The sequence below is a fragment of the Kribbella sp. VKM Ac-2568 genome (genome assembly GCF_004345365.1).
Lineage (GTDB): Bacteria > Actinomycetota > Actinomycetes > Propionibacteriales > Kribbellaceae > Kribbella > Kribbella orskensis.
Map to the genome: position 1 here is coordinate 57672 of NZ_SLVF01000005.1, position 230686 is coordinate 288357.

Sequence of the window (230686 nt, forward strand, 5' to 3'; positions counted from 1 at the left end):
GCCGCCAACACCGGGGACGACACGCCGGCCGCCGGTGACACGCCGAGCAGCAGTCCGAGCGCGCAGACCTCGCCCGGCCCGGAGAACAAGCCGAAGTCGATCCCGACCGCGCTCGCGGCGCCGAACAAGCGCCCGACCCCGCTCGCGGCCGAGGTCGACTGCACCTTCACGAAGTCCGCGGAGCCCGCCAGCAAGCAGGTCAACCCGCCGCCGAACGGCAAGACCAAGGCCAGCGGCACGTCACCGGTCGCGCTGAACACCTCGGTCGGCGACGTACGCCTCACCCTCGACAGCAGCCTGGCGCCGTGCGCGGTGAAGAGCTTCCTCAGCCTCGTCGGGCAGAAGTACTTCGACAACACCACCTGCCACCGGCTCACCGTCGAAGGCCTCCAGGTGCTGCAGTGCGGCGACCCGTCCGCCACCGGCAGCGGCGGCCCCGGCTACAGCTTCAAGGACGAGGTCTTCCCCGAGCTGAAGTACGGACGCGGCGTGCTGGCGATGGCGAACTCCGGCCCCAACACGAACGGCTCCCAGTTCTTCATCGTGTACGGCGACGCGGCCGGCCTGAGCCCGGCGTACACGGTCTTCGGGACGGTCGACGCGACCAGCCTGAAGGTGATCGACAAGGTGGCCAACGCCGGCGTCGTCCCGGAGCCGGGCGGAAGCCCGACCGACGGCAAGCCCTTCCTCGAGGTCAAGATCAAGACCGCCACGGCGGCCAGCTAGCAAGCAGACCAACGCCCCGCCTGCCGGTACTGGCAGGCGGGGCGTTCGGTCTTAGCAAAGTGCGGCTCAGACGGTTCAGGCGAGTTCGTCGTAGCGGCTGCGGGGCCAGGCGAGCAGCGCGTCGATCTGGATCATGCCGGACTGCTCGAGCAGTTGGACCGGGCCGTCGGCGAAGTGGTAGAGGCCGGTGGCCGGATCGCGGACCTCGCTCCAGGCGCGGTCGGAGTACGCCTGCATGGTCGCCTTGTAGCTGTCGTCGGGCGAGACCGAGTCGAGGATCAGCAGGTTCTTGAAGTAGATCGAGTTGAACCGGGTCGGCTGCTTCCAGAGCCGGTCGTCGGTGTTGTAGAACGCCAGCGACGCCTTCGCGAGCGCCTTCGCGTCGGTCAGGTACTTCTTGTCGTGTGTTGCCTTGTACAACAAAGTGCCGGCGCCCAGCATGACGCCCTGGTTGTAGCTCCACTGCGTCTTCTCGATCGTCCCGGCCAGGTCGATGTGATCCCAGTACAGGCCGTTCGGGGCGAGCATGCACTGCTGCGCCCAGGCGTACATCCGCTTCGCCCAGGTCAGGTACGACTGGTCCTTCGTGAGCAGGTAGAGGTGCGCGCCGAGCTCAGCGCCCGGGCCGTTCGACACCGTGTTGCGGTCCTGGCTCCACGGTGCCTGGGTCCAGTAGACGCCACCCGCACAGGGGTGCGCCGGATCGGTGTCCCAGCCGTGCACGACGAGCGCGAAGATCTCCTTCGCCCGGGCCAGCGACGAGCGGTCACCAGTCCGCTGGTAGTGCTGGATCAGGTTCAGGCCGATCCACTCGTTGTCGTCGTAGAACTTGTCGCCACCCTGGCCGAGCGGCGGGCGCACGTACGAGTCGTAGCCCTTCGGCGTGGTCGTCGCGTTCCAGTAGGGCTCGTAGCCGTTGAGGCGGTGCTGGGCCTCATCGGACCACTTGCGCCCGATGCCCGGGATCCCCGCCAGGTTCTCGGCGGCCACCACGGCCTGCGAGTACGGCCAGACGTAGGAGTACGGGTTCTGCTGGGTGTTCGGATACTCCTCCAGCAGCAGGCCCGGGCCGGCGGCGAAGTACTTGTTCAGCGCCTGGTACGACGCGGTGGCGCGTGCGGCCGGGTTCACGGTCGTCTGGGCTGTCTCTGCGGCCGGCGCAGCCTCGGCGGCCGGGGCGTGCAGTGCGGCGAGCATCCCGGCGGCGAGTAATCCGCCGGCGATCCTCCGAGTTGATATACCAAATTTTCTGGCCATCGACCTGCTCCTCCTGGGGCGGCAGCGGTTGACATCGATGTCAGTTTCTAACCGTCGCAGGGATTCCGCGTCAATGGCTCGCGGTCAGCCGATTTCCGGTTGGCTTGATATGCCAACCGCCGCCGGCTGCGGTGGTACGAAGGTGAACCAGGCCGAGCGGAGCCCGAGTTTCGCCCGGACCTGGTCGCCGGTGAACACCCGCTTGCCGCTCGAACCGACCGCCTCGACCGTCACTACGCGACCTCCCGTAGGACCGACACCGGTCCGCTTCGTCACGCGCAGACTGCGCAGCGATCCGACCCCGAAGGCCGCCTGCAACTGCGCACTGGTCCTGCTCACCGACCAACTGGCGTGCGGATTCTTGTTGCCCGGGTAGGCGTCCCAGCCGTCCACCTTCATCACCTGGTACGCCACCGTGCCCGCTGCTGTGGCCCCACCGTTCGACGAGGAGAACTCCGCGATGATCGGGTTGCCCTTGTAGAGGCGGATCTGGCCGGCCGTGGCCGTGATCGCCGTGTTGGTCGCGGTCTGCTCCGAGTTGTAGCCGCCGTAGACCTGGCACGAGGTGGTGTCACACAGGTCGTAGATCCGCGCGGTGTTGCGTTTGCGGTAGTACGCCGAATAGGTGCGCGCGGCAACCGACTGCGCCTGGAGCGCGGCAGGTTTCCAACTCACCAGGGCCTCCCGCGGAACCACGCCGCGCAAGTAGCTCTCCAGCGGCAGCACGTTGATCGTGTCCAGGTGTGCGCCGGTGACATCCCCCGATCGGAGCGCGCCGCGGTACCTGACCACCGACCCGCTCGGCAGGATCAGCGAGATCGCCGTCGGTCCTTCGAACTGCGCCATCCCCGCGAGGGTCTTCCAGAGGGTCCACGCCTTCGTCCTGGCGTTGTACGACCTCACCCTCGACCCGTGTTCGCCGTACGGGTCGATCGACCACTGGTTCCGGGTGGATGCCGTGGGCAACGTTGTGACCTGGCCCGCCTTGAGGTCGCGGATCCGCAGCTGGTTCGCCGCCGCGACCCGGACCCCGTCGGTGGTGTCCGCGGTGATCCGAATCCGGATACCACCCGTCGCCTTCCCCACCGTCGTACCGGGGTAGTAGAAGTCGAGGATCTGCTTGGCCGAGCGTCCGGCGATCGCCGCGCCCTGAGCGCCGTACTGCGACATGCCGCGTCCGTGACCGTAGCCGCGTCCGGTGATCGTGGTGTTCGCCTGCTGGTCGGCGGGCAACGCCTCGCGCGCCTCGGCCGTTGCGCTGAGCAACGTCGAGGCCAGGACCAGGGCGACCATCGCGCGCTTCACGAGAGCGCCTTGTACTGGATGTAAACCTTGCGGTCGGCGGTGTGATAGACCATCGACCCGCGCTGGAAGTTCTGCCGCTTGCCGCCCTTGACGGCGTACATCTCGGTGATCGGCAGTCCCAGCCGGCTGTCCCCCAGTTTCCGGTAGAGGGTGCGGAACGAGCCCACCACCGAATGGGGACCGGTGGCAACGGACCAGTGGATGTCCCGGACGCCGAAGTAGGTCGCCCGTCCGGTCCTGGTCGCATGCTCGCCCCAGACCGGCTGGCCGACCACCGGGAACCCGCCGAGCCGGAGGGAGAAGCGGTAGATCTCGGTGGCGACGCTCTTGCCCATCAGGATGTGTGTCCGCTGCCGCAGCCAGGGCAGGGCGGCGTACAGATTCTTGCCCGGGCAGGCGGTCGCCGTGGTGTCGCGATGGCCCGAGATGCTGAGCAACTTGGTGCCGGCCAGGATGAGGGTGGTGTGGGGCGAACGGTAGTTGGCGTCCATCTTCCAGGCGATGATCCTGGCCGTCGTCTCCATGGACGCGGCCGAAGGCGCGGCGGTCTCGTAGTTGCCTATCAGCGAGACGCCGAACGAGTTCGCGTTGTACGACCCGGTGTGCGCGCCGAGCACCGGCAGATGCATCCCGCCGTACCGGCCTTCGAAGGCACGGCCGAACCGGTCGACCAGGAAGTTGTAGCCGATATCGCACCAGCCACGGCTCCTGACGTGGTACGCGTACATGCCGCGGACCATCGCCGCGACCTGGGTGTGGGTGTAGTCGTTCCGGTCGACCGTGTGGTGCACGAAGGCCGCCTGCACGGTACTGGTGTACTTCGGCTTCGCACAGGCCGCGCCGTTGTAGGCGCGCAACCGTTCGTCGGCACCCCAGCCGCGGCGGGTGACGATAGGCGGCATCGCGTACGGCGCGGCGCTGACCGCCAGGGGAACTGCCTGGGCGGCAATCGGCGGAACTGCCTGCGCGGTGGCCGGCGGTTCCGCGTCGGTGGCGAGAGTGCCCGGCTGGATCAGGGCGACCTTGGCGCCGCGGATCGTCGTACCGTCTGTCGTTGTCAGGCTGACCTGTACGCCGTTCGCGTCGCCGACCCAGTACGGCTCGGTGCCCGATCGCTCGACACCTTCCGGGGCGGACGGGTCGGGCGCGTGGTCGTCCTCGACCGGGAGTCGTTTCCAGGCGATCCACTTGCCCTTGCGCTGGACGCGCACCTTGACCTCGACCTGCTGCGAGTTCACCCGGCTCGGCCAGGTCACACCGACGAGGCTGAACCGCTTCGTCCGCGAAACCGCTGCGCTCGCGTACGCCGTACCGGGGCTCTGTCGCAGCGCACCGGGGCTCTGTTGCAGCACTCCGGAGCTCGGTCGCAGCGGGACTTCTTCGTAGCTCGGCTCGAGTTGTGCACTCTGCGTCGCGACTGGTTGAGCTGAGCCCGGCTGCAGGGCCGCCGCAGGCGCGAACAGGGCGAGGCCCGTCACCGCGGTCAGTGCCAGTCGGGGCAGGGCCAGCCGGGGCAGGGCCAGCCGGTGAAGGAACGGGGCCAGTCGGGGAAGATGGCTCATGGGTCAGCCTTCCGGCCAGGGCGTCACTGATGTGGTCCCAGACCTTGCGGGGACAGCAGTAATCGATTATGCGCACGGCGTGACTCGAAACCCGCGCATTGTCGTCACCCTGCGTGGCGTTCGGCCCGGTGGCTAGAATTACTGCTGAAATCGAAGTGACACGAGGCGCAGTGACCCGAAGCGCAGTCCGAGTGGGGTGAGGCGGGATGACCAACCGGTTCCGGCTGGAGGACCTGTCCTGCCCTCTGTCCACGACCGTGCAGCACGTCGGCGAGTGGTGGACGCTGCTCATCCTGCACGACGCCTTCGACGGATTCACCCGCTTCGACGAGTTCCAGCGCAACCTGAAGATCTCGTCGAGCATGCTGACCACGCGGCTCAGAACCCTTGTGGACGACGGATTGCTGGAGCGCCGGCAGTACCAGGACAAGCCGCCGCGGTACGAATATGTGCTGACCGAGCTCGGGCTGTCGCTGCGGCCGGTGATCATCACCCTGGCCGCGTGGGGCAACGAGCGGCTCGCGCCTGAGGACCGGACGATGATCCTGGTCGACAGCGAGACCGGCAAGGAGGTCGAGCCTGTTGTCGTCGACCAGGCGACCGGCCGACGAATCGACGGACCGGACTTCGTCTTCACCTCCGGACCCGCGGCGAGCCCGGCGATGAGGAAACGGTACGAGGGCGCCCGATCCCACTGATTTTCAGGAGATTCTCAGGAGATTTCGGTCGGTTTCCCGATCCCGGTAGGCTCGACGCAACACTCGTCGAGGAAGGCGCGTCATGGAATTCATCCTGTTGATCGCGGTTGTCGTGATCGCCGTACTGGCTTACCGCTCGTACCGGCGCACGCAGCTGCAGACCAAGAAGAGGGACGAGATCAGCTCGGCCGAGCTCGAATCGGTCAAGCGCACCGCGGACGAGGACATCACCAAGTTCGGCGAGGAGCTGCAGGACCTCGACCTGGACATGGTCGGCAAGGACCTCGGCGACGGCGCCCGGCAGGACTACCAGCGCGCCCTCGACTCGTACGAGGCGGCCAAGGAAGCGGTCGGCAAGGTCACCGAGGCCGAGCAGATCAAGCACGTGATCGAGATCCTGGAGGACGGCCGCTACGCGATGGCGTGCGTCCGCGCCCGGGTCAACGACGAGCCCCTGCCGCAGCGGCGCCCGTCCTGCTTCTTCAACCCGCAGCACGGCCCGTCCGTGGTGGACGTGATGTGGTCTCCTCCGGGCGGCGCACCCCGCGAAGTACCGGCCTGCGCCGCTGACGCCGAGCGCGTCCGCGCCGGCGCCGAGCCGGACGTCCGCAAGGTCATGGTCGGCCCGCAGCGCGTCCCGTACTGGGAGGCCGGCCCGGCCTACTCGCCTTACGCACAAGGCATGTTCGGCGCCCTGGGCGGCGTGATGACCGGTATGTTCCTCGGCACCATGCTCGGCGGCATGTTCGCCGGCGGCGGCTACGGCGACTACGCATCCGGCTACGACGGCGGCGGTGACGGCGGCGGCGATGGTGGAGGTGACGGCGGCGGCGACGGCGGTGACGGCGGCGGCTTCGACTTCGGCGGCGACGGCGGCGGCGGCGACTCCGGCGGCTGGGACTTCGGCGGCGGCGACTTCGGCGGCGATTTCTAAACCCACACAAAACAACGGCCGGTGGTGGACCTCGTGGTCCCCACCGGCTGTTTGTTTTCTGAGTCCGGGTCCGCAGTTTTGCCAACTCACGCGGCCCGGAGTACATCAGCCACAGCCCCGTAGTACGTCGGACCAGGTGGTCCGTCAGCGGCGGTGGTCCGGGGACCTTCCGTTATTTCTCAGAGGTGACAGGCCCGGCGTACGTGGGCCGGGTCGCCACACAATAGGGCCGTCCCGAGCCGCTGCACCGGCACGGCTGTACCGAACGACAGGAAGACCTCGCTCGCGGCGTCAATCCCCATGCGTACCGGGGCTGTTCAGGCGCACTGACAACGCGGTACTTCCTGTCACTCCGTACGCCACCCACCCGACCTCAGCAGTTGCCCGGCACGTCTTGAGCCTGGGCGGCGGGTGGGGTTGTGGGTGGGTGGGGGGCGGCTTAGCGTCGGGGGTGTGCATGAGCTCGCCATTGTGGAGAGCGTGGTCGATGCGATCGTCGAGAAGGTCGGCGACGGACCGATCGCGGCGGTGCGCCTGGAGATCGGGAAGTTGTCCGGGGTGGTGGTGGACTCGATCCGGTTCTGCTTCGAGATCGTTGCGAACGGCACGGGTCTGCAGGACGCCCGGCTGGACATCGACGAGCCGTCTGGGCGGGCGTACTGTCGGGAGTGCGGTGACGAGTTCGACCTGGACGACCCGATCATGCTGTGCGCGTGTGGCAGCGCGGATCTAGACATCCTCAGCGGCGAGCAGTTGAGGATCATCTCGGTGGAGGTGCACTGACGATGTGCAGCACCTGTGGATGTTCCGGCGAAGGCAGCGGCACCAGGATCAGCCTGGTCACCGAGCACGACCAACCGCACGACCACGAGCACCCGCACGACGCCGACCACCCGCACGACCACGAGCATGAAGCGGGCGAAGCGCACGGGCACGGGCACGGCCATGCGCCGGCGGCGACGGTCGAGGAGACCAGGACGATCCTGCTGGAGCAGGAGATTCTGGCGAAGAACGACGGGCTGGCGGCGGCGAACCGGCATCGGCTGCAGGAGCACGGGATCACCGCGATCAACCTGATGAGCTCCCCCGGCTCCGGCAAGACCACGCTGCTGGAGAGCACGGTCCGCGCGTACGCCGGAGTCCGCGAAACCCTCGTGATCGAAGGGGATCAGGAGACCTGGCTCGATGCCCAGCGGATCCGCGCGACCGGGAGCAGGGTGGTGCAGATCAACACCGGCGCGGGCTGTCACCTCGACGCCCAGATGCTCGCCGGCGGCCTGAAGGAGCTTGCCCCACCGGACAACTCGCTCGTGTTCGTGGAGAACGTCGGCAACCTCGTCTGCCCCGCACTCTTCGACCTCGGCGAGACCGCGCGCGTGGTGATCATCTCGGTCACCGAAGGCGCCGACAAACCCGCCAAGTACCCCTACATGTTCCGCACCGCCGATCTCGTCCTGCTCAACAAGATCGATCTGTTGCCGTATGTGGATTTTGATGTGGAGCTTTGTCTGGGATTGATCCGGCAGTTGCAGCCGGAGGCGCGGATTCTTCAGGTGTCGGCTACCAAGGGCGATGGGCTGGGTGAGTGGCAGACCTGGCTGGACGCCCTGTGAGAACCGCTTAGGCAGTTCGTCAGTTCGTCAGTTCGGCAGTTCGGCAGGGCGGACCGGCCGGACAGCGCACCCGCCGGCCCACGTCGATGGCGGGGAACTGGCCGGCCGGTGGCCAAGGGCATTCAGCAGATGCGGGGTAGTTGTTCTCCGATCGGGGTGTCGACGACGCGGGTGGCACCGAAGGTGGTTTTGGTGACGACCATGCCGGGGTGGGCTTCCACGCATTCGCCGATGATCGCGGCGTCGGCGCCAAGCGGATGGGCTCGGATCGCGGCCAGGACCTGGTCGGCATCCTCGGGGGCGACGATCGCGAGGAGCTTGCCCTCGTTCGCGACGTAGAGCGGGTCGAGGCCGAGGAAGGCGCAGGCGTTGGCGACGGTCTCGGGGATCGGCAGGTCGCGCTCTACCAGTTCCACCCCGACCCCTGCCGTCTTGGCGATCTCGTTCAGCGAGGTGGCGACGCCGCCGCGGGTGGGATCCCGCAGTACGTGCAGGTCGAGCGTGGCGTCGAGCATCGCGTCGACCAGGCCGTTCAGCGGGGCGCAGTCGCTGGTCACCTCGGTACCGAACGAGATGCCTTCGCGCACGCTCATGATCGCGATGCCGTGCACGCCGATCATGCCGCTGACGATCACCACGTCACCCGGGACCGCCCGTTGCGGCCGGATGTCCACACCTTCGCGGACCAGCCCGATGCCGGCCGTGTTGATGTAGACGCCGTCGCCGTGACCGGTGTCGACCACCTTCGTGTCGCCGGTCGCGATGGTGACGCCCGCGCGCTCGGCCGCGGTACCGAGGTCCTTGGCGATCCGGCCGACGACGGACAGTTCGACTCCTTCCTCGAGGATGAAGCCGCAGGACAGGTACGCCGGCTGCGCACCCGACATGGCCAGGTCGTTCACGGTGCCGTTGACCGCCAGGTCGCCGATGCTGCCGCCCGGGAAGAACAGCGGCTGCACGACGAACGAGTCGGTCGAGAACGCCAGCCGCGCACCGCCCAACGTGACCACGGCCGAATCCGTCAACCCCTCCAGCAGCGGATTCGAGAACGCCGGGACGAAGAGGTGCTCGATCAGCTCACCGGAGAGCTGACCACCACCCCCGTGCCCCATCACGATGGTCGGGTAGTCGCGCAACGGCAAAGGACACGTCCACCCGTCGAAGTTCGGCGGCTGCGCCTCGGAAGTAGGGGGAAGAGCCGGATCAGGAAGCATCACCCGCTCAGCCAACAGAACTCACCGCCTCGGATGCCTTCGAAGCAGTCTTCGAGGCGGTCTCCGGCGCCGGCGTCTGGAGCCGGCGGTAGAGGTAGTAGGCCGCGCATGCGCCCTCGCTCGAGACCATGGTGGCGCCCAGCGGGTTGCGTGGCGTGCAGAGCGTGCCGAACGCCTCGCACTCGTGCGGCTTGATCTGCCCCTGCAGCACCTCGCCGCTGCGGCAGATCGTCGACTCCTCGGTGGCGATGTCCCGCACCTGGAAGCGGTACTCCGCGTCGTACTCCCGATAGCGCGGAGACAACCTCCAGCCGCTCTGCGGGATCATCCCGATCCCCCGCCAGGCGCGGTCGGTGGTCTCGAAGACGTCGGCGAGCATCTCCTTCGCGGCGGGGTTGCCCTCGTCCCGCACGGCCCGCCGGTACGCGTTCTCGACGACGTACTCGCCGCGCTCCAACTGGGTCACCGTGCGCAGGATGCCGGCCAGGATGTCCAGCGGTTCGAAGCCGGTCACCACGATCGGCACCTTGTACTTCGCGGCCAGCTCCGGGTACTCCGAGATGCCCATCACGCTGCAGACGTGGCCGGCGGCAAGGAACGCCTGCACCCGGCAGTCGGGCGACTGCATGATCGCCGCGATCGCGGGTGGCACCCGGACGTGCGAAACCAGCAGGCTGAAGTTCGGGAGGCCCAGCCGCTTGGCCTGGTAGACCGTCATCGCGTTCGGCGGCGCGGTGGTCTCGAAGCCGATGCCGAAGAAGACCACCTGCTTGTCCGGGTTGTCCTTGGCGATCTTGAGCGCGTCCAGCGGTGAGTAGACCACCCGGACGTCGCCACCCTCGCTCTTGATCCGGAACAGGTCACGCCCGCTGCCCGGCACCCGCAGCATGTCGCCGAACGAACAGAAGATCACCCCGGGCTGCGAGGCGATCTCCAGCGCCTTGTCGATGATCTCCAGCGGCGTGACGCAGACCGGGCAGCCCGGCCCGTGGATCATCTCGACGCCGTCGGGCAGCAACTGGTCGATGCCATGCCGCACGATCGTGTGGGTCTGCCCGCCGCAGACCTCCATCATCGCCCACGGCTTCGTCACCGTGGCGTGGATCTGGTCGACCAGCTTCTTGGCCAGATCGGGATCGCTGAACTCGGCCAGATACTTCATCGCAGTGTCTCCTCTGTCCCCGGCGGCCGCCGTTCCCCGGCCTGCCGTGCGGCGATCCCCCAGTGGTCGCCGAACTCCTCCTCCAGTGCGCCCAACTGCCGGTAGAGCTCCAGCGACTGCATCGCCGACTCCTCGTCCAGCCGCTGCAACGCGAACCCGACGTGCACGATCGTGTACTCGCCCACCTGCAGGTCGGGCAGATAGGCCAGGCAGACGTCCTTGATCACGCCGCCGAAGTCGACCTTGCCCATCCGGGTGTCGTCCTCGTCCCGGATCTCCACCACTCGTCCTGGTACCGCTAGACACATGCTGATTGCTCCCTTCGTGCCGGCACGCGGGCCGCGACGGCCAGCTGCCCGAGTGCGATACCGGCATCGGTCGGCGGCACCTTCGCATGCCGCAGAACGGTGAAACCGGCCTTGGACAACGCCCGACTGCTTGCTGCGAGCAACAATCGGTTGACGAACACCCCACCCGACAGGGCGACCGTGGACAACCCGCGATCGGCTCTGACCCGCTCGGCGATCCGGACCATCGCCCGCGCGACGGCCTGGTGGAACCGCAGTCCGACCACCCCGGCGCCGACCCCGGCGAGGACGTCTTGCACCACCTCGGCCAGGACGGGCGTGGGATCGATCAGGCCGGGGAAGCCCGCGACGGGCGCGCTCAGGCCGAACTCGTAGGCGCGGTCGACCGGACATCCGACGGCCAGCCCTTCCAACTCGATCGCGGCCTGCGCTTCGTAGCCGACGCGGTGACAGACGCCCGCCAGCGAGGACACCGCGTCGAACAAACGACCCATGCTCGAGGTCGGCGCGCAGGCGAGGTTCCGCTCCAGCTGGATCCGGAGCAGCCTCAACTCCTCGTCGCCGCAGGCCTGTACCGACGGCAGCCGCGGGTCCCAAGGCAGCCCGGCCGCCATGAGGTGCGACAGGGCCATCCGGCAGGGATTCCGGACACCCGCATCCCCACCGGGCAACGGGACATAGCTCAGGTGTGCGTACCGCTCGAAGCCGTCGTACCCGGCGAGCAGCACCTCACCACCCCAGACCGCGCCGTCGTCGCCGTACCCGGTCCCGTCGAAGGCGAACCCGATCACCGGCTCCGCCCCGTCGTACCCGTGCTCCGCCAGCACGGACGCGAGGTGCGCATGATGATGCTGTACGCCGATCACCGGCCGCCCATCCGCGTGCAGCTCTGCCCACTGCCGGGACCGGTACGCCGGGTGCTTGTCCGTCACGAGTACCTCGGGCCGGACGCCGGTCAGTTCCTCCAGATGACGCTCGGCCTTCTCGAAGGCGGCCAGCGTGGCGAGGTCATCCATGTCGCCGACGTGCGCGGAGAGCCAGGCATAGCGACCGTCACCAAGACAGAAGGTGTTCTTCAGGTCTCCACCGACAGCGAGCGCCGGACGGACGGGAACAGGCAGCGCGACCGGGAACGGCGCATACCCCCGGGACCGCCGGATCGGCAGTTCCGTGCCGGCGACGATCCGGACCACAGAGTCGTCACAGGGAACGTGAATCGCCCGGTCGTGTCCCAGCCACCCGTCGGCCAGCGGTGCCAACCGGATGGCCGCATCCTCGTCGGAGGTGACGATCGGCTCACCCGACACATTGCCACTCGTCATCACCAGCACCGACAAACCCTCGAAGAGCAACCGGTGCAACGGGGTGTACGGCAACATCACCCCAAGATCCGGGTTGCCCGGGGCGACTGCGGCAGCAACGGCCGCATCGGGAAGCCTTCTGAGCAACACGATCGGCCGCCGATGCCCGGTCAGCAGCGCGGCCTCGACCTCGTCCACCTCCGTCATCCGCCGGGCGGTGTCGAGATCGGCGGCCATGACCGCGAACGGCTTGTCGCCTCGATCCTTCCGCTTGCGCAGCGTCGTCACAGCGGCCTCATCGGTCGCGTCGCACACCAGATGGAACCCACCGAGACCCTTGACCGCCACGATCCCGCCGGCCCGCAACATCCCCAGCGCCCCCGCCAACGCTTCCTCGCCGTACTGCGGGTCGGTGGCGGGCGTGGTCAGGCACAGACGCGGGCCGCAGTTGGGACAGGCGATCGGCTGGGCGTGGAACCGGCGGTCAGCGGGGTCGCCGTACTCGCGGGCGCAGTCGGGACACAGCGGGAAGGCAGCCATCGTGGTCGCCGGGCGGTCGTAGGGCAGGCCGGTGATGATGGTGAAGCGCGGCCCGCAGTTCGTACAGGTGATGAACGGATGCCGGTGGCGACGGTCGGCCGGATCGGCGAACTCGGTCAGACAGTCGTTGCAGGTGGCAACATCCGGGGAGACCAGGGTGCGCCCCGCCCCGGCCGCGGAGTCGAGGATGACGAAGTCCGTGCCACCCCGTGCGGGCACCACCTCGCACTCCACCGTCTCCACCACGGCCAGCGGCGGCGCGTCGGCCGCGATCCTGCGACCGAAAGCCTCGACCGCATCCGCCGGACCCTCCACCTCGGCGATCACCCCGGCCGCGGTGTTCGCGACCTCGCCGGACAGTCCGAGCTCCCGCGCCAGGGCATAGACGAACGGCCGGAAACCGACGCCCTGGACGACGCCGGACACGACGACAGATGCGCGGATGCGTGAAGCCGGACCGGTCGTGGCCCCCACCACCTGCTGATGGATTTGTCGGACTTCCGGGGTGACGAGACCGAGCGCGCTGACGAATTCGGCCATATGCGGACAATTTCGCAGCGTAGACCCGCGAGCTGATGTCCACCAGAGTCCGGAAATACCGGACCGGTCATTACCGGAGTGTCTACTCGGGCGGCGGCCCGAAGATCGCGTGCACTCGGCGGAGGTCGCGCAGCCGGGGCTCCGTCGTCCCGCTGAGCCACCGGCTGACCGTCCGGACCGAGACTCCGATCCGGCTCGCGGCCGCCTGCTGGGAGAGCCCCTGGCGGCGCAGTACGGCGGTCAGCCAGTCGGCGAAAGCCTCCTCGCCGACCCGTGGGGACGCGCCTGCCCGCCGTCCCGCACCGTGGAGGACCTCGACCTCGACTCCGTCGGGAAAGATCCGCACGGTCACGTCGAAGACGCCGTCGTCGGGGCCGGCGGCCTCGAGCATGGCCGACGTGATCGCGTCGTACAGCGCCATGTTCTCGGCCGGCTCCAGCTCCAGCGGCTCGATCGCCTCGCGGACGAACAGCTCGGCGTCAGGCAGCGAACCCGGCCGGGCCGGGAAGGTGTGGGCGACGACGACCACCGGCGAGATGAACACGCCGCCGTCGAGGCCGTCCGGCGGGGGATCAGCGGACATGTCGGCACGGCTCTCAGAGAATGCTTTCGGTGCTCAAAGGTAGCCGTCACGGAAGGTGGTAGTCGACGACTCGCGGGTGACCTTGTCGAATAAGCTTGGAATATCTTTAGCTTAGGCTTGCCTAACGCTCCGAAACGGTGTCGCGAAATCGCGGAATCCGGGATTACGCGAAAGGGCCATTAATACCCGACACAAGTGTCTGTCCGGGTGCGCATTCCGGACGTACTGTCCGAAGGAGAACTCCTGAGGAGGCTCGGACGATGTCGATGACTCTGGAACCAGATCAGGCACAGGAGACGGCCGACGAAGGTGTCGTCCACATTCTCTGGATGAACGGCGGGCTGAGCTGCGACGGGGACTCCGTCGCGCTCACCGCGGCCACCCAGCCCAGCATCGAGGAGATCGTGCTGGGGGCGCTGCCGGGACTGCCGAGGGTCGCGGTGCACTGGCCGCTGATCGACTTCGAGTGCGGCCCGGAGACGGGCGCGGACAACTTCATCGAGTGGTGGCACAAGGCCGACCGCGGTGAGCTCGAACCCTTCGTCCTGGTGGTGGAGGGCTCCATTCCGAACGAGGCGATCAAGTCCGACGGATACTGGGCCGGCTTCGGCAACAACCCGGCCACCGGACAGCCGATGAAGACCTCGGAGTGGCTCGACCGGCTGGCCCCGAAGGCGACCGCGGTAGTTGCCGTCGGCACCTGTGCGGCGTACGGCGGGATCCACGCGATGGCAGGGAATCCAACCGGTGCGATGGGGGTGCCGGACTACCTCGGCTGGGGCTGGAAGTCGAAGGCCGGACTACCGATCGTCTGCGTGCCAGGTTGCCCCATTCATCCCGACAACCTGTCCGAGACGCTCGTGTACCTGCTCTACCAGGTGGCCGGCCAGGCGCCGATGATCCCGCTGGACGCCGAACTGCGACCGCAATGGCTGTTCGGCCGGACCGTGCACGAGGGCTGCGACCGCGCCGGGTACTACGAGCAGGGCGACTTCGCCAAGGAGTACGGCTCGCCGAAGTGCCTGGTGAAACTGGGCTGCTGGGGACCGGTGGTGAACTGCAACGTGCCCAAGCGGGGCTGGATCAACGGCGTCGGCGGCTGCCCGAACGTGGGCGGTATCTGCATCGCCTGCACGATGCCCGGGTTCCCGGACAAGTTCATGCCGTTCATGGACGAACCACCGGGCAGCAAGGTCTCCGTCGCCGCCAGCACGGCCTACGGCACCGTGATCCGGCGGCTGCGCAAGATCACCCAGAACACGGCGAACAAAGAGCCCCAATGGCGGCACAAGGGATCGACCCTCACGACCGGCTACGAGAAGGTAGTCCAGCCATGACCACCACCGAACCGAAGGTCGGCTCCGCGCTGGACGCCGACAAGAGCTCCGACGTCGTGGAGATGGCCTGGGACCCGATCACCCGGATCGTCGGCAGCCTGGGTATCTACGCCAAGGTGAACTTCAAGTCCAAGACGGTCGAGGAGTGCCACAGCACCTCGTCGATCTTCCGCGGCTACAGCATCTTCATGAAGGGCAAGGACCCGCGCGACGCGCACTTCATCACCAGCCGGATCTGCGGCATCTGCGGCGACAACCACGCCACCTGCTCGGTCTACGCGCAGAACATGGCGTACGGCGTCGCGCCGCCGCACCTGGGCGAGTGGATCGTCAACCTGGGCGAGGCCGCGGAGTACATGTTCGACCACAACATCTTCCAGGAGAACCTGGTCGGGGTGGACTACTGCGAGCGGATGGTCCGGGAGACCAACCCGGGCGTGCTCGAACTGGCGAACCGAACCGAGGCGCCGCACGCCGGCGACCACGGGTACCGCACGATCGGCGACATCATGCGGTCGCTGAACCCGCTGGAGGGCGACTTCTACCGCGAGGCGCTGCACGTCAGCCGCTACACCCGCGAGATGTTCTGCCTGATGGAGGGCCGGCACGTCCACCCGTCCACGCTGTACCCCGGCGGTGTCGGCACGGTCGCGACGATCCAGCTGTTCACCGACTACCTGACCCGGCTGATGCGCTACGTCGAGTTCATGAAGAAGGTCGTACCGTTGCACGACGACCTGTTCGACTTCTTCTACGAGGCGCTGCCCGGCTACGAGCACGTCGGCGAGCGGCGCATCCTGCTCGGCTGCTGGGGCAGTCTGAACGACCCGGCGATCTGCGACTTCAAGTACGAGAACATGGATGCCTGGGGCAAGCGGATGTTCGTCACCCCGGGCGTGGTGGTGGACGGCCGGCTCGTCACCAACAACCTGGTCGACATCAACCTCGGCCTGCGGATCCTGCTCGGCAGCTCGTTCTACGACGACTGGGCCGACGGCAGCCACGAGAAGTTCGTCGACCGGGACCCGCTGGGCAACCCCGTCGACGTCCGGCACCCGTGGAACCAGCACACCCTGCCGAAGCCGCAGAAGCGCGACTTCTCGAACGCCTACAGCTGGACGATGTCGCCGCGCTGGTTCGACGGCACCGACCACCTGGCGCTCGACACCGGCGGCGGCCCGATCGCGCGCCTCTGGTCGACCGCGCTTTCCGGACTGGTCAACACCACCTACGTCCAGGCCACCGGCAACAGCGTGAAGATCCAGCTCCCCCGGACCGCGCTGAAGCCGGCCACGGAGTACGAGTGGAAGATCCCGCGGTGGAGCAACGCGATCGAGCGGAACCGGGCCCGGACCTACTTCCAGGCGTACGCGGCCGGGCTGGCGCTGCACTTCTGCGAGAAGGCGATGGCCGAGGTCAGGGCCGGCCGGACCGAGACCTGGACCCCGTTCAAGGTCCCGGACAACGCGATCTCCTGCGGTTTCACCGAGGCCGTGCGGGGCGTGCTGTCGCACCACATGGTGATCCGCGACGGCAAGATCGCGAACTACCACCCGTACCCACCGACCCCGTGGAACGGGAGTGTGCGCGACTCCTACGGAACCCCCGGGCCGTACGAGGACGCCGTACAGAACACGCCGATCTTCGAGGAGAACCCACCCGACCGGTTCAAGGGCATCGACATCATGCGCGCGGTGCGCAGCTTCGATCCCTGCCTGCCGTGCGGTGTGCACATGTTCGTCGGGAACGGGAGAGAGAAGACCCATCTGCACTCGCCCACGCTCGCGGTCAAGCCGTACTGACATGGACCGTCGCGACGCGCAAGCGCTGAGCGAGCGGATCGACGTGCTGCTGGACGAGGTCCAGCGGCGCGCCGAGCCGGACGTGACCGAGAAGGTCGAGGAGCTGGTTCGCGCCGTGTTGTCCCTGCACGGCGCGGGCCTCGAACAACTGCTGGCCCGGCTGGACGAACCCCAGGTCCGGGGCCTGCTGGAGGACGATCTCGTCACCGGGATGCTGTTGCTGCACGATCTCCACCCGGACGACGTCGCGACCCGGATCCAGGGCGCCCTGGACAGCGTCCGGCCGTACCTCGGCTCCCATGCCGGCGGGATCGACTATCTGGGCATCGATGACGACGGAGTCGTGCACCTACGGTTGCAGGGCAGCTGCGACGGTTGCCCCGGCTCGACGGCAACGGTCCGGCTCACGGTGGAGAACGCCGTGCTGGACGCCGCCCCCGAGGCCGTCGCCGTCGACGTGGAGGGAATGGTCGCAGCCAAGAAGCAGACCTTGCTGACGATCGAGCCGTTCCGGCCCAGTCAGGAGACCGAGGGCTGGTACCGGCTCGACCTGGTCACGGCGCCCGGCCAGGTCCAGAAGCTCGTGGTCGCAGACCTCGAACTCCTGGTCGCGAACCTCGGTGGCACCTACTTCGCCTACCGGAACAGCTGCCCCGCCTGCTCGTCCGTCCTGCACCACGGTGAACTCACTGGAGACGAGCTCACCTGCCCGCGCTGCACCGCCGTGTACGACGTCCGCCTGGCCGGGCGTGCGCTTGCACCTGTCGGGTCCGAGGCACTCGAGGCCCTGCCGCTGCTGCCCGACGCCACCGGCTGGAAGGTCGCAGTACCGGGGAGGCAGCCGGCGTGAGGCCCTCATCGACGCTGAGATCGCTCGCGCGGGACAAACCACCGCCACCTGTGGACCCGGTGGCGGTGCTTCGCGGCTTCACGGGTGGGGTGCGGGAACAACTCGCGCCGGGTGAGCAGTGCGAGATGTGCGCGGTGCCGATCGGTCCGGAGCACTCGCACATCGCGGATGTACCGGATCACCGGCTGCTGTGCACCTGCCGGCCGTGCTACCTGCTCTTCAACGCCGAGGCAGCCTCGCGCGGGCACTACCGCGCCGTACCGGAGAACTACCGGTTCAACCAGGACTTCTCGATGTCGTCGGCGCAGTGGGAAGCGCTGGGCATTCCGGTGAACCTGGCCTTCCTCTTCCACCAGACCGATCAGGACAGGAACGTCGCGTTCTACCCGAGTCCGGGCGGCGCGACCGAGTCGTTGCTCGACCTGGCCAGCTGGGACGAGGTGGTCGCGGCGGATCCCCTGCTGGGCGAGCTGATCCCGGACGTGGAGGCGGTGCTGCTGCGCCGGCTCGACGACGGCTTCGAGTGCTACCTGGTCCCGATCGACTCCTGCTACGAACTGGTCGGCATCGTCCGGCAGTACTGGGAGGGGTTCGCGGGAGGCGAGGAGGTCTGGGGACGGATCGACGGGTTCTTCGCCCGGGTGAAGGAGCGCTGCCGTGGTTGACCTCGAGTTCACCTGCGTCGGCGCGGACGCCGACCGGTACGCCGCGACGCCGACCGTGCTGCTGCACCTGAGGATCACCGAGACGACCGGTACGCCGGTGCATGCGCTCGCGTTGCGCTGCCAGATCAGGATCGAGCCGATCAAGCGCCGCTACGACGACGAAGAGGCTGATGGTCTGGCGGACCTGTTCGGCGATCGTGCCCGCTGGGGCGAGACGCTGAAGCCGCTGCAACTGGCCTTCGTCACGCAGATGGTGCCGGGGTTCACCGGGTCGACCGAGGTGGATCTCAATCTGCCGTGCAGCTACGACTTCGACGTCGCCGCGCACAAGTATCTCTACGCAGTCCGCGAGGGAGGGGTGCCGCTGTTGCTGCTGTTCAACGGCACGATCTTCACCGGCCGGGCCGGCACCTTGTCTGTGACACCGGTCGCCTGGCAGAAGGAGGCGTCGTACGCCCTCCCCGTACCGGTCTGGCGCGAGGCGATGGACCAGCACTTCCCCGGGGCCGCCTGGCTGAAGTTGCGGCGGGACACCTTCGACAAGCTCTACAGCTACCGGGCCCGGGAGGCGCTGCCCGGCTGGGACGACGCGATCGAACGGCTGCTGAAGGAGAGCCAGGAATGACCCCGTCCTTCGAGAGTGTCCAGCAGATCGCCGACGTGTTGCTGTTCGAGGGGTACGTGCTGTACCCGTACCGCGCGTCCGACGGGAAGAACCGGGTGCGCTGGCAGTTCGGCGTCCTGATGCCGCCCGCCTACGGTGCGGTCGACCCGTCCGAGCGGACCTGGTCGCAGACGGACTGCCTGCTCGACGGGGACGAGGCCGTCCTGACCGTGCGGATCCGCTTCTTGCAGGCACAACGCCGTACCGTGCTGAACGCCGAGCGGGTCGAGGTGGAGTCCCTGCAGACCGAGGACGCTTCGTACGTGCCGTGGGACGAGGCCGTCGAGCAGCACGTCGACGTCACCGTGGACCTGCGCGAACTGCCCTGCGAGAGGGCGTTCTCCGTTGCCGGAGGCGCCGAGCTGGAAGCGGTCGGCGATGCGGGTTTCCTGCAACGGACTCGCCTGCCACTCGAAGGAGTGCTTGCCCTTAGCAAAGAAGAGTTGCCTGGACCCTACGGAGTGAACCGGCTGCGGTTGCGGTTGGAGAATCGCAGTACAGGCGAGGATTCCGAGCGAGTCGGGGCGCTGCGACAAGCACTGATCGCGCATCACCTGCTGGTCGCCGCTGATGGTTGCCGCTTCATCTCGTTGCTCGAACCCCCTGAATGGGCGACCGGCTACGTGGCCGGGTGCGAGAACCTCGGCATCTTCCCGGTGCTGGCCGGCGATCTGTTGCTGTCGTCGCCGATCATCCTCTACGACCACCCGCAGATCGCGCCGGAGAGCCACGGCGACCTGTTCGACGCCACCGAGATCGACGAGATCCTCAGCCTGCGCACCATGACGCTGACCGAGGAGGAGAAGCGTGAGGTCCGCGGTACCGACCCACGCGCGGCGGCAATGCTCGACCGGGTGGACTCGATGCCGCAGGAGATCCTGGATCGCCTGCACGGCACGGTCCGCTACCTGCGCAAGGTCACCGAGCCGGAGCCCGCGCCCGCCGACGCGCCCTGGTGGGACCCCGGCAACGACACCTCGGTGTCCCCCGAGACCGACACCGTGATGGTCGGTGGCGTCGCCGTCGGCAACGGCGTCCGCGTCCGGCTGCGTCCCGGCGTACGGCGGGCCGACGCGCAGGACATGTTCCTCGCGGACCGGGTGGGCACGGTGGTCGCGGTGCTGTCGGACGTGGACGGCGTGACGCATCTCGCCGTCGCGCTGGATGGTGAGGAGGGTGAGGTGCAACGCGCGCATGGTCGCTACCTGTACTTCAGCCCGGACGAGATCGAGCCCCTGGTGAGTGCCGGATGAGCCCGCGGATCCTGGTCGCCGGCCTGGGCAACATGTTCTGCACCGACGACGCCTTCGGGGTGTCGGTCGTCGCCGAGCTCGCCCAGCAAAGCTGGCCGGAAGGGGTCGAGGTGCAGGACTTCGGCATCCGCGGCATCCACCTGGCCTACCAACTGCTCGAACCGTACGACCTCGTCGTACTGATCGACGCGGTGCACCGCGAAGGCCCGGCGGGGACGGTCTACGTGGTCGAGGCCGAGCCGGACCCGGAGCCCGGGCCGGAGGTGAGCATGGACGCGCACGACCTGGGCCCCGACGCCGTGCTCTCGCTTGTACCCCGACTTGGTGGGACCTTGGGAAGAGTGGTGGTGGTCGGCTGCGAGCCAGGCGACATAGGCACCGGCATCGGGCTCACCCCGGCCGTCCAGGACGCGGTGGAGACCGCGGCACAACTGGTGACCGACCTGGTCATCGGCGTGAAAGTCGGAGAAGGGACATCGTGATGCGCTGGGTCATCCTCGCAATCGTGCTGCTGTTCACATTCGGGCTTCTCTACTTCGTGCTGCCCGATGCCCGGCGGTACTTCCGGCTGAGGGACATGTAGCGGCGATGTGCCTCGGCATCCCGGGCCGGATCGTCAGCACCACCCCTGGCCTCGACCTCGGACAGGTCGAGGTCGCGGGTGTGGTGCGCGAGATCAACCTGGCGCTGCTGGACGGTCCGTTCGTCCCGGGTGAGTACATCTTGATCCACAGCGGCTTCGCACTCGAGCGGATGACGCCCGAGCGAGCCGCCGACGCTTTGGCGTTCTTCGGCGGCGAGTGATGGCAGTCGCGACGACGTCCGGGCCGATCCTGTTCGTCCGGTACGCGCTGGCGCCCAACCTGCTCGGGTACTGCGGCCCCGCCGACGGCAGCGCGTTGCTGGCCTACGGAGCGGGTGCTGCGGTGGACGACGGACTGCGCGAACGCGCCCGGCAGTTCGAGGGCGCCTGGCCGTACCTGGAGATGATCGCCGAGACGGCGGGGATCAGAGATCCGCTGGACTACCGGATCGTGGAGGCCTACTGGCTCGGCAACGCCCTGCTGGGCGACGTGGGCGCGCGGTTGAAGGCCGGTGGGATGCCACACCACAGCTACCAGGTGTTCTGCTGCTACCCGTGGGCCGACCTGCTCGGCAACGAACGCGCCGGGCAGCAGGCGTTGCACGTCCTCGACCAGTGCCGGATCCGCTGGGGCCGGGTGATCGCCGACGTGGGCACCCATGTCCTCGTCGAGTCCCGGGCCCTCACCTGGGACGGCCGCGCTCTGGCTCTCGGCCCGCTCCGCAAGGAGACGGTCATCCGCGGCACTGACGGCATCGACCTGCTCGGCCCTCTGTCCCCCGGCGACTGGGTCACCCTGCACTGGCAATGGATCTGCGACCGCGTCGACCTCCGCCGAGTCACCGCGCTGCGCAAATACTCGGCGTACCACCTGACGCTGACCAACAACCGCCTCGCACTAGTCTGAATCGTCCGGGACCGCCGGACCTTTGATGACTGGAGTTCGCGATGGATCTGCACCTGGCCGGCAAGACCGCACTCGTCACCGGCGCCAGCAAGGGCATCGGCCTCGCGATCACCCGGGAGTTGCTCGCCGAGGGAGTGAAGGTCGTCGCCGGCGCGCGCTCCGTCGACGGCCAACTGGGCTCGCTGCCGGTCGAGACCGTCGCCGTCGACCTCAGTACGCCGGAGGGTCCCGCGGACTTCGTCGCCGAGGCGCTGGCCCGGACGGGCACGTTCGACATCCTGGTCAACAACGTCGGTGCGGTGCATCCGCGACCGGGCGGGTTCGTCTCGGTGACCGACGAGGACTGGCTGGCGACCTGGACGCTCGACTTCCTGTCGGCCGTGCGGACCACCCGAGCCGCGCTGCCGCAACTGCTGGAGCGGACCGGGACGATCGTGACCGTCTGCTCGGTCAACGCGACCCTGCCCGACCCGCTGGTGATCGACTACAGCGCCGCCAAGGCCGCCGCCGCCAACTTCTTCAAGGCGTTGTCGAAGGAGGTCGGTCCGCAAGGCGTCCGGGTGAACACGGTCAGCCCAGGGCCGGTCTCCACGGATCTCTGGCTCGGCAAGGACGGCGTGGCCGAGACGGTCGCCGGTGCCGTCGGAGGCGAACCGGACGCCGTCGCCGCTCAGGCCGCGGCGGGTTCCGTGACCGGGCGCTTCACGACCCCGGAGGAGGTGGCAGCGCTGGTCGTCTTCCTGGCCGGCGACCGGGCCGGCAATCTGACCGGCGAGGACATCGTGATCGACGGCGGCCTCACGCCCACACTCTGAGCTCCCACGCTCTGAGCTCGAGCTCAGGTGTGGTGGTTCGCGCGCGTCGGTACGTCGGGGCCGAGGATCCAGTTGCCCTGGCTGGATTGGTGCGAGCCCTGCGCCGGCAGCGGGCTCGGGCGGTCGGGCTCCCAGTGGGTCGGGTCCTCGGTGAGGCCGAGGAGATAGGTGACCGTGCAGTCGAGGGCCGCGGCGAGTTCCGGGAGGCGGACGACGTCGACGCCGGCGCCGTGCTCGAAGCTGCTCAGCGTCTTGTTCGTGGTGCGGATGCCGCGGCGGCCCAGCCGGGTCACCACCTGCTTCTGGGTCAGGCCGAGCTGGACGCGACGCGCGCGCAGCCGGTGCGTGACGATCAGGTGCCGGTCGACGGCCAGGTCGTCGTTGTCGTTGAACATGCCCAACCTCCCGTCCTGCCACCATCCTCCGGGTCGGGAAGTCCGTCAATCACGGAAAGCGAGCGAAGTCAGGCCATGTCGGCCAGCGCGTGCACGGTGTAGCGCGCGAAGTTGAAGACCGGCGCACGTCCGAGCAACCGCTCGAACTCCTCGTGCGACTCGACCTCGTAGATCCACGCGCCGCCGTGCGAGCCGACCACGTGGTACCGGGCCAGCACCTTGCCCTCGCGCTGCAGCCGTTCGCCGTACTCCGGCATGGCGCCGACCGCGCGCGCCATCTCCGGCGAGAGCAGGCTCAGCTCCATCTGCCAGAGCACGAGGAACTTCATGACCGCAGGTGGAGCCGTCGGGCGGCCTCGGCGATCGAGCCGGAGACCGAGGGGTAGACCGTGAACGACTGGGCCATCTGGTCGACGGTCAGCCGCGCGCCGACGGCCAGGGAGATCGGGTGGATCAGCTCGCTGGCCCGGGGCGCGACCACCACGCCGCCGACGATGATGCCGGTGTTCGGCAGGCAGAAGAGCTTGATGAATCCGTCCCGGACGCCCTGCATCTTGGCCCGGGCGTTGTCCGCGAGCGGCACCTTGACCGCCATCGCGGTACTGCCGCCCGCGTCCACGACGGCCTGGGTGAGGCCGACGGTGGCGATCTCCGGCGCCGTGAAGACGTTGGAGGAGACGGTCGACAGGTTCAGCGGGGCCACGGCGTCGCCGAGCGCGTGCGACATCGCGATCCGGCCCTGCATGGCCGCCACCGAGGCGAGCATCAGGACGCCGGTGCAGTCGCCGGCGGCATAAACGCCCCGGGCGGTCGTCCGGGACACCTTGTCGACCGTGATGAAGCCGCCGTCGCCCAGCGACACGCCCGACTCGACGAGTCCCATGTTCTCGGTGTTCGGCAGCGAACCGACGGCCAGCAGCGCGTGCGACCCCTCCACCTTGCGGCCGTCCGTCAGGGTCACCACGACCCCGTCGCCTTGCCGCTTGACCGACTCGGCCCGCGACTTGCCCAGCACGGTCATGCCGCGCCGCTTGAAGACGTCCTCCAGTACTGCGGCCGCGTCCTGGTCCTCGCCCGGCAGCACCCGGTCGCGGGAGGAGACCAGCACCACGTCGCTGCCGAGCGCGTCGTACGCGCTGGCGAACTCGGCGCCGGTGACACCGGACCCGACCACGATCAGCCGCTCGGGCAGTTCCTCGAGCTCGTAGACCTGCTCCCAGGTCAGGATCCGCTCGCCGTCCGGCTCGGAGCCGGGGAGGATGCGGGGCCGTGCACCGGTGGCAACCAGTACCACGTCGGCGTCCAGCCGTTCGTCGCCGACGACGACGGCCTCGGGGCCGTCCAGCCGGCCGCGGCCGTGGATCACCCGGACCTTGTCGTCGGCCAGCCGCCGGGTGATCCCGTCGGACTGCGCGGCCGCGAGCGCCTTGACGCGTTTGTTGACGACGGAGAGATCGACACGCACGGAATTCGCCGGATCGTCGTCACCGTCATCGAGGCGGACGCCGAGCTCGCCGGCCTCCTCGACCTCGGTCATCACCTCGGCCGTGGCGATCAGGGTCTTGCTCGGCACACAGTCCGTGAGCACGCAGGAACCGCCGATCCCGTCGGAATCGACAACCGTCACCTCCGCTCCCAGCTGGGCGGCCGCACTCGCCGCTTCGTACCCGCCAGGACCGCCACCGATGATCACAACTCGCGCCACGAGACGCCATTGTTCCGTATCCTGTGTCGTCGTGACCCTGTACGCCGCGTTTGCGTCGAATCTGGACCCGAACCTGATGGCCGAGCGGTGCCCGTACTCCCCCCTGCGCGGGACCGGGTGGATCGTCGGCTGGCGACTCACCTTCGGAGGCGAGGAGCTCGGCTGGGAGGGCTCGATGGCGACCGTCGTCGAGGACCTCGCCGACCCGGGCAACCAGGTCTTCGTCGCCCTGTACGACGTCCACCCCAAGGACGCGGAGCGCCTGGACGAGTGGGAGTGGATCGACCAGGGCGTCTACCGCAAGATCCAGGTGCGGGTGCAGACGCTGGACGGCGAGCAGCTGGCCTGGATGTACGTGCTGAACGCGTACGAGGGTGGCCTGCCCTCCGCGCGCTACCTGGGCATCCTCGCCGAGGCCGCCGAGGCCGCGGGCGCCCCCGACGACTACGTGGCGGATCTGCGCGCGCGGCCCTGCCAGTCCTCGGGCCACTGACACCCCCGCCCGCTGACTCCTCGGGGAGTTAGTTAACCGGGCGGTATCGTGCGCTCGTGACCGTCAACGATGCCGCTCTGACCCGTACCGCTGCCCAGGCCTGGCTCGCCGAGGACCCGGATCCCGACACCCGCGCCGAGCTCCAGCGACTGCTCGATACCGGCACCGACGCCGACGCCGAGCTGGCCGACCGGTTCTCCGGCACCCTCGAGTTCGGTACCGCGGGTCTGCGCGGCGCGGTGGGCGCCGGACCGAACCGGATGAACCGGGTCGTGGTGATCCGCGCCGCCGCCGGTCTCTGCGCCTACCTGAAGGCGAACGGCCTCACCGACGGCCCCGTCCTGATCGGGTACGACGCGCGCCACAAGTCCGACGTGTTCGCCCAGGACACGGCCGCGGTGGTCCGTGGGGCCGGGTTGGACGCGGTACTGCTGGACCGGCCGACGCCGACCCCGGTGGTGGCGTTCGGGATCCGGCACCTGAAAGCGGTTGCCGGGGTGGTCGTGACGGCGTCGCACAATCCCCCGCAGGACAACGGCTACAAGGTCTACCTCGGCGACGGCTCGCAGATCGTGCCACCGGCCGACGTGGAGATCGCCGCCGCCATCGCGGCGGTCGGCCCGCTGGCGTCCGTGCCGCGCGGGGACGACTGGCAGACCGCCGGCGACGACCTGCTCGACGCCTACCTCGACCGGATCGCGACTCTGGTACCGGCGGATGCTCCCCGATCGTTGAATGTGGCCTACACGCCGCTGCACGGAGTCGGGCGCGCCCTTGTGGAGCAGGCCGTCCATCGCGCCGGGTTCGCAGTACCGGCTGTGGTGGCGTCGCAGGCGGATCCGGATCCGGACTTCCCGACCGTGTCGTTCCCGAACCCGGAGGAGCCGGGGGCGATCGACGCCGCATTGGAGCTCGCTCGGGCCGAGGGCGCGGATATTGCCGTCGCCAACGATCCCGACGCCGACCGTTGCGCGGTCGCGGTACCGGATCCTGCCGCTGAGGGTGGATGGCGGATGCTGCGCGGGGACGAGCTCGGGTCGTTGCTGGGTGAGTTCCTCTTGGCTTCCGGGGCTCAGGGGGTCGCGGCCTGCTCGATCGTGTCGTCGTCGCTGCTGGGGAAGATCGCGGCGGCGTACGGGGTCCGGTACGTCGAGACGCTCACCGGGTTCAAGTGGATCGGGCGGGTGCCGGAGCTGGTGTTCGGCTACGAGGAGGCGCTCGGGTACTGCGTTGACCCGGCGGCGGTGAAGGACAAGGACGGCGTGTCGACGCTGATCCGGGTGCTCCAGCTCGGCGCTCAGGCGAAGGCCGAAGGGCGGACGCTGCTGGACCTGCTGGACGATTTGGCGAAGAAGTACGGGCTGCACGCGACGGATCAGCTGTCCGTGCGAGTGGACGACCTTAGCCTGATCGCCGCCGCAATGGACCGCCTTCGCGCGACCCCACCCACGGAGCTCGGCGGCCACTCGGTTGAGCGCGTAGACGACCTCAGCCACGGCACCGAGACCCTCCCACCCACCGAAGGCCTCCGCTACACCCTGTCCGACGGCGCGCGAGTAGTAGTCCGCCCCTCCGGCACCGAACCCAAACTCAAGTGCTACCTGGAAGTCGTAATCCCCGTCTCATCCAACGACGTCCCCGCAGCCCGCACCCAGGCCGCGGTGGAACTGGCAGCCATAAAACGCTCCCTCTCCACCGCCGCCGGCATCTAACCCAAGCCTCCGAGAGGTGGCGGCGGGGGTGTGGGCGTGCGAAGGCCCCCGAGCGGGTCGGGGGCCTGGGCGGGGTGGGGCGCCGGGTTAGTGGGCGGCGGCGGCTTCGGCCTGTTCGGCTTGGAGGGAGGACTGGAGGGACGCGTGGAGGATGCGGAGGGTGCTGGTGGACTGCATCAGCGCCTCTCGCTCGTCGGGGTTGCGGTTCGCGAGGCTGGTGATCTCGTCGATGCTCGCCGCGATCCGGGCGATCCGGTCCGCCACGGTGCCCTCACCGCTGCTGGCCCGGCGGACCGCCTCGGAGGTGACGGTCCAGACGTCCTCGCGGTCGTTCGTGCGGCGGGACAGGTCGACCATCTGGCTGAGCGCGGCCAGATCGCTGTCGATCTGCGAGCGCTCCACCGGCATAGTGATGTTGGCGGTGCCCTGGCGCAGCCGGGTGACGTGCCCGGACAGCTCCGACCAGCTGCACTTGCCGCCTCTGATCTTGTCCAGCACCTTCGTGTACTCGGTGTTGAACTCGTCGTAGTTCACGATCCTTGACTCCTGCCGTTCGTCGGTCGACCAAGACTGTAAGGCGTGCGGACCCGAAACACGGTAGCCACACGATCGCAGATCGTGAACGTGTCGGCAAAACGCGAAAGCCGCCTGGAAACGCAAACGCGTCCCAGGCGGCTTGGTTACTCGCGAATCTACGCTTTGTCACCCGCGAATCTACGCATTGCGCGTCAGGATACGCGGCTGGAGATCGCAGCGAAGGTATTGCACCGGCTCGCGGTGGTCGTGGAGCTGGTCGCGTTGAAGCCCGCGGTGGACCACCAGTTGTGGTTCGAGAGCGAGCCGTGGTCGCGGACGGCGCCCTTCTGGTCGCCGGAGTTGGCGACGACGTACGTCCACTGGGTGTAGAGCGTGCCGCTCATCGGGTAGTACCGCTTGTTCGCGCCGATGTACGCCGAGCCGAGGCAGGACGCCTGCAGCTCGCGGCGGCGGCTCTCCTCGAGCTTGGCCGACTGGGTGGTGAAGGCCCGCTGCCGCCACCAGGACGCGTCCAGGATGCCGGTGACGAACTGCACGTGGTGGGCGTACTCGTGCGCGATGGTGTTGGTCGCGTATGCGCGGGCGAAGGTCGGGTTCTGCTTCCAGTAGGTCTGGATGAGTCCCCACGGGATGTAGATCTGGCCGTTCTTGTAGCCGCAGTAGTACGACTGCGGGCCGCGGACGACGCCGCAGTACGTGTTGACCCGGCTGTAGTTGTGGACGATCAGGGTCGGCTTGACCTTGTAGTCGGCGCCGGCCGCCTTCAGCACCGGCGCCCACGCCGCCCACATGCAGGTGAGCATCTGCTGGTCGTACGCCTTGACCGCGGCCGCCGTGGTCAGCGTGCCCTTGACCTCTTTGCACTTCGAGGGCGGGATCACCGGCGCCTTGTAGAGCTTGTTGTACCGCACGGTGTTCTTGGCGGTGGTGCTATTCCAGCCTGCGGCGAGCGCCGCCGATCGCTGGACTGTCTCGGTCCGGACCGAGACCTGGGACTCGGCGGTCTTGCCCACCGGCAGCGGCTCACCCGCGGTACCGGAGGTCTGCGCTGCCTGGGCCGGCACCGCCAGAGCCGCGAGGCCGGCCACCGCGACGACTGCGGCGAGGCCGCGCAGCTTCTTGCTGGGGAGGTTCTTCATGCGCTCCACTCTCGAGTGTTCGGGGACGTACGGGTCCCATCCTGGGCGAACCTGAGGTCCGTCCCGGAAGCGGACACGGGGTCCGACGCCACCGATCGCCGCGAAGTTCCCCGCGGATCGCGACAAACTTCAGCGGGCGAGAGCGCCACCCAGGAAGGCGAGCTGGTCCGGCAGCATCCGCCGCCAGTAACCGGCCGTGTGCGCCCCGGCCTGTACTCCGCCCGCCGCCGTCACCTCGTCCCGCAGCTCCCGGACCGCCCCCGCGAACGGGTCGTCCCGGCCACAATCGATGCGCAAGGCAACATCTTTGAAATTCTCCTGGCGACCGAACACCTCATGCGCCCGGAAGTCCCCCGGGCCATCGAACGCACCCGCCGCGGCCTGGGACGCGTCACGCCAGAGCGCAGGGCTCAGCGCGCCGGCCGCGGCCACCCGGGCCGATCCGGCGTCCGCCGCATGCAGGAGAGCGCCGTATCCGCCCATGGACCACCCGAGTACGCCGTACCGGTCGGTCTCCAGTCCGCGTTTGGCCAACAGGGGAACGAATTCCGCCATCAGCATCGCCTGCGGGTCGTCCCCGGTCGCGCGCAGGTGCCAGTAGTTGTCGGTCCCACCGTCCACCGCGGCGAGCGCGAACGGCGCAGTGCCGGCTTGCACCGCGGCGGTCAGGTAGCGGTCGGCGCCGAGGTCGTTGATCGCGGACGTGTGGTCGCCACCGCGCCCGTGCAGCACCAGTACGACGGGAAGCCGCGCGTCGGCCCGTTGTCCGTGCGGGTACATCACCGTCCACCCGACCGTCGTACGCCGTGCGGCTGATGCGAAGCTGCCGGACTCCACCGGGCCGGCCGGGACCTCCGGCACGACGCCGTCCTCGCCGGTCAGCCCGAGTACGTCATGAACCCGCGTCCGGCCAGGCAGTACTCCGGCCTCGACCAGCCCGGCACCTCCGGCGACGGTGAGACCTGCCGCGACGAGCAGACCGCGGCGGGAGACCCGGGTCAGCGGAGGAACTCCGCCAGCAGAGCGGTGACCGCGAGGACGCCGACGATCACCAGCTCGGGCCTCGCCCAACTGGTGACGATCTCGCCCTGGGAGTTCTGCCGGTACATGTTGAGGTGGTGGTCGATCCGGTCGACCACGAACTCGGCGCGCGAGACCGAGTTCTCCGCGCCGAGCTTCCGCCCGCCGACCCGCTGCTTGCGCAGGTCCCGCATCGCTACTTGCACGCCCGGCGCGCGCAGCCGCGCGTCCTCGGTGTGCACCCGCAGGATGTCGGTCACGTCGACGTCGGTGATCTTGCCCCACGGCACGGTGTGATCACGGATGTGGTTACGGATCAGCAGGTTCTCGGGGCGGAGCGTGACGGACGGGCGGACCAGACCGACGTACGCGAGCACCATCAGGATCCCGATCAGGGCCGCGACCTCCAGGCCGCCCAGGGTGCGCCACTCCAGCACGATGTCGATCAGCCCGATCACCCCGATCGCCATCACCACGGCGCCGGTGATCCGGTTCGACGTGGACAGGTACCGCTCACTCTCGCTGACCTTCGGTTTCACCCCGACAAAGTATCCGCCACCTGGTCACCGGCCTAGAACCAGCCACCACTATGGTCCGTCTTGTGACCGGAAACGCAGGCTCGGGAAGCGCACTAGACTGCCAGGCGTGACCACTACCGACACTGGCGTCGACAGTCTCGCGGACGTGACCTCGTCCGAGGACCGGCTGCGCCGATTCCTGCTGGGCCTGCCGGGCGTCGACCAGGTCGGCGCCGAGGCGCGGGCCGCCACCTTGAGCACCCGGTCGATCAAGACCACCGCCAAGGCCTACGCCCTCGATCTGGCCATCCAGATGATCGACCTGACCACGCTGGAGGGCCAGGACACCCCGGGCAAGGTGCGGGCGCTGTGCTCGAAGGCGAAGCGCCCGGACCCGGCGGACCCGACCGCGCCGCAGGTGGCCGCCGTCTGCGTGTATCCCGACCTGGTGGCGACCGCGAAGTACGAGCTGCGCGGGTCGGGGATCAACGTGGCGAGCGTGGCAACCGCGTTCCCCAGCGGTCGTTCCAGCCTGGCGATCAAGGTGCAGGACACCCAGGACGCGGTGGCGGCCGGCGCCGACGAGGTCGACATGGTGATCGACCGCGGCGCCTTCCTGTCCGGGCGGTACGGGCTGGTCTTCGACGAGATCGCCGCGATCCGCGAGGCGGCCGGTGACGCGCACCTCAAGGTGATCCTGGAGACCGGAGAGCTGGTCACCTACGACAACGTCCGGCGGGCCTCCTGGCTGGCGATGCTGGCCGGCGCGGACTTCATCAAGACCTCCACCGGCAAGGTCTCCCCCGCGGCGACCCTGCCGGTCACCCTGGTGATGCTGGAGGCCGTCCGCGACTACCACGAGGCGACCGGCCTGCACATCGGCGTCAAACCCGCCGGTGGCATCCGGACCGCGAAGGACGCGATCAAGTACCTGGTCACCGTCAACGAGACGGCCGGACCGGATTGGCTGGACCCGGAGCTGTTCCGCTTCGGCGCCTCCAGTCTGCTGAACGACCTGCTGATGCAACGCACCAAGCTGGCCACCGGGAACTACCCCGGCCCCGACTACTTCACGCTGGACTGAGGCATGAGCAGATTCGAGTACGCACCCGCGCCCGAGTCGCGGGCGATCGTGGACATCAAGTCGTCGTACGGGTTGTTCATCAACGGCGCCTTCACCGAGGCCACCGACGGCAAGCCGTTCAAGACGGTCAGCCCCGCCTCCGAGGAGGTGCTGGCCGAGATCAGCGAGGCTGGTCCGGCCGACGTCGACAAGGCGGTCAAGGCCGCCCGCAAGGCCTACGACAAGGTCTGGGGCACGATGCCGGGCCGCGACCGGGCGAAGTACCTGTACCGGATCGCCCGGCTGATCCAGGAGCGGTCGCGCGAGCTGGCCGTGCTGGAGTCGCTGGACAACGGCAAGCCGATCCGCGAGTCCCGCGACGTCGACCTGCCGCTTGTCGCCGCGCACTTCTTCTACTACGCCGGCTGGGCCGACAAGCTCGAGTACGCCGGCGCCGGGGAGAACCCGCAGCCCCTGGGCGTCGCCGCGCAGGTGATCCCGTGGAACTTCCCGCTGATGATGCTCGCGTGGAAGATCGCGCCCGCCCTCGCGGCAGGCAACACCGTGGTGCTGAAGCCGGCCGAGACGACGCCGCTGACCGCGCTCGCGTTCGCCGAGATCTGCCAGCAGGCCGATCTCCCGCCGGGCGTGGTGAACATCATCACCGGCGCGGGCCGGACCGGTCAGGCGCTGGTCGAGCACGAGGGTGTCGACAAGGTCGCGTTCACCGGCTCCACCGCCGTCGGCCGGGCGATCGCCAAGTCGGTGGCCGGCACGGACAAGAAGGTCACCCTCGAGCTGGGCGGCAAGGCGGCGAACATCGTCTTCGAGGACGCGCCGATCGACCAGACCATCGAGGGCATCGTCAACGGCATCTTCTTCAACCAGGGCCACGTCTGCTGCGCCGGTTCGCGGCTGCTGGTCCAGGAGAGCGTGTACGACGAGGTGCTGGCCCGGCTGAAGCGCCGGATGGGCACCCTGCGGGTGGGTGACCCGCTGGACAAGAACACCGACATCGGCGCGATCAACTCCGCCGAGCAGTTGGCCCGGATCCGCGAGCTGTCGCAGGTCGGCGAGGACGAGGGCGCCGAGCGCTGGTCGCCCGAGTGTGAGCTGCCGACCCAGGGCTACTGGTTCGCGCCGACCGTGTTCACCGGCGTCTCCCAGGCGCACCGGATCGCCCGCGAGGAGATCTTCGGGCCGGTGCTCTCGGTGCTCACCTTCCGCACCCCGGCCGAGGCCGTGGAGAAGGCGAACAACACCCCCTTCGGCCTGTCCGCCGGGGTCTGGACCGACAAGGGCTCCCGGATCCTGTGGATGGCCGACCAGCTGCGCGCCGGCGTGGTCTGGGCCAACACGTTCAACCGTTTCGACCCGACCTCGCCGTTCGGCGGCTACAAGGAGTCGGGTTACGGCCGCGAGGGCGGCCGCCATGGTCTGGAGGCCTACCTTGCCCACTAAGGACAGTGCCCGCCTGGACGTGCGCAAGACCTACAAGCTGTACGTCGGCGGCGCCTTCCCGCGCAGCGAGTCGGGCCGGTCGTACGTGGTGAACAATGCCAGGGGCAAGTTCCTCGCGAACGCCTCGCAGGCCTCCCGCAAGGACGCCCGGGACGCGGTCGTCGCGGCCCGCAAGGCGTTCGGCGGCTGGTCCGGCAAGACCGCCTACAACCGCGGCCAGGTGCTGTACCGGATCGCCGAGGTGATGGAGGGCCGGCACGAGCAGTTCAGTGCCGAGGTCGCCGCCGCCGAAGGGTTGTCGATCAGCAAGGCCCGGGCTGTGGTCGACGCTGCCATCGACCGCTGGGTCTGGTACGCCGGCTGGGCGGACAAGCTGGCCCAGGTGGTCGGCTCCAGCAATCCGGTGGCCGGCCCGTACTTCGACTTCTCCTTGCCTGAGGCAACTGGTGTGGTGGCGGTGCTGGCCCCGCAGGACTCCAGCCTGCTCGGCCTGACCAGCGTGATCGCCCCGGCCATCGTGTCCGGCAACACGGTCGTCGCGGTCACGTCGTTCGAGCGTCCGCTGCCGGCGGTCACGCTGGGCGAGGTGATGGCGACCTCCGACCTGCCGGGTGGCGTGGTCAACATCCTGACCGGCTCGGCGTCGGAGATCGGGCCGTGGCTGGCCGGTCACCTGGACGTGAACGCGATCGACCTGGCCGGCGTGACGGATCCCGAGGAGGCGACGGCGCTGGAGGTCGCGGCGGCGGAGAACCTCAAGCGGGTGCGCCGTCCGGTCGACGAGGACTGGACGGAGTCGCCCGGCCTGTCCCGCCTGACGCAGTACCTCGAGCTGAAGACCGTCTGGCATCCCATCGGCGTCTGATCCCGCGCTGATGCTGTTCGCCGCGAAGCCGATCCCGGGCGACAAGGTGGCCGTGGTGTCGCCGTCGGGTGGACTGCCCGAGGTGTTCCCCGCGCCGTACGAGCTGGGCCTCCAGCGGCTCCGTGCCTTCGGGCTGGAGCCGGTGGAGTATCCGGCGACCCGGAAACTGCGGTCGACGCCGGAGGAGCGGGCCGCCGACCTGCACGCCGCCTGGTCGGACCCGCACGTCCGCGCGGTGATCGCCAGTATCGGCGGCGACGACCAGATCGCCCTGCTCAAGCACCTCGATCCGGCGGTCTTCCGGGCCGACCCGAAGCCGTTCTTCGGCTACAGCGACAACACGAACCTGCTCAACTTCCTTTACTCGCAAGGGCTTCCGGCGTTCCACGGCGGCAGCATGATGGCGCAGTTCGGCCGCGGCGGCGCGATGCATCCCGACAGCGAGCGGTCGCTGCGAGCCGCGCTCTTCACCTCCGGGGATTTCGAGCTGGCTCCCGCGACCGGCTGGACCGACCGGGATCGCGACTGGGCCGACCCCGTCCACCTGGAGACCGAGCCCGACCTCTTCCCGGGCGAGGGCTGGAGCTGGCACGGCCCGTCGACTCCGGTCAGCGGGCGACTCTGGGGCGGTTGCCTGGAGATCCTCGACTGGCAACTGGCCGTCGGCCGCTGGATGCTCCCGGTCGAGGAGTACTCCGGGGTCCTCTTCTGCGAGACCAGCGAGGAACTCCCGAGCGACACCCAGGTCTACCGGACACTCCGCAACTTCGGCGAACGCGGTCTGCTCGCCCGCTTCGACGCAGTCCTCTGGGGTCGGCCCAAGACCTGGGCTCTGGACCACCAGACCACTCCGGATGAAGGCGCCGCCTACCGCGCTTCGCAGTACGCCGCTGTGGCGCGGGCGCTCGCGGAGTACAACCCCTCCGCGCTGCTGGTCACCGGGCTGGACATCGGCCACACCGATCCCCAGATCGTCGTCCCGTACGGCGGCAACGTCGCCATCGACCCCGCCGCGGAGCGGATCACGGTCACCTACTGACGACAGCTAGCGGATCCCGGTGCGGGTGAGGGCCGGGGTAGCAGGCGACCGGGGACTTGACGGTGATGACTTTCACTTGATCGCGGCCTGGAGCTTGAGACCGGGGTTGTCGAAGCCGACGACAGATGACCTGCGCAACCACATCTTAATGCAGTGAGTAGTCACATGGCTCCCGTACGGAGTCAAGCAACTCCTTGACTGCCCACGTCTCGCCTGCTGATCACTGCCCGACGAAGAACCAGGCGGCGGCCAGCGCGAGCAGGAAGAACACCGGAACCAGCAGGAGCAACAGCCCGCGCCTGGTCCGGCGCCCCTGAGCCGCCTGCGCGACCGTAGTACTGATCTCGTCGTCGTTGCTGACGGCGGTGCGCTGTCCCGCCAACAGGGGCGCCTCCTGCTCCAGCCGGTAGGCCTCGACCTCCAGCCGATCGGCGAGGGTGTCCGCGCGCTCCCAGCGGTCGCCGACGCGGTAGGCGAGGGTGCGGGCCAGGATGTCGTCGACCTGGCCGAGCGAGTCGTGCAGCAGCGGCCGCAGGCTGGGTGGGTTGAGCTCCGGGTCGCGCGCGAGCACGTCGTTGATGGAGGACGCCACGTACGGCGCCCGCCCGGTCATCAGCGCGTACGTCACCGCGCCGACCGCGTACACGTCCGCCCGCTCGTCGAAACCGTCGCTCCCGCGCGCCTGCTCAGGAGCCATGTACGACGGGGTGCCGACGGCCTGGGTCAGTCCCGACGCCTCCGCGGCGCGTTTCGCCAGCCCGAGATCGGCCAGCACGATCCGATGCGTCCCGCCGCCCGACTCGTTGCCCTGGTTGGGCCGGAGCAGCAGGTTCGCCGGGGTGATGTCGCGGTGCACGACGCCCTCCTCGTGCAGGGCGGCGACCGCTCGCGCCAGGTCCGCGCCCCACCAGAGCGCGTCGGCCGGGTCAGTCGGCCCGTGCACGAGCACCTCGGCCAGGGACCCGCCGCTGATGAAGTCCATCACGAAGTACGGGCGGCCGTCGGGCAGTTGGCCGAGGTCGAAGACCCGGACCACCCGGTCGCTGGCGATCCGGCGCATCAGCCGGGCCTCGGACAGGAACCGCTCGCGGACGTCCGCCCGGGAGGCCCAGTTGTCCGCCAGCACCTTGACGGCCACGTCGACGTCGAGGTCGTCGTCGTACCCGCGCCAGACCGTCGCGAAGGCGCCTGCGCCGATCTTCGACTGCAGCCGATACCTTCCGATGACATCCATCCCGGCTATTGTCGGTTACTGAGCGGATCTAGGCGAACACCGACGCAGTACAAAGCAGTTGGGGGAGTATGAACGAGGACTTGGAACACCTCGCCGCGCGAGCGGCGGCGGGCGAGGCGAGCGTAGTTCCCGAACTGCTGCAGGCGATCCGTCCGCAGGTGCTGCGCCGGGTGTCCAAGTTCCTGCCGTTCCGCGAGGACGCCGAAGAGGCCGCGCAGGACACGCTGCTCCAGGTGGCGACCAAGATCCACACCTTCAAGGGCACCGGCAGCTTCGCCGGCTGGCTGACCGTGGTCGCGACGAACTGCGCCCGGCAGACCTACCGCTCGCTGAAGCGCCGGGCCGTCGAGCAGTCCGCCGAGGTGCTGCCGGAGTCGGTGGACCCGCGGACCACCTCGGTGATCGCCGGTTCACGGCTCGACCTGCTGGAGGCGCTCGAAGCGCTCGAGTCGAACCACCCGCAACTCGTCCAGCCGCTGGTACTGCGCGATCTAGGCGCGATGACCTACGCCGAGATCGCCGACGAACTGGCCGTGCCGCTCGGCACCGTGAAGGCCCGGATCCACCAGGCCCGCAAGGAAGTCGCCGAACACCTCACCGTCCGCTGAAGCGGCTTCGCACCACGACCGCTCGCCGCAGGTCGTCGGCCAGGTCGGACACCGACCGACGGATGCTCGGGGCAACGGTGTCGTCGGCGACCAGCGCCTCGGCCTGGTCGATCACCCGCTGCTCCACCGCGAACCGCGGGAAGATGCGGGTAGTGGTCAGCGAGATCGCCATCCCGGCCCGGTACTCGGCGGTGCCGGCGATCTCCGCGAAGAAGCGGTCCACGTACGGCGCGGTGAGCTCGGCCTGGGCGGGATGCCAGAAGCCCTCACAGGTGGCGAACAACTCGTTCACCCCGACCGCGGGATCCGTCATGATCCGGGTCCACGCTGCTTCCTTGCCATCGGCGGTCGCCGCGTAGCACCTCGCGGCCTGGGAGACGCCCTCGGTCGACTGGTCCCTGGCCAGCTCCGCGTCGATCTCCGCCTTGCCGAACGCGCCCAGCCGGACGAGCCGCAGTACGAGTGACCAGCGGAGATCGGCATCCACGCTGAGGCCTTCGGGAATCTGGTGGCCATCGAGCCAGCCCTTCAGCAACTGCTCGTCCGCCGTGGTGGCGATGACTCCGCGCGTGATGGCGAGTTGAAGGCTGCTGCCGGGCGGCGTCTGGGCGAGCCGGGCGGTCAGTACGTCGGCCGCCTGCGCGCGGTACGGCTCGTACGGGAAGAGGTAGACGCCGAGCAGGCGGTCCTCCAGCCAGCGCAGCAACGAACCCACCGCGATGTCGCTGTCCTCCTGCGCCAACGCCGCCAGCAGGATCTCGAAGGCCTGGCGTGGATCCAGCTCGGCGTCGGCGGTCGCGTCGCGGATGCTGTTCCAGATCACCGCGCGGGTGGTGCCGTCCTCGATCCTCGGCAGGACCGTGGGCAGGTTCGCGAGGCTCTCCGCGTCGAGCCGGATCTTGGCCCAGGTGTCGTCGGCCGCATCCGGCACGATCACCTTCAGCGCGGGATCGAGTTCCACGTCCACGTGGTCGCCGTCCAGCAACACCTGGGCTGGCGTGCCGCGGCCCTGCTCGTCGTACCCGGCGACCGTGAACTGGTGCGGACGGTCGGCCGGGTGGTCCGCGGGCGCCGTGCGGTGCAGGCGGATCCCGGTCTCCGTGCGCTCGGCGCTGATCGTGTCCAGGCCGGCCGTGCGCAGCCACTGCGCGGACCAGTTCGGCAGGTCCTCGGCACCGGCCTCGGTGAGCTTGCCGATGAACTCCGCCAGGTCCGCGTTGCCGAACTCGTGCGCGTCGATGTGCGCGTTGACGCCCTGCAGGAACACCTCGTCGCCGAGGTAGGTGGCGAGCTGCTTGAGCACCGCGGCGCCTTTGGCGTAGGAGATTCCGTCGAAGTCGTCGAGCGACGCCCGCGCGTCCTTGATCGCCTCAGCCGCGACCGGATGCGTCGAGGTCCGCTGGTCGGCCAGCAGGCCCCACCACTTGCGCACGAACGCGAAGTCCGTCCAGTGTCCGGCGTGATCCGTCGCGTCGTGCGAGACCCGGTGCGCCATGTACTCAGCGAAGGACTCGTTCAGCCACAGGTCGTTCCACCACTTCATCGTGACGGTGTCGCCGAACCACATGTGCGCCATCTCGTGCACCACGATCCGAGCCCTGGTACTGCGTTCCGCGTCCGTCACCTTCGACCGGAACACCAGGCTGTCCGCGAACGTCACGCAACCCGGGTTCTCCATCGCGCCGAGGTTGAAGTCGGGCACGAACACCTGGTGGTACTCGCCGAAGGGATACCGGTACCCGAACAACCGGTGATACTCGTCGAACGCCTGGGCCGTGGTGCGGAAGAGGTCGTCCTTGTCCTTCTCCAGGTGCTCCTTCAGGCTCTGCCGACAGGCCAGCCCGAGCGGAATCCCGTCGTGCTCGGAACGGATCAGGTGGTAGGGACCCGCCACCAGCGTCACGAAGTACGTGGAGAGCGGTTTGGTCTCGGCGAGCTTCCACTGGCCGGGCGCGGTCTGCGTCGCCGCCCCGTTCCCGAGCACGATCCAGTCCTCGGGGCACCGCACCGACATCGTGTACGGCGCCTTCAGGTCCGGCTGGTCGAAACAGGCGAAGTACCGCGGGGCCGACTCAAGCGAGGACATCCCGTAGGTGTAGACCCTGCCGTCGGCGGCATCGACCGTGCGCTGCAGCCCTTCGCCGTCCGCCGAGTAGGCCATCCGGCTGGTGACCACCAGTTCGTTCTCGGCCCGCAACCCCGCGAGCGGCAACCGCCCGTCGACCAGACCGCCGACGTCGACAGGGACACCGTTCAGTGTCACCGAGGTCAACTCGTCGGGCTTCACGTCGACGAACGTGCTGTCGGCCGACGCGGCGAACCAGATCCGGCTGACCGAGCCGAACGTGGTGTCCCCGGTGGTCAGGTCGAACTCGAGGTGGTATCCGCGAACGGTGACGGCGGCGGCCCGGATCCGGGCGTCCTCCACGGTGAGAGCAGGCATACTCCGGACGCTAGCAACCCGGCCTAAACGGGCGGGAGCTCGGACCGGTCTCGCTCATGGCGGAGGTACAGTCCGGTTGCGGTCGACACGCTGGTGAGCAGCCAGACCGCCACCCCGGCATCGTCGGCCACCCCGATGATCGGCAACAGTTCGGGGAGGATGTCGATCGGCGAGACCAGGTAGACCAGCGCGAGCACCCACAGAGCCATCCGGCTCTTGGGCAACCCGGCGTAGCCCTCCTGACGCGCGGCCCGCAGCAGTCGGGGCAGCGCACGGGCCCGTTCGAAGAAATCTCCGATGGGCACCGGCTCTCCCCTGGCCACCCGCTGCCGACGACGCACCCGTCGCAGCAGGCCGAGGCCGGCCACGGCAGCCCCCACGACGAGCAGGCCCACCCCGGCCGCGGACGCGGGCAAACCGGCAACATCGGCATCCCGGAACACCAATGTCGCCAGTCCCATCAAGCCCAGCAACCCACCGAAGTACAGCATCCACCAACCCTAGTGCGCCTCAGCCCAATAGGCAGGGAGGTCGAGTGGCGGCAGGAGGTCTACCCGGCGGCGAGGTGGATGTGGTGGGCGAGGGACTTGGTGGCGGCGGTTGGGCGGTGGGCGGAGTGACAGAGGAGGTGGGAGCGGGTGGACCACGGGTCGGTGAGCGGGCGGATGTCCAGCAGAGGTCCCGGCGGCACGGAGCGGAGCGGCACGATGGCCAGGCCCACTCCCGCGGTGGCGAGGGTGATGAGGGCGTGCAGGGTCGGGACGAGGGTCCGGTAGCGCGGGACCGGCGCGTGCGGGCCGAGGTGTTTTTCGATCCAGCCGCGGAGGGCGGCATCGGCGGGTAGGCCGACCATCGGGTGCTCGGCGACGTCGGCGTACGAGAGCGACTGCCGCCCGGCGAGCACGCCACCGGACTGCCCGATCACGACGAGCGAGTCGTCGGCCAGAAGCTCAGTCCGCAATGAGGTCGAGCCGGCTTCGTCGTCCGACACGATGCCCAGGTCGGCCTTGCCCTCGCTGAGCAGACGCAGCGACCGCGGTGTCCGCTGCTCCGACACCGTCACGTCATGCTCCGGATACTCCCGCAGGAACGACGCGAGCGCGGCCGGCACCAGCCGATCCATGGCAGACGTCCCAGCGACCAGGACGAGCGGCCGGGACCGCGCCGCGGTGTAGCTCGCGACAGCACTGTCGAGCCGAGCCGTCTGAGCCAGTACTTCGCGCGCGTGCCGGGCCAGCGTCGTACCAGCCGGCGTCGGCCGCACTCCGCGCCGCTCCCGGATCAGCAACCCGACCCCGGCCTGGGATTCAAGCGCCCTGACCCGTGCACTGGCCGAAGGCAGACTGAGATGCATCCGAGCCGCTCCCGCCGTGATCGAGCCCTCGGCAACGACGTTCACGAAGAGCCGCAGATCGTACAGGTCGTAGCGCATCTCCTCAGCCTAAGCCTGAGCCATAGGCTGACCTCGGAAATGACGCATTGCGCGGCCCGGTCCACACCATCGATGCTCGAACTGTGCTCACCGACGACGACCGCGCCCGGATCGCGATGGCCCACGAGGCCTGCCAGATCGCCGACCTCGCCCGCCTCGCGATCACCACCCGCGACCCGGCCTCAGCCCTCGCCCAGGCACACCAGCTCCTCGTGACCGCCCACCGCCTCCTCGAAGCGGCCCACGCCTACGCCCACGGCACGAACCCACCCGAGAGCTTCGCCTCGACCCACCCGGAGGAAGCAGCCGACGACATCACCGACTGGCTCGGCCGCCATCAGGAGGGCGAGTTCGATCACAGTGCAGGCACATTCCTGCAGATCCGGTAACGCCCGCGCCTCCCAGCCGATAGGCGGACGGAGTGAGAACCCACCGGTTCTCCCCGCCTGTATCTCCTGGGGGTTCTGTTGCGTCCGTCATTCCGCCTCATCGCGCCGGCCGTCCTGGCGGCTATCGGCCTGACCGCGGCCGTCGTGCACCTCGCACCAGCCGAAGCAGAGGCCCAGACCGCAGGTGAGCCGTCCGTGACGGTGATCAGCCCGGCTGCCGAGAGCACCAACCCGCTCGGCGACGTTCCGGTCAAGATGACCGTCGACCTTGGTGGCGCGACCTCGGGCCGCGTCGACGTCTCTCTCGGGTACTACATCAGCGGGGCCGCCGACATCCCCGAGGGCAGCTGCGACGCCGGTTGCGAGATCACCGTCACCTTGCACATCGGCGACTGGGACCACCCGCGACTGGGCTCGGTCCTGCTGACCGCGAAGCTGACCACCGCCGACGCCACGACGTACGGCGGCGGCACGGTGTACTTCCCCGGCCCGGTGCCGATCTCCGAGATGCGGCACGTCCGCGACGGCCAGCTGTACGAGGACGCCGTGGTCGATGCCATCGGCAACTTCCGGGTCAGCGCCTCGAACGACCCCGGTGACGCCGTCGCCGAGGTCCGGCTGCGCGACCTCGCGGGCACCGCACTCGTCACGGAGTCGGCGGCGTTCACCGTCACCCGGGGCGTCTGGCACGACGCCGTGTTCAGCCTCGACCTCACCGCCGTCCCGAACGGGTTCTACGAGCTGCACAGCCGGACCCGCGGCACAGACGGGCTGTACGGCGAAGGCCGGCGACTCGACGTCCGCGTGAACCACACGAACCCGGCGATCTTCGACACGGGGACGGACGCCCCCAGATCGGCACCGGGGCGATCAGCGGCAACCTGACAGTCCAGGGGCCGCTGCTGAGCGGCAGCAAGCCGGACATCGCCAAGGCGACCGTCGACGGCGTCGAGCGCTCGGTGCTCCTCCTCCCGGGCTGGGGCCCGGGGCAGTGGCAGAAGCCCGGCACCATGGCGCAGTCGGGCTTCTACGTGGAAGGGCCCGCGCTTGGCGTCGGCAGCCACCAGGTGGCGCTACGCCTGCTGGACCCGGCCGGCCGCGTGATCGGGACGCCGACCACCCGGACCATCGTGGTGATCGCGGACTCCCAGGCCACTGTCGTCGCGCCCAAGCTCGTGGTCGGCCGCAAGTCGACGGTCACGCTGACCGCCGACCCGCCGGCCGGGCGGCAGTTCGACAGCTGTGCGCTGGGCCTGAGCGGTCCGGCGGGCGCCGACGCGTTCGAGGTCGGCTCGTGGTGCTCGACGCTCAAGCTGCTCCCGAGCCTGCGCACCACCGCCGCGGTCACCCCTCGGCGAGCCGGGGCGAACACGTTCACCGTCTATCTGAACACCAGCGACGGCCACACCCGGAACATCCCGGTCGCGGCCACCGTCTACTCCGCCCGGCGCGCCGCCGTCCGCGCTCCCGCCGTCCCGTACGGCGCTCGCGGTACGGCGAAGGTGGTCGTCCAGGACTCGGCGAGGCTCAACACCTGGGCAGCGGCTCCGGCCGGTATCACTGTCTCCCTGCAGCGCCTGGCTGTCGGGACCACTCGCTGGGTGACGGTCGGTTCCGCGAAGACGGTGGCCGGCGGTATCGCCTCGGTCCCCTTCACCAGCACCACGAACGGTGCGTTCCGGGCCGTGATGCTGTCGTCCGTACCGGTTGAAACGACGGTCTCCCCGGCGATCAGCGCGGTCTCCGGCGCCACCGTCGGCTGGCGTCTCGCTCCGCGCGCCGCGACCCGCGGGAAGGCCGTCGTCTACGAGGTGCTCGCGAACCCGTACGACGCGGGCGCGCTCGCGCAACTGCAGGTTCGCAAGTCCGGCACGACCAAGTGGGTCACGGTGAAGAGTGTCGCGGTCCCGACCAGCCGGATCGCCCGCCTCGCCTACGCCTACCCGAGTGCGGGCGCCTGGTCGGTCCGGGTCTACCGACCCGCGACCAAGCAGCACGCGGCCGGCGTCTCCGTGGCCCTGGGCGTCAGCGTCAAGTAGCCCCGATTCGGCCGATACCGGCCCAGGATCGGCACAGCAGGGCCTGCGGACAAAGGAGTCTGCGGGCCCTGCTGCATTGATGGCTCAGTCGATCAGGCCTTTGACGATTGTGGTCATTCGGTCGACGGGGATGGCGAAGCCGATGCCGATGTTGCCGGAGCGGCTGGAGGTGCCGAGGGTGGCGATGGCGGTGTTGACGCCGACCACCTGGCCGGCCGCGTTGACCAGCGGGCCGCCGGAGTTGCCCGGGTTGATGGCGGCGTCGGTCTGGATCGCCGTCTGGCGGGTGCCGCTCTCGCCGAAGCGGGCCTGGCGGTTGACCGCGCTGACGATGCCCGCCGTCACCGTTCCCTCCAGCCCGAGGGGTGAGCCGACGGCGAGCACCGGGTCGCCCACCCGGAGTTCCGAGGACCGGCCGAGCGTGAGCGCCCGCAGGCCCGAGGTGTCACCGCTGACCTGGAGGACGGCCAGGTCGTTGTTCGAGTCCACCCCGATGATGTCGGCGTCGAGCGAGCGCCCGTTCGACAGGACCAGTGACACATTGCTCGCTCCTTCCACCACGTGGGCGTTCGTGACCACGTGTCCCTGCCGGTCGATCGCGAAACCCGAGCCGGTCGCCCGACCCGCCCGGACCGACACCACGCCGGGCAGCACCGCCGCCGCGGCTGAGGAGATCGACGAACCCGATCCCGACGGAGCCGAGGCCTGCGGCAGTTCCACCGGTGCGCCCGTGGCCGGCGTATCGAAGGCGCCACCCGTCACGGCGCCGGCCAGTCCACCCGCCAGGACGGACAACGCGATCCCGGTCGCCAGCACCCGCCCGGTACGGCGTACCGGGGTCGGGGCCGTCACCCCGGCCTGAGGTGCCGCGGCCGGAGAGGGGGGTGCCGGCGTGGCGGAGGCCGGGGTGACGGGGAAGGGGATACCGGCGGGCGGTGGCTGGGGCGGGGCCGCCGGCGGTGGTCCGGGCTGGTAGTGCGGCCCGCGGAAGGGTTGACCGAGATGTGGGCTCACAGCAGGCTCCTGACGTACAGCACTAGGGCAGACGCGAGAACCAGAGCAGCGACGCCAGGCCGGCCAGCAGGGCCGCGGCCAGGGCGATTCCCGCCACCAGGTTGGTGATCTCGCGTTCCTCGGTGGTCCAGCCGATCGACGACTGGAGATCGGAGTACACGTCGCGCAGTTCCTCGTCGCTCTCCGCGGCGTAGAAGGAACCGCTGGTCGCCTCGGCCAGCCCCCGCAGGGACTCGGTGTCGGCGGGGACCGGGATGGACCGGCCTTCGATGTCGACCGTGCCCTCCGGTGTTCCGTAGGCGATGGTCGACACCGGTACGCCGGCCTCCGTCGCCGCCTGGGCGGCCTCCTCGACAGGCCGGCCGGAGGTGTTGCCACCGTCGGACAGCAGCACGATCCGGGTCGGCGGCGGATCCTCGGCCGCATCGGCGTCCAGCGACCGGACGGCCTGCAGGCTCGTCATCACGGCCTCGCCGATCGCGGTGCTGTCGGTCAGGGTCAGCCCGTTGATCGCGTCGACGGTGGCCTGGTGGTTCGTGCTCGGCGGCGTCACCACGTTCGCAGTACGGGCGAACGAGACCAGGCCGACGTTGAACTGCTCGGGCAGGTCGTTCACGAACTCGGTCGCGGCCTGTTTGGCCACCTCGAACCGGTTCGGCTCGACGTCGGTGGCGGCCATCGAGTTCGAGATGTCCATCGCCACCACGACGGTGGCCCGTTCCCGCGGCACCCGGACATCGGTGACGGGCCGGGCGATCGCGATGGTCAGGACGGTCATCGCGGCCAGAAAGGCGAGCGCGGGCGCATGCCGTCGCCAGCCGGGCCGCCGCGGCGCCACCTTCTCCAGCATCGGCAGCGTCGCGAACCGTACGGCGTATTTGCTGCGGCGGCGTTGTGCGACCAGGTAGGCCACGACGAGCGCCGCGACCACCAGTAGCAGCCAGAGCCACAGGGGTTGCTCGAATTTCATCGGATACCGGTCCTCCCTCGAGGCGTTCGGCGGGTGTGGGCCCGGCGGCGTGCGGTGGCGAAGGCGGCCACGTCGCGGACCCAGTCGGTGTCGGTTCGCAGTACCAGGTGGGCCGCGCCGGCGGCACGGATCGCCTGGGCCGTCTGCGCGCGTTGCTCGGCCATCGCCGCGGCGTACCGCTCGCGCAGCCGCTTCCTGCCGGTCTGGACCTCGCGTCGCCGGCCGGTCTCGGGATCGACCAGCGTCAGCAGGCCCACTTCGGGGAGTTCGAGCTCGCGGGGGTCGAGGATCTCGACGGCGATCACCTCGTGCCGCGCGCCCAACCTGCGCAGCGGATCCGCCCAGCCCTCGCCGTGGAAGTCGGATGCGACCACTCGCAACCCTGGCCTGGGATGCTCCCGGTTCAGCCGGCTGATCGCGTGGCCGAGATCGGTGACCGGGTGCTCCCCCGGCTCCGGCCGCGGCAGGGACAGCAGCGTGCGCAAGGTACGCCGCAGCGCCGCCACCCCGCCGACGTCCGGGATCCGCCTGACTTCGTTGCCCAGGGCAACACGTACGCCGAGCCGGTTGCCGGGGCGGTCCGCGAGCAACCCGACGGCTCCGACGACGGCGACGGCCAGATCCCGTTTCTCGCTGAGCGCGGTGCCGAAGTCCATGCTGGCGGACGCGTCCACCAGGGCCCAGGTCTCCAGCTCCCGCTCGGCCAGCGGCGCGCGGACGTGCGGTTCGAGCGAGCGGGCGGTGACGTTCCAGTCCATCCGGCGGACGTCGTCCTGGCCGGCCTGGTACGGCCTGGCCTCGTTCGGCTCGCTGCCCGGACCGCTGCGCAGGCCAGTGATGTCGCCGTGCAGGAAGCCCTCGAGCTTCCGCTTCACCGACAGCTCCAGCGAGCGCAGCGCCCGCTCCCGCCCGGCCAGCAGGTCGGGACCCGTCATGCCGCCGACCCCTGGGCACCGCCGGTGGGATCGAAGCCGGGAGCCGTGTTGACGCCCGGGGTGTCGTCCGCCGGTACGACGTGCGGCTGCTCAACGGTGTGCAGCACCCTCGACACCACTGCCCGCGGGTCGACCCCGTCCGCGAGCGCGTCGAACGTCAGCACCAGACGATGCGCCATCACGTCGTGCGCAACGTCGTACACGTCGGCCGGCAGCACGTAGTCCCGGCCCCGCAGCAGTGCGAGGGCGCGACCGGCTGCCACCAGGCCGAGCGTGGCCCGCGGGCTCACCCCGAAGTCCAGCACCCCGCCGAGATCGTCGATCCCGTACTGCTGCGGAGCCCTGGTCGCGTGGACCAGCCGGACGACGTACTCCGCGACGGCGTTGTGCACGAAGACGTCTTCCGTTGCCTCCTGCAACTCGGTGACCATCGCAGGAGTGAGTACTGCGTTGGCGTGCGGCCGATGCGAGCTCATCCGCTGCAGGATGGTGAGTTCCTCCATCGGCGTCGGGTAGTCGACCGTGATCTTCAGCAGGAACCGGTCCCGCTGTGCCTCGGGCAGCGCGTAGACACCCTCGGACTCGATCGGGTTCTGGGTGGCGAGCACCAGGAACGGCTCGGGCAGCGGGTAGCTGACGCCGCCGATGCTGACCTGGTTCTCGGCCATTGCCTCGAGCAACGCCGACTGCACCTTCGCCGGCGCCCGGTTGATCTCGTCGGCGAGCACGAGGTTCGCGAAGATCGGACCGAGCTCGGTGTCGAAGCCCTCGGCGGACGGGCGCCAGATCCGGGTGCCGACGATGTCGCCGGGGACCAGGTCGGGGGTGAACTGCAGCCGGGCGAACCGGCCGCCGATCACCTCCGCGAGCGTCCGGACGGCGAGCGTCTTGGCGACGCCGGGAACACCTTCCAGCAGGCAGTGACCGCGGGCCAGCAGGCCGACGAGCATCCGCTCCACCAACTGGTCCTGGCCGACGACGACCCGCTTCACCTCGAAAAGGGCGCGCTCGAGCACTGCGGTCATGCGTTGTCCTGCGGGTCGGCCTGGCTCTGCTCGGGCTGGGTCGGCTGGGATCCTTCGGCGCCCGGGCTCTCGGTGCCTGAGCCGTTCTTCTCGGGGCAGTCGCGGCCGTCACGCTGGGCGCCGCTGCCGTTCTGGCCGGGCCCGGTGCTCGGGTCGGCGCCGGGACTCGGGGTAGTCGCGCCGTCCTCGATGGTCACATAGCCCTGCTCGGGCGCCGGGTCGTTGCCGGCCGCATACGCGATGCCGCCGACGCCGAGCGCGGCGGCGGCGACCGCAGTACCGAGCAGGAGACGTTTGCCGGGGAGGTTCATGCCAACTCCTTCTGACTGAGGTTGATGGGTTCCAGATCATCAGGAGGGCCCGAAAACGACCGGAAAGCAGAGCGAAAGTCCGCCGAAAGAGCTCACCGGGACTTGCGATCCGCGCGGCTACCTTGGTCTGGTGCGATTACTGGTGGTGGAGGACGAGGAAGGTCTGGTCAGCGCGCTGCGCTCGGGACTGGGCCGGGCCGGCTATGCCGTGGACACGGCCGAGAACGGCGCCGTGGCGATGGAGAAGCTCGCGACCACGGCGTACGACCTGGCGATCCTGGACATCACCCTGCCCGACACGAGCGGCCTCGACCTGTGCCGCGCGGTACGGCGGGGCGAGATCGAGGTGGCGTCCGGGCGGGAGTTGCGGGTGCTGATGCTGACCGCGCGGGCTTCGCTGGCGGACCGGGTCCGGGGGCTCGACGAGGGCGCCGACGACTACCTGACGAAGCCGTTCGCCCTGGTGGAGTTGCTGGCACGGATCCGCGCGCTGCTCCGGCGGGACGTGACGAACGGGACCACCCAGTTGCACGTCGGCGACCTGGTGCTGGACAGCTCGCGCCACCTCGCCACCCGCGCGGGCCGGGAACTGCCGCTGACGTTGAAGGAGTTCGGCGTACTGCGGTATCTGATGTCGCGGCCCGGGCACGTCGTGTCGGCCGAGGAACTGCTCGAGCACGTGTGGGACGAGAACGCGGACCCGTTCACCCAGAGCGTCCGGGTGACCGTCGGGACGCTGCGGCGCAAACTCACCCTGGACGGCGAGGATCCCTTGCTGGAAACGGTGATCGGGCGCGGCTACCGGCTCAGAGGTGACACATGAAGCTCCCGCCGTGGACCCAGACCATCCGCTTCCGGCTCACCGTCGCGTACTCCGCCGTACTGATCGGCCTGTCGGCGCTCGTGCTGGGCGGCCTGTACTTCGCGCTGTCGGCCTACCTCGATCCGACGCCGCTGGACCCGATCACGGTCAACAAGGTCTACCGCGACCACGAGGGCAACCTGAAGGCCAAGGAGGGTCAGACCTTCCAGGCCGCGGAGTTGTCGAGCATCGAGTCCGCGGTGAACTACAAAACCCTGCAGACGTTGAGGAACTACTCCGCCGCCGGGATGGGCGCGCTGTTCCTCGTCAGCCTCGGCACCGGCTGGTGGTTGTCCGGTCGCGCGCTCCGGCCCGTCCGGCAGATCACCGCGACGGCGCAGGACATCTCGGCCACCGACCTGTCCCGGCGGATCGCGCTGCAGGGACCGCGGGACGAACTGCGCAACCTGGCCGACACCGTGGACGACATGCTCGGCCGGCTGGAGTCCGCCTTCGTCGCCCAGCGGCAACTCGTCGACGACGCCTCCCACGAACTCCGCAACCCGCTGGCGGTGATCCAGGCCAACGTCGACGCGGTACTGGCGCATGACGACACCCCGCCGGATGATCGCGCGCAGGCGACCGCGATCGTCAGCCGCGCGATCCAGCGGATGACCCGGCTGGTCGAGGACCTGCTCGCGTCGGCCCGCCGCTCGTCCCCCGCCTTCGTCGACGCCGACGTGGATCTGGCCGCGATCGCTGGTGAGGCAGCCGAGGAATACGCCCTGCTGGCGGCCGATCGCGAACTCCACCTGGTACGCCGCCTCGCGCCCGGGCCGATCGCCGCCGGAGATGCCCAGGCGCTCCGCCGGGCGGTGGACAACCTGCTCTCCAACGCGGTCCGGCTGGCTCGCGGCGGCAGCGAGCTCGTCCTGGCCGTCGGAAGCCGCAGCGGCTGGGCCTGGATCGCCGTCCGCGACGAGGGCCCGGGAATCGCCGACGAGGACGCAGACCGCGTCTTCGACCGCTTCTTCCGCTCAGGCCAACGCCAACCACCCCCGGCCGTCGCCTCGACCGGCCAACGCCGAGCCGGCCTCGGCCTCGCCATCGTCCGCCAGATCGTCGAATCCCACGGCGGCACAGTCGCCCTCCATTCCGAGGTAGGCGTCGGCAGCACCTTCATCCTCTGGCTCCCCGAACGCTCCCTCACCAACACCACCCGCCGCAGCCCCACCCCACCCACCGAAGACCCCCTCGGCCCCCGCCACTAGCTGGCGAGCCGCCCGCCAAGGCGGTATTGCCACTCTGCCGAGGCTCGCGGGTCAGGTCCTCGGCCAGAGTCGTGTTACGCCGAAGCAGGCGAAGAAGACAACACCGACGAACCACAGGCCACCGAGCCAATAGTCGAGGCCCCAGTCGGCCGCCTGCATCCGGTACGGATTCTCCGGGTCGTAGACGACCAGGATCTGCTTCCCGACCTCGGCCTCCAGATAGTTCGCCGTGTCGTTCTCGATGGTCTGTCCGGCCTTGGTCACATAGCGGACGTCGATGCGCGTCGTCTTGCCTCCGTACTCGTCCAGCACCGTGGCTGTCACGACTTCTCCACGCTGGCCGAGCCAGTACGTGTCCAGATTTTCAGCCACCCCGAGGCCGGCGAGGACCAGCGCCGCCACAAAGCACATGACCCCTTCGAGGTCGAAGGTGAACCGCCGCTTGCTGCGAACTCGTGGTTTCACAGCAAGTCGACGTCGACCGCTGCCTGCTCGTTCCGTTTGGGTCAGGACCAGTCCTTGTTCGCGGCGAGCAACGGACGGGTGCCGGCTAGTACTGCGGCATATTGCTCGCGGACGGGGGTGGCCTCGGCATCTGTCATGACGGAGGATTCGGGCTTGCCGGTGGCGACGTCCCAGATGGGGAGCTCGCCGGTGAGGGCCCACGCGGCCTGGCGGGCTGCACCCAGCGCCACATATTCGCCGGGCTCCGGCAGCACGACTGGGGCTCCGAGCAGAGCAGGAGCAAAGGCCTGTACTGCGCGTGAGCGGGCCGCGCCGCCTAGCAGGAGGACTCGGTGGACGGGAAGGCCTTGGGTGCGGAGGGCGTCCACGGCGTCGGCGAGGCCGCAGAGCATGCCTTCGACCGCGGCGCGGGCCATCGTCGCGGGCTGCGCGGTGGCCCGGGTGAGTCCGTAGATCAGGCCGGTGGAGTGCGGGAGGTCCGGGGTCCGCTCGCCGTCTAGGTACGGCAGCATCACCAGTCCGGCGCTACCCGGCGACCCCAGCGCCGCCTCGTCGAGTTCGGCGAGTTCCATGCCGAGGAGCTGGGCGGTCGCCGACAGGACGCGAGCCGCGTTCAGGGTGCAGACCAACGGCAGGTAACCACCGGTTGCGTCGGCGAAACCAGCGACGAAACCGCTCGGGTCCGTCGTCGGCTCGGCGCACCTGGCGAACGCGGTACCGCTGGTTCCGAGGGAGACGGCGACGTCGCCGGGCTGGAGGTCCAGGCCAAGGGCGGCGGCCATGTTGTCGCCGGTGCCGGCGGCCAGGGCGATGCCGGTCGACGTCCGGCCGACGATCTCGGCCGGGTCGGCAACCCGTGGCAGGGTCAGCGGCCGGCCGAAGGCGAGCTCGACCAGATCCGGTCGGTAGGAGTTGGAGGTCGGCGACCACCAGCCGGTGCCGGAGGCGTCGCCGCGGTCGGTGGTGAGGTCCTCGATGCCCGAGCGATCGGCGGCCAGCTTGTGGGTCATCCAGTCGTGCGGCAGCGCCACAGCCGCGGCTCGGGCCGCGGCATCCGGGGCAGCGCTGCGAACCCACCGCAGCTTCGTGACGGTGAAGCTCGGCACCGGCACAGACCCGGTCGCAGCAGCCCATGCCTCCGGGCCGCCAAGCTCCGAGACCAGCTCCTGGGTTGCGTCGGCCGAGCTCGTGTCGTTCCAGAGGACTGCCGGGTGGACGACCTCACCAGAGCCGTCCAGCAGGACCATGCCGTGCTGCTGACCTGCCACGGAGATCGCCTCGACACCGTCGAGCAGGCCGTCGGATGCGATCTCCCAGGCCTTCCACCACTCGGCCGGGTCCACCTGGGTGGCGTCGGGATGCGGCGCGCGGCCTTCCCGCAGTACCTCGCCGGTAGAGGCGTCGACGACCACGACCTTCGTCGCCTGGGTGGAGCAGTCCACTCCTGCGACCAGTCTCTGCTGACTCATGTTGGGCCCTTCTTCTCAGAGCGGCAGGCTCGGGCCAACGGTAACCGCTCCCACCCAAGCTCGCTCAGTCAGCAGCCAGGGCCTCGAGCGTCGCCCGGGCTCCTCGCTCGTGCAACGACGACAGCGCCGAGGTGTAGGCCCGAACGAACCGTTCGTCCTGCGCGAGATCGCCGAACAGGTCGGGGTCGGAGACGAAGACCAGCGGCTCCTCGCGATTGTGCTGGGCGCGCTCGACCAGCTTGTCGCGCAGCCGGTCGACCACCTCGATCGGCTCCCCCTGCTCGTCGGTGCCCTCGGCGTACCGGGCCCAGGCGGCGACGACCAGCGCGGCCCGGTCGATCCCGCGATCGGCGGCGAGCTGCTCGCGGACGACGGGCAGCAGCCACTTCGGGATGCGGTCCGAGCTCTCCGCGCAGAGGCGGGCGAGGGTGTCGCGGACCTCCGGGTTGGCGAACCGCTCGATCAGCTGTTGCTTGTAGCGATCCAGGTCCACCCCCGGCACCGGCGGCAACGTCGGAGTCCCCTCCTCGTCCATGTAGGCGAGCAGGAAGTCCACGAACAGCTTGTCCTGGCAGACCTCGTGGGCATAGCGATAGCCGGCCAGGTACCCCAGGTAGCACAGCGCCTGGTGGCTCGCGTTCAGCAGCCGCAGCTTCATCAGCTCGTACGGCTCGACGTCCTCCACCAACTGCACGCCGACTTCCTCGTACGGCGGCCGGTCTCCGCCGAAGTCGTCCTCCAGCACCCACTGGGTGAACGGCTCGCAGACCACCGGCCAGCCGTCCTCGATCCCGAAGTGCTCCGCCAGCGCCTCCCGGTCGGCGTCCGCGGTGACCGGCGTGATCCGGTCCACCATCGAGTTCGGGAACCGCACCTCGCGCTCGATCCAGTCCGCCAGCTCGGGATCCTTCAGCCGCGCGAACGAGGTCAGCATCTTCCGTGCCACCTGACCGTTGCCCGGGATGTTGTCGCACGACATCACCGTGAACGGCGGTACTCCGGCCGCGCGCCGCCGGGCCAGCGCCTCGATGACGAACCCGAACACGCTCACCGGCGTGGCCCCGGGCTCGAGATCGGCGGCGAGACCCTCGTCGGAGGTGTCGAGCTCACCCGTCACCTGGTGCACGTTGTACCCGCCCTCGGTGATCGTCAGCGAGACGATCCGGGTGGCCGGGTCGGCCATCCGCGCGAGCACCGCCTCCGGGTCGTCCGGGGCGAACAGGTAGTCGACGATCGAGCCGATCACCCGCGGCTCCAGGGTCCCGTCGGGGTGCTTGAGCACCAGCGTGTAGAGGCTGTCCTGCGCCGACATCACGTCGTCCATCCGGCGATCCTGCGGCAGCACGCCGACGCCGCAGATCCCCCAGTCGAGCGCCTTCCCGTCGTTCATCAGCCGGTCCAGGTACATCGCCTGGTGGGCCCGGTGGAACCCGCCGACCCCGAAGTGCACGATGCCGGGACGGACCGCCGTACGGTCGTACCGCGGGGCGCCGACCTGGTCGCCGAGCGCGCCCACGGTGTCGGAACTGAGCTTCTGCAAGATGTCCTCCGTCACTTGACGGCCCCGAGCGACAGGCCCTGGACCAGCTTGTCCTGGGCGGCGAATCCGGCGATCAGCACCGGCAGCGACACCACCAGCGCCGCCGCGCAGACCTTGGCCAGGAACAGCCCCTGGCTGGTGACGAACCCGGTCAGGAACACCGGTGCCGTCTGGGCCACCGTACCCGTCAGGACCCGGGCGAAAAGCAACTAACCCACGACACCTCCCTCCACCAGGCGCTCTTCACCTGACCTCATGCCGTTGCAGGGCCCCAGGGTGAGGAAGAATGGCGCCGGTGAGCGCGCGGGTGGTGTTGTTGGCGGGGCCTTCGGGGGCCGGGAAGTCCCGGCTGGCCGAACTGGTGGGGCTGCCGGTGGTCCGGCTGGACGACTTCTATCGCGACGGCGACGATGCCGCGATGCCCCGGTCCCCGCTGGGAATCGTGGACTGGGACGACCCGGGCTCCTGGGACGCCGACCGGGCGGTCGCAGCGCTGGAGACCCTTTGTACGACGGGGTCCGCGGACATGCCGGTGTACGACATCGCGGTGGACGCGACCATCGGGCATCGGCCGGTGGTGACGGACGGATCACCGCTGGTGATTGCCGAGGGCATCTTTGCCGACCAGATCGTCGGAGCACTGCGCGATCGTGGCCTGCTGGCCGCGGCGATCTGCGTCTACCACCACCGCCTCGTCACCTTCGTCCGCCGGTTCCAGCGCGATCTGCGGGAGCACCGCAAGCCGCCGTTCACCCTGCTGCGGCGGGGATTGCTGCTGTTGAAGGACGACCCGCGGGTGGTCAAGCGCTGCATCGACGCCGGGTGCGAGCCCCTGCATCCGAAGCCGGCCCGGCGCCGGATCACCGCACTGCTGTCGGCTGCCAACGCTGAGTGATCCCGGCGGGCCTGAGCTCGCTCTGTGTGTCCGCGGACTGGTCAGGATTTGCCTGGTGTTCACCTTGGTCTGGTGGGCTCTCGCCGTCACCCCCTGGACTGGCGGAGGAATCGTGAGGCGTCACGCGCCTGGTGTTGCCGCTGTGCTGTACGTCGGAGTGCTGGCCGTCGGAGTGCTGGGGCTGACCGGGTGCGGGAGCAACGCGGGGGCCACCACCACCCAGGTGCAGGTCGCACCCGCCGCGCCGACGGCTGCTCCCAAGGCAGTGCCGAGCAGCAGCCTGGCGCCCCTGGTCGTCGTACCGAGCGGCTATCTGAAGAGCACCGCAGCGGATCCTGAGCAGCTGAGCGGGCCGTTCACCGCCGAGTTGTACCTCGACACCCTGTCGCCGATGCCGGCGGTGGACCGGGCGCTGCTGCTGAACGCGTCCTTCGGCGAGGGATACCAGGTGTTCCGGGTCAGCCCGGACCGGCAGAAGCGCTTCACCCTGCAACTTTTCAAGACCGGCTCCAGGGCGAAGGCGGCCGACCTCCGGCAGGGTTTCTGGAAGCAGGACGTGCACAGCCGCTCGTTCGCCGTACCGGGTGTTCCGGGAGCGTTGACCGATGCCCGGGTGGAAGTGGTCGGCTCGTCGGACCAGATGGAGGCGGTCGCTCAGACCACCTTCGTCGTCGGCACTCTCGTCGTCGACCTCACCATCCGCCAGACCGGCAGCCTGCAGGACACTCCCACCCCAGACACCGCGCTGATCACCACCCTCGCCAAACAGCAGAAAGACCGGCTCGCCCGCAAGTCCGGCTGAGTCCTGCCGGCCTCGCGCTCAGGCGGTGATGCGGTCGATCACCAACGGCGTCGGGGTGTAGGCGGCAGAGATCTGGATTGCGTCGGCGAGGGACTCCAGGGCACGGTCGAAGCGGCTGGTGTCGTCCGCGTGCAGGGTGAGCAGAGGCTGACCCTCGGAGACCTGGTCACCCGGCTTCGCGTGCATTTCGACACCCGCGACCGCGGAGACCGGGTCTTCCTTGCGAGCGCGACCGGCGCCCAGACGCCAGGCGGCAACCCCGACAGCCAGGGCGTCCAAACCACTGAGGACACCTGTGGATTGCGCCTTCACCACGTGCTTTTCCGGCGCCACCGGCAGGTCGGCGTCGGGGTCGCCGCCCTGGGCCGCGATCATCCTGCGCCAGGCGTCCATCGCAGTACCGTCGCGGAGCCTCTCGGCCGGATCGACGTCCGTGACACCGGCCGCGGCGAGCATCTCGGCGGCCAGGGCCACTGTCAACTCGACGACGTCGGCGGGACCGCCACCGGCCAGCACCTCGACGGATTCCCTGACCTCCAAGGCGTTCCCGGCGGTCAGGCCGAGCGGCGTCGACATGTCGGTGAGCAGTGCGACGGTCTTCACGCCGGCATCGGTGCCCAGAGCAACCATCGTCTCGGCCAGCTCACGGGCGTCGGCCAGGTCCTTCATGAACGCGCCGGTGCCGACCTTCACGTCCAGCACCAGCGCGCCGGTGCCCTCGGCGATCTTCTTGCTCATGATCGAGCTGGCGATCAGCGGGATCGCCTCGACCGTGCCGGTCACGTCACGCAGCGCGTAAAGCTTCTTGTCGGCCGGCGCCAGGCCGTCGCCTGCCGCGCAGATCACCGCGCCGACGTCCTCGAGCTGTTGCATCAGCTCGTCGTTCGAGAGCGCCGCGCGCCAGCCCGGGATCGACTCCAGCTTGTCCAGCGTGCCGCCGGTGTGGCCGAGTCCCCGGCCGGACAGCTGCGGCACCGCGACGCCGCAGGCCGCCACGAGAGGGGCCAGCGGCAACGTGATCTTGTCGCCGACGCCACCGGTCGAGTGCTTGTCCGCGGTCGGCCGGGACAGCTTGGCGAAGTCCATCCGCTCCCCGGAGGCGATCATCGCCGCGGTCCAGCGGGCGATCTCGCGCCGGTTCATCCCGTTCAGCAGGATCGCCATCGCGAGCGAGGACATCTGCTCGTCCGCGACCGCCCCGTGGGTGTAGGCGTCGATCACCCAGTCGATCTGCTCGTCGCTCAGCTCGCCCTTGTCCCGCTTGGTCCGGATCACGTCGACGGCGTCGAATGACATCACTTCTCCAGGTTCTCGGGGCCGAAGGCGTCGGGCAGTAGCTCACGCAGGGGCCGGCTGCCGTCGGCGGACTCCAGCAGCAGGTTCGGACCGCCGTGCTCGTGCAGCAGTTGGCGGCACCGCCCACACGGAGTGAGCAGTTCCTCGTTGTGGTCCACGCAGGTGAACGCGACCAACCGGCCGCCCCCGGTGCTGTGCAGCGCCGATACAACCCCGCACTCCGCGCACAGCGTCAGCCCGTAGGACGCGTTCTCCACGTTGCACCCGGCAACGATCCTGCCGTCGTCGACCAGCGCCGCCGCACCCACCGCGTATCCGCTGTACGGCGCGTACGCCCGCCGCATGGCGGCGACAGCCGCTGCTCGCAGCACACCCCAATCAACGTCCACCCCACTAGCATCCCCTACCCGACCACCCGCAGCCGGGTCCGGGCCGGGAGCCGGGGTTCTGGGGCTACTCGGTGACGTAGGGCTCACCGTCTGCCTTCGGGGCTCGGACTCGGCCGACCAGGCCGGCGACCGCGATGATCGTCGCCAGGTAGGGGGCCATCAGCAACAGTTCGCCCGGGATCGGGGTCTGGATGATCTGCAGCTGCGACTGGAGCTGGGTGGCGAAGCCGAAGAACAGCGCGGCCACCATCGCCCCGATCGGGTTCCAGCGGCCCATGATCAGCGCGGCCAGCGCGATGAACCCGTTGCCGGCCGTCATGTCCTTGCTGAACGAGCCGGCGTACCCGACGGTGAAGAAGGCGCCGCCGAGGCCGGCCAGCACCCCGGCCCACAGGACCGCGGAGTACCGGACGCGCTTGACCCTGATGCCGACCGTGTCCGCCGCCTTCGGGTGCTCGCCGACCGAGCGGACCCGAAGACCCCAGCGGGTCTCGAAGAGCACGAAGGTGACCACCGCGACCGCGATGTAGGTCAGGTAGACCAGGATCGTCTGGTTGAACAGGATCGGGCCGAAGAACGGGATGTCGCCCAGCAGCGGGATCTTCACGGCCGAGAGCACGTCGGGCGTGTTCATGTTCGCCGCGTCCTCCTGCAGGAACTGGTCGAACAGATAGCCCGTGATGCCGGAGGCGAAGACCACCAGGACGACGCCGAGGACCACCTGGTTCACCAGGTACTTGATCGAGAAGACCGCCAGCAGCGCGGCCATCAGGACACCCGTCAGGGCGGCCGCGATCAGTGCCGCCGCCGAGCTGCCCGTCGTACTGGAGACGACAGCCGCGGTGAAGGCTCCGACCAGGAACTGGCCCTCGATCGCGATGTTGATGACACCGGCCCGCTCACACAGCACCCCGGCCAGCGCGCCGAGGATCAGCGGGGTGGCGAAGTTCAGCGTGCCCTGGAACTGGTTGGCCAGCGGGAAGGTCTTACCCGCCGCCGCCCAGCACAGGAACGAGCCGATGAAGCAGATGCCGAGCAGGGTGGCGAGGTAGCCGGAGTACGACTGCGGGACCCGGCGCAGCACGTACGCCCCCGCGGCGATCACGCCGAGGATCCCGAGGATCAGGGCGGTCGCCTGGGCCGGTACGCCGAACAGGTTGTTCTGCAGATCGCCGGAGACCAGCTGGAAGGTCGCCTTGCCACCGTTGGTGAAGATCGCCAGCAGCAGGCCGATCAGCGCGAACACCAGCATCAGGCTGCCGACCCGCAACCGCCGGGTCCGGTCGGCCGGAGCCTCGATCGCGGCCGGTGCCGGCACCCGCACGGTGTCGGGAGTGGTGGTCGTCTCGCTCATCCGTTCCAACCTTTCGCGAGGACGGCGCCGGCTCCGCGTTCCTTGGGCAGGAACGGGAAGATCGAGCGCACCAGCGCCGGGGCCGCGACGAACAGCACGATCACGGCCTGCAGGACGGTGGTCAGGGTCAGTGGCGTCTGGGTCTGCAACTGCATCTGCAGGCCACCGGCGTTCAGGGCGCCGAAGAGCAGGCCCGCCAGCACGGTGCCGAGCGGAGTACCGCGGCCCAGCAGGGCGACGGTGATCGCGTCGAAGCCGATCGTGGCGGCGACGCCGTCGGTCAATGGCAGGTCGGTGCCGAGCACCTGCTGGCTGCCGGCCAGCCCCGCGAGGGCACCGGCGATCACCATGGCGATCACGTAGGCCCGGCCCACCGACATGCCCGCGGTCCGCGAGGCGTCGGCGTTCGCACCGACCGCGCGGAGCTCGAAGCCGACGGTCGAGCGGTTCAGCAGCCACCAGACGAAGACGGCGGCCAGCAAGGCGAGCAGGAAACCGGCGTGCAGCCGGGTGTCACCGAACTGCGGGAACTGCGCGTTCGGCTTCACGATCGGGCTGATCGGATCGTCGCGGCCGGGCCGCTTGAACGTCGTGGTGGTCAGCAACCACACCAGCAGGTAGATCGCGACATAGTTGAGCATGATCGTGACGATCACCTCGTGCGCGCCGGTACGAGCCTTCAGCACGCCGACCACGCCACCCCAGAGCGCACCACCGATCAGACCGGCGATCACCGCCACCAGCAGGTGCAGGCCCGGGGGCAGGTCCCAGGTGAAGCCGACGTAGGAGGCGAAGATCGCGCCGATGATCAGCTGGCCCTGGGCGCCGATGTTGAACAGGCCGGCGCGGAACGCCAGCGAGACCGCGAGGCCGCCGCAGATCAGCGGGGTGGCCTGGGTCAACGACTCGGCGATCTGATCGACGCCGCCGACCGCGCCGAGGAACAGCGCCTTGTAGGCCTCGCCGACCGCGGTCAGCGCCGCAGAAATAGTGTCCATCGGTGCCGCGCCGAAGTAGCCGGCCGCGGCCGTCACGTCGTCGTCGCCGATGATGATCAGGATCGCGCCGACCACCAGCGCCAGCACGATCGCGCTCAGCGAGACCAGCCCCTGGACCGCCCAGTTCGGCAGGCCGCTGCCGGACTCCTTCGCCGGCCCGGCGGGAACCGGTGTCTGCTCCGGCTCTGTGGCCGTGTCGTTGCTCATCTAGATGGTTCCCAACGTCGTCGGGTTCTCGGTTGCCACGACCTCGGCCTCGCTCTTCGAGGCGCCGGCCATCATCAGGCCGAGCTCGTCACGGGGGGTGTCGGCCGGTACGACGCCGACTACCTTGCCGCGGTACATCACCGCGACCCGGTCGGCCAGCGCGGCGATCTCGTCCAGCTCGGTGGAGACGATCAGCACCGCGGTGCCGTTGTCGCGCTCCTTCACCATCCTGGTGTGCAGGAACTCGATCGAGCCGACGTCCACACCGCGGGTCGGCTGCGAGGCCACCAGCAGCTTCAGCGGCCGGGACAGCTCGCGGGCCAGCACGACCTTCTGCTGGTTGCCGCCGGACAGCGACGAGACGGCCAGGTCGGTGGACTGGGTGCGGATGTCGAACTCCTCGACCCGCTCCTGCGCGTTCTTCTCGATCTCGTCGGTCCGCAGCGAGAGGCCCTTGCCGAACGGCGCGCGGCGGGCCATGTCCAGCACCAGGTTCTCGGCGACGCTGAACGAGCCGACGAACCCGTCGTGGGCGCGGTCCTCGGGGATGTACCCGATGCCCGCGTCGAGCCGATCGCGCGTGGTCCGGCCGGTCAGGTCGTTGCCGTCCAGCGAGATCCGGCCCGCGGCGATCGGGGTCAGCCCCAGCAGCGCCTCGGCGAGCTCGGTCTGACCGTTGCCCTGGACACCGGCCACGGCGAGGATCTCGCCCGCCCGGACCTCCAGGTCGACGCCGTCGACGGCGGTGAAGCCCCGCTCGTCGATCACCGTCAGGCCCTCGACCCGCAGTACCGTGTCGCCGGGGGTGGCGGGGTCCTTGTCGACCACCAGGTCGACCGCGCGCCCGACCATCAGCTCGGCGAGTTCCTCCTCGGTGGCCGACGGCTCGGCGCTGCCGACCACCTTGCCGCGGCGGATCACGGTGATCGTGTCCGCGATCGCCTTGACCTCTTTGAGTTTGTGGGTGATGAAGACGATCGAGGTGCCGTTCTCCTTCAGCTGCCGCATCACCGCGATCAGTTCGTCGATCTCGGCCGGGGTGAGCACCGCGGTCGGCTCGTCCAGGATCAGCACCCTGGCGTTGTTGGCGAGCGCCTTGATGATCTCCACCCGTTGTTGCACGCCGACCGGGATGTCCTCCACGAGCGCCTCCGGGTCGACCTCGAACCCGTACCGCTCGGACAGCTCGGTGACCAGCGCGTCCGCCTTCTTGCGATCCAGTACGCCGACGGCGCGGGTGTACTCCCGCCCGAGCATGATGTTCTCGGCGACGGTGAACACCGGGACCAGCATGAAATGCTGGTGCACCATGCCGATACCTTGCGCGATCGCGTCGCTGGGCGAGTGGATCGCGACCTTCTCGCCGTCGATCAGGATCTCGCCGGCGTCGGGCTGCAGCAACCCGTAGAGCATGTTCATCAGAGTGCTCTTGCCGGCGCCGTTCTCGCCGAGCAGGCAGTGGATCTGGCCCGGTTCGATCACCAGGTCGATGTGGTCGTTGGCGACCAGGGAGCCGAAGCTCTTGGTCAGCCCCGAGAGCTCTAGATGCATGCGGGCCATGCCCCCTTCTTGACTACAGCCTTCAGACGACGAGCCAGGAAGGCCCGGACCTCAGCGGTCCGCCTTCCTGGCTCGCACCGTACTACTCGGCGGTGACGACGTCGTGGATCAGGACGCCTTCGGCTGCACCTTGGACTCGATGGTGATCTTGCCGCTGATGATGTCGGCCTTGATCTGCTCCAACTCGCTCTTCACGTCCGCCGGGACCTTGGAGTCGAACTCGTGGAACGGCGCCAGCCCCGTCCCGCCGTTCTGCATCGTGCCGATGAACTGGCTGTTGTCGAACTTGTTGTCGACCACGGACACGACCGCGTCGTGGACGGCGACGTCCATGCCCTTCTCCACGCTGGAGATCAGCACCGAGCAGTACTCCGCGGCGCTCACGCAGCCGTCGGTGTCGACCCAGATCGCGTTCACCTTGCCGTTGCTCGCCTTGGCCGCCTGCAGACCGCCCAGACCGGACGGACCGGCCACCGGGAAGATGACGTCGGCGCCCTGGGTGATCAGGTTCTGCGCGGTGTTCTGGCCCTTCGCCTTGTCCTCGAAGTCACCGGTGAACAGACCGGCCTGCTTCGCGTCGTCCCAGCCGAGCACCTGGACGTTCTTGCTCTTCTGCTTGTTGTAGTACCGCACACCCTCGGCGAAACCGTCCATGAAGATGGTCACCGTCGGGATCTTGATGCCGCCGTAGGTGCCGACCTTGCCGGTCTTCGACATCGCCGCGGCCAGGTAACCGGCCTGGAAGCTGCTCTGCGCGGTGTTGAAGGCGAGCGGCTTGAGGTTGGCGATCGGCTTGGCCGGCGCCGAGTCGACGATCGCGAACTTGATGTTCGGGTTCGCCTGGGCCGCCTTGTCGGTGGCGTCCTCGAGCTTGAAGCCGACGGCGACGATGACGTTGCACTTCGCCTGGACCATCGCGGTCATGTTCGTCGGGTAGTCGTTGTCCGACTTCGACTCGGCCTTGACCTCGGTCAGGCCCTTCTCCTTCACCGCTGACTGGAGACCGGCGTACGACGTCTGGTTGAACGACTTGTCGTCGAAACCACCGGAGTCGGAGACCATGCAGGCCTTGAAGTCCTTGTTGGCGTCACCGCCGCCCGCCGTGTCCTCGGCCGGCTTGCTGCCACAAGCGGCGACGGCGAGCGTCACCGCACCCACGATCGCCAATCCCCGCACGTACTTCTTCACCGGACGTCTCCTTTGTCGACCGAAAATCTCTTACCCGGCACGCCTTCCCCAGCGTGCCGCATCCGCAGACTATAGGGGCCGCCACGCCCTTCTTGAACGCCAAGACACCCTCGATACCGGAAAGTGACCGGCGCGTAGGTCAGACCGCCGCAATTCCTTCATTGTGTCGAAGACCCGATCACGGACAGTGACCGAATGGCCGAGCCGGTCCTCACCGGTAAGCACCGTTCGGGCCGGATGAGATGATCCCCGGCATGACGACTTCGCATCATCCGGCGCTTGCCGACGTGAAATCGCGCGTTGACCAGGTGCGGGAAGAGGTGGTCGCGGTGCGGCGTGACCTGCACGCCCACCCCGAACTCGGCTGGCACGAGGTCCGCACCACGGAGGTACTGCGGCAGCGGCTGACCGCCGCCGGACTGTCGCCACAGGTGCTCCCGACCGGTACCGGCCTGATCTGCGACATCGGCTCGGGTGACACCTGCGTCGCCCTGCGCGCTGACATCGATGCCCTGCCCGTCCCGGATGCGGTCGACGCCCCCTGGCGCTCGGGTATCGAGGGAGTCGCCCACGCCTGCGGGCACGACGTCCACACGGCTGCTCTGCTGGGCGCCGGTCTCGTGCTGGCGGGGATGGCAGCAGACGGGCTGCTCGACCGGCGGGTGCGGCTGATCTTCCAGCCGGCGGAGGAAGTCATGCCCGGCGGCGCGCTCGGAGTGATCGCCGCCGGCGGGCTCGAAGGGGTGCACCGGATCTACGGACTGCACTGCGACCCGCGGCTGGAGGTCGGGCAGATCGGCCTCCGGGTCGGCGCACTGACCGCCGCGGCGGACCGGATTCTCGTTCGCCTGAACGGTCCTGGCGGTCACACGTCGAGGCCGCATCTCACCGCGGACCTGGTGTACGCGCTCGCAACCCTGGTCACCGAACTCCCGGCCGCGCTCACCCGCCGGGTCGACCCGCGCGCGGGAATGTCGCTGGTGTGGGGGCGGATCACCTCGGGGTCCGCGGCGAACGCGATCCCCGCTCGCGGCGAGGTCGAGGGCACGCTGCGCTGTCTCGACGTGAATGCCTGGCGGCTCGCGGCCGAGTTGATCCCGACGCTCGCGGAGCAACTCGTCTCGCCGTACGGGGTGGAGGTCGACACCGAGGTCACCCACGGCGTACCGCCGGTGATGAACGACGCTGCCGCGATCGAGGTGTTCAAGACGGCCGTCGAGCGCACCATGGGCACCGGAGCAGTCGCCGCGACCGACCAGAGCCTGGGAGGAGAGGACTTCGCCTGGTACCTGGAGCATGTGCCGGGAGCGATGGCCCGGCTCGGCGTACGGCCTGCCGGGGTCGAGACGGCCGCCGACCTGCACACGCCTGGCTTCAACCCGTCCGAGGACGCGATCGCCCTCGGCACCACGCTGTTCGCCGCCTCCGCGTTGCTGGACTGAGCGCCACGGCGCGCTGCCGGGCTAGCTAGAAGGTGTCGGCGGGGACGTAGACGCCCCAGACCTCGCGGAGGGCATTGGAGACCTCACCGACGGTGGCGCGGGCTCTCAGGGCTTCCTTCATCGGGTAGAGGCAGTTGTCCGAGCCGCGGGCGGCCGCCTGCAACTCGAGCAGCGCCTTGTCGACGGCTGCCTGGTCACGCTCGGCGCGGAGCCGGGCGAGCCGGTCCACCTGCTGCGCCTCGATCGCCGGATCGACCCGGAGCGGCTCGTACGGCTCCTCCTCGGCGACCTTGAACTTGTTCAGCCCGACGACGACCCGCTCGGCGGAGTCGATCTGCTGCGCGATCCGGTACGCCGAGCGCTCGATCTCCTGCTTCTGGAATCCCTTCTCGATGGCCGCGACGGCACCACCGAACTCCTCCACCCGGTCCATCAACTCCCGGGCGGCGGCCTCCACCTCGTCGGTGAGCGACTCCACGACGTACGAGCCGGCGAAGGGATCCACCGTGGCGGTGACGTCGGTCTCGTAGGCGAGCACCTGCTGGGTCCGCAGCGCGAGGCGCGCCGCCTTCTCGGTGGGGAGCGCGATCGCCTCGTCGTACGAGTTGGTGTGCAGGGACTGCGTGCCGCCGAGCACGGCCGCCAGACCCTGGATCGCGACCCGGACGAGGTTCACCTCGGGCTGCTGCGCGGTCAGCTGTACTCCGGCCGTCTGGGTGTGGAAGCGCAGCATCAGGGATTTCGGGTTCTTCGCGTTGAACTCGTCGCGCATCACCTGGGCCCAGATCCGCCGGGCGGCGCGGAACTTCGCCACCTCCTCGAGCAGCGTCGTCCGGGAGACGAAGAAGAAGGACAGCCGCGGGGCGAAGGTGTCCACGTCGAGGCCGGCCGCGACCGCGGCACGGACGTATTCGATGCCGTCGGCAAGGGTGAAGGCGATCTCCTGCGCGGGCGTCGCACCGGCCTCGGCCATGTGGTAGCCGGAGATCGAGATGGTGTTCCAGCGCGGCAGCTCGGTCTGGCAGTAGGCGAAGATGTCGCTGATCAGCCGCAGCGACTCCTTCGGTGGGTAGATGTAGGTGCCGCGGGCGATGTACTCCTTCAGCACGTCGTTCTGGATCGTGCCGGTCAGCTTGTCGCCGGAGACGCCCTGCTCCTCGGCCACCAGTTGGTAGAGCAGCAACAGCACCGAGCCGGGCGCGTTGATGGTCATCGAGGTGGACACCTGGTCCAGCGGGATCCGGTCGAACAGCACCCGCATGTCGTCGATCGAGTCGATCGCCACCCCGACCTTGCCGACCTCGCCGTGCGCAATCGCGGCGTCGGAGTCGTACCCCATCTGGGTCGGCAGATCGAACGCGACGGACAGCCCCATCGTGCCCGCGTCGATCAGCTGGTGGTACCGCTGGTTCGACTCGGCCGCGGTCCCGAACCCGGCGTACTGCCGCATCGTCCAGGGCCGTTGCGTGTACATCGTCGGGTAGACGCCCCGGGTGAACGGAAACTCCCCGGGCGCACCCAACTTCTCCACGGGGTCGAACCCCGCGAGCCGATCGGGCCCATACACGGGCTCGAAATCCCACCCGGACTCGGTTTGATGGCTCATCCCCCCACGGTAGTGGGACCACGCCCCCACTGGTATGCACCAGCGGGTGAGATCGCGCACGCCACTCCTGTGCGTTCCAGCACACCCCCTGGGATAGGTCCACGGCTCTCCGCCCCCTGGAAGGACCCCGGCATGTCCCTGCCCCAGCCCGCTCTTCGCCGTACTGGCCGGCTGGCGAGTCGAGCTGCGAGTGCTTCGCGGCAAGCCGGAACTGACCGTGAGGAACGAAGAGGTCTGGCAAGTACCTGAGTGAGGTCAGTCCCACCAGAAGGACCAGGTGTTGCGGCCCTGGATCGTCTCGGCGTACTCGAGCAGGCTGCCTGGTCCTTGCTCCACGTTGTCCGGGCAGAAGACGACGTGCTCGGCCGCGACCTGTACTGCGTGCTCAGGTGTCACCGGAGGCGCCGCCACGCTGAGGTCCATGGTGTCGAAGCCGAGCCGCACCAGCCGTACTCCGAAGCGCTCCTCCCAGCTCCGGAGGATCGCGAGCAGGGGAGCCAACTCGTTCGAGTGGTTCATCGGGCCGCTCCACCCGACCACGGCCGGCAGGTCCGCGCCCCGGGCAGCCGGTGCGAGCAGTAGGCGGGAGTCCGGTCCAAGGCCGAGCTCACCGGCGAACCACACGGCGACCTCGCCAGGTTCCGCCATCGGCTCGCCGGCCGCGGCCAGGCCGGGGAACTCCTGACCGAAAGGCTTGAAGTCGTCGAAGGGGTCGTCGCCGAAGAACACCACCTCGCCCTCGACCGGGGTCACCAGCCCGGCCCAGAAGTCCCGCATCACTGTCAAGGGATCCATGCCGTCGATGTCCGCCACCGGCTCGACGAAGAGCCCGTCGGTCCAGGCCTGCGCGTCGGTGATCACCGGCCACAGTCCGGTCCGGAGGTGCGCCGCGAGCAACCGCTGGTACAGCTCGGCATCGGGCGGGCCCTCGCTCAGCCAGAACAGCGGCGGTCCGCCGGCGTCACCGACCAGACGGCCAGGCGGCAGATCGTCGGGAAGGGAGGCGGTCAGGTCGGCGGGCAGGTCGGCGGGCACGGCGAAATCCTCCCATTCGTCATCGGGTGGTCATCTGCGGGCCGCTGATTCCTCGACAGGGCTGGAATGCAGCGTCACCGGTGTGAAGGGCGGTCACACCGGCTGCTTCGCCTTTGCCCGCCCGTGAGATTCCTTCTAATGTGACCGTGTTCCGGGGGAATGACCTTCGTACCTTGTACAGCTTCACGGCCGGACTCGGCCTGGACACCTGAAAGCGGAGTATTGATGCGGCTGCGTGGAATCGCCCTTGGGGGCTTGGCCCTGATCACCATGGTCTCGGCCGGGGTGGTGCTGGCCGGGTCCAGCTCCGCGGACGAGCCGGAGCTGCTGAAGAGCGTCGGGACCCAGCTGCCGGTGCAGGACTTCCGGGCGATCGAGCTCGACGAGGATCGTGGACGGCTGTACCTGGCGCAGGGTGCGGGAAGCGACCTGCCGCTGGTGGTCACGGACCTCGACGGCGTACTGAAGTCCAAGGTCCCGGCAGTGACCGGCGCCTCCGACGTCGTTCTGAGCGACGACCTCGGCACCCTGCTGGTGACGCAGGACTTCGACCATGTCACCGCGGTGGACGCCGACACTTTGGTGCCGTCGGCAAGGTACGACGCTCCGGCCGGAGCCTGCGTCTACAGCGCCGAACCGGCCGGCGACAAGATCGTCGGGGCGTACGTCGGCTGCGGCATCGGGTCGGGCGGCCTGCTGGTCTGGTCAACACCGAACACGGCACCCGTCGTCTACACAGGTGGACCGAACTACCACCCGGTGATCGACGCCAGCCCCGGCCGCCGCGGCCTCATCGTCGCCGGTGACACCGGCTATTCACCCGTCAGTACGTACGTCATCGACGTCTCCGGTGCCACCCCGACGATCGTCAGCAAGCGCGACAACACCGGCAGCAACCTGATCGACTACGCGCTCAGCCCCGACGGCACCGAGGTCGTCGAGACGGTTGGCAGCCCGTACGAGCACCACTCGTACCGGCTGCCCGACCTGTCCGATGCCACCGTCTACCCCAGCGGCGTCTATCCGGGTGATGCGGCATGGTCCGGCGACAGCTCCACCGTCGCCGTCGCCCGCTCCAACACCGGCTCGAACGACGCTGACGTGCTCTTCTACGCCAAGGGCAGCACCACCCCGACGTACGCCGTCGACTTCCGCCGCAGCGACGTGCTCTGGCAGGGCACCCTGCTGGTGAACTCCACCGGCACCCGCGCCTGGGCCGTCACCTACGACGACGTCTACCAGAACACCCAACTGCTCCACTCCTTCGGCCCGTCCCACCCGCCGAAGGCTCCCACCACAGACATCAATATCAGCGCCCGCACAGGCTCCGGCAAGAACAAGAGCACCGCGTACGTCACGGTCACCTGGACCTCACCGATGTCCCGCCCGGGCAGCTCCACCAACCAGCAGTTCCTCCGCGTCTACGCCAGCACCGACGGCGCCACCGAACGCCTCATCGGCAACCCCGAACTCACCGCGACCGGCACCTACACCACCACCTACGCCCTCCCCCGAGGAACCACCACCCTGACCGCCCGCTACACAGACTTCGAAAACTGGTACCCCTCCGCCTCACCCACCACCAGCCTCACCCGATGACGCGAACTCACCTCATCAGCCCGATTTAGAGTCAGCACGAAGCCTGGCGTTCAGGGCTGGTTCGCCGGTGGGTGGTTACTGGTCACTCCCTGGTCATCAAACGGCCGCAGACGCGCCTACCGGGCATCGACGACGTGTCACGAGACAGTCGCCGAGGGTTCATGCGGGGTGGGGAACCTCCGGAGTGTGCGCATAGTGCTGGTCGCCGAGTCCTTCCTGCCGCAGATCAATGGCGTCGCGAACACGGTTCGCCACGTCGCCGACCGGCTGCTGGCCCGCGGGCACCAGCTGCTGATCATTGCCGCCGGCCCCGGTCCGGACAGCTACCACGGCGTCCGGGTGCTCCGGGCCCGGAGCTTCGGGATCCCTGGCTACAAAGAGTTCCCGGTCGGCCTGCCCGACCCCGCGATCGAACGGGCGATGGCCCACTTCAAGCCAGATCTCGTTCACCTGGCGTCTCCCTTCATCCTCGGGGCCTACGGCCTGCGCAGCGCGCGACGGCTCGGGCTGCCCACGGTCGCCGTCTTCCAGACGGATCTGGCCGGCTTCGCCCGGCAGTACCCCTGGTTCGCCAAGGCGGACCGCGGCGTACAGCGTTGGGTACGCCGGGTCCACTCGCGGGCGGATCGGACGCTCGCACCATCGTCGGCCTCGATGGCCCAGCTGATCCAGGCGGGTGTGCCACGCGTGCACCACTGGGGCCGCGGCGTGAACCTCGACCTCTTCGATCCGGCCAACCGCGACGAGCAGTGGCGCCGCGAGATCTCCCCCGGCGGCAAGCCGATCGTCGGGTACGTCGGCCGGCTCGCGGCGGAGAAGAAGGTACGGCGGCTCGCCGAGCTGACGGAGCTCGACTGCCACGTGGTGGTCGTCGGCGACGGCCCGGACCGCGCGTCCCTGGAGAACTCCTTGCCCAAGGCCACCTTCCTCGGGATGCGCCGGGGCACGGACCTGGCGTCGATCTTCGCCGGGCTGGACGTCTTCGTACACACCGGCGAGCACGAGACGTTCTGCCAGACCATCCAGGAGGCGCAGGCCTCCGGTGTCGCCACGGTGGGACCGGCCGCCGGCGGACCGCTCGACCTGATCCGTCCCGGCGACACCGGTCTGCTCTTCGAACCGGGACAGCCGGGCTCGCTGCGTCAGGTGGTCGAGCGTCTGCTGGACAGCCCGGCCGAACGCCAGGCGATCGCGAAGGCAGGACAGCGCAGGGTCCAGACGAGGACCTGGCCGGCGGTGGTCGACGACCTGGTCGACCGGCACTACGCCGAGGTCCTGCTCGAGGTCGCGACCCTCCGACAGGCCGCCTGATGCTCCGGATCGCGCAGCTGGCGAACTTCGTCGGCCCAACCTCCGGCGGGATGCGGACCGCGATCGAACACCTCGGCCAGGGGTACTGCGAGGCCGGCGCGGAGCGGATCCTCATCACTCCCGGTGAACGCGACAGCGTGACCGAGACCGAAGCCGGCACGGTGGTCCGGATGAAGGCTCCCAAGGTCGGCGGCGGCTATCGCCTGATCACGGATCCGTGGCGGGTGATCGACGCACTGGAGCGCTTCCGGCCCACCACGGTGGAGATCTCGGACAAGTCGACTTTGTTGCCAGTGGCAAGGTGGGCGCGGAAGAACGAGATCGGCTCGGTCCTGTTCAGCCACGAGCGACTCGACGCGATGCTGTCCCTCCGCACTGGCCACCAGCTGGGTGTAGCCGCTGGCGTCGGAGCCCTCTATCGCCTGCTGAGCCGCACGTACGACGCTGTGGTGGTCACCTCCCGCTACGCGGCGGCCGAGTTCGACGAGGTCACCACGCCGCTGGTCCGGATCCCGCTCGGCGTCGACCTGGACACGTTCCACCCATCCCGAGCGACACCGGCCGACGACGGCATCCTCAAGCTCGTCCACGCGGGCAGGCTGTCCCGCGAGAAGAGCCCGCACCTGGCCGTCGCCACTGCCGCCGAGCTCCACTGGCGCGGTGTCCCGCTCCGGATGGACGTCTACGGATCGGGACCACACCTCGACGAACTCCTCGCGATCGCCGGCCGCGCTCCCATCGTCTTCCACGGGTACGTCGATGGCCGGGTCACCCTGGCTCGTCACCTGGCGGAGGCGGACATCGCCTTGTCGGTCTGCCCGGGCGAAACGTTCGGCCTCGCAGTACTGGAGGCGCTGGCGGCTGGGACACCGGTAGTCACGGCCGACACAGGTGGCGCCCGCGAACTCGTGGACGCGACCTGCGGCCGCTGGGCGCGCCCGACCCCCGCGGCGCTGGCGGACGCAGTACTGGAGCTGGCCGCTGTGCCGGGTCGCAGAGCCGCAGCCCGACATAGAGCTGAGCTCTACGACTGGGACTCCTGTGTGCAGCACATGCTCAAACTGCACACCCGCCTGGCCCGGGCCCACCTCGCTGCATAGACCCCTTCGTTGCACAAAGCTGCAACAGATTTGCGGTGAGCTCGCGTTCCGCGATATGTCTTCCCTTCTCTTGCCGGTGCGTCGGGGTGCGCCGGAGTCCCCTGCCCTGGAGATTCAATGCGCCGCGCCCGTAGGTCTGTCCTGTTCCGCTATAGCTTGGCCGCGGCTCTCGCAGCCCTCACCGTGCCGTTCATCGCCCACGCGGCCTTCGGCGACGAGGCCGTGGCCACACCGGTTGCCCAGGTGTTCCCAACCCGCCAGGGCATCGGCGTCGTCTGGGACGACATCGATGCCACCGGTTATCGCGTCGAGCGCAAGGACGCTGCCGACTGGCAGGACGTGAGCGGCACCCTCACCGCCTCGACAACCACCTGGATCGACGAGTCCATCGCCGCCGGAACCACTGCCGAGTACCGCGTCGTCGCAACCTCCGACGCCAACCCCGCCACCAGTCCGGCGGTCACCGCCACTCGCGTCGCCGAAGCTCCGGCCATCGGCGACATCGACGTACTGGCACTCGACGCGAACCGCGGCGCCGGGTTCACCTGGCTCCAGGACGAAACCGCCGGCCCAGTTACGGCTTCGGCACCGGCTGACGGGTCCCGGACCCTTTCCGCCGGCTCGCTCAAGGTCAAGCTGCCGGCCTTCGTCGCCGGCCCGGGCATCTACAACCTGCCCCAGACTGCGGTCGCGCTGACCCAAGGCGACCGGACGTGCACCACGGACGGCGTACTCCGGGTCACAGCGGTCAGCTACACGCCGGACCAGCAACTCGAGACGCTCGCGGCGTCCCTGGGCGCCTGGTCGTGCGCGGGCTCCGCCATCACCGCGATGGTCGAGATCCGCTACCAGAGCGCGATCGGTTATCAAGCCCTCTCCGTGACACCGACCAAGCTGGACGCCGGCCGGGTCATGGTCGGAAGCTCCAAGGCCTTCGCGGTGACCTTGAAGAACACCGGCACTGAGCCCGTGCAGTTCGGCAACATGGCGTTCAGCGGTTCAGCATCGCCGGACTGGACGTTGTCCCGCGCTTGCGGCCTGCAATTGCCCGCCGGCGACTCCTGCACCGCGACGGTGACGTTCGAGCCACGGGAGGGACGGGACGACTACTGGGCCAGACTGGTGATCGGCGACTCCACGGCCCTCCACCAGCACACAGTCGAGATGGTCGGCACGGGCACTTCGCTGCCCAAGGCCCCGCAGGTCTTCAACGTCATGTCCACCTACCGGGGTCTCACCTTGGTGTGGCAGACCTGGAAGTCCGCGGGCGGTACGCCGGTGCGCGGCTACTTCGTGCACCGCTACCTGGACGGTCAGGAGAAGACGCAGTGGGTCGACCCGGCCCCGGCCGGACAGGAATGGGTCTCGGTCGCGGATCCCTCGCCGAAGCCGGGGACGGAGTACGCGCTCTCGGTCGTCAACGAGATCGGGGAAGGCCCGACCGGGCCCCGGGTGAAGGCGACCCGCCCGGCAGCGCAGATCGCCCTGACCGACGGCAAGCCGGCTGAACTGCTGGCGGCCGGGTTGGCCGGCTACGTCGTGCCTTTCGTGGACCCGCGCGGCTCCGCCCAGCCGAAGGAAGCTGTCACCAGCGCGCCGGACGGCGGTTCGCTCGCGTACGTGACGAGCAACTTCGACAAGATCCTGTGGACTCAGCGCGTGCAACCGAGCGAAGTCGGCGTACCGGTGAAGCTGTGGACGTCGCCGACCGGATCGCCCATCACCCACCTGTCCTGGTCCCCGGACGGTACGCGGATCGCCTTCCAGTCACCTGAGAACGGCACGCCCTGCGTCTACGTCATCGCCGCTACCGGTGGTACAGCTGAGAAGGTCGCCTGCGACCTGACCAGCCCGAGCTGGATGCCGGACGCGCAGACCCTGGTAGTCGTCGATCGCCGGCTCGAGGGCGACGACCGCTTCATCCGCATCCAGGCGAGACCGGGCGGCGCCAAGGTGGCGACCTTGCCGGCCGCGACGGCAGCCGCGGACGGCATGCCGGTCCGGGTCTCACCTGACGGCCGGCTGGTCGCGTTCGGCTCCGAGCGCAACGTCAAGCTCGTCGACTTCACATCGGACAAGGTGTCGTCCAGTCCGCCACTGGAGTCGACGGTCCGCTCGATCAGCTGGAATCCGGAGGGCGGCAGTCTGCTGGCACTGAGTGGCAACGATCAGATGTTCACCATCTACACCGACAGGGTGGACTGGAACCCGATCAAGCTGGCGAACAGCGACGTTCCAGGCCAGCGGCTGGACATGGCCTGGCAGCGGCTAGGGCCGACGATCGCGCCGACACCGGCCGTCGTGGGCCCTCGGGCCTCCATCGCCTTCGACGCCTCGGCTCTGCTGCCGGGTACGACGTTCACCTGCTCCGCCGGAGGAGCTACGCAGACCGCGTGCACTTCGCCGTACACCGCAACGGGCCTGCGTTCGGGAGAGAACACGGTGACCATCACCGCCACGGAGCCCGACGGCCGGGTGACCAAGGCGTTCCGGCTGCTCACCGCGGACGACACTGCGCCGGTGGCTCGGATGGTGGCGCCGACGTACCAGGGGTCGACGGCCGCGACGGCGACGCTGAAGGTGAGCGCCACGGACGCCAACGGAGTCGCGGCATACGACGTCCGGTACCGCAGGGCGTCGTTCGCCGGTCCTTACGGCGCCTACGTGCAGCCGTGGACGAACACCACCGCGACGTCGATGAACCTCTCGATCGCGGCCGGCTACGAGTACTGCGCCTCCGTTCGCGCGAAGGACAAGTTCGGCAACATCGGCCAGTGGAGTACGGACCGGTGCTTCTCGCGGCCGTTGGACGATCGGTCGATGACTACGGCGACGACCGGGTGGACACGGGCGTCGTGGTCAGTGTTCTACTACGGGACTGCGACACAGACGACGGCGTACGGGAAGGCGCTGACCCGGACTGTGCAGGGGAAGCGGTTCTTCCTGGTCGCGACCCGCTGTTCGACCTGTGGTTCGGTCGCTGTGTATGCCGGCAGCAAGTACCTGACCACGATCAATCTCGCTGCGAGCACCACCCAGCGCCAGGTGCTGATCGGGCTACCGGTGCAGAGCACGCTGTTCAGCGGCACCCTGACCTTCAGCACGCGGTCCACCGGCAAGCTCGTTCAGATCGATGGCCTCGCAGTAGGTCGAACCTGACCTGCGGTCGGACGCCCCGCCGTGCTGCGGGGCGTCCGGACAGCGCTCAGGTCAGGTGGTCGTAGTCGCCGCGGGCCCAGGCCGCGTGGCGGTCGGCCGAGCGGCGGACGACGGCGCGGGCGTCGGTCGGGATCGAGGCGCCGAAGTTGCCGTAGAGGCGGTCGTAGGAGAACACGTCCAGCGACTTGGCCACCCGGTCGACGACCGCGCCGGACAGCGGGATGCGGTTCGGGTAGCTGCGCATGAAGCTCACCGAGGTGCGGTCCGGGTTCGCGAAGATGGTGTCGCCGGCCAGGATCACTCCCTTGCCCTCGGCCCCGTCGGCCCAGTGCACCACCGCACTGCCCGGGAAGTGCCCGCCCGGCTGGATCAGGGTGATACCGGGCAGCAGGTCGAGCGTTCCCGACCAGGTCCGGATCACCGGGTCCTGCCGGGCCACCCATTCCTTGTCGGCCTCGGAGACGTAGACCGGGACGTCACCCAGCCGGTGGCTCCACTCGACCTGGACGCCGTACATGTGCGGGTGGCTCGCGATGACCGCGGCCACGTCGCCCAGCTCGCGGACCCGGGCGACGGCGTCGTCGTCCAGGAAGCCGATCGGGTCCCAGAGCAGGTTCCCCTCGGGCGTGCGGACGATCATCGACTGCTGCCCGATGCCCGCGCCCGGCTCGGAGGTCACCCCGTGCAGGCCGGGCTCGACCTCCTTGAGCTTCACCTTGTACCCCGCCGCGGACAGCTCCTCCAGCGTGGTCCAGTGCTGGCCGTCGGCGGGTACCCACTGCCGCTCGTCGGCGCAGATGGCACACACCTCGACCTGCTCCGAGTGCTCGACCGCGCAGGTCTCGCAGATCCAGAAACTCACTGTCATCGCCTCCCCATTCGTGTCCTGGCTCACGCTAGGCCGCGAGAGGGGCGTCCGCCATGGTCCAATCGAGCACCGGGCCGGCAGGCCACTTCGACGGCTCGAGACCCCGCCGAGAGCGATGTCACACGGGAGCGGTCCAGAACGGGCGCGGAGCGGCGATAGCATCAAGAACGGCCTGGTTCCCTTCCGGGCCGAGCCGATCGCGGCCCCTTTGCTGACCTGACGCCCCGGAGTCGCCGCGCTCACCGGCTGAGGTCTGTCGTCCGATCGGAGGATCGGTTTGCCCAGCAAGCCGCTGAAACTTTCCCCAGGGACCCTCTACCGCGGCCACGAGGGCATGTGGTCCTGGGTAGCGCACCGGATCACCGGCGTCGGGATCTTCTTCTTCCTCCTGGTGCACGTGCTGGACACCGCCCTGGTGCGGGTCTCGCCGGAGGCCTACAACGAGGTCATCGGCACCTACAAGAACCCGATCGTCGGACTGATGGAGGTCGGGCTGGTCGGGGCGATCCTGTTCCACGCCTTCAACGGCATCCGGCTGATCCTGGTGGATTTCTGGGCCAAGGGCCCGCGCAACCAGCGCAAGCTGATGATCGGCGTCGGCGTCGTCTGGGTGGTCCTGTTCGTGCCGTTCGTGATCCGGCATCTGACCCACGTGTTCGGAGGCTGAGATGACGACTCCCGAGATCGCCCAGCCCCGGTCGTCCAGCCGGGCCCGCTCGCTCAAGGGCGGCGGCCGGAACCGGTCCGGCCAGACCAACTTCGAGCTGTACAGCTGGCTGTTCATGCGGCTGTCCGGACTCGCCCTGGTGGTGCTGGTGCTCGGCCACCTGTTCGTGAACCTGATGCTCGGCGGCGGCATCACCGCGCTCGACTTCGGCTTCGTGGCCGGCAAGTGGGCCAACCCGCTCTGGCAGGTCTGGGACCTGCTGATGCTGTGGCTGGCGATGCTGCACGGCACCAACGGCCTGCGCACGATCATCAACGACTACGCCGAGAAGGATCAGACCAGGTTCTGGCTGAAGAGCCTGTTGATCACCGCCTCGATCGTGATCGTCGTGCTCGGCACCCTGGTCATCTTCACCTTCGACCCCTGCCTCGACCCCAGCTCCACGCTGTCGGTCTGCAAGTAAGGACAGTTTCAGATGCAGCGGCATCAGTACGACGTCGTGATCGTCGGCGCGGGTGGCGCGGGGATGCGCGCCGCCCTGGAGTCCAGCAAGCGGACCCGGACCGCGGTGCTCACCAAGCTCTACCCGACCCGGTCGCACACCGGCGCGGCCCAGGGCGGCATGTGCGCCGCGCTGGCCAACGTCGAGGAGGACAACTGGGAGTGGCACACCTTCGACACGGTCAAGGGTGGCGACTTCCTGGTCGACCAGGACGCGGCCGAGGTGATGTGCCGCGAGGCCGTCGACGCGGTGCTCGACCTGGAGAAGATGGGCCTGCCGTTCAACCGGACGGCCGAGGGCAAGATCGACCAGCGCTTCTTCGGCGGTCACACCCGCAACCACGGTGAGGCCGTCGTCCGGCGGTCCTGCTTCGCGGCGGACCGGACCGGCCACATGATCCTGCAGACGCTCTACCAGCAGTGCATCAAGCAGAACGTCGAGTTCTTCAACGAGTTCTATGTGCTCGACCTGCTGATGGTCGGCGGTCGCGCGACCGGTGTGGTCGCCTACGAGCTGGCCACCGGCGAGCTGCACATCTTCTCGGCCAAGTCGATCGTGTTCGCCTCCGGCGGCTTCGGCAAGGTCTTCCGGACCACCTCGAACGCGCACACCCTGACCGGCGACGGGATGGGCATCGTCTGGCGCAAGGGCCTGCCGCTGGAGGACATGGAGTTCTTCCAGTTCCACCCGACCGGCCTGGCCGGGCTCGGCGTACTGCTGTCCGAGGCCGCTCGCGGTGAGGGCGGGATCCTGCGCAACAAGGACAACGAGCGCTTCATGGAGCGGTACGCGCCGACCGTGAAGGACCTCGCACCGCGCGACATGGTGGCCCGGGCGATGGCGAACGAAGTACGCGAAGGCCGTGGCTGCGGCCCCGACGGCGCGTACGTGATGCTCGACCTGACCCACCTGGAGCCGGCCCACATCGACGCGAAGCTCCCGGACATCACCGAGTTCGCCCGCACCTACCTGGGTGTGGAGCCGTACACCGAGCAGATCCCGGTGTTCCCGACCGCGCACTACGCGATGGGCGGCATTCCGACCAACATCAAGGGCGAGGCGCTGGCGAACAACCAGGACGTCATCCCCGGCCTGTACGCCGCGGGCGAGGTCGCCTGCGTCTCCGTGCACGGCGCGAACCGGCTGGGCACGAACTCGCTGCTCGACATCAACGTGTTCGGCCGCCGCGCCGGGATCGCCGCCGCGGAGTACGCCGAGACCGCCTCCTTCGAGGAGCTGCCCGACCAGCCGGAGACCTTCGTGGTCGACCTGATCGAGGGGATGCGGAACGCGACCGGCGACGAGCGGGTGGCGGCGATCCGCTCCGACCTGCAGGCCACGATGGACCTGAACGCGCAGGTCTACCGGACCGAGGGCTCGCTCAAGCAGGCGCTGACCGACATCGAGGCGCTGAAGCTGCGCTTCGCGAACGTGGCCGTGCAGGACAAGGGCAAGCGGTTCAACACCGACCTGCTCGAAGCGGTCGAGCTAGGCTTCCTGATCGACCTGGCCGAGGTGCTGGTCGTCTCGGCGCTGGCCCGCAAGGAGTCCCGCGGCGGGCACTTCCGCGAGGACTACGACAAGCGCGACGACGTGAACTTCATGCGGCACACGATGGCCTACCGGTCGATCGATGCTGAGGGCAACGTGAATATCCGGCTCGATTACAAGCCGGTCGTCCAGACTCGCTACAAGCCGATGGAGCGGAAGTACTGATGGACGTCAAGGTCAAGATCCTTCGGTACAACCCCGAGGTCGTCGACGAGGCCGAGTGGAAGACCTACTCGGTCACCCTGCAGCCGACCGACCGGGTCCTCGACGCGCTGCACAAGATCAAGTGGGAGCAGGACGGCACGCTGACCTTCCGGCGCTCCTGCGGGCACGGGGTCTGCGGTTCGGACGCGATGCGGATCAACGGCCGCAACCGGCTCGCCTGCAAGACGCTGATCAAGGACCTGAACCCGGAGAAGGAGATCACCGTCGAGCCGATCAAGGGCCTGCCGGTGCTCAAGGACCTGGTCGTCGACATGGAGCCGTTCTTCGACGCGTACCGCTCGGTGATGCCGTTCCTGGTCACCAGCGGGCACGAGCCGACCCGGGAGCGGATCCAGTCGCAGGCCGACCGGGACCGCTTCGACGACACCACCAAGTGCATCCTGTGCGCCGCCTGTACGACGTCCTGCCCGGTCTTCTGGTCCGACGGCCAGTACTTCGGCCCGCAGGCGATCGTCGGCGCCCACCGGTTCATCTTCGACAGCCGCGACGAAGGCACCGAGCAGCGGCTGGAGATCCTGAACGACAAGGAGGGCGTCTGGCGCTGCCGGACCACCTTCAACTGCACCGAGGCCTGCCCGCGCGGCATCGAGGTCACCAAGGCCATCCAGGAGGTCAAGCGCGCCTTGATCTTCCGCCGCGTCTGATGCAACCGCTTTGCGTCCGAAGAACCGAGGGCTCTGACCCTCCGTTCTTCGGACGTTGCGATTTGGGATGCGTCAAGGGTGCATCCGGGCGCCCTTGAGGGTTTTGTCGACGGCGTTCTTCGGGCCGTACACGGCGATGCCGACCAGGTCGAGCTCGTCGCGGGCGACGGCTCGCACGGCGGCGCGGTTGTCGCGGTCGTTGCCGGTGGCAAACAGATCGTGGGTGAAGACGGAGTGCTCGAGCTCCCGGCTCAGCGCCCGCTGGTGGGCGACCGCCATGAACTCCTTCGACCCCTCGAACACCAGCACCGGCTGCCGGAACATCGGCAGGTACCGCGTCCCGTCGGCATCCTCGTACGGCTCACCTACCACCTCCGGCCGCGTCCCCGCGATCCCACTCACCAAGAACGCCGTCACATTCAACCGCTGCCAACTCGCCAGGTCGTCCCGCAGCAGCACCGCGATCTTCGTGTCGAACCTGACCGGCCCGTCATTCTCGTTGTCCACAACCCCAATCTGCCCCCGAACCCAGCCCCGGGTCTTGTACGTTCTAAACCACCCGCGGCCCCATACTGTCGCCCATGGACTGGACGAAACTGCCGAAGCCCCGCCTCCTCGCCGCGGCCTACGTACTGGCTTTCCTGAGCTGGCTCGTCGGGGTGGTGGTGATCATCTACAGCCAGGCCACCGGAGCCGAAGGCACCCAGATGACCATCGGCATCATCCTGTTCGCCATCGGCCAGGCGATCATCACCGCCCTCGCCTTCGCCCTCCGCACGCCGACCACCAACCCCCGCGACGCTTTTCCCCGCGCCTGGAATCGCCTGAACCTCGGCCTCGAACTCCCCACCGCCCTCCACCTGATCCGCACCCGCTGAACCAGCCCGGCATGGCCAGACAAGAACTGACATCGGCTTGAGGCGTCGACGCAAGCTCAGCAGTACGGCGGGTTGGTGGTGACCGCGGCGGCCACGCGGAGGTAGAGGTTGAAGATGCGGTAGAGGGTGGGCATCGGGCCGGTGAGCTCTACGGTGCGGTCGTCGCGTTTGGTGACGCCGGGGATGGCGATCAGGTGGGCGGGGACCGAGGCGGACTGCCAGCGGACGGCGAGGTGGTGGTCCTCGGCGGGGTCGGCGGCAGCGAGTGGCGCGACTGCGGCCAGGGCGTCCTCGGTGGTGGATTCGATGGCGGCGCGGGCCTCGAAGCCGGGGACCAGTTGGGCGGCGAAGCGATCCTTCGCGTGCTTGACCGGCACCGTGGCGATGAAGGGATCCCAGGCCACCGCCTCGTCGCAGGCGGCGTCGTCTCCGGTGAGGAGTGCGACCGGGACACCCAGCGCGGTGGCGGTCGCCTGGAAGAGGCCGATCTCGCCGGTCAGGCGGTCGTCCAGCCAGATGTCCTCGATCTCGTGGCCCATGAAGCTGTGGCTGAGCACCCCGAGCACGCCGGCACGCGCGTGGAATCCGACGCACAGGGCGGCGTCGTACTCGCGGGTGAGGCCCTCGATCATGCCCATCGGCTTCGGCCGGCCCTTGATCAGCAGGGCGCGATGGTCGAGCGCGTCGGGCAGGATGTTCCGCATCGGGCCGTGCGCGTCGTTCACCAGCACCGACTCTGCGCCGGCCGCGTAGGCGCCGCGGATCGCCGCGTTCACGTCCTCGGTCATCATCAGCCGGCCGCGCTCGTAGTCGCGGCCCCCTGGCTGGACGTCCTCCGCGTCGACCAGTCCGGTGATGCCCTCCATGTCCGCGCTGATGTAGACCTTCAACACTCCACCTTCCGTCCAGGACCCTAACCCTCATTCTGTCCGAGGCCGGGTACCGTCGATCAGGTGGACGGCACCGCGCAGCTCAGCGCCTGGCGGCCCGCACTGAGCGGAGTCGTCGAGGTACTGCACGCGTACTTCCCGTCCCACGCCTACCCGAGCCACACCCACGACGCGTGGACCGTGCTGATCGTGGACGAGGGCGCGGTGCAGTACGACCTCGATCACCGCGAGCACGGCCTGTCCCAGGCGCAGGTGTCCCTGCTACCGCCGAACGTGCCGCACGACGGCCGCTCGGTCCGTCCCGAGGGATTCCGCAAGCGCGTCCTCTACCTGGAACCCGACCGGCTGGGCGACGGCCTGATCGGCGCCGCGGTGGATCAGCCCGAGTTCGTGGATCCAGTCCTCCGTCACCGCATTCACCAGTTGCACGGCCTACTCGTCGACGGGCGGGAGAACTTCGAGGCGCAGAGCCGCCTGACGCTGATCGAGGAGCGTCTCAGCCAGCATTTGCGCCGCCAGGTCACCGATCCACCTGTACGCCGGGACGCGGGCGTGGCGGCCAGGTTGCGCGAGGTGCTCGACGGGCATCTGCCGACCGGGATCACCCTCGACGAGGCGTCGAAGCTCGTGCACGCGCATCCGGCACATCTGGTCCGCGCGTTCAGCCGGGAGTACGGGATGCCGCCGCACCGCTACCTGACCGGCCGGCGGGTCGACCTGGCCAGGCGGTACCTGCTGGCGGGGCGGCCACCGGCGGAGGTCGCGGGCCTCGCCGGCTTCTACGACCAGTCGCACCTGAATCGGCACTTCCGCAAGATGCTCGGGGTCAGCCCGAGCCGCTTCGTCAGGCCTTGACCTCTTCCGACCGATCACCTTGGCGGGACCGATCGGCCTGGGCCGCCTTGTAGCCGCGGACTCCCCAGGTACCGAGCAGGGCGGCGATCAGCAGGTTCACGACGATCAGCACCGTGTGCGCGACGTAGTACCCGGTGGGGCGTCCCGACGTACCGGCCAGGTTCTTGATGAAGGTCACGTAGGTGACGACGTTCCAGACGGCGATCCCGATCAGGACCAGGGCGTGCTTTCGCTCGAGCTTCACCACGCCATTGTCCCCCGGACGGCGTAGCGGGGCGGCCGCGCCCCAAGACTGGTCAAGTGTCAAGACCCGCCGCGGTCGACGGTGCGCAGGAGCTGGGTGCGGTTGGCCACGCCGAAGCGCCGGTACAGCCGGGTGAGCTGCGACTCGACCGCCTTGACGCTCAGGTAGAGGGCGGCGGCGATCTCGCGGTTGGTCGAGCCGTCGCGGACCATCGCGACGATCTGCAGCTCGTTGTCGGTCAGCTCGGACGGCTGCCGGCTCCGGCTCGGTACGTCGAGTCGCGCGAGCTCGGTCTCGGCCACCTCGCGCCAGGCGGGTGCTCCGAACGCCTCGAACTGCTCGATCGCGTCCAGGAACGCGGTCCGCGCCACCGACCGGCGACGGGCCTGCCGCGCCACCCGGCCCCGGGTCAGCTCGCACCGCGCGAGGTCGAGCGGGTAGACCCGGTCGCCCGCGCTGTTGATGGTCTTCTCCAGGAGCTCCAGCGCTGCGGTGGGATCCCCCTGCTTGGCGATCAGCAGCGCCTCTGAGCGAGCCAGGCCGACCCGGATCACACCGCGGTCGAGGGTCTCCGCGCGCTCGCGGATCTCCGCGATCAGCGCCGCGGCGTCGTCCAGCCGCCCGGCGGCGACCAGCGCCTCCGCGTAGTCGGCGTGCCAGGGGATCACGGCCGGGTCGTACGGCATCGCGGCCTCGACCGACTCGGCGATCGCGTCGAACGCCTCGACGGCCCGCTGCGGGTCACCCGTCAGCACCCCGACCAGACCGACCGCGGCCAGCGCCGGGCCGGTCCACTCGTCGTTGCCGATCAGTCTGACGCCTTCCAGCGCCGCCTCGGCGAGTTCGCGCGCCATCGTCGCCGTCCCGCCGGCCCACTCCGCGCGGCTGGCGATCACCATGCCGACCTCGGGCTCGTCGCCCAGGTCCTGCATCAGCTGGTAGCACTCGTGACCCGCGGCCAGGGCCTCCGCTCCGTGGCCGCTGCGCTCGTAGATAGCGGTCGCCGAGATCAGCACGGACGCCAGCCAGCGGATCGCGCCGCCGGCCCGGACCTCCTCGACCAGCGAGCTGATCGAGGCGATCGCCTCGTCGGTCCGGCCGCGGAACAGCTCGCGCATCGCCGCCATCTGGCGCGCGTTGACCACCGTCTTGGTGAGCGGCAACCCGCCCGCGAGCTCGGCCGCCTGCTCCAGCAGGGCGTCCGAGGTCTGCTCGCCGCCACGGGCGATCTGGACCGAACTGGCCGCGCTCAACGCGTCCACGATGGCCTCGGTGTCACCGGACTTGCGGGCGAGCCCCTCGGCCACCCGGGCATCCTCCTGAGCCGCGTCGAGGCTGCGGTCGAAGTACGCGCTGTGGCTGCGCATGATCCGGACGCGCGCCTCGAGCCGGTCGTCGCCAGCCGCCGCCTCGAAGGCCTCAGCGAGCAACTCGATCCGGTGCTCCCGCTCGGGCCACGCGGCGTCCACCAGGAGCAGCAACGCGGACACCTTGGTGTCCGGACGAGTAGCAGCCTGTACTGCGAGGCGCGCCATCTCGGCAGACTCGACGAGGTGCCCGGCCGCAGCGGCTGCGTCTGCGGCGCTGGTCAGCCTCCGAGCCCGGTCGTCCCGGTCCTCGGTCGGCGTGCGCTCAGCCGCGAGTCGCCAGAGGGTCGCCGCTGCACCGAGCGCGCCACGGCCGCCCGCGACCACCGCTGCCTCCTCGATGGCAGTGGCGAGGTCTGCGTCCGCCTCCTGGGTCGCCAGAGCCCTGTGCGTCGCGTTCTCCACCGGCTCGTCCACCACCGCGGCCAGCTGGGCGTGAGCCTGCCGCCGAGCCGCAGACGTCGCCTCGGCGTACACGAACTCCCGGAGCAGCGGGTGGGAGAACCGCAGCCGCTCGGAGGAGACGTCGATCAGCCCGAGCGCCTCGGCCTCCGCCAGCTCGGCGTCCACCGGGCGGCCGAGCGATTGCGCGAGCTGGGTGGTGGTCGGCCGCGGGGAGGTCGCAGCGTGCAGGAGCAACTCGTACGCGGCTGGGCTGAGGTCTGCCATCCGGTCGCCGAGCAGCGTCTTCAGCCGGCTCGACACCGGCAGCGGGTCGTTCGGCGAGACTCCCTGCGGGTGGCGCAGCACGGCCCGGCCCAGCTCCAGCGCCATGAACGGGTTCCCGGCGCTGGCGGTGAAGATCCGCCGCGCGGTACGCACCGGAAGCGGGCTGGACAACCTGTTGCGCAGCAGAGCCAGTACGTCGGGCTCGGCCAGGGGCGGGACTTCCAGCTGCAGCACCGGCTCCGGGCACGCCTCGGCCATCACCGGCAGGTCCCCATCCGCCACCTGTTCCGTGGCGAGCATGTGGACGCCTTCAGTCAACCGGCGCGCGCAGAAGGTCAGGACTTCCAGACTGGACGGGTCGACCCACTGGATGTCGTCCACCACGAGCAGCACCGGCCCGGACGCCGCCAGGCGCCGCAGTACGTGCAGCACGGCGAGGCGGACGGCCAGCTCGTCCCGCACGGTGTCCGGGGCGCTGGCCTTGAGCAGAGCGACCTCGAGCGGCTGACGGAGGTGGTCGGGCAGCACCTGCCAGGCGAGCTCGAGCTGGTTGGACAGGAGATCGAGGAGCGTGACATACGGCAGACCGGCCTCGCTCTGCGACGGCGCGGCGCTCAGGACCCGGCAACCGGCCCTGGTGCGCTCGGCGACCAGCGCCCGGCCGGCGGCGGACTTCCCGATCCCGGTCGGGCCGTAGAGCAGCACGCTGCCACTGGTCTCGAGCTGCTTCTTGGCACGCTCGACCAGTCCGGCGCGCCCGACCAGCTCGTCGTCAGTCATCGATCCACATTCTCCCCGAAGGTTTACCCTCGCTGATATCACAGCCGAACGCCACCGGACACGGCGAGTGTCACATATCGACGGCCGTCCGCCACTGTCCCGTTACCCATCTGTTCACCTCGGTCATCGTGCGCCGAAGCCCGGCGTGTCGCCCGCAGGCACGCTGATTGCCCGTCCGCGCCACCCATCGGCTCAGGTGAGAAAGGCTCGGAGGAGGGCGGCGGTGCCGGCTAGATGCTCGCCCATCACCCGGCGCGCCGCGGCCGGGTCGCCGGCCAGGATCGCCTCGACCACCGCCCGGTGCTGCTTGTCGGAGTGCACGATGTTGCGCTCGAGCAGCGGGATCGCGTCGAGCAGTGCGTTCAGGCGCATCCGGACGTCGGCGACGGCGGAGGTGAGCGACGGCGAGCCGCTCACCTCCGCGATGGCGAGGTGCAGCCGGGAGTCCATCCGGCGGTAGTCGGCGAGCTTGGCGGCGTCCGTGTCGGCCAGGGAGCGGCACAGGTGCTCGCGGTCGTCGGCGCTCAGCTTGCGGGAGGCCGCGGCCTCGGCGGCTCCCACCTCGAGCGCCGAGCGGAGCACCAGCGCGTCCTCGAGGCCGCCGCCCAGTTCACGGGCGAGTCGCTTGGGGCCGACCCGCCGCGGCTTGGGCAACCGCTCGTTGACGAAGGTCCCGCCGTACCGGCCGCGGCGGGACTCGACGTACCCGGCCTCGGTGAGCGCGCGGATCGCCTCCCGGAGGGTGACCCGGGAAACGCTCAGACGGGCGGCCAGGTCGCGCTCGGACGGCAGCCGGTCGCCGGGCCTGACGACCCCGAGCTTGATTGCCTGGAGCAAGCGTTCGACGGTCTCCTCGAACGGGTTGCCGGCCCGGACCGGGCGGAACAACGCCTCGCCCGCCCGGATGCCGCCGTCCCGCTCGCTCACCTACCCACCTTCTCCTCCGCGGTCGTCTCCTCAGGTTAGGGCGTGTCTGGCAATTCCGTGCAGTCGCGAGCAGGTGCTCGGTGCGGTAGCGAGGTGCCGTGCCGAGTGCCGCGCAGCACGCAGGGAATTGTCAGACACGCCCTAGGTCCTCCGGGCGTCAGAAGGAGGCCAAATCGGCGTCAGAGTGGCGTCACGTAGGCGGCCGAGATACCACCGTCGACGAGGAAGGTGTTCGCGGTCATGAAGGACGAGTCGTCGGAGGCGAGGAACGCGACCGCGGCGGCGATCTCCTCCGGCTCGCCGAAGCGGCCGAGCGGCACGTGGACCAGCCGGCGCTCGGCCCGCTCCGGGTCTGAGGCGAAGAGTTCCTTGAGCAGCGGCGTGTTCACCGGGCCGGGGCACAGCGCGTTCACCCGGATCCCCTGCCGGGCGAACTCCACCCCTAGCTCGCGGCTCATCGCGAGCACGCCGCCCTTCGACGCGGAGTACGAGATCTGCGAGGTGGCCGCGCCCATCACGGCGACGAACGAGGCGGTGTTGATGATCGAGCCCTTGCCCTGGCGCTGCATGTACGGGATCGCCGCCTTGCAGCAGAAGTACACCGAGGTCAGGTTGACCTCCTGCACCTTGCGCCAGGCGTCCAGGCCGGTCTCCAGGATCGACCCGTCCTGCGGCGGCGAGATGCCGGCGTTGTTGAAGGCGATGCCGACCGAGCCGAAGGTGTCGTAGGCCTGCCGGAACAGGTTGTTCACCTCGCTCTCACTCGTCACGTCGGTGGGGACGAACAGGCCGCCGACCTCGTCCGCGGCGGCCTTGCCCGCGGCCAGGTCGACGTCGCCGATGACGACCCGCGCGCCCTCGCCCGCCAGCCGCCGGACGCTGGCCAGGCCGATCCCGCCGGCTCCGCCTGTCACCACTGCGACCCGGCCTTCCAGCCTGTGCGCCTTGTAATCAGTCGTCATACGGATTCAGTCCTCCGTGGAGATGAAGATGTTCTTGGTCTCGCTGAACGCGTCCAGTCCGCATCGGGAAGTTCCAGGGCACGATGATGCCGACGACGCCGAGTGGTTCGTGCAGGGTGATATCGATGCCGCCGGCAACGGGTATCTGCTTGCCGAACTGCCGCTCGGAGCCGCCGAATAGTAGGTGAGCACGTCGCGGACGTTGCCCGCCTCCCAGCGCGCGTTGCCGAAGGTGTGACCGGCGTTCTCCACCTCCAGCACCGCGAGGTGGTCGAGGTCGGCGTCCACCGCGTCCGCGAACCGCCGCTGCAACCGGCCGCGATCCGCCGGGCTCACCTCACGCCAGGTCCGGAAGGCCTCGGCGGCACGGGCGATCGCCCGGCCCGTGTCCTCGACGGAGGCCAGCTCGAGGGTGTGGACCACCTTCTCCGTGGCGGGGTTGATGACGTCGTGCGTCACCGGGTTGTTCTCCTTCTCGCGGCAGCCACCAGGGCGGTGAAGAGCCTGAGGTCGTCGGGGTTCTCCTCAGGGTGCCACTGCACACCGAGGGCGAAGTCGTGGCCGGCCACTTCCGCGGCTTCGACCGTTCCGTCAGCGGCTCGGGCCGTCACCCGCAGGTCCGGGGCGACGACGTCGACGGCCTGGTGGTGGTAGCAGTGCACGGTGGTTCGCTCGCCGAACAGCTTGCTGGTCAGGGAATCCGGCTCGATCTTCACGTCCGTCTGGCCGAACACCGCGGGCGACGGCCGGTGCTCGTCGTGCGCCACCGCATCCGGCAGGTGCTGCTGCAGGGTGCCGCCGAGGGTGACGTTGAGCATCTGGAGTCCGCGGCAGATCGCCAGCAGCGGCAGGTCCTGGTCGAGCGCCGACCGGATCAGGATCGCCTCGTGCTCGTCCCGCCCGGGCCGGGTGTCGACGGTCTCCGGGTGCGGCGGCGTCGTACGAGCCGGGGTCGACGTCGCAGCCACCGGCGATCACCAGGCCGTCGAGGATCTCCAGTACTGAAGGGTCGGTACCGATCGGTGGCAGCAGCAACGGCACGCCGCCGGCCGCGACCACGGAGTCGAGGTAGACGCGTGGAAGCAGCGACGCGTCCCGTTCCCAGACTCCCCAGATCGTCGGCTCGAGGTACGTGGTGATGCCGATCCGCGGCAGTCGGTCAGAGGCGTTCGAAACCACGGATCCGCTCCCAGTCGGTGACGGCGGCGTCGTAGGCGTCCAGCTCCACCCGGGCCGCGTTGGCGTAGTGGTCGACCAGCTCGTCGCCGAACGCCTCGCGGGCGATGTTCGAGCCGCCGAACAACGCCGACGCCTCGCGCAGCGTGGTCGCGATCAGCGCGGCGACCGCGAGGTACGGGTTCACATCGCCGCCCGGCAAGCGGTTCTCCACCCGGAGGGAGTTTGCACGGTCAACTTGCCGGTGTTCACCACGGTCGCTACCCGAAGATTCTATTGGTCTGCGGTCAGTCCATTGACGCAAGCGCCGGGCCGGATGTCAATCCGCTCCATCCCTGACAGCGGTGAAACCCTGACCGCACTGTCAAAAGCTGCAACTGTGGAAAAAGCGCGGCCCAGACCCTCGACTTCCGGCAAGATGGTGCGGCATTCGTCGAGAGCTGGGGGGATCCAGGCATGGGCAGCGACAAGCTGCGAACGACCGAGGTGGACGGTGTCCCGGTCTTCTGGGTGCCGGGGCAGGGAACGCTTCGGGCCAGTCTGTGGTTCCGGGCGGGCATGGTGGACGAGTCGCTGCCGACGCGCGGCTGGCTGCACCTGCTCGAACACCTGGCACTACACGGGCGGGACTCGATCCGGGCCCCTGTCAACGGTCACGTCAGCCTGCTGCACTCGAGCTTCGACGTCGAGGGCGAGCCGGACGACGTGGTGGCCTTCCTGCGCGAGGTCTGCCGCTGGCTCACCACGCCGGACTTCTCGGAGCTGGAGCATGAGCGCCGGGTGCTTCGGGCGGAGAGTTCGACGCGAGGTGGTGGCACGGTTGGGTCCCACCTGCTGTGGCGGTACGGCGCCCGCGGACCCGGCCTGGCGGGGTACGACGAACTAGGGCTGTACACGGCCGATGCCGACCGGCTGCGAGCGCTCGCCGGGTGGGCCTACGCCCAAGGCAACGCCGTGCTCGCACTCTCGGGGCCGCCACCGGCTGGGCTCGAGCTGCCGTTGCGTCCCGGCTCGCAAGACCTCCCCCTGCCGGCACGGCCGTGTGACCAGCCGATCCCTGCGGGCTTCGCCGGCCGCCCGAACGCGGTGGCGCTGTCCGGGACGGTGTCTCGGTCGTCCGCCGCGGCCGCCCTGCTGCGAGCGCTGGAGCGAGCCCTGCAGCGCGGTCTGCGGCACGACTCGGGTGTCGGTTATAGCGCCTGGTCCTCGTACGAGCTGGTCGACGCCGACCACGCGATGCTGACCACCGGCATGGACGTCATCCCCGAGGCTCTGCCGACCGTGGTGGCTGAGACCACCGCTGTGGTGCGCCGGCTGCGCGACCGGGGGCCGGACCCGGCGGAGCTGCGCGACGATCTCGAGCGGCAGATTCGGCGATTCACGACCGAGCCGGCCGCGAACTGGCTGCCGTTCATGGCCGCACGCGACGTGCTGCTCGGCCGCCGGGCCACGACGGGCACCGACGAGCTGGCCGCCGAAACGGATGCAGTCACCGTCGCAGATGTCCAGCAGGCCGGGCGGAGCCTCTGGAACGACCTGCTGGTGTCCGTCGATCCCGTCGGCTCCGGTGATCCCCAGCTGACCTGGCTGAACGGCCCGCCGGCATCGAAGCAGGTGGCGAGCGGACGCCAGTTCCGGCCCGTCGGCAGCCCGGTGACGAAGGGCGCGCTGGTCATCGGCCGGACCGCGGCTCACCTGCAGACCACGGGCGGCGAGACGGCGGCGGCGTACGACGAGCTGGCAGCAATGATCGCCTATCCGGACGGAGGCCGGCAGCTGATCCGCCGAGATGGCTACCAGGTGACCATCGAGCCGACGCTGTGGCGGCAGGGTCACGAGGCGGTGGCGCTGGTCGACTCGGCAGTACCTCGCCCACTCCACGTGCCGCTCCCCGAGCGGACGCCCGATCTGATCCCGCACATCTCGGTGACGCTCAAGCAGCGGCTGAGGTTCTGGCTGAACGACCCCGTGGCGCTGATGGCCGTCCTGGGCGTCTGTGCCGTCGCTCTGGCCCTGACGGAAGGGATGGGTCTCACCGAACTGCTGGGCAGGAGCCTCGTCGGCGGCGCCATCCTTGGCGCCATCGCGTATGCCCGCCACCGCAGGAGCAGCCAATGACCGCCCGGACCGTCGCATGCACAGCTCGCCTCGACCACGGAGGTACGCCCCGATGAGGCTGCGACGCCGCACGACCGAGCCTATGCCGGAGATCGACCCCTTCATGGGCAATCCGACAGCCCGCATGCTGTGCGAAGCGCTGACAGAGCGGGACTGGCCGATGGCCCGGGACATCCTGGTCCGTGCCGAGCACCCGGACGACAGGGCGTTCTTCCTCGAGGTCTGCGGATCCGCTCCCGGAGTACAGAACTGGATCGGGCACCTGGCGGCCGACGATCCACTGGCTCAACTGGTCCGTGGTTGTCACGCCGTCGCCTGGGCATGGCAGGCCCGCGGCGGCTACGGGGCGCAGTACACGCGCGACGAGCAGTTCAGGCTCTTCTTCGAACGGCTCCGGATCGCTGAGACCTGCCTTGACGACGTGATCGCGCGTACCCCGGACGAGGTCACGGCCTGGGCCTTCCTGGTGCGGACGGCCCGTGGACTACAGCTTCCGCTGGAGGACGGCGAGTTCCGCTTTCGCCAGGCGATCGAGCGGCACCCGACCAACGTGAAGGCCCATGGCGAGTGGATGCAAACGCTGTGCAAGAAGTGGTCCGGCAGCCACGAATGGATGCACCACTTCGCCCGGGACGCGGCCGCCCGCGGGTCGGACGGCAGCATGCTGCATTCGATGGTCGCGCTGGCTCACTTGGAGCAGATGATCGATCTCGAAGGAGCGGCGGCCGAGCAGTACATGGCTCGGGCGGACGTCCGGGCAGATCTGCGGACCGCCGCCGGTCTGTCCATCTGGCACCCAGCCGCGGAGTTCCGGCCGGGCTGGCCGGTGTATTTCAACATCTTCGCGGTGGCCTTCAGCCAGAGCGGCGACCTGCCCGCCGCCGCGTCGGTGTTCCAGCGGCTCGGGGACAACCTCACCGACTATCCCTGGGACTACCTGCCGGGTAACAACGCGAAGTTGTTCTCGGCCGCCCGCGCTCAGGCTCTCGCTGTCACCCGCTAGGCGCAGTACTGCCTTGGCACCTTTCGGACAGTAATCACCTTTTCACTTGGCGGAATCGCGCTCAAAATCGGCTGATCCGGCCGCCCGCCCAGCGGCCAATGAGTTCGAGGAGCGCGTTATGCGATCTCTCATCACCCGTCCCCGCGTGGTCGCCGTGCTGCTGGCCGGCTCGGCGCTCGCGTTCAGTCCGCTCGGCGGCCAGGCCACCGCGAAGCTCCCGGTGGACCAGCTGAGCACTCCGTGCCTCACCCCGGCGGAAGGTCCCTCCGCCCGTGGTGGACACGGCGCCGACACCCGTGAGATGTCGGTGGCGGAGCAGAAGGCGATCGACGCGCGGACCGCGCAACTGGTCGCCGCCAAGCAGGCCCGTGGCCTGGCGCCGAAGGCCGGCACACTCGCCGCCGCGAGTGTGCCCGTCTACATCCACGTGATGCGCAGCAGTTCCGGCGCCGGTGACGTGACCAGCACGCAGATCAGCCAGCAGATCGCCGAGCTGAACCAGGACTTCGCCGGCGGCGAGTCCTCGGCCGCGGCCAACACCGGCTTCAGCTTCTACCTGGCCGGCACCTACCGGTACAACAACAGCACCTGGCACCGCGACGGCCAGAGCACCACGTATCGCTCGCAGACCCGCAAGGGCGGCAAGAACGCCCTGAACATCTGGCTGGTCGACTTCTCCTACCTCGGGATCGCTACTTTCCCGTGGGACTACGCGAGCAACCCGTCGATCGACGGCATCCGGGTGCAGTACAGCTCGCTGCCGGGCGGTTCGGCCACCAACTTCAACCTCGGCAAGACCGCCTCGCACGAGGCCGGCCACTGGTTCGGGCTCTACCACACGTTCCAGGGCGGCTGCACGAGCACGAACGACTCGGTCGCCGACACCCCGGCCCAGAGCAGCGCCAGCAGCGGCTGCCCGACCGGCCGGGACTCCTGCTCCCTGGCCGGCGTGGACCCGATCCACAACTACATGGACTACTCCTACGACTCCTGCTACAACCAGTTCACCCCGGGCCAGAGCACCCGCATCAGCAACGCCTGGACCGCATACCGCGCGTGACTTCAGAGGCGTCCAAGCCGCTGCGGGGCCGGGCCGGGCGTCGGCTCCGGTGCCCGCCTGGGCGCCGGAGACGGCGTGCGGATCGGCCCCGCAGGGGCTAAAGTGCCCGCGATGCGTGTCCTCCTGACGGCCTGCGCAACTGCGGGTGCCTCCTTGGCACTCGTGGCGGCTGGTCCGCTTGCGGCGACCGCCGCCGGCTCGGGCCCCCAGGGCCCGGTCGGCGGCGCACAGCTGACCACGGAGCCGACGGTTGTCGCTGACGGAGCGACGCCGCCGGCGGTGCAGGCGTCGGCGTACGTGGTGGCTGATATATCAACCGGCTCGATCCTGGCCGCCAAGGCTCCGCACGCCAAGCTCCGGCCTGCCAGCACGCTCAAGACGCTCACTGCCCTCGTCCTGCTGCCGAGGCTCAACAAGGCCGACAGGGTCATCGGCACCGACCAGGACGCCGGCATCGAGGGCAGCAAGGTCGGGGTCTACCCGGGCCTGCGCTACAGCGTGGACCTGCTCTTCCAGGGCATGTTCCTGGCGTCCGGGAACGATGCCGTGCACGCGCTCGCCGCGCACGACGAGGGCGGCGTACCGGCGACCATCCAGCGGATGAACAAGAAGGCCGCGGAGATCGGCGCGCTCGACACCCACGTGACCGACCCGACCGGGCTGGACGCGGACGGGCAGTACTCCAGCGCGTACGACCTGGCTCTGTTCGCCAAGGCGGGACTCGGCCGGCCCGACTTCGCGAAGTACGCCGCGACGAAGTACACGAACTTCCCGCTCGCCAAGCAGGGCACGTACCAGGTCGCCAACCAGAACAAACTGCTGTTCAACTACGACGGCGCGCTCGGCGTGAAGACCGGGTACACGACTCTGGCCCGCAACACCTTCATCGGCGCCGCGCGGCGCGACGGCCACACGCTGGTGGTCACCCTGATGAACGCCCCGCACGGCATCACCGAGGACGCCACCCAACTGCTCAACTGGGCGTTCAAGTCGTACGACGCGCTGACGCCGGTCGGGACGTTGGTAAAGCCGGTTGTCGCCGCGCCGAAGACAGCCGAAGGGAGCGGGCCGAACGTCTCCAAGAAGGCACCCGTGGCTCCGCCGAGGCGCAGTCGCGCCGTACTGGCGTCAGGCGTCGCAGTACAGGCCATTGCTCTCCGGGTGCCGGATTGGGCCTACGCGGCGCCACCGGTGCTCCTGCTCAGCCTGTTCCTGCGTCGCCCGCGAGCCCTCAAGCTCCGAGCCAAAGCAGCCCGAGCAGCCGCCCGAGGCCGCCGCCACTGATCCCCTGCTCCTGATGCGGCTACCTGCGCAACGAGCGAGTAGCACGGCCCAGTTGAACGAGCAGAGCGGTGGCTGTGGCGCCCAGGAGCGCTCCGGCCGCTACCGCGACGGTGTCAGCCTTGCGAGCCGGGATCGGAACCACCTTGTACTTCTTGCCGGGCGGGCCAGGGAGCAGTCCGTCGGGGTTGATCGGCTCGGAACCAGCGGAACGGGCAGCGTAAGGAGTGGCGGTCTCGGTTCGGAAGTGCATGGCGGCGCGGGCGGCTTCTTCGGCCTCGCCGGTGTGCCAGCGGTGGTCGAGGGTGGCCTCCTTGGCCCAGGCGGCGATCAGCATGATCACCCGGGTCATCAGGTAGATCCACACCAGCAGCGCCAGCGGCAGGGCCAGCGCCCCGTACGCCGCGTTGGTGCCTATCACGTGCTCGACGTAGCTGCTGCCCAGCTTCTGTGCCAGGAAGAAGACGACGCCACCGGCCAGTGCCGCGATCAGGGCGACCTTGCGCGGCAGGAGGATCCGTGGCAACGCGGTCTGCAGGTACAGGAACAGCACCGCGCCGGCCCCGATCCCGACCAGATCGCTGAGCACCTCCAGACCCCAGCTGGCGAACCAGGTGCCGTCGAGGCCCAGCCACCCGACCACCCGCTCCGACAGGCCGGTGAGGACCGAGGACGCGCCGGTGGCGATCAAGCCGATCAGCCCCAAGCCGATCAGCGCCCCGAGGTCCTCCCCCTTCCGCCTCACGATATTGCCGGGCTGGTCGTCCAGCTCGTGCATCGACCGGACCGAGGCGCGCAACGAGTCGATCCAGCCGAGGCCGGTGAACAGCAGGGCGACACCCGAGATCAACCCGATGGTGCCGGCGTTGCTGATCAGCGCGTCCAGGTCGATCTTGTCGCCGATGCCGGGCAGGTTCTTCTGCAGCGCCACCTTGAGCTTCTCGACGGCTTCCTCGTCCAGCAGCTTGCCGATGACCGCCGCGGCCAGCGTGATCAGCGGGAACATCGACAGGAAGGCGAAGAAGCTCGTTGCCCCGGCCAGCCGGTTGCCGCGCCGGTTGCCGTACCGGCTCCACGCGCGCCACAGCTGTGTCCGGCTGATGCGAGCCCAGATGGCCTTGGCCCGACCGATGATCCCCATGCGACTCCTGTACCCCGGGTGAAGAGAACTACCCTGCCAGCGGGAACGACCGCTGCGGGCGCCACACGCCGTCCGCGCCGTGCTCGTACCGGCTGAACGCGTCCACGTCGAAGGCACAGTCGTACTCCGACAGGGCGTCGTACGCGCGGTCCAGCGCCTCTTTCTCCAGGTCGTGCGCCACGGTCACGTGCGGGTGGTACGGGAAGCGCAGATCGACCTCCAACGGCCCGGACCGCACCTGCGACTGCAGCACCTCGCAGGACGAGATCCCCTCGGCCAGCGGAACGAACACCACCGGCGAGATCGGCCGGAAGGTCGCCGTACCGCGCAGCCGGATCCGGAAGCTCGGGAACCGGGCGGCCACCGCGAGCAAGTGGTCGTCGATCGCCGCCAGGTCCTCGTCGGCCACCTCGGTCGGCGGCAGCAGCGTCACGTGGGTGGGGATCGACGAGGCCATCGGGTCGCCGAACTCGGCCCGGTACTTCTGCAACTCGCTGCCGTAGGGTTCCGCGATCGGGATCGCCACACCGATCGTCGCCATCCGGGGCCTACCGGCCCGGCGCCGGGCCGGGCACGAAGCCGAGGCGGTCGTAGACCCGCTGCAGCGTCGGCTCGGTCACGGCGCGAGCGCGTTCGGCCCCCGAGGCCAGGATCGCGTCGAGCTGGGCAGGGTCGTCCAGGTAGGCGAGCGTCTGCTCCCGGAACGGGGTGACGAACTCGACCACCTGCTCGGCCAGGTCCTTCTTGAAGTCGCCGTAGCCGCGACCGGCGTACTCGTCCTCGAGCTCGCTGATCTTGCGGCCGCTGAGCGCGGAGTAGATGGTCAGCAGGTTCGCCACGCCGGCCTTGTTCTCCGGGTCGAAGATCACGTCCCGGCCGGAGTCCGTCACCGCCGACCGGATCTTCTTCGCGCTCACCTTGGGGTCGTCCAGCAGGTCGATGATGCCGGCCGGCGAGGACGACGACTTGCTCATCTTCGAGGTCGGGTCCTGCAGGTCGCCGATCTTCGCCGTCTCCTTGACGATGTACGGCTCGGGCAGCCGGAAGGTCTTGCCGAACCGGTGGTTGAACCGCTGCGCCAGGTCACGGGTCAGCTCCAGGTGCTGGCGCTGGTCCTCGCCGACCGGGACGCGGTCCGCCTGGTAGATCAGGATGTCCGCGGCCTGCAGGATCGGGTACGTGAACAGGCCGACGGTGGCCCGGTCGGCGCCGCCCTTGGCCGACTTGTCCTTGAACTGGGTCATCCGGCTGGCCTCGCCGAACCCGGTGATGCAGCCGAGCACCCAGCTGAGCTGGGCGTGCTCGGGCACGTGGGACTGGACGAACAGCGTCGACCGCGCCGGGTCGATCCCGGCCGCCAGCAACTGGGCGACGGACCGGCGGGTGCGGTCGCGCAGCACCTTCGGGTCGTACTCGACGGTGATCGCGTGCAGGTCCACCACGCAGTAGAACGCGTCATGGTCGTCCTGCAGCGCCACCCACTGCCGCAATGCCCCGAGGTAGTTGCCGAAATGGAAGGAGTCCGCCGTCGGCTGGATCCCGGACAGCACCCGAGGGCGACGCTGGGAACCGGCTGCGGAGGGGTCAGACGCAGCAACAGACATGCCCCCGATTCTGCCAGCCGTCCCCAGTCCACCCCGCACCCGGGCGGGACTCACCAGGACCAGCCGCGCGAGGCCAGCTCCTGTTCCTCCAGCCAGCGCTTCTCCTCGCCGCGCTTCAGGTCGGCCTCGCCGGGGATGCCGGCGAGCCGGCAGGCCTCGTCGAGGAGGTCGTCGTAGGCGCCCTCGAGGGCCCTCAACCGGTGTGCTCGCGCATAAATCCCCGGCGCCGACTCGATCCGCCGGATCTCGCCGGCGAGATGGCCGAGCCTGGTCTGCAGCCACAAGGTGGCGAACGGATCGGCCTGTGGAACAGGGTGCCGGCGGAAGCGCCCGGCGAGGCGCTCAACCGACGACAGCAGGCGCCCGCGCAGACGCGACGGCGGTTGCGCCAGCGTCAGGTTCAGCAGCGCACACAAGAACAAGAACACGACCAGCGAAATCAGCCACTCCATCACCCTCACTCCTACTTCGAGAGTACGGCGACCCGCCAGCGAGAGCGAGGGTTTATCACCCGGCCCTCCCCTACCATCCACACGCTGTGAACCACTCCGGACATAGGGTCGAAATCATGAGCTCACGATCGGCGATCATCCTCCCGGGCGGCCAGTTCGGGCCGTTCGCCCCATTGCTGATGTTCGCCGCCGACGCGGCCGAACGACGCGGCGCGCAGCTGATGCCGGTGTGGTGGGACGAACCCGACCGCCCGTTCACGCTGACGCCGGACGAGCGGGGACCGTGGGTGCTCGACCAGCTCAAGCGGGCCGTCCCCGAGCCGTCGGAGAACGCCCTTCTGATCGGGAAGTCTCTCGGTACGCACGGCGCGCCGGTGGCTGCCGAGCGCGGCCTGCCTGCCGTCTGGTTGACGCCGGTCCTGACCAGTGAATGGGTGGTCGACGCTCTCCGGCGAGCGACCGCGCCCTTCCTGCTGGTCGGCGGGACCGCCGACTCACTGTGGGATTCCGGGCTCGCGCGGGAGCTCACGCAGTACGTGCTGGAGGTGGAAGGAGCCGACCACGGAATGTATGTGCCGGGCCGGCTCGCGGCGTCGACCGCCGTACTGGGTGACGTGGCGACGGCGGTCGAGGACTTCCTGGACGAGGTGGTTTGGCCTTAGGACCATGGCTCGGAGGTGTGCAGCTGTCGTCGTCTCAGTCGCGGTGGTACTTGGTGACGGCTTTGTCCTGCTTCACCTTGTCGGCGGCCGCCTCGATCCGCGCGGTCCACTCGCCGGCGCTGAGCCCACCCGCCAGGAACTGCCCGGTGACATCGCCCGCCGCCTTACCGAGCTCGGGATACCAGTCGGCGAAGTACCAGGTGATGGTCTGATCCCCCGCGGCCGTCAGGAGATCCCGCGCCGAGCGCAGCGCAGTACTGATCTCCAGGCCGTCAGCCGCACCCCGTACTACGGTCAGCTGATTACTCTCGGCGGTCACCTGGGCCGCGACGTCCTTGGAGAGCATGGCGCGCAGGTACTCGAACCCGCCCGCGCGGTTCTTGGCCTTCTCCGGGACCAGCAGGGGCGCGGTGGGAGCGACGTGGAGTCCGCGCGGCAGCGCCGACGAGGTGTCGATCGGCGGGATCCCGAACACGGTCAGCCCGAAGTTCTGCGGGATGACCGCCTTCATCTCGTTCTCCAGCCAGTTACCGCAGGGCAGCAGGCCGGCCTTCGAGGTCATCAGCTTCGTCTGGGAACCGATGTGGTCCAGCTGCGAACTGCCCTGCGCGATCAGGCCGCGCTTGGTCAGCTCCCCGAACGCGGCGATCGCCCGGGTGACGCTCTCGTCGCGCCAGGCGCCATCCTCTAGGTTGTCGATCCGCTTCACCACGTCGTGGCCGCCGGTCTTGGCAGCAAGGGTCAGCACGGCCTCGAACACGTAGTACGGATGCACTCCCGCATAGGTGAACGGGCCGACTCCGGCCGCCTTCATCTCGGTGCCGAGGGCAAGCAGTTCGGGCCAGGTGCGCGGCACGTCCCAGCTGTGCTTGTCGAACAGCCTGGTGGAATACCAGAAGCCGTAGACGGTGGCGATGTAGTTCAGCGCGCGCAGCGTCCCGTCGTACCGGCCGCCGTCGAGCATCCCCGGCAGCAGCGCGTCCTTCACCGGGCGCCCGGGGCTCTCCCACGATCCCGCATCCAGGAGCGGCTGCAGATCGGCCAGGTGGTTGTCGGCAACCAGGCGGTTGGTCGCCAACGCCTTGTCCCCGGTGTTCAGCACGACATCCGGCGGACTCCCCGCGGCGAACCGCGACTGCAGCAGATCCCTCAACTGCTTGGTCGGCGTCGCCGCCACATTCGCATGCGGATACTTCTTCCGGTACTGCGGCGCCGCGTACCCGCCGTACTCCTCGGAAACCACCACCTCGAGCGCCGCATCCCCGGAAACCCCGAACTGATTCTCCGGCGATGTAGTCGGCCCGGTCGCCTGCTCCTGACCAGAACACCCAGTCAGCAAAGCCCCCGCCAGAGCCCCCTGCAACACAGTCCGCCGTCTGAGCACCCCCGCAGACTAGTACTCCCCCAGCCCACGCCACCCCGCCCACAGCATCCCCAACCGCAGCCGGCTGTTGCCCACCTCTGAGGGGTCAACCCCCAAGACGCCGGGTTGCCCGCCCAGAATCCGAGGGGGCAACCCGCCTTCTCAGGGGTTAACCCCCGAGAGGGCCCGCGTAGGGTGGAGACGCAGGAGAAGCGGCCGCCGGGTCGTGGATTTGCGTTCGCGGCAACCGCTTTCCCGGCCGCTCGGCGCGCGGTGCCCGGCTCTTGGCCGAGCTCACGTCTTGGCTACTTCACGCTTCCGGCGGCAACGGAGACCTGCAACTGACGCTGGAAGATGATGTAGACGACCAGAACCGGCGCCACAGTGATCACCACGGCCGCGAACAGGGCGCCGAAGTCCACCGCATAACCGGCTTGCGATGCGAACGAGGCCATGCCCTGCGAGAGCACGTAGTTGTTCGAGTCGGTGTTCAGGGCAACGGGTAGCAGGAACTGGTTCCACAACCCCAGGAAGTTGAAGATGGCGACCGACGCCATCCCCGGCCGCGCCATCGGCAACATCACCGAGAAGAACGAGCGCCACTCACCTGCCCCGTCGATCTGCGCCGCCTCGTACACCTCGCCCGGCAGCGCCTTGAAGAAGCTGTGCAGGAAGAAGACGGTGAACGGCAGCGCGAACGCGACGTACGTGATGATCAGCCCTGGGAGGGTGTTGAGCAGCGCGAGGTTCTTCAGGACGAAGAACAGCGGCACGATCGCCAGGAAGACCGGGAACGTCAGCCCAGCCAGCATGGAGTAGTAGATCAGCCGGTTGCCGCGGAACGAGAACCTGGCCAGCACGTACGCGCACATGGCACCCAGGATCATCACCAGCACCAGCGCGGAGCCCACGACGACCACCGTGTTCGCGAAGTAGCGACCGATGCCGGCCGTCGTCCAGGCGCTGGCGTAGTTGCTGAATTGCACTTTGCCCGGCAGCGACAGTGGGTTGCCCAGGATCTCCTGCGTCGTCTTGAACGAGGACAGCAGCGTCCACAGCAGCGGCAGGATCACCAACAGCGACCACAGGATCAGCGCGATGTGGGCGGTCGTGGCAACGCGCTTGCCCTCCCGGGCCTGCTTGTCGGGCGCGCGGGACCCGGCGACGAATTCGGCCCGGTCGGCGGTGGTTGTCATCCGCGTACCTTCACCTTCCGCTCACGTCCGCCGGTCAGGGCGTTCACCAGGAAGACCAAGAACGCGAACAGCAGCGTCACTGTGGCCAGGACCACGCCCATCGCCGTCGAGTAACCGAACTGCCCCTTGGTGAAGGCCGTGGTGAACAGTTGCTGGGGCATGACCAGCGTCGAGTTCTGCGGGCCGCCGCCGGGGTTCAGCGCCTGCATGTAGACGAAGGCGTCGAGGGCGGCGATGCCGAGATAGATGTACGCCGTCTGCACGTTGTCCCGGATCAGCGGCACCGTCAGGAACACCGCGGTACGGAACCGGCCGGCGCCGTCGATCCGGGCAGCCTCGAACACCTCGGGGTCGATGCCCCGGATGGCGGCGATGAACAGCACCATGTAGAAGCCGACGAAGCCCCAGATCATCACGAACATCGACACCGGCATCGCGGTCCGCGCGTCACCGAGCCACGCGTAGTTCTCGAACTGGTGGAGCCCGATCTTCGACAGTACCGCGTCCAGCAGGCCCGAGCCCGGCGTGAACACCTGGGCCCAGATCAGGCCGATCACGATCGCGGGGATCACGTACGGGAAGAACGAGACGATCCGGTAGAAGCCGGAGTTGCGCAGTCCGCGGACGGTCCCGGTGCCCGAGCCGCCGATCGTCACCAGCGTGGCAAGGGTCAGCGCCAGCACGATCGTCACGAACGGCACGACGATCGCGAGCTGGATGTTGTTGCGCACGGCCTTCAGGAAGATGTCGTCGTGGAACAGCTTGACGTAGTTGTCGAAGCCGACGAAGTTCATCCCCGAGCTGAACCCTGACCAGTCGGTCAGCGAGTAGTACAGCGCCTGCACGAACGGAGAGACCACGAAGATCACGAAGACCGCCAGCGGCAGGCCGAGGAACACGACCATGAAGCTGGCCCGGTCGAAGGTCAGCGGCCGGCGCCGCCGGGCGACGGACCGCTTGGGTCCGCCGCCCGGCACGCCATCTTGCGTCACGGTCACTTGGTAACCGGGATCTTCTTGACGGAGCTGTCGTTACGCACCTTGTCGGTGATCTGCTGCAGGCCCTTGGTGAGGTCGGCCGCGCCGATCTTGCCCGACAGGAACGAGTTCCAGACGACGAGCTGGTCGGTGTTCATGCCGTACAGGTCAACGAACTGGTAGTTGAAGACGTCGGTGCCGGCCGCGTCCAGCATCTGCGCCTGCGACACCAGGGCGGACGAGCCGAACCCGTCCGCCGGCACCAGGCCCTTGACGATCGTCGGCGCCAGCCGCGTCTTGGCGAAGTTCGTCGCCGCGTCCTTGGACAGCATGGCCCGCAGGACTTCCTTGCCGCCGGCCACGTTCTTGGCCTTGGAGGGCACGACGAACGGCTCGCCGGCGCCGCTGCGCAGCGCGGCGTACGGCAACTTCGAGCCGGCGGTCAGCGTGGGCTCCGGGATGCCCTTCATGTCGAAGCCCGTCTTGGTGGCCTTCTTCATCTCGTTCTCGATCCAGGAACCCGAGGGGTACAGGACCGCCTGCTGATCGTTGCTCCACTTCGCCTGGGCGGCGGTGAACTGGGTGCCGGCGCCGCCGGGGACGAAGTAGCCGTTCTTGACCATGGTCTCCATGGCCTTGAAGACGCCCTGGATCTGCGGCTTCGACCAGCAGTCCGCCTCGAGGTTCTCCAGCGACAGCCGGACCTCGTCGCCACCCTCCTTGATCGCCGAGTCGACGGCCAGGGTCTGGTAGTAGGTTGCGGCCTCCTTGCCCCAGACGAACAGGTACTTGCCCTTCGCCTTGGCCTTGGCGCCGAGGTCGAGTGCCTCGTCGTACGTCTTCGGCGGCGTCCACCCGTTCGCCTTGAAGAGGCTGTCGGAGTACCACAGGCCGTAGAGGGTGAGCACGTAGTTGATCGCGACGAACTTGTCGCCGAAGGTGCCGGGTGCCTTGACCCCCGCGTACAGCGTGTCGGCGATCTTCGTGCCCTCGAGGTTGTTGGCCTCGAAGACGTCGTCCAGCGTCGCGAGCTGGTCGAGGATCGTGTTGAAGCCGATCGAGTTCGCACCGGAGTTGTCGATCAGGTCCGGCGGGTTGCCGCCGACGAAGCGCGGCTGCAGCTGCTGGGCGATCTGGGTGGACGGGGCGACCTTGACCGTCGAGCCCGCGTGCTTCTGCTGCACGATGTTGGCCGCGAACGTCACGTAGTCGTAGCCGTACCCACCGTTGAAGATCACGGCGTCAACGGTCGACTTGTCCGCCATGCCGAACGGGTTCTCCGCGGTCTTGTCGGCGCCGCCACCGCTGTTACCGCTGTCGTCGCTGCCGCTGCCGGCGCAGGCCGCGAGGAGCGTGCTGCCGCCGGTGGCCAGCAAGGTGCCGACCGCCGCGCGCTGCAGGAACAGCCGCCGCGACAGGTTGTTGGGAGTGGTCATGGGTCCCGCCTTCCGAGAGTGTTTCAAGCAGTACGCCGGATCCGGCCGGCGTACTGTGCTTCAAGGGCGTGGTTGTGGTCGTCGCCGCCCGGGATGTTCGCGGACAGGTAGACCGGTGGGGTCTCGCCGGCCTCGGTCAGCCGGCGCAGAACCTCTGCGACCAGCATCTGCGCAATCAGGGCGGCAGTGATGGAGGACACGGCACAGACCTTGCCACCATCTGGCAGATCGAGCACGGAGTCGCCGTACGGAGCGTGGTTGTCGATCACCACGTCGGCGAAGTCGATCAACTTCTTGCCGGACGGGTGCCGCGAGTCCACCCCGCTGGTGTGCTGCAGCGAGGTGATCGCGATCAGGGGGTGGCCCTTCTCCTTCACCACCGTGGCCAGCTCGACGATCGAGCCGTTCACGCCGGAGTTGGAGGCGATCACGAACAGGTCGCCCGGTCGGGCCGCGGACAGTTCGTAGAGCTTGCGGGAGTACGACGGGTCGCGTTCCAGCTCGCCGCCGCGGAGCAGCTCGGGCGATTCGCCGCCGAGCAGCACCAGATCGCGCAGCGCGATCCGGTTCGTCGCGATCAGGCCGCCCGCGCGCCCGGCGATCTCCATCGCCAGCGCCTCGGAGTGGCCGGAACCGAAGGCCTGGATGACGCCGTTGGCGCGCAGTGAGTCGGTGACGAGGTCGGCGGCCTTCTGGATCGGGCCGTCGATCTGCTCGGTCACGGCCGCCATGATCGGAGTGAGCGCGTGAACATACGCCTGCGCGCTGACAGCACTCCCGTCCCCGTTGGCGGCCTGGTTGCTGCCGTCTTCCGTGCTGGCCATCAGAGGCCCCACCCCTCGACTAATGTGTTCGCCGCGACACACCTGGTGCCGACAACTGCGCAAGTTTGCGGTTTGCTGGACAGAACTTTTCTCACCTGGCAGCTAAAGTCAAGGCTCATCTCACTCTCTCCTCCAGATCGGGACCGTTGCGTGACCTTGTCTGTTGTTGTCCACGACTAGACACTTTTGAGCAGTTTGGAGCATCGCTTATGTCGGTCGAACGCCCGCTCGCGCAACCAAACGATCCAGTGGTCTTGATGCCAGCGGCCACACTGGTCCTGGGCGGCGACCTCGGCGGCACCTCCACCCGGATCGTGATCGCGGACCATGAGGGCAACGTAGTGGGTCGCGGGGCTGCCGCGGGCGGAAATCCGACCAGCCACCCCGCGAGTGCCGCGGCCAACTTCGGCCAGGCCATTCACCAGGCACTGGAAGGCCTCGACGCGAGTCTGGTGCGCACCGCGGTGATCGGCGCGGCCGGCGGCTCGGCGCTGTCCAACCCGGGCGTCCGGGCCCAGTTCGACGCCGCCTGGAGCGGCGCCGGCCTGGTCTGCAAGGCCGACTACATCGGCGACCTCGAGGTCGCTTTCGCCTCCGGTACGCCGGAGCCGGACGGCACCGTGCTGATCGCGGGTACCGGCAGCGCGGCCGGCCTGGTCCGCGACCACCGGCTGACCCGGACGGCCGACGGGCACGGCTGGCTGCTCGGTGACGACGGCTCGGGCTTCTGGCTCGGCCGCGAGGCAATGCGCAGTCTGTTGCGCGCTCTCGATCTCGGCGAGCCGCTCGGCGGGCTCGGCGAGGCCGTCGTGAACGCTGTGCTGCCGGACCGGGAAAAGGACGCCATGGCGGAGCGTGAGGGGTACGACCGGCTCCGTGACGACCTGATCCGCACGGTGAACGCACGTCCACCCGTGCTGCTGGCCGAGTTGGCCCGCACGGTCGTCGCGGCGTACGACCAGAACGACAAGACGGCACATGCCCTGGTGAAACGCGCAGCCGAACTGCTCACAGAGACGGTCAGCCGGCTCCGGACAACGTCGGACAACGGCCCGTTGGTGCTGGCCGGCAGTGTCGCGGGCGAATCGTCCCCGGTCGGCCGGTTGCTCCGGCAGAACATCCACGAACACTTCGACGGCGAGGTGCTGACCGCCCGCGACGGGGTGGGCGGAGCCACCTGGCTGGCCCTCGGCGTCCTCGACCCCGCGCTGGCCACCCGCTCCAACCACGCCCGCCTGGTCAGCTAGTCAGTACTACGTACGCGCGCGCGTACGTAGTACTGACAGCTCCGGCTACTCCTCGAGGACGGAGATCGGGCGGAGCTCCACCGAGACGAACTGGGCCTCGGGGATCCGGGCGGCGATCTCCTCGGCGCGTTCGGGGGACTCGACGTCCACGATGAACACGCCCGCGAGCTGTTCCTTGGCCTCGGAGTACGGGCCGTCGGTGGTGGCGCGAACGCCCTCGCGGACACGGATCACCTTGGTCTGGTGCGGCGCGGCCAGCGGCGCGGCGGCGACCAGTTCGCCGCGCTCGCTCAGCTCGGTGAGCAGCTTCTCCAGCTGGGCGGACAGCGCGTCCCGCGCGGACTTCGGGAGCTTGCGGCCCTCCTCGGTGTGCAGGAACGAGGGGTGGCCCCAGGTCACCGGGTTGCTGTGGATCAGTAGCAGATACTTCACGGCAGTTCCTTTCCGTCGGATGGATCTTCGCAGCAGAGGTCGGAGGGTGCCCGGACTTCTCGACATTTCGGAGATCCGGCCGTCATCGCAAGAATGTCGACCGCCCGCGCCCCGGTCCGACGTACCGGCCGACAAGCTGATGCCGAACCTAAGGTGAGAGATGTGAACGAGTCCGATCTGCAGCTGGCCGACGGCCGCACGCTGCACCTGTACGACACGCACCCAGGCGACGACGGCCGGCTCCCGGTGGTGTGGCACCACGGCACTCCCAACCTCGGCGCACCGCCCGCACCGCTCTTCGAGGCCTCCGACTGGCTGGGGATCCGCTGGGTGTCGTTCGACCGGCCCGGGTACGGCGGCTCCACGCCCGCGCCCGGCCGGACCATGTCATCGGTCGCGGGTGACGTGGCAGCGGTCGCCGACTCACTCGGGATCGACCGGTTCGCCGTCGTCGGCTACTCCGGCGGCGGCTCGTACGCCCTCGGCAATGCCGCTGCGCTCGGCGACCGGGTGGAGGCCGTGGTCAGCCTGGCCGGCATCGCACCGTACGACGCCGACGGGCTGGACTGGTTCGCCGGGATGGTCCCGTCGGGGGTTCTCGCGCTAGAGGCGGCGCTGCGGGGACGCGAGGCGAAGACGGTCCACGAGACCTCCGGGATCGAGTACGACCCGGAGTTCACCGCGGCCGATCTGGCCATGTTCGAGGGACCGTGGAGGTGGCTCGGCTCGGTCGCGGGACCGGCGCAGGACGCGGGACCGTACGGGCACATCGACGACGACGTGTCCTACGTCCTCCCCTGGGGCTGCGACCCGACCTCGATCGCGGCACCGGTGCTGCTCGTGCACGGCGGCGAGGACGGCGTCATCCCGAGCAGCCACGGCGAGTGGCTCGCCGACCACCTACCGGACGCCGAACTGCGCCTGGATCCGGGCCTTGGGCACATCTCGGTACTGTCGTACGGGGAGGACGGCTTGGAGTGGATCCGCGAGCAGACCGGCTGAACCACCGGTTGCATCGCCGAGTCCTGGGTACGGAGGTTCAGATGAGGCGATCAAGGGGTGTAATACGTGCTGGTGGCTGACAGGTACCAGCTGGGCGAGGTCCTCGGCCGCGGCGGGATGGGCGAGGTCTTCCGCGCTGTCGACGAGGTGCTCGGACGTCCGGTGGCAGTCAAGCTGCTGCGGCCCTTGGACCACGATCCGGCGGCGGCCGCCGAGCGGTTTCGCCGGGAGGCACGGGCCGCCGCGATCCTGAACGACACGCACGTCGTCGCCGTGTACGACTTCGGTCAGCACGGCGACCGCTCCTACCTGGTGATGGAACTGGTCGAAGGCCGCAGCGTCGCCGAGGAGCTGTCACAGACCGGGCCGCTTCCCCGCGATCGCGCGGTCGACATCATCGAACAGGCCGCCGCCGGGCTGGCCGCCGCTCACCGGCGGGACATCGTCCATCGCGACATCAAGCCCGGCAACCTGCTGCTCACGACCGACGGGACCGTGAAGATCGCGGACTTCGGGATCGCCCATCTGGCCGACGAAGGCGCCGCCACGCTGACGGTCACCGGGCAGATCATCGGCAGCACCCATTACCTGGCCCCCGAGCGAGCGCAGGGCCGGCAGGCCGGCAAGCCGTCGGACATCTACGCACTCGGCTGCGTGCTCTACCAGCTCGTCGTCGGCCATCCGCCGTTCACGGCCGAACACCCGACGGCGATCCTCTACCAGCACGTCGACACCGAGCCGCCCCGCCCGAGCCACGTGCACCCTGAACTCGGCGGCCCGTTCGAGGCCGTGCTCCTCCGCATGCTCGCGAAGGATCCCGCGGCCCGGCCCACCGCCACCGAGATCGCCGCCGGCGCCCTCCGCGCCCCAGCCGGCACCGCGCCAACCGGCGCGGCAGGCGCAGCCGCTGCTGGACTGGCAGTGAGCGCCGCCACCCAAGAAAGCTCCCCTGCGACGCTTACCGACCTAGCTGTGCCAGCGGCTGCGGCTGTGGCTGCGGACCAGCTTGCAGGTGGCTCAGGTGGCTCAGCTGGTGAGGCCACAGACATCGCGGCTGCAGACGCCGCCGAACCGACTCCGGACGCGGGTACGCCGACGGGCGCGCCTGCGCTGCTGAGTGGAGCGGGCCGGCGGAAACACATCTTGGTGGGGGCTGCGGCTTTGCTGGCAACGGCCGCCGCGGTGGTCGCAGGAGTCCTGATCAACGGGGACGAGACGAAGCCTCCAGCGACGATCAACCTCGATCCCTCGCCGAGTGTCGCGCCGAGCACTCCGGGGCAGACCCCTAGGCCGACGGAGACCTCGACCAACCGGACGCAGCCGGGCGCGGTCAACCAGACGGAAAAGAGCACCCCGACCCGAAGCCCGTCCCAGCAGAGCACGCCAACGCCTGGCACCTCTCAGAGCGGCACACCCTCGACTGGTACCCCACCACCGGGCACCCAGTCGCCCAGCGCACCGACGCTAAGCAGCAACACACCCAGCGCGCCGACCCAAGGGACCCCCTCGACCAGCACCGCCTCTCCCCCGGACCCATCGCCGTCGAGCAGGCCGTCGACGAGTACCACCCCAGAGGACAACCGCCCCCCGGCTGCGAACGCCGCGGGTCCGGGCACTGACTGATTCGGCCGAGCGTCCCGGCCCGGTTACCCGTGTAGGCGGTGGGTACCGAAGTCCGGATGAGGCGATCAGGAGGTGCCACCCGTGCTCGTGGGTGACAGGTATCGGCTCGGTGACCCGCTCGGGCGTGGCGGCATGGGCGAGGTGTACCGCGCCGTCGACCAGGTGCTCGACCGCCAGGTAGCGGTCAAGCTGATGCTCCCGGTCCGGAACACGCTTGCGGCAACGGAACGCTTCCAGCGTGAGGCTCGGGCGGCTGCGGCCCTGAGCGACCCGCACGTCGTCGCCGCCTTCGATTTCGGCAGCCACGGCGACGGCTTCTACCTCGCGATGGAACTGGTCGAGGGCCGCACTGTCAGCCAGGAACTCAAGCGGTACGGACCGCTGCCAGCGGACCGCGCGGTCGACATCATCCGGCAGGCGGCGGCCGGGTTGGCGGCAGCTCATCGGGTCGGCATCGTGCACCGCGATATCAAGCCCGGCAACCTCCTGCTGGCCGACGACGGCACGGTGAAGGTCGCCGACTTCGGCATCGTGCGCTTCCTCGACGACACCACGACCACGCTGACAGCGACCGGCCAGATCGTCGGCACCAGCCACTACTTGTCGCCAGAACGCGCGCTCGGCAAGCCCGCCGAAGCGCCGTCAGACGTCTACGCACTGGGGTGCGTCCTGTACCAACTCGTCACCGGCCATCCACCCTTCCTGGCCGACGACCCGGCCTCGATCATGTACCAACACGTCGAGACCACCGCAGTCCCACCCAGCGACCTCCGGTCCGAACTCTCGGACGAGTTCGACTCTTTCCTCTTCTGGCTACTAGCCAAGGACCCCACACAGCGCCCCACCGCAGCCCAGATCGCCAACGGCGCAAGGCCTCCAGTCACCGTCCACCCGACCGAGGCGGCAACCACGGAGTCCATCGCTCTGCCCTCCGAGGCCGACACTCAGCCTGTTGAAGCGCCACCTTTCGAGGTGTCTCGCCGGCCATCCCGGAAGCTCCTGGCGACCGCGACCGCGGGCGCGACAGTCGCACTCGCGATCGCCGCAACTGTGGGAATCCTCCTCGACGCCAACACCCTCAAGGCTCCCGCCACCAGCAACCTCGGCCCCGACTCCAGCGCCACCACCCCCGCCCCCAAGCCGAGCACCCCCAAGACCACCACCCCCAAGGCGGCCCCAACGCCGTCCCAGACAGTGGCCGGAACCTCAGCAGCCCCACAGCCGACCGCCCGTTCCACCCAGCCCAGCAACACCAGCAAGCCCACCAAGACCCCGCCAACCAAGGGCCCGAAGAAGCCGAAACCTTCAAAGCCGCCACACGGTGGGAAGCCTTGACGGGCTTGTGGTTGGCGCACTTAGGGACCGTTGCCGTGGGTCAACCCTCGCGGACACGGGGTGTGCCTGGCTCGACCTAACTTCCCGCCGTCAAGGCGCGCTAGCCAACTGCCCGCACCACCCCTGCGACTCATTCCAAGCAACAGCTTGACATCTGTCTAGCGTCGGGGTCATATTCCAAGCATGTCTTTGGAATCGGCGAATGATCCGCGTAGGCGGCGGTTGTTGGATGATCCGTTGGCTATTCGGGCGATGGCGCACCCGGTGCGGCTGGATCTGCAGGCCTTGCTGGGGAAGGAGGGGCCGTTGACCGCGGCTGACGCGGCGCGGCGGCTTGGGATCAGTCAGGCGTTGGCTTCTCATCACCTGCGGCAGCTCGCGAAGTACGACTTTGTGGAGCCGGCGCCGGGGAAGGACAACCGGGAGCGGCCCTGGCGCCTCGTTTCCACCTCGCAGTCGTGGCGGGACGCGAAGCTGAACCCCGAGGCAGCGGCTGCGGCCGACGTACTGGAGCAACTGCTGGCCGAGCGAGCCCTCGGCACCCTGGCGGACTGGCAGCAACGGCGTCCCGAAGAGGCCGAAGTCTGGCGGGAGAACGCCGGCATCGGGCACACCGGGATCTACCTGACCGGCGACGAGTTGGCCGAGCTCGAGGAGCAGATCAGCGGACTGCTCCAGCGGTACGTCGACGAGCGGCCGATCGACGACAAGTCCACCCGGCCGCCGGGCAGTCGCCTGGTCGACATCACCCGGATCGTCACCGTGTCGCCAGCGGACGAGCCCCTCGCCGTACAGCCGGAAGACGAGTCCGCCGAGGAGGAGAAGTGAAGAACCTCTGGGAGGTGCTGGCTCGTCAGCGGGACTACCGACTGGTGCTGAGCGCCGGGCTGATCTCGCTGACCGGGGACTGGATCCTGCGGATCGGGCTGGCGTACCACGTGTACGCGCTGACGGGTTCGACGCTGGCTTCAGGTGGTCTGCTGCTCGCGTCGTTCCTGCCGCTGGTGGTGCTCGGCTCGCTGGCGGGCGTGTTCGTCGACCGGTGGGACCGGCGGCGCACGATGATCTTCACCAACCTGGCACACGCGTTCGTCCTGTTGCCGCTGCTGGTGGTCCGCGACGACTCGACCATCTGGGTGATCTACCTGGTGGTGCTCGCACAAAGTTGCCTGCAGCAATTCTTCCGGCCGGCCGAGCAGTCGCTCGTGCCACTACTGGTGGAACCACGGCAACTCGTCACAGCGAACGCGCTGAACAGCCAGACCAGCGATGTCGCCCGCCTGGTCGGTGCCGCGCTCGGCGGTGTCCTCGCAGCGATCGGCGGACTCCCCCTGCTCGCGCTGGTAGACGCCGCGACCTACCTGATAGCGATGGCACTGCTGATCGGCGTACGGCATCGCCCGGAGCGACTCCAACTCGAACGTGCCGGCGGCCTGCGACCCGCAGTACTGAAGGTGAAAGCCGAATGGATAGAGGGACTCCGGATCTGCGTAGGCGGCCCGGCGATGCGACTGGTGTTCGTCTTCGGACTCGTCACCGGCGTCGGAGAAGGGGCCATGAGCACCTTGTTCGCGCCGTTCGTTTCCGCCGAGCTGGGCGGTGACGGTACGGCGTACGGGCTGATCACGTCGTCGCAGGCGATCGGCGGGATCGTAGGCGGGCTGGTCGCGGCCGCTGTCGGCTCCCGGTTCTCGGCCGCGAAGATGTGGGGGTACGGCGCGGTCGCGTTCGGGCTGATCGACCTGGCGATGTTCTGCTATCCCCTGTTCTGGAAGAGCCTGGCGCCCGCGTTCGTCTGCATGGTGCTGGTGGGGCTGCCTGGCGCGTTCCTGATCGCGGGGTCGATGACGGTGATCCAGCGGCTCACCGACGACGCCTCCCGCGGCCGGGTGTTCGGGGCTCTCTTCGCCGCCGAGGGAGTCGCGCTGCTGGTCGGTATCGCCGCCGCGGGTGTGCTCGGCGACGTCGTCGGCATCATCCCGGTGCTGGTCGTGCAGGGACTCGGCTTCGTTGCCGGCGGCATCGTCGTGCTCGGCCGGCTGCGGATCCTCGAGCCGGCCCCGGTCGAAGCCCTTACTCCGTGACGACGACCGTCCCCGCGGCAGTGTCCGGTAGCAGCTCGTCCGCGACCACCCGGTGCACCCGGACGCGCGCCACCCGGCGGCCGTCCATCTCGGTGACGGTCATCTTGTAGCCGTCGAACTGGGCCTCGTCGCCGACCGCGGGGACCCGGCCGAGCTGGGCGGCGATCCACCCGGCCACGGTCTCGTACGGGCCGTCCGGGAGCTCCACCCCGGTCTCGTCGGCGAAGTCGTCCAGGTTCAGCAGGCCGTCCACCTCGACATCGCCACTGCGCAACCGGGTCGTCTCGGCCGACTCCTCGTCGTACTCGTCCTTGATGTCACCGATCAGTTCCTCGACCAGGTCCTCGAGCGTCACGATGCCCGCGGTACCGCCGTACTCGTCCAGCACGATCGCGAGATGCGTACTGCGGCGGCGCATCTCGGTCAGCGTCGGCAGCAGCTTCGCGGTGTCGGGCAGCATCAGCACGTCGCGGGCCAGATCGCCGACCCGGACCGACCGAGAGGCGACCGCCGGGTCGAACAGGTCGCGGACGTGTACGAACCCGACGATGTCGTCGGCCGACCCGTTCATCACCGGGTACCGCGAGTGCGGCCGCTCGGCCGCGAACTTCACCGCCTTGTACGCCGGCATCTCGGCGTCGACGAAGTCCACCTCGGTCCGGGGCAGCATCAGCTCGCGGAGCTGGCGTCCACCGGCCTCGAACACGTCGTCCACGATCCGGCGCTCCTCCTCGCCGAGCGACTCGTGCGCCGAGACGATCTCGCGGAGCTCCTCGTCCGACATCACCTCGCGGTTCGCGTTCGGGTCACCGCCGAGCGCGCGGACCACCAGGTCGGTCGACCTGGACAGCAGCCAGATCACCGGCCGGGCGATCGAGGCGATCCGGTCCACCAGCGGGGCCAGGCCGAGCGCGAACGTCTCGGCCCGCTGCAGGGCGAGCCGCTTGGCCGCGAGTTCGCCGATCACGATCGACACGTAGGAGATCGCGATGGTGATCAGCACCAGGGCGACGGTGTTCGCCACGGACACCGGCAGGCCGAGATCCTGCAGGTGCGGCGACAGCCCGTCGGCCAGCGTCGCACCACCGAAGGCGGCGGACAGGAAGCCCATCAGGGTCACGCCGATCTGCACGGCGGACAGGAAGCGGTTCGGGTTGGCGGCGACCCGGGCGACGGTTTCACCGCGCCTGCCGCGCTGGGAGATCGACTTGAGCTGGCTTTCCCGCAGGGAGACCAGGGCCATCTCGGCCGCGGCGAAGACGCCACCGATCAGGACGAAGATGAAGATCAGGACGATGTTGAGCAGGGTCTCGTTCATGGCTGGGGGATTCCTAGCGCCCTCTCCTGGTCGGCGGGAGAGAGCGCGATGGTAGGGCGACGTCCATCGGTCCAGGGTAGCGGCGGCGGGCCTCACGGTGCATGTTCGAACTTGTTGGTTTACGATGATTCATGACCAAGTCATGGTCGGGGAGGCCGGCAGCGGCCCTCACCCGCAGCAAGTCGGACCAGGAAGCCGGACGATGAACACACCTCGAGGCGCCCGCCGGACGGACACCACCTTGTCCGACGGCCGGCAACTGATCTACTACGACCCCGCCGATACGCCGGTCCGGGTGCCCCTCGAGGACACCCGCGGGCTGCCCGCGCCCAAGCCTCAGGTGGAACTGCGGACCGACCCGCTGACCGGTGACGTGATCACCTACGCGACGCACCGCAACACCCGGACCTACCTGCCGCCGGCCGACCAGTGCCCGCTGTGCGCGACCAAGCCGGGCAACCCGACCGAGATCCCGGACCACGACTACAACGTGGCCGTGTTCGAGAACCGGTTCCCGTCGTTCGCCGGACCTGGCCGGGCCGAGGTGGTCTGCTTCACCAGCGACCACAACAAGTCGTTCACCGACCTCTCCCAGGGCGAGGCCCGGCTGGTGGTGGAGGCCTGGGCCGACCGCTCCGCCGAACTGCGTGCCCGCCCGGACGTGGAGCACGTGTTCCCGTTCGAGAACCGGGGCCGTGAGATCGGCGTGACGCTGAGCCACCCGCACGGGCAGATCTACGCCTACCCGTTCCTGCCGCCGCGGATGAACACCCTGCTGCTGCGGGCCCGCGAGCACCAGGAAGTTGCCGGAAGCAACCTCTTCGCCGACGTGCTGGCCGCGGAGCGCAAGGACGGCACCCGGATCATCGCGGAGAACGAGAACTGGACCGCGTTCGTGCCCGAGGCGGCCCGCTGGCCGGTCGAAGTACACCTCTATCCGCACCGGCAACTGGCCGGGATCGCGGACCTGAGCACCACCGAGCGCGACGACTTCGCCCAGCTCTACCTCGACGTACTGCGCCGCTTCGACGGCCTGTACGGCGACCGGCTGCCCTACATCGCGGCCTGGCACGAGGCGCCGGTCCGGGTGGATCGGGAGCTGGGCTACCTGCACCTCGAGCTGTTGTCGATCCGGCGGGCCGCGGACAAGATCAAGTATCTTGCCGGCTCGGAGTCCGGGATGGGCGCGTTCATTTCCGACACCAGGCCCGAGGACGTGGCCGAGACCCTGCGGAAGGTTGGTTCGTGAGCACGTTCGCGGAGGTCTTCGGCACCGCACCCGACGGGGTCTGGCGCGCACCCGGCCGGGTCAACCTGATCGGCGAGCACACCGACTACAACGACGGCCTGGTGCTGCCGATCGCGCTGCCCAACCGGATCCAGGTGACCGCGTCGGCACGCACGGACGGCGTGATCGGCGTCGCTTCCTCCGGGCAGCCCGCTGTCATCGAGTTCGCGCTGGCCGACGTGTCGCCGGGGTCCGTGAAGGACTGGGCTGCCTATCCGGCCGGTGCCGCGTGGGTACTGCGAGAGGCGGGTTACGACATCGGCGGGGCGAACCTGCTGGTGGATTCGGATCTTCCTTCAGGCGCTGGCCTTTCGTCGTCGGCCGCGCTGCTGTGTGCGACGGCCGTCGCCCTGCTGGGCCTGCGGGACCTCGAGGTCGACCCGGCCGAGGTCGCCCGCCTCGCCCAGCGAGCGGAGAACCAGTACGTCGGAGCGCCCGTCGGGTTGATGGATCAGATGGCCTCCATGTGCTGCACCGCCGGCCACGCCCTGTACTTCGACATCCGCGCGATGGCGACCGACCAGATCCCCTTCGACCCCGAGGCCGAGGGGCTCAGCCTGCTCGTCGTCGACGTGAAGGCGCCGCACCGCCACGTGGACGGCGAGTACGCGGCCCGGCGCAAGAGTTGCGAACAGGCCGCGGCCGAACTCGGCGTACCGGCTCTGCGTTCGGTCGCCTTCGAGGACCTGGACGACGCGCTGGCCCGGCTGTCCGACGACGTCGTACGCCGCCGCGTCCGCCACGTCGTCACCGAGATCCGCCGGGTCGAGGAGGCCGTCGCCCTGATGCGCGCCGGCCGGCTGCGCGAGGTCGGTCCCCTCTTCACCGCCTCCCACGCCTCCCTCCGCGACGACTTCGAGATCACCGTCCCCGAACTCGACGTAGCCGTGGACACCGCCCTCGCCGCCGGCGCCCTGGGCGCCCGCATGACCGGCGGCGGCTTCGGCGGCTGCATCATCGCCCTGGTCGAAACCTCCGCGACCGCCTCCACCCTCACCGCCATCACCGAGGCCTTCGCCGCCCACTCCTTCACCCCACCGGCCTCACTCTCGGCCACCCCCTCCCCCGGCGCCTCCCGCGTCTCCTGACGCGGGGTCCGGTCAGGAGGCGATGACGAGGTCGCAGCCGGTCTCTCGCATGGATTTGCGGGCGGCGGCGGGGAGGCCGGCATCGGTGACCACGACATCCAGGTCGGACCACGTGGCGAAGGTGCTGAGGCCTACGGTGCCCCACTTGGTGTGGTCGGCGACCAGGACCACCTCGCGGCTGGCGGCGATGAAGGCGCGGTTGGTCTCGGCTTCCATCAGGTTCGGGGTGCTGAGACCGTGCTCGGCGTCCACGCCGTGGGCGCCGAGGAAGAGCATGTCGAGGTGGAGTGACTGCAGGGCCGCGGTCGCGATCGGGCCGACCAGGGCGTCCGACGGGGTACGGATACCGCCGATCAGGACCACCGTGCGGTCGGAGCGGCTGTTGCCGTGGAAGACGTCGGCGATGCGGGCCGAGTTCGTCACCACGGTCAGGTTCTCCACCCGGAGCAGTTGCCGGGCGAGTGCGTAGGTGGTCGTCCCGGCGCCGATGCCGATCGCGCTGTCCGGCTGGACCCGGCGGGCGGCCTCGGCGGCGATCGCGTGCTTCGCCGAGGACTCCTGGGTGAGCTTGGCGTCGAAGCCGGGCTCGTGCGCGCTGCGCAGCCCGACCGAGGTGGCGCCGCCGTGCACCTTGTGCAGCAGGCCGCTGGAGTCCAGGGCGTCCAGGTCGCGGCGGATCGTCATGTCGGAGACGCCGAACCGCTCGACCAGCTCGGCGACCGTGATCGCGCCGCGGCTGTTGACCTCGGCAACGATGGTGGCCTGCCGCTGGGCGGCCAGCTGACCGCCCCGGCCACGGGAGGGCTCAGCGTTCGGTCCGGCTGTGTTCACACTCGACAGCCTAAGGTCTCAAGTGCCCTTTCGCAGTCCGATTGTGTTGATTCCTGTGCCCGTACCGCGAAATCTCGTTGCCGCGGGCGGCCCGGCTTGTCACGCTGAGGCATGCGATTCCCCGAGGACGTCCCGGTACTGACCGACGGCACCGTGACACTGCGTGCGCACACCAGCGCGGACATCAAGCCGGCCTTCGACGTCTGCCAGGACCCGGTGATGCAGCAGTGGACCACCATCCCGGTGCCGTACGAATGGCAGCACGCCGAGCAGTACCTGACCGAGTTCATCCCGTCGGGCTGGCGGGACGGCAGTTCCTGGGGCTGGGCGATCGAGTACGACGGACGCTACGCCGGCACGATCGACCTGCGTCCGGGCGCGGGTGGCGTCGGCGAGATCGGGTTCGGGCTCGCACCGTGGGCCCGGGGCAACGGCGTGATGACCCGGGCGGTGAAGCTCACCCTCGGGTATGCCTTCGACCAGGGCTGGGAGCGCGTCATCTGGCGGGCGTACGTCGGTAACTGGGGATCCCGCCGGGTGGCCTGGAAGAGCGGCTTCCGCAACCTCGTGATGGTCCCCGCCCACGGGGTGGCGCGGGGCGTCCGCAAAGACGAGTGGATCGCCTCGATCACCCGCGACGATGATCCCGAGCCGCAGGGCCACTGGTGGTCGGTGCCGGTGCTCGAGGTCGACGGCGTGCGGTTGCGCGAGTTTCGCAGTACGGACGCGAAGCGGGTTGCCGAGGCGTGCAACGACGAACGGACCCAGGAGTGGCTCGTCGGGTTGCCGTCGCCGTACACGCTCGACGACGCGGAGGGCTTCATCGAGAGCCGGCAGGAGATCCGCGCGAGCGGCGAGGGCGTGACGTGGGTGATCGTCGACCCGGACACCGACGAACTGCTCGGCAACGTGAGCGTCTTCGACCTGCGGAACCGGATCGACCAGACGATGGGCGAGATCGGCTACTGGGCACACCCGGACGCGCGCGGCCGCGGGGTGATGTCGAAGGCGGTCGGACTCGTGATCCGGCACGCCTTCACCCCCCTCGAGGACGGCGGGCTCGGCCGGCGGCGGCTGGTGCTGTTCGCTGCCGAGGGCAACACGGCCTCGAAGCACGTTGCCGAGGTCAACGGGTTCACCGAGTTCGGGGTCGAGCGGTCGGCCAGTCCGACCCGCGACGGCCGCTTCCTCGACACGCACGGCTTCGACCTGCTCCGCACCGACTGACCCCGCCGCTCGCCAACCGCCTGACCACCTGACCGCCTGCCGCCTGCCGCCTGCCCGGACGCCGAGGGCGGCCGCGCGTCGGCCGATCTCCTGATTCGGGGCTGCCAACCGGGGCCTGGGAAGGTAACGAATCTGCGTTTCTGCGACCACTTGGTGACAGACGACACATCTTCCCCTCGCCGTGCGGCGTTCTGACTGGTTGAATCGTCGAGTGAGAGATCGTGAGGAACTCGTCCGCCGCTGGCAGGCCGGGTGGTCTGTATCGCGTGGCTGGACCACTGTCGAGGATGACAACGACGGGATCTTGACCGTCCGTGCGGGCGAGGAGAACCGCGCGATGGAGTACGTCGTCCTGGACGCGGACGACAAACCCGAGCGGGTCGAGCGTGCCGCCGAGTTGGCCAAGGCCGCCGGCAGCGGCCGGGGCGCCGGCTGGGTGACGCTGGCCACCGACGACCGCGAGGCCCGGATCGAGCAGCTCGAGGACCTTGGTCTGGAGGTGCAGCGCGACCAGGACTGGCTGATGACGATCCAGCTGTCCGAGCAGCCCGCCCTGAAGCTGAACGAGCGCTACGCCCTGCACTCCGAGCTCGAGTCGGACCTGATCATCACCAGAGCCACCCTGCACGGCGGCGTGGTCTCCAGCGGCCGGATGGCGGTGGTCGGCGAGGACGCCGTCGCCGATCGGATCGAGACCGATCCGGCGCATCGCCGGCGCGGCCTCGGCAGCGCGGTGATGGCCTCGCTGGTCGAGACCGCGGCCGCTCAGGGCGCCAAGCGCGGCATCCTGATCGCCTCGATCGACGGCCTGCGCCTCTACCGCAGCCTCGGCTGGAAGGTCATCGCCGACATCGTGATCGCCCGGTCGGCCTGACCGCCGTCTTCGGCCTCACCGCCGTCATCGCCCGATCGGCCTGATCGCGGCGACGGTCGCCGCGAGCGCGTCCGCGGTCGGCACCGGTTCGATGCCGAAAGCCCTTTCGGCCTGCGAGGAATCGAGCACGAAGGGTCGCCGGAACTGGTACTGCAGTTCCCGGACCCCGCGCGCCTGCTTGTTCACCAACCCGCCGAGCCAGAGCACGGCCGGCGGCATCGACGACAACAGAGGAGCCTGTACTCCGGCGATCGCCGCGGCCTGGGTGGTCAGGTCGCGCAGGGAGGTCGGCGCCGGGCTGGGGACGTGCCAGGTCCGCCCCCAGGCCGTCTCGTCGGAAGCGACCGCGACCAGGGTCCGGGCGACATCGGTCACGGCGGTCCAGCTGTGCGGCGCATCCAGATCCGCCGGGACCAGCGTCCGTTTACCGGCCAGAACCCCGGGCAGTACGCCGACAGTGAAGAACGACACAGCGCCGGCCCCCAGGTAGTCCGATCCACGCACCTCCGCAGTGCGGATCCGGCCCGCTTGGTGGGCTGCCAACGCGTCAGCCCAGAGCTTTGAGCGGACCCTGCCCTTGACCGAGTTCGGCCGCTCCGGATCGCTTTCCTTCATGGGTCCATCGGGCACGCCGTAGGAATACAGATTCCCGGTGGTGAGCAGTACCGCGCCGGTGGCCGCGGCGGTCTCGATCAACGACGCCCCGAGCGGTGGCCAGTCCACGGGCCAGCGGTCGTAGGCGGGACCACCGCAGCTGAACAGGGTGTCCGTGCCCTCGACGAGGGCGGTCAACGCCGACGGGTCCGACGCGTTCGCCCTCACCTTCTCGAGACCAGGCAGATCCGGGCCGTTTCCGCTCCGGGTGATCAGTCTCACCTGCTCACCGCGCTCCACCAGCAGTTGCGCCACCGCGGTACCGACCGGGCCTGAACCTACGACTGCTCGCACGGGGTCAACCTCTCGTTTGAGGTCTAGGACGGTACAGGGCTGCCGTTAAAGGTTCGTCAATGCGGGCGTGAGGAAGGCCGCAAGGGGTCGTGGTCGCTGCCGAGATCGGCTACGGTCCGTGCCGTGCCTTGGCGGCTGCCGCCGCGGCGCGGACTGGGGATCACGGGAAATCGACGGACGACGAGAGGCTCGCTGGTTCCATGACCGACTCACCCAACGGCCGGAATCCCTTCTTCCCGGAGGAACCGGACAATTACGGTCGGGGCGACTCGCAGTACCAACCGAACTACGAAACGCAGCATCAGCCGCCATATGACCCGCAGTACGACGCACAGCGCCGGGCGCAGTACGACCAGCAGTACGAGGACCAGCACGAACCGCAGTACGACGAGCCTTCGGTCGGGCGGCACGGGAGCAGGCGGCGTCGCCGCGGCGGCGTAGCGGCACCCATCCTGGGAGCACTGGCCGTACTCGCGCTGGTGGCCGGTGGCAGCTGGTACGTGACTCGCGACACGACCAGCCCGACCAGCCAGGACGAGCCGTTGACCGTCGCGACCGACGACTCGTCGACCCCGACGGAAGAGCTGAGCACGCCGCCGGTCACTCCGAGCGAGACGCCCACCGGGACGCCGAGTGCGACTCCCTCGGCGACTCCGTCGAAGACACCGTCGAAGACCCCCAAGGCGACACCGAGCCGCACGACCACGGCACCGAGCCGCGAGGGCACGCGGTCGCCGCAGCCGAGCACGAAGCCCACCACGAGCGGCACTCCGACCAAGAAGCCGACGAAGAAGCTGCCGGCGCCCAGCAGTGGCAGCGCGGAGGCCCAGGTGCTGCAGCTCACCAACCAGGAGCGTGCGAAGGCGGGCTGTGGACCGCTGCGGACCAACAGCGCGCTGACCAAGGCGGCCGAGGCGCACGCGTCGGACATGGTCGTGCACCACTACTTCGACCACAACAGCCTGGACGGCCGCTCGCCGTTCGACCGGATGAAGGCGGCCGGCTTCAGCGGCGGCTCGATGGCCGAGAACATCGCTGTCGGCTACAAGACCGCGGGAGCCGTGGTGGAGGGCTGGATGAACAGCGAGGGCCACAGGAAGAACATCCTGAACTGCAGCTACACGATGATCGGGATCGGCTACGACAGCGGCCTGGTCAAGCCCGACTGGGGCAACGGCAGCTGGGTCCAGGACTTCGGCGGCTGAGTCGAATCTTCGGTATTCGTTAAGACGATTCGCCGACCCGTAACGGTGACCTTTCACCTCGGTTAAAGTTCCTGTTCGGTAACCAGGGGGGCCTGGCAACGAACGTGCGGGAACGACGGATTTCCGGTACGACGAAACTGAAGAGGACTCGCCCACCCATGACGGACTCGCCTACCCCTGGGCGGCACCGCAGCAGCAGGAAGGCACCCCGACGCAGAGGCCTGATCGGCCCGATCGTCAGTGCCTTGTCCACCACGACCACCCCGACCGGTACGCCGATGCTCGGATCGGCGCGGTGAGGCGAAGGAGGCACGTCTTGGGGCCGACCGTGAAGGGAACACGCACGTAATGTCAGAGCGAGGAGTCGGCGCCCGGCGCCGGCAAAGCAGGAGGGCAGCCCGTACCCCGTCGAGGGCGCGGCGCACCCTGGTGGCACTCGGCACCGTGGTGCTGGTGATCACCCCGATCTCCTGGATCCTGCTCCACGAACCACAAGCGGACCAGGCCGACGCGTCGGTCCCGTACGTCACCAGGGACGACGACACGTACATCACGGCGTCGAACCAGCCGGTCGTGGCCACACCGACAGCTCCGGACTCGGCGAGCCCGACTGCGGTGCCGTCCACCCGTACGCCGAAGCCGTCCGCGCCGGTGACCCCGGGCGGTCCGTCGTCGACGAGTCCCACCGACGGACCGACGAGCGTCCCCACGGACGACCCGGGCACCGGCACGGAGCCGTCGACCCCGCCGAGCACCGGCACCACCGAGGACCCGGACCCGTCCGACCCGCCGACGACCAGCACGCCGTCCAGCACCCCGAAGCCGTCCACTCCGCCGTCGGCAGACAACGGCAGCATGAGCGGGGAAGAGGCGGAATTGTTCTCGCTGGTCGACGAGGCGCGGACGAGCAACGGATGCGCACCGCTGCGGCGGAACAGCAACCTGACCGGCAGCGCTCGCAACGATGCTGAGGGGCGAGCCGCCAGCGGGGACGTCTCCGAGACCGAGGCATCCAAGGCGGCTGCCGGCGGCGACGGGATGTCCGCGAAGAAGGCCTTTAACCGGCTGAAGTCGCAGAGCTCAGCGACCCTGTTCAACTGCGGGCTGGACGAGCTCGGCGTCGGCCGTGGCGACGCCTCCTACGAGGACGGCATTTTCTGTGGGCTGGGCCTCTGCAGCAAGAAGACGCGGGTCGCGTGGGTGGTCGACTTCAAGTAGTGGTCGGGTGACTACCTGGCGAAGTACCGGACGGCGGCTCGGCGAGGTTCGGGCCGCCGTTCCGTCTTGTGGGTGGGACGATGGGGGAAGGTGCTTGAGTCGGCCTCCGGCGCGGGGTTAGCTTGAGCCTCCACCCACTCTGCGGGAGGCCGGATGTACGGCGAGCGAGACGATCTCGATGCTGCCCGGCCTGCGCTGTTCGGCATTCCGCCCGACGCGCTCGCCGACGAGCGGCCCGACCGCCGGCCCGAGGACGCCAAGCGGATGGGGTTGAGCCGTCACACCGAGGAAGGCGCGGTCGTGCACTTCGTCTCCAACCTCGACGGCGCCAAGCCCGGCCACAAGATGATGGCCTGGATCCTGCTGGTCACCTTCGCCACTCCGGCCCTGTACACGCTCTTCCTGCTGCTCTGAAACGGCGACGGACCGCGACCCCCTGGCGGGAGGCGCGGTCCGTCGTACGGGCCTGAGGTCAGCCGACCTTCTTCTGCAGGTTCTCGTCCAGCGCGGCCAGGAAGGCCTCGGTGGTGAGCCACTCCTGGTCCTTGCCGACCAGCAGCGCGAGGTCCTTGGTCATCCTCCCTTCCTCGACGGTCTCCACGCAGACCTGCTCGAGGGCCTCGGCGAAACCGATCACCTCGGGGGTGTGGTCCAGCTTGCCGCGGTGCTTCAGGCCACCGGTCCAGGCGAAGATCGACGCGATCGGGTTGGTCGACGTCGGCTTGCCCTGCTGGTGCTGGCGGTAGTGCCGGGTGACGGTGCCGTGCGCGGCTTCGGCCTCGACGGTCCTGCCGTCCGGCGTCATCAGCACCGACGTCATCAGGCCGAGCGAGCCGAAGCCCTGGGCGACGGTGTCGGACTGCACGTCGCCGTCGTAGTTCTTGCAGGCCCAGACGTAGCCACCCTCCCACTTCATCGCGGACGCGACCATGTCGTCGATGAGCCGGTGCTCGTAAGTCAGCCCGTTCTGGTCGAACTCCTCCTTGAACTCCTCGTCGAAGATGCTCTGGAAGATGTGCTTGAAGGCACCGTCGTACGCCTTGAGGATGGTGTTCTTGGTGGACAGGTACACCGGGTAGTTGCGCTGCAGGCCGTACGAGAACGAGGCGCGCGCGAAGTCCTCGATGGACTTGTTGAAGTTGTACATGCCCATCGCCACGCCGCCGTCGGGGCCGTAGTTGGCGACCACGTGCCGGATCGGCTCCGAGCCGTCCTCGGGGGTGAAGGTGATGGTCAGCTCGCCGGCGCCGGGGACCTTGAAGTTGGTCGCCTTGTACTGGTCGCCGTGGGCGTGACGGCCGATGATGATCGGCTTGGTCCAGCTCGGGACGAGCCGCGGAATGTTCGAGATGATGATCGGCTCGCGGAACACCACACCGCCGAGGATGTTGCGGATGGTGCCGTTCGGGGAGACCCACATCTTCTTCAGGCCGAACTCCTCGACCCGCGCCTCGTCCGGCGTGATGGTCGCGCACTTGACGCCGGCGCCGTACCGCTTGATCGCGTTGGCCGCGTCGATGGTGACCTGGTCGTCGGTGGCGTCCCGGTGCTCGATGCCGAGGTCGTAGTACTCGAGGTCGACGTCGAGGTACGGGTGGATCAGGCGGTCCTTGATGAACTGCCAGATGATCCGGGTCATCTCGTCGCCGTCGAGCTCGACGACGGGGTTGGTCACCTTGATCTTGGCCATGGCGTGGGTCGTTCCCCTCAGTCAGATGTTTCTTGACATCAAGATAGTTTTCTTGACGTCAAGATATATCGCGCACCGGTCCGCTGTCACCTCGGGGTCTTGAAGTCCTGGCGATGCCGCTGCGGCGTAGTACCGAGGACCAGGTGGAAGTGATGCCTGAGGGCCGCGCTGGAGCCGAATCCGCTCTCCGTCGCGATCCGCTCGACCGGTTCATCGGTGGTCTCCAGCAGCAGCCTGGCCCGATCCAGCCGCTGCCTGAGCAGCCACGCCTGACCGCTGCTGCCGGTGCGCTGGCGGAACTGTCTGGTGAACGTACGCCGGGACAACGCCACCGCCGCGGCCCATTGGTTCAGCGAGACCGGCTGGTCCAGCCTCGACCGGGCCCACACCATCGCCCGCTCGATCACGTCGTCCGACGGATCCGGCGGCACCGGCACGGGGATGTACTGCGCTTGCGAGCCGCTGCGGTGCGGGGCGACCACGATCGCGCGAGCCAGGCGCTCGGCCAACTCAACCCCGTGATGCGTGCGAACCAGGTGCAGACAACAGTCGAGCGAAGCCGCCGTACCGGCCGAGGTGACGAGGTCGCCGAGGTCCGACCAGAGCACGTCCGCCCGGACCTTCACCTTCGGGTACTGCGCGGACAGGCGATCCGCCCAGCGCCAGTGCGTCACCACCTCCCGACCATCGGCGATCCCGCTCGCCGCGACCAGGAACGCCCCGATACAAAGGCCGACCACCGTCGCGCCGCGTGCGTGGGCCTCTCGGATCGCCTCGACCAGCAGGCCGGACGGCTCGCGCTCGGGATCCCAGCTCGGCAGGATGACCAGGTCCGCGCGGCTCATCACCTCGAGGCTGCGTTCGACGTACAGGTCGAAGCCGGCGTTCGTGGTGAGGCGGCCGGGCCGCTCGGCGCACACCTGTACGTCGTACTCGAGGTCGCCGCCGAGGCGGTCGCCGAGCACCAGGCAGGGCACGGAGAGGTGGAACGGGCTCATCCCGTCGAAGGCCAGCACGGCGACGGATCTCATGGCCCGATCTTAAGGAAGCATGTCCCTCGGGCCAATGGCTCGAGTGGCTTCCGCGATGCACGATGAAGGCATGAAGATCACCCACGTGGGCGGACCGACCGCCCTGATCAGCCTCGGCAGCCTCGCCTTCCTGACGGATCCCGCGTTCGACGAGCCGCGCGAGTACCAGTTGCCCGGCCGCGTGATGAAGAAGCTCACCGGCCCTGCCGTGCAGCCCGCCGACCTCGGCCCGATCGACGCAGTCCTGCTCTCCCACGACCAGCACAAGGACAACCTCGACGACGCCGGCCGCGCCCTGCTGCCGTCGATCCCGCTGGTGCTGTCGACCCCCGCCGCGGCGTCCCGGCTGGATGGCGTCCGCGGCCTGGAGACCTGGGAGTCGATCGAACTCCCCCGCCCCGACGGCGGCACCCTGACAGTCACCAGCCTCCCCGCCCGCCACGGCCCCGAAGGAGCCGAACCCGTCCTCGGGGCCGTCACCGGCTTCCTCCTGAGCGGCACCGACCTGCCGACTGTCTACGTCTCCGGCGACAACGCCTCGGTCGACCTGGTCGCTGAGATCGTCACCCGCCTCTCCGATGGCACAATCCCCGGCGTCGCGGCTCGCTCGGTCGACGTAGCCCTCCTCTTCGCCGGCGCCGCCCGCACCACGCTCCTGGATGGTGCCCCACTCACCCTCACCTCCGAGGCCGCAGCCGAAGCCACCCGCCTCCTCGCCCCCGCCGCCATAGTCCCCGTCCACACCGAAGGCTGGTCCCACTTCACCGAAGGCCCCGACCACCTCACCAAAACCTTCACCACCGCCCACCTGACCGACCGCCTCCACGTACCAACCCCAGGCGCCCCGCTGACCTTCTAGCCGCAGCCGACCAGGACGTTGCTGACGCTCCGCGACCTGTGCGCAACCAGCATCCGGAAGGCTGGCCCGAGTTGTGGCAGCGGTGGTGGGGATGGCAGCAGCGGTGCTCCGGCAAGGTTGGTGAGTGATGGCGGTCCGCTGCACCACAGCCCGGGCCGCGCGCGACGCGGGTCGGCGTCCTCAATTGATTGAGTGGGTTGTCCAGAACTCGGTCAGGTCGATCGGGGTCGCGGCTTGGGCGGCGGTTTTGAAGGCTTCTGGGGTTGAGATTCCGTACCAGTGGGAGCTCGCGTAGGACTTCATGAAGGCTGCCATGGTGGGGCTGCCGATGAGGCGTTCCAGGTCGTGGAGCATGCAGGCGCCGTAGAAATACACGTAAGCGCTCCAGCCGGGGCCGTGTTGCTGCCAGTAGCCCATGTTGCTGGTGATGGGGTGGTCGAGGTTGCCCGGCCAGCAGTTCTCCTGGGCGTCGCCCCAGTGGAGGTTGGAGGCGTAGACCGCGAAGGACTCGTCTAGCCACGGGTCGGCGTACTCGTTGTTGCCGATGATTCCGTACCACCACTGGTGCGCGAGCTCATGCACCACCGGGCCCTCTTCGTTGGGCGGGGCCACCAGCAGCACGAAGCCGGGGTACTCCATCCCGCTGAACGAAGCCCAGTTGTCGTTCAGCACCAGGTCGACCTCGCCGTACGGGTACTTCCCGAAGCGCGTGCCGAAGTCGTCGATCGCGGCGACGCCCTTCGTCCGAGCATCCGCGACGGCGCCGGGCGTGACCACCGACGTCCACCAGGTCCGCACCTTCACCCCGCCCGGCGAGGTCACCACGGACGACTGGAACGGCCCGGCGGCAAAGGCGAAGTCCCTTACCTGCTTGGCGATACTCACCGTCGAAACCTGCCTTCCCCGGCGCAGCGTGGACGTGAGCCCGGTCGCGGGCACCTGCAACGCGGCCGGATGGTCGAGCCGTACTGCGAAGTCGGCGGCGAGCGTGTAGTAGCTCTCCCCGATCCCGACATCGGGTTCGAGGTGCCAGCCGGCCTGGTCGCGAACTGCCAGCACAGGAAGGGCATTGCCGAAGAAGCTGTACGCGCCGGAGCGGCCGAACCGGTCCGCCCGATCCGGCGCCGTCATCGCCACGTCGAACGCGATCACCGCCCGCCCACCAGGAGCCAGCGGCTTGTTCAGCGTCACCTTCAGCGCGGTGCAGTTCACCGTCGGCGTCCCCGCGGTCCCACCTTCGAACCGGCTGACCTTGACGGCATTCGCACAGAGGTCCCACGCGTTTCCCCACAGCCGCAGATACACCTCCGGCAGCGCGGACTTCGAGGTGTTCGTGAACGAGATCCGCTCCCGCCCCGTCCACGTCCGCCCGCTCGCGTCACTCGCCAGCTTCACGTCGTACGCCGCCCGTCCGGGCGCTGGCGCCAGCCCCACCCCACCCTGGGGATTCCCGCGCTCGGCAGTTTCCTTGCCCACAGCAACTTTTGCGGCGGTGGCGGAGCTGGGCGGCGCGACGAACCCGAGCGGAAGGATCAGAGCGAGCAGGAGGACAACGATGCGACGCACGGCGACTCCCCAGAGGTCGGTGGAGTCTCGAAGATTATCGGCTCGCGGGTGCGGGGTCAGGACCTTGCGGCAGCCATTCCTGCACCAAGATCTCATCGCCCACAGCGATCCGCCCCGACCTCAGCACCGCCGCCTTCATGCCGAAGCTGACGCCGCCGCCGTAGTCGGGCTGCCGCCGGTACTGCGCGAGGGTGCGCGTCGGCTCGGGTCCACTCTTCTCCCCCGTGGCCTGGTTCACCGTCGGTACTGCGCAGCGGATCGCGCGAGCGGCGTACCCGAACTCCACCTCGCCCGCGGACGCGCGCAGCACCTTGTCCTCGGTGTGCGGCTCGTTCCAGCCGGAGATGACGAGGTTCGGCCGGAAGCGGTTCATCGGGATGGGGTCGCCGCCGGTCTCCACGATCCGCTCGTTCAGGCCGTCCAGGGACGACAGGGAGGTGATCAGCAGCGCGTGCGCGTCGCCGAACCCGGTCTGCCCCTTGTGCACGCCCCAGCCGGGCCGCTCGTGCTCGGGCGTCACCCGCACCAGCCCGGCGGGCTTCCCGATCCGCTCGGAGAACCACTCGTCCGCGGCCGGGTCCTGGACCACGCCGGCGCCGAACCACTTGCCGAACAGGCTCACGTCGCGCCGCTTCCCGTCGTACGCGACTGGTACTTCGAGGTCGTCGGCACCGTTCGCGGACAGCCTGAGCGCCTCGCCGTCGCCGAGGACGGTGACACGCAGCGGGGCCATCGCGGGCACGCTGCGCTGGCTCAGGAAGGTGCCATCGGGCTCGACCAGCATGAAGCTCCGGTCGTGCAGCAGGCCGGTCGGTGTCACCTCGGCATGCTCGACGGACACCCCGGCGAGACCTTTCACCGGGTAGTAGGTCAGGGCAGCGACTCTGGCGACAGACACCCGGCAAAGCTACCCGGAGTCACCCCTGTCCCGCCCGCTCGCTGACCGAACCTGACCGCAGATTGTCCAGTTCTCCGGTCTCGAGCGCGCTATCTGCCGAACGTGCCGGACGGCGCGGCCGGGGACACGAAACCCTCGGAGTCGGTCAGCGGATTCGCCTTCCCGGCCAACTCGCCCAGCGGCATCACGTCGTACGGCGGTTGCGCGCGTCGCCCGGGCGCGACCAGATCGGGCACGGACCGCGGTGATGCCACCAGCACGACGTTGCCGAAACCCTTGCCACGCAGCACCTTGCGCTCGGCGAGCACCACGCCGTCACCGACTCCGCTCAGCATGGTCGCGGCAACCCGCCGGACGAACGCGAGCCCGGCCGACCCGTCGATCAGGTTGAGCACGATGACCCCGCCGGGACGCAGTACGCGGGTGCACTGCAGGGCGAACTCGAGCGTGACCAGGTTCGCCGGGACCGCCTCGTGCACGAAGGCGTCGACGATCACCAGGTCGACGGAGTCCTCGTAGATCTCGGCGATACCGGCCCGCCCGGTGACGCCGCGGACCTTGATCCCCGCCCGCTTCGGCAGCGGCAGGGTCTCCCGGACGAACTCGGTCAGGTCCTCGTCCGGTTCGAGCACGATCTGGCGGGACCTGGGCCGGGTGGTCGCGACGTACCGGGGCAGGGTGAGCCCGGCGCCGCCGATGTGGACCACGGAGACGGCCTGGCGTCGCGGGGCGAAGGCGTCGAGGACGTCGCCGATCCGGCGGACGTACTCGAAGGACAGGTGGGACGGGTCGGCCAGGTCGACCTGGGACTGCAGCGAGCCGTCGACACGCAGGACGAACGTGCCGTCCGCCTCGGCCTCGACCGTCGCCGTCCCGGTGGCGACCTTGCGCTCGATCATCACCTCATCTAACCAGCCCGCCGGGCGGCGCCCTTCAGACCGCGCGGACAGCGAGCGCCGCCGGTCAGATACCTCCGATAGCGGCCGCTCTCAGATTGCCGTCAGCGGGCCTCGGCCTCCGCGGCCACGACGATGTCGGTGTTGTCGGAGAACAACCCGTCGATGCCCGCCTGCCGGTACGCCGCGATCTCGCCGAACAGGTTGCCGGACTCGGCGGCGACCGTGGAGCTGCGGAAGTTCACCGGCAGGAAGCTGTTCTCCACCCGGAACGTGTACGGGTGGACCACCAGCCCGGCCCGGTGCGCGTCCCGGACGAGCGCGGTCGGCGTGCCGAGCTTGCCGGTTGCGTCGACCGGGATGACCTGGTCCTTCGACGGACCCACCCCATCGGCGTACCGGGCGACGTCGCGAAGCCCGTTGGCGCTGACGATGTCGGCGTACGTCCGCTTGTCACCACTCGCCACAAAGTCGTACGGCGCGCCGGCGGAGCTGGTCAGCTGCACCAGCGGGACCCGGAGCTGCTTGTCCAGCGTCTTGAGGTTCGCCACCTCGAAGGACTGCACGAACACCTTCGCCTCCGGCCGATTCAGGCCGTTGCGGTTCAGCGTCTTCACCAGTTCCGGCTCGAGCGCGAGGCCCTGCTGCTGGAAGTACGTCGGGTGCTTGGTCTCCGGGTAGATGCCGATCGGCCGGTCGAGCTCGCGGGACAGCCGCTTGGTCAGGTCGATCACCTCTTGCAGGGTGGGGATCTGGTAGCGCCCGTCGAACACGGTGTTGTGCTGCCGGACCGCCGGGATCCGCTCCTTCGCGCGGAGCGTCTTGAGCTCCTTCAGGGTGAAGTCCTCGGTGAACCAGCCGGTCAGCGGTGAGCCGTCCAGCACCTTGGTCTTCTTCCGGGCGGCGAACTCCGGGTGCGCGGCGACGTCCGTGGTGCCACCGATCTCCGGCTCGTGCCGGGTGACGAGCACGTGGTCCTTCGTGGTGACCAGGTCCGGCTCGATGTAGTCGGCGCCCATCCGGGCGGCCAGCTCGTACGACGCCAGCGTGTGCTCGGGCCGGTAGCCCGAGGCGCCGCGATGCCCGACGATGACGAAATCGTCGTGCTTGGCGGCGGTCCGGGAGCTCTGGGCGGAGGTCTGGGTAGCGGTCGGCTGGGCGGTGGTCTTGTCGGTCACCTGCGGCGCGAGGACCGCGGCGCCCACGGCGAGGACCGTGGCGGTGATCGGGACGAACCGGCGGGGCAGCACCGTTCGCATCATCGTGATTCTCCTTACAAGTCAGGGACTGTCCACACCCTCAGCCGGTGCGGAGACAGTCCGGCGGCGTACCGGCGTCCAGCGGGTGAACGGCGGGCGGGAGGCCGGTGGTGGGTGAGCCTCAGGCGGGTGAACGGACCGGACGGGAGGCCGGTGGTGGACGGGGTGGGCGGCGGGTGAACGGATCGGGCGGGAGGTCGGTGGGCTGGTGGTGCGGATCACCTGCCCCACCGTCGCTCAGCGGCACGGGACTTGCTAGCGTCCGAAGGAAGTCCGTCGATGAAACCTCTTGAGGAGCGTGTCGTGAGCACTACACCCGTGAAGGTCGCCGTCACCGGCGCCGCCGGCCAGATCGGCTACAGCCTGCTGTTCCGCATCGCGAGCGGTGCGTTGCTCGGCCCGGACACGCCCGTGGAGCTCCGGCTGCTGGAGATCACCCCGGCCCTGAAGGCGCTCGAGGGTGTCGTGATGGAGCTCGACGACTGCGCGTTCCCGACCCTGGCCGGGGTGGAGATCGGCGACGACCCGAACACCATCTTCGACGGCGCGAACGTGGCCCTGCTGGTCGGCGCCCGCCCCCGGACCAAGGGGATGGAGCGCGGCGACCTGCTGGAGGCGAACGGCGCGATCTTCACCGTCCAGGGCAAGGCGCTGAACGACCACGCGGCGGACGACATCCGGATCACCGTGACCGGCAACCCGGCCAACACCAACGCACTGATCGCCCGCAGCAACGCCCCGGACATCCCGGCCGAGCGGTTCTCGGCGCTGACCCGGCTGGACCACAACCGCGCGCTGGCCCAGCTCGCGAAGAAGACCGGCACCCACGTGACCGACCTCAAGAAGCTGACGATCTGGGGCAACCACAGCGCCACGCAGTACCCCGACATCTTCCACGCGGAGGTGGCCGGCAAGAACGCCGCCGAGGTCGTCAACGACCAGAACTGGCTGGAGAACGACTTCATCCCGACCGTGCAGAAGCGTGGCGCGGCGATCATCGAGGCCCGCGGCGCCTCCTCTGCCGCGTCTGCCGCGGCGGCGACCGTCGACCACGCGCGCGACTGGCTGCGCGGCTCGGCCGACGGCGACTGGCTGTCGATGGCGGTCGTCTCCGACGGCTCGTACGGCGTCCCGGAAGGGCTGATCTCCTCGTTCCCGGTGACCACCAAGGACGGGAACTACGAGATCGTCCAGGGCCTGGAGATCAACGACTTCTCCCGCGCCCGGATCGACGCCAGCACCCAGGAGCTCGGCGAGGAGCGCGACGCGGTCCAGGCGCTCGGCCTGCTCGGCTGACCCGGTACCCAAAGGAACCCCCGGGGATCTCCCCGGGGGTTTTCTGCTGCGTTGGGCGCCTCAGCAGGTGGTTGCTTAAGGCAATGGCGTCAGTTGGGGACGATCAGGCCGAGCAGGAGGATCGCGGCGCCCACGCCCAGCAGGAGCAAGGTGTCGAACATACGGCTGCGAACGTGCAGGAGACCGGCCGCGTTGTCGCTGAGGCCGGCCCGGAGCAGCGCGGCGAGCAGCACCCCGCCGGAGAAGATCAGTACTCCGTTGCGCCAGTCGTAGAAGGTGAGGATCACCAGGCCGACGGCGCACACCGCCACCGACAACGCCAGCGGCCACTCACCGCGCCGCTCGGCCTCGCCCGCCATCACCCGGCCTGGTCGGACTGAGCCACCGCGGACTGAGCCGCCGCGGACCGAGCAGCCGCGGACCGAGCAGCTTCGGCGGCCTCGACCACGTTGGTCAGCAGCATCGCCCGGGTCATCGGGCCGATCCCGCCCGGCATCGGCGCGATCCAGCTCGCCACCTCGCGGGCCGCGGCCTCGATGTCGCCGACGGTCTTGCCCTCCGCGCTGCGGCTGATGCCGACGTCCAGCAGCACCGCGCCCGGCTTCACCATGTCGGCCGTGATCAGCCCCGCCGATCCGGCCGCCGCGATCACGATGTCACCGGTACGAACCACCGCGGCCAGGTCCCTGGTGCCGGTGTGGCACTGGGTCACGGTCGCGTTCTCGGACCGCCGGGTGAAGAGCAGCCCCATCGGGCGTCCTGCGGTGACACCCCGGCCGATGACGACCACATGCGCCCCGGCGATCGGTACGTCGTACCGGCGGAGGAGCTCCACGCAGCCCTTGGGGGTGCACGGCAGCGGGCCGTCCTGGCCGAGCACCAGCTTGCCGAGGCTGACCGGATGCAGGCCGTCGGCGTCCTTGGCCGGGTCGATCAGGCCGAGGATCTCGTTGGTGTCGACGTGCTTCGGCAGCGGCAGCTGGACGATGAAGCCGGTGCACGCCGGGTTCTCGTTGAGCTCGACGACCTTGGCCGCGATCTCGTCCTGGGTGGCCTCGGCCGGCAGCTCGACCTCGATCGAGGCGATCCCGACGGCCGCGCAGTCGCGGTGCTTGCCGGCCACATACGCCCGGCTGCCCGGGTCATCGCCGACCAGGATGGTGCCCAGCCCGGGCACGACGCCCTGCTCGGCCAGTTTCGCCACCCGGACCGCGAGCTCGCTCTTGATCGCCGCCGCGGTCGCCTTGCCATCCAGAATCTGCGCCGTCACGAGGAAAGAGTCTGCCATGCGCCGACCGGCCGTCGGGCACGTACCACCAGCGAGATGCCCGGCAACCCGCTCACCGGCAGATACCGCTCGCCGGCGATCACCGCACTGAGGAACATGTTCACGGCCGACGACATCTCGCTCAGATCACTGCCGGTACTGCGCTTGCGGCGCCAGGCGGCGATCGGCCGGAGCAACACGTTCCAGGACCGGATGTCCTCGATCTCCAGGCCGGCCGACTGGAGCAGCCGCACCAGCTCATCACGGTCGTAGCGGCGCACGTGGTCGACCGCCACGTCATGCGCGCTCCACAGCTTCATGTCGCACGGCACGGCGATCAGCGCGACGCCGCCGGGACGGAGGATCCGGAAGATCTCGGCGGCGGCGAGACCGTCGTCCGTCAGGTGCTCGAGAATGTCGTAGGCGACCACCAGGCCATGGGACTGGTCGGCCAGCGGCAGGCACCTGGCGTCGGCCCGGATCACGGGGATGCCGCGCTCATGGGCGACCTGTGCGCCCTCCTCGCCGTACTCCAGCGCGGTCGCGGACCACCCGTGGGCGCGCAGCACCCGCGTGTTACCCCCACCCGCGGCGCCGATGTCGAGTGCCTGGGACTGCCCGTCGCCCTCGGCGGCCATCGCCCTGAGCTGACGGGCGAGCAGCGCCCGGCGTTCGCGATACCACCAGTGCTTGTCCTCGACCGCGACCAGCTTGCGTATCTCAGTCCCTTCCACAGGGCGAACGCTACCGTCTCCGGCGTTCAACTCTTGCACGTGAGGTGAAGCACAGTCCTGACCGATCGGTTGATTCCTGGCCGATCGGTCAGGAATATGGACGTCATGGCGACCACCACACCTGTCCGGGAGCGCACCCGGCGCGAGATCGTGCAGCAGGCGATGGTGCTGTTCCAGAGCAAGGGCTACAGCGCGACCTCCCTGCAGGACATCGCGACCGCCGCCGGCTGTTCCAAGGCCACCGTGCTCTATCACTTCAACGGCAAGCCCGCGGTGCTGTCCGCAGTACTGGAGCCGTCGCGAGCCGCTCTGGCCGAGTTGAACGCGGCGGCCGCCGAGCTGCCTCCGGCGGAGGCCCAGGCGCTGGCGATCACCCGGTTCGTCGAGCTCGCGGTCGAGTTCCGGGGTGTGGTCAACGTGCTCCAGGACGTGCTGCCGACGATCGACGAGATGCCCGAGTTCACCGACCTGATCGCGGCCGGCCTGCGGCTCACCGGGTTCCTGGCCGGCAGCGACGACCCGCTCGAGCGGGCCCTGGCCGAGTTCGCCATCAACGGGCTGCTCGGCGAGTGCCGGCACGCGGGTGAGCGCACCGACGCCGAACTGCACACGCTCTGCGACACGGCCTTGCGCCGAATACTGCGGCTGCCCGACTGAGCCTGCCGTCCCCGCCCCGCGACTCCTGCTGTTTCCCGCCCGCACCAGCGAACGGACGCACTTCTGATGGCCAATCTCCTGTACCGGCTCGGCCGGTTCTCCTACCAGCGCCGGCGGCTCGTGGCCGCGATCTGGACGTTCGTGCTCGTGCTGCTGGGAGTCGGCGCGCTGACGCTCGGCGGCCAGACGGCGAACACCTTCTCGATCCCCGGCACCGAGTCGCAGCGGGCACTGGACGCGCTGGCCAAGGATCTGCCCGCCGCCAGTGGCGCTTCGGCGACCGTGGTGGTGAAAGCACCGGCCGGGAAGACACTGGCAGACCCCACCGTCAAGGCCGCGGTCGGCACGACCGTTGCCAAGGTCAACCAGTTACCAGAGGTGGTCGGCGCGGTCGATCCCTTCACCAGCAAGGCGATCAGCCCGGACGGCGCGACCGGCCTGATCAGCGTCCAGTTCGCCAAGCCGGCCGATGAGCTGGCGAAGACGAGCACCGAGGCGTACGACCACGTGAAGGCGCTGAGCACCGGCGATCTGCAGGTGGTTCCGGGCGGCCAGGTCGTCGGCGGGCCGCCGGAGATCGGCTCCACCGAGGTGATCGGCGTCGCGATCGCGGCCGTCGTGCTGGTGGTGACCTTCGGCTCGCTGGTCGCCGCGGGGATGACGTTGCTGACCGCGCTGATCGGCGTACTCGCGGGCATGGCCGGGTTGTTCCTGGTCACCTCGGTGGTGGACGTCTCCTCGACGGCGCCGATCCTGGCGTTGATGCTCGGGCTCGCGGTCGGGATCGACTACGCGCTGTTCATCAGTTCCCGGCACCGCACCCAACTGGCCGCCGGGATGGATGAAGAGGAATCGGTCGCGCGAGCCACGGCGACCGCCGGTTCGGCCGTGTTGTTCGCCGGCGCCACCGTGGTGATCGCCCTTGCCGGGCTGAGCCTGGTGGGCGTCCCGTTCCTCACGGCGATGGGACTTGCCGCCGCCGCGACGGTGCTGACCGCAGTACTGGTGGCGTTGACGTTGTTGCCCGCGATGCTCGGGTTCGTCGGCCGGCGGGTGCTGCCGCGGAAGATCCGGAAGACCGCGGCGACGCCTGCCACCGAGGGGTTCGGGTTCCGGTGGGCTCGGCTGGTGACACGCTTCCGTATCCTGATCGTTGCCGTCGGCATCATCGGACTGGGCGTGCTGTCGATTCCCACGCAGGACATGCGGCTGGCTCTTCCGGACGGGGCATCCGCTGCCGCCGGGACGAACCAGCGGGTGGCGTACGACCTGGCGGCGGCCGCTTTCGGTCCGGGGTCCAACGGTCCGCTGGTAGTCGTGGTGAAGAGCGACAGTGCGGCGACAGCCGGCGGACTGGTCGAGCAGGTGATGGCCAAGAGCAAGGGCCTCAAGGATGTCGTGGCGGTGACGCCCGGGCCGGGCAGCACCGACGGATCCACCCGTCTGGTCAGCGTGATCCCTGCGAGCGGTCCCGCGTCGGAGCAGACAGCTGACCTGGTGAAGGATCTGCGGACCGCCGTCCATCCGCTGGCTTCGGGCGACGCCTCGATCTCGATCACCGGTAACACCGCAGTCGGCGTCGACGTGTCGAACAAGCTGACCTCAGCGCTACCGACGTACCTGCTGGTCGTGATCGGGTTGTCGTTCCTGCTGTTGCTGCTGGCGTTCCGGTCGGTGCTGGTCCCGCTGAAGGCGACCCTCGGGTTCCTGCTCACCATCGGCGCGACCTTCGGCATCACCGTCGGCGTGTTCCAGAAGGGCTGGGGCGCTTCACTGCTCGGCGTGGACTCGCCCGGCCCGCTGGTCAGCTTCCTGCCGATCATCATGTTGGGCGTGCTGTTCGGCCTGGCGATGGACTATGAGGTGTTCATCGTGTCCCGGGTCCGCGAGGAGTTCGTGCACGGCAAGCACGCCACCGAGGCGACGATCGCCGGGGTCGGACACGGCGCCCGGGTGGTGACGGCCGCCGCGCTGATCATGGCCGCGGTGTTCGCCGGCTTCATCCTGGTCGACGACCCGATCATCAAGACGATCGGCTTCGGCCTGACCATCGGCGTACTGATCGACGCCTTCGTGGTCCGGATGACGCTCGTCCCGGCCGTACTCACCCTGCTCGGCGACCGCGCCTGGTTCTTCCCCAAGTGGCTCGACCGGATCACCCCCAAGGTCGACATCGAGGGCGAGAACCTGCGCACCAGCACCCCGAAGCCCGCCGACAAGGACCTCGTCAGCGTCGACTGACTCCTCACGCTCTGGGCGGAATGCCCGAGGGGTTGTCACGGTTGGAGCGGTTAGTTTATTCTTTAACTACCTACGAGCGAGGAGACCCGCCATGCCCGCCGTGACCGTCAGCGACATCACTGTGCTGCCCCGCGTCCACCAGCCCGACCCGGCCGTCGCGAACGAGCGCGCGGTCCGGTCGGTGACGTCCGCGCCCAGCGGCTTCGAGGGTGAGGGCTTCCCGGTACGCCGCGCCTTCGCCGGCGTGGACATGCGGGACCTGGACCCGTTCATCCACATGGACCAGATGGGCGAGGTGGAGTACGCGCCGGGCGAGCCGAAGGGCACCCCGTGGCACCCGCACCGCGGCTTCGAGACCGTCACCTACATGCTCGACGGGATCATGGAGCACCAGGACTCCCAGGGCGGCGGCGGTGTCATCTCCAACGGCGACACCCAGTGGATGACGGCCGGCAGCGGCCTGCTCCACATCGAGACCCCGCCGGAGCACCTGGTGCTCAGCGGCGGCCTCTTCCACGGCATCCAGCTCTGGGTGAACCTGCCGAAGGCGCAGAAGTGGGCCGCCCCGAGGTACCAGGACATCCGTGGCGGTGACTCCGCCCTGCTGTCCACCCCGGACGGCGGCGCGCTGATCCGCGTGATCGCGGGCTCGGTCGACGGCCACGACGGCCCGGGATCGACCCACACCCCGATCACCCTGGTGCACGCCACGGTCAGCCCGGGCGCCGAGCTGGTGCTGCCCTGGCAGCCCGACTACAACGCGCTCGTCTACGTCCTGGCCGGTCAGGGCACGGTCGGCGCCGAGCACCGGCCGATCCGCAAGGGTCAGCTCGCGGTCTTCGGCCCCGGCGACACGATCCGTACGGCGGCCGCGTCGTCCCAGCCGCAGGCGGAGCCGAACCTGGACGTGCTCGTCCTCGGCGGCCGCCCGATCCGCGAGCCGATCGCGATGGCCGGCCCGTTCGTGATGAACACCCGCGCCGAGGTGGTCCAGGCCTTCGAGGACTTCCAGGCCGGCAAGCTCGGCTCCATCCCCGCGGTCCACGGCGCCCCGACCGAACTCCGCGAGTCCAACTGACCTTCTTGCGTTGCGTCCGAAGAACCTGAGGCCCTGACCCAAGGTTCTTCGGACGCAAACGCCTTCGGCCTCCTCCAGCAGCCGGCAAGACCGGGCAGGACCCGGGTGGCCTCCCCTGGTCAGACCGGCAGGCTCCGGCGATCAGGGGAACTGACGGACAGACCGGAGATCGCCCTCTCGGTCTCTTCGTACATCGCCTGGGCGTCGTCGTGCGTCAGACCGATCGCGGTGAGCCCGACGCGCCCATCGACCGCCAAGCAGGACAGCATGTGGAGGACGACGCCGGTCTTCCTGTAACGGTCGAACTGAAGACCCGCCTCGGCGACCGCACGGATCACGTCCGCAGGTGGCAGACCGAGCCAGGCCGGGTCGACCAGGTTGTCAGTCGCGACGTAGCACCGGGACGACCCGTCGGCCGTGCACCAGGTCCCGGCACCCGGGTCGTAGCGCCCAGGGACGAGGTTCCGCAGCGCGGCGTACGGGTGGGTCGTCCCGCCCTTGCGTAGGTTGATCTCCAGCGCGTACAGGTCCCACTGGTCGGCGGCATCCCGTACGGCGAAGAAGTCCACGCTCAGCCGGCCGACGACACCGCGAGGCGCGAGCAATCGGCCGACTGCCTCCGCGTACGTCGCCAGCGTCGCCGCGTAGGCCGCATCGGCCGGGAAATGGCAGCCCCGGTAGATCTGATGGCTGGTCCCGCCGAGCACCTGTTCGTGCGTGGCCAGGACGGTCACCTCGCCATCAGGGGAGATGTCGAGCTGGACACTAGGGCTGGTGGCGTGTGCACCGGTGACGAGCTCCTCGACGACACTGCCGTGAGCAAGATCCGCGAGGTACCAGGCCGGCATCGCCTCGAGCTGTGAGCGGATCGCCGCGTCGGGCAGCCGCCGGCCTGCGAGGTCGCGCAACTGGACGACCTGATTGCCGTCGCCCGCGCCGCTGTCGTCGTGCTTGACGACGACCCCCTGGGCCGCGGGCCGCTCGAGCTGGACGGCGGCGATCGCGGCACACACCTCGTCAACGCTCCGCACGTCCTCGCAGCCGACCGGCGTCGGCACGCGTGCAGTCTGGAACAGCCGCCGGCCCGCGCCTTTGAAGCCGAGCGGCCACAGTTCGGGCGCCGTCCCGTTGATCGGGGCATCCAGGCGCACAGCGATCTCGACCTCGTGCTGAGTGACGTTCCACGGTTCGATGAAGGCCGGCCGCCCCCCGATCATCGCCCGGAGGCGACGGATCAGATCCGGCCGATCCAGGAGCTTCTCCGCGACCGAACGGGCACTGGGGTCATCGACTGTGACGATCCGCAGGCGGGAGCGAGCGTCGGCCCTGCGCCCTTCCGGCGCCAGCGAGACGTAGTAGTCGAGCACTTCATCGGAAGGCAGCTCGGAGCAGATGAAGATCATCTCGCACCGCTCGATCCGCGGCAGCATCAGCGAAGCCAGCAGGTACCGGTGCTCGAGTGCCGGGATCCGCGTCGCGTAGTGCGACAACATCGATTCGCTGAGGCTGAACGACGGGAGCGCAACGAGTACGTGAGGTGATCCCCCGGGATGGTTCATCGACCACACTGGCCCGAGCTCGCCTTGCAGGTCGGAGAAGTCCCTCATACACCACTCCCGCCTCAGGCCATCAGAATACGCCTGGAGCTGTCGTCTGCCTGGCCACCCTGCCCCCGTCAGTACGCTCCGGAGTTGTCCAGGTCGATGTAGTGCGCGATGCGAGGATCCTCGGGGTCGGCGCCGTAGGTCTCGGCGAAGTGGTGGGCCGCGGGCGGTCCGCCGTACTGCGGGTTGCCGCGGTCAACAATTCGCGGACACGGAAACCCGGTGGCCCCGAGCCACGCCAACCGGTCCGCTTCATCGTCGACCCGGAACCAGCTTGTGGTAAAGGATCTCGGCACCGTTGCCCAGCCGCACCACTGCCGCACCCGATAGCCCAAGTGGATCGGTTCACCCCAACGAGCGTTGAACCGATCCACTACCGCGTCCACGTCCATCCCCGAACCGTACGCGGGCCGGACTGGCCGGCGGCCTGAGCGTCAGCGCAGGTTGCGGTGGAGGGCGGTGATCAGCTCCCCGGTGTCGGTGTCGCCGTCGAGGGACCAGATCATCGCGCCGCCCAGGTTCCGCTTCGAGATGTACTGCGCTTTGCGCTTCATCTCGGTCGGGTCGTCCCAGGTCCAGAAGGTGGTTCCGTCGAACAGCCAGGCGAAACCGGCCTTGTTGTCGCGGTGGACAGTGAAGTCGGCCAGCTTCGGCTTCAGCCGCCGGTAGTCCTCGTTGCCCGCCTCGTACGTCGCGGGCGCGGGGCCGGTGGCCGGCTGGAAGAGCCCGTCGTTCTGGTTCGTCACACCCGTCCAGCCGCGGCTGTAGAACGGCACTCCCATCACCAGCTTGTCCAGCGGCGCGCCCCGGGACAGGTAGGCGTCGATCGTCACCTGCGAGCTGAACTCCTCCGTCGACGGGTCACCCTTCGGCCCGTCGATCGCGGATTGCTGGTTCGTGATCGGGTCCCAGGAGCCGTGGTAGTCGTACCCCTGGGTGGTGCCGAAGGTCAGGTCGCGGAACAGCTTCTTGACCTCGAACCCGTTGTCCACCTGCTCCGGCGCGGCCGGGAGGAACGCCGTCAGGTTGTACCGTCCGCTGAACGGCCAGGAGGCCCTGTCGAGCTGCTTGCGGTACTCGTGCACCAGGGCGGTGAAGTTCTGCTTGTCCTCCGGACGGATCACGTTGCCCGGGTTGCCCTCACTGCCTGGCCACTCCCAGTCCAGGTCGATCCCGTCGAAGACGCCCTTGGCGGCACCGGACGGCGCCCCGGGCAGGTTGCCCTTCAGCCACATGTCGAGGCAGGACTTCACGTGCGCGGCCCGGCTGGCCGGAGTGAGTGCGGCATCCGAGAAGTACTTCGAACCCGTCCAGCCGCCGAGCGAGATGCTGACCCGGAGCTTCGGGAACTTCTGCTTCAACTGCCTGAGCTGGTTCAGGTTGCCGGCCAGCGCCTGGCCCGGCTCGTCCGCCTTGCCGCTGACGCTCTGCTCAGCCGTGAAGGGCCGCTGGTAGTCGGCCCACGGATCGCTGCTCACGCAGTTGCCCTGCTCGTCCAGGAACCCGAACGCGTAGTTGATCTGGGTGAGTTTGCCGGCCGTGCCGTTCTTGACCAGGTCGCTGACCAGGAAGTCCCGGTCGTAACCGCTCCACTGGGTGTAGTACCCGACGACGCGCTTCTGACTGTGAGCCTCGGCGGGCAGCGCGCTCAGCCCCAGCGGGACCGCGACCGCGGCTGCGACCAGCAGCGCAAGACTCCGACGTTTCACCGACATGCTTCTCCCCAACGGGCGGTGTGAGGGACAGGGTTGGCTCACCCTAGGTCCGCCTCACCGACTTACGCAATGTCTCTAACGAAAGCAATTTCAGACGACTCCGGTCGACTTGACGCGGCCGAGCCAGCGTTCTCGCCAGGCCACCTTGAGGCCGACGGATCGGCCGTCCGGGTCCTGGGTCGTTCGCTTCCACTCGACCTCGGCCTGGGTCGCGCGGCAGAGCACGCTCAGCTTGTCGGGGAGATCGTCTTCGGCTATGCCCGAGACCAGCCGCACCGACACCTTGGCGGAGCAGATCCGGCCGTCCCCTGTCATTCGCGAGCGGCAGTAGTCGAGCTGGGCGTCGCTGACGATGTCGGAGCGCAGTAGTTCGAGGATCACGTCGTCGATGACTGTCAGCGACTCGTGCTTGCTGACCGGGGCGTGCCACTGCAGCCACAGCGGATGAGCCTTGTACTCCGTGTCGGCCTGCCAGGGAACCGGCCCGGTGAGGCAGACCTGGTAGTCGACCGCCCGGGGGACGGTCAACGGCTCGCCCGAATAGCCGCACAGGGCCGCCAGCCAATTGACACCCTCCACGGCCGACTGGACCCGCTGGTCCTCCATCGGAGGCCGGGGAGTGCTGCCCGGCGGCACCGCCACGACGAGGTTGATGAAGGCCAACTCCTGCAGGGATGCCACCGTGACAGCGAGTACGCCGACGCCGCTGTTCGCCAACGCCTCCAGCACCGAGGCCGACGAACCCACCCGCGCCGGACCCACGAACGTCACCAGCATCGCCTGGCCGGGATCACCCGGCGCCGCTTCCACCTCGCCGCGCTTCTCGGCGTACCGGTCGGGTGCGAACTGGACGGCCTGCTTCCACTCGCCCCGGACCCGTCCCAGCCGGCGGTCGCCCAGGTGCAGTTGGAGTCCGTACTCCCGGGCGATCCGGACCGTGTCGCCGATCAGCGCCAACCGTCCCTCGCTGTTGTCGCCGTCCACCCCGACCGACAGTCTGATCGCGGCTCCGCGCGCTATCTTCGGTGGTTCGCCGGACTGGTTCTCCGGCCAATTCGCCCAGTTCCGGAATGGCGCCACCGGCGACTGCAGCAGGAGGATCGGCGACCTGGTTTCGTCGGACGCCGCGCCCGCCGCCAGCTCGGCCATGATTCTGGTCATCAGCAGTGAATCCGTGTGGTCGAGCTGCCACGGTTTCTCCCCCACCGATAGCAGTAGTTCGTGGTCCCGCGAGGAGTCGTAGAGAAAGCGCGGATTGAGCGAAGCCGTTCCCTGATAGGAGAATCCACCCGCACAAGGACGCGCGTCCAGCGAGCCGAGACCGGCCATCGTGCTGGCGGGCGATTCGGCGAATCCCGTGTGCACCCGGAACCCGGCCGACGGCAGATCGAAGACGAGGGTCTCGCGGCAGATGCCGGCCCAGTCGGACTCGGAGGGCATGGCCAGCGGCGTGGTCAGATGCTCGCGAGTGCGGTGCACCACCTCGAACGCGACCGCGGGGCCGCCGAAACTCGCCGCCTGTGCGAGGACCGTCGCCAACTCGGCCGGCCGCTGCCCCGCCCTAGACATGGCTGCTCCGTCCCACCGTCGAGAACTCCGCCGCTGTCCTGCGCTTGGGTCTGGGCTTTCGACGGATGTCCGCGATCAGCCAGCGCGGTACCGCCTCCTTGTTCGGGACCCGGGACCGTCGTTTGTAAGCCTTGATGCCCCCGTCCAGCAGCACGAACGCGACGATCAGAGCCAGCAGGATCAGCGAGATCACCAAGGGGAACGCGAGGTCGTCGTTTCTCCGCGTGGCGACACACAGAGCCAGCCCGGTCGCGACCGAGACCGCTGCGTACGCCACGTACCGCGAGAACAGCCGCAGCCGTCCGAGCACCGTCTGGTGGGACGGGATGTCGAGCCGGGACAACAGCAGACCGGGAACGAGTAGGAGGATCGTCACCAATGCATCCGCGGTCGAGATCGGCCCGGAAGGCGACACGCCGCCCTGCGCAGTACCGGCCGCAGTGGCCGGCGTGCCTTTCGGACCGTCGACCAGGGCGTGCGCCAGGTCGGACGGCCCGATCTCGAGGAACGTCGCCAGGGCAACCACCAGCGCGACGACGGCGAACAGCAGCCGGCCGACACTGGCGGCCAGCGATGGAGGATCGTCGACGAACGCCGCATAGACAGTCGCTTTGACGGGTTCCGCCGACAGTTGGCTCGGACCGAAGCTCCGCCGGCTCCAGTGCGTGTGGCCGGCGTTCTCCCGGGGGTCGTTGTCGACGTGGATGTCCAGGTGCAGCTCGGCCGTTCCGATCTGTTCCGCCCAGTTCGTCAGGATCTCCGGGGTCAGCTTCGTGGTCAGCTCCCGCAGGTCGTCGGTGGTCTCCGACAGCTCGGACAGCTGCCACAACCGTTCCAGCGTTCGCCCCGGCGTCCCCAGGTCATGGCAGAGCTTCTTCGCATCCGGCGGCTTCTTCGCAGGGCTGCGGAACTTGGGCAGCCGGTGTGTAAAGGTCCGATAGCAGGCTCTGACGTACCCGTGGTACGCCGCCAGGTCGCCGTGCCGCCGACGTCCGAGCTCGGCCGCCCGGGAGACGATGGCCTGGAGCTCGAGCTCGAGCACATTTGGAGCCGTGGCTGCCAGAGTCTCGTACTGGTCGGCCAGCGCGTGCATGTCCCCGATCAGCAGCCGTACCGCGTAGGCGTCGTTGTCGCTGGTCATCAGCAGCCGCCGGACCCGCAACTCCTCCGGCACCTCGACCGTCGCGTGGTACGAGTTCACCGCACGGGGAATGACGGTCTCGTACGTCACCGTGAACTCATGCTCCAGCGAAGCCCAGGACGGCGGACGCCAGCGCCGCTTGGCGAAACGCGACCCCTGGGTGTCACTCTCCAACGCGGGCAGCACCGGCGCGTCGTACCGCAGTACTGCGTGATCCTGCGACGCGTCGACCTCGACGACCAGCAGGTGCTCCGACGAGACCATCTCGAGCAGGCTCAGGAACGGGTTGTCGGGGGCGGCGAACAGGATGTCGACGGCCTCGTGCGCGGTCTGCCGGATCTGCACAGAGCGGGTCACACCGGGGTCCGACACCGACTGGTGGCGAACGGCCGGCTGACTGCCGTTCTCGATCAGGTTCGTCAGGGCGGCCTCGATCAGCCAGCTCGACCGGTAGAGGGTGTGCCGGAGTCTCTGCAGTTCATGGCCGGGCCGGTGCGCGTCCGGGTTCGAGTCCAGCCAGATCATGAACGCGCGGCGCAGCCCTTGCCCGAGCGCCCGGACCGTCGCGCGATGGGTGATCGTGGTCAGCATCGCACCGGCCGAGTCCTTCACCTGAATCGGAGCGAGGTCGGTCCGGGCCGTCCGGCCGAGCGGCAACCAGATCGACTTCGGCTTCGCAGCCGTGTCATGCGGCGAAGCCCGCAAGGCTTTGCGCTGGGCATCGGTCAACCTGGCGAGGTTGATGTCGACAGCAACCGAACGAGTCATATGGGTCGAGTCGACGAGATGCAGCGACTCGGACAGCCGATCAACATGATCGAGCCGGAGCGCGAGCGCCAGCAGATTCAGCCCGAGCGCCTCCCGGTACGGATCGGAAGCCGGCGGAGAACTGGGCACCGGCGTCCGCCAGATGGCCTCATGCAAAATACTTCGCTGCCCATTCCGCCCCTGATCCCCCACCGCCATAACCCCGACCCCCATCCCCGTTGCCCGTTCACTCCCCAGGTCAGGGTAGAAGCAGAATGCCGTAGAACAAACAGCTCACCGTGTTTCCGCAATTTCCGCAAAGCGTCGACAGCATTCCCAGGCGGCATTTCCCAGATTTCCCGCGCGCCGGCCGGCAATTGCATCGCCCGGACGGCGAGGCGTCGGTGGCGGTGACTTCGGGCTGGTGACGGAGGAACGGCGTGCAGCCCTTCCGCCCCGCCGTACCAGCATCCTGCGGCTCAGATCTTCGCCGGAAATTCGGCGAGGGCGTCGAGGATCTCGTCGGCGGTCTCGGTTTCCGGTGGATGATCCCGAATATCGTCCCGAAAGGGTGAGTCCGAGGGACGCGGAAAGTGCGATCCTCCGTCCTGGAGCACCATCGACAGCGAGGAGCCACCACGATGACGGTTGACACCAACGTGGTCTACGTCGGGGTTTACGACGAGGTCGCGGACGCGGAGACCGACTACGACCTGGTCACGGAGCCGCACAGCCAGGCCGGGTTGCTCGACGTCCACATCATGTTGCCCCGGGCAACGGCTGCGCCTGCTGCGCAGGGCGGCCGAAACCGATGGTGGTCGAAAGGACCGGAAATGATGACCAGGAGAGCCGGATCCGACAGAGGCACATTGCTGCCGCTGGTGATGCGAGCAGTTGGCCTGGCTGTGGTGGCGCTGCTCTTCAGTGCCTGCGGGGACAACGGCTCGGCTGACCGCCCGACGGCGTCGGCGTCGCGAGTGCCGAGCTCGCTACCCAGCCCGACGGCGGAGCGAAGCCCCACCACCCGGTCGCCGGTCCGCACGGAGGCCCCTTCGCCGACGCGGACGGCGCCGGAACCAAGCCCCACCCGGGCATCGGAACGCACGGAGGCCGCCTCGCCGATCACGTCCGAGCCGGAACCAAGCCCCACCCAGTCATCGGAACGCGAGGAGACCGCCCCGCCGACCACGGCTCCCACGTCTGCCGCGTCGCCGGAGACCTCGGCGTCGGTCGAGCCCTCGTCGGCCGAGTCGTCCGGTGCGCCTTCGTGGCTGTGGTGGCTGCTGGCTGCGGTGGTGCTCGCGGTCGTCGTGGCCGTTCCGCTCGTTGTCAGGGCGCGTCGTCGCGGGGCCTGGCGGGCTGACCTGGCGTCGGCCGAGGACGAGATGGCCTGGTTTGCCCGCGTGCTGGTCGCGGAGTTGCGCCAGATGGGTTCGCTCGCGGAGGCCGCCGGCGGCTGGAACATCGCGGAGAGTCGGGTCACAGCGGTCGAGGACCGGCTGACCGCTCTGGAGGCTTCGGCTCCGGACGAGGCCGCCCGGACGCGGACGCGCGCCCTGCGAGACGCCGTACGATCAGCCCGGGGACACATGCAGGAGCTGCTGGAATCCGGCAGCCCGGACACGATGACACGGGACCTGGACGCGATTGCCGCCGAACTCGAGGCTGCCCTGGCGTCAGTGGACCCACTGGCCTGACCGCGACGGGGTGACCGACGAGGGAGCCATGCTCGCGTCGCTTGTCAGTCGGGCTCCGACACGAACAGGTCGAGGCCGAGTTGGCGGGAGAGGAAGGCTGCGGCGAGCTGCCCCTTCACACTGTTGCCGGCCGCATCGAGCCGCGGCGCGAAGGTCCCCAGCCCACCCTTGCCGGGTGACACCATGACGATTCCGCCCCCGATGCCACTCTTGCCCGGCAACCCGATGGTGTACAGCCACTCGCCGGAGGTTTCGTACAGCCCGGACGTCGCCATCACGACGAGGGCGCACCGGCAGCTCACCTGATCCACGACCTTCTCACCTGTCAAGGGATTCACACCCCCGGCCGCGAGCGTCGCTGCCATCACCGCGAGGTCGCGAGCGCTGACCCGCAGGCAACTCTGCCTGGTGTACAGGTCGACCGTCGCTTCCGAGTCGGTTGCCAGCCTGCCGTAGCCGCGCAACAGGTCACCGATGGCGCGATTGACCGAGTTGGTCGCCGAGGCCGACGCGAAGATCTCCTCGTCGAGCGACAGCGCCCGGCCCGCAAAGCGCGACAAACCCTCCTGCAGGAACCGCCACTTCTCTTCGAGGTCGTTTCCGGGCGCCATGCTCGCTGTCGCGATCGCCCCCGGATTCACCATCGGGTTGGTCCTGCCGTCAGGCCGGTCCTCGATCGCGGAAACGGAGTTGAACTTCTTGCCCGTCGCGTTGACACCGACAAACCGTGCGACCGTGTCAGGACCGTGCATCGCACACATCAGCGCGAACACGAACGGTTTCGCGACGCTCATGATCGAGAACTCGACATCCGCATCGCCCGCTATTGCCGTGAGACCCCGGGTATTAGCGACACAGATACCGAACTTGTCAGGATCGACCGCCGCGAGCGACGGATACACCCGTGACAGCTCCCCGTCGGCGTCAGCTCGGAAGCGCTCATAAGCGTCGTTCACAATGAGCTGCACACGGTCGGCGGGTGGGAGGTTACCGGTCGAAACGTAAGGTGCCTTCGCTGCCGGGTCCGTTGTCATGGACTGCGCTCTCCATTCGCACGCTGACTGTCAGCAAGTGTCGGCGGCAGGAGGAGCGCGGCCATCACCCCAGACGGATGATTCCGTCCAGGGCCTGCGGTTTCCGCGGCACGACCGGTTGGTCGTCACGGGTGTGCTAGTGGAAGAAGTGGCGGGTGTTGGTGAAGTACATCGTGATGCCGGCCTTGGTGGCGGCTTCGATGGCCTGGTCGTCCCGGATGGAGCCGCCTGGTTGGACGACTGCCTTGACGCCGGCCTCGATGAGCACCTCGAGACCGTCCGGGAACGGGAAGAAGGCGTCCGAAGCAGCCGCGGACCCCGGAGCACGATCGCCGGCTCGGGAGACTGCGAGGCGGCAGGAGTCGACGCGGTTGACCTGGCCCATGCCGACGCCGACCGAGGCGCCGTCGGAGGCGAGGAGGATCGCGTTGGACTTGACCGCGCGGCAGGCCTTCCAGGCGAAGGTCAGATCAGCCAGCACCTCTGCGGAAGCAGCCGGGCCTGCGGCGAGCTGCCAGGCGGACGGGTCGTCACCGGGCGCCTGGAAGCGGTCGGCGTGCTGCATCAGAAGACCGCCGCTGATCGCGCGGGTCTCGACGGCATCGCCCCGCGACAGCGGCTCCGCCACCAGCAGGCGGATGTTCTTCTTGCCCTGCAGGATCTCGACCGCGCCGTCCTCGAAGGCCGGGGCGACGAGCACCTCGGTGAAGATCTCCGCGACCTGCTTGGCCATCTCCACCGAGACGGGCGCGTTGGTGGCGATCACACCGCCGTACGCCGAGACCGGGTCGCACTCGTGGGCGCGGCGGTGGGCTTCGGCGATGTCCTTGCCGACGGCGATGCCGCACGGGTTCGCGTGCTTGATGATCGCGACGGCCGGCTCGCTGAAGTCGTAGGCCGTACGCCGGGCCGCGTCCGCGTCGACGTAGTTGTTGTACGACATCTCCTTGCCGTGCAGCTGCTCCGCGGAGGCGAGACCACCCCGGCCGTTCACGTACAACGCGGCCGGCTGGTGCGGGTTCTCGCCGTACCGGAGAACCGCCGACTTCTCCCAGGTCGCACCGGCCCACGCGGGGAACCCGGTGCCTTCGCTGGTGTCGGTGAGCACGCTGCCCATCCAGGAGGCGACGGCCACGTCGTACGACGCGGTGTGCACGAACGCCTCGGCGGCCAGGCGCTGCCGCTGCTCCAGGGAGAACCCACCCTCGGCCAGCGCGGCCAGGATCTCGTCGTAGCGCGACGGCGAGACCACCACGGCGACGTTCGCGTGGTTCTTCGCGGCGCCTCGGACCATCGACGGACCGCCGATGTCGATCTGCTCGATGCACTCGTCGGTCGAGGCGCCGGACGCGACGGTCTCGGTGAACGGGTACAGGTTGCTCACCAGCAGGTCGAACGGCTCGACCCGCATCTCGGCGAGCTGCTCCACGTGCGTCGGCTGCCGGACGTCCGCGAGCAGGCCCGCGTGCACCTTCGGGTGCAGCGTCTTGACCCGCCCGTCCAGGCACTCGGGGAACCCGGTCAGCTCCTCCACCTTGGTCACCGGTACGCCGGCCGCGGCGATCCGGGCGGCGGTGGAACCGGTCGACACCAGTTGGACCCCGGCGTCGGACAGCGCCTTCGCGAGCTCCTCCAAGCCGGTCTTGTCGTAGACGCTGATCAGCGCCCGGCGGATCGGCCTGCGGTCGGTGCTCACTTCGTTCTGACCTTTCGTCCGGTGATGGTCCAGCCGTCGCGGACCAGCCGGCCGACCCATTCCACCAACTGGCGGCGCTCGACCTCCTTGATCCGCTCCGTCAGGGTTTCTTCGGTGTCGTCGTCCTCGACCGGCACGACGACCTGGCCGATGATCGGCCCGGTGTCCACCCCGCCGTCGACGAAGAACAGGGTCGCGCCGGCCACCTTGACGCCGTACTCGAGCGCGTCGCGCGGTCCGTGGATGCCGGGGAAGGCCGGCAGCAGCGCGTTGTGGGTGTTGATGTAGCGGTCCCCGAAGCTGGTCAGGAAGTCGTCGCCGACGAGCTTGAGGAACCCGGCCGAGATGACCAGATCGGGCTTGTACTCCGCGACGGACGCGGTCAGCGCGCGATCCCAGTCGGCCCGCTCGGTGTGGTCCTTGACCTTGTGCACGAAGGTCGGCACACCTGCGGCGTCGGCACGGTCCAGCCCGGCGATGCCCTCGCGATCCGCGCCGACGGCGACCACCTGGGCGCCGTACGCCGGGTCGGTACAGGCGTCGAGCAGGGCCTGCAGGTTCGAGCCCGAACCGGAGATGAGCACGACGAGACGCGCGGGCTCAGGAGAGGGCGCAACCGGGTCTGTCACGCCGCAAACCCTATCGCCCGACCCCCGTCCGACCCGCATCCGGGCAGCGAGCGCCCAACCGCCCCGCAGCTCAGCGGCCGCTCAGCCGTGGTTCAGCCGCGATTCAAACGGTTGCTTGCGGCCGCCGAGCGGCCACGATGCCCGCGGTGATCGCGGCGCCGATCGCCATCCCGGCCCCCAGTACTCCGGCCGCCGGCAGCGCCGCGGGAATCCCGACCTCGGCCATCCGGCCCGGCCCCGCAGAACCGCCCGACAGCACCATCAGCACGAGCAGCCCAACCGCGGCAAGCAGAGCGGCGATACACCCACGCAGAGCGAAGGCATCCCAGCCCAGCGCCTCCGAGTCCTCCGCCGCCAACCCCCGCCGAGCCACGACCAGCCCAGCGACCGCCCCAGCCACGAGCGGAACCAGAGCCGTCAGCACCAGCAGGTACGTCGGTGTGGCCCCGTCCTCCGGTGCTCCGGCCAGCAGCGGCAGCGCTGGGAGGCTCCCCACGTCCACCCCGGTCGGGGCGATCGTGGTCCCCACGCCCAACTGGAACCCCGGGCCGGCGAGGAACCCCACGACGTACAGGATCACGTTCGGCAACAACATCAGGCAGATCGCGAAGAGCACCACGGATCCGACCGCGCCGGCGTCGAGCAACTCCAGCATCGAGGTGACCCGGGAGAAGTGCACGGCCAGCACCACGGCGTACAGGAGGCTCGCGATGGCGAAGACGGTGAGCGCGGCGGCCAAGGCGGCGGGGATCGCGTCGCGGAGGCCCTGCGGCGTCGCGTCGGCGATATCCGCGGCAGCACCGGACTCCACCAGGATCCCGGCGGCACCGGCGATCAGCGCCAGCGAGGCAGCACCGAGGAAGGCCGACATCGGCGAGACCTTCACCGAGCCGTCCGAGGTGAGCAGCGCGATGATCAGTGCGCCCAACCCGTAGGTCACGGCGAACACCGCGGAGGCGATGGCCAGGTCTTTGGGCTCGTCGGCGGCACTGACCCGAGCAGTGAACTTGCCACCGCGATACAGACACCAGGCGAGGAACAGCGTCAGCCCCAGCGGCGCGACGGTGAGCGACGCGTCACCCAGAGTCGCGCTGGTCTTGTGCGCGACCAGCCAGACGGTGGCGCCGGCCCGGACCGCGCCGGACGCACCACCGAAGGCCGCGGCCAGCCAGCCGACCACTGCGACGGCCGCACAGGCCAGCAGGCCGGTGAGCAGGCAGGCGCCCGCGCCGATCACGGCCGAGACGATCACCGGCTTCGTCGGGGTGCCGGCGTCGGACTGGGCGGGTCCGGGCGCCTGGTGGGGTCCGCCGTCACGGGCGCCCGGACGGCTCAGCATGTCGGTCATCTCGCTCCATCGTCGCTCGCTGCCGGGGGACTGCTCGTTCTGACACGCCGGATATGGAAGACTTCGGCCCGGCTTGCTCTCTGTGTCCTTGTGTGTCGTACCTCGCGGTGGATCAGGGCGGACCACCGGGTACCGTCGGGTGGAATCAGTCTGGAGGTCAAGAGTTAGATGACCGGTTCCCACCGCGCCCCGCGGGGCGGCAGTCGTGCCGCCGCCCGGGAGGCGCGTCGCCAGCAGGCGCGGCGCAGGAACCAGTTGATCGGCGCGGGAGTAGCCGTGCTGGTCCTGGTCGGCGGCGGTGGCATCGCCGCCGTGAACGCCTTCGGCGGCGACGGCTCCGCCGGCGAGGCCAAGTCGAGCGGCGGCGACGACAAGTCGGGCGGCGCCTCGAAGATGTTGTCCGACGCCAAGGTCCTGCTCGACGGGCCGGCCGCCAAGCCGCTGTCCGCGACCGGCGTCTGGACGGTCGCCGGCACGGCCGACGGCAGCAGCGCGCCTGACCGTTCCTTCGTCTGCCAGTCGCAGCGGTTCGCGGATCCGGCCGGTATCCGGACGTGGGTGCGCAACTTCAAGAACGCCACCACCAAGGACACCGCGGTTCAGTACCTCGAGGTCTCCAACGACGCGGCCGCCGCCGGCAAGGCCTACACCACGATCCTCGGCTGGCTCAGCCAGTGCGCGACCCCGCAGTACCGGCTGATCTCCAGCTACAGCACCACCGGGCTCGGCGACAAGGGCGTCGTCGCGGTGTTCGGACAGCCCGGCGAGAAGATCAACAAGTACCGGACGGTCAGCGTGTCCACCGCCGGGCAGACGACGATGGTGATGGAGCACGACAGCACCGGCAAGGTGGCCCCGAAGCCGTACGGCGTGATGGGTGCCGCGAGCGCCGGGCTGAAGCGGATCTGCGCCGAGGCCGAGTGCACCACGGGCACCCCGGCCGCCAGGGTCGCTCTGCTCCCCACCTCCGAGCCGGCCGGCTTCATGGCCCCGATCGACCTGCCGATCCTGGACAGCATCGACACCCCCTGGGTCAGCGCCGCCAGCACCACCCGGAACGGCACCGGCTGCGAGAAGATCGACCTGAAGAAGGCCAGGGCGGCGAAGTACAAGTCGCAGACGTACGTCGCGCCGGACGCCAAGGTGCCGACCGAGTTCGGCCTGGACACGATGGTCGCGAAGTTCGCCACCCCGGTCGCGACGAGCACCTTCGTCACCGGGATCCGCAAGAACGTGGACAACTGCAAGAAGACCACCTCCAACGCGACCGTGAAGGCGACCGGCACACTGGCGCTGCCCAGCATCAAGGGCGAGAGCTGGCGGGCCTCCTACGACACCGGTGGCGGCAAGATCTTCACCTACCGGATCGGCATTGCGGCCACGGGGGACCGCGCCGTCTACATCCTCTACCCGGTGCTGAAGAACCTCGACATCAGCGACACCGCGTTCAACGAGGTGCTGGTCCGCGCCGCCGAACGCTCCGCCACCTTCAAGTAGCCCCTGTACTCCGGGCGCCGGAGTACAGGGGAACGAAGTGGCCCCCGGGGATCCCGGGGGCCGTTCGTGCGTGCTGGGTGTGCTGTTTGTGTTACTTGGTCAGCGACAGCATGATCTCGCGCATCAGGTTGGCGGTCTCGGTCGGAGTCTTGCCGACCTTGACGCCGACGGCCTCGAGGGCCTCCTGCTTGGCGGCCGCGGTGCCCGAGGAGCCGGACACGATGGCGCCGGCGTGGCCCATCGTCTTGCCCTCGGGGGCGGTGAAGCCGGCCACGTAGCCGACGACCGGCTTGGTGACGTTGTCCTTGATGAACGCCGCCGCCCGCTCCTCGGCGTCGCCGCCGATCTCGCCGATCATCACGATCGCGTCGGTGTCCGGGTCGTCCTGGAACGCCTGCAGCGCGTCGATGTGCGTCGTCCCGATGATCGGGTCGCCGCCGATGCCGATCGCGCTGGAGAAGCCGATGTCGCTCAGCTCGTACATCATCTGGTAGGTCAGCGTGCCCGACTTCGACACCAGGCCGATCCGGCCGGCGCCGGCGATGTTCGCCGGGATGATGCCGGCGTTGGCCTCGCCGGGGGTGATGATGCCCGGGCAGTTCGGCCCGATGATCCGGGTGGTGCCGGAGGCCTGCGCGTGCGCGAAGAACGCGGCGGTGTCGTGCACCGGCACGCCCTCGGTGATCACCACGACGAGCGGGATGCCCGCGTCGATCGCCTCGATCACGGCGCCCTTGGTGAACTTCGGCGGCACGAAGACGACCGACACGTCGGCGCCGGTCTCCTTGACGGCCTCGTCGACCGAGCCGAAGACCGGCACCGCCTGGCCGTTGAAGTCGACCGACTGGCCGCCCTTGCCCGGGGTCACGCCACCGACGATGTTGGTGCCGGAGGCAAGCATCCGGGTGGTGTGCTTGGTGCCCTCCGAGCCGGTCATACCCTGGACGATGACCTTGCTGTCCTTGGTCAGGAAGATAGACATTTCAGCGATCCCTTACTTCGCAGCCAGCTCGGCGGCCCGCTTGGCGGCGCCGTCCATCGTGTCGACCCGCTCGAGTCCGGCCAGGCCGGCCTCGTCGAGGATCCGGCGGCCCTCCTCGGCGTTGTTGCCGTCCAGCCGCACGACCAGCGGCTTGCTCACGTGCTCGTTGCGGCCGGCCAGCAGCTCGAACGCCTGCACGATGCCGTTCGCGACCGCGTCACAGGCGGTGATGCCGCCGAAGACGTTCACGAACACGCTCTCCACCTGCGGGTCGGAGATGATGATCTCCAGGCCGTTCGCCATCACCTCGGCGGAAGCGCCGCCGCCGATGTCGAGGAAGTTGGCCGGCTTGACGCCGCCGAACTCTTCACCGGCGTAGGCGACCACGTCGAGGGTCGACATGACCAGGCCGGCGCCGTTGCCGATGATGCCGACGGAACCGTCGAGCTTCACGTAGTTCAGGCCCTTGGCCTTCGCCATGGCCTCCAGCGGATCCTCGGCGGAGGAGTCGGCGAACTCGGCGAACTCCGGGTGCCGGAAGTCGGCGTTCTCGTCCAGGCTGACCTTGCCGTCCAGCGCCTCGACGTTGCCGTCCTTGAGCTTGACCAGCGGGTTCACCTCGACCAGCGTCGCGTCCTCGGCCAGGAAGACCTCGTACAGCTTGACGATCTCCGGGGCGACGGCGTCGATCACGTCGGCCGGGTAACCGGCCTGGGTGGCGATCTCGCGCGCCTTGGCCTCGTCCACCCCGGTGGCCGGGTCGATGGAGATCTTGGCGACCGCGTCGGGGTTCGTGTGCGCGACCTCCTCGATCTCCATGCCGCCGGCGGCGGAGGCGATGCACAGGTAGTTGCGGTTGGCGCGGTCGATCAGGAAGGAGAAGTAGTACTCCTCGGCGATCGCCGCGGCCGGCACGATGTTCAGGGTCTTGACGATGTGACCCTTGATGTCCAGGCCCAGGATCTCGCGGGCCTTCTCCTCCGCCTCGCCGGGCGAGGACGCCAGCTTGACGCCGCCGGCCTTGCCGCGGCCGCCGGTCAGCACCTGGGCCTTCACGACCACCGTGCCGCCGAGCTTCTCGGCCGCCGCGCGGGCTTCCTCGGGCGTGTGGACGACTTCACCCACCGTCGTCCGTACACCGTGCTTGGCGAAGACAGTCTTCGCCTGGTACTCCATCAAGTCCACGACTGTGGTCCCTCTCTCGCCTGTTCGAGTTGGGCCGCGGCGGGCTGCGGTGCGGAGAGGCACGGTCGCCGGCGCGTTCCGTCGGCCTGAGACTAGCCACCTCGGTGCCCGGCGCGACAGTCGGGGTACACGCTGAGACGACCGTCACAGCACCCTTGCGGCTGCGTGAAAGGCTGGATCACATGACAGAACCTTCGACCAGACCAGTTGACGACTGGTGGCGTAGTGCCGTCGTCTACCAGGTTTACCCGCGGTCATTCTCCGACGCGAACGGTGACGGCACCGGCGACGTGACCGGGATCCGGGCCCGGCTGCCCTACCTGGCCGATCTCGGCGTCGACGCGATCTGGATCAGTCCGTGGTACCCGTCCCCGCTGCTCGACGGCGGCTACGACGTGGCCGACTACCGCGACATCAACCCGATGTTCGGCACGCTGGCGGACGCGGACGCGCTGATCGAGGAGGCGCACGCGCTCGGGCTGCGGATCCTGATCGACCTGGTGCCGAACCACTGCTCCTGGGAGCACCCGTGGTTCAAGGCCGCGCTGGCCGCCGGCAAGGGCTCGCCCGAGCGGGACCGGTTCTGGTTCCGTGACAGCTTGCCGAACGGTCAGCCGCCGACGAACTGGCCGTCCGCCTTCGGTGGGCCGGCCTGGCAGCAGATCGACGACGGCCAGTGGTACCTGCACCTGTTCGACAACTCGCAGCCGGACTGGAACTGGGACCACCCGGACGTGATCGCCGAGTTCGACTCGATCCTGCGGTTCTGGTTCGACCGCGGCGTCGACGGCTTCCGGATCGACGTGGCCGACTCGATGGCCAAGGACGCGACGCTGCCCGACGTCTCGCTGCACAATGGCGAGCCGACCCACGAGAAGTACGTCGGCCACCCGTACTACGACCAGCCCGGCGTGCACCTGATCCACCAGCGCTGGCGCGCGATCGCCGACGAGTACGCTGACACGCCGCAGGGGCCGCGGGTGTTCGTCGCCGAGGCCTGGCTGTCCCCGGCGGAGCGGCTCGCGCAGTACGTCCGGCAGCACGAGTTGCACTCCGCGTTCAACTTCGACGTCCTGCAGTGTCCGTGGGACGCCAAGGCGCTCCGCGACGTCATCGACCACACCACCGAGAACCTGTGGGCCGTCGGGGCTCCGGCGACCTGGGTGCTGAGCAACCACGACACCATCCGGCACCGCACCCGGTACGGGCGTGACCAGCGCGAGGCCCTCGCCCCTGCGGGCACAGTGGCGACCGATCTCGAGCTCGGTCGACGCCGGGCCAGGGCGGCGGCTCTCCTAGAGCTGGCGCTCCCGGGTGGCGCGTACGTCTACCAAGGGGACGAGCTCGGCCTGCCGGAAGTCGAGGACCTGCCTGAAGAGGTCCTGGACGACCCGACCTGGAGGCGGTCGGGGCACAGCCGGCGTGGCCGTGACGGCTGCCGGGTGCCGGTCCCCTGGAGCGGCAGCGAACCGCCGTACGGGTTCGGTCCTGGCGAGGGGCAGCCGTGGTTGCCGCAGCCGGCCGACTGGGCTCCGCTGACCGCCGAGGCCGAGGCGAGCGACCCGGAGAGCCACCTGGCTCTCTACCGGGCGGCGCTGCGCGTCCGGCGTGAGCAGGAAGCCCTCGGCGAGGGCCGGATGACGTGGGACGAGGATGCTCCCGCCGGGGTGCTGTCCTTCACCCGCGACCCGGGCTTCCGCTGCGTGGTGAACCTCGGGGAGCAGACGATCGAACTGCCGGACTCCGCTGAAGTACTGCTCTCCAGCGAACCGCTGGTCGACGGCAAACTACCGGCCGACGCCTCTGTCTGGCTGCAGGTCTGACCATCCAGTGATGAATGAAGAGGGCTGGAACCGTTGCCGGTTCCAGCCCTCTTCATCTGTTCTCACTGCTGTCTAGCGCCTGTCCCGATCGCGTCGGTCCTGCTCTTCCCGATCGCGACGGTCCCGGTCTTCTCGGTCCCGGCGGTCCTGTTCCTCGCGGTCCCGGCGGTCCCGATCTTCCCGGTCCCGACGGTTTCGCTCGTCTCCGTAGCTCATCTCACACCTCCGACCTCACGGCAGCGACGATACGCCACCTTCAGCCCGTCGGTACCGCTGCTACTTGACGCCACCGGCGGTCAGTCCGGCGACGATCCGGCGCTGGAACAGCAGCACGGCGATCACCAGCGGAATGGTCACCACCACACCGGCGGCCATCTGGCTGCCGAACGGTTGGTCACGTCCCGACGCACCGGTGAACTGCGAGATCACCACGTTGGCGGTCTGGTACTCCTTCTTGTTCACCATGCTCAGCGCGATCAGGAACTCGTTCCAGGCCGCGATGAAGGTGATGATCGCGGTGGTGAACACACCCGGTGCGGCCAGCGGGAGGATCACCTTGCGGAACGCCTGGGCCGGCGTACAGCCGTCCACCATCGCGGCCTGCTCGAGCTCTCGTGGCATTTGTCGGAAGAACGCGGTCAGGAGCCACACCGCCAGTGGCAGCGCGAACGACAGGCTGGGCACGATCATCGCCTGGTAGGTGTTGATCCAGTCGATGTTGACGAACAGCTTCTTCAGCGGGATCACCAGCGAGATCCCCGGGAACATCGAGGTGACGATGATGATCGCCAGCACGAAGTTCTTGCCCCGGAACTCCAGCCGGGCCAGCGTGTAGGCCGCCACCATCCCGATGACCAGCGTCAGGACTGTCACCGTGCCGGCCACGATCAGGCTGTTCAGCAGACCACGCTGGAACCCGGTGCCGGACTTGAAGACGTCTTTGAAGTTGTCCAGCGAAATGGGCGACGGAATGATCGAGTTGTCGAACTGGTCGGCCGGCCGCCGCAGCGACGACACCACCATCCAGAAGAACGGCACCAGGCAGTAGAGCACGATCACCGCGACACCGATCAGCGGCAGCCAGCGCCGGTACCACGGCGCCTCGGCCGCCTTGACGTCGATCACCCTTGGGGCCTTCTCAGCAACAACAGTCATCATTCACCTCCTAAGCCGCCACCGGCGGTCAGTCCGGCCACCGGAGCGCCTGGGTCCGTCTGCTTGCCCCGGCCTCGCCCGTTCCTGCCGTTCTTCTTCGTCTTCCGCTGGATGGCGTCACCGAACACGTCGGCACCGAGCAGCTTCACGAACACGTACGCGACCACGGCGACGTAGATGAACAGCAAAGTCGCGTACGCCGCCGCCGGCCCGTACCGGGTCTGGTTGGCTTCGAGGTACGCCAGGATCGACAGCGTCTCGACCGACTCCTTGTTCGGGCCGACCAGCACGAACGGCAGGTCGAAGATCCGCAGCGTGTCGAGGATGCGGAACAGCACTGCCACCAGCAGTGCCGGCTTCACCAGCGGCATGGTGATCCGGGTGAACGTCTGCCAGACGCTGGCGCCGTCCACCTTCGCCGCCTCGTACACGTCGGTCGGAATCGTCTGCAGGCCCGCGAGCACCAGCAGCCCGATGAACGGCGCGGTCTTCCAGGTGTCGGCGACGATGACCGACAGCACCGACTGCCAGCCCTCGGTGGACCACAGGATCTGGGTGCCGAGCATCTCGTTGGCGATACCGTCGGCCTGGAAGATCCACTTCCACAGCAGCGCCGAGACGACGGTCGGGATCGCCCACGGGACCAGGATGCTGGCCCGCACGATGCCGCGGCCCCTGAACGCCTTGTGCATCACCAGGGCCATCATGACACCCAGCACGGTCTCCAGGACCACACAGGCGACGGTGAAGAACGTGGTGTTGTAGAAGGCGTTCCAGAATCGGGTCCCGGTCTCGCCGGAGAAGATCGCCGTGTAGTTGTCGAGCCCCACGAACTTGGAGCCCTGGACGATGAAGCCCGACTCGTCGATCTGTTGACCGCTCGTGTACAGCGACTCGCGCAACGCCGCGAGGATCGGCAACCCGACCACGAGGATCAGCACGATCATGGTCGGCGACAGCAGCAGCGCGGCCAGCCGACCGGTTCCCTCGTTGAACGAGGTCTGCCGCTTGGGCTTCTTGGTGGTTTCCGGCGTCGGCCGCTCTGCGACCGGGGCGGTTGTACTCACCTCTGCCTCCTTCTCTCTGCCCGCCTGCGGGCAGCGACACGCCGGGGCCGGCACGTAGCTGTGAAGCTGCGCGCCGGCCCCGCCGCTTCGGTCATTGCGTGATGAGCGAGCTCAACTTGGTCTGCAGTCCGGCCAACGCGTCCTTCGGCGTCATCGTGCCGGTCAGAGCGCCGTACGCCGCCTCCTGGATCGCGGTGGTGACGTCGCCGTACTTGACCACCTTCGGCCGCGACTTCGCACTCTCGATCGAGGCCTTCAGCGGAGCCAGGTACGGGAACTGCTTGTTCAGCGTGGGGTCGTCGTACAGCGAGGCCCAGGTCGGCGCCTGCGACGTCTTCTCGATGTTCGCCTTCTGCCGCTCCTCGCTGGACATGAACTTCATGAAGTCCGCCGCGGTCGCCTTGTTCTTGGCGAACTCCGAGATCGCGTAGTTGTGACCACCCAGGGTGGACACGCCCGCACCGGTCTGGCCCGGCAGCGGCGCGACGGCGAACTTGCCGGCGATCTTCGACGAGCCGTCCTTCGCCTGTGCCTTCGCGTACACGTACGGCCAGTTGCGGTGGAAGAGCAGGTTGCCCTCCTGGAACGCCCGGCGGCCTTCCTCTTCCTTGTAGGTGATGGCGGCCTTCGGGATGAAGCCCGTCTTGAAGCCCTCGGTCAGCGCGGTCAGACCGGCCAGCGCCTCCGGGGTGTCCACGTTCGGCTTGCCGTCGTCACCGACGACGACTCCACCGGCGCCGTTGACGGCCTCGGAGAAGTTGACGGTCAGGCCCTCGTACTTCTCGAACTGACCCGAGTAGCAGCCGATGTTCTTGCCCTCTGGCAGTGCCTTCACCTTGGTACAGGCGGTGACCATCTCTTCCCAGGTCTTCGGCGGCTGCAGACCGGCCTTGTCCAGCAGGTCCTTGCGGTAGTACAGCAGACCGCCGTCGGACGTGACCGGGATGCCGTACAGCTTGTCGCGGTACTTCGCGGTGTCGACCGTTGACGGCAGCAACTTCCCCAGGTCCGGGAACTCGCTCGGCTGCAACTCGGTGACCCAGCGGTTGGCCGCGAACTCGGCGGTCCAGACCACATCCATGTTCAGCACGCTGAACGCGTCGGACTTGTTCTGCGCGTTCGAGATCATCTGCGCGCGCTGCTGGTCCGCGGACTCAGGCAGCTCCGAGACAGTGACCTTCTCGTCCGGGTGCTGCGAGTTCCACGCGGCGACCTGGTTCGTCAGGTTCCCGGAGGTGTCCTTGCCGGTGGCAAAATTGATCGGGCCGCGACCCTCAAGCGCTCCCCCGGTCGAGGTACCTCCGCTGCTCTCATCGTTCCCGCCACCACACGCGGACGCAAGCAGCACAAGACCGCCTGCGACGGCCGCGGCGACCGCCCTGCGTGTGTGTGATCGTTCAAACCTCATCGTGTACCTGCCCTCTCCCGATGCGACATCGCTTGATCCTGCGCCGGCCGTTCGCAGTCCCCCACCGCCCTGCGAGTGGCCTTCTCCGGACAGTAACCGAGATCGGGGGCGATGTGTCCTGAGCCACACACGTTGCCGATCTCCGTAGAAAGACGGAGGAACGCATGGCTGTATGCGACCGCGATTCGACACCGCGCACAACCAGGTGTTTCTTAACGATTCGGTATTACCGATTAGTAACAAGCGTCTGGAGGGCAGGAATCACCGGATCGGCTGCACAAAGTCGCCGACACGCTCCGGAGCGGATCCGTCGCATGGCGCGCTGCGGCCGGGCGCGTCGCAAGCCCCCGCAGGATCAGGCTGCCTGCGGGGTCAGGATTCCTGGCGGTCAGGCGTCCTGGGCAGTGGTGGCCGAGGCGTCGCCGACGTTGGCCCGGACCCACTCGACGATCTCGACCGTGGTCGCGCCGGGGGTGAAGATCTTGTGCACGCCGAGCTCGGCCAGCGGCTGCAGGTCGGCCTCGGGGATGATCCCGCCGCCGAACACCACGATGTCGTCCGCGTCGCGCTCGGTGAGCAGTTCGCGGACCTTCTTGAACAGCGTCATGTGCGCGCCGGACAGCACCGACAGGCCGACCGCGTCGGCGTCCTCCGCGATCGCGGTCTCGACGATCTGCTCCGGGGTCTGGTGCAGCCCGGTGTAGATGACCTCCATGCCGGCGTCGCGCAGCGCCCGGGCGACCACTTTCGCGCCCCGGTCGTGGCCGTCCAGTCCCGGCTTGGCGACGACGACCCGCAGTGGGCTGGTGGCTGGCATGTGTGGGCCTCTCGATCTGTGGACACGGCCTTGCGCCGCGGCAGTCATCCAGACATTCGCAGGTTAGCCGAGCCGCACCTCACGGATAAGACACGGAGGTGTGTGTTCCCGGCCACGCGGCCAGACAACCGGTTACCGTGGAAAGAGATCGGACCAGTACGACGGGGGGTCTGATTCTGCGTGAGGAGTCGCCATGAGTGCCGAGGCGGTGGACGAACCGGGGAACTCGCAGGATGCCGCGACGCGGAGCAGCATCCGAGAGGCACTCGAGGGGCTGAAGTACGGCGCCCGCTCGGCGCTGTCCCCGCGTGTACTGCAGGGCGCGGCCGTGGAGCTCGGCTGGATCACCACCCATCTGGCGATGTACCCGCTCGGTCTGGTCACCGGCTCCGGTGACCGCACCAACCGGCTGACCCTCAACGGACTCACCCCGGCCCAGCGCAGCCTGCTGGTCGGCGACGTCCGCGCCGCCGGTACGCCGATCCTCCTGGCGCACGGGATCGTCGACAACCACACGGTCTTCGCGTTGATGCGGCGCCAGCTGCTCCGCCGGGGATTCACCCGGATCCACACCTTCTCCTACTCACCCCTGACGCTCGACGTCCGCAGTACGGCGGAACGGATGGGCGCGGAGATCGAGGCGATCTGCGAGGAGTCCGGGTCCGAGCAGATTCACGTGATCGGGCACAGCCTCGGCGGGCTGATCGCGCGATACTACGTCCAGCGGCTCGGCGGTGACGAGCGCGTGCACACCTGCGTGACGCTGGGGACTCCACACCAGGGCACCATGGCCGCCCGGCTGCTGCCGTGGCCGCTGGTGAAGCAGGTCCGGCCGGACAGCGACCTGATGGCCGAGCTGGACGAGCCGGCGCCGAACTGCGGGACCAGGTTCGTCGCGTTCTACAGCGACGTCGACCAGTTGATCGTGCCGCAGCGGCGGGCCCGGCTCCGGCATCCGGACCTGATCGCCCGCAATGTCAGGATCAACGGCGTCGGCCACCTCTCCCTGCCGTTCCACGGCGAAGTGGTGCACCAGATCACCGGGATGCTGGCGCATCTGGATGAACAGGACACAGTTGCCTGACCCGTCAGCCAACTAGCTCCTGACATAGCAGCTATCCCGGCGGTTCGGCGGATGCACGTGCAGCGGCTCATGCAAAAGTTTCGTGAAGGAGAGGCCGAAAAGGGGGTGGCGGGGTTTGTCGCCTCGTGACGGTTCCGTTATGGTGCATGAGCCCCCGGGGGGAATAGATCTCCCGGGAGCGGACAGTGCCCCTCCCCTGTGACCGAAAGGCCACGTTGTGTCCCAGCACCGTGCCGCGGCTAGCCGCGACACGCCAGGCAACGCTGCGCGCAAGCCCGGCGCAGGACGTCACGGCGCCAAACATCGTGTTGCCAGGCGTAACACCCCGAGCAGTACCCAGGTAGTCGGACTGACCGCCGCCCTCGCGGCAGCGGCAGGAGCTGTCGGCTTCAGCCACAGCTCGCTGGCCTCACCGACCCAGGCGAACTCAGCGGTCAACGTTGCTGCGCTCAGCATGGGCAGCGGCCAACTGTCCGACCTGACCACCGCGCGGATCGAGCGACGCCAGCTCGCCACCCGTGACTCCTCCCGCGTCGAGCTGTCCGGCGCTGATCTGACCAAGAAGCAGGCCGCGGCCGACCGGACCGCGAAGGCCCGGGCCGCCAAGCTCGATGCCACCCGTGCGCTGACCACCAAGCGCGCCACCGCCCTCGCCAAGGCCAAGGCCGCGGCCGACGCGGCGGAAGAGAAGCTCCGCACCTCAGCCACCCGCTGCGAGATGATGATCTCCGGCTACCACATCACCGCCACCTTCGGTCAGGGCGGCGGCCGCTGGGCCCGCAACCACACCGGCACCGACTTCGCCGCCCCGATCGGCACTCCGATCCGCTCGGTGATGAAGGGCGAGGTCGTCAGCGCCGAGTTCGCCGGGGCGTACGGCCGGCAGGTCCGGGTGCGGCACGAGGACGGCACCGAGACCTGGTACAACCACATGTCGAAGTTCAGCGTCTCGGTCGGCGAGACCGTGTACGCCGGCGACCAGGTCGGCGCGGTCGGAGTCACCGGCAACACCACCGGCCCGCACCTGCACTTCGAGGTACGCCCGGACGCCGGCGAGCCGATCGACCCGATGCCGTGGCTCCGCAGCCACTGCGGCCTCAACCCCTGAGCCGGCCCCTTCCTGCTCCGTCGGACCGGTTCTGAACCTCAGACGGACGTAAAGCTTTGGCGGCGCTGACAACTCCGCCGTTAGGCTGCCGCGCATGCGTCCGGCGCCTGGTGAAGTCCTGCATTTCTCCGAAGATCCGACGATCGACATCTTCCGGCCCCATCTCGCCCCGACCTCGGTGAAGACCACCCCGTACGTCTGGGCCGTCGGCCACGATCGCGCTCCTGACTACTGGTTCCCCCGGCAATGCCCTCGCGCCATGGCCTGGGTCGGCCCGGACACCACTCCCGCGGACCAGAGCCGCATCATCGGGGACGGCTGCGGCGCTCGGGTCCATGTGATCGAGTACGGCTGGCTGGAGGCCGTCCGCACGGTCGAGCTCTACGCGTACCACCTTCCCGCCGAGCCGTTCGAACCGGCCGAGGCCGCCGTGGTGGCGACGACCGAGGTGACGCCGTTGGGGCCGCCTGAGCGGGTGGGTGACCTGTTCGAGCTGCACGCCGAGGCCGGGATCCAGCTCCGCGTGCTGCCGCGGCTGCACGAGTTCTGGGATGCCGTGACCACCTCCACCCTCGAGTTCAGCGGCATCCGCCTGCGGAACGCCCTGCCGCGTTAGGCACGGGTTAGCCGCCGGCTCGCGAGGTGCCATCATTGAGCGGTGACGGCGGAGGCTCCTTATCGCGATCTGGCCGAGTCCGCCTGGCGCTGGGTGCTCGACCAGGTGCGCTGGCAGGACGGGCCCTGGATCCCTGAGGAGGTCGGCGGGGCTGACGTGCCGGACATCCCGCTCGAGCGCGACGGCACGTACGTCGGCGTCGGCGGACTCGCACATGTGCTGACCGAGATCCGGCTGTCCCGGCCGTGGACCGCCGAGGAGCAGACCCTGGCGGGAGCGATCGTCGAGCGAGCGGTGGGATCGCCGACAGCACGGACTGCACGTACTTCGACGGCCTGGTCAGCGGCATCGGAGTACTCACTGCACTAGGTGCCACGGTGCCGGCAGAAGCGGCAGTCGGGCGGCTCCTGGAGCTCGCGACGCCCGATGGTTGGCCGCAGACGCTGCTCGGGCCACCTACCTACCTTCCAGGCGCTCGCTTCAATGACCTGACACTGGGTGCGGCCGGAGTACTGCTTGGTGGGCTGTGGGCTCGACGGCACGGGGTGGACGGCGCCTGCGAGCTGAGTGACCATGCTGCTCGCGTGTTGCTGGCTGAGGCTGAGCACCTGCCGAGCGGTACGAACTGGCCATTCGTGGCCAAGCGCTTCCGGCCGGAGGCCGAGGGCACGCAGATGCCCAACCTGTCGCACGGCGTCGCGGGGGTCGCGGCCGCGGTGGCGCTCGCTGCCGCCGAGCTGGACCGCCCAGAGCTGGCTGCCGCCGCTCAGAGTGGCGCGGAGCACCTGGTGAGTCTCGGGGTGACGGACGGCCGCGGGTTCGTCGTACCGCGCTATATCCCGAGCGATGCCACCGATGAGGACGAGGTCACCTTCACCTGGTGTCACGGTGCGGCGGGGACGTCCTTGCTCTTCCTGGCGCTGGACCAGGCCGGTATCGAAGAGGTCCGAGGTGTGCCGCCGCTGACCTGGCACCAGCGCAGCCTGCACAGCGTCCGTACGTCGGGGCTGCCTGAGCGGCTTCACCCCGGCTTCTGGGACAACGACGGCCGCTGCTGCGGTACTGCGGGAGTCGGCGACGTCTTCCTGGACTCCTGGCAGCGGTCCGGGGACCAGCAGGACCTGGACTTCGCCGTACGGCTGGCCGACGCGTTGGTCGAGCGGGCGTTCGTGGACGGGCCGCACGCCTACTGGCGGTTCGTCGAGCATCGGGCGCCGGAGCCGTTGCTGCAGCCGCGGGTCGGCTGGATGCAGGGAGCGGCCGGGATCGCGGCGTACCTGTTCCGGACCGAGCGGGTGCTCGCCGACGGGTCCAAGGCGGAGTCGCTGCCGCGGATGGAGACCTGGTTCGCGCTGCCACCGACTGGAGTGGCCCAGGTCGGAGCGGAGCCGGCCGTCAGCGGCTCAGCGGCGCCACACTTCGGCGGTGGTCAAGAACGCGGAGGAGCCGGGCCGGTCGGCTGAGCCGTCGACCTGGACGAAGCCGGGCACGCTCGCGCCGCCGATCGAGACCGTCGCGGAGCGGACCGGGGCGATGACCAGGCTGAGGCTGTGGGTGCCCGCGGCGAGCTGGAAGTTGTCGGTGGCGAACAGCCGCCGGTCGAGCACGCCGCCCATCTCGATCTGGATGTCGGCCGCCTTCGCGCTCAGCCCGTCCGCCAGGTTCATCGAGACCTGGACGAGTTCCCGCTCGATCGCGGGCTCGTGCCACGGCAGCCCCTGGACCTCGAGGAACGAGCGGACGAAGTACCGCTCCAGCCAGGACGCGAGGTCGACATCCTCCGAGACCACCCGGACGATGCCGTCGAACCAGAGCACGACCGCCGTACCGGAGCCGCAGATCGACCAGTCGACCGTCCAGATCGACGCGAACGCGGTGACCTTGCCGTCGGAGTCGAACAGCCGCAGGCCAGGATTCGCTCCCGCCAGGATGATCCGGCGGTGGCTGTCAGGTGCCTTGGGCATGGCAGGACCTTCGTCCGGGGAGGGCCGAAAACACCGATTGTGTCAGCTGAGCCCCGGAACGCAACGGAAACGTCTCAGATCTTCTCCACCGGTGCGTAGCGCAGCAGCAGCCGTTTGACCCCTTCGGAGCCGAAATCGATGTCGGCCTGCGCCTGCTGACCCTCGCCCCGGACCACCACGACGGTGCCCATCCCGAAGGTGTCGTGCACCACCCGATCGCCCGGATTCAGGCTGATCACCGGCTTGTCCGAGGCCGTACGGCGGGCCGGCTCCCAGCGGCTGGTGACTCCGCTGGCTCCGCCCGAGGACGTCCCGGTGCCGGACCAGCGGGTGATCGCGGACTCGTCGCGGCGCCAGTCCAGCAGCTCCGCCGGGATCTCCTCGAGGAACCTGGACGGCGGGTTGTGCTGCGGAGCGCCGTACGCACTGCGGACAGCGGCCCGGGAGATCGCCAGCCGCTGCCGCGCGCGGGTGATCCCGACGTACGCGAGCCGCCGCTCCTCCTCGAGCTCCTTCATGTCCGTGAGCGACCGGGAGTGCGGGAAGACGCCGTCCTCCATGCCGGTCAGGAAGACCACCGGGAACTCGAGGCCCTTCGCGGTGTGCAGGGTCATCAGCGTGACGACGCCACCGTCGTCGGCGGCGTCGGGGATCTGGTCCGCGTCCGCGACCAGGGCGACCCGCTCGAGGAACGCCTGCAGGTCCGACGGCTCGGCCGCGGCCGTCCGCTCCTCGACGAACTCGCGAGCCACCGAGATGAACTCGTCGAGGTTCTCCAGCCGGGTCTCGTCCTGGGGATCCGGCGACTTCTGCAGCTCCTCGTAGTACCCGGAGCGGTGCAGGGCGACGTCCAGGATGTCGTCCGGCGGGGCGCCCGAGTCGACCATCGCGGTGAGCTCGTCGAGGATGTCGACGAACGCCTGCACCGCGTTGACGCTGCGGCTGGCCATCGCCGGGGCGTCCTGGGCCCGGCGCAGCGCGGCCGAGAAGGGGATCCGATCCCGTTGCGCGAGCGCCTCGATGGCGGCCTCGGCGCGGTCGCCGATCCCCCGCTTCGGCACGTTCAGGATCCGGCGCAGCGAGACCAGGTCCTCGGGGTTCACCAGCACCCGCAGGTAGGCCAGCGCGTCGCGGACCTCCTTGCGCTCGTAGAACCGGACACCGCCGACCACCTTGTACGGATGGCCGGTGCGGATGAAGACCTCCTCGAACACGCGGGACTGGGCGTTCGTCCGGTAGAACACCGCCACGTCCGACGGCTTCACCCCGTCGGCGTCGGTGAGCCGGTCGATCTCGTCCGCGACGAACTGCGCCTCGTCGTGCTCGTTGTCCGCCACGTAGACGGCGATCTGCTCGCCCTGGCCCGAGTCGGACCACAGGTTCTTCGCCTTGCGGCCCTCGTTGCGGCTGATCACCGCGTTCGCCGCGGTCAGGATCGTCTGGGTGGAGCGGTAGTTCTGCTCCAGCAGGATCGTCTCGGCGTTGGTGAAGTCCTCCTCGAACGCGAGGATGTTGCGGATCGTCGCGCCCCGGAAGGCGTAGATCGACTGGTCCGCGTCACCGACCACCATCAGCTCGGCCGGCGGGCTGACCGGCCCGTCGTTCGGCCCCGGCTCGAGGTCCGCGCACAGCTCCCGGATCAGCGTGTACTGCGCGTGGTTGGTGTCCTGGTACTCGTCGACGAGCACGTGGCGGAACCTGCGGCGGTAGTACTCGCGGACCTCCGGGAACGCCTGCAGCAGGTTCACCGTGGTCATCAGCAGGTCGTCGAAGTCCAGCGCGTTCGCCTGCGCGAGCCGCTCCTGGTAGATCCGGTAGCACTCGGCGTAGGTCTCCTCGAGGTGGTTCGAGGCCTTCGCCGCGGACGTCTCGTGGTCGATCAGCTCGTTCTTCTGGGTGCTGATCCAGTTCAGCACCGCGCGCGGGTTGTACCGCTTGACGTCCAGGTCGAGCTCCCGGCACACCAGCGTCATCAGCCGCCGCGAGTCGGTGTCGTCGTAGATCGAGAACGTCGAGCTGATCCCGAACCGCTTGATGTCGCGGCGCAGGATCCGCACGCACGACGAGTGGAACGTCGAGACCCACATCAGCTTCGCGCGCGGCCCGACCAGCTCGACCACCCGCTCCCGCATCTCCGCGGCCGCCTTGTTGGTGAACGTGATCGCCAGGATCGACCCGGGATGCGCGTCCCGCGCCGCCAGCAGATAGGCGATCCGCCGGGTCAGCACCCGCGTCTTGCCCGAGCCGGCACCCGCCACCACGAGCAGCGGTTTCCCGGCGTGCACGACAGCGGCCCGCTGCTGCGGGTTCAGCCCCTCGAGCAGCGATTCCGGGTCGGTCCGGTGCTTCTTGGGCTCCTCGAGCGGCACCGGCAGTTCGTCTGGAGAGAAGAGCGTCGTCATCACCCCCCAGCCTAGGCGCTCCCCCGGACAGTTCCCGTACTACGTGCCGCCCCGCCCCCAGGTCACCGCTGACCGAACACCCGCCACCTCCCGGCAACGCAGTACCGGCGGGGCAGTACCGCGGGCGCAGTACCGGTGGCCGATCGGCTGGTGGCCGGTCAGCCGGTTGGGCGGTGTGCGGGAGGGGGTTGGGTCGCGAGGCTGGAGGAGACAGGAAGAGAGGTCGGGTCGTGGGAAATGTCGGTACGGAGAGGAAGGATGTGGACACCAGGGCCGCGTTGGGGCGGGTGCGGGGATTGGTGGGGGTGTATCTGGCGATCAGCGTCCTCACCTTGGCGGCAATCGTGCTGCTTCGGCGTCACGTGGAGGTCGTCACTGATGCGGTGTGGGTCAGAGGGACCATCGTCGTGGGTAGCGCGACGTTGATGTCGGTTTTCGCCGCCAGGGCCGCGAATGGCTCGAAGGGCGCCTTCCGGCGGTTGCGGGTGCTTTCGGCGGTGATGGTGGTGGCGATCGTGGTGATCGTCGCGATCCCGGGGATGTTCCCCGTGTGGATGAAGATCGATCAGGCGGTCTGCGGAGTGGTGCTGCTCGGGGTCGTCCTGGTTGTCAACGGCAAGCACCTTCGGGCTGCGTTCGGCGAGCGCTAGATTGGCTGACGTGAGCAGCCTCGCGGTGGACGTGCGGGGGCGGCCGTGGTCGCCGGCCGTCATCGTCGCGCCGTACGTCGTGCTCGCCGCGCTGGCGCTCTGCACGGTGATCATCAAGCAGGGCGAGACCTCGTCGCTGCTCGTCGATCTGGCGCTGTGCGCGGCGGCCGCCGCGTGGATCGCGTGGATGGTCACCCTGCACCCCGGCTGGCGGGATCGGCCGCGCACCATGGTGATCTTCTTCACCGGGCTGATCGCGATCCTGGCCGTTCTCGTCGTCAGGGATCCGTGGTTCGGGATCTTCGCGCCGGTCGCCTACATCTACGCCTTCAGAGTCCTGCGCTGGCCGTGGCTGCTGGCCGGCGCCGCCGCGGTGGCGATGCTGGCCGGTACCGCGCAGGCCTCCAGCGTCGACAAGTCCACGGTCTTCGGGCTGATCGGGTACTTCGCCGTCCTGGCCGTGAACGTGGTCCCGATGTGTGGTTACGCCTGGATCGAATGGCACCAGGCGAAGCAGCACGACCAGCGGGACAACGCCCTCGCGGAGGTGAGTCAGGCCAACCGCGAGCTCGAGGCGATGCTGGCCGAGAACGCCGCCCTGCACGAGCGTCTCCTGGTCCAGGCGAGAGAAGCCGGAGTACTCGACGAGCGCCAGCGGATGGCACGCGAGATCCACGACACCCTGGCGCAGGGGCTGACCGGGATCATCACGCAGTTGCAGGCGGTCGAGCAGGCCCGCGAGGATCCGGCGCGGTGGCGCAGGCACGTCGAGGCCGCGACCGGCCTGGCCCGCGAGAGTCTGTCGGAGGCGCGCCGATCGGTCCACGCGCTGCGCCCCGAACCGCTGCGGACGGCCCGCCTCGCTGACGCGCTGGCCGACGTCGGCGACCGCTGGTCGAGTCTCCACAAGGTCCCGATCGAGGTCACGACGACGGGCACCCCGCGGCCGATGCACCCCGAAGCCGAGGTCGCGCTGCTCCGTACCGCGCAGGAGGCGCTCGCCAACATCGCCAAGCATGCAAGGGCGACCCGCGTCGGCGTCACCCTGTCCTACCTCGAGCACGAGATCGCCCTCGACGTCCGCGACGACGGCACCGGCTTCACACCTCAAGACCTTGTACTGCGGACGCGGGCCGGCGTCGACGGACAGCGCGAGGGCGCCGAGGAGTCGCGTGAGGGCGGCGGGTTCGGCCTGGTCGCGATGCGGGAGCGGATCGAAGGCCTCTCCGGCGCCCTGCAGGTGGAATCCGAACCAGGCAACGGCACCGCGATCTCCGCCCGCATCCCGGCGACCTTCGCAGGAGCCACCGCATGACGGGCCACGACCCCGACGCAAACCTCAACCCCGCGGGCGACCCGAACCCCAACCCCGCGAGCGATCCGATCAGGCTGCTGATCGTGGACGACCATCCGGTGGTCCGGGACGGGTTGATCGGGATGTTCGCGCCCGACCCCGCGTTCGAAGTACTGGGTGAGGCTTCCGACGGTGCCGAGGCGCTCAGACTCGCCCCGGCGCTCCGGCCCGACGTGATCCTGATGGATCTGCGGATGCCCGGTATGGACGGCCTCACCGCGATCAAGGAGTTCGCGAGCCGCGGCATCACCGCCCGGATCCTGGTCCTGACCACCTACGACACCGACAGCTACGTAGTACCGGCGATCGAGGCGGGCGCGACCGGCTACCTGCTCAAGGACGCACCCCGCGACGAACTCATCCGAGCGGTCCGAGCAGCGGCCGCCGGGCAGTCCGTCCTGTCGCCATCGGTCGCCACCCGCCTGGTCAACAGAGTCCGTACGCCGGAAGTGGAGCCGCTGCTCAGTCAGCGAGAACTCGAGGTCCTCGAACTGGTCGCGGCCGGCAGCACCAACCGTGAGTCCGCCGCGAAGCTGTTCATCAGCGAGGCGACGGTGAAGAGTCACCTGCTGAACATCTACGCCAAGCTCGACGTCAACGATCGCGCGGCCGCGGTCGCGGAGGCCTTCAGACGAGGGCTGCTGCGATCGGATCGGCTGTGAGCAGACCTGCTAGCAGCAGAAAACCTGGGGTTCGGCGAGCCTGGTCGGACAAGGTGGAGACATGTCCGATGAGAACAAGGTCTTGCTGTTCAACGAGCAGTCCCGGCAGCAGTTGTTCCGCCAGCGGGTCGTCGTCCTCGACGGCCAGCTGAACGACGACAACGGCACGCTGCTGGCCACCCAGATCCTCACCCTCGCGGCCGAGGATTCCACCACCGACATCGCCTTGTGGATCCACTCGATCGGCGGCTCGGTGCCGTCGATGCTCGCCATCCGCGACGTCATGCGGCTGGTGCCGTGCGACGTCTCGACACTCGTCCTCGGGCTGGCCTGCAGTGCCGGTCAGTTCCTGCTCTCCGCCGGTACTCCGGGGAAGCGGTTCGCCCTGCCGCACGCGCGGGTCCTGATGCACCAGGGCTCGGCCGGCATCGGCGGGTCGGCCGTCGAGATCGAGATCCAGGCGAACGACCTGCGCCACATCCGGGACACCGTGCTCGGGTTGATCGCGCAGGACACCGGTCAGCCACGGTCCACGGTTTTCGAGGACTCGCTGCACGACCACTGGTACACGGCCGAGCAGGCCCTCGAGTACGGCTTCATCGACCACGTGGTCTCGTCCTTCGACCAGGTGATGCCACTGCGGAACCACGGAACACCAGCAGAGGTACAGGCAACTGAACAAGTAGCAGCGAAGGCGGGAGCGGCCTGATGAGCAGTTACACGATTCCCAGCGTGATCACCCAGCACCCGCGGGGCGAGCGGATCATGGACGTCTACTCGCACTTGCTGAGTGAACGCGTCATCTACCTCGGCACCGGCATCGACGCCGGCGTCGCGAACGCGATGATCGCCCAACTGCTCCACCTGGAAGCCGACAAGCCGGAGCAGCCGATCAACCTCTACATCAACTGCGAGGGCGGTGACATGACCGCGATGCTGGCGATCTACGACACCATGCAGTTCGTCCGATCCCCCGTCGCGACCTTCTGCGTCGGGCAGGCGATCGCCGCCGGCGCAGTACTGCTGGCTGCCGGCGCACCCGGTCAGCGGGCGATCCTGCCGCACGCGCGCGTGGTCCTGCACCAGCCGGCCGCCCGTGGGCAGGGGACGATCCCCGACCTGATCCTGCAGGCCGACGAGGTGGTCCGGGTTCGCAGCCAGGTGGAGACGATCCTGTCCGCGCACACCGGGCAGACGGTGGAGCGGCTGCGGCACGACACCGATCGGGATCACGTCCTGACGGCGGAGACGGCCCGCGAGTACGGCGTCGTCGACGAGGTCATCCAGCATCGCTTCCCCGTCGCCGTCCTGGAAGGCGCCGGCATCCACCACCCGACCGCCGCCAGCGCTTGACCAGGCGGGGGCGGGGCAAGGCCGGCGCCATCCACGCGAAAGACCGGTGTGTGGGGCGGTGTCTTCCGGGCAAAAGCCAGTGGCGGAGGACGCTAGGGTCACTGACGTGAGTGTGCCCGTTGGTAATCCCCGCCCTGACGACGAGATCGAGCGCGTGCTGGCGATCGTCGCGCATCCGGACGACATCGACTTCGGCGGCGCCGGCACGGTGGCCAAGTGGACCCGGGCCGGGATCGAGGTCAGCTACTGCATCGTCACCGACGGCCAGGCCGGTGGCTTCGAGCCGGACCGCGACCGTGCTGAGATGCCCGCGGTCCGGCGGGCCGAACAGACCACCGCCGCCGAGCACGTCGGCGTACACGACCTGCATTTCCTCGGGTACGAGGACGGATCGGTCGAGCCCACCAGGGAGCTCATCCGCGACCTGGTCCGAGTGATCCGCCAGGTCCGCCCACGGCGGCTGCTCGGGCAGTCCCCCGAACGCAACTGGTCGCGCCTGCCGGTCTCGCACCCGGATCACATGGCGACGGCAGAAGCCACCGTCCGCGCGTTCTACCCGGCGGCAGGCAACCCGTACGCGTTCCCCGAGCTCGAGGCCGACGGCCTGAAGGCGTGGGACGTGGGCGAGCTCTGGATGATGGAACACCCCGAGCGCAACCACTACGTCGACATCACCGGCGTGTACGACGCCAAGCTCGCCGCGCTGATGTCGCACGCCAGTCAGCACCAGAACCCCGACGGTCTGCCCACCATGATCCAGGGGTGGATGCGCGAGAACGCCGCCACCGCGGGTTTCCCCGAAGGCCACCTCGCCGAACCCTTCACCGTCATCCGCCTCCACTGAGGAGACACGGCCCGCCTCGACGAACTCGATGCGGGCCAAGGACCTCCCTTCTCCACCGACTTCACCGCCGAGGATCAGGAGATAAGCACCACAGCCCGGTGAAATGCGGCGCAGCCCGGTGAATAAAGGATTTGCCGTCAGCGAGGTGTGCGGTGATGCTCGCCGCATGACTTCACTTCATCATGCGGTGGTCGGCACTGGGCCGGCTGTTCTGTTGGTTCATGCCGGTGTGGCGGACTCCCGGATGTGGGCCGGGCAGGTCGAGGACCTGCGCCGGGACCACCAGGTCATCACGCTCGACCTTCGGGGGTACGGCGAGACGCCGCTGGAGGTGGCCGAGAAGTACTCCGATGCCGGGGATGTGCTGGAGTTGCTCGACCACCTCGGGATCGGTACCACGGCGGTGGTCGCGGCGTCGTACGGGGCGAACGTGGTGCTGCAGGCTGCGAGCAGGGCGCCGGAGAGGTTCAGCCGGCTGGTACTGATGTCGCCGCCGGTGGACGGGGTGGAGCCGACGGAGGACCTCAGGGCGTTCTGGGCCGAGGAGAACCGCCTGCTGGAGGCAGGGGACGTCGACAGCGCGACCGCACTCAACGTGGAGATCTGGCTCGGCCCGGAGGCGGATGCCGAGGCCCGCGAGCTCCTGCGGGTCATGCAGGCGCGGGCGTTCGAGGTGCAGATAGCCGCCGGCGACGACGTGGACAACGAGGAGTACGAGGTGACTCCGGCCGCGATCACCGCGCCGGTCAAGCTCTTCAGCGGGGCGCACGACCTGCAGTTCTTCCGCGAGGGCGCGGCGCTCCTGGCCACCCAACTGCCCGACGTCGAGTACGTCGAACTGCCGTGGGCCGGACACCTGCCGACCCTGGAACGTGCCGCGGAAGGGATCGACCTGGTCCGCACGGCACTTACCGTGCAGGGATGAAGCTCTGAAAACGCCGCCGGCCGGAGAACCCCTGGGGTCTCCGGCCGGCGGCGTAGTACAGCGAATCAGTCTGCGAGGGCACCCATCGGGTCCCAGGCGGGGAGGACGATCGGGGCGTCGTCGAGGCGGGCCTGGAGCTCTGCCGGGAGGGCGGAGCGGCGGACCGCGATCTCGAAGACGTGCTCGCCGAACCACGAGTCGTTCATGGTCCAGAAGCCGCTGTCGGCCTTCTCGTCACCCCAGCTGTTCTCCACCCGCCAGCGGCGCGGCTTGCCGTCGACCAGGTCGACGCCGGTGAAGAGCATCGCGTGCGTCATCAGCGTCTCGTGGTGCAGCAGCCGCTCGGCCTTGTTCAGGCTGAACTCGGTGTCGTAGACGGCCTCGTAGTCGTACAGCTTGGCGTCCCAGTAGCCGAGGTCGGCCGACATCTGCTTGCCGACGTCGCAGCCGAACCAGACCGGCTCGCCACCGACGATCGCATCCTGGGCGAGCTGCTTCATCAGGTCCACCTCGACGTTCAGGTAGACCACCGGCGGGGCGTCGATGACGTTGCCCAGGTAGTCGACGGTGAAGGTCTTGCCGGTCGGGCTGGACTCGCGCGGGTCGTGCACGATGCAGACGTACTCGTCGACCGGCAGCGTGACGTACGCCTCGGCGAACTCCGCCGGAGTGGTCCAGCCGTCGCGGTGGAAGCCCTTGTCGCTGTCCTTCCACTGCCACAGGAACTTCTGCGGCGGTGTGCCGAGGTGGATGCTCAGCACCCGGTGCACGGTGGTCAGGATCTCCTGCTTGCGGGCCCGCTGCGCCTCGACGCCGTCGATGGTGCGCAGGTCCCGGGCGCCCTGGCGGAGCACCTTGCGGAGGGTGTCGTTCAGCTGGGCGGTGGCCGACGAGCTCTCGGTCTCCGGCATCGCGGTCTTCGGCACCAGACCGTGCTTGCGGACCAGCGCGACGAACATGTTCCACTGGCCGCCGTCACCGATCGGGTCGGACAGCAGGTGCGCCACCGTCCGGTCGTCGACGTCGCGCTCGGCGGTCTCGATCATCGCCTCGAGGAAGAAGTTGGACCGCTCGAACTTGTCCCAGAACAGCAGGTAGTTCTGGGAGAACTCGAAGTCCTTGACCCCGAGCTTGTCCGCGGCGCCGACCCGCAGCAGGTTCAGGCCGGCGAACAGCCAGCAGCGGCCGCTCTTCTTCTGATTCGTCACCTTCCAGTCGTCCAGCAGGTTCGACACCGAATGGTCGAGCGAGGTGACGACCTGACGGTCCAGGGCGATCTTGGCGACCGGCGTCTCCGTGACGGCGTTCTGCATCACCCGGTACGACGGGCGCGATGCGAACTCCTTCTCGAAGAGCTCGAGCTGTTCGGGGGTGAGATTCCGCTCCATGAGAGTCGACGGTATAACAGCGGCAAAGCTCCTTGCGCCCCTGACGGGGTGGCGAATGTGTGACCTGTCCACAACCCGCCACCCACGACCCCTGGCGAAGGCCGGACGGATCGGCCCGACGGGGTCAGACCAGGCGGCGGTCGGTGGCCCAGCGGGTGAGTTCGTGGCGGTTGGAGAGCTGGAGCTTGCGCAGCACGCTGGAGACGTGCGTCTCGACGGTCTTGACCGAGATGAACAGCTCGCGCGCCACCTCCTTGTAGGCGTAGCCACGCGCGATCAGCCGCAGTACCTCGCGCTCGCGCTGGGACAGCCGGTCCAGGTCCTCGTCGACCGAGGCGATGTCGATCGCACCGGAGAACGCGTCCAGCACGAAGCCGGCCAGCCGCGGCGAGAACACCGCGTCACCGTCGGCCACCCGCCCGATCGCGTCGACCAGTTCGGTGCCGCTGATGTTCTTGGTCACGTAGCCGCGGGCGCCGGCCCGGATCACGCCGATCACGTCCTCGGCCGCGTCGGACACCGACAGCGCCAGGAACTTCACCTCCGGGTGCCGCTGGTGCACCTGCTTCATCACCTCGGTGCCACCGCCGCCGGGCAGGTGCACGTCGAGCAGGACCACGTCCGGCTCGCCGGCGATGATCGCCTTCACCGCACTGTCGACGTCGGCGCCCTCGCCGACGATCTCCACCGAAGCACCGATCTCGCTGCGCACGCCGGCCCGGAACATGTCGTGGTCGTCCACCACGACCACTCGCCGCTGGTTGCTCATCTGTCCATCTCCAGTCGCACTTCGGTGCCTGTCTCCGGGTTCGACCGCACCGTTGCGCGGCCGCCGTGCCGTTCCATCCTGCCCATCACGCTGTGCCGCAGCCCCAGCCGGTCCTCCGGCACCCCGTCGGCGTCGAAGCCCTTGCCGCGGTCCCGGACGAAGATCTCGGCCCGGTCCCCGTCGACCTCGACGAACACGTCGATCTTGTCAGCCCCGGAGTGCTTGGCGGCGTTCACCATCGACTCGCGGGCCGCTCGCACCATCGCCGACAACCCCTCGGTCAGGTCGCAGTCCCCGACCGTGACCACCTCGACCGGGACGCCGTGGGAGTCCTCGACCTCGGCGGCGGCGCGTTTGGCCGCTCCCGCGAGGGTCTGGTCGGTGTTGTCGTCCTCGTCGTACAACCACGACCGCAGGTCACGCTCCTGCGACCTAGCCAGCCGTACTACGGCTCGCGGGTCGTTCGCCTGCTTCTGGATCAGCGCCAGCGTCTGCAGCACCGAGTCGTGCAGGTGGGCCGCCATGTCGGCGCGTTCCTGTGACCGGATGCGCTCGCCGCGCTCGGCGTTCAGGTCCCGGCTCAGCCGGTGCACCCACGGCCCGGCGATGACGCCGATCCCGATCACCGCGAGCAGCAGGGCGATCAGCACGTCGCCGACCATCGAGAGCCGGTTGTTCTGCACCAGGAACACGGTGACCGCGGTGCCGATCATGATCAGCCCGACCGCCACCCGGATGATCGACTTCAGGCCACCCTTGCCGAACAGCGCTCCGAGGGTCGGCGCCTTGTTGGTCCAGGCCGTCTTCTGGCCTTCGTCGGCCTGCCGCCAGATCAGCGCCAGACCGGTGCCCGCGAACACCAGCGGCCAGAACATCTTCCCGGCGATGCCGAACCCGGCCACCTGGAGCAGCAGCAGGATGCCGACGCCCGTGACGACCAGGGCCGTCAGCTGGCCGCGGTTCTTCTCCCGCCTGCGTTCCTTGCCCTCCGACGAGATCGTCGGGGGCGGCTGGTCCGCCCGCATCCCCTTCCGGGTCGCGGCGGCCAGTCCTGGCGCGGCCGGAACCGGCGGGACCGTCGGGATGGCGAGTGGCATCAAGAACCACAGCGCCGCGTAGATGAGGACGCCGAAGCCGCCGAACACGGTCGCGGCGATGAACACCAGCCGTACCGCGGTGTCGGACACGCCCAGGTGATCGGCGACGCCACCGGCCACTCCGCTGAGCACCCGGCCCTCCGCGCGGCGGTAGGCACGGCGTACCGGTGGTGGCTCGTTGCCAGCCGGCTGCTGCGGCCCGGGCGTCCCGTAAGAACCCTGTCCCTGCCCGCCGAAGGCACCCTGCGCCTGCCCGGCGTAGGGACCCTGGCCCTGCGCGCCGTAGGCACCCGGGCCGTACCCACCTGGACCGTAGCCGCCCGGGCCGTGCGGGCCCTGGGCATGCGGACCGGCGGCCGGAGCCCCGGTGGCCGGGGGTCCGCCCGCGGGCGCGGAAGCGGCTGGTTGTGTCATCTCCCAAGAATCGTCACACGCGGACAGGGCCGACACCAGCAGGCTTCTCCCCGGCCGGCTCCTCACCGCGGCCCCCGCGGGACTCAGGGTCGGCCAGGGGACATCCCCGAGTCGCCGCCTCCCGCCTGGGTCTTACGCTGCGTAACGTCCGGGGACGGCGGGGGGTATCCCCTATGTTGTGGCCGCCCGCGGGGGGACACCATCGATGACATGGAGCAGAACTCGAGCGGCGGATTCGACCGCGACCAGCTGAAGGATGTGCAGAGCTGGCGGCGGAGCAGGTCCGACCGGATGCTGGCCGGCGTCTGCGGCGGCATCGGCCGGGCACTCAACATCGACCCGGTGCTGGTCCGGGTGGTGATGGCGGTCCTCGTCATCAGTGGCCCGGGACTGTTCTTCTACGTGGCCGCCTGGGTGCTGATGCCGGACGAGGGCAGCGACCGCTCGGCGGCCCAGGGCCTGCTCGGCGACCGGATCCGGCCCGACCACCCGTGGCTGTGGCCCGTGGTGATCGGCATCTGCGTCTTCGTCGCGATCGCGATGATGTCGTCGTTCAACTTCGGCCGGATCATCCCCGGACCCCTGGTGGTGCTCGGGCTGCTGTGGCTGCTGGTGTTCCGCCGCAAGGGACGAAAGCAGCACTGGTCCCACCGCGGCGGCCACTGGACCGGCGGCAACGGCACCACCCCCGCCGATCCCTCGGCGACCGGCGCCACCACGCCCGGCGCCTTCAACCCCGGATCTGCCGCGCCTGGCTCCGGAGTACAGGACTCAGCTCCGCAAGGTTCTGCCGCGCCGCAGTACTCGGCGGCGGCTCAGAGCGGCCCGTCAGCTCCCCCGGCGGGCCTGTCGTCCTCGGCCGCACAGAGACCACAGGACCGGGTGACCGCCCCGGTCCAGCCTGTGTGGACCGAGGACGACCCCCTGGGCCTGTACGTCGACGAGCCGCCGGCGACTGCCACCCGGACGAAGGCGGAGCCTCCGGTCAAGGGGCTGCGAGGGGTGAAGCCGGCGATCGTCGCGCTGACCGGTGTCGCGATCGCGATCGCCTGGGCGGCCGGCGCAGGCACCTCGATGATGCTGGTGATCGGCCTGGCCACGCTCGGCCTCGGCATGCTGGTCGGCGGCTTCCTGGGCCGGACCCTGGCGCTGCTGCCGCTCGGCATCCTGCTGGCCATCGGCGTCGCCGTGAGCACCGTCTTCCCGAACATGCCCCGCGACTTCGCCGACGTGAACTTCGTCGCCGCCCCGGGCACGACGATCACCGCGACCAGTACGGCGTACACGTTCGACGCGGGGTCCGTCCACCTGGACCTGACCAAGGCGACCTTCGCGCCGGGCGCCAAGGTGGTCGTGAATGGCGGTGTCGGCGAGGTGGTCGTCAAGGTCCCGCCGGACGTGGATGTCAACGCGAACCTGTCGGCGGAGGCGGGTGAGCTGATCACCTTCGGCCAGCAGAAGGGCGGCCACAACGCCGACGTGCAGTTGACCGATCTCGGCGCCGACGCTAAGAAGGGTCCGCAGTCCGTCAACGTGGACGTGCACCTCAAACTCGGCAGCATCACAGTGGAGCGCGGATGAAGCGGACGAAGGCCGATGTGCCCGGCATCATCGCCGGCACCGTGCTCTCCGGCAGCGCGACCATCTGGATCCTGAACGACAACGGCATCGTCCAGACCGACGACCTCGGCCTGACCGCGGCACTGCTGCTGGTGGTCGCCGGCGTGGTCGGCCTGGCCGCCTCGCAGCGCGGCTGACCACCGCCCCGCAGCGCGGCTGACCACCCGCCTCGCGGCGCGGTTGACCACCAACCGGCGCTGAACGCCGGGCACCCACACTGTGAACCACTCGGTAACCGGCCTGCGCGGCTCAGTTAGTCTTGTTGACCGCTCGGTCGGCCGCGAGTTCGGTCGACCGGCACCCTAGGGGCCCGAGTGCAGCGGGTCCCGTTGAAGGTCTACAGGAGTTGTGATGGTGCGCGGCACCGTGAAGTGGTTCAACGCCGACAAGGGCTACGGCTTTCTCGCCGTCGACGGCCAGGACGACGTCTTCGTCCACTGGAGCAAGATCGTCTCCGACGGGTACAAGACCCTGGAGGACGGCCAGCAGGTCGAGTTCGACGTGGTGGACGGCCCGAAGGGCCGCGAGGCCGACGCCGTGAAGGCGGTCTGACGGCTCCCAGTGTCCAAGCCCTGACCCGGCCGATCCTGATCATCACGGCCGGGGCAGGGCTTTACTGTGCCTGCGCGGAGCGTGGGCAACCGATAACCTAACCTCTCACCTTGGGAGGGACAGGACGTGAGCGAGCCGATACCGGTGATCCGCAAGCTGGAGCACGCCCTCGCGGACGACGACTTCGCCTGGTCGTTGCTGCTGGTCGGCGAGGACCAGACGGACAAGCTCGCCACCCTGACCGGCGATCTGCGCGGACCGGTGTCGAAGACCGGCGACGGCAAGCAGATCACCTCCGGCTTCTCCTACTGGGGCATCGGCCCGACCATCGCCTGGGCGAACGCCACCAACGACCCGTTCTACCTGGTGATGAAGGCGGGCACGGAGTGGTTCCTGCGGCACTGGCGCAAGGTCAAGCCGCACGTCGCCAAGGGCGGCTTCCACCTGGTCAGCCTGGGCATCGGCACCGGGGTGAAGGACCGAACCATCCTCGAGGACATGCGGCGCGACAACCCCGACATGTACTACATCCCGGTCGACATGAGCTCGGAGATGCTCCGGATGGGCACCCTCGAACCGGTGCGCGGGGCAAGGTTCCCGATGGCGCAGGTGCTGCCGGTGCAGCTCGACTTCTCGATCGCGGACAACCTGGCCGAGCTGTCCCAGATGCTCACCCGGCTGATCGGCGACGAGCCGCTGCTCTACACGCTGACCGGCAACACGCTGGCCAACTTCGAGAACGACCAGGAACTGCTCGAGCTGATCACCGAGGTGCTGCGCCCGCAGGACCGGCTGCTGCTCGAGGTCGCCAGCACCACCCGGCTGGACGCCGAGACGGCCCGAGCCGCCGCGGACGAGTACCACCAGACCCGGGCGTTCGCGGAGTTCGTCACCAGTGCGCTGCGCTACAACACCGATCTGAAGATCGACAACGAACTGGTCCGGTTCATCGGCGAGGTCGAGGACGAGGACGCGCTGCTGGTGAAGATCCTCTGGCAGAACACCACCCAGGACGACATCCGGATGGGGCTGCCGGACCACACCGAGGTGCTGCTCCCGGTCGGTGACACGATCCGGCTCTACACCACCCGGAAGTACTCGACCGCCCGGCTGAAGCGGCTCACCGAGGCCTGCGACCTGACCCCGGTCGAGAGCATCCAGTCCCAGTTCCGCCACACTCGCCGCCCGAACCCGTTCGGCCTCGAGCTGTTGCTGCTGGCCCCCGAGTCGGCCGGTGACGTCACCAAGACCCTGGCCGACGACATCTGGGCCCAATGACCCAACCAGGCCCGCCTGAGCGGCGGGATGTGCGGCGGGCGCGGCTGCGGGTGCTCGCGCGACTGCGGGTGCTGACGAAGGCGCTGCGCTCGTCGGTGCAGGGCGCGCGCTGGGCGGCGTACCGGCGGACGGTCGTGACTGTTGTCAGCTACGGGTTGCTGATGGTCGCGTTCGTGCTGGGCGTGATCTGGTTCTTCTGGCCGGAGAACAGCCGCTGGGAACCCGCGGTCAACTCGCTCACCCTGGTCGCCGGTCTGACCGGCATCTTCGTGGAGCGGCTGACCGCCGAGTCCGAGCGGCGCAGCGAGATCCTGCGGGCGGTCGCGGACGAGTTGCAGGAGAACACCAGGCTGTTGTCCGACGATCGCTTCTCCCCCGAGCAACCGACCCAGCGCCAGGTCTATCCGCGGCTGGTCGTGTCCGCGGTCGACCTGGCCCTCGTCTCCGGCGCACTCGGCCGGCACCGCGACGCCGAGCTGGTCGGACTGCTGCACCGCTGGCGCGACACCGTGCACCTGTTCAACCGGCGCCTCGACCTGACCGAGATCAGCACCTTCTCCAACACCATCTCCCCAACGGAGCTGGCCGCGTTCCACCGGGCGCTGCACCGTGAGAACAGCTACTTCGCCGCCACCCGCGAGATGCTCGAAACCCTCCTCACCCGGCTCCCTCCCGCCTGATCAGATGGTTCCGAGCCTCGCAGAGCAGTTGTCCTGGTGATAGCAACTGGATGATTAACGGTCAAGACCGAAAGAGCTGCCACTTGTGGCAACCACCTGCCGCCCCTTCGGAGCAATGAGAGGTTGACGTGGCCGGGATACAGAAGTTGTACTTTCGGACAGGACCGTAAATAGGTCATCCGGGAGGCCCCTATGCGATCTGCCCGCTCCGTGGCGACAGCCTTCGCCGCCCTGCTCCTCACCCCGCTCGCCCTCTCCTCCGCCCCAACCTCCTTCGCCCAGGCCGACGGCCATCCCGGCCCGGCGACCGTCGTACCGCTGGGGACTCCGCTCGCGGATGTGCTGCTGATCGGCGGGACCGTTGCTCCCGGCCCGGACGGCAAGCCGGCGCTGTGGAACGTGTCGACCGGCAAGCCCGCCTACCTCAACGCCGTCGACCCCGTCACCGGCGCGAGCCTCGTCTCGGCACCCTTGCCCGGAGCCGACGGCAGCTACGCGGTGGCCGCGGCGCCCGACGGGACGATCTACGTCGGCACCTACAACAACGGGCACCTGTACCGCTGGCGCCCGGGCGCGGGCAACACCGCCGAGGACCTCGGCCAACCACTCGCCGGGCAGGGGTTCATCTGGCGGGTGACTACCGACGACCAGGGCAACGTGTACGGCGGGACGTCCCCGGGCGGACAGGTATTCCGCTACGAGGCCGCGACGGGTGCCGTCCGGGACTACGGCCAGGTCGTTCCGGGCCAGCCGTACGTCAAGAGCATCGACTACGCGAACGGCAAGATCTACACCGGCTCACTCCCGGACGCGCACCTCGCGGAGCTGGATCCGGTCAGCGGCGTGGTCACCGAGATCCCGCCGCCGACCGGCCTCGGCGACATCCAGGACAAGTCGGTGTACGACCTCAATGCCCGTGACGGCAGGCTCTACGTCCGGATCAGCACCGCCTTCCCGGGCCCGTTGTTCGTCTACGACCTCGCCACCCGCACCTGGGTGGACGAGATCCCCGCGGCCCACGGACTCGACGTCGCGCCGCCCGGGGACGACGGCGAGATCTACCTGATCCAGCAGAGCGAGCTGAAGCGGTATGACCCCGCGACGAAGACGCTCACCGGCACCGGGCTGACCTTCACCGGGCGAGTGCAGAACACCCGCCCGATCGGCTGGGCCGAGCTGAACCTGCCCGACTACCCGGGCAAGAGCATCGTCGGAACCCTCTGGCGGGGCGAGATGTTCCGCTACAACCCGCAGACCGGCAAGTCCGCGATCCTGCCGACCGCGGTACGGCGGGAACCGATCGAGATCCTCTCGCTGGCCGACGGCAAGACCTCCGTCTACGCAGGAGGTTTCCTGAACGGCGGCCTGTCCGTCGTCGACCCGGCAACCGGGGCCGCCACCTTCAACAGGTTCTCCCAGCTCGAGGCAGTCCTGGAGACCGAGGACGGCAAGGTCTGGCTCGGCGCGTACCCCGAAGCGCGGCTCTACTCCTACGACCCGGCGCAACCGTGGAGCAGCCCCGAGTACGCGCCCGGCCCACCCGGTACGCCGGACAATCCCAAGCTGGCCGTCAACCTCAAGCCCGACCTGCAGATGCGAGCCCGGGCCCTGGCCGAGGTGAACGGCAAGATCGCCGTCGGCACCGTCCCGGAAGGTGATCGCCTCGGTGGCGCGCTGGTGATTCACGACCCGGCGACGGGAACGACGCAGGTGAACCGGAACGTCGTCCAGGACGAGAGTGTCTTCGGAATCACCGCCCGCAAGGGCATCGTGTACGGCGGCACCTCGATCACCGGCGGCCTGAGCACGACCCCGCCGACCCGGACAGAAGGCGCCGTCTTCGCCTGGGATGTGGCCCACTCCCGCAAGCTCTGGGAGACGGCCCCTGTCATCGGCGAGGGCACGGTGACCTCGGTCGTGCTCGGCCCGGACGGGCTGCTCTGGGGTGTCGCGGGCAAGACCGTGTTCGCCGTCGAGCCCAAGCACGGCAAGGTGGTCCGCCGCCTCACTCTCGGCAGCACCAGCATCGGCGGCGACATCGTCGCGACCAGCAAGGCCCTGTACGCCGGGATCGACGGCGCCCGGGTCTACCGGATCGACCCGAGCTCGAACCGGCCGCCGACGGTGGTCGTGGAACACCAGCACCGGCGGCTCGCGCTGCGCGGTGACCGGCAACTCCTGCTCTCCCAGGGCGCGGAACTGTTCCGTGTCGACCTCGGCAGGTGACGGCTTGCCGCTGTTGGCAGCCGCCCACCCGTTGACAGCCGAAATCCCCGCCAACTAGTTTCGGCCTGGACCGTTATTAGCTCCGGGCGTCATCCACCGCTCCACCTCCGGCCTAAGGGGTCCGATGAAAACCAGTGTCAGCCGCATCATGGCGCCGCTCACCGCGTTCGCGGTCGCGGCCGCACTCACCGCCTGTGGTGGTTCCGACGAGGCGTCCACGACCGGGGGCAGCGTCACGGTCTGGATGTACCCCGTGATCGCCGACCAGCCGGCCAACGACGCCTACTGGGCGCAGATCGAGAAGGACTTCGAGGCGGCCAACTCCGGCACCGACCTCAAGATCGAACTGCAGCCGTGGGCGAACCGGGACCAGAAGGTGGCGGCCGCCTTCTCGGGCAACAAGGGACCCGATGTCCTGCTGCTTGGCCCGGACCAGATCCCGCAGTACGTGAAGAGCGGTTCGCTCGCGCCGGTCGACCAGGTGGTCGAGTCGGCGAAGTCGAGCTTCCTCCCGGGTGCGCTCAGCGCTCTGACCACGGACGGCAAGCTCTACGCGGCGCCGATCTACCACACCGTCACCACCACGGTGTACAACAAGAAACTGCTCGACAAGGCGGGCATCAAGACACCGCCGGAGACCTGGGACGAGATCAAGGCCGCCGCCCCGAAACTCAAGCAGGCGGGCGTTGCGACGCTTGACTACTCGGCTTCTCCCGAGGCGACGCTCAACCTGAACTTCTACCCGCTGCTGTGGCAGGCGGGCGGCTCGGTGTTCTCCTCCGACGGCAAGAAGGCCGCCTTCAACGAGGCGCCCGGCGTCGAGGCGCTGACCTTCCTCACCACGCTCTACAACGAGGGCGCGGTACCGAAGAGCGGCCTGAGCAACGGCAACGTGGTGGCCGATCAGGCGCTCGGCAAGCAGCAGGTGGCGATGGGTTTCACCAACACCCCGGCCGACGCCAAAACGGTCGCGACCACCTGGGGCGCCGGCAACGTCATCATCGGCATGCCGCTGGAAGGCAAGAAGCGGGTCGGGTTCGGCCTGCCCGGCGGTCTCGCCGTGAACGCCGCGTCGAAGAACGTCGGGGGCGCGGAGAAGTTCCTGAAGTTCATGATCGAGCCGAAGCAGGTGGTCAGCCTCGGCACCGCGTCGGGCTTCCTGTCGCCGCGGACCGACGCCAAGGTGCCGGCCAAGGACGCGGACGCGGAGAGGTTCGCGGATGCGCTGCAGTACGCGTTCCCGGGTGAGCCCAACCCCGCGGCCCGGCAGGTGATGTCGCTGCTCAGCGCAGAGATCCAGGCCGCGCTGACCGGCAAGAAGACGCCGCAGCAGGCGCTGGACGCGGCCGCCCAGCAGGCGAACGACCTGCTGTCGAGACAGCGTTGACCACCCTCGACCCGTCGGGCGGTCGGTTGGGGGGACCTGGGGGCGGCGGCTCGGTGGCGAGGCGGCCACCGAGCCGCCGGGGGTGGCCGGGACTAGGGACGCGGTCGGCACGGGCGCGTGCGGGACTGTTGTTCGTGGCACCGATGCTGGTGCTGTTCATCGTCTTCCGGTTCGTGCCGGTGGTCGGCGCGGTGCTGCTCTCGCTGACCGACTACCGGCTCAACGGCCGGTGGTCTTTCATTGCCGGTGACAACTACACGCGGCTGCTCGGCGACCGGATGTCCCACGAGAGCCTGGTCGTCACCCTGACCTACACGGTGATCTTCGTGCCGCTGACGGTGCTGCTCTCGCTCGGTACCGCGCTGCTGCTGCACCAGGTGGTCTGGCGGCGCGGGTTCTTCCGGGGCGTGTTCTTCCTGCCGTACGTGACCAGCATCGTGCTCGCCGCGGTGATCTGGAAGTGGATCTACGACGCCGAGGACGGCCTGCTCAACGGGCTGCTCGGGCTGCTCTCCGTCGGCCCGGTCGACTTCCTCGGCCGCGCCGAGTCGGTACTGCCGTCGATCGCGGTGACGTCGGCCTGGAAGGGTTTCGGCTACTCGATGCTGATCCTGCTGGCCGGGTTGCAGTCCATCCCGCGTTCCTACCTGGAGGCCGCGATGATCGACGGCGCCGGCAGCTGGCAGCGGTTCCGCTACGTCACCCTGCCGCAACTCCGGCCGGTGCTGTTCTTCGTGCTGGTGATCGAGACGATCCAGGCGTTCCAGGTGTTCGACGCGATGTACGTGATGACCGGCGGCGGGCCGGTTCGGTCCAGCTACTCGCTCGTCTACCTGCTCTACGACTCCGGCTTCAAGTACTTCGACTTCGGCTACGCGAGCGCGATCGGCCTGGTCCTGTTCGCGATCGTGCTGATCGTCTCCCTGGTCCAGCGCCGTCTGGTGGGGAGGGACGACTGATGGTGAACCTGCTGGACAGGCCGAAGCTCGACCGTCCGACCGACAGCCCTCGTCATCAGCAGCGGCCGGTCGCGCGGCTGACCTTGCCGACCCTGCTGACACTGACCGCGATCGTGACGATCGTCCCGTTCGCCGCGATGGTGCTGGTCGCCTTCGCGCCGGCGAGCGGCAGCACCTTTCCGGACGCGCTGAACCCGACCAGGATGACGTGGCAGAACTTCGCGAACGTGCTGTCCAGCTCGGACATCCCGCGCTGGACGGTGAACTCGCTGATCTACTCGCTCGTCTCCGTGGTGTTCATCCTGCTGTTCGCAGCGATGGCGGGGTATGCGTTCGCGAAGAAGAGGTTCCCGGGCCGGGAGTTGATGTTCTGGGCGTTCCTGGCCACGTTGATGGTGCCGTTCCAGGCGACGCTGATCCCGTCGTACATCCTCGTCTCGAAGCTGGACTGGGTGGACGGGTACTGGGGGCTGATCGTGCCCACGCTGGCGAACTCGCAGGCGGTCTTCCTGATGCGGCAGTTCATCGGCCAGTTGCCGGACGAACTGTTCGAGGCAGCCGAGATCGACGGGGCCTCGGAGTGGCGGACGTTCACCACGATCGTGCTGCCACTGGTCCGGCCGGCGCTGGCGACGCTCGGCATCTTCGTGTTCCTGTGGCACTGGAACGACTTCCTCTGGCCGTTGGTGATCGGCCAGTCCGGCCAGATGCAGACGTTGACGGTCGGGCTCGCGACCCTGCAGACCGAGGCCGTGCCGATCAACCAGGTGATGGCCGGCGCGACCATCACCGTGGTGCCGAGCCTGCTGGTCTTCGGGTTGCTGCAGCGTTATCTCACCGACAGCATCGCGATGTCCGGGTTGAAAGCGTGAAGGTCGTCGACGCCAACCGGATCCTGGGGCCGGTCCCAACTGGCGACGTGCCGAGCGTCGACGTGCCCGGCCTGCTCGCGGAACTGGACCGCCTCGCGATCGACGCCGCGTGCGTCGTGCACTCGTACGCGCTCCACTACGACCCGACCTCACCACTCCCCGACCTGCCGGAGCACCCGCGGCTGTTCGCCATACCGGTTCTCGTGCCCGGTCCACTCGGTACGCCGTCGCCCGCGGACGGGGTACGGGTGGCGCGGTTGTGTCCGGCGGAGCACCGGTTCGCCTTGACCGGACCGCAGGGGCTGGCACTCGCCGGGGAGTTGGCGGAGCGGGGTATCACCGTGCTGCTCGGCTGGGAGTCCGCCGGCTTCGGGGCGGTCGACCGGCTTGCCAAGGAGCTGCCCGGGTTGCGGATCGTGCTGATCAACACGGGCTACCGCAGCCTGCGGGAGCTCGCCGAGCTGATGGACGTGCACCCCGGCCTACGGGTCGACATGGCGACGTTGTGCGGTCACCAGAGCGTGGAATGGGTCGCCCGGCGGTACGGCGCGCAGCGGGTGCTCTTCGGCACTGGATCTCCTGAGTCCGACGATGCCGGGCCGCGGTTCCTGCTCGATCACCTGGATCTCCCGGCCGCCGAGGTCGAGCTGATTGCCGGCGGCAACATCCTGGAGCTGCTCCGATGAGCGGCCCACTGGTCGACGGGCTGGTCGACGGGGTGATCGACGCTCACGGCCATCTGGGGTCGTGGTTCAACTTCGCGATCCCGGACACGTCGACGGAAGGCCTGCTCGCGGTGATGGATCGCTGCGGGGTCGCGACGATGTGCGTGTCTCACCTGCTCGGGGTCGGGCCGGATGCTCGCGCCGGAAACGCTTCGCTGCTGGACGAGTTGGACCGGTATCCGGGCCGCTTCCTCGGGTACGCCGTCTACGACCCGCACGATCCGCAGGCCCCCGCGCGAGCGGACGAACTCCTCAGCGCGCCCGGCGTGATCGGGTTGAAGCTCCACCCGGACACTCACGAGCATCCGCTCGACGGCCCTGGCTACGAGCCCGCGTTCGAACTCGCCGCGCGGCGAGGTGCGCTCGTGCTCTCCCACGGGCAGCACGAGTCACCCTGGTCGGATCCTGGGCGGTTTGCGGTCGTGGCACCGCGGTACCCGGAGGTCCAGTTGCTGATGGGCCATGCCGGGCTTTGGCCGTCGGGCTTCCCCGCGGCGGCTGACGTGGCCGCGCGCTGCCCCAACGTGACGCTGGAGATCTGCGGATCCCGGATGACGTCGCGCCACCTCGCCTGGCTGGTTGCCACGGCAGGCGCCGACCGGATGGTGTTCGGCTCCGACGCGCTCTTCCTGGATCTCCGGGTCGGCCTGGGCCGGGTGATGCTCGCGCCGCTCACACCCGACGATCGCGACCTGCTGCTCTTCGGCACCATGACCCGACTCCTGAAGGGGACCCCATGACCTTGGCCCTCGACGGCGGTACGCCGGTACGCCGCGCGGGCTGGCCGAGCTGGCCACCCGCGGCGACTGCCGAGCAACGCGATCTCCTGCTGGAAGTGCTCGACAGCGGGGACTGGGGAGCCACCTCCGGCACGAAGGTCACGGAGTTCGCGGACGCGTTCGCGAGGTCCGTCGGTGCGCAGTACGGGGTCTGCGTGGTGAACGGGACGGTCGCGCTCTTCCTGGCGTTGCGGGCGCTCGGGGTCGGCCGGGACGACGAGGTGATCGTGCCCGCCTACACGTTCGTGGCCAGCGCGACCGCGGTCGTCCTCGCGGGCGCAAGGCCGGTGATCGCCGATGTCACGCCGGACACCTTGCACCTCGACCCGGCGGCGGTCGACCGGTTGGTCGGTCCGCGGACCAAGGCGATCATGCCGGTCCATCTCGCCGGCGCTCCCGCTGATCTCGACGCGTTGGGTGAGCTCGCCCGGGACCACGACCTGGCGATCGTGGAGGACGCGGCTCAGGCCCACGGCGCGAGCCGGCGGCATCGTCCGGTCGGAACCCTCGGGGATGTGGGCTGCTTCAGCTTCCAATCCAGCAAGGCGATGACGGCCGGCGAAGGTGGACTGGTCGTCACCGATGACCTCAGCCTGTACCAGCGATTGTGGTCGTTGCACAACGTCGGCCGCAGCCTGGAGGGCGGGTGGTACGAGCATCCCGAGGTCGGGTGGAATCTGCGGATGACGGAGTTCCAGGCCGCCGTACTGCTTCCGCAGCTGGCTCTGCTCGACGAGCAGCTCGCCACCCGCGAGCGCGCGATCGCCTTTCTGCGCAGGGAGTTGAAGGACTTCGACGGTCTGGAGCTGTTGTCGGAGCCGACCGGTACTACCAAGAACAGCAGGCACCTGGCGATGATCCGGTATCACCCGCGGGCGTTCGGCGGGCGGAGCAAGGCCGACTTCCTGGCGGCGATGACGGCCGAAGGCGTTCCGGTGGATGCCGGGTATCGGTCGCTGTCTCGCGAGGCCGCGCTCCGTCCTTATGGCGGGCACCAGGTCTGCCCGGTGGCCGAGCGCGCCGAGGACTCGGTGGTGTGGATCCGCCAGCAACTACTGATGGCCGACGAGGAAGCCCTGGCCGACATCGTCTCGGCCGCGACGAAGGTCCGGCAGGCCTTTGCCAGCCGTTGAGGCCTCGCCAGCCATCGAGGGCGTGCTAGCCATGGAGGGTTTGCTAGCCGTTGAGGACCTTGCCGAAGGCATCGATCGAGCGGAGCACTTCGGACTGCGGCATCCCCGGCGGCTGGATCCGCAGGATCACGCCGTCGGCGCCGAGCTCCTCGTAGTACTGCAGGCGTTCCGCGCACTGGCCGGGCGAACCGATCACGCTGCGCGCTGCGATGTCGTCCCAGCCCTGCGTGTACCGCGACGCGTCGGCCGACGTCCGCTTCCAGCCGGTGTAGGCGTCGTACAGGTCGCGGAGCGGGGGCTCCAGGATCTCCCGCGCCTGCTGCGAGGTCGGTGCGCAGAACCCTTCCCTGCAAAGGATCACCTCGGCGCCGAGCGTGTTCTCGCCGCGTGGATAGGACCGGTACTCCGAGATCCTCGCCGGCAGGTCGGCGTCCAGTTCGTTGAACGAGGTGGTCCAGCCGTCGCACATCCGGGCGGTGCGTTCGAGCACCGCGGACACCCGGCCGCCGTTCCACAGCCGGGGCCTGGGGTTCTGCACCGGCTGGGGCGACAGGAACGCCTCGCGGATCGAGGTGAACCTGCCGTCGTGGCTGACCTCGTCCTCGGTCCACAGCCGGGTGAGGATCATCAGGCACTCCTCGAACCGCGCGACCCGCTGGGCCTGCGTCACGCCGTACAGCGCGAACTCCTCCGGCCGGTAGCCGAGCACGAAGCCGGCGGTGAGGCGGCCGCCCGACAAGACGTCGAGGTGTGCGAGCGTCTCGGCCAGCACGACCGGGTGGTAGAGCGGCGCGACGATGCCGGCGGTGGCCAGTCCGATCCTGTCGGTCCGGGCCGCCAGCCAGGTCAGCGACGTGAGGATCTCGTGGTAGCCGGGCCGGTGCAGGTGCCGCTCGCCGAGCACGATCCACTCGAAGCCCGCCTGCTCGGCCAGTTGCGCCTGCTCGACGGCGTCCTCGAGCGACGGCCGGTCGCCGTCGGCGCCGTAGAGATTCAGATAGAGCCCCAGCCGCATGGGTGCCACCTTCCATTGACATCGACCGACCGCGCTACTTACGGTCTTGACCGTAAATGGTTTGTTCGGGAATTGCGACCCCTAGGAGCCGGATCTTGAGCGTCGCCCCGCACCCGGTCGGCCTGCCCGCCCGCTCGGCGAATTCCGAACCAGGCACAGCCCCGGGCACCGATCCGATCGCGGCGATCCGGACCCGGGTGGTCAGCGCGCCGTACCGGCGACCGTTCCACATCAGCAGCGGGATCAGCACGGAACTGGTCAGCCTGGTGGTGGAGATCGAGACGGCCGACGGTGCCGTGGGAGTCGGCGAGACCTCGCCCATGACCGCCTACACCGGCGAGACGCTGGCCGGGGTCACCGCAGCCATCGAGGACCATCTGGCGCCGGCGCTCGTCGGCCGCGATCCGCTCGACCGGGCCGGTGCCCACCTGGTGATGGACACCGTCCTGCGCGGGCAGCATGTCGCCAAGGCGGGACTCGACATCGCGCTGTACGACCTGGCCGGGCGCCTCAGCGGCTGGCCCGTGCACGTCCTGCTCGGCGGCGGCGTCCGCGACCGGGTGGAGACCGCCTGGGTGGTCGGACTCGGCACGCTGGACGAGATGGCCGCCGAAGCAGCGGAGTACTCCGGACTGGGGTTCCGTCATCTCAAGGTCAAAGGCGGGCAGGACCCGGCCCGGGACCTCGAACTGGTCCGCGCGGTGCGTGCCGCGCTTCCGGCGGACGCCGAGCTCTGCCTGGACGCGAACGAGGGCTACGACGCGACCACGGCGCTGCCGTACCTCGCCAAGATGGCCGAGTCGGGGTTGTCCTTGCTGGAACAACCGCTGCCGCGCTGGGACCTTGCGGGGCTGGTCAGGCTCAGGGAGCGGCTCGACCTGCGCCTGATGGTCGACGAGAGCATGCACTCGCTCCAGGACGCCCTGGAGATCGCCCGGCGCGGAGCGGCCGACGTCCTGAACATCAAGATCCTCAAGGTCGGTGGGCTGCACCGGGCGCTGCAGATAGCCAACGTCGCCGAGGCGGCCGGGCTGGCGGTGAAGGTCGGGTCCATGCCTGAGTTGGGTGTGGCTACGCTCGCGGCTCTCCACCTGGCCGCGGCGGTTCCTGGGGCCACTGTGCCGGCGGACCTTGTCGGGCCGATGCTGGTGGACGAGGAGCCGCTGGCTCCGAGCGTGTTCGGCGAGCGCAACGGCTGGGTCACCGTACCTACCCGGCCCGGCCTCGGCCACGATGTCTGACAGGGAGGGCCTAGCGCATGCATGAACTCGTCGAACGGCTTCGCGGCACCTTGCTGCCGGCGGTGGTCACTCCGATGGACACCGAGGGTGTGGTGGCCTACGACGCCCTGACCAAGTACGCCGACGCGATCGCGGCCGGGCCGATCGGCGGTATCGCCGTGTGGGCCCACACCGGCCGGGGGCTCTACCTCAGCGAGTCGGACCGGTCCGAGGTGCTCGCGACCTGGCGGGAGGCCACCTCCGCGCCGATCGTGGCGGGGGTCGGCGTACCGCGCTCTGTTTCGGCGCCGAGCCTCGACGAGGCAGCGGATGCGACGGTGGCGATGGCGGTGAGCGCCGCGAGTCACGGCGCCGACGCGGTGATGGTGTATCCCCTTGCTGCGTTGGCGTCGCTGCCGGACGGACGTGCTGCGGCCGTCCGACTGCATGAGCGCGTTGCGGCCGAGAGTGGGCTGCCGCTGGTCGGCTTCTACCTGCACGGCGAGGCGGGCGGCTATCCGTATCCGCCTGAGCTGATCCGGGAGTTGCTGGAGCTCCCCGCGATGCTGGGGGTCAAGACGGCGACCCTGCACCAGGCGATCGGGTGCCAGGACGCGATCTGGGCGGGCCGGGGTACGAGTAAGTTGTCGATCACCGGCGAGGACCGGATGTTCGGCCCGTCGATGATGTGGGGCGCGGACACCGCGCTGGTCGGGATCGCCGCCGCCCAGGTCGACCTGTCGGCCGCAGTACTGCGTGCCTGGACCGACGGTGATCACTCCGGCTTCATCGCGGCCTCCGAGCGGCTGGACCGCTTCGCCGCCGCGACCTTCTACGACCCGATCGAGGGCTACGTGCAGCGGATGCTCTGGGCGGCCGTGTGGGAGGGCCTGCTACCTGAGGAGGCAGCTGTGGATCCCTACGGACCCTCGCTACCCGCCGCCGAGCGTGAGCTCGTGATCCGTTGTCTAGAAGGACTTTAGAGTCCGAACAGCTCGGCGGCGTTGAGTTCCAGGACGCGCTGCAGCTCGCGCGGCGTGAAGCCTGCGTCGCGGATGACGCCCAGCGAGATGCACGGGTCGATCAGTGTGGAGTCGGTGCCGAACAGAAACTGCTCGATCGGTACGCCGGCCTCCCGGGCGTAGGCGATCCGCCCGTAGTCCGTCACCGTCCGGCAGTGCTCGAGGTAGAGCCGGTCGCAGCTCGCGGCGGCCTTGGCGGCCTCGCGCCAGGCATCCCCCCCGGCGTGACCCGCAATCACCTTGAGCCGCGGACGCTTCTCCAGCATCCCGGGCAGGAGCGCGACGTCGGCTCCCCAGGTGTGCAGGAGCAACGGCACGCCGACCTCGTCGAGCATGTCGAACGCGGCCGCCATCAACGGCGACCCGACCGGTACTCCCGGATACGTGGTGTGGATCTTGGCTCCCAGGAAGCGGCCCGTGCTCAGGCAGTCACGCAGGTCGTCCGCGCTGCGGTCCAGGCGGTTGGGATTCACCACCGCATAGCCGTACAGCCTGGGTTCGTCGATGAGTACCTCGGCAAGCGCCGCGTTGCCCGCGACCGCGTCGTACACGACTGCTTCCGCTGACGAGACGAGTTGCAGGTCGATGCCGTAGCGGTCCATCAGTTCCACGTTGAGGGCGACGTCGCCGCCGTCCAGGTGGTACGGCCAGGGACCCCAGTGGCCGTGGACGTCGATGATCCGCATCAGGCCACCTTCTCGAGCAGTGCCTGGACGTTGCCGCCGGCAATCAAAGCCCGGTCGTCGTCGGTGATCCGGGCGTACCGCAGGCGGAGAGTCTGCGGCGAGATGTCCACGAACGGCGTGCGGGAGCCGAAGACGAGGTGGTGGGCGCCGACCGTCTCGACCACCCGCTCGATCCCGTCCGGACTCGACAGCATCCGGCTGGTGGCGCGGAAGCCTGGTTCGTCGCGGGCCATCAGGAGGAAGTCGGTGAGCAGGTACACGTGGAGGTCGAGGAAGATCACCTCGGCACCGCGTCCCGCCAGCGCCTGTCCGAAGCGCCGCGGATCGCCGTCCTGCAGCAGCACCATTCCTCTGGTACAGGCTTCCTCAACCACATGCAGGTACGCCGGGGTCGGCTGCTGCACTCCTTGCTGCACGGTGAACAACCGCAGACACCGGACTCCGGCGGCGACCAGTTCATCGAGCCGCTCCCCGACACCGACGGCATCGCGGAGATCCACGGTTCCGACCGGGATGAGGTCCTCTGCTTCTGCTGCGAGGGTTTCGGTGTTGCCGGCGGCGGCGTCGAAGAGGGCGCCGCGGGTGGAGATGACCAGGGCGCGGCGGATGCCGGCGGTCGTCAGTCTCTCCCGCACGGTGGCGAGGTCGGTGTCGGCTGGATGGGACGGCCAGGCGCCGAAGAGTACGTCGACGTCGTACTCGATGTCCTCGGCCGGGGTTCGGGTCTGCCAGTCATACACCGGCATGCACCTTCCGGAGGGTTTGGGCGATGTCGTCCACGTCAGTCTTCGTGTAGGCCTCGTTCCACGGCAACGCCACGAGCGTCTCCTGGATCAGCCGCTCCGCGTTCGGGCAGAGCCCGGGTGGGTAGTCACGGTCCAGCGGGTACCGCGAGTTCCCGTAGACGGGTGCCTCTGTGAAGATCGGGTTCGCGTACAGCGTCCGATCCAGATAGCCGGCCGCCGCGGGAACCCCTTCTGCGGCTAGGCCATCCGCCCATGCGCGGTTGTTGCCGGGAACGATCAACGGGAACAACCACCACGCGTGCCCGGCGGCTTCCGGCAGACCGAGCCCCGGCAAGTCCTCCAGCGCCGCCAGCAACTGCGCCGCGCGCTCGCGTCTGCGCTCCACCACCCCGGCGACCTTGCCGAGCTGAGCCCGAGCCACGGCCGCCACCAGTTCCGTCATCCGGTAGTTCAGCCCGAGCATGAGGTGAACCCGGCCGTTGGCACGATCCCATCCCTTGTCCATGAAGAGCCGCATCCGGGCAGCCAGTTCAGGATCAGCCGTGACCGCCAGGCCGCCGTCCCCCGCGCTGATGTGCTTGTACTGCTGGAGGCTGAAGCAAGAGATGTCGCCGAACCGCCCGAGCAACTCGCCGTCGGCCGTAGTACCGAGCCAGGCCTGTGCACAGTCCTCGATCAGCAGCAGGCCGTGCCGGTCGGCGATCGCGCGCAACGCCACGATGTCGGCCGGTGCGCCGAACAGGTGGACCGCGATGATCGCCTTCGTCCGCGGGGTGATCGCCGCCTCCACCGCTGCCGGGTCGAGGTTGCCGGTAGCCGGGTCCACGTCCGCGAAGACCGGTACGCCGTTCTGTGCCAGGATCGGGGCGACCGTGCCGAAGTCGGAGATCGGCGTCGTGATCACCTCGTCGCCCGGCTCGAACCGTACTGCGGCGACCGCCAGGTGCAGGGCCGCAGTACCGGAACTGCAGGCCACCGCGGTCCGGCCGTAGAGGTCCTCCATCTCGGCTTCCAGCGCTCGCGCCTCGCCCCCGAAGGTGCTGCAGAGCACGGCGGAGTCGAGGACCCGCAGTACGGCCTCGCGCTCCTCTTCGCCGAAGGTGCGGCCGGCCGGCTCGAGCACCCCGGGCAGCGGCGTTCGGCGTACCGGCGATCCGGACATGCGCGGCTCCAAGGTTCGAGCAATTTAGGTCTTGACCGAAACCTATGAAAGCGCGTTAGGTGTCGTCAAGAGGTGCACCACTTGCGCGCAAGCGTTGCGCTATTCTGCCGATTTGAGGGCCGGACCAGAAGTCCGGTCCCCACTCGGGGCCATGACGGACTGATGAGGAGTGCACTGCAGTGATCAGCCGCTTGGATCCGGCCCGCCGGACCCTGCCTTCAGCAGTGGTCTGATGGCGCTCACGGTCGGGATCATCGGGCCCGAGGACCTGGTCCAGCGCGTCCTCGCGGTCGGGGCCGCCAACAGCGCCGCGACCCTGGTGCCGCTGCCGTACCGGCACGAGAGCGAGACCGTCACGCTGGTGGAGCAGAGCCGCGAGAAGGTTGACGCGATCCTCTTCACCGGCGTCGTCCCGTACACGATCGCCACCGCCGCCGGGATCATCGACCGCCCGGCGATGTACGTCTCGTACGACGGGGCGACGCTGCTGCGGGCGCTCGTCGAGCTGCTCCGGCTGGGTCACGACGTCACCCGGTTCTCGATCGACACCCTGCGCCGCAGCGAGGTGATCGAGACCCTGATCGAGGCGAAACTGCCGACCGACCAGATCCACGTACTGCCGTACCGGGCGGGGCTGACCTCCGACGACATCGTCGCCTTCCACCGCAACGCCCGGGAACGCCACGACACGAAGGTGGCGATCAGCTGTCTGGGCTCGGCGTTCCACCTGCTCGAGAACGAGATGCCGTCCGTCCGGCTGGCGCCCTCGCGGTACTCGATCCAGTCGACGCTGCAGGCGCTGGTGCTGACCACCACCGGGCAACACGTCGGCGACGCCCAGGTCGCGCTCGGCATCATCGACCTGCCGGAACCGGACGAAGCGCTCGCCGGCGACCTGATCACCCTGGGCGGGAGTCTTGCGGCGCTGCCCGACGGGCGGAACCTGGTCGTCACGACGCGCGGTCTGCTCGAGCAGGCGACCGAGCAGTTCACCCGGATGCCGCTCCTCGACCAACTGGCCGCACGGCACGCCACCGCCCGCGTCGGCTTCGGAGTCGGCCGCACCGCCGCCGAGGCCGAGGCCCTGGCTCGACGCGCGGTCAGCCGGGCGACCTCGATCGGCACAGTGGCCGGAGTGGTGTCGATGTCGGACGACGTCGAGATCGTCATCGAACCGTCCAGCGAACACGACCAGCCGGCTGCGGATCGCGGTCCGGAAAGTCTGCCGCTACTGGCGCGTCGGGTTGGTCTGAATACCCAGACCCTGTCCCGGATGCGCGAACTGGTCGCCACTCTGCCCGATGGTCTGACGACACAGGACGTGGCCGAACATCTGGCGGTCCAGCTCCGCACGGCCCGCCGAGTCCTCAAGCGCCTGGAACGCGCCGGCCTCGCCGACCCCATCGGCAGCCAACAACACGGCCGCACCGGGCGTCCACCGACGGTCTACTTGATCCGACTCTGAGGTTCCTCGGGCGGGTGATCGTGACGCCGGCCCGATCGTCCTAGGGGCGGATGACGGTGACGCCGGCCGGACTACCGGCGGTGAGCTCGTCGAGCGCGGCGGGGACTTCATCGAGTGAGATCGTGCGGGTGATCAGGTCCTGCGGCTTCAGGTTGCCTGAGGCAACGAGATCGAGCATCTCGGGGTAGGCATGAGCCGGCATCCCGTGACTCCCGAGCCATTCCAGCTCCTGCCCGATCAGCCGCGACACATCCAACTGCACTCCGTCAGGCAAGAGACCGACCTGAAGATGCCGCCCCCTGGGCCGCAACGACCGCAAGGCGTCCTGGACGATCGCGTTCGATCCCAGCGCATCCATCGTCACCCGCGCACCACCGCCGGTGAGCTCGAGAATCTCCTGCACTACGTCCGATGACGCCTGAACGGTGTCGGCGGCGCCGTACGAGCGAGCCAGTTCGAGGGCAGCAGGGTTGGTATCAACGGCAATGACGCGTGCACCGAGCGCGGCAGCAATCATCACGGCGGACAACCCAACGCCACCACATCCGAAGATCACGACGTCCTCGTCCGCCGCGACCCGACCGACCTGCCGAACCGCGCGGAAGGACGTCGCGAACCGACACCCCAACCCGGCTGCGGTGTCGAAGTCCAAGGTCTCCGGCAGCCGGATCAGATTCACCTCGGCAAACGGCAACGCGACGTGCTCGGCAAACGAACCCCAGTAATTGAAGCCGGGCTGCAGTTGATTGGGGCAGACCTGGTGATTGCCCTCCAAGCACTGCTCACACTTCCCACACGCACAGATGAACGGAGTCGTGACCCGATCGCCCGCCTTCCACCCGGCAACGCCATCCCCCACCGCGGCGATCGTCCCAGCCAACTCATGCCCGGGAACATGCGGCAACACGATGTCAGAGTCATGCCCCTGCCACCCATGCCAATCACTCCGACACAACCCAGTGGCCTCAACCCTCAAAACCACCCCACCCGGGTCCGCCTCAGGCACCGCCACATCCTGAACCGACGGCAACACCCCGAACTTCTCCACCACCACAGCACGCATCGCCCCATCCTCACCCACCGCCGCCCACCCCACCACCCGACCCGCGTACTCCGCCCCACGCCGCCCCTCCGTCGCTCGCCCCCGGGGTCGCGACTCCTCCATCGCCCGCTCGGCGACCACGAGGTGCTCGCAGGCCGGGTCCATCTGCCGCGAGCTGACTCGGGTACTCCACCCATGCCGCTCATTCGTCGCTCGCTCCCACCCGCCCCGGGTCACGGCTTCTCCGTCGCCGCTCGGCGAGTCCCGGGTGGTCGCGGTGGAGCGACTGAGCACCGGACGGACTCGAGCGCGTCACATAGCCGCCGCGACATGGTCAAGCGGCCGGCTCGCCTGACCAAGGTCCCACCCGGGCAGCTGCACTGGCACGGCTGTACCGAACGAAAGGAAGAGGTCGCTCGCAACGCCAACCACCACGCCACGCCCAGGTGACCCCATGCGCTGAGCACCCTCGCACCCACCAGGCGAACGACGGCAAACTCGAGGGTTACCCAGTCCTGTTGCGGGTTACCCCCGAACCTTCGAGAGGGGAACCCACAACAACGGCAGGTAACCCCCGCCGCGAACCGCGACCCCGCAGTGCAGTGATCGCCCCCTCTGAGGGGTCAACCCCCTACCCGCAGGGATGCCTGCTCAGAATCCGAGGGGGCAACCCGCACCTTCAGGGGTTGACCCCTCGGAGGCGCGTCGGTACGTCGGGTGGCTGCCCGGGTTCCGAGGGGGTAACCCGCCCTCTCGGGGGTTGACCGCCCGGAGGGCACGCTGGTACGTCGCGAGCCGCCGGGGACCGGGGACGCGGGGAGAGAGCCGGCAGCCCGGGGCGTACCGAAGCACAGGGGAAGTACCAGCTACCCGCCGGCGACGGCCGGGATGATGGAGACCTGGCCGCCGTCCTTGATCGAGGTGTGGAGGCCTTCGGCGAAGCGGACGTCGTCGTTGTCCACGTAGACGTTGACGAAGCGGCGGAGTTCGCCGGAATCGTCGAGGACTCGGCCCTTGATGCCTGGGTAGGAGGTGTCGAGAGACTCGAGCACCTCGCTCAGGGTCGAGCCTTCGACAGAGACCTCGGATGCTCCCTGGGTGTAGGGCCGCAGGATGGTCGGTACCCGAACGCTGACGCTCACTGCAGCCCTGCCTTCACGAAGGCGTCGTACGACGCGGGGATGGTCACCTTGGGGCCGACCCGGTCGGCCACGGCGTCGAGCGTCTTGAGCCCGTCGCCGGAGTTGATGATCACCGTCTCGGCCTCGGGGTCGAGCTGGCCGGTCTCGATCAGCTTCTTCAGCGTCGCGACGGTCACCCCGCCCGCGGTCTCGGTGAAGATGCCCTCGGTGCGGGCGAGCAGCTGGATGCCCTCGACGACCTCTTCGTCGCTGACGTCCTCGATCACTCCGCCGGTACGTCGGGCGACGTCGAGCACGTACGGCCCGTCCGCGGGGTTGCCGATCGCCAGGGACTTGGCGATGGTGCTCGGCTTGACCGGCTTGACCACGTCGTGGCCGTCGCGGAACGCCTGGGCGACCGGGGAGCACCCGGTGGCCTGCGCGCCGTACACCTTGTAGTCGGTGGCCTCGACCAGGCCGAGTTTGCCGAGCTCGGTGAAGCCCTTGTCGATCTTGGTCAGCTGGGAGCCGGACGCGACCGGGATGACGATCTGCTGCGGGATCCGCCAGCCGAGCTGTTCGGCGATCTCGAAGGCGAGCGTCTTCGAGCCCTCGGAGTAGTACGGGCGGACGTTGACGTTCACGAACGCCCAGCCCTCCTCCTCGCCGGCGATCTCGGAGGCGAGCTTGTTCACGTCGTCGTAGTTGCCCTCGACGGCGACCAGGGTGCCGCCGTACACGGCGGTGGTGATCACCTTCGGGCGCTCGAGGTCGTGCGGGATGAAGACGACCGAGCGGATGCCGGCCCGGGCAGCGGCCGCGGCGACCGCATTGGCCAGGTTGCCGGTGGAGGGGCAGGCGAAGACCTTCATGCCGAGCTCGCGGGTGGCGCTCAGGGCGGACGCGACCACGCGGTCCTTGAAGGAGTGGGTCGGGTTGCCCGAGTCGTCCTTCACCCAGAGCTTGCGCAGGCCGAGCTCGCGGGCCAGGTTGCCGGCGTCGATCAGCCGGGTGTAGCCGGGTTCGGTGTTCGGGAAGCTCGCCACGTCGGTGGGCACCGGCAGCAGCGGCTGGTACCGCCAGATGTTCTTGGGTCCGGCCTCGATCTGCTCTCGCGTGATGGTCGGGAACTCGTACCCGACCTCCAGCGGACCGAAGCACTCCATACAGGCGTAGAACGGACCGAGCGGCGATTTCGCCCCACAGGCGCGGCAGCTCAGGTGCGTACCGTTGCCGAAGGCACCTTCGCGGATGGTGTGGGTCGACGCGGCGGCGGTCAGGCTCATGGAGGTTCCCTCCTCATCTTCCCCGGACCGGATCTCGGCGCGGGACGGATTTGGCACCGTTCCGCCGCGAGCGCCTCGGATCGAGACGTCAACGGGGAGGGTTGCCGGGACTTCAACGGGCCGTTTCCCTCAGTCCCTCTGGATGAGCACTGACGAGGTTACCCAATCGGGTCCATATTGTGTCTGCCGTTCCCACCATGCGAGACAGCGGATCTCACTCCGCCCGGCACTCCCGGAAGGTCCGCCGGTACGCCGAGGGCGACGTTTGCAGCAGTTTCCCGAAGTGGTGCCGCAACGTCACCGGAGTCGCGAACCCGGCCGCGGCCGCGATCTCCTCCACCGGCGCGTCCCCGGTCTCCAGCATGGTGAGCGCCGCCTGCACGCGCTGGGCGATCAACCACTTACCCGGCGTCGTCCCGGTCGCCCGGACGAAGTGCCGCAGATACGTCCGCGGCGACAACCCGGCCTGCCTGGCCAGATCCGGTACGCCGATCGGCTCGGCCAGGTGCTCCAGCGCCCAGCCGAGACTCCGGGCGACTGGCGCGTCGTCGGGCTCCGGCGGCACCGGGGATTCGATGTACTGCGCCTGGCCACCCGCCCGGTACGGCTGGATCACCAGGCGCGGGGTGACCGCGTTCGCCACGGCAGCGCCGAAGTCCTTGCGGACCAGGAAGCCCACCGTCACGGATCCCGCCCGCACGAATCAGGCCGTCACGAATCCCGGTCGCGGCGGATCTCGAGCATCCGCATCAACGGAGTCGCCGCGACGCCGTGGACGACGACGCTGAGCACGACCGTGAAGCCGACCGTCGCCCACAACCACGGCAGGTCGGTCTCGAAGTCCGACCCCGCATAGGCCAGGTAGTAGACCGACCCGACCCCTCGTACTCCGAACGCGGCCGTGACCCAGCGCTCCGACCGCCGCATCGGCGTTCCGTGGAGTGAGACCCAGGCGGTCAACGGCCGGATCACGACCACCAGCAGTACGCCGATCGCGGCGCCGGCCAGGGTCAACGGCTTGAGCAGACCGCCGGTGATCGCCACCCCGAGCAGGAGCAGGATCCCCCAGGTCAGAATGTGCTCGAGTTGCTCGACGAAGCCGTGCAACTCCTCGTGGAAGTCGTGGTCGCGTTCGGCGGCCCGCAGCGAGAGTGCGGCGACGAACACGGCGATGAAGCCGTAGCCGTGCAGTACCTCGGCCAGGCCGTAGACCCCCAGCGTCATCGCGAGAGCCAGCACGGGCTCCCGCGAATCGGCCAGCCGGAAACTCGGCAACGGCGCGGAGAAGGCCATCCGGCCGAGCAGGCGGCCGGCGATGACACCGACGGCCACGCCGATCACCGCCTTGCCGACCAGGTCCCAGGCGAACCACTCCAGCGCCCAGTTGCCGACGGCACCTTTCGTGGCGGCGAACACGGCCGCGTAGACGAACGGGAACGCGAGGCCGTCGTTCAGCCCGGCCTCCGAGGTGAGCGCGAAGCGGACCTCGTCGTCCTCCTCGGGTTCGGCGCCCTCGCCGGTCGTCGGGCCCTGCACCTGAACGTCCGAGGCGAGCACCGGGTCGGTCGGTGAAAGCACCGCGCCGAGCAGGAGCGCGGTGGCAGGTGCGAGGCCGAGGAGCCAGCCGGCGCCGGCGACCGCGGCGATACAGGCGGGCATGGCGACCAGGAGCAGTCGCCAGGTGACTTTCCAGCGGCGCCAGCCGATCGGGCGGTCGATCGCGAGGCCGACACCCATCAGGGCGACCAGGATGGTGAGTTCGGCGAGGTGTTCGGTGAGCTTGGGCTCGGCGATCGGACTCAGCCGGCTGCGATCAACGAACAGCCCGAGCAGCAGGCCCGCGCCCAGGAAGGCGATCGGCGCGGAAATCGCGTACCGCCGGAGCAACCGGGGCAGCACAGCACCCACCAGCAGGGCGAGGCCCGCCACCAGGTAGAGCCCGTCCCCGTTGATCCGCATGATGCGGACCCTAGTGCCCAGGTTCGGGTGTATTCACCGAAGACGATGCGTGGCGCCCGGCGTGTGCGTGGGTAGAGACTTGCGGGGGCCGTAGCGCGGATGACTGATGCCGGCCAACTCCAGGAGGCGCTGGACCCGAAAGCGATGCCCACGGTACGGCTCGATGAGTTCGGCGGTGCCGTCGTCGTCGAGTTCCTCACCGGTCAGCGCGTACGAGACGTTCCGCGACACGTGATAGTCAGCGAACGAGAACGCATCCGCATCACCATGAGCCCGCTGCCGGACCTCCGCGGCAGTCCACACACCAACGCCGGGCAACGACCGCAGCCGTCGCTCCACTTCAGCCCCGTCGGTCAGCTCCAGCGTCCGCTCCAACGCGGCCGCCCGGGTCGCCGCCGTGATCACCACCCGCGACCGCCGCCCCTCCACCCCGGCCCGCAACCACTGCCAGGACGGAATCAGCCGCCACTCCTCCGGCGACGGCGGAACCATCATCTTCCGGCCGTCCGGAGCACCCGGCCCCGGCGCCACTTCGCCGTACTCGCGCAGCAACATCCGCCACCCGGCAAACGCCTCCTTGCCGGTGACGACCTGCTCGATCCCCGCAGCCGCCATCGCCTCGAAGACCGCGCGCGTCCTCGGCACCCGGAAGTGTGGAAACCGCCGCGCGGCGTCCACCAGCGGCTGGTGCTCGGGCAACGGCTCGAACCCGTCCCAGCTGTCCGCCGCCCCGAGCAACTCGGGCACCCCGTCCAGGGCCCACTCCGCACCAGGCCCCCACGCCTCGGCCTCCACCTCGCCCACCCCGGAGTACGGCGTGAGCCTCAGCAGGACAGGTCCGTCAGGGGTTCGGGTGGCGCGCCAGACCGTACGGCGGCCGGGGTCGAACACGTACGCCGGGTCGCCGGGCCCTTTGCGCAGCCCACCGATCACCGTGTGCGGATCCACCGCCCAGGCCGCCCGCCATCTCCGCACCACCGAACTCACGCCCGCAAGTGTTACTCACGCCTCCGACAGAACCCCATACTGAGGTATGGGTGAGGGGATGTCGGGGTGGCAGCGGGTGAAGTTGGTGGGGAATTTGCTGAACCTGTCGACGGCGATGGGGGTGCTCGTCGGGGTGATCGGGCGGGCGAAGTTCAGCCGTGGGCCGCGTGGGCTCTTCTACGCGACCGGGTACCGGCTGGGGTTCCCGATCGCCAGCGCGTTCACGCTTGGGAACCTGGTGCTGACCAAGAACGAACTCTCGTACTTCGACCGGCGTCCGCTCCTGGTCAAGCACGAGGAACGCCATTCCTGGCAGTACTTCTGCCTGCTCGGTCTCCCCATGCTCCCGCTCTACGCCCTCGGCGCAGGCTGGTCCTGGCTGCGCACGGGCTGTCCGGCTTCGCGCAATCCGTTCGAGCGGCTGGCGAGTCTCAAGGACGGCAACTACATCGAACACCCGGTCCAGCCTCTGGGCCGGACGCTCAGCCAGACGTTCAGCGGGTTGCGATCGCGTCGGAAAGGGCTGTAAGCACGGTCACCACACCGGCTGGGTCGTCCACGACGATGTCAGCCGCGTCCGCCAGGTCGGACGAACCCCCCGAGCGAGCAGCGACCAGTACTGCGTGGAGCCCCTCGCCGCGCAGGTCATCCAGAGCCCGGAAGGCAGCGAGGTCGCCTAGGTCGTCCCCGGCGTACAGGACCGAGCGGGCATCGGTGGACTCGACCAGCCGCCGCATGGCGACTCCCTTGTCGATACCGGGCGGCCGGAGCTCCAGAACCAGGTTGCCCGGCTCCAGCCGGAGGTCGGTGGACTCGGCCAGCTCCGTCAGCGGAGTACGCAATGCCTCCCAAGCAGGCAATGGCTCCGGTAACCGGCGAGTGTGAACCGCCAGCGAGCTGCCCTTGTCCTCGACGAACGCGTCCGGCAGCCCAGCCTCCTGCAGCAAACCCGGCAACCGATCCCGAGCAACTGCAACCCCCGGTGGCACCGGGTCGCTCGTCACAGCACCAGTAGAGGCCTCCCACCGCTCAAGCCCGTAATGACCCAGTACTACGAGTCGCCCGAGCCCGGGGTGTCCAGTAACGCCGGAAAGCTCGGTCGCAACCAGAGCAGGCCGGCCGGTCACGATGGCCACCTGGCCCACTGAGCGAGCGAGTCGGGCCAGCGCGTCCAGGGCTCCGTCGGCCGCCCGGGACATCGCAGGGTCCTCGACCAGGGGTGAGAGCGTGCCATCGAAGTCTGAGGCGATCACTGCCCCGGCCGGATCCGCGACGATCGCTTCCCAGCCCTCCCGCCCGGCCGCAGTCGCCAGTACGGGAGTGCTCATCCTGCGTAGTCCGTGGTCAGGATGACGGTGAGCCGGTCCTTCTTCATGTTCGGCAGGGCGTCCTTGGTCCGGCTGATGCCGATGTCCTTGGCCAGCTGGGCTGCCTCGCTCTGCATCCCCGGCGGGTAGTAGACGGTGCTCCCGACGATCTTGCCGTGCCAGTTGTCGGCACCGGCGACCGTCCAGCCGGCCTGCCGGGCGCGGATGGAGACGTCCTCGGCCAGCCCCTTGCGAGAGGTGTTGTTGTACATCTCGACCGCGGGACGCTCGGACGGCGGGATGGACGCACCGGTCGAGGGTGCGGTGGTCGGCGTCGGTTCCGAGGCCGGCGCAGAACTGGGCGCAGAACTGGGCACCGAACTCGGCTCCGAACTGGGCTCAGTGGTCGGTACGGAGGTCGGCGCTGAGGTCGAAGCCGGGCTGGCAGGCGTCGGAGACGAAGAAGAAGTCTTGGCAACGGGCGTGTCGGCCGCGCTGTCGCTACCGCGGGTGCCGAAAAGGAACAGCAGCCCGCCGACGATCGCGACGGCGGCAAGCACGGCGACCAGGGACGAGAGGACCTGGCCCCGTTCGTCCTTCGAGCGCCGGAGATAGCGTGCGGAGCGCTGGCGCAGCACACTTCTCAAAGCTCAGACCTCGATACCCAGCCGACGGGCTGAACGGGCGCGCTGGCGGGCTGCTCGCAGCCGGCGTAGGCGCTTGACCAGGAGCGGGTCGTGGGCGAGGGCCTCCGGCCGGTCGATCAGGGCGTTCAGCACCTGGTAGTACCGGGTGGCGGACATCTGGAACTGGTCGCGGATCGCCTGCTCCTTGGCGCCGGCGTACTTCCACCAGTGGCGCTCGAAGCCGAGGATGGCACCGTCTCGATCCGACAACCCAGCGACGGCCGGCTGGGCTGCTTCGGCGGGGCCGGAGGAGCTGGCGTTGGCGCTGTCCATCTGCTGGTGACTCCCGTGCGGTCGGTGATCGTCCGTCCGCCCAACACTCTACGTGCTGAACAACAGCGATGTCATTCACCACGCAGCGACATGACCCGTGTCGTAGGCGGACGGCCGGGCGCGCCCAACTCTGGCAGGATCGAGCGTGTGAGCTCAACTCGACAGGGCCCTGGCGACGTGTCGCCCGGCCCACGACCCGCCATCGTGACGGTCGAGGAGCTGCAGGCCCGGTACGCCGCGGTGAACCCTTTGGTGAACGCCGTCTGCACGCCCAATCCCGCCGCTCTCACCGAAGCCGTCCGACTGGATGCAGAGCGTGACGACGGGCGCGTTCGCGGCCCGCTGCACGGCCTGCCGGTGCTGGTGAAGGACAACATCGACACCGCGGACCTGCCGACCACCGCGGGTTCGCTGGCGCTGGCCGACCAGCCGCCGCCACCCCACGACGCCCCGCTGGTACGCCGGTTGCGCGAGGCGGGCTGCATCGTGCTCGGCAAGACCAACCTGAGCGAGTGGGCCAACTTCCGCGGCTCGGCGTCCTCGTCCGGCTGGAGCGCGTTCGGCGGGCTCACCCGCAACCCGTACGCCCTGAACCGCTCAGCGGGTGGGTCGTCCAGCGGCTCTGGCGTGGCGGTGGCCGCCGGAATGGCGGATCTCGCGATCGGCACGGAGACGAACGGGTCGATCGTCTGCCCGGCCGCGCTGAACGGTGTCGTCGGGCTGAAGCCTACCGTCGGCCTGATCCCGCAGCAGGGCATCGTGCCGATCTCGCACTCGCAGGACACCGCCGGTCCGATGACCCGCACCGTGAGGCAGGCGGCCGCGCTGCTGACCGTGCTCACCGGTGGCGCCACGGACTACCTGCGGAGTTGCCGGGGCGAAGACCTCAGCGACCTTCGGATCGGCGTACCGCGTGGGCCGTTGTGGGGGTACTCGACGGGCCTGGACCGGGTGTCCGAGGAGGCGCTCGAGCTGCTCAGCCGGTGTGGCGCGACGCTGGTGGATCATCTGTCGCTGCCGACTCCCGGTGGCGACGAGGACCAGTTGCACGTGTTGTCCCACGAGCTGAAGGTCGACCTCACGGCGTACCTGGCGACCCGCAAGCCGGGCGGTCCGAGGACGCTGGCGGACCTGATCGCGTTCAACAAGCAGCACGCGGACGTCGAGCTGCGCTACTTCGGCCAGGAGCTGTTCGAGCGGGCCGAGGGCACCGAAGGGCTCGATTCACCGGTCTACGTCGCCGCCAGGCTGGCGGCGCTGCGGGCCGGCCGGGACGGCATCGACGGGCTGTTGCGCGAGAACCAGCTGGACGCCCTCGTGATGCCGTCGTACTCGCCGGCCTGGACGATCGACCTGATCAACGGCGACCACGTGCTCGGCAGCTCGTCCTCGCACGCCGCGCTGGCGGGCTATCCGCTGCTGTCCGTGCCGTCCGGGCTGGTCGAAGGGCTGCCGGTCGGCATCACCTTCAGCGGCACCGGCCGGAGTGATGACACCCTCATTCGCTTGGCGCACGCGTTCGAAACCGCGAGAATCAAGGCTCACGGTCCGTTCCCGACCCCGGAGCTCAGACAGTGGGTATAGCTCGAGTCCGCTGGGGAATCGTTGCTACCGGCAACATCTCCACAGCGTTCACCAAGGATCTCGCCGAGCTCGCCGGCGAGGCGGTGGTGACGGCGGTCGCGTCCCGGTCGCTCGACAGCGCCGACCGGTTCGCCGACCAGTTCGGGATCGAGCACCGCTACGACGACTACCGCCGGCTGCTCGAGGACGGCCACGTCGACGTCCTCTACATCGGCACCCCGCACCCGCAGCACTACGCGATCGCCCGGGCCGCGTTGCAGGCCAAGGTCGCCGTGCTGTGCGAGAAGCCGGTCACGCTGACCGCGCGGCAGGCCCGGGACCTGGTGGCCGTCGCCCACGAGAACAACACGCTGTTCGCCGAGGCGATGTGGATGCGGACCCACCCGGTCGTGCAGGCCTTCTTCGCCGACCTGGCGAAGGGCGTGATCGGCGAGCCGATGGAGGCGCTGGCCGACTTCGGCTTCCACAAGCCGCAACTCCCCGCCCGGCTGCTCGACCCCGCGCTCGGCGGCGGCGCTCTGATGGACGGCGGGATCTACCCGATCACCTTCGTCCACATGGCGCTCGGCAGCCCGGCCGAACTGAAGGCGGTCGGCTCGGTCAACGAGGACGGCGTCGACCTGAACGTGGCGATGGCCTGGCGGTACGACTCGGGCGCGGTCGCCGCGCTGACCTGCGGACTCCGCTCGCAGAACCCGTGGACCGCCTCGGTCAGCGGCCCGGAGGGGAGCCTGCTGCTGCCGCACCGGTTCCACCACCCGGAGTACTACGTCCGCAGCACCGCCGCGGGCGAGGAGCGGATCGACGTACCGACGCATGGCCTTGGGTACCACTACGAGGCAGCCGAGATGATGCGGGCGCTGCGCGCGGGGCTGGTGGAATGCCCCGCCCTCCCGCATGCCGCCACGATCGAGATCCTCGACCTGCTCGACGAGACGCGTAGACAGATCGGGGTCAGCTACCCCGGCGACGACGAATACCTGGGTGGATAACAGCTGATGCCGAAACAGTCGGGAACACCGAACGGACGCAGTTCTTTCGTGGTGGTGGCCAACCGGCTTCCGGTCGACCGGATCGAGATGCCCGACGGCACCAGTGCGTGGCGGCGCAGCCCGGGTGGGCTCGTCACCGCGCTCGCCCCGGTGATGCAGAGCCACCACGGCGCCTGGATCGGCTGGACCGGCGGAGCGGACGAGAAGCTGGACCCGTTCGACGAGGGCGGCATGCACCTGGTCCCGGTGACGCTGTCGGCCGAGGACATCGAGCTGTACTACGAGGGTTTCTCCAACGCGACCCTGTGGCCCCTGTACCACGACGTGATCGTGCCGCCGGAGTTCCACCGGGAGTGGTGGGAGTCCTACGTCGCGGTGAACCGCCGGTTCGCCGAGGCGGCCGCGGAGGCCGCCGACGAGGGCGCGGACGTGTGGGTGCACGACTACCAGCTGCAACTGGTCCCGGCGATGCTGCGCCGGCTGCGGCCCGACGTACGGATCGGCTTCTTCCTGCACATCCCCTTCCCGCCCACCGAGTTGTTCGCGCAGATGCCGTGGCGCCGGCAGATCCTGGACGGGCTGATGGGCGCGGACCTGGTCGGCTTCCAGCGGCCCGGCGCGGCCTCGAACTTCGCCCGCCTGGCCCGCAACCGGATGGGCCTGCGGACCCGCGGCGACCGGATCCACCTGCCGGACGACCGGATCGTCCGGGCGAAGGCGTTCCCGATCTCGATCGACGTCGGCGAGCTCGAGCAACTGGCCCGCCAGCCGGAGACCGAGGCCCGGGCCCGGGAGATCCGCGAGGAGGTCGGCAACCCCGCGCACATCCTGCTCGGCGTGGACCGCCTCGACTACACCAAGGGCATCCGGCAGCGGATGCGCGCGTTCGGCGAACTGCTGGACGAGGGCCGGGTGTCCGTCGACGACGCGGTGTTCGTTCAGGTGGCGACCCCTAGCCGGGAGCGCGTGGAGCAGTACCGGGTGCTGCGCGACGAGATCGAACTGCTGGTCGGCCGGATCAACGGCGAGCACGGCCGGATCGGCACGCCCGCGATCAACTACCTGCACACCTCGTACTCGCGGACCGAGATGGCCGCGCTGTTCCGGGCCGCCGACGTCGCCGTGGTCACCCCGCTGCGCGACGGCATGAACCTGGTCGCCAAGGAGTACGTCGCCTGCCGGTACGACGACACGGGCGCCCTGGTACTGAGCGAGTTCGCCGGCGCGGCGGACGAGTTCCGGCAGGCGTTTCTGGTGAACCCGCACGACATCAACGGGATGAAGGACACCATCGTCGACGCGATGAACACCGACGACCGGCAACTCGGCCGCCGGATGAAGGCGATGCGCAAACACCTGGCCGCGCACGACGTGAACGTCTGGGCCGCCTCCTTCCTGAAGGCGCTGCATGCCGAAGACTGACCAACGGATCCTCGCGCTGGATCTGGGCACCTCGTCGGCCCGGGCGCTGGTACTGACGGCCGACGCCTCACCCGTGCCCGGCGCGTTGGCCCGGCACAAGATCTCCCCGGCGTACGGCGCGGGCGGCGAGGCGACGCTGGATCTGCACGGCTACGTCGAGGGGTTGCTCGGCTGCCTGGACGAGTTGCAGCAGAACGGGCACCTGACCGGAATCGGCGACATCGTGCTGTCCTCGCAGTGGCACTCGATCGTCGCCCTCGACGGTTCGGGCGAGCCGCTGACGCCGGTGATCCCGTGGGTGGACACGCGGACCGTGCCGCTTTCGCTGGACTCGTCCTTCGACGAGCACGCGTTCCACGCTCGGACCGGCGCCTGGCTGCACCGGCTCTACTGGACCCGGCGAATCCCTTGGCTGGCCTCGATCGTCCCGGCCGCCTCCTACGCGGGTCTGCCGGACCTCGTGCTCGAGCGGCTGACCGGCGAGCGGGTCACCTCGGTCTCGATTGCCTCCGGCACCGGCACGTTGGACCTCGCCTCCGGCCGGTACGACGAGGAGGCACTCGCGGTCGCGGGTGTCACCGAGAAGCACCTGCCGCCGATCGTTCCCACCGGCTGGACGGGTTCCCTCTCCCCGGAGTACGCGCGACGCTGGCCGGGGCTGGTCGGCGTACCGGTGCATCCGCCGACGGGTGACGGCGCCGCGTCGAACGTGGGCACCGGCGCGTACGACGAATCCACCGCGGCCGTGACGGTCGGTACGTCGGCCGCCGTGCGGGTGGTCCACCCGATTGAGGGCGCGCCCGAGTTGCCGTGGGAGCTGTGGCGGTACCGCGTGGACGACAAGCGCGCGGTGACCGGAATGGCCTTCTCCGCCGCGGGAAACCTGCACGCCTGGCTGACCGACGTGCTGCGGCTCGAGGGCGAGCGCCGCGAGCCGGTCGGAGTGGAGGTCGGGTCCACGCGGGTGATCGCGATCCCCTTCCAGGCGGGCACCCGGCCGCCGGAGACGGTGCCGAGTGGTTCGGGCGTCTACTTCGGGCTGTCGTTCGACGACACCGGCGCGGATCTGCTCGCCGCCTCACTACAGGGCGCCTCCCTGGAGATCGACCGCGGGCTGCGGATGCTCGACTCGCTCTTCGGCCATCAACTCGAGGTCGTGCTCGGCGGTGGCGGCATCGACGCATCCGCGTGGTGGCGCCGCTGCCTGACCGCGACCTTCGCCCGCTCGACGACAGCCTGCTCCGAGCCCGAGGTAGGAGCCCGAGGCGCCGCCGCTGTCGCCCTGGGTCTCTCCCCCACCCCCGGCGGCGAAACCTTGGCCCCGGACAAGGACGACCTGGACCGCGTCGCCGGACTGCGCCCGCGGTACCAAACCCTGCGCGCCCTCGCAGTACAGGCCTCCCACGAGCTGCCCCACCACGCCGAGCTTCGCTGACTGGTCCCGGAGTACTGCGTTCGTAGTACCGGGTGGATACGGCCTTTGGAGGACGTGGCGGGCGGCCGGGGGCACGTACTGTGAGGGGATGGGCGCGCCTCGACGTTGGTACGCCGGGTACAGCGTGCATCCGGTGGCGGCCGACGTCGCCCTCGCGCTGGTCATCCTGGCGATCAATCTGATCCAGCCGGGCGATCGGCACTCCGGCGAGCAGATCGACCTCACGGTGACCGGGGTGCTCCTGGTCGCGATCGCCGCCGGTTCGCTGGTCTTCCGCCGCCGGGCACCGCTGGTGGTGCTCGCGATCACCATGCTGGCCGTGACAGGCTATGCGATCACCGAGCAGGTGAAGAGCCCGATCGGTCTGGCGCTCGCCGCGGCGATCTATACGGTCGTGATCCAGAAGGACCGGCTGACGCGGTTGGTGGCGCTCGTCAGCGTCGCCGTCATCACGGTCACCGTCGCGACCCTCTTCACCGACGGCAACCTGCTCGCGAACATCTCGGTCGCCGTCCTCGTCCTGTTCGGCGCCGCCATCGGCGAGGCGGTCCGGAACCGGCGCGCCTACCAGGCCGAGTTCGAGGCGCGGATCCGACGGGCCGAACAGTCCCGCGAGGAGGAGGCGGAGCGGCGGGTGATCGACGAGCGGCTACGGATCGCCCACGAGCTGCACGATGTGATCGCCCATCACATCGCCCTGATGAACGTCCAGGCCGGGGTCGCGTCCCATCTGCTCCGCGAGCAGCCCGACGAGGCCGACCGCGCGCTCGCGCTGGTCCGCGAAGGCGGCCGGACCGTACTGCGGGAGCTGACCGTGCTGCTCGGCGTACTGCGCCGCTCGGGCGACGGCTCGCTGCCGACCGCCCCCACCCCTTCCCTGCAGGAGCTCGGCGCGCTGATCGAGTCGTTCACCGCGGCTGGTCTCGTCGTCGACTGGCAGCCGCCGGCCTCCGGGCCGCTCCCGGACGTGATCGAGCTGACCGCCTACCGCGTCCTGCAGGAATCCCTCACCAACGTGGTCAAGCACGCGCCCGGCTCGGTGGTCCAGGTCCGCTTCGAGGCGCAACGCGGCTCGCTCACGATCGAGACCACCGACGACGGCGGCCACCCCGGTACGCCGTACCGCAGCGCCGCGGCCGGGCCTGTCGGCGCCGGCCACGGGCTGCTCGGCATGCGGGAGCGGGTGACCGCGGTCGGTGGCGACGTCACCGTCGGGCCGCTGCCGCACGGCGGGTTCCGGGTTCGTGCCGTCCTACCTCTGGAGACTGGAGACACAGGTGACGATCCGGGTGCTGCTGGCCGACGACCAGACGCTGATCCGCAGCGGGTTCCGGGTGCTGGTGAACTCAGCGCCCGGTCTGGAGGTCATTGCTGAGGCGGCGAACGGCCGGCAGGCCTACGAGCTGGCCCGGACCGAACGCGCCGACGTGATCCTGATGGACATCCGGATGCCCGAGCTGGACGGGCTGGCCGCGACCCGGCTGATCACCGCGGACGAGTCGCTGGCCGGGGTGAAGGTGCTGATCCTGACCACCTTCGAGGTGGACGAGTACGTCTTCGAGGCGATCCGGGCCGGTGCCAGCGGCTTCCTCGGCAAGAGCGTGGAGCCGCACGAGCTGATCAGCGCGATCCGGGTGGTCGCACGCGGCGACGCGCTGCTCTCGCCGAAGGCGGTCCGCGGGCTGATGAACCGGTTCCTGGCCCAGCCCGAGCTCGACCCGGCGACGGGATCCGGCGAGTTGTCGGTGCTGACCGAGCGGGAGCGCGAGGTGGTCGGCCTGGTCGCGCTCGGCCTGTCCAACGACGAGATCGCCGAACGGCTGGTGCTGTCGCCGCTGACCGCCAAGACCCATGTCAACCGGGCGATGGTGAAACTTGAAGCCCGCGACCGGGCGCAGCTCGTCGTGATCGCCTACCGCACCGGCCTGGTTCGAGCCGGCGCCCCGCAACAGCCTGGTACCCCGGAACAGCCGGGCTCGGCGCAGCAACCGGGCTCGGAGCAGCAGCCCGGCGTGATCGGAGTACAGCCGGGCGGGGTCGGCGTACACCCGGTGTAGTAGGCGGGTACGGCAGGCGCAGTACGGGGAAGAGTCCACGGCTGGCGGACGCGGACTAGGGGGTCCAGTCGGAACGATCGTCAGCATGGCTACCTACCTCTACCGGCTCGGCCGGTTCGCGTTCCGCCAACGCCGCTGGGTGGTGTTCGTCTGGCTGGCTCTGCTCGCCGCGGGCGTCACCGGCGCCGCCACGTTGTCCGGGCCGACGGCCAACGGTTTCTCGATCCCCGGCACAGAGTCGCAGCGTGCGGTCGACCTGCTCGAGAAGCGGTTCCCGCAGGCCGGCGCGGACGCCGCCACCGCCCGGATCGTCTTCCAGGCCGCACCGGGTGAGCATCTCAGCTCGCCCGGCAACAGCGCCTTGGTGAAGAGCACGCTCGGCCGGATCCAGTCGGCTCCGCAGGTGGCGGCCGTCGCGGATCCCTTTGCCGCCAAGGCGATCTCGGCCGACGGCCGGACCGGCTACGCCCAGGTCGCGTACGACGTGACCGCGCAGGAGGTGACTCCCGAAGCCCAGGACGCGGTCGCCGCAGCGGTCGAGCCGGCTCGCGCCGCGGGGTTGACGGTCGAGTACGGCGGCGACGCGATGCAGGTCCAGGACGAGCAGAGCCTGGCCGAGGTGATCGGTATCGGGGTGGCCTCGGTGGTTCTGCTGATCACCTTCGGCTCGCTGATCGCGGCCGGACTACCGTTGCTCTCGGCAATCGTCGGGATCGGCATCGGCGCCACCGCGATCACCGCCGCGACCGGCTTCATCGACATCGGCTCGGGGACGCCGATCCTGGCGGTGATGATCGGGCTGGCGGTTTCGATCGACTACGCGCTGTTCATCATGTCGCGCTACCGGCACGAGCTGAGCACCGGCCTGGAACCCGAGGAAGCCGTCGGCCGAGCCGTGGGAACCGCTGGTTCCGCGGTCGTCTTCGCCGGGCTGACCGTGGTGATCGCCCTGGCCGGTCTGTTCGTGGTGGACATCCCGTTCCTGACCCAGATGGGATTCGCGGCCGCGTTCACCGTCGTACTGGCGGTGGCGATCGCGTTGACGTTGCTGCCCGCGCTGCTGGGCATGGCCGGACGCCGGGTCCTCGGTGGCCGGATCCCCGGTCTGCGCGGCGGTGATCCGGAGGCCTCCAGCGGCAAGCCGACTGCCGGTCGCCGGTGGGCCGGATTCGTCACCCGCCGGCCGGTCGCCGTGTTGCTGGTGTCGGTGATCGGCCTCGGAGCACTGGCGATCCCGGCGGTCGACCTGGAACTCGGACTGCCCGACGACAGCACCGCCGCGGCCGGTTCCACCCAGCGCAAGGCCTACGAACTGTTGTCGGACGGCTTCGGCCCGGGCTTCAACGGACCACTGATGGTCGTGGTCGACGCAGCCGCCTCCGCCGATCCGAAAGCGGCCGCCGCGAGTACTGCGAACGTAGTACGCGGGTTGCCGGATGTGGCGGTGGTGACTCCGCCGACCTTCAACCCCGCGGGCGATACCGCCTTGCTGACGGTGATTCCGGCGAGTGGTCCGAGTACGACCGAGACGAAGGATCTCGTGCAGGCGATCCGGAACGCGCCGGAGTCGGGTGGCGCCGAGGTCTCGGTGACGGGTGGGACGGCCTTCAACATCGACATCTCGGCCAAGCTGAGTGACGCTCTGGTGCCGTATCTCTCGTTGATCGTGGGGCTGGCGTTCCTGCTGCTGATGCTGGTGTTCCGGTCGGTGCTGGTGCCGTTGAAGGCGACGCTGGGGTTCCTGCTGACGGTGGCGGCGACGTTCGGAGCGGTGGTCGCGGTGTTCCAGTGGGGTTGGTTCGCAGGGCTGTTCGGGATCGAAGGTCAGACCGGGCCGATCATCAGCATGCTGCCGGTGTTCCTGGTCGGGATCGTGTTCGGGCTGGCGATGGACTACCAGGTCTTCCTGGTCACCCGGATGCGGGAGGAGCACGTCCACGGCGCGGCTCCACGGACCGCGGTGGTGGACGGTTTCGGCCACAGCGCGCGGGTGGTCACGGCCGCTGCGGTGATCATGGTCGCGGTGTTCTCCGGGTTCATCCTGTCCACCGAGACGCTGGTCCGGGAGATCGGGTTCGGACTGGCCTTCGCTGTCGCGATCGACGCGTTCGTGGTCCGGATGACGATCGTCCCGGCCGTGATGGCGCTGCTCGGCCGCTCCGCGTGGTGGCTCCCCCGCTGGCTCGACCGCCTCCTCCCGGACGTCGACGTAGAAGGCGAGAAACTCCGCCGCCAGATCGAACCCCCGGTCCCCGAGCCCCGCGAACCCGAGCTCGCTTCGCGGTGAGCACTGCCCCGGCGCTCGCAGTACGGGCGCCGGGGTGACGGCCGCCACTGACAGTGATGGGTGGGACCTGGATGATGGCCGCCATGCAGCGCGAGATGATGAAGTCGAAGGTGCACCGGGCCACCGTCACCCAGGCGGACCTGGACTACGTCGGGTCCTGCACGCTGGACGTCGCCCTGATGGAGGCGGCGGACCTGCTGCCCGGCGAGAAGGTCGACATCGTCGACATCAGCAACGGCAACCGGCTGTCGACGTACCTGATCGAGGGTCCGCGCGGTTCTGGCATCGTCGGCATCAACGGCGCCGCCGCGCACCTGATCCATCCCGGCGACCTGGTGATCCTGATCGCGTACGGAATCTTCGACACTGCGGAGGCGAAGACCTTCGCGCCGAGCGTAGTCTTCGTGGACGAGCACAATGCGATCACGCGCATCGGCTCGGACCCCGCCGAGGTGCTGCCGGACAGCAGCACGCTCCGCGGCGATCAACTGCACACCGCGCGCTGAACCAGGCGAGATGAGGATGGGTCGACGATGACCGAGAGCACGGAGAACGCCCCGAAGACCGCCAGCCACGACACTCCGTCGGGCGAGAAGCTGCGGGAGTTCATGAACTCCGGCTGGGGTGAGACCGAGCGAACCGATGTCACGCTGAGCGACGTCGGCGCGTGGGCGGCGAAGCGACGGGACGCGCTCTCGCAGGCGTTCCCGGGCGAGCGGCTGGTGATCCCGGCCGGCACCTACAAGGTCCGCTCGAACGACACCGACTACGCCTTCCGGCCGCACACCGACTACGTCTGGCTGGTCGGCGACCAGAGCTCGGACGCCGTCCTGGTGCTCGAGCCCAACGGCACCACCGGCCACGACCCGGTGCTCTACTTCCGGCCGCGCGCGGATCGCAGCGAGGGCGAGGAGTTCTGGCGTGACCGGATGTACGGCGAGCTGTGGGCCGGCCGTCGTCCGTCGCTGACCGAGACGGCCAAGGAGTACGGCATCGAGACCCGGCACGTGGACGGGCTCGCCGACGCGCTGAAGAACGACGTACCGACCCGCATCCGCCGGGGCGAGGACAGCTCGATCGCCTCGCTGCTGAGCGGAGCCGGCACCGACGCCGAGCGCGACAAGGAGCTCGCGTTCACGCTGTCGGAGCTGCGCCTGGTCAAGGACGCCTGGGAGATCGAGCAGCTTCGCGAGGCCTGCGCGATCACCCACCGCGGCTTCTCCGACGTGCTGAGCGAGATGGACAAGGTCCGCAAGTACGGCGAGCGCTGGATCGAGGGGACCTTCTGGCGTCGCGCCCGGGCGGAGGGCAACGACGTCGGCTACACGTCGATCGCCGCCGCCGGACCGCACGCGACCACGCTGCACTGGATCGAGAACGACGGCCAGGTGAACGACGGCACCCTGATGCTGCTCGACATGGGCGTGGAGAACCGCAACCTCTACACCGCCGACATCACCCGCACGCTGCCGGTCAACGGCGAGTTCACCCCGCGCCAGCGTGAGCTCTACCAGCTCGTGCTGGACGCGCAGAACGCGGGCATCGCGGCGCTCCGCCCGGGCGTGACGTTCCGGGCCGGCCACGAGGCCGCGATGGACGTCATCGTCCGCGGGCTCGACGCGATGGAGCTGCTGCCGGTCTCCGCCGACGAGGCGCTCGACCCGGACAGCATGATCTACCAGCGCTACACGCTGCACGGCGTCAGCCACATGCTCGGCCTCGACGTGCACGACTGCGCGGCCGCCCGTGCCGAGAAGTACAACAAGGGCGACCTCGAGACCGGCTACGTCCTCACCGTCGAGCCCGGCCTCTACTTCCAGGCCGAGGACCTCACCGTCCCGGAGGACCTGCGCGGCATCGGCATCCGGATCGAGGACGACATCCTCATCACCGACGACGGCACCGAGAACCTCTCGGCCGCCATGCCCCGCGACATCGAGGGCATCCAGAACTGGATGGCCGGCTAGCCGTTGTGCGCCCCACCCTTTCAGGGGTTGACCCCTGAGAGGGTGGGTTGCACCGTCAGATTCTCGTGGTGCAACCCACCTGGTGGAGGGTTGACCCCTGAGAGGTTCGCCCACAGCGTCGGCAGGTGCGCCGACGGCTGGGGCGCCGGGCGGGTCACCAGATCTTGACGCGGTCCTTGGGGGACAGCCACATGTCGTCGTCCTCGGTGACGTCGAAGGCGGTGTGGAAGGCGTCGATGTTGCGGACGACCGCGTTGCAGCGGAACTCTGGCGGCGAGTGCGGGTCGATCGCCAGCCGGCGGATCGCCTCGGCCTCGCGGGCCTTGGTGGACCAGCCCAGCGCCCAGGCGAGGAAGAACCGCTGGGCTGCGGTCAGGCCGTCCACCGGTGCCGGCGGTTCCCCGCCGTCCAGGGACAGCTCGTAGGCGACGTACCCGATCGAGAGGCCGCCGAGGTCGCCGATGTTCTCGCCGAGCGTCAGCTCACCGTTCACCTTGTTCCCGGGCGCGTCGGTCGACTCCAGCGCGTTGTACTGCGCGACGAGCTTCGCCGTCCGCTCCTCGAAGGCGGCCCGGTCGTCGTCGGTCCACCAGTCGTTGAGGTTACCGGCGCCGTCGTACTTCGAGCCCTGGTCGTCGAAGCCGTGACCGATCTCGTGCCCGATCACCGCGCCGATCGCGCCGTAGTTCACCGCGTCGTCGGCCTCCAGGTCGAAGAACGGCGGCTGCAGGATGGCGGCCGGGAAGACGATCTCGTTCATCCGCGGGTTGTAGTACGCGTTCACCGTCTGCGGCGTCATCAGCCACTCGGTCCGGTCGATCGGCTGCCCGAGCTTGGCCAGGTCGCGCGCGGTCTCCACGGCGACCGAGCGACGCACGTTGCCGACCAGGTCGTCCGCCTGCACCTCGAGGCCGCTGTAGTCCTTCCACTTGTCCGGGTAGCCGATCTTCGGCGTGAACGCGCCGAGCTTGTCCAGCGCCTGCTGCCGGGTCTCCGGACCCATCCAGTCGAGCGCGTCGATCCGCTGCCGGTAGGCCTCGACCAGGTTGGCGACCAGCTCGACCATCCGGGCCTTGGCGATCGGCGGGAAGTACTCGCCGACGTACAGCTGGCCGACGGCTTCACCCAGCGCGTTCTCGACCACGTCCAGGCCGCGCTTCCACCGCTCCCGCAGCTCCGGCGCGCCGGTCAGGGTCTTGCCGTAGAAGCTGAAGTTCTCGTCGACGAACGTCGTGCTCAGCAGCGGGGCCGCGTTGCGGACGACGCGCCAGCTGAGCCATTCCTTCCAGTGCTCGAGCTCCACCTCGCGCAGTACCTCGGCAGCGGTCGTGAGGTAGTCGGGCTGGCGGACCACCAGCTGCTCGAACGCGCTCTCCGGTACGCCGGCGTTGGTCAGCCAGACGGACCAGTCCAGCCCGGGGGTCAGCGCCTCGAGCCCGGCCCGGTCGACCTTGTTGTAGGTCGCGGAGACGTCGCGGTTCCTGACCCGGTCCCAGTGGCCGCCGGCCAGCCGGGTCTCGAGCGCGAGGATCCGGTCGGCCGCCGCAGTGGCGTCCGCCAGCCCGGCCAGGTCGAGCATCCGGGCCAGGTGGGCGACGTACGCCGTCCGCACGTCGGCGAAGTTGTCCTCGCGGTAGTACGACTCGTCGGGCAGGCTGAGGCCGCCCTGGGTCATGTACACGATGTACTCGTCGGACTTCTTCGCGTCGATGTCGACGCCGTAGTAGAAGATCCCGGGCACACCCTGGAGCTCCAGCGCGCCGAGCGCGGCGACGAGGCCGTCCAGGTCCTTGATGGACGCGACCTGCTCGAGCTGGTCCGCGATCGGGCCGGCGCCGAGCCGCTCGATCGTCTCCTCGTCCATGAAGCTGGTGTAGAGGTCGCCGATCTTGCGAGCCTCGGTGCCCTCGGGGTGCTGGTCGGCGGCGGTCTGCTCGACGATCCCGCGGACATTCTTCTCGGCGGTGTCCAAGAGCGCGTGGAAGGCGCCGTAGATCGCCTTGTCCGCGGGAATCTCGGTCCGCTCCAGCCACGGTCCGTTGGCGTACCGGTACAGATCGTCCTGCGGCCGGACCGTCGTGGACAGATCCGAGATATCGATCCCTGCTGTCATTCCTGCGGTGCTCCTCTGCTGCGTGCGAGCGTCAAAACCACTGTCGGCGACAGTACCCGGTGAGCGGTCGCGGAATGAGTGGATATCGGCCGGATCGAACCGTTCAGGTCTGCTGCTCGTTCACCTATTGTTGAATGCACAACCAGCCGCTGCGTCGGCTTTCGGGGGCGTCGAGGCGGCTCAGGTCACCCACTGGAGGACACCCGCCATGCAACGCCCACTGCCAAGACAGGTCGGCCGCGTGCTCGCTGCGACTCTCGGCCTCCCCGCACTGCTCCTAGGCAGCCTCACCGCCTCCGCCCTCACGACTGGCGCCGCCACCAGCGGCCCTGCTGTCGGTCCAGCTGTCGGCTCCACCGTCAAGACCAGCGACGACGACGGCTTGTGCGACAAGATCAGGTTCGGCACCAACGAGGCCAACGCAACCACCAGCGGATCGACGATGGCCGGCACGGTCGCCTCCACGGCCGCGAGCCACTCGGTCCGCTTCCCGACCCACTTCGACCTCCCGGCCGGCTTCCAGCCGGAGGGCATCGCGATCGACCGCGCCGGCAAGGCGTACTTCGGGTCGCGGGTCGACGGTGACATCTACCGGGCAGATCTCCGGACCGGCAACGGCCGGGTGATCAGTCAGGGCCCCGGCACCGCGTCGCTCGGCATGAAGGTCGACCAGCGCGGCCGGCTGTTCGTGGCTGGCGCGGCCGGCGGCGACGGCCGGGTGATCGACACCCGGACCGGCAACGTGCTCGCGAGCTACAAGTTCACCACCGCGACGCCGACCTTCGTGAACGACGTCATCCTCAGCAAGGACGCGGCCTGGTTCACCGACTCGCGCCAGCCCGTGCTCTACAAGGTCCCGCTCGGTCGCCACGGCAAGCTGCCCGGACAGTCGGCGGTCCGGACCGTCCCGCTCACCGGTGACTACCAGCACGACGCGGCGGGCACCAACGCGAACGGGATCTCCCTCACCCCCGACGGCCGGGCGCTGATCATCGTGCAGTCCGTGACCGGGCTCCTGTTCCGGGTCGACCCGCGCACCGGCGCGACGAAGCAGGTCAACCTCGGCGGACTCCTGATGACCGCCGGCGACGGCCTGCTGCGCTCCGGCGACACCCTGTACGTCGTACAGAACCGGCTGAACCAGATCGCCGTGCTGGACCTGAACAACTCCGGCACCAGGGGCCAGCAGATCCGGACGATCACCAGCACCGACTTCGACGTACCGACCACCGCGGCGTTCTTCGGCAAGCGCATCTACCTGCCGAACGCCCGGTTCACCACGCCGCCAACCCCGACCACGCCGTACTGGGTGACGGCGGTCCACCGCTGACGGACCTCTGCGCTGCCCTCCACCCCGGAGGGCAGAGCAGAGTGGGTTTCTCAGGAGACGGTGCGGAGGTTGCCGCGGGCGGCGGCCTTCAGGCGGCTGCCGCAGGAGAGGCGGACGGAGTAGCCGGCCGGGATCGACAGCGGCTCGCCGGTCTGCGGGTTGCGACCGGTCCGCGGCGCGCGCAGTACCCGCTCGATGCTCAGCAGGCCGGTCAGCGAGACCTTGTCGCCCTTGTGCACGGCCTCGGTGACGACGTCGCCCAGCGCGTCGAGGACCTTCTCGGCCTGGTTCCGCGGGATGCCCGCCTTGGCTGCCACGCCGGCGACCAACTCGTTGCGATTCACGGCTCTCCTCAGACTCGTACCGCCCGGCCGATACCCCAAACGTCGGCCCGATCAGTCGGGAAAGACCTTAACCGAAATGATTGTCGTTAGCGAGAGCGGTCCGGAATACGGGCGATCAGATGCCGTCCTCGTCAGGGGGCGATCAACGGCTGTCTGAGGCCGTCGGGTCAGAGGCCGTCCTGGTCGTGCCAGTGGTGCTGCCAGCGGGCGTCGACAGGTGCGGTGCTGAGTTGGTAGCGGATGTCGGTCGACAGGCGGGTGGTTCCGTCCGGGTCGACGTTGTCCAGGGCCGCATGGACGGTGTGGGCCGTGTGGATGACGACGTCGCCGGCCGCGTAATCGGTGACCAGCCAGCGCGCGTCGTACTCGTCGGCCAGTGACGGCAGATCGGCCGTGATCGACGCGGCTGGGCGCTTCAAGGTGCCCGCGGCCTCCTCGCGCAGTACCCGGTGGTGACTGCCCTCCAGGTAGGTGAGCCCGCCGAGCGTGACCGGGCAGTCCCCGAGTGGGATCCAGGCCGACAGCACGCGATCCGTGCCCTCGCGCAGGTAGACGAGGTCGTAGTGCGCCTGCGTGGCGAACCCGATCCCCCGTTCCCCGGGTGACGTCTGCCGGATGATCTTCCGCTTGTGCAGAAACGTCTCACCGCCGAGGAACCACTCGAACCACCCCCGCAGCGCCGGCTGTCCACAGAAGGCCGCGTACTCCGGCCCGGGGACAACCTCGCCGAACAACACCTTTCTGAAGGCAGCCCGCTCCACCGCGCCCGCGGTGCGTTCGAAGTAGTACTTCCTGAACTCCAGGACCTCTTCGGGATCAAGCAGGCCGCGCAAGTACAGGTAGCCGTCGCGCCCCAACCGCGCCCGCAACGCCTGGCGGTCGGCACGCTCTTGGTCCGGGACAGCCTCCAACTCGCCCAAGCGCCCCGCGGACTCATTCAGCACATACCCATTGGAAGTCAGCACCGTCCTATTCCAGCGGCACTCCACCTAGCTCGTGAATGGACTCGAGCGGTCAGTTCTTGGATTCTTGTCGACATGGCCAACTGGTCGACCTACTTCACACCAAGCCAAGCCCAGCGAGAACTTGGACTTTTCTGCCTAGGAGCCGGCGAGCAGGAGAACCGGCCTGGCGCCAGCCCCGAACGTGCTCTCGGCTGCCACGCCCTGGTCCTCGTCCGCCACGGCCGCGGCCACCTCCTGCACGGCGCAGACCGGGTGCTGCACGAGGTGGAGGCGCCTGCGCTGCTGTGGCTCTTTCCTGGCGTCCTGCATGGCTATCGCCCGTCCACCCGCTGGCAGCAGTCGTGGACCTTGTTCGGCGGTACGGCTGCCGAAGCGCTCACCTCACTCGGCTACCTGGACGCGGCACACCCCGTACGCCGGTACGCCGACTCCCGGGCTGTCGAAAGAGCTTTCGCCAAGGTCCTCCGGGTCACCGGAGGCGGCGAGCGTAGTACCGACGTACAGGCTGTGGCGGCTCTCTTCGAGCTCATCGGCGTCGCGGCACAGGACGAGTCGGGCGGGGACCTCGTCGAACGATTGCGGGGGTTGGCCTGCCGTCCGCTGTCGATCCAGCAGTACGCCGAGGCGCTGCGGCTGAACGTGCACGAGCTGCGAGAAGGTGTCCGGTCAGCGGCCGGGGTGACGCCTCAGGAGGTGATCTTGACCACGCGACTGAACACGGCGAAGGCGTTGCTGGCGGAGACGGACGCGCCGGTGGCGGCGATCGCTCGGGAAGTCGGGTACGAGGATCCGGCGTACTTCAGCAGGTTGTTCACCTCTCGCGTCGGGCAGTCGCCGCGCGCGTTCCGGCGGATCGGTTCGCTCGCGGGGTCGAAATCGTCCTTTTGATCGAGGCGATGCCCACCCACGGTCTGAAAGTATCGGGTGAAGACCCTTCGGGCGACCGACGCGGGAACGACCCGTGGTTCGCTACGGTCGACCCATGAGTCAACCGCAGCCCATCGACCCGCGCTTCGTCAGCCGGACGCCCGTCCGGACGCCCAAGAAGCGGCGCAACTGGTTCGGCCGGATCATCGGACTGATAGTCCTGCTGTTCCTGCTGGTGCTGATCAGCGTCCCGCTCTACGCGTGGGGCAAGATCGACAAGGTCGACGCGATGCCGGCCGGCGAGCGCCCGGCCGAGACCCCCGGCACGACGTACCTGCTGGTCGGGTCGGACAGCCGCGAAGGGATGACCCCGGCCGAGCGCGCCAAGCTGCACACCGGCAACGCGGCCGGCCAGCGGACCGACTCGATCATGCTGCTGCACGTGCCCGAGTCCGGACCGACCGCACTGATCAGCCTGCCGCGGGACAGCTATGTGCAGATCCCGGGCCACGGCCGGAACAAGATCAACGCCGCGTTCTCCTTCGGCGGCCCGAAGCTGCTGATCCAGACCGTCGAGGGGGTCACCGGGCTGCGCGTCGACAACTACGTCGAGATCGGCTTCGGCGGCTTCGCCTCGATCGTGGACAGCGTCGGCGGCGTCAAGATGTGCTTGCCCAAGGCAATGAAAGACAAGGATGCACACATCAACCTGCCGGCCGGTTGCCAGCAGCTCGACGGCGAGAACGCGCTCGGCTACGTCCGCGCCCGCAAGTCCGACCCGCTCGGCGACCTCGGCCGGGTGCAGCGGCAGCGCGAGATGATCGGCGCGATCGCCGAGAAGGGCGTCTCGCCGGCCACCATCCTGAACCCGGTCCGCTACTTCAGGCTCGGCACCGCGAGCGCCGACGCGCTGACGATCGACGAGGGCACCGGTCCGCTCGACCTGTTCAAGTTCGCCCGCGGCATGAAGGCGGTCGCCGGCGGCGGTGACGGGGTCACGCTGACCGTGCCGATCTCGGACAACAACCTCAGCACGCCACACGGTTCCGCGGTCAAGTGGGACACGGCCAAGGCGAAGGCGCTTTTCCAAGCGCTGAAGGAAGACAAGACCAGCAGCCTGAAGGCGAGCTAGTGGCCGGCGTCGGATGGCGTCCGATCGCTGGTGCACTGAGCCGGACGATCTTAGGTGCTTGCGGCACGAATGGCGGAGGGCGGTAGGTAGGTGCTGGTTCTGGTCCACCTGGTCGTGAGCCTCGGGATGGTGGTGATCGTCCCGCTCGGCCTCGCCCTGGTGGACCTGCCAGGCAGTACGACCGTCCGCCGGTGGTGGCTCGTCGTCGCCGTGCCCGGCGTTGTGTCGCTCTGGCTGGATCGGGGAGCACTCTCGATCACGCTGGCCTCGATCTACCTCGCCGGGACGCTGGCGCTCGGAGTACTGGCTGCTGCTGACTTCCTGCGGCGGAAACGCCTGCGGGCGCGGGAGATCGCGCTGTACACGGCGCTGGTGACTCCGTCGATCGCGGCGTTGTCGCTGGTCGCGGAGCGTTCGTCGTACGAGTTGTTCGGCTTCAGCCTCACGGTGTTGTCGTTGACGGTGGCGCACTTCCATTTCGCGGGATTCGCCGCGGCCTTGATCGCCTGCCTGGTGGTGGGATCCGCTAGTGGGCAGGCGGCGACCGCCGCGGCGATCAGCGTGCCGTTGGGGACGGGGATCGTGCTGCTCGGGTTCTTCCTCGGTGATCCCGTCGAGTTGCTGGGCGCCGCAGTACTGACGGTTGGCATGTGGTTGGTCGGGTGGGCGTTGTGGCGGCGGTCCCGGGAGGCCGCGGATCGGGTCGGCCGGGTGTTGTTGACGGCCTCGGCGTCGGTGCTCGTGGTGACGATGTTGCTGGCGCTCTCGTGGGCGCTCGGGCACGTGGTCGACACGCCTTACCTGCCGCTGGAGTGGATGGTCGCCACGCATGGCCTGGCCAATGCGGTTGGCTTTGCGTTGTGCGGGTTACTTGCCTGGCAACGGCTGAAGGAGAAGGTCGGATGAAGCTGGCGGATCTCGCGGGGCGCAGGTTCAGCTACGACGTGGTGGGGTCGACCCGGTTCGACGAGACGCCGCCCGGCTACCACCGGCTCGAACTGCATACTCGGATCGGCGATGGCGACGAGTTCTTCCGTCGCGCGGGCGAGGCGCTGATGACGTGGAAGATGCACAACAAGGCCGGCGTCCGGATCAAAGCCACCGACAGCCCGGCCGTGATCGGCGCGAACTCCCTGGGGCGGCTCGGCATCGGCTCACTCGGCCTGCCCGTGCTGTGCCGGGTGGTCTGGGTCGTCGACGAGCCGGACCGGATCGGCTTCGCCTACGGGACGCTGGAAGGTCACCCGGAAGCCGGCGAGGAGTCCTTCCTGGTCACCCGCGAACCGGACGGCATCTACTTCACCCTCCGCGCCTACAGCCGCCCCGGCACCTGGTACACCCGCCTCGGCGGCCGCGCCACCCGCACCGCCCAATCCATCTTCGCCCGCCGCTACACGACAGCCCTCCGCCGCCTCGCCACCCGCTAGCCAGAGCCAGCTGACTCCGGCCGAACCGCCTGACACCCGCCAGCAGAGCCAGGCGACTCCGGCCGAACCACCCGAACCGGCTGACACCCCGCCCCACTCAACGCCCGTCCTCGCTAGACGCGGCGTGAGTGGTGGGTTCGGACACCAAACGGGGACCTTGAACAAGAAGTGACGTGACCCCGGTCCCGACTTCTTGTTCACACCCCCACAGCCATACCCCTCACTTGGGCTGGCGAACGGCCTGCGACAACGTAAAGGCCCCGCAAGCTCATACCTTTGCGGGGCCGACTCATTTGTACCAAGGGTCTCAACCCGCGCAAGTGACCAACACACCAACAGAAGAAGGCGATCCAACAGCAGGGCGTCATCGACCCCATCGCCCAGGGTCGCCCGGTGGTTGCAGTTGTGGTTGCAATCGGGGTCATCTTGCTCAGCCCCACCGCGCTCGCCCCATGCGATCGGCAGCGTCACGTGCCAGCCGATTTGTGACGTGCGTTTACCGCTTCGTCACAGCGAGGGACGAGCGGCCAAGGATCTCCTGGACCACGCGGATGTCTACACACACTGCTCGAGCAGGCGAGTTGCGGCGGTGTGTCGTGCGTCATGCAGTCGACCGTAGGGTGGTCATGGAGTGGGACGAAGGTGGCGAGCACTTCGTGGAAGAGCAGAGCATTTCAGGCTAACCGTGCCCTCGCAGTCCCACCGGCTGCGACTGTCGCACTTCGCGGTCTAGTGACGACAGGCGAAGGACGTGAGGCTCGGCAGGCGACAGTACCTCGGGTTCACTGATCGGAACCGTCCAGGAAGCGCCTCGCCTCGGCCAGCCCACCGTCCCAGTCGGCGCGCACCTGCGCCATCAACCCCGGAACCACGTAGTCGAGTGACCGGCGACCCTCGCGACGGTTGAACACATGCAGCCCGGCCGTTCCGAGAACCACTGCGAGGACGCCGCTCAGCTCCTGGTCCGGGTCCGCACTTCCCAAGTAGAGGTTGCGTGCTTCAGCCTCTGAGATCCGGAGACGACCGACGAACAACAGCACCACCTGCCGACGGTTGCCGCCGACGAGGAGTGCCTCAAGGCGCGGCGCCGTCGACCAGTGCTCGTTGAGTCCGGGGAACTCCTCGTCCAGTTCCCTGCGCATGACGCCCCGGACGTCGAGCACTCCGTCCACCACGTCGGCCGGCGTTGCGCCGCCACCGATGAACTTCACCTTGCCCGCGCTCGACGAAGTCTTCCCGACATCAGCGAGGAGCGCACGTCCGTCGCTGGTGATGGGCAGCACGTTGACCGCAACCGGGCAGCAGGTGTCGGCCGCCGGGAGATCCTGTTCGCGGTTGGCCAGGTAGTGGGCGAAGGTGGTGCAGCCGAGGTCGCCGACCCAGCGTCCCTCAGTGGAACGCAACCCCGACAGGGACAGCAGTTCACCGTTGTGAAAGGTCGGATTGTCCCTGGCCTTCTCGGTCCAGGTACGGTCGACGACCTCGCGACCCTCGGCGCTCACGGAGACCTCTCCCCGGACGATCAGATCGAGATCGTGGTCGATGGTGAACACTCTGGCGGTGGACGTGCTTGTCATGCACAGGTACCAATCGATGTCGTAGCGGTAGTTGATCTGCGGGGTCCACGCTGCGGACGAGACGGCGCGCGTGTCCGACTCATGGGAAGAGGAGCCGACGCCGGTCGCATGCGGATTCGCAGCCGACAGCAACGGAATTGGCCCACGTACAGGTCGCGACTCGGGCTCCATGGTCGGGTCACATGGGATTCCACCGGTGCTCCTTCCACGTCATCGGGCTTGCCTTCCAGCAACGGTTGGGAAGCTAGCGCGCCCGCTCGGAGCGATCCAAGCGCGGTCTCACCGGCCGTGTGACAAGTTTCTCTACGTCTTCAAGACGGGCCCCCAGGGCCCGAAAGCGCGCCGCCACCGGAGGGTGGGACACCTGCCCTCCACTCCGCTTCGCCCATTCTGGGCGCGTCCCCTTGGCTTTGGCGCGCACGCGCCAACAGGGTGCCGGGTCGAAGACAGCCCAACTCGCCATCAACGATCGACACCCTGTCGACGTGGTAGTCGCCGAAACGGCCGGCTACCCGCTGCCCTCGGCTGATCCATGCGCCCGGTCTGCCCGGAGCTCCGCGTCGCCCCGCTAGCAAGGATGGAAGGGACGGTTCGGCAGCTATCGCGGCGATGCGGAGAAGACTGCCCGCACGACTTGACACGTAACCGTCAAACGCCAGGAAGTCGTCGCGACGTTCAGCTTGTCGGCACAACGAACGCCCGCCGCCGGGAGGATCGCGCGGCGAGAACTCAAGGACCACTGAACCCAGACGCCACGAACACCTGCTTGCGGCCTGTACATGAGACAACGCCAGCCTGGTCGGCGTCCACGGAACCTCCCCCGACCCACACTTCGTCACCCAGCCTGCGGGCCGTTTGCCCGGCGGCGTCGATCAGGACGATCTCGCCGTCACGGATTGCGACACTCCAGCCTGGGGGCCAAGCAACGTCGACGTCGACGAGCCTGTCACCGGTGCCGACTGCAATGCGGACTACCAGGCAGTTTGTCGAAGTGTCGATCTCGAGGGTTCCGATCAATTGAGCCTGCAGCGACTCGAGGGGGGCTTCACGCTGAACCGTCAAACCGGGAACTAGACGATCATTGTCCCGATCTGTACCCCCAGTGACCGAATCCTCTCGAGGAGAGCCTGGGTCATCAACCATCACGACCACCACACCCGTGGAATACCGGCTATTATCCGACATTGGTACCTGGCGACTCTCCGCGAACACATGACCGGGCGACCTTTCGTCAGGGTGCCACCAAATATAGAAGCGTGCAGCTTGCTGCCGATATAGGCCACCGGCGTCCACCCGCACCTGAGTATCCACTGACGTGCTGAGGCCGCGATGCTGGCGCGGAGCCGCAAAAGCCCAACGAGTAGATGCGGCGATCCCGGCCTGAACTTGAAGTTCTAGAGAGGGGCAGGAGTGATGGGCGATGCACCTCAGACGCCGGGGCTGACTGTCCAGCAGCGCCCGGCAAAGAGGATGGCGGCGCGGCTGGAAGGGATTCTTGCGGTGGACGAGGCTGCAATTGCCTGGTCGTTCACAAAGCTGGACGTCACATCGATGTGGCCTGGCCACCGGGATTCTCAGCAGCCGTGCGCGACGGATCGATCGTACTGGTCGACACCTCCGGACAGACGGTTGCCAAACTGGGCGACACGGTCGTGTTGGGCGGCGGCTACGTTCCACCATCGGCTGCGCACGCAACATCCTGCACAGGCAGCGAGAGGGTATTCGCAGCTTCTTCGCTACGTCTGCTCCCGGTGTGACACGCCCGTTAGCTGCCCGTAACGGCACGGCGGAGGACCCCGAATGCCCGTGCTGGCCTCCGAGCGCACATCCGAGGAGAGGCGTCGGCAGGTCACTGGACCGCCTACCGCCCTGGGAGGATTTTGGGAGCGAACCAGGCGCAACAACGGTCTTGAAGCAGGCCCAACTCGCAACAACCAGGAAGGCGAAAACGCCTTGTAGGTAAGGGAATGAGCGTCGTCCCGCGTAGGCCATCAATGCGACTCCCACCCATGGCATGGAAGGAGTCAGGGGTCGATCGGGGCGACGCAGAGGAGTGCCGTCCGTTTGACACGTAAGCGTCAACTCGGCATGCAATGATTTCCCGTGCAATGGAGACAGTTCCTCAGGCAGCCGGCGACGTGGCTCGGAATCGTCGGCACAGTGCTCACTGTCTACGGGGCGATCGCCGTGACGGAGCTGACTCTTCGAGCCCAAACCGGCCAGAGCTTTCTGAGCGCCGGTGTTCCCGCCGTCGCGGACCGTGTGACCTTCGATGTTGGCCTCGGGAAGGGAGCCCCGTTCCTCAGGGACGTCCAGGTCGAGTTCAAGTCCGCCGATCAGCAGAGCATCCAAACCGCGCTTTCGTGGATCGATGCGGACACGCCGATCCCGCGCAATGAGGAGCGCCAGAACCCCGACCCAGGAACCCGGTACGCGCCCCCACTCAGGATCCTCTGCCTTCCAGATGATTCCCACACAGCAATCGCCGAGGCCGACGCGCAGCGACTCGTCGCCAACCGCGACAAGTACCGAGGATGGGCCGCAGCATGCCTCGGTGTCGGTATCGCCTCGCTGGGTGGCCTGGTGATTGTCCTTGTGCGGCAAGACCGCGCATGGAGACCAGCCCGTCGACTCCGATGAGGCCGATGTGCCGCCGCCTGGGCAACCTCTATCGTCCGTAGGACGCACGGCGGCATCCTTCCCGGATGAAGCTTCACCACCGAGGTGCTTCACTCGCCGGGCCCCGACACCAGCGCGACGGTTCGGCATGCCTTGCGGTTCCGGATTCAACGGGCAACGTTAGGAATCCCGCAGTAGCGACGAACGACCACAGCGCGAGGAGAGCCCTGGAGATCAAGGGGTTTCGAGCAACGTAGGACAACGCCGAGTGGGTACGCCCGATTATCAGCTGGTTGGAGGTTCGAGGTGCAGCAGTAAAGTGCAGCAACCGGAGCGACCAGTACCGGCGATGGTGTGCCAGCCACGACTTGAGCCAAGCCCGGGATGGCCGCTCCTGACCATGCCGCCCCGAGTTCGCAACGAGGGCGCGCGGTTGCAGGAGCGCTTGCAGTTCACCCCTATTCGCCGGTGGTCGAAGGGGTGTCGGCCAAGCTGGCTGCGACTCCCACGAACGGCCACGGCCGGTCAAGGATCGCGTCAAGTCGAACTTAAGCCTCGCCGCACCATATGGCTCGGGGATGACAGCATGGACGCCATGTTGAGCTCGGGGGATTGGCGTGATGGCCCCTGGTACCTCGTAGTGGGCGGCGTCGCGATTGTGGTTGGAGCTCTCATCGCGGTCGCGGGCGACGGTGCAGTAGCCCCCTGGATTCGGTGGCTGGCAGGGGCCGGCATCGTGGCAACTCTTGCAGTGCCCCTGATTGTCTTGTGGCGGCTGTATCTGCGAAGCGGACGCGGCAGGCACGGGCGACCGTAAGGTGACCGGCTGGGAGAGAAATGGGAGCCGGGAGCGCGAATCAACGCCCACGAACGGGCTGGAACGCACATCAACCCGATGGGCACGAACCCCTGTAGCCAGGAAGGATCCGGGTCGAACCGCCACCGGGGATCATGCGACCCCCGCCCATGGCACGGAAGAGGTCAGGCCATCAGGGTGACGCGGAGGACTGCCCGCGTGCTTCAGACGTAGCCGTAAATCCGTGACGCGGGTCGCCGCAGGATCGGCGACACTTGGTCTCATGAACTGGTCGCTCCGAGTTCCCCGGCGCAGATGGATGGTCCCGGTGTTCCTCGGGGTTGCAGCACTCACATTGGCCTGTGCATTCATGATCAACGTCGTAGACGAGTACAGCGATCGATCAGTGCTCAGAGCCAGAGGCCAACAGATTACGGCCACCGTGACCGAAGTCCTCGAGTACAACAGGTCAAACGAGTCGCTAGAGGTTCGCGTCGCTCTGCCAGATGGCCGGCTAGTCGATGTCGACTTCGCCGCGAGCAACCAGCTCGGCACCCAGGTGGGGCAGCCCGTCCAGGTCACAATCGACCCAGGTGACTTACTCGCGAGCATGCCCACGGACCAGCTGAACAACGGACAATCCTTCGCGAGCAACTTAGCTGTAAACAGCGGGCCGTTTGCTCTTTTCGCAATCGGCTGCTTCGTCTTCACCTTCATTAGAGCCCGCGAGAGCTCCCGCCACGATGGCACGTAAGTGTCAACCATCGCTCGGTCGACCACCCACCGGTACGACGGTTCGGCACGATCTACAGTTCGGGATTCAACGGGCAGCATCACGAACCAGCTAGCCACGGTGTGCAGCACCCAGGACAACCAGAGTGGTCGACATGAGCCAGCGGCCAGCCAGCGATTCCACTTGGATGACGCCTGCCAACCTCTCCACGCCGGGTTCGCAACTAGTAGGACGTGGTTGCACGGCTGGTTGCAGTTCACCCACGGCCGAAGCCGTTCGAGCAGGTCGCCACCCGGTGACTCGACGCTCAATCGGAGACAAGTGAACCCCCATGAACTAAGGGAGTTCAAGCTCATACCCTTGCGGGGCTGAGTCCTTTGTATCAGCCGCTTCAAACGCCCCAGGTGACCAACACACCAACAACACAAGGGGCGCTGCGTTGGCACGGCGACGCGGGCGTCCAGGCCATCAATTGCGCGCCCGGCACCGCCTGTCGCGGTTGCGGGATCCGCGTCGAGGGTTCGTTTGATGGGCTGGAGATCCGGTCACCACCTCCCCGGATGCGGGAGAAGGGGCCGAGGTGGGAGGCTTGGGCGGGTGAGCGTGAAGACGTTGAACGAACTGGTGGCTCCGGACTGGGCCGAGGCGTTGGCTCCGGTCGAGGAGAGAGTGTCGCGGATGGGCGAGTTCCTGCGCGGCGAGATCGCCGCCGGGCGGCCTTATCTGCCGGCCGGGGAGAACGTGCTCCGGGCGTTCACCCAGCCGCTGAACGAGGTGAAGGTGCTCATCGTCGGGCAGGACCCGTACCCGACGCCGGGTCACCCGGTCGGGCTGAGTTTCTCGGTCGCGCCGGACGTCCGGCCGATCCCCCGCAGCCTTCAGAACATCTACCGCGAGCTGATGGCGGATGTCGGCGTACCGGCTCCTTCCAACGGCGACCTGACGCCGTGGGCCGAGCAGGGCGTGCTGATGCTCAACAGGGTGCTCACCGTGCAGCCGGGCAAGTCGGCCTCGCACCGCGGCAAGGGCTGGGAGGCCGTTACCGAGCAGGCGATCCACGCGCTGGTGAAGCGTGGCGGACCGCTGGTCGCGATCCTGTGGGGCCGCGACGCGCAGACCCTCAAGCCGATGCTCGGCAGCACGCCGTACATCGAGAGTGCGCACCCGAGCCCGATGTCCGCCGACCGCGGCTTCTTCGGCTCCCGCCCTTTCAGCCGCGTCAACGAACTCCTGGTGCAGCAGGGCGGCACCCCGATCGACTGGCGCCTCCCCTAGGACGACACAGTCCTGGACGTGCCGGTCCAGCTGTGCCCAGAGCTGGCTGTAGCGCCCGCCAGCAGCCAGCAGGTCGGCGTGTGCCCCGGTCCGTCCTTCCGTAGCGGCAGCGCTGGCCCGCTCCAACTCCCGCGCCCCGCACTACCCGGCTCGGCCGACGCCTCATCCAGTACTGCGACCGCCGGGTCCGCGAGCACCAGTCGAGCCAGTGCGGTCAGCCCCGTGACGTCCAAATGAAAGCCTTCCCCAGTCGCGTCGGGCCCTCACCGGGCAGACAACTTAGCCCACCCTGAATTCACCGGTCCGGCCATCGAACCGGACGATCGATTGACACCTGCCCGGCTGCCGCCGTACGGTCTCGCGGTAATAGGAAACTTTCCTAACAGTTGGCGGGACAATAGCCGCTGACTAGTCAGCAGCGTGGTTCGGAGTTTCGGAGCCGGAGGGAGGGCAGGGTTAGCTCATGGCCAGCACACCCGGTACACCCCGCCTGCTCCGCGCGATGAACGACCGCGCCGCACTGGACCTCCTGCTCGCCCAGGGCCCGCTGTCTCGCACCACCCTCGGCAACCTCACCGGCCTGTCCAAGCCGACCGCCTCCCAGCTGCTCGCGCGGCTGGAGAGCGCCGGACTGGTTCGGGCCAGCGGCACCAGCGCCGGTCGTCCCGGCCCGAACGCGCAGCTCTACGAGATCAACGGCGGCATCGCCTACGTCGCGGGCCTGGACGTCACGCCGACGCGGATCCGCTCGGCCGTCGCGGACCTGACCGGCAAGGTGGTCGGCACCTCGGAGCTCCCGACGCCCGGCCGGAGCGCAAAGGGCACGGTGGAGCGCGTGGTGAAGGCGCTTGACGGCGCTCTCGGTGAAGCCGGGCTGACCAAAGACCGCCTGCACCGGGTCTCGATCGGGACCCCCGGCGGCTTCGACCCGACCACCGGGCGGCTGCGCTACGCCACGCACCTGCCAGGCTGGCACGCGCCGCACCTGCTGGAGGAGCTGGCCGCGGCGATCGCAGTACCGCTCGAGGTCGAGAACGACGTGAACCTGGCCGCGGTGGCCGAGCAGCGCGTCGGCCACGCGCACGACAGCGCCAACTTCGTGATGCTGTGGGGCGAGGAGGGCATCGGCGCGGCGATCGTGATCGAGGGCCGGCTGCTCCGCGGCGCCACCGGCGGTGCGGGTGAGGTCGCCTTCCTGCCGCTGCCCGGCACCCCGCTGGTCCGCAACGTCGGCCGCAACAACGCCGGCGGCTTCCAGGAACTCGCCGGTGGCGAGCCCGTGCTCGCACTCGCCCGCGCCAACGGCCTCAAAGCCCGTACTCCGGAAGCCGCCGTCGCCGCCGCGCTCCAGACACCCGGCGCGGGTGACGCCGTGCTGACCGAGTTCGCGCATCGCCTCGCGGTCGGGCTGGCCGCTATCGTCGCGGTCGTCGATCCCGAGCTCATCGTGCTCGCGGGCGGCGTGATCACCGCCGGCGGCGAGCGCCTTCGCGGCCTGGTCCAGGACGAGCTCGCCGAGCTCGCCGTACCGCGGCCGCGGCTGCTGATGACCGCCATCCCCACCGACCCGGTGCTGTCCGGGGCACTGCAGTCCGCCCTGAGCGCCACGCGTGACGAAGTCTTCGACACTGCCGGTATGCCGACCGGGGGCAGCGCCGACTAGACCGTGCTGGTGATGGCGCCCCTGATCACCTTGTTCTTCTTCGCCCAGAAGGCCTTCATCGAAGGCGTCACTCTCACAGGGGTCAAAGGATGAAACTCACAGTCGTAGGCGGCGGATCCACTTACACGCCCGAACTCATCGACGGCTTCGCCCGGCTGCGCGATTCGCTGCCGGTCTCCGAACTGGTCCTGGTCGATCCGG

217 protein-coding genes, 2 pseudogenes and 1 riboswitch (2 of these 220 only partly in view) are annotated in these 230686 nt (G+C 68.9%); of the genes and pseudogenes, 113 read left to right on the forward strand and 106 right to left on the reverse strand.

Annotated elements, in window-relative coordinates:
- Positions 1–726, forward strand: partial view of a peptidylprolyl isomerase gene (locus tag EV648_RS14795; RefSeq protein ID WP_132290786.1) — the 3' portion only. The gene continues 156 nt to the left of window position 1, outside the view; only the last 726 of its 882 coding nucleotides appear in the window; the start codon falls outside the window, past its left edge; the stop codon is at positions 724–726.
- Between the two features lie 75 nt (positions 727–801).
- On the opposite strand, the gene EV648_RS14800 is transcribed toward EV648_RS14795, so the two are convergent.
- The 3 genes from EV648_RS14800 to EV648_RS14810 all read right to left on the reverse strand — a co-directional run bounded on the left by EV648_RS14800 (position 802) and on the right by EV648_RS14810 (position 4850).
- Entirely contained in the window at positions 802–1983 is a 1182-nt protein-coding gene (locus tag EV648_RS14800; RefSeq protein WP_132290789.1) for a glycoside hydrolase family 76 protein, read from the reverse strand.
- An 84-nt stretch (positions 1984–2067) separates the two neighbouring features.
- Positions 2068–3288 carry a SpoIID/LytB domain-containing protein gene (locus tag EV648_RS14805; RefSeq protein WP_241995189.1) on the reverse strand — a complete coding sequence of 407 codons (1221 nt, stop codon included), beginning with the start codon at positions 3286–3288 and terminating at the stop codon, positions 2068–2070.
- Entirely contained in the window at positions 3285–4850 is a 1566-nt protein-coding gene (locus EV648_RS14810) for an N-acetylmuramoyl-L-alanine amidase (protein ID WP_132290792.1), read from the reverse strand. Before EV648_RS14810 ends, EV648_RS14805 begins: the two co-directional genes overlap by 4 nt.
- A 206-nt stretch (positions 4851–5056) precedes the next feature.
- Between EV648_RS14810 and EV648_RS14815 the strand changes: the two genes are divergently transcribed.
- The 4 genes from EV648_RS14815 (at position 5057) to hypB (ending at position 8095) form a co-directional block, all read left to right on the forward strand.
- Positions 5057–5548 carry a helix-turn-helix domain-containing protein gene (locus EV648_RS14815; RefSeq protein ID WP_132290795.1) on the forward strand — a complete coding sequence of 164 codons (492 nt, stop codon included), beginning with the start codon at positions 5057–5059 and terminating at the stop codon, positions 5546–5548.
- 82 nt (positions 5549–5630) lie between these two features.
- A complete protein-coding gene (locus tag EV648_RS14820; RefSeq protein ID WP_132290798.1) occupies positions 5631–6482 on the forward strand; it encodes a hypothetical protein in 852 nt (283 codons plus the stop codon).
- A 453-nt stretch (positions 6483–6935) separates the two neighbouring features.
- Positions 6936–7265, forward strand: coding sequence for a hydrogenase maturation nickel metallochaperone HypA (locus tag EV648_RS14825; protein ID WP_132290801.1), 330 nt, complete (start codon positions 6936–6938; stop codon positions 7263–7265).
- Positions 7266–7267: 2 nt separating this feature from the next.
- A complete protein-coding gene (gene hypB / locus EV648_RS14830) occupies positions 7268–8095 on the forward strand; it encodes a hydrogenase nickel incorporation protein HypB (RefSeq protein ID WP_132290804.1) in 828 nt (275 codons plus the stop codon).
- A 122-nt stretch (positions 8096–8217) separates the two neighbouring features.
- Here the strand turns inward: hypB and hypE are convergent, their stop codons facing one another.
- The 5 genes from hypE to EV648_RS14855 form a co-directional block, all read right to left on the reverse strand.
- Positions 8218–9324 carry a hydrogenase expression/formation protein HypE gene (gene hypE / locus EV648_RS14835; protein WP_241995192.1) on the reverse strand — a complete coding sequence of 369 codons (1107 nt, stop codon included), beginning with the start codon at positions 9322–9324 and terminating at the stop codon, positions 8218–8220.
- A complete protein-coding gene (gene hypD / locus EV648_RS14840; RefSeq protein ID WP_132290807.1) occupies positions 9317–10471 on the reverse strand; it encodes a hydrogenase formation protein HypD in 1155 nt (384 codons plus the stop codon). Before hypD ends, hypE begins: the two co-directional genes overlap by 8 nt.
- Positions 10468–10752, reverse strand: a complete 285-nt coding sequence (locus EV648_RS14845) for a HypC/HybG/HupF family hydrogenase formation chaperone (protein ID WP_199234622.1) — start codon at positions 10750–10752, stop codon at positions 10468–10470. Before EV648_RS14845 ends, hypD begins: the two co-directional genes overlap by 4 nt.
- Positions 10753–10769: 17 nt before the next feature.
- Positions 10770–13160: a carbamoyltransferase HypF gene (gene hypF / locus EV648_RS14850; RefSeq protein ID WP_132290813.1), complete on the reverse strand. Its 2391-nt coding sequence runs from the start codon at positions 13158–13160 to the stop codon at positions 10770–10772.
- 82 nt (positions 13161–13242) lie between these two features.
- Entirely contained in the window at positions 13243–13743 is a 501-nt protein-coding gene (locus tag EV648_RS14855) for a helix-turn-helix transcriptional regulator (protein ID WP_132290816.1), read from the reverse strand.
- 260 nt (positions 13744–14003) lie between these two features.
- Between EV648_RS14855 and EV648_RS14860 the strand changes: the two genes are divergently transcribed.
- The 10 genes from EV648_RS14860 (at position 14004) to EV648_RS14905 (ending at position 22619) form a co-directional block, all read left to right on the forward strand.
- Positions 14004–15080: a hypothetical protein gene (locus tag EV648_RS14860; protein WP_199234623.1), complete on the forward strand. Its 1077-nt coding sequence runs from the start codon at positions 14004–14006 to the stop codon at positions 15078–15080.
- Complete coding sequence (locus EV648_RS14865) at positions 15077–16882, forward strand: nickel-dependent hydrogenase large subunit (protein ID WP_132290819.1); 1806 nt, start codon at positions 15077–15079, stop codon at positions 16880–16882. Before EV648_RS14860 ends, EV648_RS14865 begins: the two co-directional genes overlap by 4 nt.
- A 1-nt stretch (position 16883) precedes the next feature.
- Positions 16884–17732, forward strand: a complete 849-nt coding sequence (locus tag EV648_RS14870) for a NifU family protein (protein WP_132290822.1) — start codon at positions 16884–16886, stop codon at positions 17730–17732.
- A complete protein-coding gene (locus tag EV648_RS14875; RefSeq protein WP_199234624.1) occupies positions 17729–18397 on the forward strand; it encodes a DUF5947 family protein in 669 nt (222 codons plus the stop codon). The genes EV648_RS14870 and EV648_RS14875 overlap by 4 nt, the downstream gene beginning before the upstream one ends.
- A complete protein-coding gene (locus EV648_RS14880) occupies positions 18390–19022 on the forward strand; it encodes a DUF6084 family protein (protein ID WP_132290825.1) in 633 nt (210 codons plus the stop codon). Before EV648_RS14875 ends, EV648_RS14880 begins: the two co-directional genes overlap by 8 nt.
- Positions 19019–20314 carry a hypothetical protein gene (locus EV648_RS14885; RefSeq protein ID WP_132290828.1) on the forward strand — a complete coding sequence of 432 codons (1296 nt, stop codon included), beginning with the start codon at positions 19019–19021 and terminating at the stop codon, positions 20312–20314. The genes EV648_RS14880 and EV648_RS14885 overlap by 4 nt, the downstream gene beginning before the upstream one ends.
- Positions 20311–20796: a hydrogenase maturation protease gene (locus EV648_RS14890; protein WP_132290831.1), complete on the forward strand. Its 486-nt coding sequence runs from the start codon at positions 20311–20313 to the stop codon at positions 20794–20796. Before EV648_RS14885 ends, EV648_RS14890 begins: the two co-directional genes overlap by 4 nt.
- Before the next feature lie 106 nt (positions 20797–20902).
- On the forward strand, positions 20903–21118 hold the full coding sequence (locus tag EV648_RS14895) for a HypC/HybG/HupF family hydrogenase formation chaperone (RefSeq protein WP_132290834.1): 216 nt from the start codon (positions 20903–20905) through the stop codon (positions 21116–21118).
- Positions 21118–21804, forward strand: a complete 687-nt coding sequence (locus EV648_RS14900) for a DUF6390 family protein (RefSeq protein ID WP_132290837.1) — start codon at positions 21118–21120, stop codon at positions 21802–21804. The genes EV648_RS14895 and EV648_RS14900 overlap by 1 nt, the downstream gene beginning before the upstream one ends.
- 41 nt (positions 21805–21845) lie before the next feature.
- On the forward strand, positions 21846–22619 hold the full coding sequence (locus tag EV648_RS14905; protein ID WP_132290840.1) for an SDR family oxidoreductase: 774 nt from the start codon (positions 21846–21848) through the stop codon (positions 22617–22619).
- A 23-nt stretch (positions 22620–22642) separates the two neighbouring features.
- On the opposite strand, the gene EV648_RS14910 is transcribed toward EV648_RS14905, so the two are convergent.
- The 3 genes from EV648_RS14910 to EV648_RS14920 all read right to left on the reverse strand — a co-directional run bounded on the left by EV648_RS14910 (position 22643) and on the right by EV648_RS14920 (position 24719).
- Complete coding sequence (locus EV648_RS14910; protein ID WP_132290843.1) at positions 22643–23014, reverse strand: helix-turn-helix domain-containing protein; 372 nt, start codon at positions 23012–23014, stop codon at positions 22643–22645.
- Positions 23015–23082: 68 nt separating this feature from the next.
- Positions 23083–23343, reverse strand: a complete 261-nt coding sequence (locus EV648_RS14915) for a muconolactone Delta-isomerase family protein (protein WP_132290846.1) — start codon at positions 23341–23343, stop codon at positions 23083–23085.
- On the reverse strand, positions 23340–24719 hold the full coding sequence (locus EV648_RS14920; protein WP_132290849.1) for an NAD(P)H-quinone dehydrogenase: 1380 nt from the start codon (positions 24717–24719) through the stop codon (positions 23340–23342). The genes EV648_RS14915 and EV648_RS14920 overlap by 4 nt, the downstream gene beginning before the upstream one ends.
- A 31-nt stretch (positions 24720–24750) precedes the next feature.
- Between EV648_RS14920 and EV648_RS14925 the strand changes: the two genes are divergently transcribed.
- Together EV648_RS14925 and EV648_RS14930 are read left to right on the forward strand one after the other, a co-directional pair.
- Entirely contained in the window at positions 24751–25212 is a 462-nt protein-coding gene (locus EV648_RS14925) for a gamma-glutamylcyclotransferase (protein WP_132290852.1), read from the forward strand.
- Between the two features lie 56 nt (positions 25213–25268).
- On the forward strand, positions 25269–26924 hold the full coding sequence (locus tag EV648_RS14930) for a phospho-sugar mutase (RefSeq protein ID WP_241995193.1): 1656 nt from the start codon (positions 25269–25271) through the stop codon (positions 26922–26924).
- An 87-nt stretch (positions 26925–27011) separates the two neighbouring features.
- On the opposite strand, the gene EV648_RS14935 is transcribed toward EV648_RS14930, so the two are convergent.
- The 4 genes from EV648_RS14935 to EV648_RS14950 all read right to left on the reverse strand — a co-directional run bounded on the left by EV648_RS14935 (position 27012) and on the right by EV648_RS14950 (position 30159).
- Positions 27012–27458: a hypothetical protein gene (locus EV648_RS14935; protein WP_132290855.1), complete on the reverse strand. Its 447-nt coding sequence runs from the start codon at positions 27456–27458 to the stop codon at positions 27012–27014.
- 194 nt (positions 27459–27652) lie between these two features.
- Positions 27653–28600, reverse strand: coding sequence for a neutral zinc metallopeptidase (locus EV648_RS14940; protein ID WP_132290858.1), 948 nt, complete (start codon positions 28598–28600; stop codon positions 27653–27655).
- Positions 28601–28729: 129 nt separating this feature from the next.
- Positions 28730–29671, reverse strand: coding sequence for an alpha/beta hydrolase family protein (locus tag EV648_RS14945; RefSeq protein WP_241995195.1), 942 nt, complete (start codon positions 29669–29671; stop codon positions 28730–28732).
- Positions 29599–30159 (reverse strand): PH domain-containing protein, encoded by a 561-nt coding sequence (locus tag EV648_RS14950; RefSeq protein WP_132290861.1) that lies wholly within the window; start codon positions 30157–30159, stop codon positions 29599–29601. Before EV648_RS14950 ends, EV648_RS14945 begins: the two co-directional genes overlap by 73 nt.
- Positions 30160–30265: 106 nt before the next feature.
- Between EV648_RS14950 and deoC the strand changes: the two genes are divergently transcribed.
- The 4 genes from deoC to EV648_RS14970 are packed head-to-tail and all read left to right on the forward strand — an operon-like array spanning position 30266 to position 34566.
- Positions 30266–31222 (forward strand): deoxyribose-phosphate aldolase, encoded by a 957-nt coding sequence (gene deoC / locus EV648_RS14955; protein ID WP_132290864.1) that lies wholly within the window; start codon positions 30266–30268, stop codon positions 31220–31222.
- 3 nt (positions 31223–31225) lie between these two features.
- Complete coding sequence (locus EV648_RS14960; protein WP_132186930.1) at positions 31226–32662, forward strand: aldehyde dehydrogenase family protein; 1437 nt, start codon at positions 31226–31228, stop codon at positions 32660–32662.
- Entirely contained in the window at positions 32652–33527 is an 876-nt protein-coding gene (locus EV648_RS14965) for an aldehyde dehydrogenase family protein (protein WP_132290867.1), read from the forward strand. The genes EV648_RS14960 and EV648_RS14965 overlap by 11 nt, the downstream gene beginning before the upstream one ends.
- Positions 33528–33537: 10 nt before the next feature.
- The gene (locus tag EV648_RS14970; RefSeq protein ID WP_132290870.1) at positions 33538–34566 is read left to right on the forward strand and encodes a S66 peptidase family protein; all 1029 of its coding nucleotides are present in this window, start codon (positions 33538–33540) and stop codon (positions 34564–34566) included.
- A gap of 220 nt (positions 34567–34786) precedes the next feature.
- Here EV648_RS14970 and EV648_RS14975 read toward each other — a convergent pair whose 3' ends face one another.
- A complete protein-coding gene (locus tag EV648_RS14975) occupies positions 34787–35800 on the reverse strand; it encodes a serine/threonine-protein kinase (protein ID WP_132290873.1) in 1014 nt (337 codons plus the stop codon).
- A 68-nt stretch (positions 35801–35868) separates the two neighbouring features.
- Here EV648_RS14975 and EV648_RS14980 point away from each other — a divergent pair, with 68 nt between their 5' ends.
- On the forward strand, positions 35869–36408 hold the full coding sequence (locus tag EV648_RS14980; protein ID WP_132290876.1) for an RNA polymerase sigma factor: 540 nt from the start codon (positions 35869–35871) through the stop codon (positions 36406–36408).
- On the opposite strand, the gene pepN is transcribed toward EV648_RS14980, so the two are convergent.
- The 3 genes from pepN to EV648_RS14995 are packed head-to-tail and all read right to left on the reverse strand — an operon-like array spanning position 36395 to position 40283.
- Entirely contained in the window at positions 36395–38851 is a 2457-nt protein-coding gene (pepN, locus tag EV648_RS14985; RefSeq protein ID WP_132290879.1) for an aminopeptidase N, read from the reverse strand. The genes EV648_RS14980 and pepN overlap by 14 nt on opposite strands.
- Positions 38852–38874: 23 nt before the next feature.
- Entirely contained in the window at positions 38875–39342 is a 468-nt protein-coding gene (locus EV648_RS14990; RefSeq protein WP_132290882.1) for a YkvA family protein, read from the reverse strand.
- A 59-nt stretch (positions 39343–39401) separates the two neighbouring features.
- Positions 39402–40283 carry a LysR family transcriptional regulator gene (locus EV648_RS14995; protein ID WP_132290885.1) on the reverse strand — a complete coding sequence of 294 codons (882 nt, stop codon included), beginning with the start codon at positions 40281–40283 and terminating at the stop codon, positions 39402–39404.
- A gap of 83 nt (positions 40284–40366) precedes the next feature.
- On the opposite strand from EV648_RS14995, the gene EV648_RS15000 reads away from it, so the two are divergent.
- The 3 genes from EV648_RS15000 to EV648_RS15010 all read left to right on the forward strand — a co-directional run bounded on the left by EV648_RS15000 (position 40367) and on the right by EV648_RS15010 (position 42711).
- The gene (locus EV648_RS15000) at positions 40367–40672 is read left to right on the forward strand and encodes a hypothetical protein (protein WP_132290888.1); all 306 of its coding nucleotides are present in this window, start codon (positions 40367–40369) and stop codon (positions 40670–40672) included.
- A 78-nt stretch (positions 40673–40750) separates the two neighbouring features.
- Positions 40751–41557 (forward strand): hypothetical protein, encoded by an 807-nt coding sequence (locus EV648_RS15005; protein ID WP_132290891.1) that lies wholly within the window; start codon positions 40751–40753, stop codon positions 41555–41557.
- Positions 41558–41631: 74 nt separating this feature from the next.
- Positions 41632–42711 (forward strand): hypothetical protein, encoded by a 1080-nt coding sequence (locus tag EV648_RS15010; RefSeq protein ID WP_132290894.1) that lies wholly within the window; start codon positions 41632–41634, stop codon positions 42709–42711.
- A gap of 84 nt (positions 42712–42795) precedes the next feature.
- Here EV648_RS15010 and EV648_RS15015 read toward each other — a convergent pair whose 3' ends face one another.
- Genes EV648_RS15015 through EV648_RS15035 form a run of 5 tightly spaced genes read right to left on the reverse strand, consistent with a single transcriptional unit; the run spans position 42796 to position 46966 of the window.
- A complete protein-coding gene (locus tag EV648_RS15015) occupies positions 42796–43725 on the reverse strand; it encodes a S1C family serine protease (RefSeq protein WP_132290897.1) in 930 nt (309 codons plus the stop codon).
- A 22-nt stretch (positions 43726–43747) separates the two neighbouring features.
- Positions 43748–44695, reverse strand: coding sequence for a VWA domain-containing protein (locus EV648_RS15020; RefSeq protein ID WP_132290900.1), 948 nt, complete (start codon positions 44693–44695; stop codon positions 43748–43750).
- The gene (locus EV648_RS15025; protein ID WP_132290903.1) at positions 44692–45630 is read right to left on the reverse strand and encodes a DUF58 domain-containing protein; all 939 of its coding nucleotides are present in this window, start codon (positions 45628–45630) and stop codon (positions 44692–44694) included. Before EV648_RS15025 ends, EV648_RS15020 begins: the two co-directional genes overlap by 4 nt.
- A complete protein-coding gene (locus EV648_RS15030; protein WP_132290905.1) occupies positions 45627–46655 on the reverse strand; it encodes a MoxR family ATPase in 1029 nt (342 codons plus the stop codon). The genes EV648_RS15025 and EV648_RS15030 overlap by 4 nt, the downstream gene beginning before the upstream one ends.
- The gene (locus EV648_RS15035) at positions 46652–46966 is read right to left on the reverse strand and encodes a hypothetical protein (RefSeq protein WP_132290908.1); all 315 of its coding nucleotides are present in this window, start codon (positions 46964–46966) and stop codon (positions 46652–46654) included. The genes EV648_RS15030 and EV648_RS15035 overlap by 4 nt, the downstream gene beginning before the upstream one ends.
- A 130-nt stretch (positions 46967–47096) precedes the next feature.
- Here EV648_RS15035 and EV648_RS15040 point away from each other — a divergent pair, with 130 nt between their 5' ends.
- Positions 47097–47789 (forward strand): response regulator transcription factor, encoded by a 693-nt coding sequence (locus EV648_RS15040; RefSeq protein WP_132290910.1) that lies wholly within the window; start codon positions 47097–47099, stop codon positions 47787–47789.
- Positions 47786–49039, forward strand: coding sequence for a cell wall metabolism sensor histidine kinase WalK (locus EV648_RS15045; protein ID WP_132290913.1), 1254 nt, complete (start codon positions 47786–47788; stop codon positions 49037–49039). The genes EV648_RS15040 and EV648_RS15045 overlap by 4 nt, the downstream gene beginning before the upstream one ends.
- A gap of 51 nt (positions 49040–49090) precedes the next feature.
- On the opposite strand, the gene EV648_RS15050 is transcribed toward EV648_RS15045, so the two are convergent.
- The 4 genes from EV648_RS15050 to EV648_RS15065 all read right to left on the reverse strand — a co-directional run bounded on the left by EV648_RS15050 (position 49091) and on the right by EV648_RS15065 (position 52722).
- Positions 49091–49504: a DUF3592 domain-containing protein gene (locus EV648_RS15050; RefSeq protein ID WP_132290916.1), complete on the reverse strand. Its 414-nt coding sequence runs from the start codon at positions 49502–49504 to the stop codon at positions 49091–49093.
- 41 nt (positions 49505–49545) lie between these two features.
- The gene (gene xylB, locus EV648_RS15055) at positions 49546–50973 is read right to left on the reverse strand and encodes a xylulokinase (RefSeq protein WP_132290919.1); all 1428 of its coding nucleotides are present in this window, start codon (positions 50971–50973) and stop codon (positions 49546–49548) included.
- Positions 50974–51037: 64 nt separating this feature from the next.
- A complete protein-coding gene (locus tag EV648_RS15060; RefSeq protein WP_132290922.1) occupies positions 51038–52513 on the reverse strand; it encodes a mannitol dehydrogenase family protein in 1476 nt (491 codons plus the stop codon).
- Positions 52514–52524: 11 nt separating this feature from the next.
- Positions 52525–52722 carry a hypothetical protein gene (locus tag EV648_RS15065; protein ID WP_241995198.1) on the reverse strand — a complete coding sequence of 66 codons (198 nt, stop codon included), beginning with the start codon at positions 52720–52722 and terminating at the stop codon, positions 52525–52527.
- Between the two features lie 86 nt (positions 52723–52808).
- Here EV648_RS15065 and EV648_RS15070 point away from each other — a divergent pair, with 86 nt between their 5' ends.
- The gene (locus EV648_RS15070) at positions 52809–53408 is read left to right on the forward strand and encodes a uridine kinase (protein WP_132290925.1); all 600 of its coding nucleotides are present in this window, start codon (positions 52809–52811) and stop codon (positions 53406–53408) included.
- A 112-nt stretch (positions 53409–53520) separates the two neighbouring features.
- Positions 53521–54210 (forward strand): hypothetical protein, encoded by a 690-nt coding sequence (locus EV648_RS15075; RefSeq protein ID WP_132290928.1) that lies wholly within the window; start codon positions 53521–53523, stop codon positions 54208–54210.
- 18 nt (positions 54211–54228) lie between these two features.
- Here the strand turns inward: EV648_RS15075 and EV648_RS15080 are convergent, their stop codons facing one another.
- The 6 genes from EV648_RS15080 to EV648_RS15105 all read right to left on the reverse strand — a co-directional run bounded on the left by EV648_RS15080 (position 54229) and on the right by EV648_RS15105 (position 61202).
- Positions 54229–55506: a thymidine phosphorylase gene (locus EV648_RS15080; RefSeq protein WP_132290931.1), complete on the reverse strand. Its 1278-nt coding sequence runs from the start codon at positions 55504–55506 to the stop codon at positions 54229–54231.
- Positions 55506–55895: a cytidine deaminase gene (locus tag EV648_RS15085; RefSeq protein WP_132290934.1), complete on the reverse strand. Its 390-nt coding sequence runs from the start codon at positions 55893–55895 to the stop codon at positions 55506–55508. Before EV648_RS15085 ends, EV648_RS15080 begins: the two co-directional genes overlap by 1 nt.
- A 64-nt stretch (positions 55896–55959) precedes the next feature.
- Positions 55960–57249 carry an ABC transporter permease gene (locus EV648_RS15090; RefSeq protein WP_132290937.1) on the reverse strand — a complete coding sequence of 430 codons (1290 nt, stop codon included), beginning with the start codon at positions 57247–57249 and terminating at the stop codon, positions 55960–55962.
- Positions 57246–58454, reverse strand: coding sequence for an ABC transporter permease (locus EV648_RS15095; RefSeq protein WP_132290939.1), 1209 nt, complete (start codon positions 58452–58454; stop codon positions 57246–57248). Before EV648_RS15095 ends, EV648_RS15090 begins: the two co-directional genes overlap by 4 nt.
- Positions 58455–60005: an ABC transporter ATP-binding protein gene (locus tag EV648_RS15100; protein ID WP_132292258.1), complete on the reverse strand. Its 1551-nt coding sequence runs from the start codon at positions 60003–60005 to the stop codon at positions 58455–58457. It abuts the gene before it with no gap.
- A 117-nt stretch (positions 60006–60122) separates the two neighbouring features.
- A complete protein-coding gene (locus EV648_RS15105; protein WP_132290942.1) occupies positions 60123–61202 on the reverse strand; it encodes a BMP family protein in 1080 nt (359 codons plus the stop codon).
- A gap of 254 nt (positions 61203–61456) precedes the next feature.
- Here EV648_RS15105 and EV648_RS15110 point away from each other — a divergent pair, with 254 nt between their 5' ends.
- Positions 61457–62644 (forward strand): amidohydrolase, encoded by a 1188-nt coding sequence (locus EV648_RS15110; protein ID WP_132290945.1) that lies wholly within the window; start codon positions 61457–61459, stop codon positions 62642–62644.
- Positions 62645–62669: 25 nt separating this feature from the next.
- On the opposite strand, the gene EV648_RS15115 is transcribed toward EV648_RS15110, so the two are convergent.
- Both EV648_RS15115 and EV648_RS15120 read right to left on the reverse strand, forming a co-directional pair.
- The gene (locus EV648_RS15115; protein WP_132290948.1) at positions 62670–64250 is read right to left on the reverse strand and encodes a methylmalonyl-CoA mutase; all 1581 of its coding nucleotides are present in this window, start codon (positions 64248–64250) and stop codon (positions 62670–62672) included.
- A 255-nt stretch (positions 64251–64505) separates the two neighbouring features.
- Positions 64506–65285 carry a DUF4253 domain-containing protein gene (locus EV648_RS15120; protein ID WP_132290951.1) on the reverse strand — a complete coding sequence of 260 codons (780 nt, stop codon included), beginning with the start codon at positions 65283–65285 and terminating at the stop codon, positions 64506–64508.
- 225 nt (positions 65286–65510) lie between these two features.
- Between EV648_RS15120 and EV648_RS15125 the strand changes: the two genes are divergently transcribed.
- The 4 genes from EV648_RS15125 to EV648_RS15140 all read left to right on the forward strand — a co-directional run bounded on the left by EV648_RS15125 (position 65511) and on the right by EV648_RS15140 (position 72454).
- Positions 65511–66884 carry a hypothetical protein gene (locus EV648_RS15125; RefSeq protein WP_132290954.1) on the forward strand — a complete coding sequence of 458 codons (1374 nt, stop codon included), beginning with the start codon at positions 65511–65513 and terminating at the stop codon, positions 66882–66884.
- A gap of 186 nt (positions 66885–67070) precedes the next feature.
- Entirely contained in the window at positions 67071–68195 is a 1125-nt protein-coding gene (locus EV648_RS15130) for a glycosyltransferase family 1 protein (RefSeq protein WP_199234625.1), read from the forward strand.
- The gene (locus EV648_RS15135; RefSeq protein ID WP_370452719.1) at positions 68195–69295 is read left to right on the forward strand and encodes a glycosyltransferase; all 1101 of its coding nucleotides are present in this window, start codon (positions 68195–68197) and stop codon (positions 69293–69295) included. The genes EV648_RS15130 and EV648_RS15135 overlap by 1 nt, the downstream gene beginning before the upstream one ends.
- Positions 69296–69412: 117 nt before the next feature.
- Positions 69413–72454 carry a choice-of-anchor D domain-containing protein gene (locus EV648_RS15140; protein ID WP_132290957.1) on the forward strand — a complete coding sequence of 1014 codons (3042 nt, stop codon included), beginning with the start codon at positions 69413–69415 and terminating at the stop codon, positions 72452–72454.
- A gap of 46 nt (positions 72455–72500) precedes the next feature.
- Here the strand turns inward: EV648_RS15140 and EV648_RS15145 are convergent, their stop codons facing one another.
- Positions 72501–73322 carry an MBL fold metallo-hydrolase gene (locus EV648_RS15145; protein WP_132290960.1) on the reverse strand — a complete coding sequence of 274 codons (822 nt, stop codon included), beginning with the start codon at positions 73320–73322 and terminating at the stop codon, positions 72501–72503.
- A gap of 334 nt (positions 73323–73656) precedes the next feature.
- On the opposite strand from EV648_RS15145, the gene sdhC reads away from it, so the two are divergent.
- Genes sdhC through EV648_RS15165 form a run of 4 tightly spaced genes read left to right on the forward strand, consistent with a single transcriptional unit; the run spans position 73657 to position 76911 of the window.
- Positions 73657–73989, forward strand: a complete 333-nt coding sequence (sdhC, locus tag EV648_RS15150; protein WP_370451401.1) for a succinate dehydrogenase, cytochrome b556 subunit — start codon at positions 73657–73659, stop codon at positions 73987–73989.
- A gap of 1 nt (position 73990) precedes the next feature.
- On the forward strand, positions 73991–74452 hold the full coding sequence (locus tag EV648_RS15155) for a succinate dehydrogenase hydrophobic membrane anchor subunit (RefSeq protein ID WP_132290966.1): 462 nt from the start codon (positions 73991–73993) through the stop codon (positions 74450–74452).
- Between the two features lie 12 nt (positions 74453–74464).
- A complete protein-coding gene (gene sdhA, locus EV648_RS15160) occupies positions 74465–76207 on the forward strand; it encodes a succinate dehydrogenase flavoprotein subunit (protein ID WP_132290969.1) in 1743 nt (580 codons plus the stop codon).
- Positions 76207–76911, forward strand: a complete 705-nt coding sequence (locus EV648_RS15165; protein ID WP_132290972.1) for a succinate dehydrogenase iron-sulfur subunit — start codon at positions 76207–76209, stop codon at positions 76909–76911. Before sdhA ends, EV648_RS15165 begins: the two co-directional genes overlap by 1 nt.
- 72 nt (positions 76912–76983) lie before the next feature.
- Here the strand turns inward: EV648_RS15165 and EV648_RS15170 are convergent, their stop codons facing one another.
- Positions 76984–77418, reverse strand: coding sequence for a DUF2000 domain-containing protein (locus EV648_RS15170; protein ID WP_199234626.1), 435 nt, complete (start codon positions 77416–77418; stop codon positions 76984–76986).
- A gap of 74 nt (positions 77419–77492) precedes the next feature.
- Between EV648_RS15170 and EV648_RS15175 the strand changes: the two genes are divergently transcribed.
- A complete protein-coding gene (locus EV648_RS15175; RefSeq protein ID WP_132290978.1) occupies positions 77493–77789 on the forward strand; it encodes a hypothetical protein in 297 nt (98 codons plus the stop codon).
- Positions 77790–77845: 56 nt separating this feature from the next.
- Here EV648_RS15175 and EV648_RS15180 read toward each other — a convergent pair whose 3' ends face one another.
- Positions 77846–78679, reverse strand: a complete 834-nt coding sequence (locus tag EV648_RS15180) for a M55 family metallopeptidase (protein WP_132290981.1) — start codon at positions 78677–78679, stop codon at positions 77846–77848.
- A gap of 63 nt (positions 78680–78742) precedes the next feature.
- Here EV648_RS15180 and EV648_RS15185 point away from each other — a divergent pair, with 63 nt between their 5' ends.
- Positions 78743–79534 (forward strand): AraC family transcriptional regulator, encoded by a 792-nt coding sequence (locus EV648_RS15185; RefSeq protein WP_132290984.1) that lies wholly within the window; start codon positions 78743–78745, stop codon positions 79532–79534.
- On the opposite strand, the gene EV648_RS15190 is transcribed toward EV648_RS15185, so the two are convergent.
- From EV648_RS15190 to EV648_RS15220, 7 genes and pseudogenes are all read right to left on the reverse strand, one after another.
- Positions 79524–79778 (reverse strand): SCO4848 family membrane protein, encoded by a 255-nt coding sequence (locus EV648_RS15190; RefSeq protein WP_132290987.1) that lies wholly within the window; start codon positions 79776–79778, stop codon positions 79524–79526. The two genes, EV648_RS15185 and EV648_RS15190, sit on opposite strands and share 11 nt — an antisense overlap.
- A 59-nt stretch (positions 79779–79837) precedes the next feature.
- The gene (locus tag EV648_RS15195; protein WP_132290990.1) at positions 79838–82594 is read right to left on the reverse strand and encodes a LuxR family transcriptional regulator; all 2757 of its coding nucleotides are present in this window, start codon (positions 82592–82594) and stop codon (positions 79838–79840) included.
- A gap of 192 nt (positions 82595–82786) precedes the next feature.
- Complete coding sequence (locus EV648_RS15200) at positions 82787–83521, reverse strand: FadR/GntR family transcriptional regulator (protein WP_241995200.1); 735 nt, start codon at positions 83519–83521, stop codon at positions 82787–82789.
- 179 nt (positions 83522–83700) lie between these two features.
- On the reverse strand, positions 83701–84483 hold the full coding sequence (locus EV648_RS15205) for a 3-oxoacyl-ACP reductase (RefSeq protein ID WP_132290993.1): 783 nt from the start codon (positions 84481–84483) through the stop codon (positions 83701–83703).
- Positions 84473–84942, reverse strand: a pseudogene (locus EV648_RS45200) (aldehyde dehydrogenase family protein). Before EV648_RS45200 ends, EV648_RS15205 begins: the two are co-directional and overlap by 11 nt.
- A pseudogene (locus EV648_RS15215) lies at positions 84939–85662 on the reverse strand (gamma-glutamyl-gamma-aminobutyrate hydrolase family protein). The pseudogenes EV648_RS45200 and EV648_RS15215 overlap by 4 nt, the downstream one beginning before the upstream one ends.
- A complete protein-coding gene (locus EV648_RS15220) occupies positions 85643–85963 on the reverse strand; it encodes a hypothetical protein (RefSeq protein ID WP_305000055.1) in 321 nt (106 codons plus the stop codon). The pseudogene EV648_RS15215 and the gene EV648_RS15220 overlap by 20 nt, the downstream one beginning before the upstream one ends.
- A gap of 152 nt (positions 85964–86115) precedes the next feature.
- On the opposite strand from EV648_RS15220, the gene EV648_RS15225 reads away from it, so the two are divergent.
- The 4 genes from EV648_RS15225 (at position 86116) to EV648_RS15240 (ending at position 91124) form a co-directional block, all read left to right on the forward strand.
- Positions 86116–87777 (forward strand): hypothetical protein, encoded by a 1662-nt coding sequence (locus EV648_RS15225; protein WP_132290996.1) that lies wholly within the window; start codon positions 86116–86118, stop codon positions 87775–87777.
- A gap of 52 nt (positions 87778–87829) precedes the next feature.
- Positions 87830–88780: a hypothetical protein gene (locus EV648_RS15230; RefSeq protein ID WP_132290999.1), complete on the forward strand. Its 951-nt coding sequence runs from the start codon at positions 87830–87832 to the stop codon at positions 88778–88780.
- Between the two features lie 118 nt (positions 88781–88898).
- A complete protein-coding gene (locus EV648_RS15235) occupies positions 88899–89840 on the forward strand; it encodes a zinc metalloprotease (RefSeq protein ID WP_132291002.1) in 942 nt (313 codons plus the stop codon).
- A 111-nt stretch (positions 89841–89951) separates the two neighbouring features.
- Entirely contained in the window at positions 89952–91124 is a 1173-nt protein-coding gene (locus EV648_RS15240; protein ID WP_132291005.1) for a D-alanyl-D-alanine carboxypeptidase family protein, read from the forward strand.
- A 19-nt stretch (positions 91125–91143) separates the two neighbouring features.
- Here EV648_RS15240 and EV648_RS15245 read toward each other — a convergent pair whose 3' ends face one another.
- Genes EV648_RS15245 through EV648_RS15260 form a run of 4 tightly spaced genes read right to left on the reverse strand, consistent with a single transcriptional unit; the run spans position 91144 to position 94321 of the window.
- Positions 91144–92262 carry a YihY/virulence factor BrkB family protein gene (locus EV648_RS15245; protein WP_132291008.1) on the reverse strand — a complete coding sequence of 373 codons (1119 nt, stop codon included), beginning with the start codon at positions 92260–92262 and terminating at the stop codon, positions 91144–91146.
- Between the two features lie 28 nt (positions 92263–92290).
- Positions 92291–92803 (reverse strand): 2'-5' RNA ligase family protein, encoded by a 513-nt coding sequence (locus tag EV648_RS15250; RefSeq protein ID WP_132291011.1) that lies wholly within the window; start codon positions 92801–92803, stop codon positions 92291–92293.
- A gap of 7 nt (positions 92804–92810) precedes the next feature.
- The gene (trpS, locus tag EV648_RS15255; protein ID WP_132291014.1) at positions 92811–93866 is read right to left on the reverse strand and encodes a tryptophan--tRNA ligase; all 1056 of its coding nucleotides are present in this window, start codon (positions 93864–93866) and stop codon (positions 92811–92813) included.
- Positions 93867–93916: 50 nt separating this feature from the next.
- Positions 93917–94321 carry a hypothetical protein gene (locus EV648_RS15260; RefSeq protein WP_199234627.1) on the reverse strand — a complete coding sequence of 135 codons (405 nt, stop codon included), beginning with the start codon at positions 94319–94321 and terminating at the stop codon, positions 93917–93919.
- Positions 94322–94434: 113 nt separating this feature from the next.
- Here EV648_RS15260 and EV648_RS15265 point away from each other — a divergent pair, with 113 nt between their 5' ends.
- Positions 94435–94980 (forward strand): alpha/beta hydrolase, encoded by a 546-nt coding sequence (locus tag EV648_RS15265; protein WP_241995204.1) that lies wholly within the window; start codon positions 94435–94437, stop codon positions 94978–94980.
- A 34-nt stretch (positions 94981–95014) separates the two neighbouring features.
- On the opposite strand, the gene ngcE (EV648_RS15270) is transcribed toward EV648_RS15265, so the two are convergent.
- The 5 genes from ngcE (EV648_RS15270) to EV648_RS15290 form a co-directional block, all read right to left on the reverse strand.
- The gene (gene ngcE / locus EV648_RS15270; protein WP_132291017.1) at positions 95015–96364 is read right to left on the reverse strand and encodes an N-acetylglucosamine/diacetylchitobiose ABC transporter substrate-binding protein; all 1350 of its coding nucleotides are present in this window, start codon (positions 96362–96364) and stop codon (positions 95015–95017) included.
- Between the two features lie 284 nt (positions 96365–96648).
- Positions 96649–97539 carry a carbohydrate ABC transporter permease gene (locus tag EV648_RS15275; RefSeq protein ID WP_132291020.1) on the reverse strand — a complete coding sequence of 297 codons (891 nt, stop codon included), beginning with the start codon at positions 97537–97539 and terminating at the stop codon, positions 96649–96651.
- Complete coding sequence (locus tag EV648_RS15280; RefSeq protein ID WP_241995205.1) at positions 97536–98531, reverse strand: carbohydrate ABC transporter permease; 996 nt, start codon at positions 98529–98531, stop codon at positions 97536–97538. The genes EV648_RS15275 and EV648_RS15280 overlap by 4 nt, the downstream gene beginning before the upstream one ends.
- 2 nt (positions 98532–98533) lie before the next feature.
- Complete coding sequence (gene ngcE / locus EV648_RS15285; RefSeq protein ID WP_132291023.1) at positions 98534–99952, reverse strand: N-acetylglucosamine/diacetylchitobiose ABC transporter substrate-binding protein; 1419 nt, start codon at positions 99950–99952, stop codon at positions 98534–98536.
- Between the two features lie 23 nt (positions 99953–99975).
- The gene (locus tag EV648_RS15290) at positions 99976–100776 is read right to left on the reverse strand and encodes a sugar isomerase domain-containing protein (RefSeq protein WP_132291026.1); all 801 of its coding nucleotides are present in this window, start codon (positions 100774–100776) and stop codon (positions 99976–99978) included.
- Between the two features lie 257 nt (positions 100777–101033).
- Here EV648_RS15290 and EV648_RS15295 point away from each other — a divergent pair, with 257 nt between their 5' ends.
- Positions 101034–102023, forward strand: a complete 990-nt coding sequence (locus EV648_RS15295) for an N-acetylglucosamine kinase (RefSeq protein WP_241995206.1) — start codon at positions 101034–101036, stop codon at positions 102021–102023.
- Between the two features lie 45 nt (positions 102024–102068).
- Here EV648_RS15295 and EV648_RS15300 read toward each other — a convergent pair whose 3' ends face one another.
- Positions 102069–102455 (reverse strand): YciI family protein, encoded by a 387-nt coding sequence (locus EV648_RS15300; protein ID WP_132291032.1) that lies wholly within the window; start codon positions 102453–102455, stop codon positions 102069–102071.
- A gap of 162 nt (positions 102456–102617) precedes the next feature.
- On the opposite strand from EV648_RS15300, the gene EV648_RS15305 reads away from it, so the two are divergent.
- The 5 genes from EV648_RS15305 (at position 102618) to EV648_RS15325 (ending at position 108499) form a co-directional block, all read left to right on the forward strand.
- Positions 102618–103457 carry an alpha/beta fold hydrolase gene (locus tag EV648_RS15305; RefSeq protein ID WP_132291035.1) on the forward strand — a complete coding sequence of 280 codons (840 nt, stop codon included), beginning with the start codon at positions 102618–102620 and terminating at the stop codon, positions 103455–103457.
- 72 nt (positions 103458–103529) lie between these two features.
- Positions 103530–105080, forward strand: coding sequence for a serine/threonine-protein kinase (locus EV648_RS15310; protein WP_241995207.1), 1551 nt, complete (start codon positions 103530–103532; stop codon positions 105078–105080).
- 81 nt (positions 105081–105161) lie between these two features.
- The gene (locus EV648_RS15315) at positions 105162–106415 is read left to right on the forward strand and encodes a serine/threonine-protein kinase (RefSeq protein WP_199234628.1); all 1254 of its coding nucleotides are present in this window, start codon (positions 105162–105164) and stop codon (positions 106413–106415) included.
- A gap of 237 nt (positions 106416–106652) precedes the next feature.
- On the forward strand, positions 106653–107243 hold the full coding sequence (locus tag EV648_RS15320) for a helix-turn-helix domain-containing protein (protein WP_241995208.1): 591 nt from the start codon (positions 106653–106655) through the stop codon (positions 107241–107243).
- Complete coding sequence (locus tag EV648_RS15325) at positions 107240–108499, forward strand: MFS transporter (RefSeq protein ID WP_132291044.1); 1260 nt, start codon at positions 107240–107242, stop codon at positions 108497–108499. The genes EV648_RS15320 and EV648_RS15325 overlap by 4 nt, the downstream gene beginning before the upstream one ends.
- Here EV648_RS15325 and EV648_RS15330 read toward each other — a convergent pair.
- Complete coding sequence (locus tag EV648_RS15330; RefSeq protein WP_132291047.1) at positions 108489–109817, reverse strand: hemolysin family protein; 1329 nt, start codon at positions 109815–109817, stop codon at positions 108489–108491. The genes EV648_RS15325 and EV648_RS15330 overlap by 11 nt on opposite strands.
- Before the next feature lie 202 nt (positions 109818–110019).
- On the opposite strand from EV648_RS15330, the gene galT reads away from it, so the two are divergent.
- The gene (gene galT / locus EV648_RS15335; RefSeq protein ID WP_132291050.1) at positions 110020–111066 is read left to right on the forward strand and encodes a galactose-1-phosphate uridylyltransferase; all 1047 of its coding nucleotides are present in this window, start codon (positions 110020–110022) and stop codon (positions 111064–111066) included.
- Positions 111063–112193: a galactokinase gene (gene galK / locus EV648_RS15340; RefSeq protein WP_132291053.1), complete on the forward strand. Its 1131-nt coding sequence runs from the start codon at positions 111063–111065 to the stop codon at positions 112191–112193. The genes galT and galK overlap by 4 nt, the downstream gene beginning before the upstream one ends.
- A gap of 12 nt (positions 112194–112205) precedes the next feature.
- On the opposite strand, the gene EV648_RS15345 is transcribed toward galK, so the two are convergent.
- Positions 112206–113024 carry a DeoR/GlpR family DNA-binding transcription regulator gene (locus EV648_RS15345; RefSeq protein ID WP_132291056.1) on the reverse strand — a complete coding sequence of 273 codons (819 nt, stop codon included), beginning with the start codon at positions 113022–113024 and terminating at the stop codon, positions 112206–112208.
- Between the two features lie 111 nt (positions 113025–113135).
- Here EV648_RS15345 and EV648_RS15350 point away from each other — a divergent pair, with 111 nt between their 5' ends.
- Both EV648_RS15350 and EV648_RS15355 read left to right on the forward strand, forming a co-directional pair.
- Positions 113136–114251 carry a GNAT family N-acetyltransferase gene (locus tag EV648_RS15350; RefSeq protein ID WP_132291059.1) on the forward strand — a complete coding sequence of 372 codons (1116 nt, stop codon included), beginning with the start codon at positions 113136–113138 and terminating at the stop codon, positions 114249–114251.
- Positions 114252–114462: 211 nt separating this feature from the next.
- Positions 114463–115125: a GNAT family N-acetyltransferase gene (locus EV648_RS15355; RefSeq protein WP_132291062.1), complete on the forward strand. Its 663-nt coding sequence runs from the start codon at positions 114463–114465 to the stop codon at positions 115123–115125.
- Positions 115126–115149: 24 nt separating this feature from the next.
- On the opposite strand, the gene EV648_RS15360 is transcribed toward EV648_RS15355, so the two are convergent.
- Complete coding sequence (locus EV648_RS15360) at positions 115150–116073, reverse strand: NAD-dependent epimerase/dehydratase family protein (RefSeq protein ID WP_132291065.1); 924 nt, start codon at positions 116071–116073, stop codon at positions 115150–115152.
- 200 nt (positions 116074–116273) lie between these two features.
- On the opposite strand from EV648_RS15360, the gene EV648_RS15365 reads away from it, so the two are divergent.
- From EV648_RS15365 to EV648_RS15375, 4 genes are all read left to right on the forward strand, one after another.
- Positions 116274–117278: a CAP domain-containing protein gene (locus EV648_RS15365; protein WP_132291068.1), complete on the forward strand. Its 1005-nt coding sequence runs from the start codon at positions 116274–116276 to the stop codon at positions 117276–117278.
- A 158-nt stretch (positions 117279–117436) separates the two neighbouring features.
- Entirely contained in the window at positions 117437–117577 is a 141-nt protein-coding gene (locus tag EV648_RS42585) for a hypothetical protein (RefSeq protein ID WP_158293990.1), read from the forward strand.
- 130 nt (positions 117578–117707) lie between these two features.
- Positions 117708–118496: a hypothetical protein gene (locus tag EV648_RS15370; protein WP_241995209.1), complete on the forward strand. Its 789-nt coding sequence runs from the start codon at positions 117708–117710 to the stop codon at positions 118494–118496.
- A 153-nt stretch (positions 118497–118649) separates the two neighbouring features.
- On the forward strand, positions 118650–118910 hold the full coding sequence (locus EV648_RS15375) for a hypothetical protein (protein WP_132291071.1): 261 nt from the start codon (positions 118650–118652) through the stop codon (positions 118908–118910).
- A 58-nt stretch (positions 118911–118968) separates the two neighbouring features.
- Here EV648_RS15375 and EV648_RS15380 read toward each other — a convergent pair whose 3' ends face one another.
- Positions 118969–120186 carry an NADP-dependent isocitrate dehydrogenase gene (locus EV648_RS15380; protein WP_132291074.1) on the reverse strand — a complete coding sequence of 406 codons (1218 nt, stop codon included), beginning with the start codon at positions 120184–120186 and terminating at the stop codon, positions 118969–118971.
- An 86-nt stretch (positions 120187–120272) separates the two neighbouring features.
- Positions 120273–121217, reverse strand: a complete 945-nt coding sequence (locus EV648_RS15385) for a GlxA family transcriptional regulator (protein ID WP_132291077.1) — start codon at positions 121215–121217, stop codon at positions 120273–120275.
- Between the two features lie 70 nt (positions 121218–121287).
- Between EV648_RS15385 and EV648_RS15390 the strand changes: the two genes are divergently transcribed.
- Positions 121288–122076, forward strand: a complete 789-nt coding sequence (locus EV648_RS15390; protein ID WP_132291080.1) for an MBL fold metallo-hydrolase — start codon at positions 121288–121290, stop codon at positions 122074–122076.
- 180 nt (positions 122077–122256) lie between these two features.
- Here EV648_RS15390 and EV648_RS15395 read toward each other — a convergent pair whose 3' ends face one another.
- From EV648_RS15395 to EV648_RS15410, 4 genes are all read right to left on the reverse strand, one after another.
- Complete coding sequence (locus EV648_RS15395) at positions 122257–123642, reverse strand: M1 family metallopeptidase (RefSeq protein ID WP_199234629.1); 1386 nt, start codon at positions 123640–123642, stop codon at positions 122257–122259.
- Positions 123643–123676: 34 nt separating this feature from the next.
- Entirely contained in the window at positions 123677–124540 is an 864-nt protein-coding gene (locus EV648_RS15400; RefSeq protein ID WP_132291086.1) for an MOSC domain-containing protein, read from the reverse strand.
- An 89-nt stretch (positions 124541–124629) separates the two neighbouring features.
- Entirely contained in the window at positions 124630–125439 is an 810-nt protein-coding gene (locus EV648_RS15405) for a spermidine synthase (RefSeq protein WP_241995210.1), read from the reverse strand.
- Positions 125440–125540: 101 nt separating this feature from the next.
- On the reverse strand, positions 125541–126695 hold the full coding sequence (locus EV648_RS15410; protein ID WP_132292288.1) for a glycerophosphodiester phosphodiesterase: 1155 nt from the start codon (positions 126693–126695) through the stop codon (positions 125541–125543).
- A 303-nt stretch (positions 126696–126998) separates the two neighbouring features.
- Here EV648_RS15410 and EV648_RS15415 point away from each other — a divergent pair, with 303 nt between their 5' ends.
- Positions 126999–127991, forward strand: a complete 993-nt coding sequence (locus tag EV648_RS15415; protein ID WP_132291089.1) for a malate dehydrogenase — start codon at positions 126999–127001, stop codon at positions 127989–127991.
- A gap of 89 nt (positions 127992–128080) precedes the next feature.
- Here EV648_RS15415 and EV648_RS15420 read toward each other — a convergent pair whose 3' ends face one another.
- Genes EV648_RS15420 through EV648_RS15430 form a run of 3 tightly spaced genes read right to left on the reverse strand, consistent with a single transcriptional unit; the run spans position 128081 to position 129992 of the window.
- On the reverse strand, positions 128081–128350 hold the full coding sequence (locus EV648_RS15420; RefSeq protein WP_132291092.1) for a DUF3017 domain-containing protein: 270 nt from the start codon (positions 128348–128350) through the stop codon (positions 128081–128083).
- Positions 128350–129261: a bifunctional methylenetetrahydrofolate dehydrogenase/methenyltetrahydrofolate cyclohydrolase gene (locus tag EV648_RS15425; RefSeq protein ID WP_132291095.1), complete on the reverse strand. Its 912-nt coding sequence runs from the start codon at positions 129259–129261 to the stop codon at positions 128350–128352. Before EV648_RS15425 ends, EV648_RS15420 begins: the two co-directional genes overlap by 1 nt.
- The gene (locus EV648_RS15430; protein ID WP_132291098.1) at positions 129258–129992 is read right to left on the reverse strand and encodes a bifunctional 2-polyprenyl-6-hydroxyphenol methylase/3-demethylubiquinol 3-O-methyltransferase UbiG; all 735 of its coding nucleotides are present in this window, start codon (positions 129990–129992) and stop codon (positions 129258–129260) included. Before EV648_RS15430 ends, EV648_RS15425 begins: the two co-directional genes overlap by 4 nt.
- 105 nt (positions 129993–130097) lie before the next feature.
- Here EV648_RS15430 and EV648_RS15435 point away from each other — a divergent pair, with 105 nt between their 5' ends.
- From EV648_RS15435 to EV648_RS15445, 3 genes are all read left to right on the forward strand, one after another.
- Complete coding sequence (locus EV648_RS15435) at positions 130098–130649, forward strand: TetR/AcrR family transcriptional regulator (RefSeq protein WP_132291101.1); 552 nt, start codon at positions 130098–130100, stop codon at positions 130647–130649.
- 66 nt (positions 130650–130715) lie between these two features.
- On the forward strand, positions 130716–132890 hold the full coding sequence (locus EV648_RS15440; RefSeq protein ID WP_132291104.1) for an MMPL family transporter: 2175 nt from the start codon (positions 130716–130718) through the stop codon (positions 132888–132890).
- 91 nt (positions 132891–132981) lie between these two features.
- Positions 132982–133968: a pirin family protein gene (locus EV648_RS15445; protein ID WP_132291107.1), complete on the forward strand. Its 987-nt coding sequence runs from the start codon at positions 132982–132984 to the stop codon at positions 133966–133968.
- Between the two features lie 119 nt (positions 133969–134087).
- Here the strand turns inward: EV648_RS15445 and EV648_RS15450 are convergent, their stop codons facing one another.
- The 5 genes from EV648_RS15450 to EV648_RS15470 form a co-directional block, all read right to left on the reverse strand.
- On the reverse strand, positions 134088–135575 hold the full coding sequence (locus tag EV648_RS15450) for a peptide ligase PGM1-related protein (RefSeq protein ID WP_132291110.1): 1488 nt from the start codon (positions 135573–135575) through the stop codon (positions 134088–134090).
- Positions 135576–135643: 68 nt separating this feature from the next.
- Positions 135644–135964 (reverse strand): hypothetical protein, encoded by a 321-nt coding sequence (locus EV648_RS15455; RefSeq protein WP_241995211.1) that lies wholly within the window; start codon positions 135962–135964, stop codon positions 135644–135646.
- Positions 135965–136006: 42 nt separating this feature from the next.
- A complete protein-coding gene (locus EV648_RS15460) occupies positions 136007–137287 on the reverse strand; it encodes a glycoside hydrolase family 18 protein (RefSeq protein WP_132291113.1) in 1281 nt (426 codons plus the stop codon).
- 90 nt (positions 137288–137377) lie between these two features.
- Entirely contained in the window at positions 137378–138856 is a 1479-nt protein-coding gene (locus EV648_RS15465) for a hypothetical protein (protein ID WP_132291116.1), read from the reverse strand.
- Positions 138849–140894, reverse strand: coding sequence for a hypothetical protein (locus EV648_RS15470; RefSeq protein WP_132291119.1), 2046 nt, complete (start codon positions 140892–140894; stop codon positions 138849–138851). Before EV648_RS15470 ends, EV648_RS15465 begins: the two co-directional genes overlap by 8 nt.
- 491 nt (positions 140895–141385) lie before the next feature.
- Here EV648_RS15470 and EV648_RS15475 point away from each other — a divergent pair, with 491 nt between their 5' ends.
- Positions 141386–142441 (forward strand): hypothetical protein, encoded by a 1056-nt coding sequence (locus EV648_RS15475; RefSeq protein ID WP_132291122.1) that lies wholly within the window; start codon positions 141386–141388, stop codon positions 142439–142441.
- Positions 142442–142485: 44 nt separating this feature from the next.
- Here the strand turns inward: EV648_RS15475 and glsA are convergent, their stop codons facing one another.
- The 4 genes from glsA to EV648_RS15495 all read right to left on the reverse strand — a co-directional run bounded on the left by glsA (position 142486) and on the right by EV648_RS15495 (position 147148).
- Positions 142486–143475, reverse strand: a complete 990-nt coding sequence (gene glsA / locus EV648_RS15480) for a glutaminase A (protein WP_132291125.1) — start codon at positions 143473–143475, stop codon at positions 142486–142488.
- Between the two features lie 136 nt (positions 143476–143611).
- Positions 143612–145171 carry a bifunctional phosphoribosylaminoimidazolecarboxamide formyltransferase/IMP cyclohydrolase gene (purH, locus tag EV648_RS15485; RefSeq protein ID WP_132291128.1) on the reverse strand — a complete coding sequence of 520 codons (1560 nt, stop codon included), beginning with the start codon at positions 145169–145171 and terminating at the stop codon, positions 143612–143614.
- Positions 145168–145800: a phosphoribosylglycinamide formyltransferase gene (purN, locus tag EV648_RS15490; RefSeq protein ID WP_132291131.1), complete on the reverse strand. Its 633-nt coding sequence runs from the start codon at positions 145798–145800 to the stop codon at positions 145168–145170. The genes purH and purN overlap by 4 nt, the downstream gene beginning before the upstream one ends.
- A 103-nt stretch (positions 145801–145903) precedes the next feature.
- Positions 145904–147148: a DUF6350 family protein gene (locus tag EV648_RS15495; protein ID WP_132291134.1), complete on the reverse strand. Its 1245-nt coding sequence runs from the start codon at positions 147146–147148 to the stop codon at positions 145904–145906.
- A 168-nt stretch (positions 147149–147316) separates the two neighbouring features.
- Here EV648_RS15495 and EV648_RS15500 point away from each other — a divergent pair, with 168 nt between their 5' ends.
- The gene (locus tag EV648_RS15500) at positions 147317–148645 is read left to right on the forward strand and encodes a hypothetical protein (protein WP_132291137.1); all 1329 of its coding nucleotides are present in this window, start codon (positions 147317–147319) and stop codon (positions 148643–148645) included.
- Positions 148646–148736: 91 nt separating this feature from the next.
- Here the strand turns inward: EV648_RS15500 and sucD are convergent, their stop codons facing one another.
- Both sucD and sucC read right to left on the reverse strand, forming a co-directional pair.
- Entirely contained in the window at positions 148737–149627 is an 891-nt protein-coding gene (sucD, locus tag EV648_RS15505) for a succinate--CoA ligase subunit alpha (protein WP_132291140.1), read from the reverse strand.
- A gap of 12 nt (positions 149628–149639) precedes the next feature.
- Complete coding sequence (gene sucC / locus EV648_RS15510; RefSeq protein WP_132291143.1) at positions 149640–150812, reverse strand: ADP-forming succinate--CoA ligase subunit beta; 1173 nt, start codon at positions 150810–150812, stop codon at positions 149640–149642.
- A 182-nt stretch (positions 150813–150994) separates the two neighbouring features.
- Between sucC and EV648_RS15515 the strand changes: the two genes are divergently transcribed.
- Positions 150995–152635: a glycoside hydrolase family 13 protein gene (locus tag EV648_RS15515; protein ID WP_132291145.1), complete on the forward strand. Its 1641-nt coding sequence runs from the start codon at positions 150995–150997 to the stop codon at positions 152633–152635.
- Positions 152636–152911: 276 nt separating this feature from the next.
- Here the strand turns inward: EV648_RS15515 and EV648_RS15520 are convergent, their stop codons facing one another.
- The 4 genes from EV648_RS15520 to EV648_RS15535 form a co-directional block, all read right to left on the reverse strand.
- Positions 152912–153790 (reverse strand): carbohydrate ABC transporter permease, encoded by an 879-nt coding sequence (locus EV648_RS15520; protein ID WP_132186831.1) that lies wholly within the window; start codon positions 153788–153790, stop codon positions 152912–152914.
- Positions 153790–154857, reverse strand: coding sequence for a carbohydrate ABC transporter permease (locus EV648_RS15525; protein ID WP_241995212.1), 1068 nt, complete (start codon positions 154855–154857; stop codon positions 153790–153792). Before EV648_RS15525 ends, EV648_RS15520 begins: the two co-directional genes overlap by 1 nt.
- Positions 154858–154948: 91 nt before the next feature.
- Complete coding sequence (locus tag EV648_RS15530) at positions 154949–156205, reverse strand: ABC transporter substrate-binding protein (protein WP_241995214.1); 1257 nt, start codon at positions 156203–156205, stop codon at positions 154949–154951.
- A 448-nt stretch (positions 156206–156653) separates the two neighbouring features.
- The gene (locus EV648_RS15535) at positions 156654–157082 is read right to left on the reverse strand and encodes a cobalamin B12-binding domain-containing protein (RefSeq protein WP_132291151.1); all 429 of its coding nucleotides are present in this window, start codon (positions 157080–157082) and stop codon (positions 156654–156656) included.
- 193 nt (positions 157083–157275) lie between these two features.
- Here EV648_RS15535 and EV648_RS15540 point away from each other — a divergent pair, with 193 nt between their 5' ends.
- The 5 genes from EV648_RS15540 (at position 157276) to EV648_RS15555 (ending at position 161353) form a co-directional block, all read left to right on the forward strand.
- Positions 157276–158166 (forward strand): triacylglycerol lipase, encoded by an 891-nt coding sequence (locus EV648_RS15540; protein ID WP_132291154.1) that lies wholly within the window; start codon positions 157276–157278, stop codon positions 158164–158166.
- 217 nt (positions 158167–158383) lie between these two features.
- On the forward strand, positions 158384–159274 hold the full coding sequence (locus tag EV648_RS15545) for a M23 family metallopeptidase (protein ID WP_241995216.1): 891 nt from the start codon (positions 158384–158386) through the stop codon (positions 159272–159274).
- Between the two features lie 94 nt (positions 159275–159368).
- A complete protein-coding gene (locus tag EV648_RS15550) occupies positions 159369–159890 on the forward strand; it encodes a DUF6886 family protein (protein ID WP_132291157.1) in 522 nt (173 codons plus the stop codon).
- A gap of 42 nt (positions 159891–159932) precedes the next feature.
- A complete protein-coding gene (locus EV648_RS42590; protein WP_158293991.1) occupies positions 159933–160259 on the forward strand; it encodes a hypothetical protein in 327 nt (108 codons plus the stop codon).
- 8 nt (positions 160260–160267) lie between these two features.
- Positions 160268–161353, forward strand: coding sequence for a lanthionine synthetase LanC family protein (locus tag EV648_RS15555; RefSeq protein WP_158293992.1), 1086 nt, complete (start codon positions 160268–160270; stop codon positions 161351–161353).
- On the opposite strand, the gene EV648_RS15560 is transcribed toward EV648_RS15555, so the two are convergent.
- Together EV648_RS15560 and pcrA are read right to left on the reverse strand one after the other, a co-directional pair.
- Entirely contained in the window at positions 161294–161854 is a 561-nt protein-coding gene (locus EV648_RS15560) for a hypothetical protein (protein WP_132186826.1), read from the reverse strand. The two genes, EV648_RS15555 and EV648_RS15560, sit on opposite strands and share 60 nt — an antisense overlap.
- A gap of 74 nt (positions 161855–161928) precedes the next feature.
- Positions 161929–164256, reverse strand: coding sequence for a DNA helicase PcrA (gene pcrA / locus EV648_RS15565; RefSeq protein WP_132186825.1), 2328 nt, complete (start codon positions 164254–164256; stop codon positions 161929–161931).
- 299 nt (positions 164257–164555) lie between these two features.
- Here pcrA and EV648_RS15570 point away from each other — a divergent pair, with 299 nt between their 5' ends.
- From EV648_RS15570 to EV648_RS15600, 7 genes are all read left to right on the forward strand, one after another.
- Positions 164556–164906, forward strand: coding sequence for a hypothetical protein (locus tag EV648_RS15570; protein ID WP_199234632.1), 351 nt, complete (start codon positions 164556–164558; stop codon positions 164904–164906).
- Between the two features lie 10 nt (positions 164907–164916).
- The gene (locus EV648_RS15575) at positions 164917–166221 is read left to right on the forward strand and encodes a sensor histidine kinase (protein WP_199234633.1); all 1305 of its coding nucleotides are present in this window, start codon (positions 164917–164919) and stop codon (positions 166219–166221) included.
- Positions 166218–166922 carry a response regulator transcription factor gene (locus EV648_RS15580; protein ID WP_132291166.1) on the forward strand — a complete coding sequence of 235 codons (705 nt, stop codon included), beginning with the start codon at positions 166218–166220 and terminating at the stop codon, positions 166920–166922. The genes EV648_RS15575 and EV648_RS15580 overlap by 4 nt, the downstream gene beginning before the upstream one ends.
- Before the next feature lie 61 nt (positions 166923–166983).
- A complete protein-coding gene (locus EV648_RS15585; RefSeq protein ID WP_132291169.1) occupies positions 166984–167631 on the forward strand; it encodes a ClpP family protease in 648 nt (215 codons plus the stop codon).
- Entirely contained in the window at positions 167631–168275 is a 645-nt protein-coding gene (locus EV648_RS15590; RefSeq protein ID WP_132291172.1) for a ClpP family protease, read from the forward strand. Before EV648_RS15585 ends, EV648_RS15590 begins: the two co-directional genes overlap by 1 nt.
- 106 nt (positions 168276–168381) lie before the next feature.
- Positions 168382–169119, forward strand: a complete 738-nt coding sequence (locus EV648_RS15595; protein WP_132291175.1) for a PIG-L deacetylase family protein — start codon at positions 168382–168384, stop codon at positions 169117–169119.
- Positions 169120–169285: 166 nt separating this feature from the next.
- The gene (locus tag EV648_RS15600; protein WP_132291178.1) at positions 169286–170044 is read left to right on the forward strand and encodes an alpha/beta fold hydrolase; all 759 of its coding nucleotides are present in this window, start codon (positions 169286–169288) and stop codon (positions 170042–170044) included.
- A 65-nt stretch (positions 170045–170109) separates the two neighbouring features.
- Here the strand turns inward: EV648_RS15600 and EV648_RS15605 are convergent, their stop codons facing one another.
- The 3 genes from EV648_RS15605 to EV648_RS15615 all read right to left on the reverse strand — a co-directional run bounded on the left by EV648_RS15605 (position 170110) and on the right by EV648_RS15615 (position 173712).
- Positions 170110–171432, reverse strand: coding sequence for an aminopeptidase C (locus EV648_RS15605; RefSeq protein WP_132291181.1), 1323 nt, complete (start codon positions 171430–171432; stop codon positions 170110–170112).
- Positions 171433–171556: 124 nt separating this feature from the next.
- Positions 171557–172201, reverse strand: a complete 645-nt coding sequence (locus EV648_RS15610) for a response regulator transcription factor (RefSeq protein WP_132186820.1) — start codon at positions 172199–172201, stop codon at positions 171557–171559.
- On the reverse strand, positions 172198–173712 hold the full coding sequence (locus EV648_RS15615; RefSeq protein WP_132291184.1) for an ATP-binding protein: 1515 nt from the start codon (positions 173710–173712) through the stop codon (positions 172198–172200). The genes EV648_RS15610 and EV648_RS15615 overlap by 4 nt, the downstream gene beginning before the upstream one ends.
- A 210-nt stretch (positions 173713–173922) precedes the next feature.
- Between EV648_RS15615 and EV648_RS15620 the strand changes: the two genes are divergently transcribed.
- The 12 genes from EV648_RS15620 (at position 173923) to EV648_RS15675 (ending at position 185923) form a co-directional block, all read left to right on the forward strand.
- Entirely contained in the window at positions 173923–175293 is a 1371-nt protein-coding gene (locus EV648_RS15620) for a PspC domain-containing protein (protein WP_132291187.1), read from the forward strand.
- Positions 175290–175469 (forward strand): hypothetical protein, encoded by a 180-nt coding sequence (locus EV648_RS15625; RefSeq protein WP_132291190.1) that lies wholly within the window; start codon positions 175290–175292, stop codon positions 175467–175469. Before EV648_RS15620 ends, EV648_RS15625 begins: the two co-directional genes overlap by 4 nt.
- 214 nt (positions 175470–175683) lie before the next feature.
- On the forward strand, positions 175684–175884 hold the full coding sequence (locus tag EV648_RS15630) for a cold-shock protein (protein WP_132186816.1): 201 nt from the start codon (positions 175684–175686) through the stop codon (positions 175882–175884).
- Positions 175885–176010: 126 nt separating this feature from the next.
- Entirely contained in the window at positions 176011–177162 is a 1152-nt protein-coding gene (locus EV648_RS15635; RefSeq protein ID WP_132291193.1) for an L-histidine N(alpha)-methyltransferase, read from the forward strand.
- Positions 177159–177842: a hypothetical protein gene (locus EV648_RS15640; RefSeq protein WP_132291196.1), complete on the forward strand. Its 684-nt coding sequence runs from the start codon at positions 177159–177161 to the stop codon at positions 177840–177842. The genes EV648_RS15635 and EV648_RS15640 overlap by 4 nt, the downstream gene beginning before the upstream one ends.
- A gap of 192 nt (positions 177843–178034) precedes the next feature.
- Positions 178035–180068 carry a hypothetical protein gene (locus EV648_RS15645; protein ID WP_132291199.1) on the forward strand — a complete coding sequence of 678 codons (2034 nt, stop codon included), beginning with the start codon at positions 178035–178037 and terminating at the stop codon, positions 180066–180068.
- A gap of 124 nt (positions 180069–180192) precedes the next feature.
- The gene (locus tag EV648_RS15650; protein WP_132291202.1) at positions 180193–181455 is read left to right on the forward strand and encodes a sugar ABC transporter substrate-binding protein; all 1263 of its coding nucleotides are present in this window, start codon (positions 180193–180195) and stop codon (positions 181453–181455) included.
- Positions 181456–181598: 143 nt separating this feature from the next.
- Positions 181599–182414, forward strand: a complete 816-nt coding sequence (locus EV648_RS15655) for a carbohydrate ABC transporter permease (protein ID WP_132292300.1) — start codon at positions 181599–181601, stop codon at positions 182412–182414.
- Positions 182414–183286 (forward strand): carbohydrate ABC transporter permease, encoded by an 873-nt coding sequence (locus tag EV648_RS15660; RefSeq protein WP_241995218.1) that lies wholly within the window; start codon positions 182414–182416, stop codon positions 183284–183286. The genes EV648_RS15655 and EV648_RS15660 overlap by 1 nt, the downstream gene beginning before the upstream one ends.
- Positions 183283–183972 (forward strand): amidohydrolase family protein, encoded by a 690-nt coding sequence (locus tag EV648_RS15665; RefSeq protein ID WP_132291205.1) that lies wholly within the window; start codon positions 183283–183285, stop codon positions 183970–183972. Before EV648_RS15660 ends, EV648_RS15665 begins: the two co-directional genes overlap by 4 nt.
- Complete coding sequence (locus EV648_RS15670) at positions 183969–184751, forward strand: amidohydrolase family protein (protein WP_132291207.1); 783 nt, start codon at positions 183969–183971, stop codon at positions 184749–184751. Before EV648_RS15665 ends, EV648_RS15670 begins: the two co-directional genes overlap by 4 nt.
- Complete coding sequence (locus EV648_RS15675; RefSeq protein WP_132291210.1) at positions 184748–185923, forward strand: DegT/DnrJ/EryC1/StrS aminotransferase family protein; 1176 nt, start codon at positions 184748–184750, stop codon at positions 185921–185923. Before EV648_RS15670 ends, EV648_RS15675 begins: the two co-directional genes overlap by 4 nt.
- Positions 185924–185966: 43 nt before the next feature.
- On the opposite strand, the gene EV648_RS15680 is transcribed toward EV648_RS15675, so the two are convergent.
- A complete protein-coding gene (locus EV648_RS15680) occupies positions 185967–186938 on the reverse strand; it encodes an LLM class flavin-dependent oxidoreductase (RefSeq protein ID WP_132291213.1) in 972 nt (323 codons plus the stop codon).
- A gap of 95 nt (positions 186939–187033) precedes the next feature.
- On the opposite strand from EV648_RS15680, the gene EV648_RS15685 reads away from it, so the two are divergent.
- Together EV648_RS15685 and EV648_RS15690 are read left to right on the forward strand one after the other, a co-directional pair.
- Positions 187034–188179: a mandelate racemase/muconate lactonizing enzyme family protein gene (locus EV648_RS15685; RefSeq protein ID WP_241995220.1), complete on the forward strand. Its 1146-nt coding sequence runs from the start codon at positions 187034–187036 to the stop codon at positions 188177–188179.
- 17 nt (positions 188180–188196) lie between these two features.
- The gene (locus EV648_RS15690) at positions 188197–189141 is read left to right on the forward strand and encodes a dihydrodipicolinate synthase family protein (protein WP_132291219.1); all 945 of its coding nucleotides are present in this window, start codon (positions 188197–188199) and stop codon (positions 189139–189141) included.
- On the opposite strand, the gene EV648_RS15695 is transcribed toward EV648_RS15690, so the two are convergent.
- The 3 genes from EV648_RS15695 to EV648_RS15705 are packed head-to-tail and all read right to left on the reverse strand — an operon-like array spanning position 189138 to position 191774.
- The gene (locus EV648_RS15695; RefSeq protein ID WP_132291222.1) at positions 189138–189866 is read right to left on the reverse strand and encodes an amidohydrolase family protein; all 729 of its coding nucleotides are present in this window, start codon (positions 189864–189866) and stop codon (positions 189138–189140) included. The genes EV648_RS15690 and EV648_RS15695 overlap by 4 nt on opposite strands.
- Complete coding sequence (locus EV648_RS15700; protein ID WP_199234635.1) at positions 189866–190606, reverse strand: hypothetical protein; 741 nt, start codon at positions 190604–190606, stop codon at positions 189866–189868. The genes EV648_RS15695 and EV648_RS15700 overlap by 1 nt, the downstream gene beginning before the upstream one ends.
- Positions 190599–191774, reverse strand: a complete 1176-nt coding sequence (locus EV648_RS15705; protein ID WP_132291228.1) for a DegT/DnrJ/EryC1/StrS aminotransferase family protein — start codon at positions 191772–191774, stop codon at positions 190599–190601. The genes EV648_RS15700 and EV648_RS15705 overlap by 8 nt, the downstream gene beginning before the upstream one ends.
- A 232-nt stretch (positions 191775–192006) precedes the next feature.
- Between EV648_RS15705 and EV648_RS15710 the strand changes: the two genes are divergently transcribed.
- A complete protein-coding gene (locus tag EV648_RS15710; protein WP_132291231.1) occupies positions 192007–193239 on the forward strand; it encodes a helix-turn-helix domain-containing protein in 1233 nt (410 codons plus the stop codon).
- 40 nt (positions 193240–193279) lie between these two features.
- Here EV648_RS15710 and EV648_RS15715 read toward each other — a convergent pair whose 3' ends face one another.
- From EV648_RS15715 to EV648_RS15740, 6 genes are all read right to left on the reverse strand, one after another.
- On the reverse strand, positions 193280–194446 hold the full coding sequence (locus EV648_RS15715; RefSeq protein ID WP_370452722.1) for a zinc-dependent alcohol dehydrogenase family protein: 1167 nt from the start codon (positions 194444–194446) through the stop codon (positions 193280–193282).
- A 701-nt stretch (positions 194447–195147) separates the two neighbouring features.
- Complete coding sequence (locus EV648_RS15720) at positions 195148–195423, reverse strand: ubiquitin-like small modifier protein 1 (protein ID WP_132291237.1); 276 nt, start codon at positions 195421–195423, stop codon at positions 195148–195150.
- Complete coding sequence (gene thrC, locus EV648_RS15725; RefSeq protein WP_132291240.1) at positions 195420–196688, reverse strand: threonine synthase; 1269 nt, start codon at positions 196686–196688, stop codon at positions 195420–195422. The genes EV648_RS15720 and thrC overlap by 4 nt, the downstream gene beginning before the upstream one ends.
- 10 nt (positions 196689–196698) lie before the next feature.
- Positions 196699–196837: riboswitch (SAM riboswitch) on the reverse strand.
- Positions 196838–196902: 65 nt separating this feature from the next.
- Positions 196903–197373, reverse strand: a complete 471-nt coding sequence (locus tag EV648_RS15730) for a GlxA family transcriptional regulator (RefSeq protein WP_241995222.1) — start codon at positions 197371–197373, stop codon at positions 196903–196905.
- Positions 197374–197399: 26 nt separating this feature from the next.
- On the reverse strand, positions 197400–198647 hold the full coding sequence (locus tag EV648_RS15735; RefSeq protein WP_132291243.1) for a sodium:proton antiporter: 1248 nt from the start codon (positions 198645–198647) through the stop codon (positions 197400–197402).
- A 33-nt stretch (positions 198648–198680) separates the two neighbouring features.
- Complete coding sequence (locus EV648_RS15740; protein WP_132291246.1) at positions 198681–199634, reverse strand: DNA-3-methyladenine glycosylase; 954 nt, start codon at positions 199632–199634, stop codon at positions 198681–198683.
- A gap of 58 nt (positions 199635–199692) precedes the next feature.
- Between EV648_RS15740 and EV648_RS15745 the strand changes: the two genes are divergently transcribed.
- Entirely contained in the window at positions 199693–200163 is a 471-nt protein-coding gene (locus EV648_RS15745) for a hypothetical protein (RefSeq protein ID WP_132291249.1), read from the forward strand.
- Here EV648_RS15745 and otsB read toward each other — a convergent pair.
- The 3 genes from otsB to EV648_RS15760 are packed head-to-tail and all read right to left on the reverse strand — an operon-like array spanning position 200129 to position 201900.
- Positions 200129–200962, reverse strand: coding sequence for a trehalose-phosphatase (gene otsB, locus EV648_RS15750; RefSeq protein WP_132291252.1), 834 nt, complete (start codon positions 200960–200962; stop codon positions 200129–200131). The two genes, EV648_RS15745 and otsB, sit on opposite strands and share 35 nt — an antisense overlap.
- Complete coding sequence (locus EV648_RS15755) at positions 200959–201579, reverse strand: LytR C-terminal domain-containing protein (protein WP_241995310.1); 621 nt, start codon at positions 201577–201579, stop codon at positions 200959–200961. Before EV648_RS15755 ends, otsB begins: the two co-directional genes overlap by 4 nt.
- Before the next feature lie 12 nt (positions 201580–201591).
- Complete coding sequence (locus EV648_RS15760; protein ID WP_026162776.1) at positions 201592–201900, reverse strand: DUF3263 domain-containing protein; 309 nt, start codon at positions 201898–201900, stop codon at positions 201592–201594.
- Between the two features lie 147 nt (positions 201901–202047).
- Here EV648_RS15760 and EV648_RS15765 point away from each other — a divergent pair, with 147 nt between their 5' ends.
- The 9 genes from EV648_RS15765 (at position 202048) to EV648_RS15805 (ending at position 213644) form a co-directional block, all read left to right on the forward strand.
- Positions 202048–203484, forward strand: coding sequence for an amidase (locus tag EV648_RS15765; RefSeq protein ID WP_199234636.1), 1437 nt, complete (start codon positions 202048–202050; stop codon positions 203482–203484).
- Positions 203475–204476, forward strand: a complete 1002-nt coding sequence (locus EV648_RS15770; protein ID WP_132291258.1) for a Gfo/Idh/MocA family protein — start codon at positions 203475–203477, stop codon at positions 204474–204476. The genes EV648_RS15765 and EV648_RS15770 overlap by 10 nt, the downstream gene beginning before the upstream one ends.
- A 6-nt stretch (positions 204477–204482) precedes the next feature.
- On the forward strand, positions 204483–205898 hold the full coding sequence (locus tag EV648_RS15775; RefSeq protein ID WP_132291261.1) for a trehalose-6-phosphate synthase: 1416 nt from the start codon (positions 204483–204485) through the stop codon (positions 205896–205898).
- Positions 205885–207333 carry an FGGY family carbohydrate kinase gene (locus tag EV648_RS15780; RefSeq protein ID WP_132291264.1) on the forward strand — a complete coding sequence of 483 codons (1449 nt, stop codon included), beginning with the start codon at positions 205885–205887 and terminating at the stop codon, positions 207331–207333. The genes EV648_RS15775 and EV648_RS15780 overlap by 14 nt, the downstream gene beginning before the upstream one ends.
- An 88-nt stretch (positions 207334–207421) precedes the next feature.
- Positions 207422–208708: a sensor histidine kinase gene (locus EV648_RS15785; RefSeq protein ID WP_132291267.1), complete on the forward strand. Its 1287-nt coding sequence runs from the start codon at positions 207422–207424 to the stop codon at positions 208706–208708.
- Positions 208611–209390, forward strand: a complete 780-nt coding sequence (locus tag EV648_RS15790) for a response regulator (protein ID WP_132291270.1) — start codon at positions 208611–208613, stop codon at positions 209388–209390. Before EV648_RS15785 ends, EV648_RS15790 begins: the two co-directional genes overlap by 98 nt.
- An 85-nt stretch (positions 209391–209475) precedes the next feature.
- The gene (locus tag EV648_RS15795) at positions 209476–211677 is read left to right on the forward strand and encodes an MMPL family transporter (RefSeq protein WP_132291273.1); all 2202 of its coding nucleotides are present in this window, start codon (positions 209476–209478) and stop codon (positions 211675–211677) included.
- A gap of 83 nt (positions 211678–211760) precedes the next feature.
- On the forward strand, positions 211761–212183 hold the full coding sequence (gene panD, locus EV648_RS15800; RefSeq protein ID WP_132292309.1) for an aspartate 1-decarboxylase: 423 nt from the start codon (positions 211761–211763) through the stop codon (positions 212181–212183).
- A gap of 27 nt (positions 212184–212210) precedes the next feature.
- Positions 212211–213644 (forward strand): aminopeptidase P family protein, encoded by a 1434-nt coding sequence (locus EV648_RS15805; protein ID WP_132291276.1) that lies wholly within the window; start codon positions 212211–212213, stop codon positions 213642–213644.
- A gap of 154 nt (positions 213645–213798) precedes the next feature.
- Here EV648_RS15805 and EV648_RS15810 read toward each other — a convergent pair whose 3' ends face one another.
- The gene (locus EV648_RS15810) at positions 213799–215757 is read right to left on the reverse strand and encodes a M13 family metallopeptidase (protein WP_132291279.1); all 1959 of its coding nucleotides are present in this window, start codon (positions 215755–215757) and stop codon (positions 213799–213801) included.
- A 208-nt stretch (positions 215758–215965) separates the two neighbouring features.
- On the opposite strand from EV648_RS15810, the gene EV648_RS15815 reads away from it, so the two are divergent.
- The gene (locus EV648_RS15815) at positions 215966–217087 is read left to right on the forward strand and encodes an SMP-30/gluconolactonase/LRE family protein (protein ID WP_199234637.1); all 1122 of its coding nucleotides are present in this window, start codon (positions 215966–215968) and stop codon (positions 217085–217087) included.
- A gap of 50 nt (positions 217088–217137) precedes the next feature.
- On the opposite strand, the gene EV648_RS15820 is transcribed toward EV648_RS15815, so the two are convergent.
- Together EV648_RS15820 and EV648_RS15825 are read right to left on the reverse strand one after the other, a co-directional pair.
- The gene (locus EV648_RS15820; protein ID WP_132291282.1) at positions 217138–217431 is read right to left on the reverse strand and encodes an HU family DNA-binding protein; all 294 of its coding nucleotides are present in this window, start codon (positions 217429–217431) and stop codon (positions 217138–217140) included.
- A gap of 167 nt (positions 217432–217598) precedes the next feature.
- Positions 217599–218396: a phytanoyl-CoA dioxygenase family protein gene (locus EV648_RS15825; RefSeq protein ID WP_132291285.1), complete on the reverse strand. Its 798-nt coding sequence runs from the start codon at positions 218394–218396 to the stop codon at positions 217599–217601.
- Positions 218397–218468: 72 nt separating this feature from the next.
- Here EV648_RS15825 and EV648_RS15830 point away from each other — a divergent pair, with 72 nt between their 5' ends.
- The 4 genes from EV648_RS15830 to EV648_RS15845 all read left to right on the forward strand — a co-directional run bounded on the left by EV648_RS15830 (position 218469) and on the right by EV648_RS15845 (position 221822).
- Positions 218469–219284: an AraC family transcriptional regulator gene (locus EV648_RS15830; protein ID WP_132291288.1), complete on the forward strand. Its 816-nt coding sequence runs from the start codon at positions 218469–218471 to the stop codon at positions 219282–219284.
- A gap of 94 nt (positions 219285–219378) precedes the next feature.
- Positions 219379–220395: an LCP family protein gene (locus tag EV648_RS15835; protein ID WP_132291291.1), complete on the forward strand. Its 1017-nt coding sequence runs from the start codon at positions 219379–219381 to the stop codon at positions 220393–220395.
- A 90-nt stretch (positions 220396–220485) separates the two neighbouring features.
- Positions 220486–221301 (forward strand): YndJ family protein, encoded by an 816-nt coding sequence (locus EV648_RS15840; protein WP_132291294.1) that lies wholly within the window; start codon positions 220486–220488, stop codon positions 221299–221301.
- Entirely contained in the window at positions 221298–221822 is a 525-nt protein-coding gene (locus tag EV648_RS15845; RefSeq protein ID WP_132291297.1) for a DUF1990 family protein, read from the forward strand. Before EV648_RS15840 ends, EV648_RS15845 begins: the two co-directional genes overlap by 4 nt.
- A gap of 782 nt (positions 221823–222604) precedes the next feature.
- Here EV648_RS15845 and EV648_RS15850 read toward each other — a convergent pair.
- Both EV648_RS15850 and EV648_RS15855 read right to left on the reverse strand, forming a co-directional pair.
- Positions 222605–223399, reverse strand: coding sequence for a hypothetical protein (locus tag EV648_RS15850; RefSeq protein ID WP_132291300.1), 795 nt, complete (start codon positions 223397–223399; stop codon positions 222605–222607).
- Positions 223400–224128: 729 nt separating this feature from the next.
- Positions 224129–224461, reverse strand: a complete 333-nt coding sequence (locus tag EV648_RS15855) for a hypothetical protein (protein ID WP_132291303.1) — start codon at positions 224459–224461, stop codon at positions 224129–224131.
- Positions 224462–227097: 2636 nt separating this feature from the next.
- Here EV648_RS15855 and EV648_RS15860 point away from each other — a divergent pair.
- The 4 genes from EV648_RS15860 to EV648_RS15885 form a co-directional block, all read left to right on the forward strand.
- Positions 227098–227568, forward strand: a complete 471-nt coding sequence (locus EV648_RS15860; RefSeq protein ID WP_132291306.1) for a hypothetical protein — start codon at positions 227098–227100, stop codon at positions 227566–227568.
- A gap of 576 nt (positions 227569–228144) precedes the next feature.
- The gene (locus EV648_RS15865) at positions 228145–228822 is read left to right on the forward strand and encodes a uracil-DNA glycosylase (protein WP_132291309.1); all 678 of its coding nucleotides are present in this window, start codon (positions 228145–228147) and stop codon (positions 228820–228822) included.
- 463 nt (positions 228823–229285) lie between these two features.
- Entirely contained in the window at positions 229286–230485 is a 1200-nt protein-coding gene (locus tag EV648_RS15875; protein ID WP_132291312.1) for an ROK family transcriptional regulator, read from the forward strand.
- 89 nt (positions 230486–230574) lie between these two features.
- A protein-coding gene (locus EV648_RS15885) for a 6-phospho-beta-glucosidase (RefSeq protein ID WP_132291315.1) crosses the window boundary here: on the forward strand, positions 230575–230686 show its 5' end (the start). It continues 1142 nt past the right edge of the window; the window shows 112 of its 1254 coding nt (coding positions 1–112); its start codon is at positions 230575–230577; its stop codon lies off the right edge, out of view.

Coding starts and splice junctions, on each gene's coding strand:
- EV648_RS15225 (WP_132290996.1), top strand. CDS start 86,116: ATGGGCAGCGACAAGCTGCGAACGACCGAGGTGGACGGTGTCCCGGTC.
- EV648_RS15195 (WP_132290990.1), bottom strand. CDS start 82,594: ATGACTGACGACGAGCTGGTCGGGCGCGCCGGACTGGTCGAGCGTGCC.
- EV648_RS15695 (WP_132291222.1), bottom strand. CDS start 189,866: ATGCGGATCATCGACGTCCACGGCCACTGGGGTCCCTGGCCGTACCAC.
- EV648_RS15645 (WP_132291199.1), top strand. CDS start 178,035: ATGCGATCTGCCCGCTCCGTGGCGACAGCCTTCGCCGCCCTGCTCCTC.
- EV648_RS14910 (WP_132290843.1), bottom strand. CDS start 23,014: ATGTTCAACGACAACGACGACCTGGCCGTCGACCGGCACCTGATCGTC.
- EV648_RS15450 (WP_132291110.1), bottom strand. CDS start 135,575: ATGAGGGACTTCTCCGACCTGCAAGGCGAGCTCGGGCCAGTGTGGTCG.
- EV648_RS15775 (WP_132291261.1), top strand. CDS start 204,483: ATGCCGAAACAGTCGGGAACACCGAACGGACGCAGTTCTTTCGTGGTG.
- EV648_RS15620 (WP_132291187.1), top strand. CDS start 173,923: ATGGAGCAGAACTCGAGCGGCGGATTCGACCGCGACCAGCTGAAGGAT.
- EV648_RS15025 (WP_132290903.1), bottom strand. CDS start 45,630: ATGACGGGTCCCGACCTGCTGGCCGGGCGGGAGCGGGCGCTGCGCTCG.
- EV648_RS14860 (WP_199234623.1), top strand. CDS start 14,004: ATGTCGATGACTCTGGAACCAGATCAGGCACAGGAGACGGCCGACGAA.
- EV648_RS14800 (WP_132290789.1), bottom strand. CDS start 1,983: ATGGCCAGAAAATTTGGTATATCAACTCGGAGGATCGCCGGCGGATTA.
- EV648_RS15475 (WP_132291122.1), top strand. CDS start 141,386: ATGACGGTTGACACCAACGTGGTCTACGTCGGGGTTTACGACGAGGTC.
- EV648_RS15045 (WP_132290913.1), top strand. CDS start 47,786: ATGAAGCTCCCGCCGTGGACCCAGACCATCCGCTTCCGGCTCACCGTC.
- EV648_RS15640 (WP_132291196.1), top strand. CDS start 177,159: ATGACCCAACCAGGCCCGCCTGAGCGGCGGGATGTGCGGCGGGCGCGG.
- EV648_RS15670 (WP_132291207.1), top strand. CDS start 183,969: ATGAGCGGCCCACTGGTCGACGGGCTGGTCGACGGGGTGATCGACGCT.
- EV648_RS14915 (WP_132290846.1), bottom strand. CDS start 23,343: ATGAAGTTCCTCGTGCTCTGGCAGATGGAGCTGAGCCTGCTCTCGCCG.
- thrC (WP_132291240.1), bottom strand. CDS start 196,688: ATGAGCCTGACCGCCGCCGCGTCGACCCACACCATCCGCGAAGGTGCC.
- hypB (WP_132290804.1), top strand. CDS start 7,268: ATGTGCAGCACCTGTGGATGTTCCGGCGAAGGCAGCGGCACCAGGATC.
- EV648_RS15540 (WP_132291154.1), top strand. CDS start 157,276: ATGAGTGCCGAGGCGGTGGACGAACCGGGGAACTCGCAGGATGCCGCG.
- EV648_RS14815 (WP_132290795.1), top strand. CDS start 5,057: ATGACCAACCGGTTCCGGCTGGAGGACCTGTCCTGCCCTCTGTCCACG.
- EV648_RS15295 (WP_241995206.1), top strand. CDS start 101,034: ATGCCAGCGGCCACACTGGTCCTGGGCGGCGACCTCGGCGGCACCTCC.
- EV648_RS14820 (WP_132290798.1), top strand. CDS start 5,631: ATGGAATTCATCCTGTTGATCGCGGTTGTCGTGATCGCCGTACTGGCT.
- EV648_RS15350 (WP_132291059.1), top strand. CDS start 113,136: ATGCGATTCCCCGAGGACGTCCCGGTACTGACCGACGGCACCGTGACA.
- EV648_RS15385 (WP_132291077.1), bottom strand. CDS start 121,217: ATGAGATCCGTCGCCGTGCTGGCCTTCGACGGGATGAGCCCGTTCCAC.
- EV648_RS15705 (WP_132291228.1), bottom strand. CDS start 191,774: ATGTCCGGATCGCCGGTACGCCGAACGCCGCTGCCCGGGGTGCTCGAG.
- EV648_RS15110 (WP_132290945.1), top strand. CDS start 61,457: ATGACGACTTCGCATCATCCGGCGCTTGCCGACGTGAAATCGCGCGTT.
- EV648_RS14905 (WP_132290840.1), top strand. CDS start 21,846: ATGGATCTGCACCTGGCCGGCAAGACCGCACTCGTCACCGGCGCCAGC.
- EV648_RS15230 (WP_132290999.1), top strand. CDS start 87,830: ATGAGGCTGCGACGCCGCACGACCGAGCCTATGCCGGAGATCGACCCC.
- EV648_RS15690 (WP_132291219.1), top strand. CDS start 188,197: ATGCATGAACTCGTCGAACGGCTTCGCGGCACCTTGCTGCCGGCGGTG.
- EV648_RS15495 (WP_132291134.1), bottom strand. CDS start 147,148: ATGACCGACATGCTGAGCCGTCCGGGCGCCCGTGACGGCGGACCCCAC.
- EV648_RS15410 (WP_132292288.1), bottom strand. CDS start 126,695: ATGCGAACGGTGCTGCCCCGCCGGTTCGTCCCGATCACCGCCACGGTC.
- EV648_RS15600 (WP_132291178.1), top strand. CDS start 169,286: ATGACTTCACTTCATCATGCGGTGGTCGGCACTGGGCCGGCTGTTCTG.
- EV648_RS15650 (WP_132291202.1), top strand. CDS start 180,193: ATGAAAACCAGTGTCAGCCGCATCATGGCGCCGCTCACCGCGTTCGCG.
- EV648_RS15655 (WP_132292300.1), top strand. CDS start 181,599: ATGCTGGTGCTGTTCATCGTCTTCCGGTTCGTGCCGGTGGTCGGCGCG.
- EV648_RS15625 (WP_132291190.1), top strand. CDS start 175,290: ATGAAGCGGACGAAGGCCGATGTGCCCGGCATCATCGCCGGCACCGTG.
- EV648_RS15165 (WP_132290972.1), top strand. CDS start 76,207: ATGGACGTCAAGGTCAAGATCCTTCGGTACAACCCCGAGGTCGTCGAC.
- EV648_RS15235 (WP_132291002.1), top strand. CDS start 88,899: ATGCGATCTCTCATCACCCGTCCCCGCGTGGTCGCCGTGCTGCTGGCC.
- ngcE (WP_132291023.1), bottom strand. CDS start 99,952: ATGACCACTCCCAACAACCTGTCGCGGCGGCTGTTCCTGCAGCGCGCG.
- EV648_RS15560 (WP_132186826.1), bottom strand. CDS start 161,854: ATGCCCAAGGCACCTGACAGCCACCGCCGGATCATCCTGGCGGGAGCG.
- EV648_RS15500 (WP_132291137.1), top strand. CDS start 147,317: ATGACCGGTTCCCACCGCGCCCCGCGGGGCGGCAGTCGTGCCGCCGCC.
- EV648_RS15125 (WP_132290954.1), top strand. CDS start 65,511: ATGCGGCTGCGTGGAATCGCCCTTGGGGGCTTGGCCCTGATCACCATG.
- EV648_RS15155 (WP_132290966.1), top strand. CDS start 73,991: ATGACGACTCCCGAGATCGCCCAGCCCCGGTCGTCCAGCCGGGCCCGC.
- EV648_RS15080 (WP_132290931.1), bottom strand. CDS start 55,506: ATGTCATTCGACGCCGTCGACGTGATCCGGACCAAGCGGGACAAGGGC.
- EV648_RS15805 (WP_132291276.1), top strand. CDS start 212,211: ATGACCGAGAGCACGGAGAACGCCCCGAAGACCGCCAGCCACGACACT.
- EV648_RS15330 (WP_132291047.1), bottom strand. CDS start 109,817: ATGAACGAGACCCTGCTCAACATCGTCCTGATCTTCATCTTCGTCCTG.
- sdhA (WP_132290969.1), top strand. CDS start 74,465: ATGCAGCGGCATCAGTACGACGTCGTGATCGTCGGCGCGGGTGGCGCG.
- EV648_RS15745 (WP_132291249.1), top strand. CDS start 199,693: ATGTCGGGGTGGCAGCGGGTGAAGTTGGTGGGGAATTTGCTGAACCTG.
- EV648_RS14810 (WP_132290792.1), bottom strand. CDS start 4,850: ATGAGCCATCTTCCCCGACTGGCCCCGTTCCTTCACCGGCTGGCCCTG.
- EV648_RS15465 (WP_132291116.1), bottom strand. CDS start 138,856: ATGTCTAGGGCGGGGCAGCGGCCGGCCGAGTTGGCGACGGTCCTCGCA.
- EV648_RS15810 (WP_132291279.1), bottom strand. CDS start 215,757: ATGACAGCAGGGATCGATATCTCGGATCTGTCCACGACGGTCCGGCCG.
- EV648_RS15100 (WP_132292258.1), bottom strand. CDS start 60,005: ATGCATCTAGAGCTCTCGGGGCTGACCAAGAGCTTCGGCTCCCTGGTC.
- EV648_RS15735 (WP_132291243.1), bottom strand. CDS start 198,647: ATGCGGATCAACGGGGACGGGCTCTACCTGGTGGCGGGCCTCGCCCTG.
- EV648_RS15275 (WP_132291020.1), bottom strand. CDS start 97,539: ATGACAACCACCGCCGACCGGGCCGAATTCGTCGCCGGGTCCCGCGCG.
- EV648_RS14890 (WP_132290831.1), top strand. CDS start 20,311: ATGAGCCCGCGGATCCTGGTCGCCGGCCTGGGCAACATGTTCTGCACC.
- EV648_RS15035 (WP_132290908.1), bottom strand. CDS start 46,966: ATGAACCTCCCCGGCAAACGTCTCCTGCTCGGTACTGCGGTCGCCGCC.
- otsB (WP_132291252.1), bottom strand. CDS start 200,962: ATGAGCACTCCCGTACTGGCGACTGCGGCCGGGCGGGAGGGCTGGGAA.
- EV648_RS15240 (WP_132291005.1), top strand. CDS start 89,952: ATGCGTGTCCTCCTGACGGCCTGCGCAACTGCGGGTGCCTCCTTGGCA.
- EV648_RS15365 (WP_132291068.1), top strand. CDS start 116,274: ATGACCGACTCACCCAACGGCCGGAATCCCTTCTTCCCGGAGGAACCG.
- EV648_RS15030 (WP_132290905.1), bottom strand. CDS start 46,655: ATGACCGCAGTGCTCGAGCGCGCCCTTTTCGAGGTGAAGCGGGTCGTC.
- EV648_RS15380 (WP_132291074.1), bottom strand. CDS start 120,186: ATGGCCAAGATCAAGGTGACCAACCCCGTCGTCGAGCTCGACGGCGAC.
- galT (WP_132291050.1), top strand. CDS start 110,020: ATGAACACACCTCGAGGCGCCCGCCGGACGGACACCACCTTGTCCGAC.
- EV648_RS14960 (WP_132186930.1), top strand. CDS start 31,226: ATGAGCAGATTCGAGTACGCACCCGCGCCCGAGTCGCGGGCGATCGTG.
- sucD (WP_132291140.1), bottom strand. CDS start 149,627: ATGTCTATCTTCCTGACCAAGGACAGCAAGGTCATCGTCCAGGGTATG.
- EV648_RS15435 (WP_132291101.1), top strand. CDS start 130,098: ATGGCGACCACCACACCTGTCCGGGAGCGCACCCGGCGCGAGATCGTG.
- EV648_RS15135 (WP_370452719.1), top strand. CDS start 68,195: ATGCTCCGGATCGCGCAGCTGGCGAACTTCGTCGGCCCAACCTCCGGC.
- EV648_RS42585 (WP_158293990.1), top strand. CDS start 117,437: ATGACGGACTCGCCTACCCCTGGGCGGCACCGCAGCAGCAGGAAGGCA.
- panD (WP_132292309.1), top strand. CDS start 211,761: ATGCAGCGCGAGATGATGAAGTCGAAGGTGCACCGGGCCACCGTCACC.
- EV648_RS15795 (WP_132291273.1), top strand. CDS start 209,476: ATGGCTACCTACCTCTACCGGCTCGGCCGGTTCGCGTTCCGCCAACGC.
- EV648_RS15115 (WP_132290948.1), bottom strand. CDS start 64,250: ATGAGCCATCAAACCGAGTCCGGGTGGGATTTCGAGCCCGTGTATGGG.
- hypD (WP_132290807.1), bottom strand. CDS start 10,471: ATGAAGTATCTGGCCGAGTTCAGCGATCCCGATCTGGCCAAGAAGCTG.
- EV648_RS15875 (WP_132291312.1), top strand. CDS start 229,286: ATGGCCAGCACACCCGGTACACCCCGCCTGCTCCGCGCGATGAACGAC.
- EV648_RS15375 (WP_132291071.1), top strand. CDS start 118,650: ATGTACGGCGAGCGAGACGATCTCGATGCTGCCCGGCCTGCGCTGTTC.
- EV648_RS15590 (WP_132291172.1), top strand. CDS start 167,631: ATGAGCAGTTACACGATTCCCAGCGTGATCACCCAGCACCCGCGGGGC.
- glsA (WP_132291125.1), bottom strand. CDS start 143,475: ATGACAACGGACCCGGCAGCGAAGGCACCTTACGTTTCGACCGGTAAC.
- EV648_RS14900 (WP_132290837.1), top strand. CDS start 21,118: ATGGCAGTCGCGACGACGTCCGGGCCGATCCTGTTCGTCCGGTACGCG.
- EV648_RS14980 (WP_132290876.1), top strand. CDS start 35,869: ATGAACGAGGACTTGGAACACCTCGCCGCGCGAGCGGCGGCGGGCGAG.
- EV648_RS15515 (WP_132291145.1), top strand. CDS start 150,995: ATGACAGAACCTTCGACCAGACCAGTTGACGACTGGTGGCGTAGTGCC.
- EV648_RS14975 (WP_132290873.1), bottom strand. CDS start 35,800: ATGGATGTCATCGGAAGGTATCGGCTGCAGTCGAAGATCGGCGCAGGC.
- EV648_RS15780 (WP_132291264.1), top strand. CDS start 205,885: ATGCCGAAGACTGACCAACGGATCCTCGCGCTGGATCTGGGCACCTCG.
- EV648_RS15095 (WP_132290939.1), bottom strand. CDS start 58,454: ATGAGCAACGACACGGCCACAGAGCCGGAGCAGACACCGGTTCCCGCC.
- EV648_RS15520 (WP_132186831.1), bottom strand. CDS start 153,790: ATGACTGTTGTTGCTGAGAAGGCCCCAAGGGTGATCGACGTCAAGGCG.
- EV648_RS15445 (WP_132291107.1), top strand. CDS start 132,982: ATGCCCGCCGTGACCGTCAGCGACATCACTGTGCTGCCCCGCGTCCAC.
- EV648_RS15580 (WP_132291166.1), top strand. CDS start 166,218: ATGACGGGCCACGACCCCGACGCAAACCTCAACCCCGCGGGCGACCCG.
- EV648_RS15760 (WP_026162776.1), bottom strand. CDS start 201,900: ATGGACAGCGCCAACGCCAGCTCCTCCGGCCCCGCCGAAGCAGCCCAG.
- EV648_RS15535 (WP_132291151.1), bottom strand. CDS start 157,082: ATGCCAGCCACCAGCCCACTGCGGGTCGTCGTCGCCAAGCCGGGACTG.
- EV648_RS15845 (WP_132291297.1), top strand. CDS start 221,298: ATGAAGCTGGCGGATCTCGCGGGGCGCAGGTTCAGCTACGACGTGGTG.
- trpS (WP_132291014.1), bottom strand. CDS start 93,866: ATGTCTGTTGCTGCGTCTGACCCCTCCGCAGCCGGTTCCCAGCGTCGC.
- pcrA (WP_132186825.1), bottom strand. CDS start 164,256: ATGACGACGCTCTTCTCTCCAGACGAACTGCCGGTGCCGCTCGAGGAG.
- EV648_RS14885 (WP_132290828.1), top strand. CDS start 19,019: ATGACCCCGTCCTTCGAGAGTGTCCAGCAGATCGCCGACGTGTTGCTG.
- EV648_RS15715 (WP_370452722.1), bottom strand. CDS start 194,446: ATGGACCCGGCCTGCGAGCACCTCGTGGTCGCCGAGCGGGCGATGGAG.
- EV648_RS15250 (WP_132291011.1), bottom strand. CDS start 92,803: ATGGCGACGATCGGTGTGGCGATCCCGATCGCGGAACCCTACGGCAGC.
- EV648_RS15630 (WP_132186816.1), top strand. CDS start 175,684: ATGGTGCGCGGCACCGTGAAGTGGTTCAACGCCGACAAGGGCTACGGC.
- EV648_RS15020 (WP_132290900.1), bottom strand. CDS start 44,695: ATGAAATTCGAGCAACCCCTGTGGCTCTGGCTGCTACTGGTGGTCGCG.
- EV648_RS15145 (WP_132290960.1), bottom strand. CDS start 73,322: ATGACAGTGAGTTTCTGGATCTGCGAGACCTGCGCGGTCGAGCACTCG.
- EV648_RS15265 (WP_241995204.1), top strand. CDS start 94,435: ATGAGCTCACGATCGGCGATCATCCTCCCGGGCGGCCAGTTCGGGCCG.
- EV648_RS14940 (WP_132290858.1), bottom strand. CDS start 28,600: ATGAAGAACCTCCCCAGCAAGAAGCTGCGCGGCCTCGCCGCAGTCGTC.
- EV648_RS15830 (WP_132291288.1), top strand. CDS start 218,469: ATGGCCAACTGGTCGACCTACTTCACACCAAGCCAAGCCCAGCGAGAA.
- EV648_RS15850 (WP_132291300.1), bottom strand. CDS start 223,399: ATGACAAGCACGTCCACCGCCAGAGTGTTCACCATCGACCACGATCTC.
- EV648_RS15175 (WP_132290978.1), top strand. CDS start 77,493: ATGGACTGGACGAAACTGCCGAAGCCCCGCCTCCTCGCCGCGGCCTAC.
- sdhC (WP_370451401.1), top strand. CDS start 73,657: ATGTGGTCCTGGGTAGCGCACCGGATCACCGGCGTCGGGATCTTCTTC.
- EV648_RS14970 (WP_132290870.1), top strand. CDS start 33,538: ATGCTGTTCGCCGCGAAGCCGATCCCGGGCGACAAGGTGGCCGTGGTG.
- EV648_RS15615 (WP_132291184.1), bottom strand. CDS start 173,712: ATGACACAACCAGCCGCTTCCGCGCCCGCGGGCGGACCCCCGGCCACC.
- EV648_RS15680 (WP_132291213.1), bottom strand. CDS start 186,938: ATGCGGCTGGGGCTCTATCTGAATCTCTACGGCGCCGACGGCGACCGG.
- EV648_RS15610 (WP_132186820.1), bottom strand. CDS start 172,201: ATGAGCAACCAGCGGCGAGTGGTCGTGGTGGACGACCACGACATGTTC.
- xylB (WP_132290919.1), bottom strand. CDS start 50,973: ATGAGTCAGCAGAGACTGGTCGCAGGAGTGGACTGCTCCACCCAGGCG.
- EV648_RS15550 (WP_132291157.1), top strand. CDS start 159,369: ATGCGTCCGGCGCCTGGTGAAGTCCTGCATTTCTCCGAAGATCCGACG.
- EV648_RS15785 (WP_132291267.1), top strand. CDS start 207,422: ATGGGCGCGCCTCGACGTTGGTACGCCGGGTACAGCGTGCATCCGGTG.
- pepN (WP_132290879.1), bottom strand. CDS start 38,851: ATGCCTGCTCTCACCGTGGAGGACGCCCGGATCCGGGCCGCCGCCGTC.
- EV648_RS15390 (WP_132291080.1), top strand. CDS start 121,288: ATGAAGATCACCCACGTGGGCGGACCGACCGCCCTGATCAGCCTCGGC.
- EV648_RS15675 (WP_132291210.1), top strand. CDS start 184,748: ATGACCTTGGCCCTCGACGGCGGTACGCCGGTACGCCGCGCGGGCTGG.
- EV648_RS15440 (WP_132291104.1), top strand. CDS start 130,716: ATGGCCAATCTCCTGTACCGGCTCGGCCGGTTCTCCTACCAGCGCCGG.
- EV648_RS14990 (WP_132290882.1), bottom strand. CDS start 39,342: ATGCTGTACTTCGGTGGGTTGCTGGGCTTGATGGGACTGGCGACATTG.
- EV648_RS15205 (WP_132290993.1), bottom strand. CDS start 84,483: ATGACGACTGATTACAAGGCGCACAGGCTGGAAGGCCGGGTCGCAGTG.
- EV648_RS14865 (WP_132290819.1), top strand. CDS start 15,077: ATGACCACCACCGAACCGAAGGTCGGCTCCGCGCTGGACGCCGACAAG.
- EV648_RS15405 (WP_241995210.1), bottom strand. CDS start 125,439: ATGATCGAGCGCAAGGTCGCCACCGGGACGGCGACGGTCGAGGCCGAG.
- EV648_RS15420 (WP_132291092.1), bottom strand. CDS start 128,350: ATGGCGGGCGAGGCCGAGCGGCGCGGTGAGTGGCCGCTGGCGTTGTCG.
- EV648_RS15140 (WP_132290957.1), top strand. CDS start 69,413: ATGCGCCGCGCCCGTAGGTCTGTCCTGTTCCGCTATAGCTTGGCCGCG.
- EV648_RS14870 (WP_132290822.1), top strand. CDS start 16,884: ATGGACCGTCGCGACGCGCAAGCGCTGAGCGAGCGGATCGACGTGCTG.
- EV648_RS15460 (WP_132291113.1), bottom strand. CDS start 137,287: ATGTCGGTGAAACGTCGGAGTCTTGCGCTGCTGGTCGCAGCCGCGGTC.
- EV648_RS15860 (WP_132291306.1), top strand. CDS start 227,098: ATGAACTGGTCGCTCCGAGTTCCCCGGCGCAGATGGATGGTCCCGGTG.
- EV648_RS15605 (WP_132291181.1), bottom strand. CDS start 171,432: ATGGAGCGGAATCTCACCCCCGAACAGCTCGAGCTCTTCGAGAAGGAG.
- EV648_RS15455 (WP_241995211.1), bottom strand. CDS start 135,964: ATGGACGTGGACGCGGTAGTGGATCGGTTCAACGCTCGTTGGGGTGAA.
- EV648_RS15585 (WP_132291169.1), top strand. CDS start 166,984: ATGTCCGATGAGAACAAGGTCTTGCTGTTCAACGAGCAGTCCCGGCAG.
- EV648_RS15090 (WP_132290937.1), bottom strand. CDS start 57,249: ATGAGCGAGACGACCACCACTCCCGACACCGTGCGGGTGCCGGCACCG.
- EV648_RS15835 (WP_132291291.1), top strand. CDS start 219,379: ATGAGTCAACCGCAGCCCATCGACCCGCGCTTCGTCAGCCGGACGCCC.
- hypF (WP_132290813.1), bottom strand. CDS start 13,160: ATGGCCGAATTCGTCAGCGCGCTCGGTCTCGTCACCCCGGAAGTCCGA.
- EV648_RS14895 (WP_132290834.1), top strand. CDS start 20,903: ATGTGCCTCGGCATCCCGGGCCGGATCGTCAGCACCACCCCTGGCCTC.
- EV648_RS14995 (WP_132290885.1), bottom strand. CDS start 40,283: ATGCGCTACGACCTGTACGATCTGCGGCTCTTCGTGAACGTCGTTGCC.
- EV648_RS15245 (WP_132291008.1), bottom strand. CDS start 92,262: ATGGGGATCATCGGTCGGGCCAAGGCCATCTGGGCTCGCATCAGCCGG.
- EV648_RS15290 (WP_132291026.1), bottom strand. CDS start 100,776: ATGGCCAGCACGGAAGACGGCAGCAACCAGGCCGCCAACGGGGACGGG.
- EV648_RS15660 (WP_241995218.1), top strand. CDS start 182,414: ATGGTGAACCTGCTGGACAGGCCGAAGCTCGACCGTCCGACCGACAGC.
- EV648_RS15815 (WP_199234637.1), top strand. CDS start 215,966: ATGCAACGCCCACTGCCAAGACAGGTCGGCCGCGTGCTCGCTGCGACT.
- EV648_RS14855 (WP_132290816.1), bottom strand. CDS start 13,743: ATGTCCGCTGATCCCCCGCCGGACGGCCTCGACGGCGGCGTGTTCATC.
- EV648_RS15710 (WP_132291231.1), top strand. CDS start 192,007: ATGGCGCTCACGGTCGGGATCATCGGGCCCGAGGACCTGGTCCAGCGC.